Below are 220,200 nucleotides of genomic sequence, written 5' to 3' on the forward strand. Positions count from 1 at the left end.
CGATACTCAGACATGGGTCCCTCGTTTCCGCTCTTTTCGCCGAATCCCGAGGCGCCCCATACGGCCTTGGCACACCTCCACGGCTCGCTGCGCATCGCCGTGGGTGATTCCCGCCCCTTCGGGCGGGAATCACGGCTACCACAGTTGGTTGATCTTGCGCTGGTTGGCTCCCCTCTCCCACTTGTGGGAGAGGGGCCGGGGGAGAGGTCGCTCGTTAAGTACGAGATGTCAGACCTGACCCACTGTCTCGCTCCTACTGCGCTGGCCGTTTGCGCCTTGCGTTGTCCAGATCCTTGCACACGACTTCCGCGCCTTGGGCGATGCGTGGTCCGGCCCGGTTGACCAGGTCGCCGTCGATGGCGTAGAGGTTGCCACGCGCCACGGCGGTTACCTGTTTCCAGCGTTCCCACATGGCGAAGTCCGGCAGCGGCCGGTCGGAGCGGGTCGCGCCCATGCTGGCGGTCATCATGACTTCCGGGTTGCCGGCTACCACGGATTCCACCGAGACCGTCGGCACCAGCAGCGCTTCGTTGGCGAACAGGTTGCGGCCGCCGCATAGCGCGAGCACGTCGCTGATCAGGTGCTGGCCGCTGAGCGTCATCAGCGGTTGTTGCCATACCTGGTAGAACACCGTCACCGGCGCACGCGCCGCATAGGTCTGGCGCAGTTTGTCGATCTGCTGGCGGAAACTGGTGGCGGCGCTGTTGGCGGTGGGCTCGGTGCCGAGCAGCACGCCCATTCTCTCGATATTGCTGGGGATGCCTTCGAGCTTGCGCGGCTCGCTGTAGAACAGCGGCAGGCCGAGCGCGCGCAGGCGGTCGGTTTGTTTCTGCGCATTGCCGTGGCGCCACACCACGATCAGGTCGGGCTTGAGCGCGGCGATGCGTTCGAGATCCAGTGCCTTGTTGTCGCCGACCCGGGGGATGTCGCGGGCCTGTGGCGGGTAGTCGCTGTAGCTTACGGTGCCGACGATGCGCGAGCCGCCGCCGGCGGCGTAGAGCATTTCGGTGACGTGCGGCGCGAGCGAGATCACGCGGCGCGCGGGCTGGTCCAGCGTGACGGTCTGGCCGGCGTCATCGACCACGGATACGGCGGCGCCGGCGTGGCTGCAAAGGCCGCCGCCCAGCAGTGTGGCGAGGACCAGCAGGGCACGGGTAGTGATCGAGGTAGGGGGCATCGGGCGTTAGCTGGATAGGGTGCTTGTGTCGGAGCGCGTTGTTGCAAGGGCTTGGGCCAGTGCCGCATCGAGCCGTTGCCATGCTGGCTCCTGCGCTGGTGGCAAACCCAGGCGCAGGCTTGGCAACGCGCCAGGGATGCCCGGCGGTGCGTCGAACAACCGCGTCCACACGCCTTGCCGCGCGAGCGCTTCGTGCAGGCGCGCGGCATCGGCATGCGGCACCCAGCTGAACAAGGGGCGGCCCACGGGCGTCAGGCCGTGCTTGCGCAGCAGTGTCGCGAGCCGGATGCCGGCCTGCTGCAAACGGTCGCGCGTGGCGGCCTGCCAGGCGCGGTCGGCCAGGGCCATGCGCGCCACCGCACGCGCCGGGCCGGCCACGGTCCAGTGGCCGAGCTGCTCGGCCAGCGCTGCCAGCAGCGTGGGCTCGGCCAGCACAAAGCCGCAGCGCACGCCGGCCAGGCCGTAGAACTTGCCCAGCGAGCGCAGCACCACCATGCCGGGGCGATCCGCCAGCGCGGCCAGCGAGCGCTCGGGTGTGCAATCCATGAAGGCTTCGTCGAGCAGCAGCGTGCCGCCACGCGCGGCGAGATCCGCGTGCCATGCCCGCAGCGTGGCTTGCGCGAGCGTGCGCCCGGTCGGGTTGTTCGGGTTCACCACCACGAGGTGATCGAGCTGCGCGGCCAGGTCCGCACGGGCGAAATCCGTCTCCACGAGCGGCACAACCTCATGCCCCGCGCGTGCGAAGGCGGGAGCGTATTCGCTGTATCCCTGCACCGCCACGCCGACGCGCCCGGGCTTGAGCAGTTGCGGCAGCGTGCGGATGGCGGCCTGCGAGCCGGCCACCGGCAGGGCGCGCGGCGCGCCGTAAGCTTGCGCGGCCAGTTCGGCCAGGCCGTCGTCATCTTGCGGCAGCCGCTGCCATGCGTCGGCGGGCAGGGCGGGCACGGGATAGCCGTCCGGGTTGATGCCGGTGGACAGATCGAGCCAGTCTTCGAGCGGACGGCCATGGCGGCGCACGGCGGCGAGCAGGTCGCCGCCGTGGCGGATCGGAGTACTCATGCGATGCCGTAGTGAAGGAGGGCGGCGCTGGCGCCGGCGGCGGCCAGCCATAGCCACAGCGTGCGTTGAACAAGGCGCAGGCAGGCGTGCACATCGGCCGCGCCGGGCGCGTGCCCCATGCCCAGCGGCGGGCGCTCTTCCCATTCCCCGTGATAGCGGGCAGGGCCGCCCAGCGCCACGCCGACGGCACCGGCGCCGGCCGCCATGACCGGGCCCGCATTGGGACTGGACCATGCCGGCGCCTGCGCGCGCCAGCAGCGCAGCGCCTGGGCAGTGCGCCCGAGCAGCGCGTACGAGAGCGCGGTCAGGCGGGCGGGCGCCAGGTTGAGCACATCGTCAAGCCGCGCAGCCGCCCAGCCGAAATACAGCAGGCGCGGCGTGCGGTAGCCCCACATCGCATCGAGCGTGTTGGCCAGGCGATAGGCGACCACGGCGGGCGCGCCGCCGACCAGGAACCAGAACAAGGCGCCGAAGATGGCGTCGTTGCCATTCTCCAGCGCCGATTCGCAGGCGGCGCGGGCCAGCGCTTCGGTATCCGCGTCGGTGGTGTCGCGCGAGACGATGCGTGCCGTGAGCTGGCGCGCATCGGCGAGATTGCCCTGCGTGAGAGCGGTGGCGATCGGCGCGATATGCTGGGCCAGGCTGCGCGCGCCCAGTGCCGCGTAGAGTGCCAGCGCTTGCAGCAGCCACGCCAGCGCCGCGCTGAACTGCGCGGCGACATGCACCAGCAGCGCGGCCAGCGCGGCCGGCACCAGTACCATCAGCGCCCAGGCCGCCAGGCCGGTGAGCCGCTGGCGCAGTGGCGCGCCAGCCTGGCCGCGGTTCAGGCGGCGCTCAAGCGCTGCCGCAAGGCGGCCGAAGCCAACCAGCGGATGCCAGCGGCGCGGCTCGCCCAGCCATTGGTCCAGCAAGACGCCGGCTACCGCCGCGGCCACGCAGGCTTGCCAGCTGAACAGGGGAAACGGCCACCATGAAGACAGCGATGGCAGCGATGGCAGCCACGACATCACGCCGGGTCGGCGCCTTTCACGCTGACAGGGATGCCGGCTACCAGCAGGCGCACGCGGTCCGCTGCGGCGGCCAGCTTCTGGTTCAGGCGGCCCAGCTCGTCGACATAGAAGCGGGTGATGGCGCCCATCGGCACCACGCCGAAGCCGATCTCGTTGGAGACCAGGATCACGTGCCCGGGCAGGGTGGGCAGCGCGGTCAGCAGCGCGTCGATTTCCTCGGTGAAGGCGGCCGGTGGCGTTACCAGGCCATGCTCGGGATAACTGCGCGCATCGAGGAACAGCAGGTTGTTGAGCCACAGCGTGACGCAGTCGACCAGGATGCAGCCATCGTGGGTGGCATGGGCATATAGCGCATCGGCCAGATGCAGCGGTGCTTCGACCAGGCCCCACTCGGCCGGGCGCCGCGCGCGGTGCAGCGCGATGCGCACCTCCATCTCTTCGTCGGCGCTGTCCTGGCCGTGGCGTGCGGTAGCGATATAGGTAACGGGGCCGCCGGTGGCAGCGGCATGGTCGGCGGCCATCTGCTCGGCGAAGTGGCTCTTGCCGGAGCGCGCGCCGCCCAGCACCAGCGTGAGCTGGCGCGCGCGGCCCGGGACGGCAGCGGCGTGCGGCGCGGCTGCAGCCTGGGGCGAGCGTTCGCTGGCCGGCGCATGGGTGGATGCGCGCACGGGCTCGGTGGCGGTGGCGGAAGCGTTGGCCGGGGTCATCCGGGTATTGTAGCGGGCGCATCCATGGATCGCACGCCCGCAGTGGCCCGCGCACCGGGCAGCGCCGCGGGCCGCCGATGCGATAATCCCACGATGCAAAAAAATTCCTCCGAAGCCGCTGGCGCGGCATTGCCGGGTGGCTTGCGCGGTACCTTGATGGTGCAGGGCACTACCTCCGACGCGGGCAAGAGCACGCTGGTGGCTGGCCTGTGCCGGGTGCTGGCGCGCGCCGGCGTGCGCGTGGTCCCGTTCAAGCCGCAGAACATGGCGCTCAACAGCGCGGTCACCGCGGACGGTGGCGAGATCGGGCGCGCCCAGGCCTTGCAGGCCGCCGCCGCCGGGCTGGCGCCGCACACCGATATGAACCCGGTGCTGCTCAAGCCGAGCAGCGATACGGGCGCTCAGATCATCATCCACGGCCAGGCGCGGATGGACCTGGACGCGCGGGCCTATCACGCTTACAAGCCGGTGGCGATGCAGGCGGTGCTGGCGTCGCACCAGCGCCTGTCCAGCGCCTACGAGGTGGTGATGGTGGAAGGCGCCGGCAGCCCGGCGGAGATCAACCTGCGCGAGCGCGACATCGCCAATATGGGGTTTGCCGAAGCGGTGGACTGCCCGGTGGTGCTGGTGGCCGACATCGACCGCGGCGGCGTGTTCGCTCATCTGGTGGGCACGCTGGACTGCTTGTCGGCGTCGGAGCGCGCGCGCATCAAGGGCTTCATCATCAACCGCTTCCGCGGCGATATCGCGCTGCTGCAGCCCGGGCTGGACTGGCTGGAGGCGCGCACCGGCAAGCCCGTGCTGGGCGTGCTGCCCTACCTGCACGGCTTGCACCTGGATGCCGAGGACGCCATCATCGGCGCGCAGGCGGCCAAGCGGGGCGAACTGCTGCGCGTGATCGTGCCGGTGCTGCCGCGCATTTCCAATCACACGGATTTCGATGCGCTGCGCGCGCATCCGCAGGTGGACCTGCGCTTTATCGGCCCCGGCATGCCGATCCCGCCGGCGGACCTGATCGTGCTGCCGGGCAGCAAGAGCGTGCGCGCCGACCTGGCCTTCCTGCGTGCCAATGGCTGGGAGCCAGCCTTGCTGCGGCACCTGCGCTATGGCGGCAAGGTCATCGGTATTTGCGGCGGCATGCAGATGCTGGGCCGGCGCGTGGATGACCCCGCAGGCAACGAGGGCAAGGCCGGCAGCAGCGAAGGTTTTGGCCTGCTCGACTACGACACTGTGCTGGCGCCGCACAAGCAGCTGCGCGTGGTGAGCGGCCGGCTGGCGCTGGATGGCGCCACCGAGGCCGCCGAGGCCGCCGTGCAAGGCTACGAGATCCATATGGGCGTGACCACAGGCCCCGCGCTGGCGCGCCCCGCGCTATGGCTGGAAGGCGAGCGCCCGGACGGCGCGCAATCGGAGGACGGGCAGGTGCTGGCCTCCTATGTGCACGGGCTGTTCGACCAGCCGCAGGCTTGCGGCGCACTGCTGCGCTGGGCCGGGCTGGCGCGGGCGGAAGGCGTCGACCTGGCCGCGCTGCGCGAGGCCTCGCTGGAGCGCCTGGCCGATACGCTCGTCGCGCACCTGGACATGGATGCCTTGCTGGCGCCGCTGCAGGCGTCATAGCGGGTGTCAAAGCGGCTGTCCAAGCAGGCTCGGCCGCCCGCCGCGGCAACTGCTAAACTCGCAGGCGGGCCCGCTCCGCCAGGGCCCGGCAGCGGCCAGCGGCAGGGCCATGGCGGAGCCCGGAGCGGCGCGCCCGCCGGCGGCGCTGCCATGGAAAGCCATTGCGGAGACAACCATGCCCGTAGTCGTGATCGCCAATCCCAAAGGTGGCGTAGGCAAGACCACGCTGGCCACCAACCTGGCGGGCTACTTCGCCAGCGCCGGCCAAGCCGTGATGCTGGGCGACACGGACCGGCAGCAATCCTCGCGAGCCTGGCTGGGTTTGCGCCCGGCCTCGGCTCCGGCCATCCGCACCTGGGACATCAGCGCCGACCAGATCGCGCGCCCCCCCAAAGGCACTACCCATGTGGTGCTGGATACTCCGGCCGGCCTGCATGGCTGGCGCTTCAACGATGTGATGAAACTGGCCCACCGCGTGGTGGTGCCGCTGCAACCGTCCCTGTTCGATATCCTTGCCACCCAGGATTTCCTCACCCGGCTCGCCGATGACAAGCGCGTGCGCCACGGCGAAGTGGAGGTGGGCGTGATCGGCATGCGGGTCGACCTGCGCACCCGCGCGGCCGAGCAGCTGCAGCGCTTTGTCGCGGGGCTGGGGCTGCCGGTGCTGGGCTTTCTGCGCGATACCCAGAACTACGTGCAGCTTGCCGCGCACGGCCTGACGCTGTGGGATGTGGCGCCGTCACGCGTGGCGCGGGACTGGGAGCAGTGGCAGCCGATCATCGGCTGGCTGGAGCAGCCGGCGCTGGCGAGGCGCCCAGCCGCCTGAGCAAGGCATCCACGGAGGGCCAGCTCACCCGGCGCACGGCCACGATCAGATCGGCGCCGGGAAACTGGTCGTCGAACGCCTCGCTCTCCACGCCGTCCAGGCGCCGGTAGAACTCGCGCGCCTGGGTGTTGCCGTCCAGCACATAGAGAAAGAGGGGCTGCCCGGGCCAGCCAACGGCGGCACGCTGCGCGCAATGCGCGAAGAGGCGCTTGCCAAGCCCTAGCCCGTGCCATCCCGGCATCACATGCAAATTGTCCAGATACACGCCATATTGCGGCTCGGCCTCGGGTTGCAGGCAGGCAAAGCCGGCGGGCGTGCCGTCCACGCGCACGAGCGTGACTTCCACCGGGCCATCGGCGCCATCGGCCAGGCGAGCCTGCCAGGCCTGCGCGCGCTGGGCCGGTGCTTCGTGCTCCAGGTATTCCGCCGGCAACAGGCCACTGTAGGCATGGCGCCAACTCTGCGTGTGCAGATCGGCAATCAGCGCGGCGTCGTGAGGGTCGGCAGGAAGCAATTCGATGGAATGGGTCATCTTCAAGGGAGTCGTCCGGGGCCTGCAATGGGCGCGATCCACATTCTGCCGCAATCCCGGCAAGCCTCGCCATGGTCCCGCGCCTGTCACGCACTGGCAGGCCCTGCCTGTTAGAATCGCGAATCTTTCGCATTCTCATTATGGCGGCGTGATGCGTTCATCTCACGCCGGCATGGGGTCCGAAAACACAATCCCCACAACCCCCAAATCTGCTCCCGCTTCCCATGGTCACCGGCCGCCTGCGCGTTGTTTTCGTCAAGATTCACCTGTATCTCGGCTTGTGGCTGGGCCTGCTCTTTGTCATGCTGGGCCTGACCGGCACCGTCATCGCCTGGCGCGATGAGCTGGAAGCCCTGCTGAACCCGGCGCTGCTGACGGCGTCGGCCGAAGTACCCATGCCGGTAGCGCCGGCCACGGTGCAGGCGGTCGCCGAGCGGCTGCAGGCCGACCCGCGCTATGGCCGCCCCACCTTGCTGATGCTGCCGTCCGCGCCGCATGAGGTGTTTATCGCCTGGTACCCGCTCAAGGGCACGCCCAACGCCGGGCGCTCGCGCCAGGTGATGGTCGATCCCGTCACATTGGCCGTGAAGGGCGAGCGGGTCTGGGGCGAGCCCGGCCTGTCGCGCCCGTTGCTGCTGCCCACCTTGTTCCAGGTGCACCACTACCTGCTCTCTGGCGAGACGGGCCGCACGATCCTGGGCATCACCGGGATGCTGTTGCTGATTCTGGTGATCGGTGGGGTTGTGCTGTGGTGGCCCAAGCTCAAGCCGCGCGCGGTGCTCAATGCGTTTCGCATCAGCCATGGCGGCTCGTGGTCGCGTTTTAATTACTCGCTGCATCGTACGGCTGGCATTTTTGCGGCGCCGGTGCTGGCGACGATGGCGTTTTCCGGCTGGTACCTGGATTTGCCCAAGTGGGTGACGCCGATCGTGGCTAGCGTGATGACGGTGTCGCCGCCCGGCAAGCCGGCATCGGCGGCAGCGCCCGAGGGCACGCCGCTGCTAGGCGTGGCGCAGGCCGTGAGCGGGGCTCAGGCGCTTTATCCTGCGGCGCTGGTGACGCGGGTCAGCTTTCCGCGCAAGGCGGGGGATCCGTTTGAGGTGCGGCTGCGCCAGCCGGGGGAAGTCCGCCAGGGCAGCGGGGCTACGCGGCTCTGGCTGGATGCCCATACGGGCAAGCGGCTCGGGGTTCGCGATCCGATGGATGCGCCGGCTGGGGATACTTTTCTTAACTGGATGTATCCGCTGCATACCGGGGAGGCGTTCGGATGGGTGGGGCGGGCGTTTATTTCGGTGTTCGGGGTGGTGCCGTTGATGTTTGCTGTTACCGGGGTGTTGATCTGGTGGAAGCGTAGGCGGGGGCATCGGCGGCATGTTGTGCGGACGATGGAGAGGGCTAGCGGTGCTAAGGGCGTTAAGGTGGTGCGGGAGGAGGCGGTGGAGGTTTGATTGCCGGTTGTCTGTGGCTGCAGAATCAGCTTTAAATTCAACGGCTTAACTGCAAATTCAACTGCAGTTTCACCACCCCTGCGGGGCGGCGACCTACTTTTTTGTCTTGCCAAAAAAGTAGGCAAAAAAGGCGCGCCGGATGGGGCGACACCCCCTCGCCCCATACGGCCTTGGCACATCTTGACGGCTCGCTTCGCATCGCGCTGGGGTGTTCCCCGCCTTCAGGGCGGGTCACACGGCTAAGACGAACGGTTGCCGTGCGTCATCGCACGGTTGTCATCCGAGTTCAATCACATGGGTGACAGTTTGAGGCCTGGGGGCTTCCGCTTCCAGGCCTCGATTTCGTCAGATTTCCAGGTTGTCGATCAACCGGGTCGCGCCTAGCTTGGCTGCGGTCAGGATGACCAGCGGTTCGCCGGCTACATATTCTTCGCGGGTGGGGGCTTGCAGGTCCACGCGCTTGCGGATGGCGACGTAGTCGGGTTGCCAGCCGCGGGCTTGCAGGGCGGCCTTGGCGCTGGCTTCGATGGCGGCGAGGTCCGCGCTGGCGCTGTTGGCGGCCAGGACGGTGTCGCGCACTTCGTGCAGTGTCTTGTAGAGCACCGGGGCTTCGGTGCGCTCGTCGGGCGTCAGGTAGCGGTTGCGCGAGGACAAGGCCAGGCCGTCTTCAGCGCGCACGGTTTCGGCGGGGATGATGTCGATCGGCAGCGCGAACTGATGGACCATGCGGCGCACGATCATCAGTTGCTGGTAGTCCTTCTTGCCGAACACGGCCACGCGCGGCTGCGCGCAGGACAGCAGCTTCATCACTACGGTGCATACGCCCTTGAAGAAGCCGGGGCGGAACTCGCCTTCCAGGATGTCGCCCAGGTCGTGCGGCGGCTCCACGCGGTATTCCTGCGGCTCCGGGTACATGTCGCGCTCGGTGGGCGCAAACAGCACATAGACACCTTCCTTTTGCAGCTTCTCGATGTCGTCCTGCAGCGTGCGCGGGTACTTGTCGAAATCCTCATTGGGGCCGAACTGCAACCGGTTGACGAAGATCGACGCGACCACCGGGTCACCATGCTGGCGCGCCAGGCGCATCAGCGACAGGTGGCCTTCGTGCAGGTTGCCCATGGTCGGCACGAACGCCGCCCGGTTCTGCCCGCGCAACTGGTCCCGCAACTCGTGAATGGAGGAGATGACTTTCATGAAGTTGGTGTGCTGGTCGTGGTAGGAATGCCCTGGCGCGGGTGTGCGCCGGGAGGCCGGTCCGGTGCTCTAGGTGGCGCCGATTGTCGGCGGATTGTAGAGCATGTGGCCCGAGGCGGGCGGCGCTATTGGTGCGGCTTAGCTGGGAATGTACGCCAATCGCACATAAATCGGTGCGAAGGGTTCGGCCTGGGTGATCTCGACCAGGGCTTCGCGCGATAGCTCAAGCATGGCGATGAAGTTGACCACCACCACCGGCACGCCCTTGCCGGAACGCACCGCGTCTTCGAAGAGCTCGCTGAACTCCATGAAGCGGGCATGCTGCAGGCGGCGCAGGATGTGGCTCATGTGCTCGCGAACGGACAATTCCTCGCGCGAGATCTTGTGGTGCTGGTTGAGCCTGGCGCGCTTGATCACGTCGGCCCAGGCGGCCTGCAGGTCCACCACTTCCACATCGGGGAAGCGCGGCGCAATGCTCTGCTCGATGTAGACCTGCGAGTGCAGGAAATCGCGCCCGAGCTGCGGCACCTGGTCGATACGCATGGCCGCCAGCTTCATCTGCTCGTATTCGAGCAGGCGGCGGACCAGCTCGGCGCGCGGATCCTCTTCTTCGTCGTCGCTGTCGGACTTTTTCACCGGCAGCAGCATCCGCGACTTGATTTCGATCAGCATGGCGGCCATCAGCAGGTACTCGGCGGCCAGCTCAAGATTGCTCTTACGGATCTGCTCGATATACGTGAGGTACTGACGCGTCACTTGCGCCATCGGGATATCGAGGACGTTGAAGTTCTGCTTGCGGATCAGGTAAAGCAACAGATCCAGCGGCCCCTCGAACGCTTCCAGGAAGATTTCCAGCGCATCCGGCGGGATGTACAGGTCCTGCGGCAGCTTGAACAGGGGCTCGCCGTACAGGCGTGCGAACGCCATGCCGTCGACGGCGGCCGGCGTGGAATCCTGCTCGGGCGTCACGCTCGGCAGCTCGATCGCCGGCTTCAGCTTGTCCTGCTCGCTCTGGTTCATCTAGGGGCGCTCGCTCGGGGGTGGGGCGATGCGGCGGGTAAGGGCTTTAGTCCAGCGAGTAGACGTACGGCTTTTGCGCCACGCGCGAGGCGTCGGCACGGGCACGTTCTTCGAGGTTGATCGGGCTCTTGTCCCACAGCAGGGCGCGGCCCTGGCGTTGCTCCGCTTCCAGGGAAGGGCGCTCGTCCTTGAGCGACTTCAGGAACTGGGTGATATCCGATTCGTAGGCAGCCATGGCGGGAAACAGGGTGAAATTAACAAACAGCGGGGATTTTACCGTATCGGCGGGCCTGGCAACGGGATTGCGCGCGATTCTGCCGTTTTCATCCCGTGCTCTCGCCTTCGGCGACGGCTGTAGTGACGTTTGTGGCGGTCTTTTTGGCGGCGCCGGACAGGCCGGCCGCGCGGGTGTGGTCAAATATCGACTTTGCGTGACGTGCATCAATCGATGAGGATGGACCCAGGGAACCCGTGCACCATGCCCGCCGGCCTTGCCGCCCCTGCCGGCGGACTGCCGGTGGCGCCGGCCGTGCTGCGCCGCCTGATGCACCCGCTGCTGGTGGCCCTGACGCTATCCGCGGGGCCCGCTGCCGCCGCCTATAAAGTCGAGGTGGACGCGCCCAAGCCGATCAAGGAAATCCTGCAGGACCACCTGGACCTGTCGCGCTACCGCACCCGCGAGGATATCTCGCCCGACCAGTTCAACTATATGGTCGAGACCGTGGGCGAGCAGGTCCGCCAGTTCACTTCCACCGAAGGCTATTTCGATCCGCAGACCACCACCAAGGTGGACGGCAGCGGCGACGAGCGCACCGTGCGCATCACGGTGGAGCTGGGCGCGCGCACGGTGATTCGCGCCGTCGACTTGAGCGTGAGCGGCCCGGCCGCCAGCCAGTCGCCGGAGCGGATCGCCGAAATCAGGGCCAAGTGGGGCCTGCCGGTAGCCGCGCCGTTTCGCCAGGCGGACTGGGACAAGGCCAAGGAAGATGCCCTGGTGGCGCTGCAGAGCAACACCTACTACGGCGCCCGCCTGACCGGCTCGCAAGCCCGCATCGAGCCGGATGAGCACGCGGCTGACCTGAGCGCGCGCTTTGCCAGCGGCCCGGCCTACAACATGGGGCCGCTGAAGATCAGTGGGCTGCGGCGCTATCCCGAGCAGATCATCCGCAACGTCAATCCGCTGTATGAGGGCGAGCCGTACCGCGTGGAGCGTTTGCTGGAATTCCAGCGCGCGATCCAGAACCAGCCGTATTTCTCCAATGTGCAGATCGACCTTGGCGAGCAGGAGACGACGGAGGACGGCAAGATTGTCGACACCAGTCCGGACCGGGCCGCCGAGCCCAAGGTTGACATGAGTGCCGACAAGGTCACCGTGCCGGTGTATGTCAGGGTGCGGGAGTATCCCGTCAATCGGCTGTCGTCCGGCGTGGGCTACACCACCGATACCGGCGCCCAGGTCGAAGGCCGATATTCGTACTACAACCTGTTCAACCGCGCCTGGGTGTTCGACTCGCAAGCGCGCATCGAGCAAAAGCGCCAGTACGCATTCGGCGAGATCGCGATGCCGCCGGACAGCAGGACGTACCGCAACAGTGCCTACGCCAGCTACGAACGCACCATCGACCTCGAAAGCACCGACCTGACCAGCCTGCGCACCGGCCTGAAACGGTCCCGCTCGCGCGAGAAGTACGACACCACCATTTCGCTCGACTATTACTACGACAACCTGCAGCCCTTCGGCGAGGCGAACCAGCTCAGCCGGGCGCTGGTGCCTGCCTTTGCCTGGACGCGGCGCGACGTGGACAACCCGGTGTTCCCGCGCCGCGGCAACGTCATCAGCACGCAGGTGGGCGTGGCCGCCAAGCACATGCTGAGCGACGAAACCTTCTTCCGCCTGTACGGGCGTATCCGCCAGTATGTGCCCGTGGGCAAGCGCGACCTGGTGGTGGCCAGGCTGGAGCTCGGCGCGGATATCACCAACGGCGACGTGACCAAGATCCCCGCCTCGCTGCGTTTTCGGGCGGGCGGCACGGATTCGATCCGGGGCTACGGCTACCAGTCGATCGGTACCCGCAACGGCGCCAGCGTGCTGCCGGCCAAGTACCTCGGCACGGCGAGCCTGGAGTACCAGTACTGGTTCCTGCATGACTGGGGCGCCGCGATCTTCTGGGACGTGGGCACGGCCACCGACAACCTGACGGGCGTCAAGCTCTACAACGGCGTGGGCATCGGCGCGCGCTGGCGCAGCCCGGTGGGGCCGGTGCAGCTCGACGTGGGCTACGGCATCCAGGCAAAGCAGTTCCGCCCGCATATCTCGCTGGGAGTCGCGTTCTGATGATTGTTCTGACGATGACGATGCGGCCCGGCCGCCAGCACGGCGGCCTCCATGAACGCAGTTGCAGGGGTTTTGCCACATGAGCATTCCCGACATGCCTCCCGTGCCCGCCTCCGGCGATGTTCCGCCCGGGCCGGCACGGCCGCGCCGCACGCGCCTCGGGCGCTGGCTGGCCTGGTGCGTCGTGGTGCTGCTGTTGTTGGTGCTGGCGGCGCTCGCGGCGGTGGTGCAAGCATTGCGTACGGAGGCCGGCACGCGCCAGCTGTGGTCGCTGGCCACGCGCCTGTCCTCAGGCGCGTTGTCTGGCAAGCTCGAAGGCGGCACGGTGGCGCATGGCCTGCGGTTGCGCGATGTGGTGTTTGCCAGCGGCGAGACACGGGTGACGATTGACCGTGTCGACGGCAGTTGGGCGCTTGGCTGGTCGCCGACCCGCTTGCATGTCAGCGCACTGCGCGTGGGCGCCGTCACGCTGTACCTGCCGCCGTCGCAGCCTGACAGCGCGCCCGCCACCTTGCCAAAATCGCTCGAACTGCCATTGGCAGTGGACGTGGATACGCTCACGCTGGACCGCCTGACCTTGCTGCAAGGGCCGCCGGCCACGCCCAGCGAGATGGTGTTTAGCGACCTGGCGGGCTCGCTGCATTCCGACGGGCAACGCCACCGCATCAGCGTGGAACGGCTGGTCACGCCATACGGCAAGCTGGCCGCCAATGCGCAGATCGCCGGCCAGGCGCCGTTTGCGCTGAACGGCGCCGCGCTGCTGGAGGGCAGCTGGCAGAAGGAATCCTTTAGCATCAGCGCCAATGTGCGTGGCTCGCTTGCCATGCTGCACGCGCAAGCCGAGGCCAGCGGTGATCGCCTGCGCGGCCGCGCCGAGGCGGACCTGACGCCGTTTGGCAAGGTGCCGTTCACCCATGTGCTGGTCAATGGCGAGCACATCAATCCGCGCTTGTTCAGCCCCTCGGCACCGCGTGCCAATCTTTCCGTGCAGGCCGAGTTGCGCCCGGTGGATGGCGCGGCTACGCCGGTGCCGGGCGCAGCGGCCAGCGCCCCGGCGGCACCGCCGGCATCGGCATCGGCAGTTGCAACGTCGGCCTCCACGCCCGCCGCCAAGCCTGGCAGCGCCCACGACAGCGCGCCCCTGCGCGTGGCGGGCGACGTGCGCATCGTCAACCACGAGGCCGGCAAGCTCGACGCCGAGCGCCTGCCGGTGGAATCGGTGCAAGCGCATATCGAGGTCAGCGAGGTGGCGCAGATGGTGCGCGACCTGCACGTGGCGCTGGCCGGCGGCGGCGAGATCCGCGGCGGCGGTGCGCTGCGCGATGGCCGCGGCGGCTTCGACCTCGACGTGCGCGACCTCGACCCGCAGGCCCTCTATGGCAGCCTGAAGCGCGTGCGCTTGTCCGGGCCGGTGAGCTTGCGGATGGAGCCCGGCCGCCAGAGCGTGGCGCTGGACCTGGCCGGCGGCGAGTACAAGCTCTTTGCCGATGCGCATCTGGATGCCGAGGCAGTGACGTTGACCTCGCTGCGTGCCGGCATCGGCGCGGGCACGCTTAACGCCGATGGCAAGCTGTCGCTGAAGGACACGCAGCCCTTCAGCTTCAAGGGCAAGCTGATCAATTTCGACCCGGCCCGCGTGGCCGAGGTGGCGCCCGGGCGCATCAATGCGGACTTCACCGCCAGCGGCACGCTAGCGCCGGAGCACCGCGTGGCGCTGGACTTCGCGGTGCGCGACAGCGTCTATGCAGGGCTGCCGATGCGTGGCGAGGGCAAGCTGCGGCTGGCAGGCGAGCGCTTGCTGCCGAGCCAGGCCACGCTGGAGATGGCCGGCAACCAGGCCCAGATCAACGGCAGCTTTGGCGCGCGCGGCGACCGCCTGAAAGTGCATGTGGACGCGCCGCAGCTCGATCGGCTCAAGTTCGGCGTGGCCGGCGTGCTAAAGCTCGACGCGGACATCACCGGCACGCTGGCGCGGCCCGAGATCGTGGCCAGCTATGCCGCGCAGTCGCTGGTGGTGGGCCCGCACCACGTGGCCAGCGCCAGCGGCAGCGCCGAGTTGCGCGGGGGGCTGAACGGCACGCTCGCGCTGAAACTGAACGCCCGCGACTATCGCGGCCCGGTCGCCACGCTGCGCACGCTCGATGCCTCGCTCAGCGGCACCCAGGCCAGCCATGCCTTCGACCTGAAGGCGGCCGGCGCGTTGCACGACAAGCCGATGCAACTCGCCTTGTCGGGGCAGGGCGCCTGGCAGGGGGCGGCCGGCTGGAAGGGCACCATCGGCTCCTTGGAGGAGCGCGGCACGGTCAACGTGCGGCTGATCGCGCCGACGCAACTGCAGGTGGCGGACCAGCGCGTGCATCTCGGCGCGGCCAGCCTGCAGTTCGAGCGCGCCCGCGTGACTGTGGACAGCTTCGATTTCGACCACGGCCGCGTCCGCACCCAGGGCAACCTCGATGGCCTGCAGGTGGCCAACGTGCTGCGCCTGGCCGAGGCCTTGACGGGCGAGGCGCCGCCGGTGCGCTCGGACCTGGTCTTGGACGGCCGCTGGAACATCACGCTGGCCGAGTCTGCCTCCGGCTTTGCCGAGCTGCGCCGGCGCAGCGGCGACGTCTCGGTGAGCGCCGGGCGGGGCTACACCGCGCTGGGCCTGGGAGAAACCGCGCTGCGCGCCGAGTTTGCCGGCAGCCGCGTCAACCTGAAAGGCGGCATCGAGGCCGCACGGGTCGGCAAGGTGGTGGTAGACGCCTCCGCCGGGCTGATCCAGGAGCAGGGCCTGATGACGGTGACGCCGGCTTCCACGCTGGCGGGCAAGGTCTCGCTGGATGTGCCGAAGATCAAGTCGCTGGAGGCGCTGAGCGGCCCGCAATACGCGTTCGATGGCAAGCTGGCGGCAGTCCTGCAACTGGCGGGCAGCGTCGGGCAGCCCCTCGTTACCGGCAACATCGACGGCACCGGCATCGCCATCACGCTCTACGACCTGGGTATCCAGCTGACCGATGGCATCGTGCACGTGGTGCTCGACCAGAACACCATCGAGCTCAAGCAGGTGGAGTTCCGCGGCGGCGACGGCAAGATCGTGGCCACCGGCAACGTGAAACTGGGCGACACCGATCCCAACCTGACGGGCAAGATCGTGGCCGACAAGCTCCAGCTCTTTGCCAGCCCCGAGCGCACGCTGATCATTTCCGGTGATGCCAGCATCGCCAACGAGAATCGCCAGATCGTGATCCGCGGCAAGTTCCGCGTGGATCGCGGCTTGTTCGACCTGCCCAAGGCCGGCGCCCCGGAGCTGGGCGACGACGTAGTGGTGGTGCGCCGCCGCGACCAGCGCGAGATCAAGACCGCCGCCACGCCGGTGCCGGAGGCCAAGCCGGCCAGCCGCTTCAGCCCGCTGATCGACCTCACGCTCGACCTTGGCGACAATTTCCGCTTCCGCGGGGCCGGCGCGGACCTGCGCCTGGGCGGGCAGCTTGGCGTGCGCAGCGCCCCACTGACGCCGCTGCGCGCCACCGGCACCATCCGCGTGACCGACGGCACCTATGAAGCGTTCGGGCGCAAGCTCAACATCGAGCGCGGCATCGTCAATTTCAACGGGCCGGTGGACAATCCCAACCTCAATATCCGCGCCATGCGCCGCAACCAGGAAGTGGAGGCGGGGGTGGAGGTGACCGGCACGGTACGCCTGCCGCGCGTCAAGCTGGTGTCCGAGCCGAATGTGCCGGAGGAGGATAAGCTGTCATGGCTCATGTTCGGCTACGGCGCGGAAGGCGCCGCGGCCGGACAGCAGCAGCAACTGAGTGCGGGGGCCCTGGGCGGTGCCGCGCTGGGCATGCTGGGCGGGCGCGCGGGCAAGGGGATCGTGCAGCATCTGGGCATCGACGAGTTTTCGATCGGGCCAAGCACGGCCGGCCTCAACGACCAGCAGGTGGTCAGCGTGGGCAAGGCCGTGACCGAAAAGATCTCGGCGGGCTATGAGCAGAGCCTGACCAGTGCCAGCAACGTGGTCAAGCTGACCTGGGCATTCTCGCGGCGCTGGTCGCTGATTGCCAAGGGCGGCTCGATCAACGGGCTTTCGGTGCTGTTTAACCGCCGCTTCGACAGTTGGGGTAATTTGTTCACGGGCGCGTCCAGCCGCGCCGGAACCGCGAGGAGCCAGACCGATGCCAGCCAGGATGCCGACAGCAATGCAACGGACGCAGCCGCGCCCGCGCAGCCCTGAGACACGCGCCATGATCTGCGTGCCGCCCACCTCCGCCACCTCCGTCACTGCCGCGTCTTACCGACGCCTTGCCGCCATGGGACTGATTTCCTCCGTGCTTGCCCTGTTCGGGTGCGACCAGCAAAAGGTCGACGAAGCGATGAAGAAGGCGGGCGATACCGCGCACGCCACCTGGAACTCGGTCAAGCCCGACAGCCAGTTGTTCAAGGGCATCGTGGTGGGCGAATCCAGCGAGGACGACGTGCGCAAACAGGCCGGGCGCCCGGAGATCACCTGGGAAGAAGAGGACGGCGGCCGCCGGCTGGAATACCCGCGCGGCCCGGAAGGCGCCACCACCTGGATGGTGACGATCGGCGCCGATGGCAAGGTGCGCGCGATCGAGCAGGTGCTGACCGCGGAGAACTTCGCGCGCGTGCGCGCCGGCATGAGCCGCGACGATATCCGCCGCCTGGTCGGCAAGCCTACCAAGGTGGAAGCTTTCGCGCTCAAGAAGGAAGAGGTGTGGGGCTACCGCTGGTGGGAAAGCGCGCAGGAGAAGGCGTTCTTCAACGTGCATTTCAACGCTGACGGCAAGGTAACGCACACCTCGCGCAGCGACGAGAGGCTGCAGGGCGGTTAGCCTGCCGCGGGCCGCTCGGCCCGCTCTGCGAGCAAGACGCCGGCCCTGGCACAGGCTGCGGCCAGCGTGTCGCAATAGTTTGCCGTGCCCATCTGTTCCAGGAAGCCCGCGCGCCGCATCAGCGACATCACCTGTGCTGCCGCGGCGCACAGCACCAGCGTGCCGCCACGCCGCGCCAGCGTCTTGCGCAAGGCGTCCAGCGTGTCCAGGCCGGTGGTGTCCAGTGCCACCAGCTTGCCCACGTCCAGGATCAGCACCGCCGGTACCGGCTGCGTGCGGTCGCGGGGGTCGATCAGCGCTTCCACTTTGTTGACGGCGCCGAAGAAGAGCGCGCCGGTCATGTGATAGGCCGCCACCTCGCCGGCCGGCAGCGGCCTGCCGTCGGCCGCCGGGGGCAGCGCGGCTGGCGCGATCGCCTCGATCTGCGTGAGCGCGGCCATGCGGTAGATGAAGAACAGGCAGGCGAGCACCAGTCCCACCTGCACCGCCACGGTCAGGTCGAACACCACGGTCAGCACGAAGGTGCCGAGCAGGATGATGCGGTAGTTGTTGCTGTAGCGCTTCAGGTGCGTCAGCCCGAACACATGCCACTCGCCCATGTTCCACGCCACGTAGAGCAGGATGGCGGCCAGCGTGGCGAGCGGGATGGCGCTGGCCAGTGGCGCCGCCACCAGCACGATCAGCAGCAGCGTGGCGGCGTGGATCATGCCAGCCACCGGCGTGCGCCCACCGCTGCGTACGTTGGTGACGGTACGGGCGATGGTGCCCGTGGCCGGCAGGCCGCCGAAGAACGGCGTGACGATATTGGCGATGCCCTGCGCCATCAGTTCCTGGTTGGGATCGTGGCGGTCGTCGATCAGGCTGTCGGCCACGCGTGCGCAGAGCAGCGATTCGATGGCGCCGAGCAGGGCGATGGTCAGGGTGGGCGCCACCAGTTGCTGGACCAGTTGCCAGCTCAGTTGCGGCAGCGCAAACGGCGGCAGGCCCTGCGGAATGCCGCCGAAGCGCGTGCCGATGGTCTCCACCGGCAAGTGCAGCAGGGCATTGGCCGCGGTGGCTAGCACCAGCGCTGTCACCGTGCCGGGAACCATGGCCAGCGCGCGGCCAAGGCGGCCGTGCGCATTGGACGGGCTTGCCGGGTTTGCCGCAATCGTCGATACGGGGCGCCAGCGCTTGCCTGCCAGCAGGGCCAGGCGCGACCAGCCCGCCACCACCACCAGCGAGCTGACCGCCAGTGCCACCGTGGGCCAGGACACCGTGGGCAGGGCGCGTCCCAGCACACGCATCTGCGAAAGGAAGTTGCCAGGCAGCTTGCCGGTTTGCAGGCCAAGGAAATCGGCGATCTGCGAGACCATGATCAGCACGGCGATGCCGTTGGTGAAGCCGATCACGATGGCCACGGGGATAAAGCGGATCAGGGTGCCTAGCCGGAACAGCCCCATGGCGAACAGCAGGCCGCCCGCCAGGATGGTAGCGATCAGCAGGTTGGCCACGCCGTAGCGCGCCACGATGCCGTAGACGATGACGATGAAGGCGCCGGCGGGACCGCCGATCTGCACCGGCGAGCCGCCCAGCGCGGCGATCAGGAAGCCCGCGATGATGGCGGTGAACAGGCCGGCCTGCGGTGGCATCCCGCTGGCGATGGCAAAGGCCATCGCCAGCGGCAGCGCCACCACACCCACGGTGAGGCCGGCGGCGAGGTCCTTGAAGAAGAGGGCGCGGTTGTAGTCGCGCAGGCTGTCGAGCAGGCGCGGGTGGAAGGCGGCGAGGGGGAAGGGCTGGCGTAGGCGCGGCCTGCCGCCAGCGGGCGGCGCTGGCGTGCCAGCGGGGGCGGGGGCGTGGCCGGGAACGCTGTCGGGCATGCCAGGAAATCCCATCAACACCCTGTCGGGCATGGGTGCAGTATGGGCTTCCCGGGGGCGTGGCGTCAATCGGCGCCGGCGCCATGGCGCGTTGGCGGCTCAGCGCTGGCGCGCCTCACCGCCCCCGCGGGTCAGCCGATGCGCATGCCCGGCACAGCGCCTTCGTGCGGCTCCAGGATCCAGAGGCCCGGCGTGGCTTTCTCATCCGCTGCCGATGCGGCCAGCACCATGCCCTCGGACAGCCCGAACTTCATCTTGCGCGGAGCCAGGTTGGCCACCATCACGGTGAGCTTGCCCACCAGCTGCTCGGGCGTGTAGGCCGACTGGATGCCGGAGAAGACGTTGCGCGTCTTGCCTTCGCCCAGGTCCAGCGTGAGCTGCAGCAGCTTGCTCGATCCTTCCACCTTCTGGCAGTCCACGATCTTGGCCACGCGCAGGTCGATCTTGGCGAAGTCGTCGATTGTGATGGTGTCGGCGATGGGCTCGATCGACGCAGCGGCGGCATCCGCTTCACCGGCGGGCGCGGTGGCCTGCAGCGAGTCGCGGTTGGCGGCCAGCAGCGCGTCGACCTGCTTGGCATCCACGCGCGTCATCAGGTGCGAGTACGGCTGCACCGGGCGCGAAGCCGAGAGTTGCTTGTCGATGCCGCGCCAGTCCAGCGGCTCGATATTGAGGAATCGCTCCACGCCCGCGGCCATTTGCGGCACCACCGGCTTGAGGTAGACGGTGAGCAGGCGGAAGGCTTCCAGCGAGACCGAGCACGCAGCGTGCAGGGCCGCGCGCTTGCTTTCGTCGCGTGCCAGCTCCCACGGCTTCTCCGTGTCGACGAAGGCGTTCACCGAATCCGTGAGCTCCATCACCAGGCGCAGCGCCTTGCTGTACTCGCGGGCTTCATAGAACTGTGCCACTTGCGGCGCGGCTTCACGCAATTGCTTGAGCAGCGGGTTGGCCAGCGCGGCCTCGTCCACCACGCCGTCGAAACGCTTGACCAGGAAGCCGGCGGCGCGGCTGGCAATGTTGACGTACTTGCCGATCAGGTCGCTGTTCACGCGCGCAATGAAGTCATCGAGGTTCAGGTCGAGGTCTTCCATGCTGGCGTTGAGCTTGGCGGCGAAGTAGTAGCGCAGCCATTCCGGGTTCATGCCGGTGTCGATATAGCTCTGCGCGGTAATGAAGGTGCCGCGCGACTTGCTCATCTTGGCGCCGTCCACCGTCAGGAAGCCGTGGGCAAACACGTTGGTGGGCGTGCGGTAGCCCGAGAAGCGCAGCATGGCCGGCCAGAACAGCGTGTGGAAGTACAGGATGTCCTTGCCGATGAAATGATATTGCTCGGCGGTGGAGTGCGGGCCTACCCAGGCGTCGAAATCGATGCCCTTCTTTTCGGCCAGGTTCTTGAAGCTGGCGTAGTAGCCGATCGGCGCATCCAGCCACACGTAGAAATACTTGCCGGGAGCGCCGGGAATCTCAAAGCCGAAGTAGGGCGCATCGCGCGAGATGTCCCAGTCCGAGAGCGTGGAAGCCTCGCCTTCGGCGCCCAGCCATTCCTGCATCTTGTTGGCCGCTTCCGGCTGGGCCAGGTCGGCCACCCACTCGCGCAGGAAGGTTTCGCAGCGCGGGTCGGACAGCTTGAAGAAGTAATGCGCGGAGGACTTGCGCACCGGGGTGGCGCCCGACACCACCGAGTACGGGTTTTTCAGGTCGGTGGGCACGTAGGTCGTGCCGCAGACTTCGCATGAGTCGCCGTACTGGTCCTTGGCGCCGCACTTCGGACATTCGCCCTTGATGAAGCGGTCCGGCAGGAACATGTTCTTGACCGGGTCGTAGAACTGCTCGACCTCGCGCTCGGCGATCAGGTCCTCGGCCTTCAGCGCCAGGTAGATCTTCTCGGAGAGCTGCTTGTTCTCATCCGAGTCGGTGCTGTAGTAGTTGTCGAACGACACCATGAAGCTGTCGAAGTCGCGCTTGTGCTCGGTCCACACGCGATCGATCAGCTGCTTGGGCGTAATGCCTTCCTTCTCGGCCCGCAGCATCACCGGAGTGCCGTGCGTGTCGTCCGCGCCGACGTAGTAGACCTCGTTCGCCATCATGCGCTGGAAGCGCACCCAGATGTCGGTCTGGATGTATTCCACCAGGTGGCCGATATGGATCTGGCCGTTGGCGTAGGGCAGGGCAGAAGTAACGAGGATGCGACGTGCGGTCATGGAAAAATTGCCGGTCAGGAGGGGGGTGGACGGTAAGGCGGGGGGCGTCGCCACCAAAGTCGGGCGGGCACCGTGAGAGGGCTATTCTAACAAGCGGGGCGGGCAGCGCGTGCACTGCGGCAGCGCGCAGGCGGAAGAGAGGGCTTCGAGTGGTATTTAGTGACGCAAGAGGCGCTCAATAAACTGAGGACAAAAAAAGCGCCGGTCAGAGCCGGCGCAGCTTTCCACAACGGAAAAGGAGGAGAAATCAGGTACCGCCCGGGAGGTCAGCCACCCATCGCGAGCCAGCAACGGTGACAAGCGGTACCTATTTCTATGACCGCATCATCTCTGAATTGGTTTCAAATAAATTTCGACCCGGCGATTTTGTGCGCGCCCGGCCTCGGTGGCGTTGTCCGCGACCGGCTGGGTCTGGCCCCGTCCTTCGGCTGCCAGGCGGGTCCGGGCAACGCCTCGGTCACCCAGGTAGGTTGCGACGCTCTGGGCGCGGCGCTGCGACAACTGCATGTTGTAGTTCGGGTTGCCGGTGCTGTCGGTATGGCCCACCACGGTGGCGGAGACGTCCTGTTGCTGGGCAAGGGTCTGCGAGACCTGGTCGAGCACCGAGCGGAACGACGGCTTGATGGTGGCGCTGTCCGTATCGAAGGTCACCTGGCTCGGGATGTTCACCTTGAGCGAGCCGTCCGGCTGCTCGGTGATCTGCGTGCCCGTGCCCGCCGTGTCCTTGTTCAGCTTGCCGCGGATTGCGTTCCAGTTGTAACCCGTGGCCCCGCCCAGGGCCCCGCCGACCGCCGCGCCGACGAGCGTGCCGGTGGTATTGCCGCCGATCAGGTTGCCCAGGCCGGCGCCGACCGCAGCGCCCACGCCGGTGCCGACCGCGGTCTGGGTGCCTTGCTCTGTGGCGCAGCCCGCGGCAAGGGTGGCGACAATGGCAAGGCTGACGAGCTTGAGTTTCATGCTTTCTCCTTCAGGACGAAGCGTTTTGGCTGATTTTGAAGTGGTGCGCGCAACACCGCTAGAAATAACGCGGAAGACACCTGAATACAAGGGCCCGGACCGTATTCACCGGGCTCGCGTTCCTGGCGCACTACAATAAGGAGATGGTGCCGGGTGCACAAGCCTGTTGCTGTGACAGTTGTAAGTGCGTGTAATTCCACGTGTAGATCCTCGGCTTGCCGCTCTCGCATTACCCTCACGTTACCCTTGCGCCGCACTTCGCTCATACTTTGATAAAGTACGCGCCTTCCCCCATATTCCCATATTCAGTAGCGGAGATTGTCTTGAGCCTCACCGTCGACCAGGTTACCGAAGTCCTGCGCACCGTGATCGACCCCAACACGGGCCGGGATCTGGTGTCCACCCGTTCGGCTCGCAATGTGCGGGTCGAAGGCGGCGATGTGTCGCTGGAAGTGGAGCTGGGTTATCCCGGCAAGAGCCAGCTGGAACCGATCCGCAAACAAGTGGTGGATGCGCTGCGCCAGTTGCCTGGCGTGGCCAATGCCAACGTGGCCGTCAGCATGAAAATCGTGGCCCACGCGGTGCAGCGCGGCGTCAAGCTGCTGCCGGGCGTCAAGAACGTGATCGCCGTGGCGTCGGGCAAGGGCGGCGTGGGCAAGTCCACCACCGCCGTCAACCTGGCGCTGGCGCTGTCCGCCGAGGGTGCCCGCGTGGGCATGCTCGACGCCGACATCTACGGCCCGAGCCTGCCCATGATGCTGGGCATCGATGGCCGCCCGGAGTCGTCCGATGGCCAGACCATGGAACCGCTCGAAGGCCACGGCCTGCAGGCCAACTCGATCGGCTTCCTGATCGAGCAGGACAACCCGATGGTGTGGCGTGGCCCGATGGTGACCTCGGCGCTGGAGCAGTTACTGCGCCAGACCAACTGGCACGATCTCGATTACCTGATCGTCGACATGCCGCCGGGCACCGGCGACATCCAGCTGACGCTGTCGCAGAAAGTGCCGGTGACGGGTGCCGTCATCGTCACCACCCCCCAGGATATCGCCCTGCTGGACGCCAAGAAGGGCCTGAAGATGTTCGAGAAGGTGGGCATCCCCATTCTCGGCATCGTCGAGAACATGGCTGTCTACTGCTGCCCGAACTGCGGCCACGTCGAGCATATCTTCGGCGAAGGCGGTGGCGAGAAGATGTGCGAGGACTACGGCGTGGACCTGCTGGGCAGCATGCCGCTTAACCGCTCGATCCGCGAGCAGACCGACACCGGCCGGCCCACCGTGGTGTCCGATCCTGATAGCCCGATCGCCGAGCTGTACCGCGCCATGGCGCGCAAGGTGGCTATCAAGGTGGCCGACCGCGCCCGCGATATGACCAGCAAGTTCCCCAGTATCGTGGTGCAGAACACCTGATCCCCATGGACACGCCAGCCGACTCCGCTGCAGGCAACCCGGCCCCCGACGCCGTGCCCGCTGGCCGGCCCGGCGTGACCATGGCCGTGGTGATGCGCCGCGTGCCGCTGGCCAGCCGCTGGCAGCCTTGGAAATGGGAACTCGGCGCCGTGCTGCCGGATCTTGGCGAGTTTGGCGCCGTGCCCCACTGCCTGGCGCAGGACGAACACGGCGCGCGCTGGCTGTACCCGGGCTACGCTGTCACGCTGTTCCGCGACGAGGCCGAGGGTTATTACCTCAACCTCACTTCCACCGCGCCCTGCTGGTTCGTGCTGTGGCGAATGGCAGAGGAGGGCGGGCAGGCTGCCGTGCCGACATCGCGAGACGGCGAGCCGCTGCCGGTGCCGGTGACGGTGACACTGTCCTACAACGAGGCTGGACGCTGGCTCGACGCCGGCGAAACCGTCGAGAACGTGCCGCTGGCCCCTGAGCAGCTGGAGTGGCTGCAAGCCTACGTGGCCCAGTACTACCACCCCGAGCCCAAGAAACGCCGCCGCCCGGAATCATTCAAGGCGCCGGAGGACAGGGCGCGCTACTGATGCTGGCAGACCGCGCATGAGCGATGCTTCCTTCCTGTCGCGCTGGTCCCGCCGCAAGGCCGCGGCGCGCGACGGCAAGCCGCTTGAGGCTGAGCCACCCCTGCCGGCGGAATCATCCGTGCCTCCCGGCAAGGATGCACCAGTAGCCCAGGCACTGCCAGACCCCGTTCCACCTACCCCACCCGCTGAACCGCTCCCCACGCTAGCCGATGCCGCCTTGCTGCAGCCGGGCGACAGCATCGCTCGCTTCGTCGCGCGCGGCGTGGACGAGAACGTGAAGCGCGCCGCGCTCAAGACGTTGTTCGCCGATCCGCATTTCAACGTGATGGACGGCCTCGATACCTATATCGACGACTACAGCCAGCCCGATCCGATTCCGCTTGATGTGCTGCGGCGTATGCGCCAGTCCGAGACGCTGGGGCTGTTCGCGCCCACCGATGAGGAACTGGCGGCGGCTCGCGCACAGCAAGAAGGGCCCGATGTGCAAGATGCCGCCCTGGTGACGCCCGAGCCGTTTGCTGCATTGCCGCAAACAGCCGGCGAGGCTGGGGAGGCCGGCATTGCCACCGCCACCGCAACTGCAACCGCCACCGATGCCGATGCCGATGCCGATGCCGATGCCGATACTGGCTTGCCTCCTGCCGCGTCCCCGGCCGGCACTTCCGCCCCAGGCAAACACGCGTAGTCGCTGCCCTTGGCGCGGCCTACAATAGGCTTCCCCCACATTCAGCTGGCGGCAAGACTCCCAACAAATGGAGCGGCCAGGCCGGCCAGCCTCACTCTCCATGCCGACGCTGATCTGCAATTGCAACGACACGATGCCGCTTGACGGGGCGGCATTGTCGGGCAATGTTCCCGCGCCCGCGGGTGGCGTGAAGACGCCACTCAAGGTCCATCATCTGCTGTGCCGCCGCGAGATTGGAGACTTCACCGCCGCGCTCGCCGGCACCGACGATGTCATCGTGGCTTGCACGCAGGAGCGCGCGCTGTTTACCGAGGTAGCCGCCCGGCGCCAGGCCGAGGGCACCATGACGGCGCCCGTGCGCTTCGTCAATATCCGCGAGACCGGTGGCTGGTCGCAGGGGGCGCGGCGCGACCCGAAAACCGCCAACGCCAAGATCGCTGCCTTGCTGGCCGCCGCCGCGCTGCCGGACCCGGATCCGGTGCCCGTGGTGGACTACCGCTCTGGCGGCGCTGTGCTGGTGCTAGGCCCCGCCGACCGTGCGATTCCCTGGGCCGGCAAGCTGGCCGAAGCCGGCATGGATGTTTCGGTGCTGCTCAGCGCCGCCGCCGCCGGGGCCATGGCCCCGGCCGGCCTGCCCGCCTCGCGGGCGTTCCCCGTGCACAGCGGCAAGCTGGTCAAGCTCGGCGGCTGGCTGGGCGCCTTCGAGGCCAGCTGGGAGACCGGCGCGGGACGCAGCAACCCGATCGACCTGGACCTGTGCACGCGCTGCAATGCCTGCATCGACGCTTGCCCGGAAGACGCCATCGATTTCAGCTACCAGGTGGACCTGGACCGCTGCCACTCGCATCGCGCTTGCGTGAAGGCCTGCGGCGCCGCTGCCGCGATCGATTTCGAGCGCCCGGCCGCCACTGCCACGGAACGCTTCGACCTGGTGTTCGACCTGGCCGACACGCCCGCCTTGCTCATGCACGCGCCGCCGCAGGGCTACCTGTACGCCGGCGCGGATGCGCTGCGCCAGCAGGCGCAGGCATTGGCACTGGTCCAGTTGGTGGGCGAGTTCGAGAAGCCGAAGTTCTTCCAGTACAAGGAGAAACTCTGCGCGCATGGCCGCAACCAGACCACGGGTTGCACGGCCTGTATCGACATCTGCTCCACCGAAGCGATCCGCTCGCAATGGCACGACGGGCGCGGCCGCATTGAGGTCACGCCAAACCTGTGCATGGGCTGCGGCGCCTGCACCACGGTGTGCCCAACCGGCGCCATCAGCTATGCCTATCCCAAGCCGGATCACCTCGGCGAGCGCTTGCGCACCCTGATCTCGGCCTACCGCGCTGCGGGCGGGCGCGACGCGGTGCTGTTGCTGCATGGCGAGGAGTACGGCAATGCGCCCATCCTGGCGTTGGGCCGCGCTGCGCGCGCCGGACAGGCCAACGGCATGCCGCCCAATGTGATTCCGGTGGGGTTGTTCCACCCGGCCGCGTGCGGGCTTGAGCTGTGGCTGGCGGCCATCTGCTGGGGCGCTGGACGTGTCGCCGTGATGCTCACCGGTGACGAGGCCCCGCAATACCGCACGGCGCTGGCCGGGCAGGTAGCAGTGGGGCAGGCTATTCTGGCGGGCCTCGGCTATGACGGCGAATGCCTGTCGCTGGTCGATGGCCCGGATGCCGTCACGCTGGACGTGCAACTATCGGCCTTGGCCGCGCCGGGGAGCAGCCGACCGGCCGCGCCACCCGCCGTGTTCCACGCTGCGGCCGCCAAGCGCGAGACGCTGGATTTTGCGCTGGATCATCTCGTGCGCAATGCGCCGCGCCCGGCCGCCAGCGTTGCGCTGCCTGCCGGAGCGCCGCTGGGCGCGGTGGCGGTGGACACCGGGCGCTGCACGTTGTGCATGGCCTGCGTTGGCGCCTGTCCCTCGCAAGCCCTGCGCGATAATCCCGAGCAGCCGGTGCTGGGCTTCCTGGAGCGCAACTGCGTGCAGTGCGGCTTGTGCGAGAAGACCTGCCCGGAAGACGCCATCACCCTGGTGCCCCGCTTGCTCACCGGTGAGCAAGCGCGCCGCACCGTGACGTTGGCCGAGACCCAGCCCTTCCATTGCATTCGCTGCGCCAAGCCGTTCGGCACCGCCCAGATGGTGCATGCCATGCTGGCCCGGCTGGCGAGCCACCCGGCGTTTGCCGGCGAGGCCGCCGAGCGCCTGAAGATGTGCGGCGATTGCCGCGTTGTCGACATGATGGAAAAGAACAGCGGCGAGGCCAGCGGCAACGCCTTGCAGTAGCCAAGCAGGCCATCCTTGAGAATCATCACGACATGACAGATTTCCAGCCTATCCAGCTGATCCCTCCGGTCGCCCACGCGGCGCCCGACGCAGAAGACACCGCCCGGGCGGACCTGTACGGCCTGCTGGCCACGCTGCTGTATCGCGCGCCGGATGCCGCGCTGCTGCACCATATCGCCGCCAACCGCGCGCACGGCGAGGACGCCGCCACGCCGCTGGGCGACGCCTGGAACGATTTGTGCGACGCAGCATCGGTCACCACGGCCGAGCAAGCCAGCGACGAATACCAGCAATTGTTCGTCGGCGTGGGCAAGCCGGAAGTCCTGCTGTACGGCTCCTACTACCAGACCGGCTTCCTCAATGAGCGCCCGCTGGTGGCGCTGCGCGACGACCTGGCGCGCTATGGCCTGGTGCGCCAGGACAATGTCAGCGAAACCGAGGATCACATCGCCACATTGTGCGAGGTGATGCGCTTCCTGGTGGCGGGCGAGGACGGTGGCGTGGCAAACCTTGCCGAGCAGCAGCACTTTTTCTCGCGCCATCTGCAGTCATGGGTGGAAACCCTGTGCGACAGCGCGGCGGCGCATCCGCAAGCGCAGCTCTATGCCCGCGTGGCCGCGCTGCTGAAGGCCTTCATGGCGGTCGAGGCGATCGCGCTGGACATGCATTGATCGCACGCAAGTTCTTGATTGCCATCATGGAAATCCCGGGGAGTCATGGTCTTTCGACACATATCATTCTAAAATAGGCAATAGCATTCATAACAGGATTGGTAATCGGTCTGGACAGGCCGAGGAGCCCCCCCAAAATGAAAGACAAGCAGCCGAAGGCCGCGCGCCGCGCCTTCCTTGCCGGCACCGGGGTTGTTGCCGCGGCCGGCGCCGCCGCCGCGCTGACTTCGCGCGGTCCGGCCATGCCCGCCGTGCCCAGCCTGGCGGCGGCCATTCCCGATGTCACGTCGACCGACGGCGACGGCTACCGGGTCACAGAGCATATTCGCAAGTACTACCGGACTACGCTGGTGTGAGTGGCCGCGCCTGGCGCACGCCTCGCTCTACCTCGTTTCCATCCTGGGGTGACACATGATCTTGACCCGCAAACGCGCGGCGCAGGGCAGCGCATCTTCGCAACTGGCTAGCGGCTCGGGCGAGCGCGCTGGCGGCCGGCTCTCCGAGCGTCTGGCTGCCGGGCTGGCGGGTGCCATGCCCACCATGGACCGGCGCAGCTTTCTCAAGCGCTCCGGCATCGGGGTGGGCGCGGGGCTGGCGGCTTCGCAGCTGACGCTGTTGCGCCGGGCCGATGCCGCGGATGCCTCAGGTGCGGCGGCCGGCGGCGAGGACAAGGGCAATATCGTGGTGCGCCGTACCGTGTGTGGCCACTGCTCGGTGGGGTGCGCGGTCGATGCCGTGGTGCACAACGGCGTGTGGGTGCGCCAGAACCCTGTCTTCGATTCGCCGATCAACATGGGCGCGCACTGCGCCAAGGGCGCCGCGCTGCGCGAGCACGGCCACGGCGAGTACCGGCTGAAGTACCCGATGAAGCTGGTGAACGGCAAATACCAGCGCGTCAGTTGGGATCAGGCGCTCGACGAGATCACCGCCAGGATGAAAGAGATCCGCCAGCAGACCGGGCCGGACTCGATGTTCTTCGTCGGTTCCTCCAAGCACAGCAACGAAGGGTCCTACCTGCTGCGCAAGTGGGTATCGTTCTTCGGCACCAACAACACCGACCACCAGGCACGCATCTGCCACTCCACCACGGTGGCCGGCGTGGCCAATACGTGGGGCTATGGTGCGATGACCAATTCGTACAACGATATGCAGAACGCCCGCGCGGCGCTGTATATCGGCTCCAACGCGGCCGAGGCGCACCCGGTGTCGATGCTGCACCTGCTGCACGCCAAGGAGAACGGCTGCAAGGTGATCGTGGTCGATCCGCGCTACACCCGTACGGCCGCGAAGTCCGATTACTACGTACGGGTCCGCTCGGGCACCGATATCGCTTTCCTGTTCGGCGTGCTGTACCACATCTTCCAGAACGGCTGGGAAGACCAGAAGTACATCAACGATCGCGTCTACGGCATGGACCGCGTCAAGGAGGAAGTCCTCGCCAAGTGGACGCCGGACAAGGTCGAGGAAGTCTGCGGCGTGCCCGAGGCGCAGGTCCATCAGGTTGCCGAGATCATGGCCAAGAACCGGCCCAGCACGCTGGTGTGGTGCATGGGCCAGACCCAGCACACCATCGGCAACGCCATCGTGCGCGCCTCCTGCATCGTGCAGCTGGCGCTGGGCAATATCGGCGTGTCGGGCGGCGGCGCCAACATCTTCCGCGGTCACGATAACGTGCAGGGCGCGACCGACGTGGGCCCCAACCCGGACTCGCTGCCGGGTTACTATGGCCTCGCCACTGGCGCCTGGAAGCACTATGCCGCGGTGTGGGGCGTCGACTACGAATGGATCAAGAAGCAGTACGCCTCGCAGGCGATGATGGAGAAGTCCGGCACCACGGTGTCGCGCTGGATCGATATCGTGACCGAGAAGCCTGAGCTGATCGACCAGGACAACAACGTCCGCGGGGTGTTTTTCTGGGGCCACGCGCCCAACTCGCAGACGCGCGGCCTGGAGATGAAAAAGGCGCTCGACAAGCTCGACTTGCTGGTGGTGATCGACCCGTATCCGTCAGCCACCGCCGCGATGGCCAACATGCCGCCGGCGGAAGGCGACAAGGTCAACCCGAACCGCGCGGTCTACCTGCTGCCGGCCTGCACGCAGTTCGAGACCACCGGGTCCTGCACGGCCTCCAACCGCTCGCTGCAGTGGCGCGAGAAGGTGATCGAGCCGCTGTTCGAGTCGATGCCGGACCACACCATCATGCAGGCCTTCGCCGAGCGGCTCGGCTTTGGCAAGGAGCTGTCGAAGAACTTCAAGCTCAACGAGGTCAAGCGCGCGGGCCGGACCTGGATGGAGCCCGAAGTCGAATCCATCCTGCGCGAGATCAATGCCAGCAACTGGACCATCGGCTACACCGGGCAATCTCCCGAGCGGCTCAAGTCGCATATGCGCAATATGGAGAAGTTCGACGTGCGCACGCTGCGCTGCCTGGGCGGCAAGGATCCGTTGACCGGCTACGACCTGACCGGCGATTACTTTGGCCTGCCGTGGCCGTGCTATGGCACGCCGGAGCTCAAGCACCCCGGCTCGCCCAACCTGTATGACACCAGCCGCAACGTCATGGACGGCGGCGGCAACTTCCGCGCCAACTTCGGCGTGGAGCGCGACGGCGTCAGCCTGCTGGCCGAGGACGGCTCGTACTCGAAAGGCGCGGACATTACCACCGGCTATCCGGAGTTCGACCACGTGCTGCTGAAGAAGCTGGGCTGGTGGGATGAGCTGACGGACGCCGAGAAGCAGAAGGCCGAGGGCAAGAACTGGAAGACGGATTTGTCCGGTGGCATCCAGCGCGTGGTGCTGAAGAACCATGGCTGCCACCCCTTTGGCAACGCCAAGGCGCGGGCCATCGTGTGGAACTTTCCCGACCCAATCCCGCAGCACCGCGAGCCGCTGTATTCCACCCGGCCCGACATGGTCGCCAAGTACCCCACGCACGACGACAAGATGGCGTTCTGGCGGCTGCCCACGCTGTACAAGTCGCTGCAGCAGCGCAACGTCGAGAACAAGCTCTACGAGAAGTTCCCGATCATTCTCACCTCCGGCCGCCTGGTCGAGTACGAGGGCGGGGGGGAGGAAACCCGGTCCAACCCGTGGCTGGCCGAGTTGCAGCAGGAGAACTTCGTCGAGATCAACCCGCGCGCGGCGTCCGATCGCGGCATCCGCAACGGCGACTTCTGCTGGGTCAGCACGCCCACCGGCGCGCACATCAAGGTGCGCGCGCTGGTGACCGAGCGCGTCGGCGTGGATACCGCCTTCATCCCGTTCCACTTCTCTGGCTGGTGGCAGGGCAAGGACCTGAAGGACTACTACCCGGAGGGCGCGATGCCGATCGTGCGCGGCGAGGCCATCAACACGGCCACCACCTACGGCTATGACTCGGTGACGATGATGCAGGAAACCAAGACCACGATCTGCCAGATCGCACGGTTCACGTGAATGCGGTTGTGATCGACATCGAGATAGCGACAGAGATAGCGACAGAGTTGGCGACAGAGTTGGCGACAGAGTTGGCGGCAGAGATGGCGATAGGGACAGAGACCAAGGGCAAGGAACGACCATGGCACGCATGAAATTCATCTGTGACGCCGAGCGTTGCATCGAGTGCAACAGCTGCGTCACCGCCTGCAAGAACGAGCACGAGGTGCCGTGGGGCGTCAACCGGCGCCGCGTGGTGACCATCAACGACGGCATCGTCGGCGCCGAGAAATCGATCTCGGTCGCCTGCATGCACTGCTCGGACGCGCCTTGCATGGCGGTGTGCCCGGTCGACTGCTTCTACCGTACCGAAGACGGCGTGGTGCTGCACGACAAGGACGTCTGCATCGGCTGCGGCTACTGCTCCTACGCCTGCCCGTTCGGCGCTCCCCAGTTCCCCAGCGCCGGGACCTTCGGCGTGCGCGGCAAAATGGACAAGTGCACGTTCTGCGCCGGCGGGCCGGAGAAAAACGGCAGCGACGAAGAATTCGAGAAGTACGGACGCAACCGGCTGGCCGAAGGCAAGCTGCCGCTGTGTGCGGAAATGTGCTCGACCAAAGCGCTGCTGGGCGGCGACGGCGACGTCATTGCCGACATACTGCGCAACCGCGTGATCAAGCGCGGCAAGGGCGGCGATGTGTTCGGCTGGGGCACGGCCTACGGCAACAAGGGCGCCACGCAGGGTACCGCGGGCGCGGGCGCGGCGCCGCCCGCCGCACCACCCGCTTCAGGAGCGCAGCCATCATGACCCGCCTGTTGCTGATCCTGCTGGCCGCCGGCTGCACCGCGCTGGCCGCCTGTGGCGAGCGCGCGCAGACCGCCACGGCGGCGCACAAGAAATCCGACGCGCCGGCGTACGAGGGCGCGCCGGGCGATCCCTTCGTGGCCAAGGGCTGGACGCCAGGCGACAAGACCAGTTGGCAAAACCAGATCCGCGAGCGCAACCAGTACCAGAACGAATACAACCGCACGCCATGACGGCGGCGATGCGAAGCCCGGGGCGCACCCTGGCCGACCCGATGGAGGGCATATGAAGCCGACGCTCAATCCTGGCTGGTTCCGCTACCTGGTGGGGGTGGCCTGCGCGCTGGCCTTGCTGGCGCCGCCCGGGGCCGCGCGGGCGCAAGCCCAAGCCCCGGCCCAGGGCGCTTCCGCGCCGCAGGCGGCCGGCGCGCCCGCCGAGGCCAACAACCCCGCCACGCATCCGGCCCAGCCCTTCGCGGGCATCGCTTCCGAGAACATCTTCAACGTGCCCCGCCGCGATCTCGCAGCCGAGGCGCAGGCCCAGCAGGCGCGTAGCAAGGATCAACCGGGCAACAACGCGCCGGTCTGGCGGGAGGCGAATTCCGACCAGGCGCACTACAGCAGCCTGCCAGCCAAGGAAGCCGGGGTGCTGATCCAGCGCACCGGGCAGAAGTGGCGCCTGTTCCGCAACGGGGTGATCACCGTCTGGGGTGGCTGGCTGATCGTGGTGGTGCCCGCCGCGATCCTGGCCTTTTTCTTCTGGCGCGGCGCGATCCCGCTCAAGACGCCGCGTACCGGCCGCATGATCCAGCGCTTTACGCCGCTGGAGCGCATGGTGCACTGGACCATGGCGATTTCATTCGTCACGCTGGCGGTCTCGGGCATCGTGATGCTGTTCGGCAAGCATTTCCTGCTGCCCCTGATGGGCCACACCTTGTTCGGCTGGCTCACCTACCTGCTGAAGAACGTCCATAACATCGTCGGCCCGGTCTTTACCTTGTCGGTGATCGTCGGCTTCGTGATCTTCGTGCGCGACAACTTCCCCGCCCGGGAGGACTGGCAGTGGCTCATCAAGCTCGGCGGGCTCGTGTCCGGCAAGCACGTGCCAAGCGGGCGCTTCAACGCTGGCGAGAAGGCCTGGTTCTGGGGCGGGCTGGTGGTCTTCGGCCTGATCCTGTCGGCCTCCGGCTGGGTGCTCGACATGATCGTGCCCGGCATGGATTTCTACCGCGCCACCATGCAGGTTGCCAACGTCATCCATGGCATCGCGGCGGTGTTGATGATCGCCATGGCCTGCGGCCATATCTACATGGGTACCATCGGCATGGAAGGGGCCTACCGCGCCATGCGTGACGGCTGGGTCGATGAGGCCTGGGCCAAGGAGCACCACGAGCTCTGGTACGACGATATCAAGGCAGGCAAGATCCCCGCGCAGCGCGCGGCCGAGCCGGAGCCGGGCGAGCGCGCCGGCGGCCGGGCCAGCCCGGGCGAAGTCTGAGCGCGCACGGCCGATCCCCAACCAGGAGCCTGATCCATGAACCGCATTCTGCTGGTGCTCGCCCTGGCCCTTGGCGGCACAGGTGCCCTGGCCAAGCTACCGCCGCCGACGGAGGCGCAAAAGCTCAAGGCCGACGAGGCCAAGGCGCGCGCCGGCTGGGCCGACAAGGTGGCCGCTTATCAGCTGTGCCGAGCGCAAGACAAGGCGGCGGCGCACTACTACAGCGACATGCAGGCCAAAGGCAAGGCGGTGCCGGCGGCTGCCACGTCCGCACCGTGCGCCGATCCGGGCCCGTTCGTGGCGCAAGCGCCGGCTGCGCAAGCCGCAGCAAGCACTGCTGGAGGGCCTTCCCCCGCACCTGTCGCCACGCCTTCGGATCACAAACCGGCCGCAGCGCCGGGCACGGGAGCGGTACAATCGCCCCGGACATCACCGTGAGAGGAGGTTCGGCATGAAGCGTGTACGTGTACTTTTCGGTCTGGCTGTAGCGGGCACCCTGGCAGGCACTCTGGCCGGCTGCGGGGGCATGGGGATGGGCAGGTCCGATACCGCGGTCGCCGCGCTGGCGTCCAAGAGCGGTACCGCGACGCAGGGCAGCATCACCTTCACCCAGCGCGGTGACACGGTGCTGGTCAAGGCCGACGTAACCGGCCTGCCGCCCAATACCGAGCACGGCTTCCACGTGCACGAGAAGGGCGACTGCTCGGCCCCCGACGCCATGAGCGCGGGCGGCCACTTCAACCCGACGGCCAAGCCGCACGGCTCGATGTCGATGCCCGACCATCATGCCGGCGACATCAACAACCTCAAGGCCGACGCTACCGGCCGCGCCCAGGCCAGCTTCGAGCTGACCGGCGTGACCTTGGGCGCCGGCCCCACCAGCCTGGTGGGCCGCGCGGTGGTCGTCCACAAGGACCCGGACGACTACAAGACCCAGCCCACCGGCAACTCCGGCGGCCGCATCGCTTGCGGCGTGATCGCCAAGTCCTGACGGATGGGGGCAGCGCGGGCCGGCAGTTCCCGGCACGCGCCGCCCATCCCGCATCCCCAACGCCCATGCCCCTGCGCCCTGAAATGACCCACGCGTGCGTCCCCTTGATCGAAGAGGTCGAGGTGGTCGACGAGCAGGGGCGCGTGCGCCAGGCCTTCCTGCCCGGCGAGCGCCCGCTGACGGTCTACCTGGACAAACGCGAGCTGGTGACGTTGATGACGCTGGGCGGGGCGCCCGAGGCCCTGGTGCTGGGTTACCTGCGCAACCAGCGCCTGGTCGAATCGGTCGAGGATATTGCTGCCATCCAGGTCGACTGGGAGACCGAATCCGCCGCCGTCACGACCCGCACGGGCGTGGATCGCATCGAGGAGCGCACGGCGCGCCGGGTGGTGACCACCGGCTGTGGCCAGGGCACCGTGTTTGGCTCGTTGCTGGACGAAGTGGACAATATCCGGCTGCCGGACGACGCCACCCTGGACCAGGAAACGCTCTACGGCATCGTCGACACCATCCGGCTGCAGCAGTCGGTCTACAAACAGGCCGGCTCCGTGCATGGCTGCGCACTGTTCCGCGGGCGCGAGCTGCTGATGTTCATCGAGGATGTGGGCCGGCACAACGCCGTGGATGCCATCGCGGGGCTGATGTGGCTCGAAGGCATGAGCGGCGCTGACAAGGTGTTCTACACCACCGGGCGGCTGACCTCGGAGATGGTGATCAAGGGCGCGCAGATGGGCATTCCATTCCTGCTGTCGCGCTCGGGCGTCACGCAGATGGGCTACCAGATGGCCCGGCGCGTCAACCTGGCTCTCTTTGCCCGGTGCACGGGGCGCCACTTCCTGCTCTATACCGGCCGCGAACGCTTCCGGCACCAGTTGCCGGAGCAAGCCACGGCCTGACGCCCGGGGGTGGGCGGCCCGTTCCGGGGCCGGGGGCGGCATTTAAGGCGGTGATGCCGGATTTTGGTTGTACAATGCGGCCCATCGCAAGGCCCCGGCAGGTCCGGCGCGCCTGTGAGCAAATGCGAGCAGTGTTCCCGGTCAGCATGGGCCGCGCCCGAGCCTGCCCTCATTTGTTCATCCCGATACCCCTATGAGCATCAAATCCGATAAGTGGATCCGCCGCATGGCGGAACAGCACGGCATGATCGAGCCCTTCGAGCCCGGCCAGGTACGGGAAGAAGACGGCCGCAAGATCGTTTCGTACGGCACCTCGAGCTACGGCTACGACATCCGCTGCGCCGACGAATTCAAGATCTTCACCAATATCAACAGCACCATCGTCGATCCGAAGAACTTCGACGAAAAGTCCTTTGTCGACTTCAAGGGCGATGTCTGCATCATCCCGCCGAACTCCTTCGCGCTGGCCCGCACGATGGAGTATTTCCGCATTCCGCGCAGCGTGCTGACCATCTGCCTGGGCAAGAGCACCTACGCGCGCTGCGGCATCATCGTCAACGTGACCCCGTTCGAGCCGGAATGGGAAGGCTATGTGACGCTGGAGTTCTCGAACACCACGCCGCTGCCTGCCAAGATCTACGCCGGTGAAGGCTGTGCCCAGGTGCTGTTCTTCGAGAGCGACGAGATCTGCGAGACTTCCTACCGCGATCGCGGTGGCAAGTACCAGGGTCAGCAAGGTGTCACACTGCCGAAGACCTGATCGCATACAATGCGCGCGTTGCGGTGTTACGGGAAACCCCGGGGCCGCGCGCCAAGCCTGAACGTCGAGCCACATGCCGACCCAGGGGGACGAATCCCCGGGCCATGTGGCTCAAGTCCTTCTTGCCGTCCAAGGATGCCAAATGAAATTCCGCTTCCCCGTCATCATCATCGATGAAGACTTCCGCTCCGAGAACATTTCCGGCTCGGGCATCCGCGCGCTGGCGCAGGCCATCGAGCAAGAAGGCATGGAGGTGATGGGCCTGACCAGCTATGGCGACCTGACCTCCTTCGCCCAGCAGTCCAGCCGTGCTTCTTCGTTCATCGTGTCGATCGACGACGACGAGTTCGTCAGCGAGGACGACCGGCCCGAAGCCGCGGCCATCGAGAAACTGCGCGCCTTCGTCAACGAAGTGCGCCGCCGCAACACCGACCTGCCCATCTTCCTGTACGGCGAGACCCGCACCTCGCGGCATATCCCCAACGATATCCTGCGCGAGCTGCACGGCTTCATCCACATGTTCGAGGACACGCCGGAATTCGTCGCGCGCCACATCATCCGCGAAGCCCGGGTCTACCTGGATTCGCTGGCGCCGCCGTTCTTCAAGGCGCTGATCGCCTACGCGCAGGACAGCTCCTACTCGTGGCACTGCCCGGGGCACTCCGGCGGCGTGGCGTTCCTCAAGAGCCCGGTCGGCCAGGTGTTCCACCAGTTCTTCGGCGAGAACATGCTGCGCGCCGACGTCTGCAATGCCGTCGATGAGCTCGGCCAGCTGCTCGACCACACCGGCCCGGTGGCGGCCTCGGAGCGCAATGCCGCGCGCATCTTCAACTCCGACCACATGTATTTCGTCACCAACGGCACATCCACCTCGAACAAGATGGTGTGGCATGCCAACGTGGCGCCGGGCGACATCGTGGTGGTGGACCGCAACTGCCACAAGTCGATCCTGCACGCGATCATGATGACAGGCGCGATTCCCGTGTTCCTGATGCCCACGCGCAATCACTACGGCATCATCGGCCCGATCCCGAAGAGCGAGTTCGATCCCGAGACCATTCGCCGCAAGATTGCCGCACACCCGTTCGCCAGCCAGGCCAAGAATCAGAAGCCGCGCATCCTGACCATCACCCAGGGCACCTACGACGGCGTGCTGTACAACGCCGAACAGATCAAGGAAATGCTGGCCACCGAGATCGACACGCTGCATTTCGACGAAGCCTGGCTGCCGCACGCGGCATTCCACGACTTCTATCGCAACATGCACGCGATCGGCAAAGACCGCCCGCGCAGCAAGGACGCGCTGGTGTTCGCCACGCAGTCCACGCACAAGCTGCTGGCCGGCCTGTCGCAGGCCTCGCAGATCCTCGTGCAGGATTCGGATACGCGCAAGCTGGACCGCTACCGGTTCAACGAGGCGTACCTGATGCACACGTCCACCAGCCCGCAGTACTCGATCATTGCCTCGTGCGACGTGGCGGCGGCGATGATGGAAGCCCCGGGCGGCACCGCGCTGGTCGAAGAAAGCATCCAGGAAGCGATGGACTTCCGCCGCGCCATGCGCAAGGTCGAAGGCGACTACGATGCCGGCAACAACGGCGACTGGTGGTTCAAGGTGTGGGGCCCCGAGGCGCTGGTCGAGGACGACATCGGCGACCGTGAAGAGTGGATGCTCAAGGCCAACGAACGCTGGCACGGCTTCGGCGACCTGGCCGACGGCTTCAACCTGCTCGACCCGATCAAGGCCACCATCATCACCCCGGGCCTGGACGTGGACGGCGAGTTCAGCGACCGCGGCATCCCTGCGGCCATCGTCACCAAGTACCTGGCCGAGCACGGCATCATCATCGAGAAGACCGGGCTGTACTCGTTCTTCATCATGTTCACCATCGGCATCACCAAGGGCCGCTGGAACTCGCTGGTGACCGAGTTGCAGCAGTTCAAGGATGACTACGACCAGAACCAGCCGCTGTGGCGCGTGCTGCCGGAATTCGTCGGCAAGCATCCGCAGTACGAGAAGCTCGGCCTGCGCGACCTGTGCGACGCGATCCACAGCGTCTACAAGGCCAATGACGTGGCCCGCGTGACCACCGAGATGTACCTGTCGGACATGGAACCGGCAATGAAGCCGTCGGACGCGTGGGCCATGATGGCCCACCGCGAGATCGAGCGCGTGGCCGTCGACGAACTGGAAGGCCGCGTCACCGCCATCCTGCTCACGCCGTACCCACCGGGCATCCCGCTGCTGATCCCGGGCGAGCGCTTCAACCGCATCATCGTGCAGTACCTGAAGTTCGCGCGCGAGTTCAACAAGCTGTTCCCCGGCTTCGAGACCGACATCCACGGCCTGGTCGAGGAAGAGGTCGAGGGTGGTGGCAAGGCGTATTTCGTCGACTGCGTGAAGTAACGCAGGCTGGCGGCAAGCAAGAAGGCCTCGCGCGTGCGAGGCCTTTTTTTTGCGCTTGCCCATGCCTTGCGCACGGCCGACGCGTTGCGCGAGATTGCGATAGAGTGGCGCTCACAAATCTATGCAACCTCGACGGAGTGGAAATGACATCAGCACGCGTGGTGGAATTGACGGAGTTCGGCGGCCCCGAAGTGATGCGCCTGGTGAATGCCGAGTTGCCCGCGCCGGCGGCCGGCCAGGTGCGGTTGCGCCAGACCGCCATCGGCTTCAACTATATCGACGTCTACCAGCGCTCGGGCAAGTACCCGCTGCCGTCGCCGACCGGGCTGGGCCATGAAGCCGCCGGCGTGGTCGAAGCGGTGGGCGAGGGCGTGACCGCCCTGCGCGAAGGCGACCGCGTGGTCTACATGCACGCTGGCATCGGTGCCTATGCCAGCCGGCGCAACGTGCCCGCCGACAAGCTGGTCAAGCTGCCCGGCAGCATCGACGACCTCACCGCCGCGGCGATCTTCTTCAAGGCCATGACCGCGCAATACCTCGTGCGCAAGACACATCCCGTGCAAGCCGGCGACGTCGTGCTGGTGCATGCCGCCGCGGGCGGCGTAGGGCAGATCCTCAGCAGCTGGGCCAAGGCGCTCGGCGCCACCGTGATCGGCACCGCCGGCTCGGCCGAGAAGTGCGAAGTGGCCCGCGCGGCAGGGTGCGATGTCGCCATCAACTATTCGCAGGCGGACTGGGTGGAGCAGGTGATTGCCGCCACCGACGGGCGCAAGGCGCGCGTGGTCTATGACTCGGTGGGCAAGCATACCTTCATGGGCTCGCTGGACTGCGCGGCACCATTCGGGCTGGTGGCGCTCTATGGCGCCGCCTCGGGGCCCGTGCCGGCGTTCGAGCCGGAGCTGCTCAGCAAGAAGGGCTGCCTGTTCCTGACGCGACCATCGGTGTTCCCGCACAACGCCGATGCCCAGACGTTCCGTGCCAACGCGGCGGATGTGTTCCAGGCAATCGGGCAGGGTGCGATCCGGGCCGCCATTGGCGCGCGCTTCCCGCTTGAGCAGGTGGCCGAGGCGCATCGGGTGGCCGAGGCGCGCGCGACCACGGGCGCTATCCTGCTGCTGCCGTGACCTGAACCAAGCAGACAAGATGCGGGGGCAACCCCGGAAAACAAAAAAGGCCTCGGGTTTGAACGGAACCCGAGGCCTTTTTCCATGCTGGCGACCGAATCCGCCGGCGCATTCTCTCGCTACTTCTTCTTGTCGAACTCGAACTGCGGCGTAGCGGGCTCGCTGTCGGCAGGCGCCGCCGGCAACTCCAGCGTGCCAGGCTCGCTACGGCCGCCTGGCACAGGCGCCGGCACCGAGGCCGCACCGCCCGGGCTCTCGCCCCCCAGCGGAATCGTGACCTCCGCCGCATTGCTATGGTGCAACGACCCCTTGTCCAGGAACATCGTCACCAGGCCCGGCCAGAACATCACCAGCACAACCATGATCAGCTGCAGGCCGACCCAGGGCAGCGCGCCCCAGTAGATGTCGGAACTCTTCACTTCCTTGGGCGCAATGCCGCGCAGGTAGAACAGCGCGAAGCCGAAGGGCGGGTGCATGAAGGAGGTCTGCATGTTCACGCACAGCATCACGCCGAACCACACCAGCGCCGCGGTGGCTGCCGCTTCCGGGTTGCCGCCCATCGAATCGGCGACGACCGGCGCCAGCACCTTGACCGCAACCGGCGCCAGCATCGGCACCACGATGAACGCGATCTCGAAGAAGTCCAGGAAGAAGGCGAGGAAGAAGATGAACAGGTTGACCACCAGCAGGAAGCCGATCCAGCCGCCCGGCAGCGAGGTGAACATGTGCTCCACCCAGGCGCCGCCATCCACGCCCTGGAACACCACCGAGAAGCAGGTGGAGCCGATCAGGATGAATACCACCATGGCGGTGATGCGCGCCGTGGACTGGTAAGCCTCGATGATCAGCCCGCGCAGCGCGGTCAGTTGGCCGGCGCGCAGCAGCAGCCATGCGATCACGAGGTAGACCACCGCCAGCGGAATGCGGAAGGCATGCGAGCCGAACGCGACGGTGCCGGCGATAATGGCCACGCCCGTGGCGGCAAGGCCGATACGATAGACATTGCGGTCGAGCTTGCCGAAGCCGGGGTCGCGCAGCACCGCCAGCACCAGCGCGCCGACTGCGCCCATGGCGCCGGATTCGGTCGGCGTGGCGATGCCCAGCATGATCGTGCCCAGCACCAGGAAGATCAGCACCGCGCACGGAATGATGCCGCGCAGGCATTTGCGCCACAGCGCCCAGCCGCGCAGCGTGCGTTCTTCCACCGGCACCGGCGGCAGCCAGTCGGGCTTGATGCGGGCCAGCACGAAGGTATAAAGCGCGAACAGCGCGATCTGGATCACCGACGGGCCCCAGGCGCCCAGGTACATGCTGCCCACGTCGGCGCTGCCCATCGGCGTCTTGAGCTGGTCGGCCAGCACTACCAGCACCAGCGACGGCGGTACCAGCTGCGTGATGGTGCCCGACGCCGCCAGCACGCCGGTGGCGTACTTCATGTTGTAGCGGTAGCGCATCATGACCGGCAGCGAGATCATCGCCATGGCGATCACCTGCGCCGCCACGGTGCCCGTGATGGCGCCGAGGATGAAGCCCACGATGATGACCGAGTAGCCCAGGCCGCCGCGCACCGGGCCGAACAATTGGCCCATGGAGTCCAGCATGTCCTCGGCCAGCCCGCACTTCTCCAGTATCGCCCCCATGAAGGTGAAGAACGGGATGGCGAGCAGCAACTCGTTGGCCAGCACGCTGCCGAACACGCGGCTGGGCACCGCCTGCAGGAAACTGACCGGGAAGTAGCCAAACTGAATGGCCAGGATGCCGAAGGCAAGGCCCACCGCCGACAGCGAAAATGCGACCGGGAAGCCGATCAGCATGAATACCACCAGGCCGCCGAACATCAGCGGCGGCATATATTCCAATGGAATCATTGCACTGGCCTCTCGTATTTCGATTCGATGCGCACGAGGCCCTTGAGGGCGGCGATGCGCTTGATCAGCTCGGACACGCCCTGCAAGGCAAGCAGGGCGAAGCCGAGGGGCACCACCAGCTTGATCGGGTAACGCGGCAGGCCGCCGGAGTTACCGGATTGCTCGAGGATGTGCCACGAGGGCAGGAACAGCGATTCCCACGACAGCCAGGCAAACAGCACGCAGGATGGCAGCAGGAAAAAGACAATGCCGAAGATGTCGATCCAGTGTTGCGCGCGCTCCGATACGTTGCCGTAGATCAGGTCCACGCGCACGTGTTCGTTGCGCTGGAAGGTGTAGGAGGCGCCGAACATCACCGCGATGGCGAACATATACCATTGCAGCTCGAGCGGCCAGTTGTCGCTGAGGTTGAAGCCGTAACGCAGCAGGGCGTTGCCTGCGCTGATCAGGCACGACAGCAGGATCATGATGTTTGCAAGCCTGCCCGTGTGCTGATTCAACCTGTCGATCTGTCGTGACAGACCAAGCAAGTAATACATGGGTTGTCTCCCCTGTTTTTGCGGCGATTAGTTTATCTGTAACAAAATGCTTCGGCGCTTGGGGCTAATACCTACCGCTTCGCGCAAAAATCAAAAGAGCCGGGAAACAATAAAAAAAGCCGCCAGGGGTCTGCCCTGGCGGCTTTCTTTCAAAACAAAACTTACGTGAAACTTACATCGGCACGCTGCGCTGCATTGAATCCGCAGCCTGCGTTTAAAGCGTGGCGCGCGCCGCGGCAATGGCCGCGCGTACCTGTGCCGGCGCGGTGCCGCCGATGTGGTTACGCGCCGCGACCGAGCCTTCCAGCGTCAGCACCGCGTGCACGTCATCGCCGATCAGCGCGGCCTTGTCGCCCAGGCCGGTGACTTCGCGCAGCTCGGCCACGGTCAGGTCGGCCAGGTCGCAGCGGCGGTCGTCGCAGGCGCGCACCGCGTGGGCCACGGCTTCGTGGGCATCGCGGAAGGGCAGGCCGTGCTTGACCAGGTAGTCGGCCAGGTCGGTGGCTGTGGCATAGCCTTGCAGCGCGGCGGCGCGCATGGCGTCCGGCTTGACCGAGATGCCCGGCACCATGTCGGCGAAGATGCGCAGCGTATCGGCCACGGTGTCCACCGTGTCGAACAGCGGCTCTTTGTCTTCCTGGTTGTCCTTGTTGTACGCCAGGGGCTGGCCCTTCATCAGGGTCAAGAGGCCGATCAGGTGGCCGTTGACGCGGCCGGTCTTGCCACGCGCCAGTTCGGGCACGTCCGGGTTCTTCTTCTGCGGCATGATCGAGCTACCGGTGCAGAAGCGGTCGGCGATATCGATAAAGCCCACGCGCGGGCTCATCCAGATCACCAGTTCTTCGGAGAAGCGCGAGATGTGGGTCATCACCAGCGCGGCGGCGGCGCAGAATTCGATGGCGAAGTCGCGGTCGGAGACGGCGTCCAGCGAGTTGCGGCACACGCCGTCGAAGCCCAGCTGCTGCGCCACGAACTCACGGTCGATCGGGTAGCTGGTGCCGGCCAGCGCGGCGGCGCCCAGCGGCAGGCGGTTCACGCGGCGGCGGCAGTCGGCCATGCGCTCGGCGTCGCGCGTGAACATTTCCACGTAGGCCAGCAGGTGGTGGCCGAAGGTGACCGGCTGGGCCACCTGCAGGTGGGTGAAGCCCGGCAGGATGGTGTCGGCGTTCTTCTCGGCCAGGTCCAGCAGCGCGCCACGCAGCGCGCCCAGCAGGCCGATGATGGTGTCAATCTCGCTGCGCAGCCACAGGCGGATATCGGTAGCGACCTGGTCGTTACGCGAGCGGCCGGTGTGCAGGCGCTTGCCGGCGTCGCCGACCAGCGCGGTCAGGCGCGCTTCGATATTCAGGTGGACGTCTTCCAGGTCGAGCTTCCACTCGAAGCCGCCGGCCTCGATCTCGCCACGGATCTGCGTCATGCCGCGCTCGATCTCGGCGCGGTCGGCCTCGGCGATGATTCCCTGCTTGGCCAGCATGGCGGCGTGCGCCAGCGAACCCTGGATGTCGAACAGAGCCAGGCGCTTGTCGAAGAACACCGAAGCGGTGTAGCGCTTCACCAGGTCGGACATCGGTTCGGAGAAGCGGGCGGACCAGGCTTCGCCTTTCTTGGCAAGTTGGGAGGTCATGGGCGGTAAGGCTGGGTTAGCTCGCAAGCCGGCGGCGGGCCGCGGGGCGAACGAGAGAATTCGGGGAAACTACGATTATATCGCTGCCGGGCCCCACGCAGACGGTAGCGGGTCCGGGAGGGCCTCCCGGACCGCCCTATAAGGTGTTGTCGATGACCTGGCCCTTGAACACCACCGGCCCGGTGGGGCCGTTGGGGTCGGGCGAGCCGCCGCGCGGCTCCACGCTGATCGCCAGCGCCGGCACCTTGCCCAGCGCCTGGGCGACCGCCAAGCGCAACTGGCGCTGGTGCCCGATCACGCCGAGCGACTGCGGCTTGCCGCTGGCGGGGAGGGCCCAAAGCTGCAGGGCCTGCGCATCGTTCAGTGGCAGGTGATCCAGGCGGCGCAAGGTAAGCGCTTGCGAACGTGCATCCCAGGTCACAAGTACGGCGGCCTGGGCGCGATCGTCGTTGAGCACGGCCACGGCATTGACCAGCGGGGCAGTGTCCAGCTGACGGACCATCCGCACGTTGAGGCCGATTGCCACGGCTGCCAGCGCGGCGGTCGCCATGGTGGCACCGCGCCAGAAGCCGGGGGCGGCCCACAGCCGTTGCCACCAGGCTGCGGGTGCCGCACCGGCCGGGGTGGCCGCGTCGGACGCCTTCATGGCTTGCCAGCCCAGCCGTTGTTCGATCCCGCACCACACCTTCTCCACCGGCGCCGAGGCAGGCTGGAGTTCGGCAAGGCCTGACAGCCTGGACTGCCAGTGGCTGATGGCAGCGCGGATCGCGGGTTCCTCGCGGGCGAGCGTCTCCAGCCGGCGGCGCGCGCCCCCGCGCAACACGCCCAGCGCGTACTGCGCGGCAAGGCGGTCGATCAGGTCGGGATGGCGGCTGAGGTTCATGACAGGCTTTCCAGGCACGTGCGCAGGCGCTCCAGGCCGCGCCGTATCCATGACTTGATGGTGCCAAGCGGCACCTGCAATTGTTCGGACAGCTCGCTATGGCTCATGTCCTTCAGGTAGGCCAGCGAGATAGCCTGCCGCTGTGGCTGTTCCAGCCGCTGCAGGCACTGGTTCAACGCCCGCGCTTGCTGGCTGGCGAGCGCAAGTTCCGCCGGGCCGGCCGCTTCGTCGGCCAGCCACTCGCCAAGGCTGTCGTCCAGCTCCACGGTCTGGCTGGTGCGGGCAGCTGCCTGGCGGCGCAGGCAATCCAGCGCCCGGTTGCGCACGATGGCTGTCATCCAGGTCATCGGGGCAGCCAGGTGCGGCCGGTAGTCGCCGGCGTGATGCCAGATGCTGACGAAACTCTCTTGCACCACATCCTCCGCCCAGTCGTGCCTGTTGGTTATACGCAGCGCGAGGCCAAACAGTTTCGTTGCGGTCTCGTCGTAGAGCTGCCGCAAGGCGTGCCGGTCTCCCATGGCCGCGCCTTGCAGCAACGCGGCAAGCAGGTCGGCGTCGGCCGGCCTGGGGGCAAAAGAGGAGTCGGCGGGGGAGGAGGGCACCGGGGGCGGATATCAGCAAGTGACGTTCCCGGATTATAGGCACGGCTCGCGCGCGGCATGCGAAGGATCGCTGCATCCGATGGCCAATTGCGCGCGTAGAAGAGACAGGCGCCGCCGTTGCAGCCGCGATGCAAGCCGCATCCGAGCGCATGCGACCCCATGAAGGCGCCGTCCACCCCTATACAGGAGAACACCATGGAACGCATGCAGTCGAGCACCGCGCAGCACGAACGCCAGGCCGGCGAGGACACGGACAGCCGCATCCTTGTTGCGCCGGATGCGCGCCGGCGCGGCTTGCTGAAAGTCCCCGGCCTATTCGCGCTGGGATCGCTGGCGGTGATGAGCCTGGGCGAGTCGATGCCAGCATGGGCGCAGGTTCAGTCCGGCAGCACCAAGGACGATATCGCGATTCTCAATGTTGCCCTCGGGCTGGAATACCAGGCCATCGCGGCCTATCAGGTTGGCGCGGAGAGCGGTTTGCTGCAAAAACCCGTGCTGGAAACAGCGGTCAAGTTCCAGACGCACCACAAGGCACACGCACAGGTGCTGGCGGGCACGGTGTCCAAGATGGGCGGCAGCCCCGTGATCACCAAAAAGCCGGGCGAATACGGCTTCCCGACCGATCAGCTGAAAACCCAGGCCGACGTACTGCGCTTTGCCGCCGGCCTGGAGAAGGGGGCCACCGCGGCCTACCTGGGCGTATTGCCGAACTTCCACAATCGCGAGCTGACCAAGGCCGCCGGCAGCATCCTGGGTGACGAAGCGATGCATTGGGCCATCCTGCTCTCGGTGCTCGGCGAAGACCCGGTGCCGGGCGCGTTCGTCGGCTAAAAGCCTGGCCGCCAATATCGGATGGAGAGCCGCGCGCCCGGTCTGCCGTTTCTGCCCGGACAGCCAATAGCCACGGTAGACGAGCCACACTCTGCGCCGTCCGGCCAACTGGCCGGACGGGTTCCCCGCCATGGTGCCAGCCACCATGGCGGCTTTTTTTGCGCAGTGTGCGCAGCCTCGCCTTAGCCGCTGTTGCGCAGGCCCGCCGCCACCCCGTTGATGGTCAGGTGAATGCCGCGCCGCACGCGGATGTCGTCACCGTCCTTGCCCGAGCGGTAGCGCTTGAGCAATTCCACCTGCAAGTGGTTGAGCGGGTCCAGGTAGGCGAAGCGGTTCTTGATGGAACGCGCCAGCAGCGGGTTGTCGGCCAGGCGCTCATGACGGCCGGTGATCAGGGCCAGCATGTCGCAGGTCAGGTGCCACTCGGCGCTGATGCGCGCGAACACCGTCTTGCGCAGCGCGGCGTCTTCGCACAGCTGCGCATAGCGCGAGGCCACGGCCAGGTCGGTCTTGGCCAGCACCATGTCCATATTGGACAGCAGCGTGGTGAAGAACGGCCAGGTCTTGACCATGCGGCGCAGCGTGGCTACGGCCGCCTTGTGCGCACGCTCGTCAGGCGCCTCGTCCAGCAGTGCCTTGACCGCGCTGCCAAAGCCGTACCAGCCCGGCAGCAGCAGCCGGCACTGGCCCCAGGAAAAGCCCCAGGGAATCGCGCGCAGGTCTTCGATGCGGCGCTGCTTCTTGTCCATCAGCTTGCGCGAGGCCGGGCGCGAACCGAGGTTGAGGTCGGCGATCTCGGTGATCGGCGTGGTGGCGAAGAAGTAGTCCTTGAAGCCGGGCGTGTCGTACACCAGGTGACGATACGACGTGAACGCGCGATCCGAGAGCTGCTGCATCACGGCCTCGAACGTCGCCAGGTCCTTCGGCGCGTTCTGCGTCGGCAGCAGCGAGGCTTCCAGCGTGGCGGCGATCACCGTTTCCAGGTTGCGCCGGCCGATCTCGGCGTTGGCGAACTTGCTGTTGATGATTTCGCCCTGCTCGGTCAGGCGGATCTGGCCGTTGACCGTGCCCGGCGGCTGCGACAGGATGGCCTGATAGGTCGGGCCGCCGCCGCGGCCAACGGTGCCGCCGCGGCCGTGGAACAGCCGCAGCTTCACGCGGCGCGCCTCGAATACCTGCACCAGTGCCAGCTCGGCCTTGTATAGCTCCCAGTTGGAGGTGAGGAAGCCGCCGTCCTTGTTGGAGTCGGAGTAGCCCAGCATCACTTCCTGCTCGCCGCCATGGTGGGCGATCACCGAGGCAAAGCCCGGCAGCTCCAGCAGCGATTGCATGATGCCGGCGGCGTTGCGCAAGTCCTCGATGGTCTCGAACAACGGGATCACCATCAGCTCCGGGCGCGCCGGGTTGGTCTTGTTGCCCAGCGTGCCGTGCAGCATGCCGGTTTCCTTCTGCAGCAGCAGCACTTCGACCAGGTCGGACAGCGTCTCGGTGTGCGAGATGATGTAGTTGCGGGCCACGCGCGCGCCGTAGCGGGCGCGCAACTCGCGCGCCATGTTCAGGATGGCCAGCTCGCTGCGGGTCTGCTCGGAATAGGCATGCCAGGGCAGCGTCAGCAGGCGCGGCTGGCGCAGCTCGGCCAGCAGCAGTTCCAGCTTGCGGGCTTCCGTCAGGCCGGCATAGTCGGCCTCAACCCCGGCTGCGGCGAACAGTTCCGCGATCACCGCCTCGTGCACGTCGGACACCTGGCGCATGTCGATCGAGGCCAGGTGGAACCCGAATACGGCGATGGCCTTGGCCAGCGCGTCGATGCGGGTGCGCGCCAGCGCCTCGCCGTGATGGGCGCGCAGCGAGTCGATCACGACCTGCACGTCGGCGGCAAAGGATTGCGCGTCGGCATAGGGCGCGGAGTCGGCCACCGGATGGCGCGGCGCGGCCTGCCCGGTGACGGCCTGGCAGGTTGCCGCCAGGCGCGCATAGATACCGATCAGTGCGCGGCGGTACGGCTCGTCGGCGCGATGCTCGGAGTGGTCGGGCGAGGCATCCGCCAGCGCCAGCAGTTCCGGGCTGGCCTCCACCATCAGGCTCGACATCGAAAGTTCGGCGCCCAGCGCGTGGACTTCGTCCAGGTACCACTCCAGGATCAGCGACGATTGCTGGCTTGCGGCGTGTTGCAGCGTGTCGGCGGTGACGTTGGGGTTGCCGTCGCGGTCGCCGCCGATCCAGGAGCCCATCTGGAAGAAGGGCGCGAGCTGGGTTGAGGCTGCCGGCGCAGCCTTGCTCTTGCGCGCGGCGGGAAACACCGCGGCGATGTCTTCTTCCAGCTCGCTCATCAGTTGCGGGATGCCGCGCAGGAAGCAGGTGCGGTAGTAGGACAGCGCATTCTCGATTTCGTCCACCACCATCAGCCGCGTATTGCGCAGCATGCGGGTCTGCCACAGCGTGGTGACGCGCGCGCGCAACAGTGCGGTGTTGTGCTCGCGCTCACGCGCGGTCATGGGCAGGTCGCGCTCGGCCAGCAGGCGGGCGATCTCGCGCTCGGCGTCGAGAATGCTCTTGCGCTGGACTTCGGTCGGGTGCGCGGTCAGTACCGGCACGATCAGCGCTTCGTCGAAGAACTTGCGCAGTGTCTTGCCGGTTACGCCGGCCGCGTCGATGGCCTGCAGCGCATGCGCCAGGCTGCCCGGCTGCGGCGGCGATCCGGCCAGCGCGTGCACGCGCCGGCGGCGGTTGTGGTGCTGGTCCTCGGCGATATTGGCCAGGTGCGAGAAATAGCTGAAGGCGCGCACCACCGAGTTGGTCTGGTCGCGCGACAGGCGCTTGAGCAGACGATCCAGCTCCGCGCCGGCGGCGCGGTCGTTCTCGCGGCGAAAGCGCACGGCGGTCTGGCGGATGGTCTCGACCAGCTCGAAGGCCGATTCGCCTTCCTGCTCGCGCACGCAATCTCCCAGCAAGCGGCCCAGGAAGCGGATGTCCTCGCGCAGAGGCACATCCTTGTCGCTGGCGCGGCGGGCCGGGGTCGCGGCGGGCGCGGCTTCAGGCTTCGCGGCGCTGGTGCGCCTGGCGCGGGTGGCCTTGGCGGATGGGGCAGATGGGGCGGTCGCGGGAATCGAGGCGGAAGCCAATGCGGTGTCGGGGGCGTCTGCCCGGCTGGCGGTTGGCTTGCGCCGGCCTGCGGGGCGCGCAGCTTGCTGCGTCATGCAATCTCCTGTCGTTTCTTATCTATTGTGTGTTGTCTGTTGGCCCGGAGCGGCTTGGGGTGCGTGCTAACATTCGCGGATGCAAGCATCCGTCTCCCCGTCTTCGTCCAGCGCTGCGCCGCGCAAGCTAGTCATCGCCTCCCGTGAAAGCCGTCTGGCTATGTGGCAGGCCGAGCATGTGCGTGCTGCGTTGCAACAATACTATCCCGCGTGCGATGTGTCCATTCTCGGAATGACGACGCGCGGAGATCAGATTCTAGACCGTACTTTGTCCAAGGTTGGCGGCAAGGGCCTGTTCGTCAAGGAACTCGAGATCGCGATGGCCGAAGGCCGCGCCGACCTCGCCGTGCACTCCCTCAAGGATGTGCCGATGGAGTTGCCTGAAGGGTTTGCCCTGACCGCCATCATGGAGCGCGAGGACCCGCGCGATGCGCTGGTCTCAAGCCGCTTCGCCTCGCTGGACGACATGCCCGCGGGCACCGTGGTAGGCACCTCCAGCCTGCGCCGCGAGGCCGCGTTGCGCACCCGCTACCCCCACCTGGTGATCCAGCCGCTGCGCGGCAACCTGGATACCCGCCTGGCCAAGCTCGACCGCGGCGACTACGGCGCCATCATCCTGGCCGCCGCCGGCCTCAAGCGACTTGGCCTGGCCGACCGTATCCGTGCCGTGCTGGATCCCGTCAGCTCGCTGCCGGCAGCCGGGCAGGGCGCGCTGGGTATCGAGATCCCGTCCGGCCGCCCCGAGCTGGCCGCGTGGCTGGCGCCGCTGAACCATGCGCCCAGCGCGCTGGCCGTGACCGCCGAGCGTGCCGTGTCGCGCATGCTGGGCGGTTCGTGCCAGGTGCCGCTTGCCGCGCATGCGCGCTGGGAGGGCACGAAACTGCACATCGACGCCTTCGTGGCGCTGCCCGACGGCAGCCGCAGCGTGCGGGCCCAGTCCGCGGCCGTGGTGGAAGGCGCCGATGCGTCCAGCCAGGCCGAAGCGCTTGGCAAGGCCGTTGCCCAGGACCTGTTGGGGCAGGGCGCGGCTGATATTCTCGCGGCGCTGGTGGATCCGGCGTCCCCTCAAGCCCCTGCCTGAGACCGGCCCATGCCCCGCCCGACCGTCGTTGTAACACGACCCGCCGGGCAGTCCCGGCAACTTACCGAGGCCTTGTCGGCCGCCGGCCTGGACGTGCTTGGCTTTCCCCTGCTGGCGATCGGCCCCGTGGCCGACGATGCCCGCTTGCGCGCGGCGCTGGCGCAACTGGCGGACTTCACGCTGGTGGTCTTCGTCAGTCCCAATGCCGTGGCCTTCGCACTCGATGCGCTGGCCCAGGTGCAGGACAAGCCCGCGCCGCAGTGGCCGGCATCCGTAGCGGTAGCCGTGGTTGGCCCCGCCAGCGTGGCTGCGCTGGCCGAGCGCGGGATTGCCGCGCCCAACTACCGCGTGATCGCCCCGGCGGGTTGCACGACCGGCCATGAGGCAGACAACGGCGACGCCGCCAACGGTGGCGACGGCGCCGCGGCGCGCTTCGATTCCGAGGCCCTGTGGCAACAGCTTGAAGCCCAGCTTGGTGCCGGGGCGCTTGCCGGACGTAAGGTCTTGATCATCCGTGGCAATGGCGGACGCGACTGGCTGGCCGAGCGCCTGCGCGCCGCCGGCGCCGAGGTGCAGGCGGTCGAGGCCTACCAGCGCTCGGTCCCCACGCCCGGCAGCATGCAATGGCAAGCCGTGCGCGACGCGCTCAAGCCGGGCGCGGCACCGCAGGCCTGGCTGCTGACCAGTTCCGAAGCCGTGCGCAATCTCGATGAGATGGCGCGCCAGGCCCTGAGCCCGCAAGAGCTCGCCTGCCTGCGCCAGGTGCAGTGCATCGCGCCCCATGCGAGAATCGCCGAACAGGCCTTGGCCCTCGGGTTCTCGCACTTGCTGCGCGCCGCACCCGGAGACGAAGGCCTGCTGGCGGCTTGCCGCCAGTGGGCGCAGGCGCATGCCGGCCCGCCGGCGCCGATGCCTGTCGCGGCGCCGCCGGCTGCCGCCGCGCCCGTCCCGCTCGCCACGGTGCCGCCACTCCCGGCACCACCACCAGTCAACCCACCGCCCGCAACGTCAACGAAGGTCGATCGCGTGACGCAAGACAATACCGCTCCTCCCGCTTCCAGCCCGCCTCCCGCGGCTGGCGCCTCGCTGCCCGCGCGCGGCGCACCCCGCGTCAATCCATGGTGGTTGCTGCTGTTCCTGCTGATCCTGGCCATCGGCGGCGGTTTCTGGTGGCTGCAGCAGCGCGTGGACCACCTGACCCAGGAACTGGCGCGGCGCCAGCAGAGCAACGATGCGCTAGTGCAGGAAACCCGGGTGCTCTCGCGCAACGCGCAGGACACCGTCAAGGAACTGCAGGCCAAGGTTGGCGCGCTGGACGGCCAGGTGGGCGAGGCCCGCGACAAGCAATCCGCGCTGGAGCAGGTCTACCAGGACCTGATGCGCAACCGCGACGACTGGGAGATTGCCGAGATCCAGCAACTGCTCACCAACGCCGGCCAGCAACTCCAGCTGACGGGCAATGTGCAGGTAGCACTGGCCGCGCTGCAAAGCGCCGACACGCGCCTTGCACGGACCGACAAGCCGCAGTACAACCTGCTGCGCCGTGCCATCGCCCGCGACGTGGCGCGCATGAAGGCCGTGCCGGATACGGACCTGACCGGTGCCGCCATCAAGCTCGATGAAGCCATCAACCAGATCGATACGCTGCCGTTGCTGTCGAGCGAGCGCATGCTCGAGCGCAGTGAAGCGGATGCGCGCAAGACGGACGGGAAGGCGGAGGCTGTCGACAAGCCCGCCAAGCCCGCCGGCGCCAAGGCTGGCAAGAATGCCGCCAAGGACGAGGCCGCGCCGGCCGGCAACGCGATCGGCAACTGGTTTGGCCGCCTGTGGGGCAGTGTGCGCGACGAGCTGATGCAGGTTATCCGCATCCGCCGCGTGGATGATGCCCAGGCACTGCTGCTGACCGGCGACCAGGGCTGGTTCCTGCGCGAGAACGTCAAGCTGCGGCTGCTCAATGCGCGCCTGGCGCTGCTGTCGCGCAACGAGCCGGTGTTCCGCAATGACCTGGCGGCCGCGCAAGCCATGATCGGACGCTATTGCGACACCAAGTCGCGCCGCGTGCAGGCCGTTCTGACCCTGCTCAAGCAGGCCCAGGCCGGCGCCGTGACGGTGCAGTTGCCCACCATGGCGGAAAGCCTCGGCGCGCTGCAAGCGCTCAAGAAGGAGTAGCGCATGCGGCTTCTTTTCTGGGTAGCTATCCTGTTTGGCGGCGCGGTCGGGCTCGCGCTGTTCACGCAATTCAACCAGAGCAACCTGGTTCTGTTCTACCCGCCTTACCGGGTTGAGCTGTCGCTGAACCTGGCGCTGGCCCTGCTGTTGCTGGCGTTCTTCGTGGTCTGGACCATCCTCAGCACTGCGCGCCATCTGTCCGAGATGCCGGCGCGTGCCGCGGCCTACCGCGAGCGCAGCCGCATGAACCGCGCGCAGGCGGCCTTGCGCGAGTCCATCGAGAACCTGTTCGCCGGCCGCTTTGCCCGTGCCGAGCGTACCGCGCGCGAGGCCCAGGCCTGGCCTGAGCAGGCCCAGACGGCAGCGCTGATCGGCGCCCGCGCGGCGCACCGCATGCAGGAAACCGAGCGGCGCGACGCCTGGATGGCGCAGGTGACCGATCCTGAGCGCGAGCAGGCCCGGCTGGTGTCGATGGCCGAGTTGCTGGTCGACGCGCGCGATGCCGAAGGCGCGCTGGAAACCATCGCGCAGCTGCAGGCCCAGGGCGCGCGTCAGATCCACGTGCAGCGCATCGCGCTGCGTGCCCACCAGCACCTGAAGAACTGGACCGAAGTCCTGCGCCTGGCGCGCTCGCTGGAAAAGCGCAATGCCCTGCATCCTGTGCTGGCGCTGCGCCTCAAGCAACTGGCCTGCGAGGCCCTGCTGGAGGAGCGCCGCCACGACGTGCAGGGCCTGCAGGATTTCTGGCGTTCGTTGTCCACCGACGAACGCCGCGCGGCCCGCATCGCCGAGCCCGCAGCGCGCTATTTCGCGGCGCTGGGCCGTCAGGATGAAGCGCGCAAGATCGTGGAGGACGCGCTCAAGGTCAACTGGGATAGCCGGCTGGTCTTGCGCTATGCCGAATGCGCGGAGCCGGGACGTGCGCTGCCGCAGATTCAGCAGGCGGAGAAATGGCTGACGCAGCATCCTGTGGACGCGGATCTCTACTTCACGCTAGGCGTGCTGTGCCTGGGCGAGAAGCTATGGGGCAAGGCGCAGTCCAGCTTTGAGCGGGCGTTGAAATATGCGGATGCTGACCTGCAGCGCAGGCTGCGGGTTCGGGCGCATCTGGCGTTGGCTAAGATGTTTGAGGAGACCGAGCGGCCTGAGGAGGCGCAGCGGCATTATCGGGAGAGTGCGATTTTGGCGGCTTGAGGGGGTGGGTTGGGGTTGATGTCAACTGCAACTGCAAAATCAGCTTCAAGGGCTTAACTGCAACGTCAACTGCAGTTTCACCACCCCTGCGGGGCGGCGACCTACTTTTTTGTCTTGCCAAAAAAGTAGGCAAAAAAGGCGCGCCGGATGAGGCGACACCCCCTCGGGATTCGACGAAAAGAGCGGCCGGGACCCAAACTCGCATCGCCTTAAGGCGATACTCAAACATGGGTCCCTCTTTTCCGCTCTTTTCGCCGAATCCCGAGGCGCCCCATACGGCCTTGGCACACCTTCACGGCTCGCTTCGCATCGCGCGTGGGTTTTTCCCGCCCTCCGGGCGGGAAAAACACGGCTGCAATGAATCGTTGCTTACGGCTCTTTGGTTCTCAGTCACCGTCGGGCTGTGCAGAGTCGATTCCTGCCTTCTCCTTCACTACTGAATACCGCGCCAGCGTCTCCTTGCGGGCCACGTCGTGTTGCACGATCGGCCGCGGGTAGTTTTCGCCTAGCTTGACCCCGGCTGCTAGCAACACGTCCTCGGAGGCTGTCCAGGGAGCATGTATGTACTTGTCCGGCAGGCGCGCGAGTTGCGGCAAGTACTTCCTGATAAATCGTCCCTGCGGGTCGAATTTCTCGGACTGCGTGGTCGGGTTGAAGATGCGGAAGTAGGGCTGGGCATCGCAGCCGGTGGAGGCGGCCCACTGCCAGCCGCCGTTGTTGGCGGAGAAGTCGAAGTCGTTGAGCTGGTCGGCGAAGTACTGTTCGCCGCGCCGCCAGTCCACGCCGAGGTCCTTCACCAGGAAGCTCGCTACCACCATGCGCAGCCGGTTGTGCATGTAGCCGCTTTGCCGGATCTGCAGCATGGCGGCGTCCACCAGCGGGTAGCCGGTCCTGGCGTCGCACCAGGCCTGGAAGTAGCGCTCGCCGGTGTCGCCATTGAGCCAGCGGATGGCATCGTAGGCGGGGTGGAAGGCATGCCCCGCGGCGACCCGGGGGTGGTGGTGCAGGATCATGAAGTAGAAATCGCGCCAGATCAGCTCCGACAGCCAGGTGGCGGCGCCGGCGCTTTCGGCGCCGCCGCGCAGCGTGGCGGCGTGGGCAGTGCGGGCGAGCGTGCGGATCGACAGGGTGCCAAAGCGCAGGTGCACCGACAGGTAGCTCGGGCCGCGCAGGGCGGGGAAGTCGCGCCGGCGCGCATAGTCGCCCATGCGCTCGCAAAACTCGTCGAACAGCGCGTGGGCGCCGGCGCTGGCGGTGGGCATGGCGATCTCGGCCAAGTTGGAGGGGGCGAAGCCCAGTGCATCCAGCGTGGGCAGCGGCTGCACGTAAGCCTTCGGCGGAGCGGCCAGTGACTTCAGATAAGGCTCGACCGGGTAGGGCTTGAGGTCGAACGGAAGCAAGGCCTTGAGCCAGGCGTTCTTGTAGGGCGTGAAGACCGAGAAGGGCTTGCCCTGGCCGGTCAGGATCTCATCCCGCTCAAAGATCACCTGGTCCTTGAAGCTGAAGCAGGCGCAGGACTGGCCCGCCAGCGCTTGCCTGACTTCGGCATCGCGGGCCAGCGAGGCGGGCTCATAGTCGTGGTTGGCGAACACGGCGGTGACGCCGAGCTCGGCGGCCAGCTCGGGAATGGCTGCGCGCGCGTGGCCGTGCAGCACGATCAGGCCGCCGCCGGCCGCGCGCAGTGCTTCGTCCAGCGGGGCCAGCGAGGCCAGGATGAACGCCACCCGGCGGTCGGCCGCCAGGCCGCGCGCCAGCAGCGGATCCAGGATCTCGCGGTCGAAGACGAAGACGCACCATACCTGGCGGCAGTGCTTGAGGGCATAATGCAGCGCCGCGTGATCGTCGGCGCGCAGGTCGCGCCGGAACCAGACCAGGCCGCGCTCGAACAGCCGGTCGATCCGATAGGGTTGGCGGGCGTCGGCGGGGGATGGGGGCAAGATCGGGCGCTCCGGAAGTTGGGCTGGCGAAGCCTGTTACCCTACCATAGCGTCAGGCATGCGCCGCGCGCTCGGGCTGGCCCGGCATGCCGGCCAGCGTTGTCCGCAGCGCCGAACAGCCGGCCCGTATTTCAGTAATCCAGTAATCCAGTAATCCAGATATCAAGAAGCAAGCCATGGCCATGACACTCGACCGCATCCTCCAATCCCAAGGCTTCGGCACCCGCCGCTATTGTGGCGACCTGATCGGGGCCGGCCTGGTGGAGGTCGACGGTACCCTGTGCGAGGATCCGGGCGCCAAGTTCGAAGTCGATGGCCTGCGCCTGACCGTGGACGGCGAGGAATGGATCGGCCACACCAAGGCCTACATCCTGCTGAATAAGCCGGTGGGCTACGAATGCTCGCAGCGCCCGCGCCACCATCCCAGCGTGTACAACCTGCTGCCGGTGCCGCTGCGCCAGCGCGAGGTACAGGCGGTCGGGCGGCTGGACCAGGACACCACCGGCCTGCTGCTGCTCTCGGACGATGGCCAGTTCATCCACGCCCAGACCTCGCCCAAGAAGAAGGTGCCCAAGGTCTATGAAGTGACGACCGCCGAGCCGGTCACCCAAGAGCAGGTCGATGCGCTGGTGGCGGGCGTGCAGCTGGAGGACGAGCCGGCCCCGATCGCGGCGGCCGCCTGCGAAGCTACCGGCGAGCGCAGCCTGCGCCTTAGCCTGACCGAGGGCAAGTACCACCAGGTCAAGCGCATGGTGGCCGCGGCTGGCAACCATGTGGAAGCCCTGCACCGCAGCGCCATCGGGGGGCTGGTGTTGGAGCCGACCCTGGCACTGGGAGACTGGCGCTGGCTGACGCCGGAAGATCTGGCCGCCCTGACGCGCAAGGAATAAGCAGGCGGCGGCAAGCGAGCATCGACGCTGGCACAGAGGCCAGCAAGCAAGCGCACCGGGCAAGCGTCGGAATGTTGCGTTGCGGCATTCCGCGAATCTTTTCCGGACGGATGGCAACGATTTGATAAAATGCAGGAATGGCGACGCTGGAAGCCCCAATCAATCTCACCAATCAGTTCCTGATTGCCATGCCCGGCATGGCAGACCCGACTTTTTCGGGTTCCGTCGTCTACTTGTGCGAGCACAACGACCGCGGCGCGCTGGGCCTGGTGATCAATCGGCCTATCGATATCGATATGGCCACCCTGTTCGACAAGATCGACCTCAAGCTGGAGATCCAGCCGGTGGCGCAGCAGCCTGTCTATTTCGGTGGGCCGGTGCAGACCGAGCGCGGCTTCGTGCTGCATGATCCGGTTGGCATCTATGTCTCGTCGCTGGCCGTACCCGGCGGACTTGAGATGACCACCTCCAAGGACGTGCTGGAGGCCGTGGCCAACGGCAGCGGCCCGCAACGCTTCCTGCTCACGCTGGGCTATGCCGGTTGGGGCGCGGGGCAGCTGGAGGAAGAACTCAGCCGCAATGGCTGGCTGACTGTCCAGGCCGATCCCGAAATCATCTTCAGCGTGCCCCCCGAGGAACGCTTCGCCGCCGCCATACGCCTGTTGGGCATCGATTTCACCATGCTCTCGGGCGAGGCTGGGCATGCCTGAGGACGGAGCGACGCCAGCGCCGCGCCAGTTGCCCTCCGACGGCACCGTCCTGGCCTTCGATTATGGCGAAAAGAAGATCGGCGTTGCGCTTGGCAACTTTGTCACGCGCGAGGCCCGTGCGCTCGTCATCATCCCCAATATCACAGTGGAAGGCCGCTTCGAGGCGGTAACCGCGCTGATCGACGAGTGGGCGCCAGTGCAACTGGTGGTGGGCATGCCCACCAATCCGGACGGCAGCCAGCAGCCTTCGATGCGGCTCGCACGCCGCTTCGGCAACCAGTTGAACGGCCGCTTCGGCCTGCCGGTGGCCTGGGTGGACGAAAGCTACACGTCGATTGCCGCCGAGATGGCCGGCGCCCGCAAGGGCGCGCTCGATGCCGAGGCCGCCAGCATCATCCTGCAACAGTACTTCGACCAGCATCCGCTATGACCCAGACTTCCTCTCTCGACGCCGAGGCGCTCTACCGTAAGCTGCGTGACCAGGTGCAGGCCGCGCTGCCCGAGGCCGAACGCGCGCAATGGTCGGTCGCCGGCATCTATTCCGGCGGTGCCTGGATTGCCGAGCGGCTCGCCGCCGACCTGCAGCTGGCGGCCCACGGGGTCATCAACGTTGCCTTCCACCGCGACGACTATGCCAAGAAGGGCCTGCATAGCCAGGCCCAGCCGACCACGCTGCCCTTTGACGTGCAAGACCGCAAGATCCTGCTGATCGACGACGTGCTGGCTACCGGGCGCACCATCCGCGCCGCCGTCAACGAGCTGTTCGACTATGGCCGCCCGGCCCGCGTGGCGCTGGCCGTGCTGGTCGATCGCGGCGGCCGCGAACTGCCGGCGGCTGCCGACTTTGCCGCCACGCACGTGGCGTTGCCGCCCGGGACCACGCTGGTGCTGTCGCATGAGGGCACCGGCTCCGACATGCGCTTTGCCTTCGCCAACGAGGCCACCGGCAACTAAGCCTGCCCAGCCCACCGGCCGGCGCGCCCGCAACGGCACGCCGGCAAGCCAGACCCAGACCTGCCCAGACCAGTCAACGCCACCGCCCGGCCCTTTCTACCTGCCATGATCAAGACGTTCCGCAACCCGCAACTGACCAAGAACGGCGAGCTCAAGCACCTGCTTTCGATCGAGGGCTTGTCGCGCGAGATGGTCGCGCACATCCTCGACACCGCCAGCCAGTTCGTCTCGCTGTCCGACTCGGACCGCGAAGTGAAGAAGGTGCCGCTGCTGCGCGGCAAAAGCGTGTTCAACCTGTTCTTCGAGAACTCCACGCGCACCCGCACCACCTTCGAGATTGCCGCCAAGCGGCTCTCCGCGGACGTGCTCAACCTGAACATCAACGCCTCGTCCACCAGCAAGGGCGAGTCGCTGCTCGACACCATCAACAACCTGTCGGCGATGTCGGCCGACATGTTCGTGGTGCGCCACGCCAGTTCCGGCGCGCCCTACCTGATCGCCGAGCATGTTGCGCCCCATGTGCATGTCATCAACGCCGGTGACGGCCGCCATGCGCACCCCACGCAGGGGCTGCTCGACATGTACACGATCCGCCACTACAAGAAGGATTTCACCAATCTCACGGTCGCCATCGTGGGTGACATCCTGCACTCCCGCGTGGCGCGCTCCGACATCCACGCGCTGACCACACTGGGCGTGCCCGAAGTGCGCGCCATCGGCCCGCGCACGTTGCTGCCTTCGGGGCTGGAGCAGATGGGCGTGCGTGTCTTCCACAATATGGAAGAGGGGATGAAGGGCGTGGACGTGGTGATCATGCTGCGCCTGCAGAACGAACGCATGAGCGGCGCGCTGCTGCCCTCGGCGCAGGAGTACTTCAAGGCCTATGGCCTCACGCCCGATCGCCTGGCGCTGGCCAAGCCCGATGCCATCGTGATGCACCCGGGCCCCATGAACCGTGGCGTGGAGATCGATTCCGCCGTGGCCGACGGGCCGCAGTCCGTGATCCTCAACCAGGTGACTTTCGGCATTGCGGTACGCATGGCCGTGATGGGCATCGTGGCCGGAAACCACGACTGATCTCATGATGGATAGCGCCCGACCGACAAGGTCCAGGCAAGCCAGAACAACCGAATACAAGCCAAGCGACACGATATGAAGATCCACATCAAGGGCGGCCGCCTGATCGACCCGGCCGCGAACGTCGATGCGCAGCAAGACCTCTACATTGCCGCCGGCAAGATCGTCGGCGTGGGCAGCGCGCCGGCGGACTTCCACGCCAACAAGACGATCGACGCCAGCGGGCTGATCGTCTGCCCCGGCCTGGTCGACCTGTCCGCGCGGCTGCGCGAGCCGGGCTATGAATACAAGGCCACGCTCGAATCCGAAGTGGCGGCAGCCACCGCCGGCGGCGTGACCAGCCTGGTTTGCCCGCCCGACACCGACCCCGTGCTAGACGAGCCCGGCCTGGTCGAGATGCTCAAGTACCGCGCCCGCACGCTCAACCAGACCCATGTGTATCCGCTAGGTGCGCTCACGCTGGGCCTCAAGGGCGAGACGCTGACCGAGATGTCGCAGCTCACCGAGGCCGGCTGCATCGGCTTCTCGCAGGCCGAAGCGCCGATCCGCAACACCCAGGTGCTGCTGCGCGCCCTGCAGTACGCGCAGACCTTTGGCTTCACGGTCTGGCTGCGCCCGGAAGACCCGTACCTCGGTGGCGGCGTGGCCGCCAGCGGCGCCGTGGCGTCGCGCCTGGGCCTGTCCGGTATGTCGGTGATTGCCGAGACCGTGCGCCTGCACACCATCTTCGAGCTGATGCGCGCCAGCGGCGCACGCGTGCACCTGTGCCGCCTGTCGTCGGCCGCGGGCATCGAGCTGGTGCGCCAGGCCAAGCGCGAAGGCCTCAAGGTGACCTGCGACGTCAATATCCACCACGTGTCGCTGACCGACATGGACATCGGCTACTTCAACTCGCAGATGCGCTTCTCGCCGCCGCTGCGCAGCGCGCGCGACCGCGACGCCATCGTGGCCGGGCTGGCCGACGGCACCATCGACGCACTGTGCTCGGACCACACCCCCGTGGACGACGACGAAAAGCTGCTGCCCTTCGCCGAAGCCTCGCCAGGCGCCACCGGGCTGGAACTGCTGCTGCCGCTGACGCTGCGCTGGGCCGAGGAGCACAAGGTGCCGCTGGGCAAGGCGCTAGCCCGCATCACGGCCGAGCCGGCCCGCGTGCTCGGCCTGGCTGCCGGCACGCTGGCCGCAGGCAGCGCCGCCGATATCTGCATCTTCCATCCCGAGCAGGAATGGAAGGTCGAGCGGCGCGCGCTCAAGAGCCAGGGCAAGAATTCGCCGTGGCTCGGCTACGAGATGCGTGGGCGCGTGCGCACCACGCTGGTCGGCGGCCACGTCGTCTACGAACTGCACTGAGCACCATGCCGGCCCGAGGGAAGTCGGACAAGATGGTACAAGCGAGTTCGCCAGTGGGGCCGGCATGATCTGGCTGCGCAAGTTCGCCCTGATCCTTCACCTGCTGCGCGGCCTCCTGACCTGCGCGGTGCTGTTCCCCTGGCTCGGCGTAGAGTCGCGGCAGTCGCATATCCGGCGTTGGTCGCGCCGGCTGCTGCGGATCTGTGGGGTGACGCTCGAGGTGCAGGGACTGCAGCCGGGGCAGGCCATGCCGCATGGCGCGATGGTGGTGTCCAACCATATTTCATGGCTGGATATTTACGTCATCAATAGCTGGCAGCCCGTGCGCTTCGTCGCCAAATCCGAAATCCGCGACTGGCCGGTAATCGGCTGGCTGTGCGGGCAGACCGGCACCATCTTCATCGAACGCGCGCGCAAGCGCGACGCGCATCGCGTGCTGCATGCCATTACCGACGTGATGCTGCAGGGCGACCTGGTCTGCGTGTTCCCGGAAGGCACAACCACGGATGGCAGCAGCGTGCTGCCGTTCCACGCCAACCTGATGCAAGCGCCGATATCGGGCGGGCTGCCGGTGCAGCCGGTCGGGCTGGCTTACCTGGATGCCGCGACGGGCCAGCCGACGCTGGCGCCAGCCTATATTGGCGACCTGAGCCTGCTGGAAACGCTCGATGCGATCCTGCGGGCGCCGCCGATCACCGCCAGGCTATGCTTTGCGCCAGCCCTCACCGCCACCAGCGCCAGCCGGCGCGACCTGGCCGAGGCGGCTCGCGCGGTAGTGAGCCATCTGAGCCAGGGCGCGCAACAGCACGCAGTGGAACTCGCGGTGCGCGTGAACGAAGGGCGCGAGAGCGAGCAATCCTTCAACGAAGGCGATGTGAGCGCGGATTCTCCCGCGCCGGCTGCCTGATCGGCTCAAGCCAGCGGATCGCAGTACTGCGGGCACTCCACCTGGATCAGCGTGCGTTCAGCCGGATCCGCCGCCAGGCGCGCGGCGGTGAGCTTGCCACCCCAGACACATCCAGTATCCAGCGCCATCAGGTTGGGGCGCATCACCAGTCCGAGCGTGGACCAATGCCCGCACACCACCGTGGTGTCTTCGGTGCGCCGTCCGGGCACATCAAACCATGGCATGAAGCCAGCCGGCGTGCTTCCGGGGCCTTCCTTGGTCTTGAGGTCCATCACGCCGTCGGCGTTGCAAAAGCGCAGGCGGGTCAGGGCGTTGATCACGACACGGTGACGCTCGATGCCCCGCAAGGCCGGGTCCCACCGGTCCGCCGCATTGCCGAAGATGTCGGCCAGGAACGCCTTCCAGCCCGGGCCGCGCAGTTCGCGCTCGACTTCTGCTGCCAGCGCCATTGTCTGCTCTGTGGTCCATTGCGGAAGCACGCCCGCGTGCACGAGCAGGAAGCCGTCTTCGTGGATGGCCAGGGGGCGATGCCTTAGCCAAGTGAGTAATTCATCGCAATCTGGTGCTTCGAGGATATCAGCCAAAGTGTCGCTACGGCCGCTTTTACGCACGCCGGCGGCCACAGCCAGCAGGTGGATGTCGTGGTTGCCGAGCACGGCTTCGGCGCGCTTGCCGAGCTGGCGGACGGTTCGCAGCGTGCGTGCGGAGGCAGGGCCGCGGTTGACTAGGTCGCCTACGAAGCGGAGTTCGGCTTTCGACCGTAGCCGCTCGGTCAGAGCAAGGAGCGACTCGTTGCAGCCCTGGAGGTCTCCGATCGCGTAATTTTCTCGTGTCGCCTTTCTATCTGCCATTGTTGAGAAGGAAGCTGTTTGTCGTTGAGCTCATGTTCAATCGAGTTTAGTTGGGATGATGGGTGAGCACCGAGCTGCAGTGCCGGGATCAGCCAGGAACGTAGATCGCTTCGGATAGAATACTGCCCCTTGGGGTAGGTAAACGATTCTGCCGTTTCACTGGCGGCTAGGTGGGGCGCCTCCAGAATATGAATCAGATATTAAACGAGGCACGGAGTTGCCGTGTATTCAGGCTATGGAAGAGTGGCATTTCGGGCCGCAATCGTGGTTCGAGTTAGCTTATGTGGATAGAAACGTGGGTTTAGCGTCACTTTCTCGCTTTGATGGCCGAATGGCCGCCTATCAACTGTCGGAGAAACTAACGCCAAACGACTAACGCCGACATCTGACGACGGGCGAAAGTATGCTTGACAGGCTCCAGATGGCATCGCGCACGGGTGTTAGCAGGGAGGGTTTCGACAACATGCGGCGTAAGCATAGTTCCACTCGCAGCATTCTGTCATGGGCAGCAATTGTCTTTTTGATCCCCACGGATTCCTCTTCGAGAGCTTTAATGCGCTTGAATTCGAGCAGGCAAGCAGGCTGAAGCGCGAATTCTTGCAGGATAATCTGGCCGCTACTCGCGCGCGTGTCACCATTGCTGCGAGCCGTAAGGCGCTTCAGTTCTGTTTTCGCCGTCGTTAATAACATTGCCTCCTGTGGCAAATATATGGAGTATTGAATGTCCAAGATTGTGCTGGCTACGGACGCAGCAGCGATAGGCGAAGAGGGTATTTCGATAGTGGTGCCGGTGTATCGGTCCGCAGCTACTCTGACCCCGCTGTGTGGCAGGCTGGTAAGCACCCTTGCAGCACTCGTGGCGGACTACGAGATTATCCTTGTCGAAGATGGCGCGAATGACGGTTCGTGGGAGGTGATCGAGTCTCTTGTGAACAGTAATCCTCGCATCAAAGGGATTCGTCTGCGGCGTAATTATGGCCAGCACAATGCGTTGCTGTGCGGCATCCGCGCGGCCATCCAGCCTATTATCGTGACTCTGGACGATGATCTTCAACATCCGCCGGAGGAGATCGCGAAGCTGTTGGCCGAATTGCGCAGGGGAAATGACGTTGTCTACGGCACGCCGGAACGCGAGCAACATAATTTCTGGCGCGACCAGGCATCACGGATCACCAAGGTCGCCTTGCAAAGTACCATGGGAGCCGAAACGGCACGTTTTGTGAGCGCATATCGCATATTCAGGACAGCGTTGCGCGACGCCTTCCAGGACTACCGTAGTCCCTTCGTATCAATTGACGTCCTTCTTACTTGGAGTACGACCCGTTTCTCCCATATCGTCGTGCGTCACGAACCGCGCACGGTTGGTGTATCCAACTACACGTTCAAAAAATTAATAAGCCACGCGATGAACATGATGACCGGCTTCAGCACGTTGCCGTTGCAGATTGCCAGCTTTGTCGGGTTCGGCTTCACCGTGATCGGCGTACTGATCTTGCTCTATGTCATTGGCCGCTATTTTTTCAGCGGTGATGCAGTCCCGGGTTTTCCATTCCTCGCATCCATCATTGCGATTTTCTCGGGGGCGCAGTTGTTTGCGATCGGAATAATTGGCGAATATCTTGCTCGCATGCATTTTCGCACGATGGAGCGTCCGGCCTATACGATTGCCGATGTCGTAGTCAGGACTCGCGACGGCAATGCTGAATATGCTAGGGAAGGCGAGCCGCAATGAAGCAACTGACGCTGTTCGCGATGACAAAGAAGGGTTATGCATTGCTGCTCGACCTGGTCGATACCTTTGGTCACCTCTTTGAGGAAGTCGTAGTCGGTAGCGATGCGGCGCTCGACCACGACTACAGCGAAGAAATTGTCGCGTTGTGCGCACAGCGGGGAATCTCATGGTGCAGGCACGGTCCAGGCTACCAAATCAGGACAGAGTACGTCATGGCCGTATCGTGGCGCTGGCTGATACCCCATCCAGAATCGCGTCTGATAGTGTTTCACGATTCGCTGTTGCCGAAATACAGAGGCTTCAATCCGCTGGTGTCCAGCCTTATCAATGGAGATCGGAGCGTCGGCGTGACGGCACTCTTTGGAGCCAGCCAGTATGACGCGGGGGCAATCCTTGCACAGTCGGTAACGGAGATTGACTATCCGATCACCATTGCCGAGGCAATCGACGCTTTGCGGGCCGATTATTGCGCCGTGGCAACCGAGGTACTTGATTTGCTTGCGCGCGGAGAGGCCTTGCGTGGCGTACCCCAAGACGAAGCACTGGCAAGCTATAGCTTATGGCGGGACGAGGAAGACTATCGGGTACCATGGGCGCAGTCGTCGGAACGGATAGCGCGCTTTGTCGATGCGTTAGGCTCACCGTACAAGGGCGCCGCAACGCTGGTGGACGGCGTGCTCGGTCGCATTTACGCTGCAAGGCCGTTGCCTGATGTTGAGATCGAAAATCGTACGCCCGGCAAGGTGATCCGGATGGAGGGCGATTCGCCGGTGGTCGTCTGCGGAGAGGGCTTACTACAAGTGATCTCGCTGGTCGAGGATCATTCTGGTGCGTCGATGCTTCCCCTGGCCCACTTCAGGACGCGGTTCACGTGATTTCGGAGTGCATTTGAATACTCTTGCCCAGTTGCTGCGCTTCGCCTCAGTCGGTGTGGCCTCTAATGCAGTGCTGTATCTTTTGTATATTTTTACGACATCGATCGGCGTCGGGCACAAGATAGCGATGAGTGGCCTGTATTTGCTGGGTGTGCTGCAAACCTTCGTGCTTAACAAGGCCTGGTCATTTCGCCATTCCGGGCATGCTGCTTCGACACTGGTGCGCTACTTCATTGCCTATGTGCTGGCCTACGTGTTGAATCTCGGCGTCATGATCGTCATGGTGGACTGGCTTGGATATTCGGACCGTTTGGTGCAGGGGACAATGATTATTCTTGTTGCAATGTTACTTTTTTCGGCGCAGAAGTATTGGGTCTTCCGGCCCGATCGCAAGCCGTCAGGGATGGAGAGCGCATGAAGCAGTGCCTTGCATGTGGAGGAGTGGAGGTGGATGCCTCGTGGCGTTGTGCAAGCTGTCATTGCTCTCCACCCCGTATTGATGGTTTCATCGCTTTCAGCCCGGAACTGGCTACGCTTAGTAGTGGCTTTAAGCCGGAGTTTTTTCAACAGCTTTCCGAAGTCGAATCGGGGAATTTCTGGTTCGTTGCGCGGAACCGGTTGATAACCTGGGCCGCTGGCAGTTATTTTCCGAACGCCCGCAACTTCTGCGAGATCGGTTGCGGCACAGGCTACGTGTTGCACGGCATGGCATCGGCGTTCCCGAAGTGGGATTTTTCTGCAACCGAGATTTACAGTGATGGTTTGCCATTCGCCGCCGCACGAGTTCCGGGTGCATCCTTTTATCAACTCGATGCGCGGCGCATTCCATTCACCGAGGAGTTCGACGTCATAGGTGCCTTCGACGTTCTTGAGCATATCGAGGAAGATGAGCAGGTCTTGCAAGAAATGCATCGAGCGATTGCACCCGGCGGAGGCCTGCTGATTACCGTTCCACAACATCAGTTCATGTGGAGCCAGCAGGATGAACACGCTTGCCACGTCCGGCGCTACACAGCGACGGAACTCCGTCGGAAAATCGAAGGCGCAGGGTTCAGGATCGAGATCATTACTTCCTTCGTGTCTCTACTGTTTCCCCTTATGTATATGACGCGCCGGCGCGCTCGGCTGCCCGAGTCAGAATATGACCTGACGGCGGATCTGCGTCTCAATCCGTTGATCAATGGCGTGTTTGGCGCAACGATGAGTATCGAGCGTTGCTTAATCAAGGCAGGCGCACGATTCCCGTTTGGCGGGTCGCTGCTGGTCGCGGCCAGGAAAATAGCAGCCGAATAAATGAACACTACTAATTCCGTGCATATTCCTTTCAACCGCCCCTATATGACGGGGAAAGAGCTGGCTTACATAGCGCAAGCCCATGCTGGCGGCAATCTGTCAGGCGATGGCCCGTTCACTGACCGCTGCCATGCCTGGCTTGCATCGGGTGCAAATACGCTGCAGGCGCTCCTGACACACTCCTGTACCGCGGCGCTGGAGTTGGCAGCCCTGTTGATCGACTTGAAACCGGGTGATGAGGTGATAATGCCGTCGTACACCTTTGTTTCGACCGCGAACGCCTTTGTGCTGAGGGGCGCGGTGCCCGTATTTGTCGATGTAAGGCCTGATACGCTGAACCTTGATGAAACGCAGGTGGAGGCTGCCGTTACTTCCAGGACGCGCGCCATCGTCCCGGTACACTATGCCGGTGTAGCGTGCGAGATGGACACTTTGATGGCTATCGCAGAGCGTCACGGTCTAGTCGTGATCGAGGACGCCGCGCAGGGCGTCATGGCTACCTATCGTGGGCGCGCACTGGGTTCCATCGGGCATCTGGGAGCGTACAGCTTCCACGAGACAAAGAATGTGATTAGCGGAGAGGGTGGGGCTCTGCTTGTGAATCGCGAGGAGTACCGGCTCCAGGCTGAGATCTTCCGCGAAAAGGGGACTGATCGCAGTCGCTTCTTCCGCGGTGAAGTTGACAAATATACTTGGCAAGCCATCGGCTCTTCCTTCCTGCCAAGCGAGCTGACGGCTGCGTTCCTTTGGGCGCAACTCGAGGAAGCCGAGTCCCTGACCGCCCGCCGGCTGGCGCTCTGGGACTTCTACCACGAACAACTCGCGGCGCTGGAGAGCACCGGTCAGCTGCGCAGACCGATTATTCCTCCGGAGTGTGGTCATAACGCGCACATGTATTACGTGTTGCTCGCTCCAGGTGTGGATCGCCAGAGGGTTTTGCAGCGGCTGAAGGGGCAGGGAATTAACGCGGTGTTTCACTACGTGCCACTGCATTCGGCTCCGGCAGGCCTCCGGTATGCGCGCCAGCATGGCTCATTGACCGTCACGGACAGCATTGCCAATCGCTTGATCCGCTTGCCCATGTGGATCGGGCTGACTCGAGAGCAGCAAAGTCTTGTCATATCGGTGCTATCTGAGGCGCTCGGGTAGGTTGTGTATTCACCTCTCAGGGTGATTTCAGGCAGGAGTTGACGGCGAGCACGCGTGTTGGGATCCGCGGGAGGCGCTCGCCCGCGCATTTTTTTGTGCGATCCAGCGTGTACGTTGTACTTCATTCGGATAGCGCCCCAACGGCTCTCTTCGAGTCAATTGGATTCCCGGCAATGCGGAACCACATTCAATAGCTGCGTAGAAGTTGCTTTTGGAGCACAATATCGAGCGCTAAAGGGGGGGCAACGACGGGATTGGAGATCCGTCGTATTTGTCCAGACCTCGCGGTGGGACGTTACAACAGGCTACAAAAAGATGGTCGCTCAGGTTAAGCGGGTGCTTCCGGTCGGATAGAATACCGCCACTTCTGCAGGCACTTAACATCGCCGTCCATTTTGGACCAGGCGGAGGCTTGGCACTGGCCAGGTTCTCAAAGATCTATTAGATAGGCAGGGAGCACTGGTCTTGTCCCACATACTTGTCACTGGTGGCGCCGGTTTCATTGGCGCCAATTTCGTTCTTGACTGGCTGCGCGAGGACGGATCGGACGCGGTCGTCAACGTCGACAAGCTGACTTACGCCGGCAACCTGGAATCTCTCGCCTCGTTAAAGGGGAGTAAGCGTCATATATTTTCGCGTACCGACGTATGCGATCGTGTGGCGCTGGATCGTCTTTTTTCGGAATACAGGCCGCGCGCGGTGATCCACTTTGCGGCTGAAAGCCATGTCGACCGCTCGATTGAGGGGCCGGGCGGGTTTATTCAGACCAATGTCGTTGGCACCTTCACATTGCTCGAGGCCGCTCGCACCTACTGGAGCGGTCTGGAAGCCTCAGGGCGCGAAGCCTTCCGCTTCCTGCATATCTCCACAGATGAGGTATTCGGTTCCCTGCAGCCCAGTGACCCGGCATTCACGGAATGCACCGCCTATGCGCCCAACAGCCCGTATTCGGCAACCAAGGCAGCGGCAGACCATCTGGTCCGCGCTTACCATCATACCTACGGGCTTCCGGTCCTCACCACCAACTGCTCGAACAATTACGGCCCCTATCATTTTCCCGAGAAGTTGATCCCGCTCGTTTTGACAAAGGCGCTGGCCGGCGAGCCGCTGCCCGTGTATGGCGACGGTCTGAATGTGCGGGATTGGCTCTATGTTGGCGATCACTGTGCGGCCGTTCGGGCTGTGCTCGCCAAGGGCCGGGTGGGGGAAACCTATAACGTCGGCGGCAGTAACACCAGGACGAACCTTGACGTCGTGCACACGCTATGCGATCTGCTCGACGAGCTTCGCCCGAAGGCGACGGGCTCGTATCGGGAGCAGATTACCTTCGTCGCCGATCGTCCCGGCCATGACCGGCGCTATGCGGTCGATTCGCGAAAGCTCCAGACGGAACTGGGCTGGACATGCAAGGAAACCTTCGCGACAGGACTGCGCAAGACAGTCCAGTGGTATCTCGATAACCAGGCGTGGGTTGCAAATGTGATGTCTGGTGAGTACCGAAAGGGGCGGCATGAGTGAAATGCCGGATCAGGCGCATCGCATTCCCATCCTTCTTGTAACAGGAAGCAACGGCCAGGTCGGTTTCGAGCTGCGGCGCTCTCTGAGCCCTCTTGGGCACGTCATTGCGACGGACCGGGCTGCATGCGATCTGTCGTGCCCCGATGAAATTCGTCGCGTCATGCGGGAATACTGCCCCGATGTGATCGTTAATGCTGCCGCATATACCGGAATGGACAAGGCGGAAAGCGACATTGAAAGCGCTTACGCCGTAAATGCCGCTGCGGTGGGTGTCCTTGCCGAAGAGGCGCGGGCTTTCGGTAGCCTGCTGGTGCATTATTCGACTGACTGTGTTTTTGATGGTCGTCAGGCGACACCGTATGTGGAAACCGATGCGGTCAATCCCATATCCGTCTACGGTAAGAGCAAGCTGGCTGGCGAGCAAGCCATAGCCCATATGAGCCCCGCGGCACTGATACTTCGGACGTCCTGGGTGGCGGGGGGGCATGGCAACAATTTTGCCAAAACGATGCTGCGGCTTGGCGGCACGCAAGCGATGCTGCGCGTGGTTGCAGATCGCTTTGGCGCGCCCACCGGCGCTGCGCTAATCGCCGACGTGACGGCGCAGATTGTCGCGCGAGCGTGGCTCCATGGCGACCGCGGTGTTTTTTCACCGGGCATCTATCACCTCGCAGCTGCGGGTGAGACCAGTTGGCATGGCTACGCCAGTGAAGTTCTGCGTTACGCCGCAGCGCATGGCGTGGCGCTCAAGACGGACCCGGACCGGATCCAGGCGATCGCCGCAAGTGAATTCCCGTCGGTCGCGCCGCGCCCGGCCAGTGTGCGACTGGATACGACCAAGCTACGCCAGACGTTTGGTATCCACCTGCCGGACTGGCGGCAGGGGGTGCATCACTTGCTGGATCAGATACTTGCCTAAGCAGGCCATCATGCGCAATGAATTCTCTTCTGACCCCGATTCAAGCGTGCTGCCTGGCGTCGCGAGGAACCTTGGCGAGCAACGGCGGCGCATGCCGCTAGCGGCAAAGGAGGGTGACCAGTTATGCGTTTGAAGGCGACGCCGACCGCATTGCCGGAGGTCCTGGTCCTCGAGCCGGCAGTCTTCGAGGACGAGCGTGGATTTCTTTTTGAGAGCTTTAGTGCTCGGAATTTCGAACTCGCCACAGGCTTTAGCGGCACATTTGTTCAAGAAAACCACAGTCGGTCCGTTAAGGGGGTGCTTCGCGGGCTGCATTACCAGTTGAAAAGCCCACAGGGAAAACTGATTCGGGTTGTGTCGGGCGAAGTTTTTGATGTGGCGGTGGATTTGCGCCGACAATCGCCTCGTTTCGGCCAGTGGGCAGGTATCCGGCTGTCAGGCGAGAGCCATCGCCAACTCTGGATACCGCCGGGATTTGCCCACGGGTTTCTTGTGCTGTCGGAACAGGCGGAAGTGCTTTATAGGTTATCTGAGTATTGGAGCCAGCAGGACGAGCGTACCATTGCCTGGAACGACCCGCAGCTTGGTATTGCGTGGCCGCTCCAGGGCCAGTTGATCCAGTCGGACAAAGATCGGAACGGCGCTTCTCTTGTCGAGGCGGAAACCTTCCCTTAGTTCACGAACGGTCCGTGCGCTTCGTGCACTGGCTGGTTTCCTGCCAACCAAGTGACAGTCCAACGTGACAACTAAACAATAACTCAATGATGCTGCTTAAGAAAATTTCCGAGATGTCGCGCCAGAAGAAGATTCTTCTGATGTTGGTGCTCGACTTCTTCCTGCTGCCGCTTTCCCTCTGGTCGGCGGTCGGCTTGCGGACGGATCATTGGGCTGTCAGTTCACAGTACCCGATCAGCCTGTATTTCGTCACCTCTTTGGTGGCCATCCCGGTTTTTATCAAATTGGGCTTGTACCGCTCGGTAGTGCGTTACATGGAGGACCGGGCCATCCTGACCATTGTTATCGCGGTCACCATTTCGATCGGGATGTTCGGTTCGCTGATCTTCTTCCTGGGCCTGTCCAACGTCCCGCGCGGTGCGCTCCTGATCTACTGGCTGCTGGCCATCGTCTATATCGTGTGCAGCAGGTTCTTTGTGCGGGCAGCATTCAGGATGTTGCCGTCCTTTGGCCGCCACGGCCAGAAGGTCATCATCTATGGCGCGGGCGATGCCGGGCGGCAGCTCGCTGTCGCCCTGGGCGTGGGCTCGGACTACGAGCCAATGGCATTCGTGGATGACGACATAAAGAAGCGCGGGCTCAGCATCGCGGGCATCAAGGTCCACGGCGCCGATGAGCTGCCCGAACTGGTAAGGCGCCTTGCGATCCACCAGGTGCTGATCGCAATTCCGTCCGCTTCGCGCAGCCGTCGCATCGAAATCGTGAATGCGCTAGAGCCGCTCGCGGTCGAGGTGCGGGCCGTGCCCGGCATGGCGGAAATGGTTTCCGGCGAGGTGCGCCTGGATGACGTGCGCGAGGTGGAAATCGACGAGTTGCTCGGGCGCGACGTGGTTGCCCCGAACATGAAGCTGTTGATGGAGAACATTGCTGGCAAGAGCGTCATGGTCACTGGTGCCGGTGGTTCCATCGGCTCCGAGCTGTGCCGGCAAATCATCAAGAACAAGCCCGCGCGTCTTGTCTTGTATGAGCAGTCCGAGTTTGCCTTGTACGCCCTTGAGTACGAACTGCAGCAGACTGTCGCAGAGAAAGAGCTCCCGATAGAACTGGTGCCGGTACTTGGCTCGGTGCAGAACGGCGAGCGGGTCTTCGGCATCATGTCGCGCTACGGGGTGCAGACCATCTACCATGCGGCTGCCTACAAGCACGTGCCCATTGTCGAGTTCAATATGACTGAGGGCATATTGAACAACACTGTCGGTACCCGGATCACTGCGGAGGCAGCGATTCGTGCCAACGTCGAAGCGTTCGTGTTGATCTCCACCGACAAGGCTGTGCGGCCGACCAATGTCATGGGGGCGAGCAAGCGGATGGCGGAATTGTGCCTGCAGGCGTTCGCGCAGGATCCGAGCGTGCGCACCCGTTTCAGCATTGTCCGCTTTGGCAATGTGCTCGGTTCGAGCGGCTCGGTGGTGCCACTGTTCAGGACCCAGATTGCCGCGGGGGGGCCCGTCACGGTGACGCACCCGGATATCATCCGGTACTTCATGACCATTCCCGAGGCCGCCCAGCTTGTCATCCAGGCGGGGGCGATGGGCGGCGAAGGCGAAGTCTTCGTGCTCGATATGGGCCAGCCTGTCAAGATTGTCGATCTGGCCCGGCGCATGATCCACCTGAGCGGCTTCCAGGTAAAGGACGAGGCGAATCCTGACGGCGACATCGAGATCCAGTTCACCGGGCTGCGCCCCGGGGAGAAGCTGTACGAGGAGTTGTTGATCGGGGATGCCGTGAGCGGCACTGGCCACCCGCGCATCATGAAGGCAGACGAGTCCTTCCTGAGCCGTGAGCAGCTCGATGAAAAGATGAAGTGCCTCATCCAGGCCTCTGACTCCAACGACTGCGAAACCATCCGGACGATTCTTCTCGAATGCGTTTCAGGGTTTCGCCCGGACCGCGATATCAAGGACCACTTGCATGAAGAACCGGCTCCGCGTATTCGTCTCCTGCGCTGAGTACGCCCTCATGTCTGCATCGAAAACATCTCGGAGTGGTTTGCGGCGGAGCCGGAGTGAACCAAGAGTGCAGTGTACGGTGAGGGTGGGCTACGTCCTCGCGCGGGGGCGACGACAATCCGATCACTGGACGAGCTTTCTCCGCCCGCCTGCCAGTCGGGCTCCGGCGGCGGCTCAAGCCCGGGAAAATATGGCAAAATGTTGTCGTTTTGTATCCTGGGTCAACAAGTTAAAAAGTGATGGAGGCGTAACTCAGCTTTGCGCTCCGGCGCGGCTGCTCTTCCGGAGTGCCGATCTTGTTGGTGTGGCCCCCAGGCAGCAATGGATTCGCTCTGATCGATTGATCCCGGTCGGGCGGTACCGGCGAGGGGATTCAGGCTGTACCAGGGTTGCCCGCCAACTCCTGCGGGCTGGGCGGACGCACTGTAGTCTCCTTCCTTCCCATCCTCCCTATCCGGCGTGTAGCTCGCGTGCACGTCCGGGTGTATACATTCCGATCGATTCATGAGGTGTCGATACCCGATTGAGCATCGGAAGGTGTCTGTATTTTGCGATGAGTAGTTTTGTGCCGCTACCGACAATTTCTGGGACGTAGGGTTATGGCGCCGGAGGCCGGTGTGCTCTCCAACAATCGCTTGAATATGCAAATATTGGCTTGAGAAATGAGAATTACTATTATCGGTACCGGCTATGTCGGCCTTGTGACGGGCACCTGCCTTGCTGAGCTGGGCAACAACGTCTTCTGCGTAGATGTCGATGCTAAGAAAATCGATTTGCTGAACAACGGCGGCGTGCCTATCTATGAGCCCGGCCTCAAGGCGCTGATTGACCGGAATCGTGCCGCGGGCCGGCTGAAGTTTTCGACGGATATTGCCGCCAGCGTTGCGCACGGCGATATCCAGTTTATCGCCGTCGGCACGCCGCCGGACGAAGACGGCTCCGCCGACCTGAAGTACGTGATCGAGGCCGCCCGGAACATCGGTCGTTACATGGATTCGTTCAAGGTTATCGTCGACAAATCCACCGTTCCGGTCGGAACGGCGGATAAGGTGAAGGCGGCGGTGGCGGAGGAGCTTAGCCAGCGTGGCTCCGCCCATCTTGACTGCGCGGTGGTCTCCAATCCCGAGTTCCTCAAGGAGGGCGCGGCGGTTGAGGATTTCATGCGTCCAGACCGGATAGTAGTCGGTGTCGCATCGGACGAAGCCGGGGAAAAGGCCAGGGCGATGATGCGGACACTGTATGCGCCGTTCAACCGCAACCATGAGCGCATGTACTTCATGGATGTGCGCTCGGCAGAGTTCACGAAATATGCCGCCAATGCCATGCTTGCCACGCGTATCAGCTTCATGAACGAGTTGGCGAACCTGGCCGACCGGGTGGGCGCCGATATCGAGCTGGTGCGCCAGGGAATTGGCTCCGATCCCCGAATTGGCTATAGCTTTCTCTATGCGGGGATTGGCTATGGTGGCTCCTGCTTCCCGAAGGACGTGCAGGCACTGGCGAAGACCGCGGCACAATTCGGCCAGTCGACGTATGTGCTGGATGCAGTCGAGAAGGTCAACCAGGCGCAAAAACGCGTGCTGGTCGACAAGGTGCTCGCTCGCTTCGGCAATGACATTGCCGGTAAGCGCTTTGCGGTCTGGGGGCTGGCATTCAAGCCGGAAACCGACGACATGCGTGAAGCGCCGAGCCGCATCATCATTCAGGAACTCCTGGGCCGCGGGGCGATCGTGCAGGCGCATGATCCCGTTGCAATGGAAGAGGCCCGCCGCGTGCTGACCCAGGATCTCGCCGATCGTGACGGCGCTTTGGAGCATTTGCATTTCGTCGATCAGCCGGAGAGTGCGCTGGTGGGCGTGGATGCTTTGATTATCGTGACGGAGTGGAAGGCTTTCCGGAGTCCGGACTTCGACGCGATGCGTCGCGACATGAAGAATCCGCTCATTTTTGACGGCCGGAATCTCTTTGACCCCTCGTCGATGAAGAAACAAGGCTTCGAGTATTTCGGTATCGGCCGCTCATAAAACTTTGAACATGCGAAATTACAATTCCCGCCAGCGAATCCTGGTGACCGGCGGCGCCGGCTTTCTCGGTTCGCATTTGTGCGATCGCCTCATCGAGCAGGGCAATGAAGTGCTGTGCGTCGACAATCTCTTCACGGGCGCCAAGCAGAATATCGAACATCTGCTCAGCCATCCTCGTTTCGAGTTCATCCGCCACGACGTGACCTTCCCGCTGTTCGTGGAAGTCGACCAGATCTATAACCTGGCCTGCCCGGCGTCACCTGTCCACTATCAGCACGATCCGGTGCAAACCACGAAGACGTCGGTGCATGGCGCCATCAACATGCTTGGCCTCGCCAAGCGGGTCGGCGCCAAGATCTTCCAGGCCTCGACCAGCGAAGTCTACGGCGACCCGGTCGTGCACCCGCAGCCCGAAGCCTATTGGGGAAACGTGAATCCCATTGGCATCCGCTCGTGCTACGACGAAGGCAAGCGATGCGCGGAAACCCTGTTTTTCGACTACCACCGCCAGCATGGGCTGGAGATCAAGGTTGCCCGGATCTTCAATACCTATGGTCCGCGGATGCACCAGAACGACGGCCGCGTGGTATCGAACTTCATCATGCAGGCGCTGCGCGGTGAGCCGATCACCGTGTTCGGGGAAGGCAAGCAGACACGCTCGTTCTGCTTTGTCGATGACCTGATCGACGGCATTGTCGCCCTGATGAGCACGCCCAAGGACTTTACCGGCCCGATGAACCTGGGCAACCCGCACGAGATGACGATGCTCGAGCTGGCCAGCCACATCATCGAGCTGACAGGTTCACGTTCCACGATCGAGTTCAAGCCCTTGCCGTCCGACGATCCCACGCAGCGCCGTCCTGATACCCGTCTGGCCGAGGAAATGATCGGCTGGAACCCGTCGGTGCATTTCCGCGACGGCCTGAGCAAGACGGTCGATTACTTCAAGCGCTTTGTATAAGCAGCCCAGCTCATTTTTCAGAAGAGATTCGCAATGTTCAATAACAAGTCTATTTTGATCACGGGCGGTACGGGCTCGTTTGGCAGGAAGTACGCACGAACGATTCTGGCCCGCTACAAGCCGAAGCGTCTCGTGATCTACTCGCGCGACGAACTCAAGCAGTTCGAAATGCAGCAGGACATCGATGCGCCGCCGATGCGCTATTTCATCGGTGACGTTCGCGATGGCGACCGCTTGTCCCAGGCCATGCGTGGCATTGACTATGTCATCCACGCTGCCGCGCTCAAGCAAGTTCCCGCAGCGGAGTACAACCCGCTGGAGTGCATCAAGACCAACATTCATGGCGCCGAGAACGTCATCAATGCGGCGATCGCCAACAATGTCCACAAGGTGATCGCGCTGTCGACCGACAAGGCTGCCAATCCGATCAACCTCTATGGCGCGACCAAGCTGGCGTCCGACAAGTTGTTTGTCGCGGCCAACAACATGGTAGGCGCCAACCAGACTTCGTTCGCTGTGGTTCGCTACGGAAATGTGGTTGGCTCCCGCGGCTCGGTTGTGCCTTTCTTCGAGCAGCTGCTGGCAAGGGGCGAGAAGGAACTGCCGATTACGCACGCCGAGATGACTCGCTTTTGGATCAGCCTGCAAGATGGGGTGGATTTCGTGCTGAAGAACTTCGAGCGGATGCATGGCGGCGAAATCTTTGTGCCCAAGATCCCGTCGATCCGCATCACGGACCTGGCCGAGGCAGTCGCGCCTGGCGTCGCGACCCGAGTGATCGGCATTCGTCCGGGCGAGAAGCTCCACGAGATCATGTGTCCGTCCGACGATTCCCATCTCACGTTGGAATTCTCGGATCACTACGTTCTGCGCCCGACGATCAAGTTCCACCACTCGGACATCGACTATACGGTCAATGCGCTGGGTGAGCAGGGCGATCAGGTTAGCCAGGGTTTCGAATATAACTCCGGCAACAATCCGCATTTCCTGAGCCCTCAGGAAATCCGTGAGTTCAACGCCAAGGCAATGGCATGATTCCATACGGCCGGCAAGATATTTCGGCGGAAGATATCCAGGCGGTAGTGGCGGTCCTGGAGTCCGACTTCCTGACGCAGGGGCCGGCCGTGCCGGCATTCGAATCGGCGATAGCGACTTATGTCGGAGCCGAGCACGCAGTTGCCGTCAATAGTGCAACTTCAGCGCTTCACATCGCGTGCATGGCGCTTGGCGTGGGACCCGGGGACACCGTCTGGACCACCCCGAACACCTTTGTCGCGTCGGCCAATTGCGCGCGCTATTGCGGTGCCGACGTTGGTTTCGTCGATATCGACCAGCGCACGTACAACATGTGCGCCGTCGCCCTGGCAAGCAAGCTCAAGCTCGCAGCCCAGCGCAATGCGCTGCCCAAGGTCGTCATTCCGGTAGCGTTTGCCGGGCAGTCATGCGATATGCAAGCGATTCGCGCACTGGGCGATGAGTACGGCTTTGCCATCATCGAGGATGCGTCGCATGCGATTGGGGGCCGCTACCTGGGCAAGCCAATCGGTTGTGGCGACTTTGCCGATATCACCGTCTTCAGCTTCCATCCGGTCAAGGTAATCACGACCGCCGAGGGTGGCATGTGTGTCACGCGTCGGAGCGATCTGGCGGAGGCAATGCGCAAGGCGCGTTCGCACGGAATTACGCGCGACCAAGCCGAGATGACGGGCCCTTCGGACGGCGCCTGGTACTACCAGCAAGTTGCGCTTGGGTACAACTACCGCATGACTGACATGCAGGCGGCCCTCGGGGTCAGCCAGATGACGCGTCTGGATGGATTTGTTGCGCGGCGCCACCAGCTGGCGCGCCGCTATGATGAGTTGCTGGCGGGAGCCGCGCTGACCGTGCCCTTCCAGCATCCCGACGGGCTGTCCGGTCTGCACCTGTATCCGGTGGTGCTGCACGACAGCGCGCGCCGCAAAGCGGTATTCGACGGTATGCGTGCCGCCGGCGTGCACGTCAATGTGCATTACATCCCGGTGCACACCCAGCCGTACTACCAAGACCTCGGTTTCCGGGCGGGCGAATACCCGAATGCAGAAGACTACTATGCGAGGGCGATCAGCCTGCCGATGTATCCTGGCCTGTCCGAGCAGCAACAGGACTTCGTGACATCCACGTTGCGCGGGTTGCTTGCATGAAGCTGGCGCTGGGAACGGTGCAGTTTGGTCTGCCCTATGGCATCACCAATACCGCGGGCCAGGTTACCGCGGATGAGGTGACACGTATCCTGCGCCGGGCCCGCGAGCTTGGCCTTGAGGTGCTGGATACCGCGGCAGCGTATGGCGAGAGCGAGCGCGTACTGGGCCGTTGCGGCCCGGACGCGCACGCCTTTCGGATCTATACCAAAACCTTGCCAGCCGGTGGCGCGGGCATGGATGCCGACGCCATCCGGCGCGTGGTGCAGGGCGTCCGCGATTCCTTGTGCAGCCTGGGCGTCGAGCGTCTGGACGGCCTGCTGGTGCATCATGCCGGCGATCTGCTTGGCGCAGGCGGGCGGGACTTGCATGCCGCGCTGCTGGAGCTGAAAGCCGAAGGCGTGATTGAGCGGCTCGGCGTGTCAGTCTACAGTGTCGACGAGGCGCGCGAAGCAACGAAGCGCTACCACGTCGACGCCATGCAGTTGCCGCTCAACGTTCTCGATCAGTCCTTTGTCAGCAGCGGGGAACTCGCCAGGCTGAAGCAAGCGGGTGTGGAAATCCACACCCGCTCGGCCTTTCTCCAAGGCGTGCTGCTGGCCGAGCAGTTGCCCCCCTTTCTGCACACGCTTGCGCCGGGCTTTGCCCGCTTCAAGGCGGTTTGCGCGCAGGCAGGCATGAGCCAGCTCGAAGGCAGTCTGGCCTTCCTGCGCCAGCAAGGCGTGATCGACCATGTCGTGGTCGGGGTAGTCGATGCAGAGCAACTAGAACAGATCGCAACTGCTTGGCACCGCAGCGCCGCGCACCTCGCTTTCGATTTCGCCGCCTGCAATATGGAGTCGTTGCCGGCAATCACGCCATCCAAGTGGCCCGCATTGCAGAAGGAGTTTCAATGACCGTGATGGCACTGCTGCAAGCACGTTCAAGCTCGACCCGACTGCCAGGCAAGGTATTGAAGCCCTTGCTCGGCGAGCCGATGATCCTGCGCCAGATAGAGCGCCTGCGGCGAGCCCGCAATATCGATCGGCTGATGGTGGTGACCAGTGACAACTCCTCCGACGATGAACTCGCGGCGTGCTGTGTGGCGGCGGGCGTGGAAGTGTTCCGCGGTAGTCTCGACGACGTGCTGGATCGCTTCTATTCGGCGGTGAAGGATATCCGGCCGCAGCACGTGGTCCGGTTGACAGCCGACTGCCCCCTGGCCGACCCCGAAGTGATCGACGCCGTGATCGATTTCTATCGCGACGGCGACTTCGACTACGCCAGCAATGTGCTGGAGCCTACCTATCCGGATGGCCTGGATGCCGAAGTGTTCCGGTTCAGCGTATTGGAGACGATCTGGCAGGAAGCCAGCCTTGCGTCCCAGCGCGAGCATGTGACCTCTTTCATCTACCAGCATCCGGAGCGCTTCCGGTTGGGGTGCCTCAAGCGCGAGAGCGATCTTTCGGCGCTGCGGTGGACCGTCGATGAACCGTCCGACCTCGAGTTTGTCACGGCCGTGTATGGGGCCCTGTATCGCGATAACCCTGCTTTCCTGATGGCTGACGTGCTGCGGCTGCTGGCGCAGCGGCCCGAGTTGATCGAGATCAACGCCGGGCAACTCCGGAATGCAGGCTATGTGAAATCTCTTGTACAAGACGAACTACTACCTCGAAGGGTGTGAACATCATGTCGCAACGATATCAACAGTCTGAAGCCCTGCTTGAACGCGCCCTGCGCACCATCCCGCTTGGTTCGCAAACATTCAGCAAGAGCCGTACGCAGTACCCGTTCGGCGTGTCGCCGTACTTCATCGAGCGCGGGCGCGGCAGTCACGTGTGGGACGTCGATGGCAACGAGTACCTCGACATGATTGGCGCTCTTGCCGCGCTGACGCTAGGGTATTGCGACCCCGACGTGGATGCTGCGGTCAAGGCCCAGTTGGAGGACGGCATCATCTTCTCGCTGCCGCACCGGCTCGAAATGGAGGTGGCAGAGCAGTTGGTGTCGATGGTGCCTTGCGCCGAGAAAGTCCGCTTTGGCAAGAACGGTTCCGACGCAACCGCCGGTGCCGTGCGCGTTGCCCGCGCTTTCACCGGCCGCGATCATGTCGCGGTCTGCGGCTATCACGGCTGGCAGGACTGGTACATTGGCACCACCGCGCGTAACCGCGGCGTGCCGCAGGCAACTCGCGATCTGTCCCATGCATGGGCATACAACGATATCGAAAGCCTCGACGCCATTTTCAGGGCGCACCCCGGTCAGGTGGCCGCGGTGATCCTCGAGCCAATGAACGTGGTCGAGCCGGCACCGGGCTTCCTGCAGGCCGTCAAGGAGCTGGCGCACAAGCATGGCGCGCTGCTGGTGTTTGACGAGACCATCACGGGATTCCGCTACGCGAATGGTGGCGCCCAGCAACTCTTCGGCGTGACGCCAGACCTGGCTACCTTCGGCAAGGGCCTCGCTAACGGCTATCCGGTGTCTGCCGTTGCGGGCCGGGCCGATGTCATGCAACTGATGGAGGAGATTTTCTTCTCCTTCACCTTTGGCGGAGAAACGCTATCGCTCGCGGCGGCGCTCGCCACCATGAAGAAGCTGGAACGGGAGCCCGTCACCGCAACCCTGGCTCGCCAGGGCCAAGTGGTGATTGACGGCCTGCGCGCACGTATTTCGGCGCTGGGCGCGGAAGACTTTCTCTCTGTGTCTGGCCATCCGAGCTGGAGCTTCCTGCTGATCAAGGACACGGCGCGCTACCCCATGTGGCACCTCAAGACGCTGTTCATGCAGGAGATGCTGGCGCAGGGCGTCCTGACGTTCGGTACTCACAACATGGGGTACAGCCATTCGGACGCCGATATCAGCCGGCTGTTCGCGGCCTACGACCACACGCTGCCAATGATGGTCGAAGCCGTGCGCGATGGCGGTCTCGAGCAGAAGTTGAAGTGCGCTCCGCTTGAGCCTTTGTTCAAGGTGCGCTGAGCATCATGAAGGTCGCGATTCGCGCCGATGCGTCCGTGCAGATCGGGTCGGGCCACGTCATGCGTTGCCTGACGCTGGCGGATGTCTTGCGCGAGCGCGGGGCTGAGGTTCGCTTCATCACCCGCGTGCATCCAGGTGGCGCGCAAGCGCTGATTGCTAAGCGCGGGTACGCGTGCCACCTGCTGCCTGCGCCACAGCTTGCCGGTTCTGTGATGGGGGACCTTGCCCACAGTGCCTGGCTGGGCGTGCCGTGGGAGGACGACCTGGCGCGAAGCGCAGCGGTGCTGGCGGACTGGTCGCCTCAATGGCTGGTTGTGGATCACTATGGCCTCGACTGGCGATGGGAGCAGCCCCTGCGTGGGCAGGTACCTCGCATCCTGGCTATCGACGACCTGGCTGATCGCCGGCACGACTGTGATCTGCTGCTCGACCAGAACTACTATAGCGATCTCGATCAGCGCTACACCGCCTTGGTTCCTCCGCATTGCACGTGCTTGCTGGGCCCTGGCTATGCCCTGCTGCGCCCCGAGTTCACGGTGGCTGGGCAGGCCTTGCTCCGGGGCACTGGGCCGGTTCGGCGCGTCTTGCTGTTCATGGGTGGCATGGACCAGGACAACGCAACCAGCATTGCGCTTCGTGGATTGCAGGACTTCGCGAAAGCTGGCGTCGCGATCGACGTCGTCCTCGGTGCCGGCGCACCTCACCGCGACCAGGTAAGGACCTTGTGCGAGAGCACACCAAATACGCGTCTGCACGTGCAGGTAGACAATATGGCCGAGTTGATGGCGAGCGCTGATCTGGCCATCGGCGCTTGTGGGTCCGCGACCTGGGAGCGCTGCTTCCTCGGGTTGCCGACTATTGCCATCGTGCTGGCGGACAACCAGCGCAGATCGGCCCACGACTTGGCCGCCGCGGGATATATCGTCAACCTGGGCGAAGTCGCTCAGGTGACGCCGGAGAAGGTGGCGCAAGCAGTGGTTGCCTTGACGGCGGACGATGCGGAGCGCGTGGCAATGTCGCGCCGCGCCCTGGGGCTGGCTCGGCGTGAGCCAAGGACTGTGGCCGACCTGATCTACGAAGGGACGCGGTGATGCATAGATTCGACGACTGCGAGTTGCGTCTGATCCGCCCCGGCGACAAGGACATTCTGCTGGCCTGGCGCAACAGCGACCACGTGCGCAGCAATATGTACACGGACCACTTGATTACACCTGAGGAGCATGAACGCTGGTTCGCTTCGGCGTTGCAGCATCCAAGCGCGCAGTTTGCGGTGTTCGCACTGCGCGGGGTGCCAGTTGGTTTCAGCTCGCTCACCGGCATCAGCCGAGAGCACCAGCGTTGCACCTGGGGTTTCTATCTCGGCGAGCAAGGTCTGCCCAAGGGCACTGGCTCGGCGCTGGGCTATCTGGCGCTGGCCCATGCCTTTGACACGCTCGGAATGTATAAGCTGAGTTCGGAGGCTTTTGCTTTCAATCGCGCCTCGCTGGCCTTGCATCGCAAGCTTGGCTTCCGCGAAGAGGGCCGGTTGGTCGAGCATTACCTGAAACAAGGCCAGCGCCAGGACATTGTCTGCCTGGCCAAATTCAGCAATCAATGGGGGAGTGACCGGCAGGCGCTGCGCGACCTGTGTTTCTCGCCCGAAGGAGTATAGAAATGACGATCAATATTGGCGGTCGCCTGGTCGGCCGCGAACACGAGCCATTCCTGATCGCGGAGATGTCCGGAAATCACAACCAGTCGCTCGATCGCGCACTGGAAATCGTCGATGCTGCGGCAGCGTCGGGCGCGCACGCACTGAAGATCCAGACCTATACCGCGGACACCATGACGCTCGATATTCGCGAGCGGGAGTTCTTCATTTCCGATCCGAAGAGCTTGTGGAAGGGCAAGTCGCTGTACGAGTTGTACGATGAAGCGCATACCCCCTGGGATTGGCATGCAGCCATCTTCGAGCGTGCGCGCGGGCACGGCATGATCCCCTTTAGCACCCCCTTCGACGACAGCGCTGTCGATTTCCTGGAAGGGCTCGACGTAGCTGTCTACAAGATCGCATCGTTTGAGAACACAGATATTCCTCTGATCCGGAGGGTCGCGCGTACCGGCAAGCCGATGATCATCTCGATCGGCATGGCCAGCATCGCGGAGCTCGATCAGAGCGTGCGTGCCGCGCGCGAGGCCGGGTGCAAAGACCTGATCCTTCTGAAGTGCACCAGTACCTACCCAGCCTCTCCCGAAAACACCAATGTCCGCACGATTCCCCACATGCGTGACCTGTTCGGCTGCGAAGTGGGTTTGTCCGACCATACGATGGGTCTTGGCGTATCGGTAGCGAGCGTCGCTATGGGCGCAACCGTGATCGAAAAGCACTTCACGCTGGACCGCGCCGACGGTGGCGTGGATTCGTCCTTCTCGCTCGAGCCCGCCGAATTCCAGGCGCTTGTCGTGGAAACCCGCCGCGCCTGGCAGGGGTTGGGCGGCGTGAGCTATGGCCCGACTGACGCCGAGAAGAAGTCCCTGGTGTTCCGCCGGTCGCTCTACATCACGCGCGACCTCAAGGCTGGCGAGGTGCTGGACGCCTCCAGCGTACGGGCGATTCGCCCGGGCTTTGGCCTGGCGCCCAAGCACCTCGACCAGGTGCTCGGCCGGGCAGTGAAGCAGGACGTGAGCCGCGGTACGCCACTTGAGTGGGATCTGCTCGCCTGAGTCCCTTTGCCCCGTTTGCCCCCATAACTATTACTATATGCGTCTCGGTTTCGCCAGCATCTACGCCTATCGCCCACACGTGGAACACGTCTACTTCCTCTCGACGATGATGAAGTCCCGTGGGCACGAGGTGTTCTTTCTAAGCTGCGACAGCGCGCTGTCGGAGTGCTACACCCGCGAATTGCGTGATAACTCGAGTTCGGCCAAGGAGTGCATGAAATGCACGATGGGCGGCATGCGGTCGTTCGCCTCCGGCTCGGTTGACTCCATGCGTCGCTATCGCGATCCCGCTGGCGCTGCGCAAGCGGGTGATGCCGCGCAGCAGTGGGGCTTCTCCGGTGCCTGCACCATATTGCGCACGGAGAGCCAGGTCGACAAGCAGACCGAGGAGTTCCGCGGGCTACATCAGAGGCTTGCCACGGGTGCTGCTGAGGCGTTCGCCGCTGCCTGCCGCTGGATCGAGGATCGCCAGCTGGACGGCATTGTCTGCTTCAACGGTCGCATGGAGGGTCCGCGCGCGTTGCTGGAGGCAGCCAAGACCAAGGGCATTCCTTTTATTTCGGTGGAACGTACCTGGTTTGGCGATGGCCTGTTGCTGATCCCTGATCAGAATTGCCTGGCGCTTGGCGAAGTAGGGCGCGTGGTCGGAGAGTACAGGGACAAGCCGCTCACCGAGGCCCAGGCACGGTCCGTTGCCTCGCTGCTGGCTGCACGGTTCTTGCGCACGAACACGCTCGAGTGGCGAGCCTACAATCGCAATGCGGAGGACCTGGAATGGCCGGCGCAGAGCAATGGCCTGAAGTTGCTGATCACCCCCAGCAGCCTCAACGAGTTCGATGGCCATCCCGACTGGCGGACCAACTGGCCCAACCAGATCGCCGCCCTGGACTTCCTCTTCGATCATCTCGATGTCGACCCGGCGAGCTGCATCCTGCGCTGTCACCCGAACTGGGGTGAGACGATCGGTCTCAGGGATGGCAGTCTCGCCGAGCGCATGTACACGGAGTGGGCGCGCCGTCGCGGCGTGCATATCATCGGGAGCGGGGAGCGTGCCAATACCCTGGGGCTGATCGCGCAGGCAGACGCCGTGGTGGTCAACGGCGGCAGTGCCGCCTTCGAGGCTGGCGCCCTGGGCAAGCAGGTGATTGCACTAGGCACGTCGATCTACCAGACTGCCGGCTTCCAGATCCGGCTGTATGGCCCCGAGGATGTTGACAACCTGTCCATGGTCGGCAAGCAGAACCCGGACGAGATCGCACGGCAGGTCTTGCGCTTTGCCTACACGTTCAATTTCCGCTTCAACCAGTATGTGAGCGACATTCGCGCGAGGACGACCACGCAGTATGTTTACAATCCCACGCCTGATGCCTCCCGGCTCGAGCGGTTGCTCCTTACCCGCAGTGTGGAAGCGGACGATGCCGAGGTGGCATCCGACGCCGCTGGCGAAGATCGGGTACTGACACTGCTGCGCGAGAGGCGCTGGGAAGAGTTGCGGGAGGCGCAGAAGCCGATCCCGGAAGAGTACCGCCCGTTGCAACGGCGCGGCGTGTTCCGCTACCTGGACGCGATCCGAGAGCGTATGCCGATTGGCGACAGATAATGCAAGGCCAGAAGAGTCCGAGAGGTGGAGGCACCATGAGTCGAATTCGAATCTTGACCAAGAGCTTGATGAGCCAGCCTGGCTACACGTTGATGCGTGTGCCGGCCCGGTTCGGTTTCGCTCGCGATACCGTCAGCCGTACCCGCGGACTGTTGCAAGGCCCGGGCCTGCGGCGCTTTCTTGCCGAGCGTGAGGCGCGCCTGGAGCAGAGCGTCTTCAAGGGCATCGATAAAGAGCAGTTTGTGCGGACCCTGGATGCCGATGGCCTTGCATTCGGGTTGAAGATTCCAGGCGAGATGGTGGCGCAGATTCGGCAGTTTGCCGACAGTTCTGCTTGTTTTGCCGATCGGGATCCGGCTCGCGGTTTTCGTGCTGAGCAGCGCGCGGCAGCGGAATCTGTCTTGGGCAAACCGATCCTGGTTGCGCAGTACTTCAATACGCAGCAACGGTGCGCCGCGATCGATGCGCTGCGCCACGATCCTCTGTTGGAATGGATTGCCGCGCGTTATATCGGTTCGGTGCCGGCATTTGTCGGCTCCAACCTGTGGTGGACGTTCCCCGTGAAGGCGCGCGAGGAGGATCGATTCAAGCATGCCCATCTCTATCACCGGGACGTCGATTGCTTCCGTTTCTTTAAGTTCTTCTTCTACCTGACGGACGTAGAGCCGGGCGACGGCGCGCACGTCGCCGTGGCGGGCTCGCATCGCCGGCCACCGGTGACGCAGCGCTTCGATGAGTTCAAGGTACGCCGCTACACGGATGCGGAAATCGACCAGACCTACGACCGTACCGTGATCAAGGAAATTTGCGGGGAGGCGGGGACTGGCTTTGCCGAGAATACCCTGTGCATCCACAAGGGGCGCACCCCGGTTCACCAAGCGAGATTGCTCCTGCAACTGCAGTTTGCCATGTTCGATTACGGCGTGATGCACGACCAGCGCCGTGAGCAGGACCTGAGCTTGATGGTTTAACCAATCTGCATTTCAGGCGACATCTCCCATCCGATCTGAGCAAGGCCATGGTCACTCGCGGAGGGAAGCACAACCGCGATCATCCATGAGCTACAAGAGAAACCTCGGGACAACTTGCTTGAACGGCTTTGCGGCCATCTTGATGATGGGCCGCATGCTTGCCTACGCCAAGCTGCTGACAGTCCCCGAATTCGGGACGTTGAGCATCGGGCTGCTGATCTCGGCTTCGCTTGCCATGGTCAATGCCTTCGGGCTGTATCTGCTGATGCAGCGCGATCTCCCATACCTGTTCGCAGCTGGGCGAGTGACGCGTGGGATGATCATGATGTGCGAGGTGACGCTGGTCACCGTGCTTTGTGCGGTGCCGCTGCTCGGGCTCAGCGCGACCGGCATGTCGCTTGCCGGTGGAGCGGGCGTATTGCTTGCGCTGGCCGCGGTGCACGGGCTGACCAATCAGCTGTTTGGCATTGTCTCGACAGAAAGCAAGAGCCGGTTGCTGCAGAGCGAGTTCTCGGTGACGCTGTTCTCGCGCAGTTGTGTGGTCTCGGTGACGGGGCTTCTGACCGCAGTCAAGATTGGCAGTGCCGAGGCGATCCTCGTCGCGGAAATCCTGGCTACGGCCGTCATGATCGGTATCGTGACAATGCGCGCTGGCGTTCGTTACGGGAGGGCATCTCTCCGTTTGCCGGTGTTGGCACTGCGCCATTTTCGCCACTCTGAATGGCGGGCGGCGGGAGCGCTGTTCGTCAGCGTCATCCTGGCGTTCCTGATGCAGAATTCCGATCGCTGGCTTGCCGCGGGCGCGTTGGATAAGCCCGCGTTTGCTGAATTTGCTTTCGCCTGGACGCTGCTATCGATGGCCTCTACCTTTCAGGTCACGGTCAATGCGAATCTGTTCCCGAGCCTGGCGGCGCAAATCTACCATCAGGGGGCGCAGGCAGTGCGGGAGCGCACCGGCAAGACCTCGCTGGGCTTCTTGCTCGTGCTGGGCGTACTTGCCGTGCCGGGATACTTGATGATCCGTTGGGGCATCGGGGCCTATTTCCCTCAGTATCTGGGTGTGTTGGCCTACATTCCGCTATTCCTGGCGGCGGCGGCATTCCGCGCTTCTGATTTCTGGGCCAACTACTTTGTGATTTCGGGGAAGACGAGGATTCTGTTCGCCTGTCAGATCGCAGTCCTGCTGGGTTCCTTGCTGGTGTGGGCCGTGACGTTCTGCTATCCGGCGATGCCGCCGCTGATGCGCTTGTCGATTCTCACCTTGACACTTGCTGTCCTCTCATTCTGCTTCGGTTTTGTCGCGGCGCGGGTAGGAGGAAAAATGAAATGATGATCAGATTATTGAGAAGATCCTTCCTGTGGCGCTGGTGGGCAGCAATCCACTTTCTGCGCGATGGCGTGCGGGTCGATCCGCGCGCGACGTTCTTGTCGTCGCTGTCCCAGGTCAAGCTCGGGCGTGGCACAAGGATCTCCAGGGATGTCATCGTCAATCTTGGGGGCGGGGGGCGACTCGATATGGCGCAGGGCACCTGGCTATCGCACGGCGTTGAAATCGAGTCGGAGGGCCGTGTCCTCATCGGTGAGGGCACTACCATTCAGCGGCGCTGCTCGCTGAATGGAACGATAACGATCGGCCGCGGGTGCATTTTCGCCCCGAATGTTTTTGTTTCCTCGGGGGCACATATCTTTGCCGCATGGCCCGAGCTGCCGATTCGCGAGCAGGAAGCGAGGTATGCGGCACTGCCGCCACATGAGCGTCCCGCCGGTTTTGAAGATAAACCGGTTGAAATCGGTGATGACTGCTGGATCGGGGTGAATGTTGCGATCATGCCCGGAGTGAGGATTGGACGTGGATGCGTGATTGGGGCCAACTCCGTGGTGACCAGGTCGTTACCGGAATATTCAATCGCAGTCGGGGCACCGGCAGTCGTGAAGTCCAAGAGGCTGGCATGAACACGTCACGCGAACCCCGATTCCAGCAGTGGGTCCAGGCCGCCGCGATCGTAGGCATCTTCTCGATCTACTACCTGTATTACTTTACCAACTTCAAGGATGGCGACGTAGATGACGTCCCCGCGTTTATTGCCATCGCCAAACTGTGCGCGTTTAGCCTGTTCACGCTGTGCCTATTGCCGTTCCGCGTCTCCGACCGCTATCAGGATGACCTTCTGCTTGTGCCGGTGCTGGCCCTGTGCGGCATCAGCTATGGCTTGGCGGTGGCTGCTGGCTATGACCAGCCAACCGCGCTGTTCCTCAATGCGCTGATTTTCCTGCCAGTGCTGTTCTCGGCAAGGGTGAGCGAGCAGGGGATTCTGTCGGCGCTTAAGCTGATCAAGAATATTATCCTGGTGCAATGCCTTGTCGGTTTCGTGCTGCGCTATCTCGGCATCGACCTGTGGACGGGAGGGGCTGTTTCCGGCGGTGTCGGCAATCCGAGCTCATTTGGTTTGCTTTGCTGCATTTCCTATCTTTACGTCGATACTTTTGCACGCCGGTGGCCGGCCGAGATCGCCGAGAAACTGGTGCTGGCACTTGGCGCAGTAGCCACCAATTCCGTCTTTTCGCTGATGACGATGGCCTGCATTGTTCTGCTGGTGGAGATAAAGAACAAGAGACTCGGCTTCCTGCTCATGTGCTTCGTGCCGGCACTGGCCGCAGCGGGCTTCTTCGTGCTGCAAGCGGAAGCCGAGGGAAAGCCTTCCTTCCTGATTCACAAGATTCTCGCCGTGCTCAACTTCGTAGGCCTGGTGGACTATGACGTGACAGCTGGGATCACGGGCGGGCGGATCGCCGATCATCTGAATCTCCTGGCCGGATACGTCGAGGAACCCGCTTCCATGTTGTGGGGGCATATGGGTTCAACGGTATACCGGGCTGCCGACAGCCAGTACGTTAGTTACCTGGCTTCCTTCGGCATACCGCTTACCCTGCTTTTCGTGCTCGTCAACCTGAAGATCTATGCTTCCTCGAAAAGCCAGCGGACGCCGGAAGCTGTGTTCTTGCGGGGATGCCTGCTGATTTTCCTGTTCAATTTTTTTGTCAATAGAATATTGGATTATTTTCCGATGACCTTTATCTATCTGATAGTGGTAATCGGTCTCTCCCGCGGTGCGGCGTCGGTGTCGACGTCGACTAAACACGTTCAATCATGAAAGTATGGATCGTTAATCCCTATGGCAGCCTGCCGGGCGAAGCGTGGCGGGAATACCGCAGCTCGATGCTCGCCGAGGCTTTCTCCCGCGCCGGTCACGAGGTGACCTGGTGGCTCTCGAATTTCGAGCACCGCTCCAAGAAGTTCCGCAGCGAGGGATATAGCGAGCAGCGCCTGGATACGGGTGTCAACGTACGGATCGTGCCTACCACGCCGTACAGCAGCCACGTCTCGGTGGCGCGAATCCGCAGCGAACGCACCTTTGCAAGGAATCTCGCGCAACGCGTGCGAGCCAATCCCCAGGACAAGGCCGATATGATCGTTTTGGCCGAGCCCTCGATCTTCTATGGGAAGTACATCGTAGAGACGGCGCGCAGCATTGGGGCCAAGTTGGTCGCCGACATTATCGACATCTGGCCAGAGGTCTTTGCCATGATCCTGCCGAAGCCGCTCAGAGCGTTCGACCGAGTGCTGCTGGCGCCGTTGTACCTCAGGCGGGCGGCCATTCTTCGCGCATGCGACGGAATCGTAGGCGTGTCAGAGGATTACCGCGACATCGGTGTGCGCTCGGCGCCCGCAGTGCCGTCCGCCGTGTCGTACTGGGGCGTGGATGTTGCCGCCATGCGGGCGGCAATGGTGAACGAGAACGGCGGCGTGCTCCGCAAGCTAGGGCTGGACGACAAGAAGCCTGGCGAAGTCTGGGTGATCTATGCAGGCACCCTCGGCGCCGGCTATGACATGGAGTCGATTCTCAAGGCTGCGCGCTCGGAGCGGCTGCGCGGCAAGCCGGTGAAGTTCCTGTTCGCCGGCGACGGGCCGCAACGCCCCTTGCTCGAATCCGCCTGCGCCGAGCCAGGTGGTAATGTGGTCTACCTGGGGCGACTGGACCCGGACGATCTCAACCTGATGTACAAGTACTGCGATATTGGGCTGAGCACGTACCTCGCGCATTCGACGGTGTCGATGCCTATCAAGTTCTATGATTATCTGGCGGCCGGCGTTGCCACCGTTAATTCGCTGGAGCGTGAGATCCAGCGTCTGATCGCCAGCCATCAGCTCGGCCGGCAGTACGTGCCGGGCGACGCGGATTCGCTCGCCGCTGCGATCGAAGCGCTTGCCGGTGATCGCACGCTGCTCGAAACCTGCAAGGCGAATTCCGCCTCGCTCGCGCCGCGCTTCGACCAGTACGTGCAGCATGACGCATTCGTGCGCTTTGCCGAAACGCTGCGCTGAGGACAGGCTATGTTCCGTAGACTCTACCTTTCTCCCGCCGGCTACGTGATCTCGGCCGTGCTGAACCTGCTGGGCATGCTGTTGCGCCCGTTCATGGTCTATGGCTACTTTTCACGTCGCGAAGGGCGGTTCCTGCGTTTCACGCGTGTGAGTTCCAGCGCCAAGATCCTGAGCGAGCGAGATCTGGTCATTGGGGACCATTGCTGGATCGGCCCGCATTGCCTGATCGATGCCAGCGGAGGCGTGGAGATTGGCGAGGGAGTACAGATCAGCTCGCTGAACGCCGTGCTGTCCCATAGCAGCCACGTCTCGATACGCCTGCTAGGAAGGCATTTCATCTCCACTCCGACGCCTCAGCGTACTGGATTCATCCAGGCGCCGGTCGTGATCGGAGACTTTACTTTTGTAGGGAGCGGCGCGATCATTCTGCCGGGCACGCGAATAGGCAAGGGCTGTGTGATCGGCGCCGGCAGCGTTGTCCGTGGCGAGATCCCGGATCATTCCGTCGTCGTGGGCAATCCGGGACGGATCGTTGGCACGACCGAGAAATACGATCTCGAATTTGTTCAGAGCAGCGGCCTCGATAACACCTTTTTTGACCCCGACCGGCTCGCGGAATTGCGCCGGGTAGCGCAGTCTGGCGCCACACAATAGATCGTCGGCACTGGACGGGCGCTGGCACCTGAGATGCCAGACGCATCTTGCCATGCGGACTTGCTTGCCGCCCCCTAATTGATGCATCTAAGCCAAAGGATGGCTTCACTATGAATAGTAGTTTTCTTCCCTTTGCACAGCCGGAAATCGGCGAAGAAGAGATCGCCGAAGTCGTGGCGACGCTGCGTTCCGGCTGGGTTACCACCGGCCCGAAGACCAAGCAGTTCGAAGCGGACTTCGCGGCGTTCCTGGGCGGTGGCGTAGAAGCCATCGCCGTGAATTCTGCCACCGCAGGCCTGCACCTCGCGCTGGAAGCGGTGGGGGTCGGCCCCGGTGATGAGGTGATTACCACCACCCACACATTCACGGCAACGGCGGAGGTGATCCGCTACCTGGGCGCGGATCCCGTATTTGTCGACGTCAGCGCGGAAACGCTCTGCATTGATGTGGATGCCATCGAAAAGGCCATCACGCCGCGCACGCGCGCGATCATGCCCGTGCATTTCGGCGGCCGCGCCGCGGATATGGGGCGCATCATCGCCATTGCCAAGAAGCACGGCCTGCGTGTTGTCGAGGACGCCGCGCACGCTCTGCCCGCCACTAGCGACGGCCAGTTGGTAGGAACTCTGGACACCGATGCCACTGTGTTCAGCTTTTATGCTAACAAGACGATCACGACCGGCGAAGGCGGGATGGTGGTGACGCGCGACCCGGAGATTGCAAAGCGCGCCAAGATCATGCGGCTGCACGGTATCAGCCGGGATGCTTTCGACCGTTTCGTGTCGACTGCGCCAAGCTGGTACTACGAAATCGTCGCGCCAGGGTTCAAGTACAACATGACGGACGTCGCCTCCGCCATCGGTATCCATCAGTTGAAGAAGGCAAACGCTTTCCATCAGCGCCGCGCCGCCATCGCCGCCCGCTATGACGAGGCGCTGACCGATCTGCCGCTGATTCTGCCGCCGCACGCGCAAACTGGTGATATTCATTCCTGGCATTTGTACGTGATTCAGTTGGCCGAAGGTGCGCCGTGTAGCCGGGATGCTCTGATTGACCATCTCTTCAAGCAGGGCATTGGCTGTAGCGTCCACTACATTCCGCTTCATCTTCAGCCGTACTGGCGGGACCAGTATCACCTGACGCCGGAAATGTTCCCCGTCAGCCAGCGCGTCTATGAGCGCACGCTCACTTTGCCGCTATACACGCGTATGCGTGACGAAGACGTGGAGCGGGTGATCAAGTCGGTTCGGGACGCGTTTAACTGATGCTTATCAAAAGGCTCTTTGACCTCGTCGCCAGCGCGGCGGGGTTGCTTCTGCTGGCACCGGTATTCGCCGTGATCGCCATCGTCATCAAGCGCGAATCGGCTGGCCCGGTTTTTTTCCGCCAGGAACGAGTGGGCTTGAACGGCCGCACGTTCCGCATTCACAAGTTCCGGACCATGGTGATCTCGGGAGAGGGCAGGGGACCCTTGATTACCGTGGGTGCGGACCGGCGTATCACGAGAAGTGGTGCCTTCCTGCGCAAGTACAAGCTGGACGAACTGGCGCAACTGATCGACGTGTTTATCGGCAGCATGAGTCTGGTGGGGCCGCGGCCCGAAGTGCCCAAGTATGTGGCGCTCTATCCTGCGGGTATTCGCGAGACGGTCTTGAGCGTGAGGCCGGGGATTACCGATCTTGCTTCGATTGAGTACAGGGACGAGAACACGCTGCTGGGCAAGAGCGCGGACCCGGAGCGGACCTACGTCGAAGAGGTAATGCCCGCCAAACTGCGGTACTGCGTTGAGTATGTCCAGAAGCGATCGCTCTGGCTGGATTTGCGCATCATCTACAGGACCGTGGTCGCCATCCTCTCGTGATCAGTGCGAAGTGCTATGGCACTGCCAGGCATTGCTTATGGCAAGGGCTTGCTTCATCGCAGGCGCAACTGGACTATCGTCGAACACGGTGTGCCCGACGATAGTCGGAGTCAGGGACTTCAATCATGAAAGCTATCATTCTTGCCGGCGGCACCGGTTCTCGCCTCTACCCGCTTACGCAGATCTCCAGCAAGCAATTGCAGGCGGTTTTCGACAAGCCCATGATCTATTATTCGCTGACTGTCCTGATGGCGGCGGGGATACGCGAGTTCTGCCTGATTTCCACGCCGAAGGACCTGCCGCGGTTCCAGGATTTGCTCAAGGACGGGCGGCAATGGGGCGTTAGCATCGAGTATCGGGCACAGACGAAGCCAGAGGGGATCGCACAGGCCTTCCTGATCGCGGAGGACTTCGTTGCGGGTGGCGATGTGGTGCTGATGCTGGGTGACAATATTTTCTCCGGCGGAGACGACTTTCCCCGGGCAATGGCCGCGTTCCAGGGCGGCGCGACCATCTTTGCCTATCATGTCAAGGATCCGCAGCGCTATGGCGTAGTCGAGTTCGATGCCAACGGCAATGCGCTTTCCATCGAAGAGAAGCCGGCCCAGCCTCGCAGCGCCTATGCGGTCCCAGGAATCTATATCTATGACCGTCAAGTGGTCGAGATCGCGCGCTCGATTCGTCCCTCGCCACGGGGCGAGCTGGAGATCACCGACGTCAATCTTGAGTACCTGAGGCGTGGAATGCTGCGAGTGCATCGCTTGAGCCGAGGCTTTGCCTGGCTGGATGCGGGCACCAGCACGGCCCTGCAGGAAGCTTCCGCCTATATCGAAGCGATTGAACGGCGTCAGGGCGTCAAGATTGGGTGCCCCGAGGAGGCAGCGCTGGTACGGGGTTTCCTCAACCTCGCTGAGTTCGAGGCGCTGCTGACGCAAATGCCCACCTGCGAGTACCGCGATTATCTCTCCGGGATGGCTGCGGAAATGATCAGGCTGGGCTATATCAAATAAGTTCCTGCTTACCGACAATTATTGCTCATCGCGGGCACCACATGGTGCATTGGAGGTTGCGTTGAGCTGAGGGCATTTCATGCAAAAGAGTTTGACCCAGAAGGGCGACGATCAGAAGGTCTGGGGAATTGTCCAGTTGTATCTTCTGGGCTCAATACTGTTCGTGGCGGTGGCAGCTGGACTTGCCTTTAATGCGGTTACCTGGCAAATTGTCGCGCGCATTGTCCTGATCTGCGCGGTGCTGGTCGGGCTGTATTCACTGCTCATTCTTGCTGCGCGGCAGGCAGGCGTGGCGGCGTTGGCAATGATCGTACTGCTCATTGCGCTGCCGTTCATGCCGCTACTGCGCTATCCACTCTATGTGCTGGGAGCGGCAGGGTGCGCGATCCTGTTCCGCAGGGGATGGCTGATTGGCTCGCGCGACTTGCTCGCGCTGCCCGTGTTGCTGGTGACGGTGCTCGGCTCCGGGGTCTATATCGACTATCAGTACAAGAGCGCATTGTTGTCAGGCGGGCTGACGCTGGATTCCTATTTTCATGCAGCAATTGCGGCGATGTACGGCCACTATGGCACGGCGTCGCTTGGCCTCGATGGCTTGGTTCCGATCGGGTATCACACGCTTTCTCATAAGATTTTCGCGGGACTTGCCACACTCAGCGGATTCGAGGCACTGGCCAGCTACGCCTATTTCTTTATCGCAATGGGACCCCTCTTGCTGGCTTTCGCGTTGGCGGGGCTAGCTTGCCAGTTGAACCGGGACTTGCCATTCAGCCGTGCCCTGCTGAGCATTGCGCTTCTGTTCCTTGCCAGCATCACCGTACCGGTCTTCAGTCTGTCGGCTATGTGGGACAGCTATCTGGCCTCCGAGTCCTATCTGATATCCATGGTGTTGCTGACGGCGTCGGTATCTACCTTCCTGCACGGCTTCGTGGAAGGCCCTGGCCAGCGGTTCAAGTTCGTGCTGGCGCTGTTGTTGCTTGTGTTGGCGGGGCTCGCGAAAGGTAGCGTGGGCATCGTAGGGCTGTGCCTGTTCGGAATGCTAGGGCTGACCAGGTTCCGTTCGGCATTCTACTGGGCGGCATTGGCGCTTGCTTCTGTGCTGATGTACTTCCTTGTCGTGGGCGCGGCCACCAGTGCGGGAAAGGTCGTGTTTTTCAAACCGTTCGACTTTGTCGAGACCTACGTCAGGGGACCATCGCTAGAAAATCCTTCCGTCAAGCTGTGGTTCTTCATGACCATGCATTTCCTGCCGGTCTGGCTGTGCTTCGGCGTCGGTGTGCGCAAACTGGGCGTGGCCTACCTCAAGAGCGTGGAATTCCAGATGTTGTTCGCATTGCTTGTGCCCGCGCTGGCTTTATCGCTTGCGCTTTTTGTGCCAGGCGGCTCCGCTTATTATTTTTCAAATATTCCAGTCGTTGTCGCACTGCCTTTTCTCGCGGCCAAGCTTGCATCGCAGTCGGGCTCGCAATTGAACTGCGTTCGGGTGGCGATGGCGGCCATAGTCGGTTTGCTGCTCTCAGGCCTCTGTCTGCGCATCGGATGGATCGGGCCAGATGCCATTGGCGCCGCGCTGGGATTGATTATTCCCCTGCTGTTAGTGGGCTTGCTGCCGGGTACATCTGCTCTCGCCGGGTACTCCTACGTTGCTCTGGTGGTGTCGATATCGGTGTTTGCGTTGCAAGGGCCGATCACTAAGAGAAGTTTTCTCGCTCAGGGCGAGCGCCGACCGGTGGGCTTGTCAGCCACGCTGGAGACGCTTGAAGGCATCCGCGACAGCGTGCCCCTAGACGTCTTGATCAAGGTTGAGAATCCGGAGGTCCTTGTTGGAAAAATCGGGTGCAAGGCGTATTGGTTCCTTCCCGCCGTCATGGAAAGGCCGCTCATCGATGGTCTCCCGAATGTTGGTCTGTGCCCGGATTTCAAGGGTATCTACGGTTTGGGTGACTACGACGGAAAGCGACTGATTCCCACAGGCACCAAGGTGATGACTGTGCGGCTTGACCAATGACAGGGGCGGAGTGATCGAGCGTCAATTCATCGAGATTGGCACCGTCTCCCATTTGGCGGGTCTATGCGCGTTGTCGCGACACAGGTTTTAGTCGTTGGGCCGTTGTTCCGATGGCCATGCGGAGGGATAGCATCAGTAGGCTAGTGATAGACTGGCAAATCTAGGGTCCACATAGCTTCCTGAGGCGTTTGGGGCACCTGCAAGCCGTGGTGGCTCAGCGATTGGAGGCTGCCCTAGCCAACGGCGGTCCAGGGAACTCCATCCGTGTAGAATGATCGCTGTCAATGTCATTAAACAGTCGCAATATGTATTGTATTTGATACATTGCGAGAGGATGTCAGCGAGCTACCTCCCTCTTGTCCTTCGCACGACCAAGTTGGAAACTTCCCTATGGCCGCAAGACAAAGAGACATCTTTTCAAAGGGCGGGGAAGGTGACCGCTACTTCCAACGCAACCGCGCGTTCTATGCGGACAAACGCTCAGCCAACGAACTTAGTTCCGCTGCCGCGCTGTACAGCAAGTACATCCGGCCGGGCGACACCGTGCTGGAGGTCGGCAGTTCATCCGGCGTCAATCTCGCATCCATTTGTCGTGCTACGAAATGCCGTGGTCTGGGCATTGACCCATCAGGCGAGGCGGTCTCGAAGGGCCAGCAGCTATTTCCCGAACTGGAGCTCCGGGTGGGAACGGCTGACAAACTCGAGTTTCCGGATCATTCCCTCGATTTCATCCTGTTCGGGTTCTGCCTCTACCTGGTGGATCGGGAGCACATTTCACGCGTAGTGGCCGAGGCCGACCGCTGCCTTCGCGATGGCGGCTGGATCGGGATCACGGATTTCATGCCAGATGTGCCCACAGCGCGGCCCTATGCCCATTGCGCTGCCGTGACGTCATACAAGCTTGACTACAGTCGGCTGTTCACCGCATTCCCGCACTTTCAGCTGGTCGAATCGGCATGCTTCAACCACACTGACGATCGCTTCTCCACGGATCCGCAAGAGCGGCTGTGCGCGCAGATGATACACAAACAGTTGAGTGAGGGTTATCAGCGGATCTAGATACGGCGGCCAGCCGATCCGCCAGACGTTCGCGCATTCCGGGTGAATGCAAACTGGCCGAGGAGCCTCGGCCAGTGTCTGTCAACGACGGCGCAGGTTCAAGAACAGCGCGATCAAAATACCGGCAATCAAGCCGATGAATGCGCCGCCGGCGGAGTACAGCAGCTTGCCCGGTGTGCTCGGGCGATCGGCGACATAGATGTCGCCAAGTACTCGAGTCGGATAAGTCCGCAGCGACGCCAATGCTTCTTCCAGTTGCGCCTTACGGAGGTTCAGGGCTCGCGATTCAACACTGATCGTTGCTACCACGTTAGCCAGGAAGACGTCGTGCGGGGCCGCTTGACCTTTTGCTTGATCGCTGGTCCGCTTGAGCGAGCCATAGACGGAATCGTATTCCTTTTCCATCGCGACGAGCTTGTCGGAGGTGTCCTTCAGCTCTGCCTTCATGCGATCAATTGTCGGATTGAACGCTTTATCATGTTCCCTGCGCAGCTCGTTGAAGGCCACGCGCAGTGTCTGCGTTGCCATCTCGGGGGAGTACCCAGACGCCTGCACATTGATGAGATCCAGGCTTTTCGACGGGGCTGCACGCAGCGAGTCGAAAATCAGATCGGAGTCCGGATTCTGCCTGTTAGGCAGGGGCAGTCCCATTACCTTAAGTACGTCGAACTTAAAGCTTGACAGGCCAAACCGTTCAACCGTGGTCATCTGGGATTCGATCAAATTGGTCGGCGCGGCACCTACACCAGGCACCACCGAGCCGGCGCTAGCAACCTGGCCGATCTGCAGCGTCATCTTCGCCGTCCAGCGCGGATGCTGGATGAACGAAAAACCGACAGCAACCAATGCGCCGACTATGGCGCTGATCAGCAGAAGCTTGAAATATTTCGCAACAAAACTCGTTAGCGAGAGGTACTGTGTGTCTGACGTTGTGGGGGAAGTGACCGGCATCTGCGCAGCGAGAATGATAGGGGTGACGCACACTATTATGTATACACATTGTACCATGAACGGTTTCTTTCCCCGTCCCGGTAGGCTGTATGCCACCGCCAAACCATGTCGTTCACCGAGCGGTGAGTCAACGAACACCGCGGCCGCGCTGGGCAATGCCCGACCTTTCCCCGGTAGATTCCGATTTGGACTACTGAAGCAGGCGTTGCCAGCGCTCGGTGACTGGTGCGATGGCCATGCCGCTGGCCGAGTTTCTGGCTTCGTTGGCTAGTTCCGCACACAGGGGGTGGTCAGCGACCAGGCGGAGCAGTGCAGTGGCCAGGGCTGCCGGATCCTCCTTGGGTACGAGCAACCCGTTACTGCCGTTTCGCACGAGCTCTCGAGGACCGGTTTCGCAATCCGAGGACACGATCGGCAGGCCGAAAGCCATTGCCTCGATAAGCGTAAGCGCGAACCCCTCATAGCGCGAGCTTAAGCAAAAGAGCGCGGCTTGCCGGTAGGCTTCTTCGATGTTCCGGTGCAAGCCCGGCATGTCTACGGAATTGGAGATGCCCAGATCGCGGATCAGCGCCTCAAGCGCACTGCGCTCTTCCCCCTCTCCCACAATGACGAGGCACCAGTCCGGCTGGGATGCGGTCACCTTTTCCCAGGCACGCAGCAGTATGTCAAAGCCCTTGGCATGCGTAAGCCGGCCGACCGCCAGAACCGTCTTGCTCACGCGCTCTGACGCCTTCGGCGGGTATGCGAAGGGCAATGGGTTCGGAATCATGATGACGGGTTGCCGCGGCGCCAGCGCCTCCATCCACCGCTGCCGGTCGCGCTCCGTCAGCACCACCACGGCTTCATTGAATCTTGCCGCCAGCCGCCGGGCGAAGCGTCGTGCCGGCTTGCCCAGGTCTTCGTCGAAGTGGCAATGCTCCCACGCGATGCGCCGAACCTTGAGGCCCAGGGTGGCGGGCAGGGTGAACAGGGTGAGCATGGTGTCGACTTCAATCAGCACATCGACATGGCGTTGCTTCACAAAGCGCCTGATTCCATTGACTGTGGCGAGATAGGCTCGCTTGAACGACGGCCGTTGCACAAACAGCGCCTCATGCACGACGTCGGGATGGAGCGTAAAGCAACTGCGCTCATCCCACAGGCTGAGGATCAGCACCGGATAGCCGCGCTCCGCGAGTGCATTGGCGATGACAGCCGTCATCCGCTCGGCGCCAGCGAAGGCGTTCAGTGTGCCTGTCAGGAAGCAGATCGTGGGTAGCGGCTTCATGCGGTCGCCCGGGAGAGTGCTGTCTTGTTGCGCCACCACAGGCAGACGCCAAACGCTACGGCAACGGCATTGCCTAATGTATAGCCTCCGACAGCCCCCCATGCACCGTATTTGGGCACCACCGCTAGGTCGAACGCGAGCGTGACCGCCAGGACAGCTCCCCACTTGATGGCGATCCAGTCGGGGCGGCGCAGGTAGACTGGAAGCAAGGTCAGGCCGACGTCGGCAAAGATCAATGTCGAAGACAGTGCCGCGGTTTGCAGCAGGGCCGCGGTCGATGCAAAGGCGTGGCCATACAGCAACTGCACGATCCATGGCGCGCCAACGGCGATCAAGGCTGCCCCGCATAGGCCGATTGCGGTCATGCCGATTGCAATTCGCGCGATGTTTGTGTGCGCTGTCGCAAAAATGGGCTTGCCATAGACATAGATAGGCGCAATCCCTGCGGCCAGGATGGTAGCCACAACCGTGTAGTTGTCGAGTATCTGCATGCAAGCGGCATAAGCGCCAAACTCGGCAAGCGGCACCGAGGGCTGCAGTACCAACTGGTCGACCCGGCGCGCGCCCATCATCAGCATGAAGCTCACCCAGAACAGCGCGCCGTTCGTCATCAGTTCACGCGTGAACCGGATATCGTATTGCACGTGGCAGCGCTCTACCCTGCCGAAGTAGTAAGCGGCCAGCAGGCCGGCAAGGATGATCGCCTCGACGGCAAATGCGCTGGCGAAGAATGGAACACTATGCACGCCTGCTGCAAAGAGGATGGCCACGAGGCCGCCCTTGGCGCAGAGCGATATCAGGCTGAAAAGCGTATTGGGGCGATTGTTGGTGTGCGCCTGCAGCCAGGCAACCACAACGCCAAAGGGTTCCCTGAGCAGGATCGCGATGCCAAGCAACAAGGCTGCTGCCCAGGTGTCCGGCGCGGGCTGGCGCATCAGCAGGAAGCCGCACATCAGCAAATAGCCGAGGATGGCACCGCCGACACGCAAAGAAAACACATGCGCGAGCAGCCTGTGTTGCTCAAGCGGCGATGGCGTCGCCACCAGCCGCGGCACAACCACCTCGCCACCACAGATCAACGCTACCGACGCGGCAATCAGGACCACGGCCTGGGCGTACTGGAAGTGGGCAAATCCTTCGGGCCCCAGTGCGCGCGCCAGCATGGCGACGATGCCAATCCCAGCCGCTACCTGTATGCCGCGCTCGGCTAGCATCCACAGGAGATTTCCGGCAACTCGACGCCGCATCAGGCGAGCTCCACGGGCGCGGCGGTGGCTCGCCTGGCCAGCCGCGCATAGCAGGCTAGCCATTGCCCGGCCACGGCCTCAATGCTGAATCGCGAGGCGATGCGATCCCGGCGCGCGGTCTGCTCCGAAGGGGAGCCGGGCCCGGCGCGCAGCGCCGCGCGCATCGCGGCGGCCAGCGCGGCCGCATTGTGTCTTGGCACGATCTGTCCCGCGTCGCCCAGCAAGCTGGCGACGCCAGGGGCATCGGTGGAGACCACCGGGCATCCGCAAGCCAGGGCTTCCGCGATAACCAGCGGCATCCCTTCAATTTCTGAAGAGAGGACAAACAAATCGGCGGCATTGAGCAAGGCGGCAACATCGCGCCGCATGCCCAGCAGCGTGGCGCTCCCGGCCAGCCCGAGCCGGTCGATCGTGGCGGTGAGCGCGTCGCGCTCGGAGCCTTCGCCGGCAATCAGTAACCGGGCTTCGAGCCCTTCTTCGGATTGCAGGCGGCTGAATGCGTCAAGCAGCAGGTTCTGCGCTTTTTCGGGCACAAGCCTGCCGACATTGAGGATGAGGATGGATGCCTCGGTGGCACCGAGGCTTTGCCTGGTAGCCAGCCGGAGCTCGGGTGAGGGGCGGAAGCGATCGATCTCGATGCCGTTTGGCATCACGACGATGCGATCAGGCGGCGCTGCACCGGCATCGATCATGCTTTGGCGGCCGTCCGCGCTGACATGGGTGGTGAGACTTGCCCAGCGGTCGGTCAGCCGGTACGCGAGCATGCGCAGCCTGCCACCTTCCCGGTAGCTGTGGGCGGTGCAAATCAACGGTGGCGTGCGCGTTATCCGGGTCAGTGCGCGGGCGAAGAGATTAGCGTGGACCATGTGTGCATGGAGGACGTCGGGCCGCCAGGCGCGCAGGAAATCGCGCACTTGCCATAGGGTGCTCGCCATCGACCACGGCGTCTTGCGCATGTTCAGGCGCAGCACGGTTGCCTTGGCAGGCAGTTCGACTTCGCAATCCGGCGTCAGGCTGACGACGGCTACGGCATGCCCGAGCGCGATGAAATGCCGGGCCAGTGCGGCTACCTGTTGCTCGGCGCCGCCAACGCGCAGGCCGGTGCTGAGCAGCATGATCCGCATCGGCTGCGGCAGCATTTCCTCCAGCGTTCGGCTCATCACCGCGCCCCATACCCCGTCAGCAACGTCCGCAATGTCTTCACCCCGATCAGCAGGTCCAGCGCAAACGAACAATGCTTGACGTAGTACAGGTCATAGCTGAGCTTGGTCACGGTTTCTTCATGCGTGCCCACGTAGCCCTGCTGGACCTGGGCCCATCCGGACAGGCCGGGCCGAACCAGGTGCCGGTACGGGTAGTACGGAATCGTATGGGCGAATTCGTCGACCATCGGAACCTGCTCGGGACGCGGGCCGATCAGGCTCATGTCGCCCACCAGCACGTTCCACAACTGGGGGATTTCATCGAGCCGGTATTTGCGGATGACGCGGCCCACGCGGGTGACGCGTGGATCGCGGCGGGCGGCGAATTGCGCCGGTGCGCCGGCGTCGAACGCCATGCTGCGGAACTTGAACATGGTGAAGGGTTTGCCGAACAGTCCTACCCGCCCCTGGCGGAACAAAGCGGGGCCGGTGGATTCGAGGCGGATTGCGACTGCTACAACGACGCCCAGCGGCAGCGCGAGCGGCGCCATGCAGAGTACGGCGGCGAGGTCTATCAGGCGTTTGGCGAAGCTGTAGAAGTAGTGCGCGGCGTAGTCGTCGAGGAAGTTTTCGTCGATGTGCGCCAGCCCCACGCGCCCGGTCAGCATCTCGCCGATCCGCTCGACAGAATACATGCGTACGTGGCTGAGCTTGAACTGGGCGAGCACCCGGGTGCGCTCGGGGTCGGCGGTGGCATTGCGGTCCAGCATCAGGCCGTCGCAATGCACGGCTTCGTCGAGCGAGCTGATGGCCTGGAAGCGGGTGGGGCTGGCCGGCGCCGCGCCGGGCATGGCGAGGATCTGTTCCAGTTGCGCCAGCGTGGCGGCGTCGGTATAGCCGAACACGGGCACGTAGTTGCGCACGAAGCGCCGGTAGCCGAACCAGATCCAGCCTAGCGTGGTGACGTAACTGAGCAGCAGCGCGCCGCGCGAATACTCAAGGTGGAAGGCGGCAAAGACGAAGAGCAGCGCGGCAAAGGGCAAGGTGGTGGCCAACCCGACCAGGCTGTTGCCTTCCATGGCGGGCAGGTGCAGGGAGCGGTGCAGTAGCACGAAGGCGAACAGGTAGGGCAGCACCGACCACAGCAGGGTGCGGGTGAAAACGTAAGTCACCAGGGCGGCGTGATGGGCGAACTCGGCGAGCGCGATATTGAGGCCGAACAGCAGCAGGCCGAGCAGCGCCCAGGCCAGCATGCGGCTGGCGCGGCGGACGGTTTCCGAGCCCTGCGGGCGGGTCAGCTGGGCAGGGCGGCCGACACTGTGGGTCTTGTTCATTGTCCGCCTGCTCCGGTGCTGGCCGCCGCGCGGGCGGCGCTTGGCTTGCCCGCCAGCGCTTGCTGGTAGATTGTCCAGGTGGCGTCGGCCATCGGTGCCAGGCCAAATTCCCTTGCCCAGCGCGTCCGGGCATTGCGTCCCAGTGTCTCACGCAGCGTGGGGTCGTCGGCCAGCCGTGCCAGCGCGGCCGCCCAGGCGTGTTCGTCATCGCCGGCGACCAGCAGGCCGCTGGTGCCGCTGTCCAGTTGCTCGCGGATGCCCGGGAGGTCGCTGGCGACGACGGGCAGGCCGGCGCGCATGGCCTCCAGTACCGAAAGCGGGAAGCCTTCATGGTCGGATGCCAGCGCGAAGGCCTGGGCCGAAGCCAGCAAGGCGGGGACGTCGGTGACCGGGCCAGCAAACCTTACCCGGCCCGGTGCCACGCTATCGGCCAAGGACTGCAGGGTGGCCATCTGGGGGCCAACGCCTGCCAGTACCAGCTCGCAATCGGGCAGTGCGGCGCGGGCGAAGGCGCGAATCAGCTGGTCGGCGCGCTTCGGCGCGGCCAGGCGCGCCACCATGACAATGCGCCGCAGCGGCGCGCCGGGCGTCGCCCGCGCGCTGCTGTCGGCGATGCCGTTGCGGATCACGCTGACCCGCGCGGCGGGGATCGGCAGCGACGCGGCCAGCGCGCGTTCGCCCTGCGCCACGCAGATCAGGCGGGCAGCCAGCGGTGCCAGCAGCCATTCCATGCAGCGCGAGATGAGGCGCTGGCGAGCCGGGGCGGCGGCCTTGAAGGCAAAGCCATGCACCGTATAGACCACAGGGATGCCGAGCAGCCAGCCGGCCACCCGCCCTAGCGCGCCGGCCTTTGCGCTATGCGCATGGATCAGGTCAGGCGCGGTCTCCCGGAGGGCCTTGAGCAGCTCCCTGAGCGCGGCCAGCGCGCGCAGCGGCGAGAGGGCATTGTCGAGCAGGGCCAGGCGTATGGTGCGGGCGCCGGCGGCCCGGGCGGCGTCCAGCAGGGGCCCGTCGCCCCCGGCCAGCAGTACGGGCTCGATCCTGTCGCGCAGGGCGTGCAGCAGATCGGCGACGTGCGTCTGCGCCCCGCCGATCTCGGAGTTCGTGATCAGGAAGGCGATACGCGGGCGGTGGGAGGGCAGGGGCGAAGGCACTGGGCAAAAAGCGCGACGGCGGGGCAACAGGAACAGGCTACCAGGGCATTTCAGTATGGCCGATGAGCCAGGGGCCGGGACGGCGGCAAGGCTGTCCGGCAGGCCTGTCCCCCGATACTGGGCGGGCAGCTGTGGCACCCCGCTCAGGTGGGGATCGATCCACTTCCAGGCTGGCTTGCGGCGCCATTTTCCAGCAAAGCCGCTCGATTATAACTGGCGCGCCACTCGCAATCCGGCAAAATACGGTCTTTGACGCATTTGCCCGCCGACACGGCCCTGGCCGGAATACGTGGCTGGCAACGTCGACTGGTTCTACCGCCTACACACAGGATGACCCATGCAAGCAGATCCTTCCATTTTCAAGGCCTACGATATCCGTGGCATCGTCGACAAGACCCTGACGCGTGACGTGGCGCGTGCGATTGGCCTGTCCTTCGGTACGGCCGCCGCAGAGCAAGGCGAGCGCGCCGTGGTGGTCGGGCGAGACGGGCGCCTGTCGGGCCCGGACCTGCTCGGCGGACTGGTCGAGGGCCTGCGCGCCGCGGGCATGGACGTGATCGACCTCGGCATGGTGGCCACGCCCATGGTGTACTTCGGCACCAATGTCGAGCTGGCGGGGCGCCGCGCCACTTCCGGCATCATGGTGACCGGCAGCCACAATCCGCCCGACTACAACGGCTTCAAGATGGTGCTGGCCGGCAAGGCGATCTACGGCGAGCAGATCCAGTCGCTGCGCCAGCGCATCGACGCCGGCAAGTTCGCCAGCGGCGCGGGTGGCTACCAGCAGGTCGACATCCGCCAGCAGTACCTGGACCGCATCGTTGGCGACATCAAGCTGGCGCGCCCGATGAAGATCGCGCTGGATGCTGGCAATGGCGTGGCGGGTGCCTTCGTGGGCGACCTGTTCCGCGCGCTGGGCTGCGAGGTGACGGAGCTGTTTTGCGAGGTGGATGGCAATTTCCCCAACCACCATCCCGATCCGGCTCATGTGGAGAACCTGCAGGACCTGATGCAGTGCCTGCGCGACACGGATTGCGAGCTCGGCCTGGCCTTTGACGGCGACGGCGATCGCCTGGGCGTGGTGACCAAGGACGGCCAGGTGATCTTCCCCGATCGCCAGCTGATGCTGTTCGCCGAGGAGATCCTGTCGCGCAATCCCGGCCAGCAGATCATCTATGACGTGAAGTGCACCGGCAAGCTGGCCCCCTGGATCCGCGAGCACGGCGGCGAGCCGCTGATGTGGAAGACGGGCCATTCGCTGGTCAAGGCCAAGCTCAAGGAGACTGGCGCGCCCCTGGCCGGCGAGATGAGCGGCCACGTGTTCTTCAAGGATCGCTGGTACGGCTTCGACGACGGCCTGTACACCGGCGCGCGCCTGCTGGAGATCCTGTCCAAGCATGCCGACCCGAGCGCGGTGCTCAATGCCTTGCCTAACTCCAACTGCACGCCCGAACTGCAGCTCAAATGCGCGGAAGGCGAAGCCTTCACGCTGCTCGACAAGATCCGCGCCAATGCGAAGTTCGACGGCGCGCGTGAAGTCATCACCATCGATGGCGTGCGCGTGGAGTACCCCGACGGCTTTGGCCTGGCGCGTCCGTCCAACACCACGCCCGTGGTGGTGATGCGTTTCGAGGCCGACAACGATGCCGCGCTGGCGCGTATCCAGGCCGAATTCAAACGTGTGATCCTGGCGGAAAAGCCGGACGCGCAACTCCCGTTCTGAGCGGATGCCGTTGACTGAGCCCCTGACGGGAACAACGGGCAAATCCTTGACCCCGCATGCGCTGCCCGCGCGGCCGCGCATCCTGGTGGTCAAGGTCTCGTCGCTAGGCGACGTGGTGCATAACATGCCGCTGGTGCACGACCTGCGCGCGCGCTGGCCGGATTGCGAGATCGACTGGGTGGTCGAGGAGGGCTACGTCGATCTCGTGCGCTTGCTGCCCGAAGTGCGGCGGGTGATTCCGTTCGCGCTGCGGCGCTGGCGCAAGCGTTTCTACCAGGCTGCAACCTGGCAGGAGATCGGTGCGTTCAAGCGCGCCTTGCGAGAGGACGCCTACGACGCCGTGATCGAGACGCAGGGCCTGCTCAAGACTGCCGTCGTGGCACGCGTGGCCAACAGGCGCGAGGGCGCGCCCGTGATAGGGCTGGCCAATGCCACGCAAGGCTCCGGTTACGAGCCGGCCGCACGGCTGTTCTATACCGAACCAGTGACCGTACCCCGCCAGACGCATTCGGTGCGGCGTTCGCGCCTGCTGGGCGCGGCGCTGACTGGTGGCACACCGCCGGAACCGCCTCAATTCTTCGGCCCCGCCGCGCGCACGCTGCATGTCGACGATGCGCTATGGGCCGGCCTGCCAACGCGCTACGCAGTGTGCTTTCACGCTACTGCGGGCGCGAAGAAGAAATGGCCACTGGCGAGCTGGCACGACCTCGGCCGCCGGCTGGTGGACGAGGGCCTGGCCATGTTGCTGCCCTGGGGCAACGACGCGGAACGGCGCGCGGCGCAAGAGATCGCTGCCGGCGTGCCGCAGGCGCAGGTGCTGCCGCGCTTTACGGTCATGCAGGGGTTTGGCCTGATCAATCGCGCCGAGGTGGTGATTGGCGTCGATACGGGGTTGGTCCATATCGCCGCGGCGCTGTGCCGGCCCACGGTCGAGATCTACACCGCGACGTGGCGCTGGAAGACGGAAGGCTACTGGTCGGACCGCATCGCCAATGTGGGCGACGATGGCATCGTGCCGTCCGTCGATGAAGTCTACGCAGCCGCCCGGCGCGTGCGTGGGCAGGGGAACTGATGCTGCGCGTTCTGTATAACCTGCTATGGCTGCTGGCGCTGCCGGTCGCGCTGCTGCGCCTGGTGTGGCGTGCCCGTAAGGAACCCGGCTACGTGCAGCACGTGGGTGAGCGCCTTGGCGCTTATGGCGGCCTGCCGTCGGCGGGCCCCTGGTTGTGGGTCCATGCGGTGTCGGTGGGCGAAACCCGGGCCGCCCAGCCGCTGATCGACGCGCTGCTGGCGCAATATCCGACCCATCGCCTCCTGCTCACACATATGACGCCCACCGGGCGGCAAACCGGCGCCCAGCTGTACGGCGCCGAGCCGCGCGTGCTGCAGTGCTATCTGCCGTACGACCTGTCGTGGCTGGTGCGACGCTTCCTGCGCCACTTCCGTCCGGATGCCGGCATGCTGATGGAAACCGAGGTATGGCCCAGCCTTGTGCGCGGTGCCCGCGTGGCCGGCGTGCCGTTGCTGCTGGTCAATGCCCGGCTGTCGCCACGCAGCTTCCGCCGCACCGCGCGCTTTGGCAGCGCCGCCACCGCGATGTATCGCGACTTCACCGCGGTGCTGGCGCAGACCCAGGGCGACGCTGAGCGCTTCCGCGCGCTCGGGCTGCCGTCGGTGCAGGTGACCGGCAACCTCAAATTCGATATGCAACTGCCCGAGGCAGGCCTGCGGCGCGGCCGCTTGCTGCGCCAGGGGTTTGGCTCGCGCGCCGTGTTCGCCGCCACCAGCACGCGTGACGGCGAGGAAGCGTTGCTGCTGGAAGCGTTCGCGCGTTGGCAGGCGCTTGGCGCCGATGTGCCGCGCCCGGCTTTGCTGCTGGTGCCGCGCCATCCGCAGCGCTTCGATGAAGTCGCGGCGCTGGTCACGCGTGCCGGCTTCACGCTGCAGCGCCGCGGCACGCTTGGCGACTCCGCTGCGTGGGAGCAGGCGGGGCTGCCAGAGCCGGTCACCGCGGACGTGCTGCTGGGGGACTCCATGGGCGAGATGGCGATGTACTTCGCTGCCTCGGATATCGCCTTTATCGGCGGCAGCCTGCTGCCGCTGGGCGGGCAGAACCTGATCGAGTCCTGCGCCGCTGGCACGCCCGTCCTGATCGGGCCGCATACCTTCAACTTCGCGCAGGCCACGGAAGATGCCATCGCTGCCGGCGCCTGCCAGCGCGTGGCGGATGCCGATGCGCTGATGCGCGCGGCGGCAACGATATTGGGCGATGCGCCGGGGCTCGAAGCCATGCGCGGTAATGCGCGCGAGTTCGCGGTGCTTCACCGGGGTGCCACGGCGCGCACGATGGCTGCGCTGGGGCAGGTGCTCGGCCACGCGAACTAGGCGGTTCTGTATGGCAGTGCCGCCACTTTCCGCATGCCGCATGCGGAAATTGTAGGCCGCCGCCCGATGTCCCTCGTCTCCTGACGGTTGTTAAACTATTCCGCACGAGGGCCAGACTCGCGGCCCCACCCGGGCCTGCGAGCTGCCGCCGAGCGGTGCGGGCCGATCAAGCCGCGCGCCCCCACCAGGAGCTTCCAGATGCAGAGAATATTCCGTCTTTCACCCGCCGCGTTCACCGCGCGTGCCGCCGCTGTTGTGCTGCTGGCTGCTGCCCTGGGTGCCTGTGCCACGTCGCCCGCACCGGATTCGCCGGGTGCCGGCACCAGCCTGAACCAGGCGCAGACCGGCGGCCCTAGCCGCTGGGAGCTGGTACGCTGGCAGCTGGCCGATGGCACGCTGAAGTTCATTCCGCATGGCGACAACGGCGAGCCGATCATCTTTGAATTCAATGGCGGAATCGATTCCGCGCAGGGCACGGTGAGCGGGTATAGCGGCTGCAATCGCTTCACCGGGGGCTATGGCAAGACGGCAACGGGCATGCGCTTCGATCGGCTGGCGGGAACCCGCATGGCTTGCGTGCCGCCGCGCGGCGAGCTGGAGGGCGCGCTGCTCAAGGCAATGCAGTCACCGTTCACCACCGTGGGCACGCAGCCGTCGGCCGGGTCAACGGGGCGCCAGATCATCTGGAAGACCGTTGACGGGGACCTGCTGCAGTTCGTCGAGCGCGAGGGCGTGGGCCGGCGCGGCGCAAAGATGGATGCACAGGCGGCCACCGGCGGCGTGGAGAAGACGGTGTACGTGGATTCGCAGCGGGTGGAGTGCTCAGGCGTGGGCCGGCAGACCTGCTACCGCGTGCGCGAGAACCCGGGCGCGCCCTGGACGCTTTGGTATGGGCCGATCGAGGGGCTGGATTTCGAGCCGGGCGTGGCGTACACCTTGCGGGTGCGCGAGACGCGGGTTGAGAACCCGCCGATGGATGCGTCCGCGATTCGCTGGCAGTTGTTGAACGTGGAGTCTCGCACCCGGGCGAACTGAGCAACGCTGCGCCAGCAAGCAAAACGCCGCGGTGCACAGCCGCGGCGTTTTTGTTTTGAGCGGATGCCGATTGCTGCCAGGCTTGCGGCATTCACACTCAGCTGCGTGGCGCGGGCGCTCCGGCAATCGCCTCCTTGCGCGTGGCAGGGCGCTTTGCCGGTGGCGTGCCTGCCGGCAATGCCGTGCCAAGCTTGACCTTCTCCGGCAGCTTGTACATCGAGCCCGGGGTTGAGGTCAGCAGGGTGTTGATCTGCACCACGTCGTCCTCGGTCAGCGCTCCGGTGGCGGCCTTCAGGCGCAGCCCGTTCATGATGGTGTCGTAGCGCGCCTTGGCCAGGTCGCGGCGGGTGGAGAACAACTGCGCTTCGGCGTTCAGCACGTCGATGTTGATGCGCACGCCGACTTCGTAGCCGAGCTGGTTGGATTCCACGGCGCTCTGCGCGGAATGCTCGGCGGCTTCCAGGGCCTTGACCTGGGCGAGTCCGTTGGACACGCCCGAGTAGGTTTGGCGCGCGCTCTGGGCGGCGGTGCGGCGGGCAAACTCGAGGTCACTGGCGGCCTTGTCGGCCAGCGCGGCGGTTTCACGCACGCGCGACTGGATCTGGCCACCGGTGTAGATCGGCACACTCAGCTGCACGCCGATCTGGGCGCTGTTGTAGCGGCTGGAGATATTGACCTGTTGCGCGGCGTTGCCGGTGGAGTTGACAAAGCCGTACGACGCGACCAGGTCGACCGAGGGCAAGTGGCCGGAACGTGCCTTGTTGTACTCGCGCTGGGCTGAGTCGAGGTTGTAGCGTGCCAGGCCCACCTGGGGGTTGGTGTTCTCGGCCTGGCTGGCCCAGGTGTTTACATCGGGCGGCTGCGGACCGGGCAGCGTCGCGGCGGTGCGCAATCCGAGCAGTTCGTCGACCGGCTTGCTGGTGATCTGCTGCAGGTTGGCGCGTCGGATTTCGAGGTCGCTCTGCGCTGCGATCTCGGTCGAGGTGGCGAGGTCGTAGCGGGCCTGCGCGTCATTGGCGTCGGTGATGGTGGCGGTGCCGACCTCGAAGTTGCGCTTGGCCTGCGCCAGTTGCTCGCCGATGGCTTTCTTCTGCGCGCCGGCCAGGTAGAGGTTGTCCTGCGCGGCCAGCACGTCGAAGTAGGCCTGCGAGGTGCGGGTGATCAGGTCGAGCTGCGCCTGGCTGAAGGTCACCTCGCCAGCCAGCGCGGCCAGTTCGCCCTGCTTGTAGGTTTCCCAGCGATCCCAGCGAAACAGCGGCTGGATCAGTTGCAGCGACCAGTTATTGTTGTTGATAAAGCGGTCCGACACCAAGGGCACGGTCTGATCCACATTGGTGCGCGTGGCGTTTAGCGTGCCGCTGACCTGCGGCAGCAAGCCGGAGCGTCCCTGGGGCAGCTTTTCCTGGCTGGCCATCAGCTGCGCGCGCGCGCTGGCGAACTGCGCGTCGTTGGCCTGTGCGTCGCGGTAGACCTGGAGCAAGTCGGCGCCATGCGCGGCCGGCAGATGCAGCAGCGCAAGCAGGGAACCCGTCAGTGCCAGGCGCGTCTTGGGCACGCCCCGCGCAGGGAAAAGCGCAAACCTCATGACATCTCCAGTCTGCCGGGCATCGGGCGCGCGGCTAACGTTTCTAACGATCAGCGTTCAAGGGAGTTGGCGCCGCAGGAGGCCGGCGCCCTGGGGGTGATGCTTGCCGTGCTCTTGCTGTGCTCAGTACTTCGGCATGGCCGGGTCGACCTGCTCGGCCCAGGCGTGCACGCCGCCGGTCAGGTTGTAGACCTTGGCAAAGCCTTGCCGCTCGAGGAAGCTTGCCACCTGCATGCTGCGCGCGCCGTGATGGCAGATGCAGACGATATCTGCGTCTTCGTCAAGCTCGCCGGCACGTGCCGGGATCTGGCCCATCGGGATATGCGTGATGCCGGGCATGGCGCAGGTCTGCACCTCCCAGCCTTCGCGTACGTCGAGCAGCACCGGCTGCGGCCGGCTGGCATCCGCCAGCCATTGCACCAGTTCGGGCGCGTTGATTACCTGCATGTCTTGTTTCCCGCTCAGAAATGGAAGCGCGACGGCTGCTCTGCGCCCAACAGCGGCGTGATGGCGGTCTCGAACAGGTTGACAGTCTTGTACTCGTTCTCGCTGACGCGCGTAATGATCTGCGCTTCCATGGCCGGCAGCGCGCCGACGAAGGCGGCAATGCGCCCGCCGACCTTGACTTGCGACAGGATGGACGCGGGCACCGAGGGCAACGCGCCGGAAATGCAGATCACGTCGTAGGGGGCGCTCGCGGCCCAGCCGGTGGCGGCATTGCCTTGGGCCACGTCGACATTGGTCACGCCGGCATCGGCCAGGTTCTTGCGGGCCAGCTCGGCCAGTTCCGGCAAGATGTCCACGGTCAGCACGTGGCGCGCACGGTGGGCGAGCAGGGCAGCCATGTAGCCAGAGCCGGCGCCGATTTCCAGCACTTGTTCATGCTTGCGCACGGCCAGGTCCTGCAGGATGCGGGCTTCCACGCGCGGGGCCAGCATGTTCTGGCCGCCCGGCAGCGGGATTTCCATGTCGACGAAGGCCAGCGCGGCATAAGCCTGCGGCACGAACTGTTCCCGCTTGACTACCGCCAGCAGGTCCAGGATTTCCTGATCCAGCACATCCCAGGGGCGGATTTGCTGTTCGATCATATTGAATCGGGCTTTCTCGAGGTCCATCTTGCCATTCCTTCCAATGCCAACCGCTAATCAGTTCAGAGTTCCGGCCGCGCGGTGCGAGGGGCCGGGGAAATCCGTCAAACCTGACATTTTAACCCCGCGCCAAGACACTTGCCCAAGCGCGTCGCCCAAGTTGTGGCCTCCATGCCGCAGTCCGGCCTTGGCTGAGGCATTCCGGGCTGGCTTGCCTCATTCCGCGCTTGCTGGCTTGTGCGCCGCCGTGTCGTCGGCTGCCGGCGCGGTGGCGGAAGCCGCCTGAGCTTGCTTGCCGCGCCACTTGCGGCCCAGCCACGCGCTGAAGTCGTCGAGGTACGTATAGATCACCGGGACCACCACCAGGGTCAGGATCGACGAGGTGATGATGCCGCCGATCACCGTCTGGCCCATTGGTGCGCGTTGCTCGGCGCCTTCACCCAGGCTGAAGGCCAGCGGCACCATGCCGAAGATCATGGCCAGCGTGGTCATCAGGATTGGCCGTAGCCGCACCCGGGCAGCGGCAACCAGCGCGGCCTCGCGCGACATCGGTGGCTGGCCGTCGGCGCCGCGCCGGGCCTGGTTGGCAAAATCCACCAGCAGGATGGCGTTCTTGGTCACCAGCCCCATCAGCATGATGAAGCCGATGATGGAGAACATGTTGAGCGTGGAGCGGAACAGCAGCAGTGCCGCGAACACGCCCACCAGCGTGAGCGGCAGCGAAGTCATGATGGCGATCGGCTGGAAGAAGCTGGCGAACTGCGAGGCCAGGATCATGTAGATGAAGATCACCGCCAGCGCCAGCGCCGACACCGCGAAGCCGAACGACTCGTTCATCGACTTGGTGGAGCCGCCGAAGCGGTACTTGTAGCCCGCCGGCCAGTTCATGCCATCCAGCGCCGCCTTGACCTCGCGTGCCACCTCGCCTTGCGAGCGCCCGGCGGTATTCGCGGTCAGCTCCACTTCGCGTGAGAGGTCGCGCCGGCTGATCTGGTTGGCGCCGGTGGTCGGCACCAGTTCGGCGATCTGGCGCAGGGGCACCATGCGCGGCGAGCCGTCGGTGTTGGTCTGGTTGCCGGCGATCATCAGCGCGCTGAGATCCGCCATGCCGGTGCGGGCGTCCTTGGGCAGGCGCACGCGCACGTCGTAGTTCTGGTCGTCGGGGGCGCGCCATGAGCTGATGGCGTCGCCGGCCAGCAGCGGGCGCAGCGCGTTGCCGATCTGCACGATGCCCACGCCCAGGTCGGACGCAAGCTCGCGGCGGATGCGCACTTCCACGGTGGGGCGGTCGTCCTTCATGCTGGAGTCGAGGTCGGTCAGGCCGCGCACGGCGGCCATGCGCCGGCTGGCTTCCAGCGACAGGCGCCGCAGCGTTTCCAGGTCATCGCCCTGGATCGACACCTGCAGCGCCTTTTGCCCGCCGGCGCCATCCGGCATGCCGACCATGGTCAGCGTGATGCCGGCGATGCTGGCCATGCGCTCGCGGATCATCGGGTTAAGCTCTTTGGTGGTGAGTTTGCGCGCGCGGCGCTCGGTCAGGCGCACCGACACCAGCGCGTTGTTGCGCCCGGAGGTATTGCCCGAGTTGATGGTGGCGTAGGTGTAGGCCACCTCGGGGAAGGCCTTAAGCGCGGCTTCCACCTGCCTGACCTTGGCTTCGGTAACGGCCAGGGAGGTGCCCACTGGCGTGGTGAAGCCTACCTGGGTTTCGCCCAGGTCGGCGGCCGGTACGAATTCCGTGCCGATCAGCGGCACCAGCGCGAAGCTGCCCAAGAATGTCACCGCCGCGATGATGGCGGTGGCCAGCCGGTGCTTGAGCGCCCAGCCCAGCATCGAGCCATAGCCGTGGCCGAGCGCATCCATGCGCGCCGAGAACCAGTCCAGCATGCGGCCCACGGTGCGGCCGTACAGGCTCTTCTTGTTGCCGGTGCCGTGCAGGTCGGGGTCGTGCCAGACCGAGGAAAGCATCGGGTCCAGCGTGAACGAGACGAACATGGAGATCAGCACCGCCGCCACGACAGTCACGCCGAACTGGTGGAAGAAGCGGCCGATGATGCCGCCCATGAAGCCCACCGGCAGGAACACCGCCACGATGGAGAAGGTGGTGGCCAGCACCGCCAGCCCGATCTCGTTGGTGCCGTCGAGCGCTGCTGTGCGATGGTTCTTGCCCATCAGGTTGTGCCGCACGATGTTCTCGCGCACCACGATGGCATCGTCGATCAACAGGCCCACGCACAGCGACAGCGCCATCAGCGTGATCACGTTGAGCGTGAAGCCAAACATGTACATCACGCCGAACGTGCCGATCAGCGCGATCGGCAGGGTCAGCCCGGTGATGACCGTGCTGCGCCACGAGCCGAGGAAGAGGAAGACGATGGCCACGGTCAGGAAGGCGCCTTCGAGCAGCGTGGAGCGGACTTCCTTGACGCTGCTGCGGATGCCGCGTGCGGCGTCGTTGACCACGGTGAGCTGCACGCCCGCGGGCAGCAGCTTGCGCACTTCATCGGTCATCTTGATCAGGCCATCGACGGTGTCGACCGTGTTCTGGCCCTGTGCCTTCACCACCGCCAGGAACAGTGCGCGCTTGCCGTCCAGCATGGCCAGGCTCTCCTGCTCCTCCTCGCCGTCGCGCACGTCGGCCACCTGCTCCAGCGTGACCGGCTGGCCGGCCCGGCGCGCCACGATGATGTGGCGGAAGGCATCCGGCGTGATGACGCGGCCCTTGATCTGCACCACCGTCTCGGTGGAGGTGGAGCGCAGCTCGCCCGCGGGGAGTTCCTGGTTCTCGTTGCGGATGGCGTCCATCACCTGGTTCACGCCGATGCCGAGCGCCTCCAGCTGGGCGGGGCGGATACGGATCTCCACTTCGCGCTTGGTGCCGCCAACGAGGCTGATGGCGCCCACGCCGCGCACGGTCTCCAGCCGCTTGCGCACGATCTGGTCGGCGATGGTGGTCAGCTCGCGCTGCGTGCGCTCGGCCCCAGGCGCGTTCGACACGGACAGGTAGAACACCGGTGCGTCCGACGGGTCGTAGCGCAGCACGCGCGGGTCTTTCACCTCGTCGCGGAACTGCGGGCGGATCAGCGCGATCTTGTCGCGCACGTCCTGCGCGGCCTGGCCGACATCGACGGACAGGTCGAACTTGATCACCACCACCGAGGTGCCTTGGTAGGAGTGCGAGAAAATCTCGTCGATACCCGAGATGGTGTTGACGATTTCCTCGATCTTGCGGGTGACGTCGGATTCCACCGATTCCGGCGCGGCGCCTGGGTACTCGGTCTGCACCACGACGATGGGGAAGGTGATGTCCGGGAACTGGTCAACCGGCAGGCGCTGGTACGAGAACAGGCCGATCACGATGAAGGCCATCATCATCATGGTGGCCAGCACCGGGTTGTGGATGGACAGGCGGGTGAACCACATGGGCGGGGGCTCCTACGCCTTGACCAGCTTGACGCGGCTGCCCGCGCGCAGGGTGCCGAGGTTGTTGCGCACCACCTTGGCGCCGGTGGCCAGGCCGCCGGTGATTTCCACCAGCCCGCTGGCATCGTCGCGGATGCCAAGCTTGACCTGTCGCTCAGCCAGCACGTCATTCTCCACGCTGTAGACGAACGCGCGCTCGCCATCGTTGCGCACCGCTGTGGCTGGCACCGCCACTACGCCGGCGTGGTGGCCAAGCACCAGCGAGCCCTGGGCGAACATGCCCGCGCGCAGGCGCGCCTCGGGGTTGTCCACCCGCACATAGACCATGATGCTGCGTGTGCCCTGGCTTACCGCTGGGTTAATGCGCACCAGCTTGCCCTCGAAGCGGCCACTGCCTTCCACGTCGAGCTGCACGGCCTGGCCGACGGCAACGCGAGCCACATCCGCCATGGGGATCGGCGCCTCGAGTTCTAGCGCGCGCAGGTCGACCACGTCGATCAGGCGCGTGTCGGGCGAGACCTTCTCGCCCGGCTGCACCGCGCGCGCGGCCACCAGGCCATCCAGCGGCGATTTGACGATGGTGTCGGCGAGCGCTTTCTGCGCGACTTCAAGGCCGCCCTGGGCGGCGTCGAGATTGGCGTGCGCCACGTCCAGGTTGCTCTGGAAGCTGTCGAAGGCAGTCTTTGAGATAAAGCCCTTGGCCACCAGCTCGCGGTTGCGCTCGAAGGTCTGCTTCGAATTCTCATACTGGCCGCGCGCCGCCAGCATCTGCCCGCGCGCCTGCGCCACCTTGGCCTGGTATTCGGTCGCATCGATGCGCACGATGACCTGGCCGGCGCGCACGGCTTCGCCCTCGCGCACCAGCACTTGCTGTACCTCGCCCGCGACCTTGGCCTTGACCGAGGCCTGATTGAGCGCCCGCAGCCCGCCCGACAGCGGCAGCGACACGCGCAAGTCTTGCGTGGTGGCCTCGACCAGGTCGGATGGCAGGAACTCCACCAGGTCTTGCACCGCGGCAGCCGGGGCCGCCGGGCCCGCGCCGGGCTTGCCATTGCTTGCCTTGCGCACGGCGGCGGCGGCGCTGAGCACGGCAACCACCGCGATGGTGGCGATCGCAGCGATCAGGATCTTCTTGCGTCGGGTCATGCGGTCTCCGGCGGCGGCGCAGGGATCTCCCGCGCGGCCTGCTGCCCCTGCGCTTGTGCCAGGGCTTCTTGTTGTATCTGTTCCCAGACGTAGGGGCCGACCTTGGGCGGCAGCGGCGTATCGCGCGCCGCGCCGGTGGTCAGGCCGAACAGCAACATCTGGAGCAGGTTGTCGAGGAACGCCTCGGGGTCGATCTCGATGCGCGACGACGCGCTGAACGCACGCTGCCACAGCATCAGGAACATCAGCGGCGCGCAGATCAGCGTTGTGGTCGGGTTGGCCGGCATGTCGCGCAACTCGCCACGCGCCACGCCGCGCTTGAGCACGCGCGCGAACAACTCATCGCCCGGCAGCACCACTTCCTCGTGGTAGAACTGGGCAATGTCAGGAAAATGGCTGGATTCGGCCATGATCAGCTTGGTCAGGCCGGCCACCGGCGTCGCCCCGACCAGGCCCCACCAGCCGCGCAGCAATTCCCTGAGCAACTCCGGCGTCGAGCCCTGGTAGTTCTCCACCAGGTCGATGCCCCTGGTCAGGGTCGGCACCAGGTTTTCGCGCACCACTGTCTTGAACAGCTCTTCCTTATTAGCAAAGTACAGATAGACGGTGCCCTTGGACACGCCCGCCGCGGCGGCGACATCTTCCAGCCGGGTGGCCGCATAGCCGCGTTCGACGAAGAGATCGAGCGCGGCGGCCACCAGTTCCTGTGGGCGCGCGGCCTTGCGGCGAGCCCAGCGTTTGGTGTTGGCGGATTCCTGATTCTGGCTCTGGCCTGGCGGGTTTTTCACTGGGGCGCTGTGCACCTCTGCGGGCGGGCGCTCCGCGAGATTTGCTAATAAATAACTCTTGGGTCAGTAATGTAGTGGAGGGCAATCCGGCGGTCAAGCGCGGGGAGGGCCGTACGGCTTGGGGCACAATATGGTCTGCCGGGCGTTGTCCGCGCCTGAACCATTGCCATGTCCCCTCAGTCTGAACTCACTTGCCGGCCCGATTGTGGCGCTTGTTGCACCGCGCCCTCCATCACCTCGCCGATTCCCGGCATGCCCGATGGCAAGCCGGCCGGCATACCCTGTGTGCAGTTGCTGCCCGATCGGCGCTGCGCGATTTTTGGCGAGCCCACGCGGCCGGCATTTTGCGCCGGGCTCAAGCCCTCTGCCGACATGTGCGGCGAAACCCGCGGGCATGCGCTGGCCTGGCTGACGCAGCTCGAGGTTGCCACCGCGCCTGGCCGCACAGCCTGAACCCGCAAGGAACAAACAGATGGTCATGATCAATCGCCGGCGCTGGCTGGCAGCAAGCGCCGGCGCCGCGCTGGCCGCGGCACTCGTCGGCTGCGGCATGATGGGCAACGACTACACCTTCTCGCAGAGCCAGCTGCAATCGGCCCTGGAGCGCAAGTTTCCGTTCAACAAGCGCTATATGGAGCTGTTCGACATCCAGCTCGCCAACCCGCAGCTCACGCTCGACCCCAGCCGCAACCGGGTGAACGTGCAGTTCGACGCGACAGTGAACAACCGCCTGTTCTCCGGCGAGCCGATGACCGGCCGCTTCGCGCTGGACAGCGGGTTGCGCTACGACCCGGCCAGCCGCGCGGTGGTGCTGCAGGACCCGCAGGTCCAGCAGTTCGACGTCAAAGGCCTGCCGCCTCAACTCACGCGCCAGTTCAACGCGCTCGGCGGCATCCTTGCGGAGCAGTTGCTGCAAGGCTATCCGCTCTATACCTTCCGCCCCGACGAGCTGCGCCTCGCCGGCACCAGTGTCGAACCCGGTACAATCACCGTTTTGCCCAACGGGATCAACGTCAAGATCAATCGGCCTTGATGACGCGCCGCGCCCAGGCATGCACGTTGCGCAGCCACTGCGGTGTCATGGTCGGGGCGGATAGTTGTGATTCCTGGCGCCTGGCGCGTGGCTGATGACATAGGGCTGACGGTTGCCCGTTTCCCTTTTGCTCGCCTGTCCTTGGCTTTTCCTTCGCTCTTCCATTCAGCATTCCACACATTCCAATCAGCATGGATATTGCCCTCGCCCTGAAAGCTGTGATCCTCGGCATCGTCGAAGGACTGACCGAGTTTCTGCCCATCTCCAGCACAGGTCACCTGATCCTCGCCGGCCAGCTGCTCGACTTCAATGATGAAAAGGGCAAGATCTTCGAGATCGTGATCCAGTTCGGTGCCATCCTGGCGGTTTGCTGGGAGTTCCGCCACCGCATCGTCACCGTGGTGGGCGGACTGGCCACCGATGAAAAGGCCCGGCGTTTTGCCATCAACGTGATCGTGGCCACCGTGCCGGCGATCGTGCTGGCGCTGGTATTCGGCAAGTGGATCAAGGCTCACCTGTTTAACCCGATCACCGTGGCCACCGCATTCATCATCGGCGGTGTGGTGATCCTGTGGGCCGAATGGCGGGAAAGCCATCGCGGCCAGGTATCGCACCCGCAGGGCAATGCGCTGCTGGAGGCCGCCAAGGCCGGCGCACCGCGGATCGAGTCGGTAGACGACCTGAACTGGCGCGATGCGGTCAAGGTCGGGCTGGCGCAGTGTTTCGCGCTGATCCCGGGCACCTCGCGCTCCGGCGCCACCATCATCGGCGGCATGCTGTTCGGGCTGTCGCGCCAGGTAGCCACCGAGTTCTCCTTCTTCCTGGCGATCCCGGTGATCTTCGGCGCCACCGTCTACGAGCTGTATAAGTCGCGCGCGCTGCTGTCCGCCGACGACCTGGGCATCTTCGGCATCGGCTTCGTCTTCGCCTTCCTGTCCGCCTTCTTGTGTGTGCGCTGGCTGCTGCGTTTTGTCGCCACCCATGACTTCAAGCCGTTTGCCTGGTACCGGATCATTTTCGGCATCGTTGTGCTGGCGACGGCATACTCTGGGCTGATCGCCTGGCATGCCTGAAGGCGGTAGCGGTAGATAGTACCGGCGACAACTGTCGCACCATGAAAAAAGCGTGGCTCAAGGCCACGCTTTTTTCATGGTGCGCCGGCGTGCGGCGCGGCCTTCGCCTTCAGGCCCGTTTGCGGAACACCACGTCCCACACGCCATGGCCCAGCCGCACGCCGCGGCGCTCGAACTTGGTCACCGGGCGGTAGTCCGGCCGCGGCGCAAAGCCGCCGGTGGCGTCCGAGGTGTTGGTCAGGGTGGGTTCGCCCGACAGCACTTCCACCATCTGATGGGCATACTCTTCCCAGTCGGTCGCGCAGTGCAGGTAGCCGCCCGGCTTCAGGCGGTTGGCCAGCAGCTTGACCAGCGGCGGCTGCACCAGGCGCCGCTTGTTGTGGCGCTTCTTGTGCCACGGGTCGGGGAAGAAGATATGCACGCCATCCAGGCAGGATGCCGTCAGCATGTGCGCGATGACCTCTACGGCGTCATGCGGCATGATCCGCACATTGCCGATCTCGCGTTCGCCCAGCAGCTTGAGCAGGGCGCCCACGCCGGGTTCATGCACCTCACAGCCCAGGAAATTGTCCTGAGGGCGCAGTTGCGCGATATGCGCGGTGGTCTCGCCCATGCCGAACCCGATCTCGAGGATCGCTGGCGCGGCGCGGCCGAACGTGGCCTCCCAGTCGAGCGGCTGCGGTGCATAGGGCAGGATGAAGCGAGGCCCCAGGTCATCGATGGCACGCTGCTGGCCGGTGGAGGTTCGCCCCGCGCGGCGCACGAAGGAACGGATGCGGCGCGGGTGTGCCACGTCGCTGCCGTCGGCAGCCTTGGCGGGCGCGTTGTCAGCGTCGTCGGCTGGCGTCGGGTCGGAACTGGGGTCTTGGGGGAGCATGGCAACAAAAAAGCCGCCGGGCGATCCTGATCGGGCATGCGACCAGTGGCGAAGGCGGCTCGTCTCAATCTGATGTGGAGCGGGCGATGGGAATCGAACCCACGTCTTTAGCTTGGGAAGCTAAGGTAATGGCCATTATACGACGCCCGCAAGAAGCGCGATTCTACGCGGGATGCCCCGGCGAGCGCAAGGTGCGCGGGTGCCGGATCCTATGAAAAGTGCATTATCTCGCGCTCTGGCGTACCGACGGAGCCGGTGCGCCGGGGCCTGCGTGGCCCCTTAGACGCCAAACGCTGTCATCTGGGCGACGGCGAGGTTGACCTGGTCGATGCCGCTGCTCTGCTCGGCCGCGAGCCGCTGCTACCGCCGCGTTCAGTGCCAGGATGTTGGGGGGAACTTGAAGGCGCGATGGCGCCCTATGGAGTCACCCGCAGCCGGCAGACCGCCGCTTCCTCCTGGCCCGGCGCGAGCCAGCGCAGCCCCGTGCCGTGGTGGATGGCGTTGGGCAGGCCGAGCCAGGGTTCCACGCAGTAGAAGTCGGAGTCGGCGCGCTCCGACCAGGTGGTGACCGCGAACCACGGCGTGCTGCCAGGCGCGTCCAGCTCGATCACCAGCTTGCGGCCATGCGCAGCGGTGGCATCGGGCGGCGTGGCCAGCGTGCAGTGGCGCGGCGCCGCAGGCTGCGCCTGCAGGACGTGAAAGGTGTCTTGCAGGCGCGGGTCGTCGAGCTGATAGGTCTCGGCGCCTTTGCCGTTCGCCTCCAGCGAGCCGTCGGGGCGCTGGCGCATCAGCTCCGCGGCCGGCATGGCCAGCGTGGACGCGGCGCGCGCCTGGTGGGCAAGCGGGAAGTAGAAGTGGTGGCCAGCGTAGTAAGGCAGGGGCTGCTCGCCGGTATTGCGCGTGCGCAATGTGGCTTCGAGGTTGTCGTCGAGCAGCCGGTAGGTGACCTCGAACAGGAACTCGAAGGGGTAGGCCGCGCGCGTTGCGTCCGACGCTTGCAGCGTCATGGTCAGGCTGCGTCCCGCCTCAAACCGCGTGACCGCGAAGGGCAGGTCGCGCGCGAAGCCGTGGATCGGTAGCGTCCGCACGGTGCCACTGGCGTCTTTCCATGCGCCGGGCACGCTGTCGACGAAGTGCCTGGCAATGAAGGGGAACAGTATCGGGTTGCCGCCACGCACGCGGGCCAATTGGGACCAGTCGGCGTTCTCCGGCCAGTAAAGGATGTCCTCGCCGCGATGCACCCAGCGCACCAGGCGGGCGCCGAACTGCGGGGCGAGCAGCATGAAACTGGAATCGTCTCCGACCCGGATCAGTTCCTGGCCTTGGAAATGCATAGAATTGAGAGGCGGCATGCAAGTTGCGGCGGGAGTGGGCATCGCTGCATGATAGCCGTCAACGCGCCGTGCCGCGGCACCTCTCCGGTGCTCGGCTCCGCCCCCGGCGGGTGCAGGGGCGTCGGGCGTCCATCAGGCATGCGCCTTTCGCAGCGATCGGTGCGCCACATTCGGACCGGTTCTCGCCGCTTTCGGCGCTGCGTGGGCACGTGGCCGCTGGCGTGAATGTTGCGTCGCAGCGCAGAGCGTTTCCCTCAGCGAAAGGAGCTTGTCATGGCCGAGTCCCTCAGCAAGTCCACCGCGTCCGCTGGCGATGCCGCCACGGATGCCTCTCCCACGAAGTTCTCCCACGTGCGCCCGCAAGACACTGCCTTCGTCGACCAGGGTTTGCGCGATTTCTTCCTGTATCGCGACCTGGGCATTGCCGAGGCTACCGGCGGCAAGCTGCTGGTGCAACTGGTCAAGGCCAACCAGCCGCCCGTGCAAGGCACCGGCTGGCACCGGCACGAGGCGCAGTTCCATGTGGTACTGATGCTCAAGGGCTGGGCGCGCTTCATGTACGAGGACAAGGAGACACTGGTGGCGACTGGCGATTGCGTGCACCAGCGCCCCGGCATCACACATTTTCTGTTCGACTACTCGCCGGACATGGAGTACCTGGAGATCGTGGGGCCGGCGGATTTTGGCACCGTCGAGGTCGAGGGTCCGTGCGCGGTGCCGGCGGTGACGCCGTGGCCGGCGGACCAGACCGCTGCCTAGACACCTGGCTACCTGGCCGCGCCGCGCGGCCTTATGCGTCCAACCTCACGCGTTCATATAGACGGCGTTGCGCACTAGCGGATAGACCTGCGAATCCCAGCGCTTGCCGTTGAACACGCCGTAATGCCCCACACCGGTTTGCACGTGGTGCATGCGCATATAGGGCCGCAGGCTGCCGCACAGTTCCTGCGCGGCCATGGTCTGCCCGATGGCGCAGATATCGTCGCGCTCGCCCTCCACCGTGAGCAGCGCCGTGCGGTGGATCGCGTGCGGGTTCACGCGGCGACCGCCTACGTCCAGCAGGCCCTGCGCCAGCAGGAATTCCTGGAACACCATGCTCACGGTTTCGAGATAGAACTCCGCGCTCAGGTCCATGGTGGCGAAGTATTCCTCGTAGAACACCTGGATCGCATCCGCGCGATCATGCTGGCCGCTGGCACGCAGATCGTAGAGGTCGCGGAAAGCCTGCTGGTGGCGCTCGCTGTTCATGCTCATGAAGGCGATCAGCTGCATGAAGCCGGGGTAGACGCGGCGCATCGCGCCGGCAAAGCGAAGCGGCACGTAGCTGGTGAGCGAGCGCTCGAACCATTCGATGGGCTGGCTGGTGGCGAGCTCATTGACCTTGGTCGGGTTGATGCGCGCGTCGATGGGGCCGGCCATCAGGATCAGGCTCGGCGGCTGCGCCGGATCGTTATCCTCCGCCATCAACGCCACGGCGGCGAGCGCCGCCACGGTCGGCTGGCACACCGCCATCAGGTGCGTGCCGCCGCCCAGCACGCGCAGGAAATCGATCAGATGGTAGACGTACTCGTCAAAGCCAAAGCGGCCGTGCGCCAGCGAGATGTCGCGCGGGTTGTGCCAGTCGGTGATGTAGACATCATGATCGCGCAGCATGGTCTGCACGGTGCCGCGCAGCAACGTGGCAAAGTGGCCCGACATCGGCGCCACCAGCAGCACGCGCGGGTGGCCGGAGACACCGTGCTTGCGAAAGTGCAACAGCGAGCAGAACGGCGTGCTCGCGGTCACTTCCTCCGTAACCTGTACCGGTGTGCCGTTCACCATGACGCTGTCGATGGCGAACGGCGGGCGATGGTGCGTCAGGCGGCTTAGTGCGAGCACCTCGCAGGCCGCACGCGTGGCAAGCATCGGCTCGCATCCTGCCAGGCGCGGATTTTCTGCAAGCGTGTTCGACACCATGTCGGCCAGGCTGCAGGCGGGCTGCATGAGATCCGCATAAGTCTGGTACACCTGATACAGCATGGCTCGCCCCCTTTTATGCGTTGACCTCATCAGCCGCAATATGCGTGCCACGGCGAATCGCGTTGGCATGAGGCTTGCGGGCCTGCCCGTATGGCGGAACGGGGTGACCTGTTCTGGTTCGTATGCGGCGCAAACGCCGCGCGCGAACTGCGCACGCGGATCTTCGCCAGTACATCTGCCTCATGCTGGTGCTGCGCGGCGCACCGTGCCGGTGCCGCCGTGGCCGCAGGATTTTTAGCCGCGAAACGGCGCGCCTGATGCAGGCTTTTTTCGGCTGCGGCGCAGGCCTCTGCGCCACATCAAGGCAAGAGCAAGGTAAGCGCAATCAGAAACTATGTCCCCGCCATGATGTAGTACAAATTCATAGTAGAAGCAGCGAACACAAAGCACACAACGCATAGCGCGACACTGCAGCGAGAGACACGGGCGCACCGTCTGCTGGCACACAGACGACGGGGTTCGCCCGCCGTGCAACGGCTTTTCCAGGTGGCAAGGAGGCGGGATGGCAAGGACGACACTCACCATCAGCAGTAAAACGTATTCATCGTGGTCTCTGCGCGGCTGGCTGCTGGTGCGCTTCGCGGGACTGGAATTCGAGGAGGTGCTGGTGCCCCCCGATGACGCCGCGGCGCGCGCGGAAATCCTGCTGCTGTCGCCCTCGATTCTCGTTCCCCGCCTGCTGCACCAGGGCGTGACCGTGTGGGACACGCTGGCTATCGCCGAGTATCTCAACGAGGTCCGCCCGAAGGCCGGCCTGTTGCCCGATGACCGTGCCGCACGCGCGCATTGCCGCGCCATCTGCGGCGAGATGCATTCGGGCTTTGCTGCCATGCGCGCGGCGTTGCCCATGAACTTGAAGGGGCACTTTCCTGGCTTCAAGGTGTGGTCGCGCGCGCAGGCCGATATCGATCGCATCGCGCAGATCTGGACCGAGTGCCTGACGCAATACGGCGGCCCCTATCTGTTTGGCGAAACGCGCACCATGGCCGATGCGATGTACGCGCCGGTGGTGACGCGCTTCGTGACCTACGGCGTGATGCTGGATCCGGCGCCGGTGGAGTACTGCAAGCAGATCCTGGCCATGCCGGAGTTGCAGGAATGGATCGCCGCGGCGAAGAAGGAACCCGACGAAATCAGCGAACTCGAAGTGGAGTTCTGACCTTCTTGCCAGGAGAAAGAAGAGGGCGCGCCGCGGCGTTCAAGGTTGCGGTGCGCACTTTCTCCTTTCACACCGCCGCGGACTCGCTGGCGCGCGCCGCGATAAATCGCTCGGCGTAGGCGAAATACCAGTCCAGCGCTTCCGGGTTGGCCATGGCGTCGCGGTTGGCGATCTTGTCGGGCGCGTGGCCCAGCAGCAGCTTCTTGATGGGCACTTCCATCTTCTTGCCCGACAGCGTGCGCGGCACGCCGGGCACCTGCAGGATCTCGTTGGGCACATGGCGTGAAGACAGCGCGCTGCGGATGCGTGCGCGCATGGTGTCGCGCAATGCATCGTCCAGCACCATGCCCTCGCGCAGCACCACGAACAGCGGCATATACGAGTCGCGTCCCAGGTATTCGAGGTCCACCACCATGCTGTCGAGCACTTCCGGCAGGTCCTCCACCACGCGGTACAGCTCGCTGGTGCCCATGCGGATGCCGTGCCGGTTGATGGTCGCGTCCGAGCGGCCGTAGATGATGGCGCCGCCGTGCGCGGTGATCTTGATCCAGTCGCCGTGGCGCCACACGCCGGAATAGGTATCGAAGTAGCTGTCGCGGTAACGCTGCCCGTTCGTGTCGCCCCATAGGAACAGCGGCATCGACGGCATCGGCGCCGTGCAGACCAGCTCGCCCACCTCACCCACCAGCGCATTGCCCGCTTCGTCGAAGGCTTCGACTTTCGCACCCAGGCAGCGGCACTGCATCTCGCCCGAGTAGACCGGCAGGATCGGGCAGCCTGCCACGAACGAGCCGGCGAAGTCGGTGCCGCCGCTCATCGGCGCAAGCCAGATGTCCGCGCCCACGTGGCGGTAGATCCAGTCATAGGCCTCGGCTGGCAGCGGCGAGCCGGTCGAGCCGAGCGCGCGCAGCCGGGAAAGGTCGGCCACGCGCGCGGGCTCGATCCCGGCCTTCATGCCGGCCGTGAAGAACGCCGCGCCAGCGCCAAAGGCGGTGACGCGCGCGGCATCCACGAAGCGCCACAGCACGCCGGCGTCTGGCCAGGCTGGATTGCCGTCGTAGAGCGCGATGGTGCTGCCCAGCAGCAGCCCCGCGATCTGCGCGTTCCACATGATCCAGCCGCTGCTGCTGTACCAGTGGAAGACGTCGTCCGGCCCGAGGTTGTTGTGAAACGCCATCAGCTTGAGCTGCTCGATGACGATGCCGCCGTGGCCGTGCACGATGGGCTTAGGCATGCCGGTGGTGCCGGAGGAGTAGACGATCCACAGCGGGTGGTCGAATGGCACGGATTCAATCGCCAGCGGTACGCGATGCGCCAGCACCGCCTGCCAGGCATGGCGGCGTACGTTGGCGGGAAGCGGGATGGCGTTGGGGGCGGCATGTGCATCAGTGTGCTCGCCCGGCACCAGTAGCAGGTCGGTGAGCGAGGGCAGGGCGGCGGCCAGGTCCGCCAGCACTGGCGCCCGATCGTAGGCCTTGCCGCCATAGCGGTAGCCATCGACGGCGATCAGCACCTTGGGTTCGATCTGGCGGAAACGGTCGCTCACCGCCACCTGGCCCATGTCGGGCGCGCAGCCCGACCAGATTGCGCCAAGGCTGGCGGTGGCCAGGAAGGCGACGACCGTGGCGGGGATGTTCGGCAGGTAGCCTGCCACGCGATCGCCGCGCGCCACGCCCATGCCGCGTAAGGCATGGGCCAGCGAGGCAACCTGCTGCTCCAGCACATCCCAGCTCAGGTCGGTGACCGCGATGGATTCGCCGGCGTAGCGGATGGCCGTGCGCTGGCGCGCGGCGCCGCTGCCGGCATGGCGGAACACTTGCTGCACGTAGTTCAGGCTGGCGCCTTCGAACCAGCGCGCGCCGGGCATCTGCGCGCTGCCGAGCACGCGCTCGGCAGGGCTATCGAAGCGCAGGTCGAAATAGGCGCGGATGGCGTCCCAGAAGGCTTCCAGGTCGGTCACCGACCATTGCCACAGCGCGGCGTAGTCGGCAAAGGCGAGGCCACGCTCGCTCTCCAGCCAGCGCATGAAGTGCGCAATGCGGCTGCCGTCGCGGAACGCCTGTGACGGCGTCCATCTCAGTTGCCCTTCTTCAAGGGTAGTCATGTCTCCTCCTCGGGTCCGTCTCGCGCGGACGTGCGGACGGGTTGCGATGCGGTCTTGGTGTGATCTTACATGCTGGCCGCCATCACGCTTTGGCGCGGGCTTCGAACAAGGCGTCCCACATGCCGTCGACCCGGGCTTTGACCGCGGCATCCATCTGGATCGGACGACCCCATTCGCGGGTGGTCTCGCCGGGCCATTTGTCGGTGGCATCGATGCCCATCTTCGAGCCCAGCCCCGACACCGGCGAGGCAAAGTCGAGGTAGTCGATCGGCGTGTTTTCCACCAGCACGGTGTCGCGCGCGGGATCGACGCGGGTGGTGATGGCCCAGATCACTTCCTTCCAGTCGCGCACGTCGACATCGTCGTCCACCACCACGATGAACTTCGTATACATGAACTGGCGCAGGAAGCTCCAGACGCCGAACATCACGCGCTTGGCGTGGCCGGCGTACTGCTTCTTCATGCGCACCACGGCCATGCGGTAGCTGCAGCCCTCCGGCGGCAGATAGAAGTCGGTGATCTCCGGGAACTGCTTTTGCAGCAGCGGCACGAACACTTCATTGAGCGCCACGCCAAGCACCGCAGGTTCATCGGGCGGCTTGCCGGTATAGGTGGAGTGGTAGATCGGATCGCGCCGCATGGTGATGCGGTCGATGGTGAAGACGGGGAACCAGTCCTGCTCGTTGTAATAGCCGGTGTGGTCGCCGTACGGGCCTTCCAGCGCATGCTGGTAGCCGGACGGGTGATCCGGGTCGGGCTGGATGTGGCCTTCCAGCACGATCTCGGCCGAGGCCGGCACGCTCAGCTCGGACAGCGTCGGCGTGATGCAGCCGGCTAGCGCGGTGCGGCTGCCGCGCAGCAGGCCCGCGAACTGGTACTCCGACAAGGTGTCGGGCACCGGGGTGACGGCGCCGAGGATGGTGGCGGGGTCCGCGCCCAGCGCCACCGCGATCGGGAACGGCTTGCCGGGGTTGGCCAGCGCGTGCTCGCGGAAATCCAGCGCGCCGCCGCGATGCGCCAGCCAGCGCATGATGACCTGGTTGCGGCTGATCACCTGCTGGCGGTAGATGCCAAGGTTCTGGCGCTTCTTGTGCGGACCCTTGGTGATCACCAGGCCCCAGGTGATCAGCGGCGCCGCGTCTTCCGGCCAGCACGTCTGGATCGGCAGGCGCGCCAGGTCCACGTCGTTGCCTTCCCACAGCACCTCTTGGCAGGCTGGGCTGTTGACGCGCTTGGGCGCCATGTCCCACACCGATTTAACGAGGGTGAACAGCTTGCCGGCTTCGCGCAAGCCACGGGGCGGCTCAGGCTCTTTGAGCGCCGACAGAACGCGGCCGATGTCGCGCAGGTCGGTCAGGCTTTCCGCACCCATGCCGAGGGCTACTCTGCGTGTCGTGCCGAACAGATTGGCCAGTACGGGCACGCTATAAGTCTGACCAGGCCGATGGGGATCGCTCGGGTTTTCGAACACGACTGCCGGCCCGCCCGCTCTCAACAGCCTGTCGCAAATCTCGGTCATTTCGAGGTTGGGCGACACAGGCGCACCGATCCGTTTCAGTTCGCCAAGGCCTTCCAGTTGGCCCAGGAAATCGCGCAAGTCGTTGTATTTCATGATTTATTCGATTGAGGCGCAGGCACGTTAGCGCACCTGTCCATGCAAGGTGTGTGATGCAATACTCACATTAATATGATGGGGCACAAAAAAATCGTCCCAATTTGTATGTCCAAATTGTAAATTTTTTGACTCCGCCTCGGTCGGCAAGGAAGGCCTCCATGCTTTGCCAGTACTGAGTTTCACCCAATGGAGGGGGCACGGAAGTGCGTCAAAGACCCTTGTTACATATAACCAAAAGCTTTGTTTATTCGAAACGTTATTCTTGACGATGTATAAAAGGGTTCCTACAATCCGGTTCTGCTCGTTGGAGTGTTGCGGTGCAGCACATTTTCTTCTGCCCTGTCAAGGGGATTAGTGGGGAATTATCCATATCTGATCATATGAGCGGATGCGTCTGAGCAGGACGGATTCGATCGATCGCCCCGGCCGTGGCCGGGTGCTTTGAGTAGTTCGCGGCAGGGCAGGCTCCCCCAAGAGCCTACCCTGTTTCTCGTTGGGCGCATGGGGAGCGCCCACCAACAGGTGCTGGACGTCTTTGCTGGGCGGCGCGGCATCCTTACTTGAATACGCGGTCAACGGGCGTGCGGCGCAGCAGCGTGGCACGAAGCGGACAGCGGATGGAGGTAAGTATGAGTGGTTGGAAAACCCTTCATCTTCCCGGAGTCGGGCGGGCATTGCAGGTCCGTTTCAGACACCCGGTACCCGGAGTGAGTCGGGCATTGCAGGTCCGCCTTGCACATCCGGTCGCTGGCCGCGCTTTACGCAGTGGCCGCGCAACGTTGAAATATGCCCTGAACAGTCTCGGGGTTGTGTCTGTAGTCGCCGCGGTATCGCTATCTGTCAGCCAGGAATGGCGTACGGCCCTGGCCGGTGCGCTGGCTGGCGAGGAAGCGCCTGCGGTATTGATGGAAGCGGCGGTGCCAGCCTCCACGGCCGATGTGGCCGCGGCCAAGCTGGGCCTGACGATGGCGCAGTCCAAGCCGGCAGGATTGCCGACCGTGTCCGGTACGGACGACTGGGGCCAGCAGCCCGCCGGCAAGGTGCCCTCCGTGGCTCACCTGGCCGCGCAGATCCCGGCACAGCGCGTGGCGCTGGATGCACGTAACCCGGCCACGCTGGGCAGCGCGCGTGAGCAGGCCGTGGTGGCTGAGTACATCGCGCGCAAGTATCGCGTGGCGGCGCAGGCCACCGCGCAACTGGTGAAGGCCGCATACCTGACGGGGCGCGAGGTCGGCATCGATCCGCTGCTGATCCTGGGCGTGATCGCGATCGAGTCCAGCTTCAATCCGTACGCGGAGAGCGGCGTGGGCGCGCAGGGCCTGATGCAGGTGATGACCAAGGTCCATCAGGACAAGTACGAGGCCGTGGGCGGCGTGGCAGCCGCGCTGAACCCGTACGCCAACATCAAGATCGGTGCGCTGGTGCTCAAGGACTGCATCGCCCGCGCCGGTTCGCTGGAAGGCGGCCTGAAGTATTACGTGGGTGCGGCGACCACCAACACCGATGGCGGATATGGCGCGAAGGTGTTGGCAGAGCGTGCCCGCCTGCGCCAACTGCCTGGCGTGCGCAGCGTCGCGGCTGAGCCGGTGTCGGCCAAGCCGGAAGTGGCGGCGGATGCCAAGGCACAGGCCGAGCATCGTCACGGCACGGCCGGCGACAAGCTGGAAGCGGCAGGCAACGTCCCGAAAAGCGCCTGATCGCGGGATCCTCGTATCTCGGGCAGCGCAGAAAAAAAGCACCCTCCGGGGTGCTTTTTTTCGTTGCCTGACGGCTCTGGCTGGCGTTCAGGCGAAGAACTTGCCCAGGCGCGCCATGGCTTCCTCGATGTTTTCCATCGAGGTTGCGTAGGAGATCCGGATGTAGTCGCTCGCCGTGTATGGACCGAAGTCCTGGCCCGGCACCAGCACCACGCCGGCATCGTGCAGCATGGCCTGGGTCAAGGCATCGGCATCGCCGGCGGACGGGTGGTTGACGCCACGGCAGTCCGCATACACATAGAAGGCGCCATCCGGCTTGACCGGCACCCGCAGGCCCAGCGACTCCAGCGCCGGCACGATGGCATCGCGGCGACGGTGGAATTCCGCCTTGCGCGCGTCGTAGATCGCCAGCGCCTCGGGGGAGAAGCAGGCCAGCGCGGCGTGCTGGGCGACGGCTGACGCGCAGATGAACAGGTTCTGCGCCACTTTCTCGAAGGCGCCTACCAGTTCGTCCGGGACCACGAGCCAGCCCAGGCGCCAGCCGGTCATATTGAAGTACTTGGAGAAGCTGTTGACGGTGATCACGTCGTCGTCGAGGCTCAGCGCCGATACCGGCGGTGCATCGTACGACAGCCCCTGGTAGATCTCGTCGACGATGGCAAAGCCCTGGCGGGCCCGCACGGCCTTCAGGATGCGCGCCAGTTCGTCCGGCAGGATTGAGGTGCCGGTAGGGTTGGAGGGCGACGCCAGCAGCACGCCGCGGGTCTGCTCGCCCCAATGTGTCTCCACCTGCTCCGCCGTGAGCTGGAAGCGCTGGGCCGGGCCGCTCGGGATCATCTTCGCGCGGCCGTCGAAGGCGGCAACAAAATGCCGGTTGCAGGGGTAGCTGGGGTCAGGCATCAGCACCTCCGCGCCAATCTCCACCAGCACGGCGCAGGCCAGCAGCAACGCGGCCGAGGCGCCGGCGGTCACCACCACGCGGCGCGCAGGGATGTTGATCCCGTACATGGTCTTGTAATAGCCGGCGATGGCCTCGCGCAGCGGCGCGATGCCCAGCGCGCTGGTGTACTGGGTGACGCCGCGGCGCATGGCGGCCTCGGCGGCCCGCACCACGGGTTCGGCGGCGGTGAAATCGGGCTCGCCGATCCCCATGTGGATGATGTGGCGCCCGGCACGCTCGAGTTCGGCGGCCTGCTTGGCCAGCTCCATCACGTGGAAGGCATCGATATTGGCAAGACGGGAGGCAGTGGCGAGGCGCTGCAGATCCATGGCGGGATAGGCTTGGTGGGCCTGATAGGCGGGTTGATGGGGGTTAGGCTGCAGTTAAGCTGCCGTTAGTCGGGTGTTGGCCGCGGTAGAAGTAAAAACACCCGCCGGAGCGGGTGTCGGTACGGCAAGCATGGCACCGTGAACGGCGCCGGTTGCCGTCGTTCAGCGTCGGGCGGCCAGTTCCGGCGCGCGCACCTTGGCGGCCAGCTTGTCCAGCACGCCATTGACGTACTTGTAGCCTTCGACGCCGCCAAAGGTCTTGGTCAGTTCCACGGCTTCGTTGATGACAACCTTGTACGGGATGTCCACGCAGTGGATCAGCTCGTAGCTGCCGATCAGCAGGGCCGCGCGCTCGACCGGCGACAACTCGCTCACCGGGCGGTCCAGGAACGGTTCGAAGGCGCCCGTCAGCCGGGTTTCTTCGCGGATCGCGCCATTGAGCAGTGCATCGAAGTGCTCGCGGTCAGCCTTGTTGAAGCCTTGGGCGTCGTGCAGGTGGGCCTGGATCGCATCGGTATCGTTGCGGTTCAGCAGCCACTGGTACAGGCCCTGCAGCGCGAGTTCGCGCGAGCGGCGGCGCGCGCTCTTGGGCGCTGCCTTGGGCTCGGCCTTGGCGACGGGCTTGGCGCTGGCGTCGTCCGCCGGCTTGCCGGCGGGGTTGCTGCTCTCGGGCGCGTCACTCATCGTCGTCCTCGTCTTCATCCGCTTCCTGGCTGCGCAGCGAATCCAGCGCGGAGACCAGGTTGGCCATTTCCACCGCGGCGCGAGCGCAGTCGCGGCCCTTCTCGCGGGTACGGGCATGGGCCTGGGCGTCGGTGTCGACGGTCAGGATGCCGTTGGCGATGGGCACATTGAAGTCCAGGCCGACGCGGCTGATGCCGGCGCCCGATTCATTCGACACCAGCTCGAAGTGATAGGTCTCGCCACGCACGACCGCGCCTAGCGCGACCAGCGCATCGAACTGGCCGCTTTCAGCCATCTTTTGCAATGCCAGCGGGATTTCGAGTGCGCCCGGCACGGTCACCACCAGGGTGTCCTCGCCTTCGATGCCCAGCTTTTCCAGTTCGGCGACGCAGGCTTCGAGCAGTTCGGCGCAAACCGGTTCATTGAAGCGCGCTTGCACGATGCCGATGCGCAGGCCTTCACCTTCGAGGTTGCTGGGGTAGAAACCGTGATCCATCTTATCTTCTCCTGGGTTCGGGGTGGCGGCCCGCGATAGGCTCGCGGCCGCCGTGTATCCGGTAGTTCAGTTAGCCTGGCCGCCGCTCATGGGCTGGTAGCCAGTCACTTCAAGGTCATAGCCGGTCATGCTCGGCATTTTCAGCGGAGATGCCAGCACGCGCATCTTGCCCACGCCGAGATCCTTGAGGATCTGGGCGCCGGTGCCGTAGGTGCGCAGGTCCGGCTTCACGCGCGGGCGGTTTTGCGGCGCGTCGAGCGCCGAGAACTGCGTGAACAATTGTTCGGCCGTGTCGCCGCAGTTCAGCAGCACCATCACGCCATGTTCGGACTGCGCAATAGCCTCGAGCGCGGCGGGCACGCTCCACGAGTGCGTGGTACGCGACACTTCCAGCAGGTCCAGCGTGGAAAGCGGCTCGTGCACGCGCACCAGCGTTTCGTGATCAGCCTGCGGGTTGCCCTTGACCAGCGCCAGGTGGGCGCGGCCGCTCGGCTTGTCACGATAGATGATGCTGTGGAACGTGCCATATGGCGTTTGCATGGTGCGCTCGCCGGCGCGCTCGATGATGCTCTCGGTGCGGCTGCGGTAGTGGATCAGGTCGGCAATGGTGCCGATCTTGATGTGATGCTCTTGTGCGAACTCGATCAGGTCCGGCAGGCGCGCCATGGTGCCGTCGTCCTTCATGATCTCGCAGATCACCGCAGCCGGCGTCAGGCCGGCCAGGGCGCCCAGGTCGCACCCGGCTTCGGTATGGCCGGCGCGGATCAGCACGCCACCGGGCTGCGCAGTCAACGGGAAGATATGGCCGGGCTGGACCAGGTCGGCGGCACGGGCATCCTTGGCCACCGCGGCTTGCACGGTACGGGCCCGGTCGGCCGCCGAGATGCCGGTCGTGACGCCTTCGGCTGCCTCGATCGACACCGTGAAGTTGGTGCCGTGCACCGTGCCGTTGCGGCTCACCATGGGTTGCAGCTCGAGCTGGCGGCAGCGTTCGGCGGTCAACGTCAGGCAGATGAGGCCCCGGCCGTACTTGGCCATGAAGTTGATCGCCTCCGGTGTGACGAAATCGGCAGCCAGGACCAGGTCACCCTCGTTCTCGCGGTCTTCCTCGTCAACCAGGATGACCATGCGGCCGGCACGGATTTCGGCAATGATTTCTTCTGTACGGGCGATTGTCATAGCTTGCAGGCTGGGAAGCTGGCTGAAGTTTGGGCTGGAATTCTGGCTGAATTTCGGGCGGGATGGCTTGCTGGCCGGCTGCCGCTTCAGGGTATACCGGCTGGCCGCGGCAGCGGTCTGGCCCAATATTGTACGTCAACCAGGCGCCGCAGGGCGCGCGGCGCCCGTAGGGCCAATGCAGATGGCCCTGCGGGCGGCGGCGGCCGGTGGAAAGTCAGATGGCCTTGGCAGGCCGCGTGGGTGCCGAAAAGGCGTGGGTCAGGCGGGTTTTGGCGCGCTCAGCATCCGCTCCACATAGCGAGCGATCAGGTCGATCTCCAGGTTCACGCGCGCGCCGGGCTTCAGGTCCTGCAGCGTGGTGACCTCGATCGTGTGGGGGATCAGGTTGATCGAGAACGTGCAGCCGTCTTCGTCGTCGATGACCTTGTTGACCGTCAGCGACACGCCGTTGACCACCACCGACCCCTTGTAGGCCAGGTAGCGTCCCAGCTCGCGCGGGGCGCGCACGCGCAGTTCATGCGACTCGCCGACCGGCGCGAAGTGGGTGACTTCGCCAAGCCCGTCGACATGGCCCGAGACCAGGTGGCCGCCGAGGCGGTCGGCCAGGGTCAGCGCCTTCTCCAGGTTGACCCGGCCGGGCTTGTCCAGGCCAGCGGTCTTGTCGAGCGATTCGCGGGAGACATCGACGTCGAAGGCGTCGCCGTCCAGCGCGATGACCGTCATGCAGGCCCCCTGGATGGCGATGCTGTCGCCAAGGATGACATCGGACAGGTCCAGCCCGTTGGCACGGATGCGCAGGCGCACACCGGCATCGGCTGCGGCTTCGCTGCTGCCCAGCGGGGATACGGTTTCGATGCGGCCGACGGCCGCGACAATGCCAGTGAACATGATCGATGCTTGATGCAATGGGAAAACACGCATGCTAGCAGGTGCGCAGCGGATTCGTTTTGCTCGCGGCTTGCCGGCAGGCGATCAGACGTGATCGGCGCGGCGCGCGATCAAGCGCAGGTCTTCGCCGATCATGCGCACGTCGTGCCAGCGGAAGGCTGCGGCGTCCTGCAGCCGCGCCAGGGGCGGCAACTGGAACATGCCTTGCGCGTCGCCCAGCAGCTTGGGCGCGAGGTAGATCAGCAACTCGTCTGCGCAATGCTCGCGGATCAGCGATCCGTTGAGCTTGAAACCGGCTTCCACGTGCAGCTCGTTGATGCCGCGCCGGCCGAGTTCTTCCAGCATGTGGCGCAATTCCACCTTGCCGTGGGGATTGGGCAGCACCACCACTTCCGCGCCGCGGGCTTCCAGGGCGCGACGGCGCGCGCCATCGTCAAAGGCGCAGAACACCAGCACGGGCTTGGCAAAGTCGCCGGTGTCCGGCGTCAGCAGGCGCGCGTCCAGGGGAATTTCCAGTCGGGAATCCACCACCACGCGCTGAGGCTGGCGCGGCGTGTCCACGGCACGCACATTGAGCTGCGGGTTGTCGTCGCGCACGGTGCCGATCCCAGTCAGGATAGCGCTGGCGCGCGCACGCCAGGCGTGGCCGTCGTCGCGTGCCGCCTGGCCGGTAATCCACTGGCTGCTGCCATCGTGCAGCGCGGTGCCGCCGTCGAGCGAGGCGGCCACCTTGACACGCACCCAGGGCAGGCCACGCGTCATCCGGTTGACAAAGCCGATGTTGAGTTCGCGTGCTTCTTTTTCGAGCAGGCCGCAGCGTACGTCCACGCCGGCTTCGCGCAGCCGCTGCAAGCCACGGCCCGAAACAGTCGGGTTCGGGTCCTCCATGGCCGCCACCACGCGCGCGATGCCGGCGCGCACGAGCGCGTCCGCGCAGGGCGGCGTCCGGCCAAAATGGCTGCAGGGCTCGAGCGTGACAAAGGCCGTGGCGCCCTTGGGATCGTTCCCGCGCGCCGCGGCATCCTTGAGCGCCTGGATCTCGGCGTGATCCTGCCCGGCGGGTTGGGTGAATCCCTGGCCGATGATCTTGCCGTCCTTGGACAATACGCAGCCAACGCGCGGGTTGGGCGTGGTGGTGTACATGCCACGCTCGGCGAGCGCGAGAGCCTGTGCCATGGCTGCGTGGTCGGTATCGGAGAACATGAGGCCTGGTGCTTCCTGCCGCGCGGGCGGTGAGTTGGATATGGTTACAGTCATCAGGTGTCAGGGCGGCTCGGACTGTGCGAGGCCGTCGCAATCGGCATCCTGCCCCGGCGTGCACAAGCGGACGCGGCCGTGGGCGCCGAGCCTTAGCTGCCGCTGTTCGCCCCGGCAGGTCACGGTGAAGGTGGCGGCGAGAAACCCGCCTTGCTCTGAGCGAGAGTATCCCACAGCTGTCATGCGCAGCGTATGGCTGCCTTGCGCGGTCGAGCGCAGGGCGATGCGCAGGCAGGCCTCGCGCAGCTCGACGACAGCAAGCAAGCCGGCGTTGTCCTGGCCCGGCTCGTCTCCCGGCTCCAGTGCCAGCTGCCAGCCTTGGTCCAGCGACGAAGCACCCGGCAAGGGCCTCAGTACCACGTCGGATCGCCGGGCTACGGCGGCCGAGCGCGCCACCGCCAGCGAGCCGGCCAGGCGGTCTGCCGCCAGCATCACCTGCTGGCGCGCCTGCAAGCGCTGCCAGGACGGCAAAGCCAGCGCCGCCAGGATGGCCAGCACAGCCACGCAGGTGAGGAGTTCGGCAAGCGTTGCGCCGCGACGCGAATGCCGGTGCCAATTCCGGTGCCAGATCCGACGCACGGCCGCCTCAGCACGCCTGGGGCAGCGGCACCGGCTCCGTGGCAAAGGCCGGCTGGGCAAGCCACTCGCCGGTGCTGCGCAGAATCAGCGTGCCGCATGACGCATCCGGCGTCTGCGGCACGGCGCGCAGCTCCACGCAATGCGCGAGCCCGCTGCCCGGGCAGGCACTGGCATTGATCCAATGACGCGGGCGCGCTGCCTGGGCGGGCACCGACTGCGGCCACTTGCCGGCAGCCGTCGCGCCGCCCGGCTGGGCGGCGAAGGTCATGGTGGCGAGCGCGTGGCGCTCCAGGTCCAGCATCAAGCCGATCAGTGCGCTGCGCGCCTCGGCGCGCCTGCCGCGTTCCATATGCTGGTGCCAGGCAGGCATCACCATTGCCATAAGGATTGCGGAGACAGTCAGCGTGATCAGCAACTCGAGCAGGGTGAAGCCGATTGGGCGGTGGCAAGGTGTCATGCAGGGAGCTCCGGGAAGCGGTGGCGCGGTTGGCGGTGGATTGGTCTGGAAGACGTATCTAGGCCTCACGGCGACCCGGAGCGGATCAGCTCGCGCCAGCTGAGGCGGCCGGTGCGGCGGCTGGCGACGCTGCGGTTGAGTGGCACGGCGCGTCCTTCCTCCAGGGACCAGAGCGTCAGGGTCACGTCCTCACGCGAAGTAATGCCCGGTAGCGGTGCAAGTTTGGGCGGTAGTGCCGCGCGTTCGAGAATGACGGTCGCCTCGGCGCTGGCCCCGAACCCGGTTGCTACGTGAGTGGGAAGCCCGCCAGCCTGCGCGCTGGCAGTGGATTCGCCGCTCAGCGCGTGGATCAGGTACGCGCGCTGGCGCGCGTCGGGCGTCCGAGTGACAAAGCCGAGGTAGCCCGGGTCGGCGGGGAGAAGCCGTTCCAGGCGCTCGCCGGGATTGGGAAGAGGCAAGTGCCAGCCAGCGGTGGATACTTGTCGGCCTTGAATATCCGGCGTGTGAGCCTGCCGGCGCAGCACCACGCCGCCTCCTTGAGGCTGGGCCACAATGCGTGCGCCGCTGCGACTTGGGCTACCTGCGTCTGCGAGGGCCGTGCCGTCGAATACCGCGCTGACATGGGTGCCGGTTCCGTAAACCACCAGGTGGCCGCCAGCGGCGCTGATCAGGGCAGGGGGCACGATTGCGCGCGGCGAAGGTGCTGGGTTGTCCATCCGGTAAATGCAGTCGACGCGCCGGCCGCTATCGCGCCATGGCATTGCACCGCGCAAGTCGAAGCGCCAGAGCCCGCCGAGGGCATCCACCGCGTACGCCGCCAGGGCCACGCCGGAAGTATCTGGCAGGATGCTCGCGGCAAGCAGCGCGGGGTTGGGTCCGGCGCTCCCGCAACCGCCGGCCGGCAGGAGCAGCCGGCGTATCGCGTGGCGTCCTTGCCACGGCGCGTGCGTGGGTTTGTCCAGGGGCAGGATGGCGATGCCGGCCTGTTGCCCCGGCGGATCGCGATGCGGCACGCCTCGGTGGGCTTGGCGACCGTGCGAGGCGCCCAGCGTCACCATGGCGTACCAGCGCGGGCCTTCAGGCGTGGACAGTGCCAATGCGCGGACGGGGCCCGACGGGGCCAGCGGCAGCGTGTCGGAAGCCCTGGCCTCCCAGAGCGGTCCCGCTGGTCGCTGCGTCGCCACATTCGTGATGTCGAGGGCGAAAACACCTGCCTGTGGATCGGCTGCGTTCGCCGGAAGGCCACACAGCAGCACGGTGCGCCAGCGGCCGGGTTCGAGCGAGACGTCGGCAGCCTCGGGGTGGGGGCAGGGTGTGGGGCCCTGTTTTGGCATTGGGCGCGGCTGGTAAGCGAGTACTTCGTCGCCGGACGTCGCATTGAACGCGCGCAGCCTGCCATCACGCATGCCTAGCCAGACCAGCTCGGCGCGCGCACCGTGCAGAGCAACGAACTCGGCGTGGCCCGGCCAGCCAGGCATCCACGTGGGAGGCGGCACCAGGACGGGCTGCATGCTGCCCGCGCCCTGTGCAGCGCCAGCGAGCAGCAGTCCGGCGGCGAGTGCGGTCAGCGAGTCGTGGAACCGGGCGGAACGCGTCATGGCTGGAACTCGCTTTGCAGCAAGCTGCGTACCGCCGCGTCGCGCGCAATGCCTAGCGCAGTAATGCGGAAACGCAGGCGCGGCCCCGTGCCTGAAGCGTAATCGGATCCCAGCCATTCGCCAGGAGGGCGCTCGTGCATCAACTCGACAACGTACCGCGGCATGGCGCTCGCCCCAACCGCTCCGGATGGCAAGGCCGGCAGGGTAACGCCGCTGAATGAGCCCATCGCGATGCCGGTGGTCTCATCCGACCGGCGCGAATCGAGCCAATTCAACCATGGTGGCGGCATGCCCGGGGCGGGCCGGCAGAGTCCCCGCTGCGCGCCGGCGCCGCATTGGCCCGGCGGTGGCCACGCAGCAAGGCGGCTATGCACTCCGGACGCGCCGTTGCTGAGCGCCGCCATCAACTCCGCTTCCGCGTCGAGCAACGCCGTCTCCGCCGCGCGAAAGGCGACCTCCTGTTCGAGCTGGTAAGTGGCCACTTGCCTGCTGGCGAGCAGGAATTGAAGGCCAGCCAGGGTTGTGGCGGCCACAAGCAGAAGCATCGTGGCCGTCAGCAGGAGCGTGGTGCTCCCTCCGGCCCGGTTACCGCGCAGCAGGCAAGGCGCAACCGTCGCGCTCAGCATAGTGTCTGCCTGCAGGGCCAGGTATTGCGCGGGCGCACGGATGCCGAGAACACTCGTCGTATCAAGGCAGGCCGGTCGTGCGGCGAGAAGGCGAGGTCGTCGACATGGAGGCCGGTGCCGGCATGCGCGCCCGGTGGGAACAAGGTGAGTACGGCCGGCGCTGCCGGCAGCGCCAGTGGGCGCTCACCACGCAGTACTAGTGCCACCTGCACCACCAGTACCTCGCGCCAGGCCGCATCGCCCCTGGCGCGCAGTTCCTCGGCGCGCAGGAACGCGTCGGCCTTGCCATCGCCATCGGTATCGATGCCGTATCGCAACTGCATGGCCTCCACGCCGCGCACCAGGGCGCCCGAAGTCCAGCTTCCCTCCAGCACCCGCCCGTCGCGCCGGCTGGCATAGCGGCATAACAGTTGCGGCTCGCCATCCGCGCCGGTGGCGATATAGATCAGGCTCTCCCCCGCATAAGCGCGGGCTGCGCCACCAGCCGATCCGCCAACGCTCACCGCCGGCAATGCATACCCGCTGCAATCGATCATGGTCTGGTCCGGTAGCGTCGGATCCTGCACGCGCCCGCTGCCGCTGAATCGCACCAGCAGCGCATCGCTGCCATTGATGCCACGGCGAGTGCAGGTAGGCAGCGCGGCAATGCCCGGCTGGCCGCAATCGTCGCGCCCTGACAGCGCCGGTGGTGCATTGGCCGGCAAGGCCGCGCCGACCGGCTGCCAACCGCTATGCCGGACCAGGTGGGAGAGGATCGCGAGCGCCCGCTGGCCGCGTTCTTCCAGTAGCACGAGATCGACGGCGGTGCGGTAAGTGACCTGGACGGCATGGAACGCAGACACAGCCAGCGCGCTGACCAGCAGGCTGAGAGCCAGGCCGACCATCAGTTCGATCAACGAGAATCCTTGTGCGCGACGAGCCCTCATGGCCGGATCCAGAGAGCGATGATGCGCAGCGCGGACGCGTCCCGCACGCCGCCGGCAGGTCTCGACGAAGCCAAGGACAACGGCCCGACGACCGCCAGCCTTGATCCCGGCGAGCACCCGCCGCCCTCCGCCGAAGCAAGCGACTGGCACAGTTGGAGGTCATTAGGGCCAATGCCGCGCGCCTGAAGGGGAGACAGCGCGAGGCCCGGATCCCCCAATTCTGCCAATTCCGCGGCGGCCCGTGTAGCGTGGCCAAGAGCCTCATAGCCGCGCAGCGTGCCTAGTGCGAACGGCGCCAGCGCAGCAAGCGGCAGCAGGCCGACGCCGAGGACAGCGAGGGCGGTGAGGGATTCGACGAGGATGAAGCCGCCGCCGCGGCGATACAACGGGGGAAAGGCAGCTTGACGGATACGCGGTCTTGCTCGCACTTGCATGAAGGGCTCCCTTGGAAGGCGTTGTGCCCAAGAGTAGCCAGCATGCGCTCCGGAAAATGTTCCAGACTGTAGAGGTTGTGAGGCGGCTTGTTAATTCTGCGTGCCCGCAGCGCCAATGCGCGGAGCGGCGGCAATCCGATCCATCCGGTTGCCGCGCCAGATGGATCAGGGCGGTGCCAGCGCGCTCGCGGTGCAAGTGGTATCCCGCAACGGGTCACAGACTCGTGATCTGCCGAGCGCATTGATCTCCACCACGCGCTGCAGGGTACCCAGCGTGAAAGTTGCGGTCGCCGTGAGTTGGGATCGTGTAGCCGCCGTGATCGAATAGCCGACCGGTGAAAAGGCGACATATCCCGTTGCATTGGGGTTGGTATTGAAGGTGATGGTGATATCGCTGGGGATCGGATCGTATTGCGAAATCAATGTGTCACTCGTCGTGAAAGCACCGTCAGGCGTGCTGTGTTCAGAGAATACCTGCCAGCCATTGTTCCACGCCGCACCGATGGGAGCGACGGTGACATAGCTGTTGGTTGCGGCTGCCCCGGAGCGCGCCTGCGCGATGGCGGAGGCGAAGCCGTCGGCAGCCGAAACGAGGCGCTGCCGTCGCAGGAAGTCGCTCATGTTGGGCGTTGCCATGGCAAGCAGAATAGCGGCAATCGTCATCGTGATCACCAACTCTATGAGCGTGAATCCGCTCGCACGGGGGGGCTGGATCCGGAGCTTTTGCATACTTGCTTACCAGCAGCCTGCGGTCGTAGCATACACGCCGCTGGTAAGCATGTTGTACTTCTCGCCAGTACTGCGATAGACCAGTGTGCCGCACGTTGAGTCCGGTTTGATCGGGCTGGCTTGCAGTTCCACACACTGTCCATTTGATGCACCACATTGGGCCGCCAGGATCTGGTAGCTGCCGGTGGTGGGAGAATCTCCAGACCAGGTCTTGTAGCCAGTCCAGAGGGTGGTTGTACCCGCGCCGTAGTAGCTGTTTACCTGCGAAAAATGCCGCTCAAAGAGTTGCATGTCTTCGAGCAAGGCGGCCTTAGCTTCAGCACGCTTGCCCTTCGTAACATAGCTCGAGTAATTCGGGTAGGCAATCGCGGAAAGAATGGCAATGATACTCACCGTGATCACGGCTTCAATCAGTGTGAAGCCGCGCTGGGATGTCCTATTGGCGCGTTGCATAGCGAATCCCTTTCGATCCTAGTTCAGCGTGAAATTTCGAATCTCGCGCCATCCGGCACGGGCCTTGCGCATATTTGAATTGGTCGAATTTCCGCTCTGGCCATTGGCTCCGACAGATGCTGTGCCGGATGCGCCAAATGAGATGACCTGGGTGGTCTTCGTTTCGACGATGCCGCCGACCGCGCTGCGATTCGCGTTCGCGACGTTAATGACGATCACCGACGGCGCACCGAGCAGGCCGATGCTGGACAGATAGCCCGAAACCCCGTTTCCCGGCATGCCGGTCAGTGCGCCCAGCGCGTAGCTCCTGCTGCCACCGCTGGTGCCGCATGAATCCGTGCCGGTGTAGAGGGAGTTGAAGTACACGATCCCGTCCTGCGCAACCACGGAAGTGACTTGCCTCTCCGTCGAGTCAAGGAAGTCCAGAACCCAGCCAGGCTTGCGAGGCGCGGCATAGCCCGGAGCGTAAGACGAGGAATTGAAGGTGTACGACTTTCCGTCGGCAGCCGCCTGAATCGTTACTGCATTGAGCTTGCTGCGGTCGGGGACGTAGTTGGTGCCGCCGCCGTCGTAAATGCCATAGAACGAGTTGGTCTGGCTAACTGAGGAGGACGTGTCCGACAGTTCGTAATACTTGCCTGTGCCGAATAGCACCATGTACCCGCCGGGCGCGTAGACCACTTGCGGCTGAACCGTGATCGGCTGACGCCGCCCCTGTGAGTCGGTGGCGACAAACATCGGCTTACCGGGTGTTCCGCCGAAAGCCGGCAGGGCACCGGCGGTTGCATTGCCATTCCACGTGCTTGGGGTGCCAGCCACATTGAACTTCCACAAATTGCCCTGCAGATCTCCAGCGTAGAAGCTTGTGACACGGCCATTGGGGGCGCCAACGGAAGCCGGTGTGCTCAAGCCGTTCGCTGTAACGTAAGGCGGTACTGCCACGGGCGCGGGCGTGACTATCTTGAAGTAATTGCTGTTCAGGGTCCACGCGGTACCCGCTGTCTTGTCCAGTGAAAGCAAGAACAAGGCAGCTGGGGCATTGGCGTTCGAATAGCCGTCATTCTGGTTGGGATTCAGGCCATTGCCGACCACGACAAACCATTTGTAGACGGGGTTGCCGCTGGTATCCGTACCGGTTTGCAGCTTGGCGACGATCGGCGGGCCCATGACATTGCCCATGTCGGCGTCATCCTTGTCGGTGAACTCCCAGAGGACGTTGGCACCGCTAAAGGCTGTACCGCTCTTGCCGCCATCCGGATCGGTCACGTCCAGTGCGTAGATGCCTTGCGCGCCGCCACCGAACCCGCCAGCGAGTACGGATTTCCAGGCGCCGTTGACTTGTGCTTCTGTGACCAGGGGCGTGGCATCCACGTATGGGCGGTGCGAATAGCTCGGTGATGTGAGCTGCGGCAGCGCGCTGAATATGGCATTGGGCACGTAAGCAAGGACTTCGTCGCCAGTATTCGCATTGAAGCCGTGCAGCATGCCGTCGTTGGTTCCGACGTAAACCATCGGGGTGCGGCCGGTGTAGGTGGTCAGGAAGCTGCCGTAGCCACTATCGGTACGGGTTGCGGCAGGGTCACCCACAAAGACCGGGCCTGATCCGATGATGTCGCCGAATACCATCGTGCGGGCTCTGAACGGACCGCCACCGCCTTGCCCATTGCTTTCCTGTGTCCGGTCGCCACGAAGATAGTTGAGGCGATTTTGGCCGTTGCCATCATTCAAGCCAGAGTCAGGGTTGAGATTGAGTAGCGCCTGTTGCGCAGACGAGATGGCGTTCCCGGTGAACTGAAAGGGAACTCCCGCGCCGCTGGTCGAGTTGAGGGTGAAAATGGAGCGCGTACTCGGGCTCTTGCTGGCGAGCCGGTTCCCTGCCTCCCACGTTCTGGTCTGCGCGATCGTTACGGCCGTGCCGTCAGCGCTTTTGGAGATAGCATAGGCGCTCAACTGGCCGTTCCATTTCTGGTCGAATCCGGGCGTGTAGACAAAACCATTCTGCACGATGCGGTTGCTAGTGAGCGCGATGCCGGAGAGCGTGCCCGCGGAACTCGTGATCTGGACGAAGATCTTCTTGATGGCATCGATCATGGCCTGCGGCTGGCTTGCGAGGAACCAGTTCGATGGGACGTTCGATCCCGTGGGCGCAGCTTCCCACTCCGTGTTATTGGTAACGGTCGTTCCGCCCTGGCCGGCTGCCTTGAAGGGATTTCCGTCCCCGTTGCCACCGTCGATCTTATCATCCTTGAATCCGCCGTACTTTGCGGCGAGAAAGATCTGGCTCTGACGCTGGGTTGCGCCGACCGTTCCGTTTCCGGCTTCATTGACATCGATGCCAAACGTTGTGACGCGCGCAGAGGGCATGTCGGGGCGAAACGACGAGGTGTGCGCCCAGTAGGCGACCCCCGCAATGTAATAGGTTGACCAGTTAGAGGTCGGATGCAGGATGTCGCCCAGATTCGTGAACGAGGAGGGCAGGGGGGTGGCATTGCCCGCCGCTGGCGTGTTGGTTTCCAGTGCTCCGACCTTGTTGGTCCACGCTCGCACATCGAATCCGCTATAGCTGTCCACTGCCCGGGCAGGGTCGCCGTGCGAGGTGTCGACGTTGCCTGGAATGTAGTGATCCTCGTGGGTATTGATGTCGCCAATCGTCACGACGTAGTTGCGCTGGCAACTGTTGAGCATCGGGTCGGCATCCCAGGTCGTGTAGACGGGGAAGTTGTCTGCATAGGTCGTATTCGGAAGGCCGCTGATAGCTTGTGGGGTGGGGCCGTCCTTGTGGAACTGGAGGTAGCGGATGCTCTCGTAGAACAGTTCGCTGATCGGATCATACGTCTTGTAGTTGCCGAGCGGGTTATCTGTTGGGCCGCCAAGGTCGCCCATTGTCTTGCCACTGAGTTGCGTGCTCGTGCGGCCAAACTGATTGAGGTAGTTGATAACCCCGCTGATTCCTTCTGTGCGGTTGAGCGGGTTCCGATAGAACACGCCCGTTGCCGGATCCCATTCCTTTGCGGTATTTGCGATCGTTCTCAGGTTGGAGTCAACCGCAGTAGTGCCGACATACTTCATCGGGGCCCGCAGCACCCCACCATAGCGCTCGTTCGGTGTCTTGCTGGTGTCATTGGTGCCGTCGTTCAGATAGCCGAAAGCCGCAAAACGCACGCGATCGGCATTTCTTTGCATCTGGCCGACGGGCTTGTAGTTGCTGCCATAGTTGTAGCAGAGGTCGGTGCGCGTAGTTGCCTCGCCGCTATCGCAAACCTGAATCTGGACACGGAAGCTACGTCGTTCCGTCAGCTTGCTGTTCTTGTAAACGTCGGCATATTTTCCCGGGCTCCCGCAGTTGCCGCTGCTATCGTCCGCATCGGAGAAGAAGATGTGGTTGCCACACGAAGCAATATAAATCGTGCTGTACGAGAACGGCGTTACCGCACTCGGCGCGCTGCTGATGTTGCTGACGGCCGTGACGCTCTTGACCGGGAAGTAACTATTGCTGCGGAAAAAGTCCGATCGGAGCACGGCACGCTGCAAGACCGTCTGGGTCGTGGTGTCCACCACGCGGTCGCCGCCGGTCATCGCCATCCGCAGTTCGTCGATCGAGGACGACGCGGCCCAGTTCATGAAGTTTCCGCTAAATGCGCTGGAACATTCATGGCCTCCATTGCCGGAGGCGTTGCCGCTGCTTGCAAAATAGCCATTGGTGCTGTCGTATGTATAGCACTTGGCTGCATTGAAGTAACCGAGGTAAGTCGTATTGTAGTTATATGACGTGTCGACGTTCTTCGAATTCAAGGGGCCGCGGTAGGCAGTACCCGTAGTCGGGAACTCTACCGAGAGCGTCATCATCAGGTTGGGGTGAATGTTTTGCGATTGCCCGAATAGAGGGGTCTGCGCAATTGTCACGGTTGGCACGCTAGGCGTGCTTGCAGCCCAAAGTGCAGTAGCCCATAGCATCGCGCACAGAGGCAACAGGCGTCGGAGTGTATTCATGAATTCGTTCCCGATTCGATGCTGGCTGTTCTAGTTGTCCGTCTTGCGGTACAGCGACTGAACCATTGCCTGGGTGGCGTTGTTGGGGCCAAAGCCAACCGCTGTCACCCGATACATATAGCGCGTGTTGTCAACGGCGCCGCCAATGGATTGATCAGGAAGCAACTCGATGATGTAGCGAGGCTTCTGGCTTGGAGTCAGGCCCGTCCCGGTCGGGAATGTCCGGCCCGTAAAGGTACCGTAGGCCACCGTCTGCGGGTTGGTGGCAGAAGCGCTCCAGCTAACGGTGTTCCATATCTGTGCATTGATATTTGCCAATGTATTGCACAGGCCCTGGTAGGGAGCGGCTACCGTTGTCCCGATATTGCATCCACCGTCGACCGTGAAGCCCGTCGCCGCTGTCGGCTGGAAAATTACCGAGCGGCTCTTGGGGCCGGTTGTGTTCTGGATGTCCATTTCGGCATCGCGCAAGGCGGCCTCAGCTGCCTGGAACGCAATCTCGAAATCGCGTTGATTGCGGGTTGTGCGTTTTGAGTCCAGCGCCAATCTCGCGCCACCCAGTGCCAGCACGGATATGACGAGCAGCATGATCAGCGCGGTGACCAGGGCAAAGCCGCGGGCTGGATATTTCACTGCTGGAGGGTTCAGAGGCACGAAGGATCTCCCTGCATGCAACTCAGGTAGTTGCGCACTTGCACCGTTGCCGTGAACAGGCGGCGCGCGGACTGTGGGTTTTGAGTCGGCGTGAACGTGCCATCGGCGCCGTTGTATATAGGACCGAAGAGCTGGATCGTGGGCTGCCCGGAACTGTCTGCGCTTGCATTGTCGCCTCGCACGACCAAAGCCACCTTCAGCGCATAGACGCGTGCCCATTCGGCTGCGCCGACCTGGCTGGCGGGAACGAACTTGTCCGCCACTTCATCGTCATCTGTGGATATGCCGTAGAGCACCTGCAAGTTCTCTACGCCCGGGATAAGTTGCTGCGCGACAAAGGTAGACGTCTCCTTGCCGGATGCGCGCCGCCGGTATTTGCACATCAGATAGGGCAGGCCATCGGCGCCGTTCTGCACATAGAGAATCGAGAGTCCGCGTTGACTTGCCGCACTATCGATGCTGGACGGCGCGGCGACGGCTTGTCCGGAGCAATCCACCATGGATCCATCGCTCACGGTCGGGTCAGCCGCCGTCCCGACGCCGAAGAATCGAGTCAGCAACACGTCGCTGGCATTGACGGCGGCGCCAGCATCGCAACCCAGCGTCTCGTTGTCCGAGGGAGTTGAGCAGTTGTCCAGTCCCATCAGCATCTGCGAGCTGATCTGCATTGAGCCACCATCGCTGGCCGGAGGCGTGTAGGCAATCTGACGCAACATTCGTGAAACGACGCCGATCGCGAACTGACCGCGCTCCTCGAGGTTGGCGCTGTCATTGATGCTGCTATAGGTGCTGCGGGTCAGTAGGTAAAAGGAAGTTGATGCAACCAGCACCAGCATGCCAAGCGTCAGTGCAACCATCAGTTCGACCATGGAGAAGCCTGAGCTTCGCCGGCGACGACGGGGTGGTTGTCCGGAGCCGGCCATGAGCGTTCTCAATTGCTGACTCCCGGGTTGGCCACAATAACGATTTGTGGCGTTGCCGAGCCGTCGGCGGCTTGCGTGTCTGGCATGGTTGTACCGGTCGCGACATCTACCCCCGGCTTGTCGGCGAATCGAGATACCCAGCCCATCTTGATGACGATCGGGCTATCGCTGGCTTGGCCCGTGCCGCCGGCCGTGGCGTTGCACGCCCAGGTGTAGCCTGCGGAGGTGGAATAGTTGCTGGAGTCCCGGCAGATTACTGCACGCCCACCCGGCAGGGCCGTCTGGACGCGTCGCGTCCATTCGGCCAAATCGAACGTGACCATGTTGGCTGCGCAAACCGGGCTGCCGGACGTGCATGGAGTGGTAAAGAAATTGGCGCCCGTCGGCACCGCCGGGGCGCCGGTGCTCGTGTCGAAGAAGTAGCTGCTGTTACTGGCGAGCATTTGGGCGCTGTTAGCCCGCATGCGGTCTGCCATATCGCTGGCGAGCTGCAGCGCCAGCGTGTCATAGGACGCTTGTTGGGAGAATCGGAATGATTTGATAAGAAGATTTGCCACGCCGAGCACGCCGATGGCGAGCACGACGATTGCCACCAATGCTTCGAGCATGGTGAAGCCGGCCGTCCCCCGACAGCTTGACTGACCCATCTTGACCCTCGTCCGAAAAGACTACGTTCTTTTGGCTTTGTTCTATTTTTTGTAACTGCAACCCAGGTGGAAATATAGATATAGGAATTGCCACCTAGGACCCAGTTTGGGAGGAATTAAACAACGTCCACGTTACTTTTTCTACTGCTTCCGTGGGGTAGACGCCGAAAACTCATCCAGCATGTCGCGGAATTCCGACACATCCTCAAAACTCCGATACACCGAAGCAAACCGGATATAAGCAATTTTGTCCAACCGGCGCAGCTCGCGCATGACCAGTTCCCCGACCTGGCTGCTGGGGATTTCCTTCTCGCCGAGGGCGAGCAGTTTTTCTTCGATGCGGGTGATGGAGGCGTCGATGGCTTCGGCCGAGACCGGGCGCTTGCGCAGGGCGAGGCGCATCGAGTCTTTCAGCTTGTCGCGGGTATAGTCCGCGCGAGAGCCGTTTTTCTTGACGATGGCGGGGAAGAACAGCTCGATCCGCTCATAGGTGGTGAAGCGGCGGTCGCAGGATTCACAGCGGCGGCGGCGGCGCACCGTATCGCCTTCTTCCGACATGCGCGTGTCCAGGACCTGGGTGTTGGAGTGAGCGCAAAAAGGGCATTTCATGCCTGACCACCTCGAAGTATGAGCCGGGGCGCGTGCCGCGCAGGCAGCGTTTTGTCATTCTGTGTCGCGCCGGGCCGGGTTGGCAAGGCCCGCCGCAGGCGCGGCGTGCGCCGCGGCGGGGCTGCCGGCCACCCGCGGGGGGGCGGGTGGCGCTGGGCTTTAGCCGTAGACCGGGAAACGCTTGGTCAGGGCTGCCACTTGCTCGCGTACGCGAGCGATGTTGGCCAGGTCGTGCGGGTTTTCCAGCACGTCGGCGACGAGGTTGGCCACCAGGCGGGCTTCTTCTTCCTTGAAGCCGCGGGTGGTCATGGCCGGCGAGCCCAGGCGGATGCCCGAGGTGACGAACGGCTTTTCCGGGTCGTTGGGGATGGCGTTCTTGTTGACGGTGATGTGTGCTTCGCCCAGGACCTTTTCAGCTTCCTTGCCGGTGATCTGCATCGCGCGCAGGTCGACCAGCATGACGTGGCTTTCGGTGCGGCCGGAGACGATGCGCAGGCCGCGCTCGATCAGGGTTTCGGCCAGCACGCGGGCGTTCTTGACCACTTGCTGCTGGTAGGTCTTGAACTCGGGCGACAGGGCTTCCTTGAACGCGACTGCCTTGCCGGCGATCACGTGCATCAGGGGGCCGCCCTGGATGCCGGGGAAGATGGCCGAGTTGATGGCCTTCTCATGCTCGGCCTTCATCAGGATCACGCCACCGCGCGGGCCGCGCAGGCTCTTGTGGGTGGTGGTGGTGACGAAGTCGGCGTGCGGCACCGGGTTGGGGTACTCGCCGGCGGCGATCAGGCCGGCGTAGTGGGCCATGTCGACCATGAACAGGGCGCCGATGGACTTGGCTACCTTGGAGATGCGTTCGAAGTCGATGCGCAGGGCGAAGGCCGAGGCGCCGGCGATGATCAGCTTGGGCTTCTTTTCCTGCGCCAGCTTTTCCAGTGCGTCGTAGTCGATGTCTTCGTTGGCGTCCAGGCCGTAGCTGACCACGTTGAACCATTTGCCGCTCATGTTGAGCGCCATGCCGTGGGTCAGGTGGCCGCCTTCGGCCAGGCTCATGCCCATGATGGTGTCACCCGGCTTCAGGGCGGCGAAGAACACGCCCTGGTTGGCCTGCGAGCCGGAATTGGGCTGCACGTTGGCGGCTTCGGCGCCGAACAGTTGCTTGACGCGGTCGATGGCCAGCTGCTCCACGACGTCGACGTACTCGCAGCCACCGTAGTAGCGCTTGCCGGGATAGCCTTCGGCGTACTTGTTGGTCAGTTGCGAGCCTTGCGCGGCCATCACGGCCGGCGAGGTGTAGTTTTCCGAGGCGATCAGCTCGATGTGCTCTTCCTGGCGCTGGTCTTCCTTCTGGATGGCGGCAAAAAGCTCGGGGTCGATCTGGTCGATCGTATAGCGGCTGCGTTCGAACATGGCGAAAACTCGTCTGAAAAAAGGGGACTTCCGAATGGCTTCGGGGTAGGGCGCGCGGGGAAGGCACAGGCGACCGGCGCTGGACGCGTTAGCTATCCGGCGCAGGGCGCACCCTGCTTCCCATTCGCTGCCCAGGCGAGCGGCAGGCGCTTGAAACATCGCGCCAGAGAACTTTGCGCTTCCTCGTGGTAGTGCCCACTGACTTCGCCAGTCGCGCAAGATGGAATGGTTGGCGGCAGTTTAACGCGAGGCGCTGGCCCGCTGCAAGACGGTGCTGCGGGGCCAAAGACCGAAAGTCAATGCCTTGTCCGTCAGGTAATGTAATTGTTGTAATGTCGGACAAGGGTTTACACCGGGTCGGGCTGGCTGCCGTTACAATCGCGGCCATGAGCAACAATGTGTGGGCCTTGCGGGTGTACTGGGAAGACACCGACGCGGGCGGCGTAGTGTTCTACGCCAATTACCTCAAGTTCTTCGAGCGCGCCCGTACCGAGTGGCTGCGCTCGCTTGGCATCGAACAGCAAGCGCTGGCCGATGAGTCGGGCGTCGTCTTCATCGTCAGAAGCACGGCGGTGGACTACAATGCCCCCGCCCGTCTGGACGACTTGCTTGAGATCCGGACACAGATTGAACGGGTTGGCCCGGCGTCGGTCCAATTCGCCCAAGAAGCCTGGCGTGGTGAGCAATTGCTGGCTACTGGCGCCATCCGGGTTGGGTGTGTTGATCGTAGCACATTTCGCCCGACTCCCATTCCCGCTCCCGTCCTTGCAACCATCAAGACCGCTCGATGAATCCCGTGACCGTCACGCAAGACCTGTCGATCATTTCGCTGGTGCTGCACGCCAGTGTGCTGGCACAGGCCGTCATGGCCCTGCTGCTGGTGATGTCCCTGTTCTCGTGGACATATATCTTCCGCAAGCATTTCTCCCTGCGCGCCGCGCGGACCCAGACCGAGGGGTTCGAGCGCGACTTCTGGGCCGGCGGCGACCTGCAGGCCCTGTACCAGAGCGCAGCCAACAATCGTCACAACACAGGCGCGCTGGAACGGATCTTTGAGTCCGGCATGGGCGAGTACCTGAAGGCGCGCGAGCGCAACAATGACGCCGGCGCGCTGCTCGATGCCGCACGGCGTGCGATGCGCGCGGCCTATCAGCGTGAGATGGATGTGATGGAGTCGCATCTTCCGTTTCTGGCGTCGGTAGGTTCGGTCAGCCCGTACATCGGCTTGTTCGGCACCGTATGGGGGATCATGAACGCCTTCCGCGGCTTGTCAAATGTGCAGCAGGCAACGCTTGCGGCCGTGGCGCCCGGCATTGCGGAGGCGCTGGTCGCCACCGCTATCGGCCTGTTCGCGGCGATTCCGGCGGTCATTGCCTACAACCGCTACGCCACCGAAGTGGATCGCCTGGCCATCCGCTTCGAGAGCTTCATGGAAGAGTTCCTGAACATCCTGCAACGGCAGACCCGCTAAAGCGCCGAAGCCACCAACGTCTTCGGTCAAGGAGAACCAGCAATGGCAGCGATACAGCGCCGTGGCGGCTCGCGCCGCCGGGCCAGTGCCGACATCAACGTCGTGCCTTACATTGACGTGATGCTGGTGCTGCTCGTCATTTTCATGGTGGCGGCACCGATCGTGAATCCCGCCGTGGTTGACCTGCCCAGCGTGGCCAACGCCACCCAGCAGCAAAAGGCCCCCCCCATTGTCGTGACCGTGCATGAGGACGGCGCACTGACCGCGCGCGGCAAGGATAACGCCGGCAACAGCTTTGAGCGCAAGCTCGACAAGCAGGGCCTGATCGACTTCGTGCATCAGCGCCAGAACGAGAATCCCGATCAGCCGGTGGTGATCGCCGCCGACCGCTCGGTCAAGTACGAGGCCGTGCTGGACGTCATGTCAGTGCTCAAGGCCGACGGCGTGAAGCGCGTCGGCCTGATGGTCAAGCCCAAGTAAGCACCGCCCCACGCGATGAAAACCGCCGCCTATCCTTATCAGCCGGCCCCGGAGCGGGGAACCCTGCGTTCCTTCCTGCTCGCGGTTTTCATGCACCTGTTGCTGGGCATCGTGCTGTATTTCGGCGTGCACTGGCAGAGCAGCACCCCGGTGGGCGCCGAAGCCGAGCTCTGGGATGAGATCCCGGCCACTACCGCACCGCCGCCCCCGCCGCCTCCCGCACCGCTGCCCGTCGTGCAAGCCCGTCCCGCGCCTCCTGCGCCAGCGGTGAGGTCTCGTGCCGAAGAAGACGCCGAGATCGCCCTCCAGCAGCAAAAGCGCCGCCAGGCCGAGGCCGCCGCCCGCGAAGAGGCGCGCCAGCAGGCCGACCTGCGCGCGCGCCAGGAAGCCGAGCGGCAGGAAGCGGCCCGCAAGGAGGCGGCCCGCAAGGATGCGCAGCACAAGGAAGACCTGCGCCGCGAAGAGCAACGCCGCGAAGAACAGAAGAAGGACGAGCTGAAGAAAGAGGCCCAGCGCAAGGAAGACGCACGCAGGCAGGCCGCGCTGCAGGAGCAGCGCAAGGAGCAGGTTGAGCGCGAGCGCAAGGAAGCTGACGCCAAGGCCCGCGCCGAGGCTAAGAGCCGTGCCGAGGCTGACGCCAAGGCAAAGGCAGCCGCCGACGCCAAAGCCAAGGCTAACGCCGAGGCCAAGGCCGCCGCCAACGCGAAGGCCAAGGCCGATGCGGATGCCAAGGCCAAGCGCGACGCCGCTGCCAATGCCCAGCGCCACAGTGAACTGGCGCGGCTGCAGGCCATGGCCGGCGGCGGGGCGGCAGTCGGCGGCGCCGGCGGTGTCGGCAGCAGCGCCGGCAGCGGTGCCGGTTCGGGCGGCAAGGCCTCGCCTGGCTACCCGGATCGCGTGCGTCGCCGCGTCAAGCCGAATATCGTATTTACCGAAGACGTGCCTGGCAATCCGGCCGCGGTGGTGTCGGTTCAATTGGCGCCGGACGGCTCCTTGATGTCCGCGCGGCTATCCAAGTCCAGCGGCAATTCGGGCTGGGACAACGCCGTGCTGCGCGCCGTGGAGCGCTCTGATCCGCTGCCCCGCGACGAAAACGGCAAGGCGCCAGCCAGCTTCACGATCACCTTCAAGCCTAAGGATTAAGAGGGACGGCGATGGTGACGACATGGGAACATTCGAATTGCAACATATTGCAACCTACGTCGATGCACCGCAGTCCCAACGCTACGATGACAGGTTGCCTGACGCAGCCGGCAAATGTGCCCGGGGCACGCGATACGGGCATGCGACAAGCCTTCAGCATGCTTGCCCGTTCCACGGCTCCCGTTTGCCGGCCGCGCTCGATGAATATTGATCTCGATTGAGGAGCAGCATGCGAAAGCTTTGGGCCCCCCTTTGGCTGGCCGCGCAGCGGCACGGCACCCGCGCGCACGCCCTGTTTGCCGGGCTGGCCGTGGTGCTGGCTTGTTCGGCCGGCAGCGCACAGGCGCAATTGAACGTTGAAATCACCGGCGTCGGCGCCAGCCAGCTCCCCATCGCCACGGCCAACTTCCAGGGCGAAGCTCAGGCCCCGCAAAATCTCACCGCTATCATCCGCAGCGACCTGCAGCGCAGCGGCCGCTTCCGCAATGTCGACCCGGGCGGCGCCACGGTGGCGGAGTCTGCCAATGCCGATCTTGGCAGCTGGAAGGCGCGCGGCGCCGATGCCTTCGTGGCCGGCAGCGTCACACCCACCGGCAACGGCCAGTACGACGTGCGCTTTCGCCTCTACGACACCGTCAAGGGCACCAGCCTGGGTGGCCTGGCCTTCACTGTCAGCGCAAACCAGCTGCGCGTGACCGGCCACAAGATCGCCGACTACATCTACGAGAAGCTGCTGGGCGAGCGCGGCGTGTTTGCCACGCGGCTGTCCTATGTCTCGCGGGTGGGTGGGCGTTTCCAGCTGCTGATCTCGGACTCCGACGGCCAGAACTCTCAGGTGGCGCTGACCAGCAACGAGCCGATCATCTCGCCTTCGTGGTCGCCGGATGGCAGCAAGGTCGCTTACGTGTCCTTTGAAGCCAAGAAGCCCGTGGTCTACGTGCACGACCTGGCGACCGGCAAGCGCACACTGGTGTCGAACCAAAAGGGCAACAACAGCGCGCCTTCGTGGTCGCCTGACGGCCAACGCCTGGCGGTGGCGCTGTCGCGCGATGGCAATACCCAGATCTACCAGGTTGGCGCCGATGGCTCCGGGCTCAAGCGCCTCACCCGCAGCAGCGCCATCGATACCGAGCCGCAATACGCGCCGGATGGCCGCAGCATCTACTTCACCAGCGATCGCGGCGGTGCGCCGCAGATCTACCGCATGCCGGCCGGCGGCGAAGAAGGCGGCGCAGCCCAGCGCGTGACCTTCAAGGGCAGCTACAACGTGAGCCCGCGCATTTCCCCGGATGGCAAGCAGCTGGCCTACATCACCCGCAGCGGCGGCTTCAAGCTGCAGCTGATGGATCTCGGCAACGGCGATGTGACCTCGCTGACCGACACCGCCAACGACGAGGCTCCGAGCTTCGCCGCCAACGGCAAGTACATTCTTTATGCCACCCGGGTGGGAGGTCGCTCGGTGCTGGCGGCAGTGTCCACTGACGGGCGTACCCGGCAGGTTTTGTCGCTCCAGTCCGGCGAGGTTCGCGAGCCGTCCTGGGGACCATTCATGCAATAAACGAGGAGTTCCTAGCCATGACCAATATGATGACCAAAACCCTTGCCGTCGCCGCTCTGCTGGCCCTCGGCGCTTGCAGCTCCGGTGTCAAGCTGGACGACACCGCCAACGCCGGTGCCGGCAACAAGGGTACGCCTTCGACCGACGCCCGCGCCGTGGCGCCGGTGGACGTGTCGCGTGATCCGCTGAACGATCCGAACAGCCCGCTGGCCAAGCGCAGCGTGTACTTCGACTTCGACAGCTACAGCGTCAAGTCCGACTACCAGGGCATGCTGTCGGAGCACGCCAAGTACCTGGCCGCCAACAAGGGCCGCCGCATCCTGATTCAGGGCAACACCGACGATCGCGGCACTAGCGAATACAACCTGGCACTGGGCCAGAAGCGCGCCGAAGCCGTGCGCCGCTCGCTGTCCTCGCTGGGCGTGCCGGAAACCCAGATGGAAGCCGTCAGCCTGGGCAAGGAAAAGCCCAAGGCAACCGGCCACGACGAAGCCGCCTGGGCGGAAAACCGCCGCGCGGACATCACGTACTAATCTGCGGACAGCCATCTCATGAAAGCACGCGTCTCCAAGTTGGTATTGCTTACTGCGATGTCCTGCGCCAGCCTGCTGCCGTTGGCACAGGCGCGGGCCGGCGTGTTCGACGATGACGAGGCGCGCAAAGCCATCGTCAACATGCGGGACCAGTTCAACGGTTTCCAGGCGACGGCATCGCAGCGCATCGACCAGAACAGCCGCGCCCAGCTCGACATGCAGAACCAGCTCGAAGGTCTGCGCCAGGAAGTGGCGCGACTGCGCGGCCAGAACGAGATGCTGCAGAACGAGGTGACGACGCTGCAAAAGCAGCAGAAGGACTACTACGCGGACCTGGATGCGCGCCTGAAGAAATTCGAGCCGCAACAGGTCACCGTGGATGGCCGCGAAGGGCTGTCGCAACCTGGCGAGAAGACCGAATACGATGCCGCGCTCAAGCAGTTCCAGACCGGGGACTTCAAGGGCGCCGGCAACGTGTTCGCGGGCTTCATCAAGAAGTACCCGCAGAGCCCGTACGTGCCGCTGGCGCAGTTCTGGCTCGGCAACTCGCTGTACGCGCAGCGCGACTACCGCGGCTCGACCTCGGTGCTGCAGAACATGGTGCAGGCCTATCCGGATCACCCCAAGGTGCCGGATGCGCTGATCGCCATCGCCAACAACCAGATCGAATCGGGCCAGAAGCCCGCAGCCCGCAAGACCCTGGAGCAGGTGGTAGCCAAATACCCCGGCACCGAGGGCGCGCAGGCGGCGAGCAATCGCCTCAAGACGCTGAAGTAAGCGCCTGAGAGGGCGGGGCGCTGTTAAGCGGCCCAGGTAGCAGTCAGTACACTAAAGGCCCGCATCCGCGGGCCTTTAGTCTTGGGCGCGCTAAAATACCCGATTCGCCTCGAATTTTGCGTGGCGCCTCCAGGCGCCGCGCCGTGCCATCATGAAAAAACGCGCTATCGTCCTGCTTTCCGGCGGCCTGGACTCCGCCACCGTCCTTGCCATGGCCAATGCGCAGGGCTTCGAGACTTATGCATTGTCGATGCGCTACGGTCAGCGCCACTCCTCGGAACTGGAGGCTGCAAAGCGCGTGGCCGCAGCCCTGGGCGCGGTGCGCCATGAGATCATCGACCTGGACCTGCGACGCTTCGGCGGCTCCGCGTTGACCGACGATAGCCTTGAGGTGCCTACGGATGGCGCCGTCGGCGGCATTCCGGTGACCTACGTGCCGGCCCGCAATACCATCATGCTGTCGCTGGCCCTGGGCTGGGCCGAGGCCGTTGGCGGCCGTGACCTGTTCTTCGGTGCCAACGCGGTCGACTACTCTGGCTATCCGGATTGCCGGCCCGAGTACGTGTCTGCCTACGAGGCGCTTGCCAACCTGGCCACCAAGGCCGGCGTCGAAGGCGAGCGCATCCGCGTGCATGCGCCCATCATCGACATGACCAAGGGCGAGATCATCCGCGCCGGCGTCAAGCTCGGGGTGGACTACGGCATGACGGTGTCGTGCTATAAGGCCGACGACGACGGCCGGGCCTGCGGCGTGTGCGACTCTTGCCGCATCCGCCGCGCGGGCTTCGAGGCCGCTGGGGTGCCTGATCCCACCCGCTACCAGGGCGCAGCCTGACGGTTGTCGTTGCCACCAGCGCGCTTGCGCGCACCCACCCGTTCCGCTTCCCCCGCCGGACACCCATGCCCGAAATCGATATTGCCGCGCTCAGCCGTACCATACTGGCGAGCACCTTCATCCTGACCTTCCTGTTTGGGGCGGTGCTCCAGCGCACGCACTTCTGCACCATGGGTGCGGTCTCCGACATCGTCAATATGGGTGACTGGACCCGCATGCGCATGTGGGGGCTGGCCATCGGCGTGGCCATGATCGGCACCGCCGCACTGGCTGCGGGCGGCTACATCGATCCCACCAAGACCATCTATGCCGCCAGCAAGCTCAGCTGGCTCTCCGCCCTGGTGGGCGGGCTGATGTTCGGCTTCGGCATGGTGCTGGCCTCGGGCTGCGGCAGCAAGACGCTGGTGCGTATCGGCGCGGGGAACCTGAAGTCGGTGGTGGTGTTCGTCTTCCTGGGGCTGTCGGCCTATATGACGCTGCGCGGCTTGTTTGGCGTGATTCGCGTGAACACCGTCGATGCCGTGGCGCTCACTCTGCCCACCACGCAGGACCTGCCCTCCGTGCTGGCGCACGCCAGCGGCATGGCGCGCGCCACCCTGCAAGTCGGCATCGCGCTGGTGGTGGGCGGGGCGCTGGTGATCTGGGCGCTGGCGGGACGCGGCTTCCGCACCTTCGATAACCTGCTTGGTGGCCTGGCCGTGGGCCTGATCATCGTGGCCATGTGGTACGTGTCCGGGCACCTCGGCTATGTCGCTGAGGATCCCAATACGCTCGAGGAACTGTTCGTTGCCAGCAACAGCGGCCGCATGGAGAGCCTGAGCTTTGTCGCTCCCTACGCCTACACGCTCGACTGGCTGATGATGTTCAGCGACAAGAGCAAGGTGCTGACCATCGGCATCGTCAGCGTGTTCGGCGTGGTGGCCGGCGCCGCTGCGTACGCACTGGTGACCCGCACTTTTCGCTGGGAAGGCTTTGGCAACGCCGAGGACGTCGGCAACCATCTGGTGGGTGGCGTCCTGATGGGCGCGGGTGGCGTGACCGCGCTGGGCTGCACCATCGGCCAGGGGCTGTCAGGCGTATCCACGCTGGCGATTGGCTCGTTTATCGCGCTGGCCGGCATCCTGCTTGGCTCGGTGCTCGGCTTCCGCTACCAGATATGGCGCCTTGAGCGCATGATCTAGCACGAGTAGTTCGTGTTCAAAGGTTGACTTTAGGGCCAAGATATTCCTATAATCGCGGCTTCAGTTTTTCCGGGTCGTTAGCTCAGTCGGTAGAGCAGCGGACTTTTAATCCGTTGGTCGCGTGTTCGAGTCACGCACGACCCACCAGCATTGCGAAAAGGCGTAGCGGGCAACCGTTACGCCTTTTTTGTTTCATGTGCCCGCGCCCTATGTGCGGGCGCGGAGCGGTTGCAAATCAGTCTTCGCTGGCCAGGTGCCTGGCGAGAAACGCTTCCATGGCTTCGTAGAAGTCGAAGGTGTTTTCCTCGTTGTGGAAGCCGTGGCCCTCGTTTTCCTTTAGCAGGTATTCCACATCCACGCCGCGCGAGCGCAGCGCCTGGACGATCTGGTCGCTCTCCGCCTGCTTGACGCGCGGATCGTTGGCGCCTTGCGCCACCAGCAGCGGCGTGCGGATCTTGTCCGCGAAGAACACCGGCGAGGCATCGTGCAGGGCTTGGCGCTCGGCTTCCACGTTGGGGTTGCCGACCATCTCGTACAGCATGTCTAGCATCGGTTTCCAGTACGCGGGAATGGTCTCCAGCAGCGTGAACAGGTTCGATACGCCGACATAGTCGATGGCCGCGGCGTAGCGCTCCGGTGTGAAGGCGACGCCCGCCAGCGTTGCATAGCCGCCATAGCTGGCGCCGTAGATCGCGATGCGCTTAGGGTCCACGATGCCTTGTGCGACGAGCCAGTCGACGCCGTCGTCGATATCGTGCTGCATCGTCTTGCCCCACTGCTTGAAGCTCGCCTCCCAGAATGCACGACCGTAGCCGGTGGAGCCGCGGAAGTTGATCTGCAGCACGGCATAGCCGCGATTGGCCAGCAGTTGCACCTCGGGGTTGAAGCCCCATACGTCGCGCGTCCACGGGCCGCCGTGCGGGTTGACCACCAGTGGCAGGCCCCGCGGCGCAGGCTCGCCCGCGCTGGCCACCGGCAACGTCAGGTAGCCGTGGATCTGCAGGCCGTCGCGCGAGGTGAAGCGGATTGGCTGCATGCCGGCCATGTCGGCTTCATCCAGCCAGGGCTGCACCTTGCCTAGCGTGACCAGCTTTTGCGTGCCGCTGTCGTACAGGAAGCGCGTGCCGGTGGTCTTGTCGCTCGAGGCGGAGACGATCATGCGGGTCTCAATGCGCGTGATGCTGGTGACGTGGTGCTCGTAGCCCGGCAGTTGCCGCTCCAGGTCGGCATGGATCTGCTCGGCGTGGGCGTCGAAGAAATGGCGGTGTGTCTTCCAGTCGGTGTACCAGGCGGCGGTCAGCACGCGGCGATGCCGCGAGTAGGACAGGCCGCCGACATCTACCTCATCGTGCTCGAAGACCAGGCGGCCTTCCTTGGCGGTCTGCGGATCGAATTCGAATATCGCCGTCTTGTCGCGGCCGCGATTCGACTGCACATACAGCTGCTTGTCGTCGAAGGTGAAGAACAGCGGCGAGACCGTCTCGCGGAAGTCGGTGGTCAGGATCGGGCGGAAAGGCTCGTCCTCGGCATCGCGGTAGAGCAGGGTGGTGTTCACGCCGTCGCTGGCGGTCGCTACCCGCAGGCGGCCTGCGTGGTCGGTGCCCCAGCTCATCACGTTGCCCGGGTTTTCCGCGATCTGCACGGACTCGCCCGTGACGACATCGACGCGCAGCACGTCGAATACTTCCGGGTCGCGCTTGTTGTGCGACAGCAGGATATGGTGGTCATCGTCCTCGAGATCGTCGATGATCTCCGCGCGCACGCCCGGGTACGGGGTCAGGTCGACAGGTTCGCCGCCGTCGATCGGCACCGACAGCACGTGGAAGTTCTCGTCGCCGCCAAAGTCCTTCGCGTACAGGATGTGCGCGTTGCCTTTCCACGTGTGGAAGGGCAGGTCGCGCTCGCTCTCGTGGGTCAGTGGCCGGGCTTCGCCCAACATGTTGCCTTTGGTGTCGATGGCCTGCACGAAGACGTTCTGGCGGCCCTGGTGCCGGGCGAGGAAGGACAGGTGGCGGCCATCCGGCGAGATCGAGAACTGGGAACGGTCCGGTTTGCGGAACAGTTCACGCACGCCGTAGTGCTTCACCTTTGCCGGCGCCTGTGCACCGGTTGATGGGTTGTCTTGACGCAATGCTCACTCCTTGGTGTGTCTGGGGTCGGCAAGCGGCGCCAGGGCTCAGTCCGTGCGCGCCGCCTCGGGGCCCGGTGCCTGGGCGCTGGCTTGCCCGGTTGCGCCTGTGGACGGTGCGGGCGGCGTCGGGTCCTTGTCGTGCGCGGCGTCCCGGCGCTCGATTTCTTCCCGCGTGGACGTGGACAGGTCCCAACTGGCGATAAACAGCGCGGCGATCAGCGGGCCGATGACGAAGCCGCTCAGCCCGAACAGCGCCATGCCGCCCAGCGTGGAGATCAGCACTACCCAGTCGGGCATGCGGGTGTCCTTGCCAACCAGGATAGGGCGCAGCACGTTGTCCACCGCGCCGATCACCACCGCGCAGAAGCCGATCAGGATGGAGCCCTTGCCCACGTCGCCGGTCAGCAGGAAGTAGATCCCCACCGGTCCCCAGATCAGTGCGGCGCCCACCGCAGGCAGCAGCGACAGGAAGCCCATCAGCACACCCCACAGCAGCGAGCCCTGGATGCCGAGGAACCAGAAGGCCAGGCCGCCCAGCGCGCCTTGCACCGCGGCCACGGCGATGTTGCCCTTGACGGTGGCGCGGGCCACGGTGGTGAACTTGCGCAGCAGGTGCTGCTTGTGCGGCTCGCTCAGCGGGATCGCCCGCATGATGATCTTGGAAAGCTGCGGGCCATCGCGCAGCAGGAAGAACAGCAGGTACAGCATCACGCCAAAGCTGACCACGAACTGGAATGTGTTCTGCCCGATGCTGAGCGCCTGCGCGGCGATGATCTGGCTGGCCTGGGCGGCCCCCGCGGTGAGCTTTTGCTGCAGGTCGCCGATATCGGTCAAGCCGAAGCGGTCCAGCACCCTTGTCACCGACGGCGGCAGGGCGTGCAAGGCTTGCTGGAAGTAGGCGCCGAAATTGAGCTGGCCGGACTTGATCTGCTGGTAGACGGTGCTGCCTTCCTGGATCAGGGCGCCGGTGACAAAGATCAGCGGCAGCACGACGATCAGCAGGCATAGCGTCAGCGTGGTCAGCGATGCCAGGTTGCGTCGGCCGCCCATGCGCCGGGTCAGCCAGTTGTTGGGTGGCGTGAAGATGATGGCCAGAATGGCGCCCCAGAACACGGCGCCGAAGAAAGGCCGCAGGACGAAGCAGAAGGCTATCGACACGACTGCCAGCAGCAGGTAGAACGCCTTTTGCTGCATTTCCGCTCGTTGGGTCATTGTGCTGTCACCTTGCGTCGAAAAAGCGTTGGAGCGCGCGCCGCTATGGTGGCTTACGGCGGCTCGCCGCGGCGCGTGGCGCTGATTGCCTTCATTGCCGTATGACAGGCCCTCGGTAGGCAAGGCCGACGCAGGTGGCGGCCTTGCATGGCGCATCGCGGTGCTAACGCACCAGCGGGTCGCGGAACCCTGTGTCGACGGTGTCGGACGGGGTCTTGCGGGCATCCTGGACGGAGCTTTTCTGAAAAGTCTCGTAGGCCCAGTAGCCGGCCGCGGCCAGCGCGCCGAGCTTGGACAGCTTCCAGCCCCAGCGCAGCACCGGGGTCTTGCGCAGCAGCGGCAGCGCCAGGGACACGGCTGAGCTGAGCAACGGGTAGTCCTTGGCGAGTCCAAGCAGCTTGAGCCAGGAGGCGGGCCGGGTCATGCGCGGCAGCCAGGTGCTGAAACGGCCGAGACGGGTCGCGCTGCCACGGACGTGATGGAGCGCCTGGGCGCAGTCGTAGCGCTCAAGCGCGGCGCGCGTGATCAGCAGCTCCTTGCGAATGGCAAGGGGCAGGCGCACCTCCCGCGCGAAACGTACGGGGCGTTGGTGCGAGCGAGGCGCTTTGGAGGTGGGTGCGGTGCCGGCCGCGTTGTCGGCCGGCTCGCCTGGGGTGTGTGGTGTGCTCATCGGCGCAGTATCTCCCGGTCTTTATCGATCTCGGCCAGCGTCGCTTCGAACAGGGGCGGGGCATTGCGCACCAGATGGCGGGCAACCGCGAGGCAGATTGCGCAGGCGGCCAGGTATAACGCAGCCAGCACGCCCAGGGCCTGCCAGCGGTAGGTGTCCCAGAACACGATGGCGATCAATACGGTCAGCGTCACCATGGCCAGGCCAAAGAACACCAGGCCGAAACAGGCCAGCAAGGCCATCTTCATCAGCCGGGAGCGTTCTTCCGCGAGTTCGACACTGGCAAGTTCAAGGCGAGTCTGCACCATTGCCACCAGTGATCCTGCCAGGCTGCGCAGGGCATCCATAAACTTGGGGGAAGAGGTGGGGTCGCTCATTCAATTCCGGCGAAGGCGTGCAGCGGCGAAGCGCTGCACCTGCTGCAGACGGGGAGCCCCGCCAGCGGTGCGGGACTGCTGGCGGGGCGTTGCCCGGCACTGCGCCGCGACATGCTGCGGCCCAGGTGCAAGGCGTTCGGGTTCATGCGCGAGGCCTGCGGCCTGGCGAATTACTTGCGGTTCAGCAATAGGCCGATCAGCAGGCCGACGCCGGCGGCAACGCCGACAGCGCGCCACGGATGGTCATGGACGTAGTCGTCGGTGGCGCGTGCAGCCGCCTTGCTCTTGGTGACCACGGCGTCCTGGAGGTCTTGGGCCTTTTCTTTGGCTTGTTTCAGCAGGCCCATGCCGCGCTCACGCAGTTCGGCAGCTTTTTCGCCTGTGGTCGAGGCCGCTTGCTTAAGCAGTTCTTCGGCATCGGACAAAACGGTCTTGACATCGCTCATCAGTTTCTCCTGTTGCGGGCGGTGGTTTCGGATTGTGACATTTTGCCTTCCCCGCACGTTGTCGGGCAGCTTCTCGCCCTCTTTACTAGCATATGCGGGGAACCGCCGTGGTTTCAACACCACGAGTCCGACACAGCGTGTAGGACTGTGACGCAGGACAAAGGTCTTAACAAAGGTCTTAATACAAAAAGGTGATTTTGTAGTGACTTTATATTCGTTTGGGTTGGATCGCAATCGGACTAGAGTGGTTCCACCCTATTTTGCCTCTTGAGGAGACCCGCATGGCTCTACGTCTCGGTGACATCGCGCCGGATTTCGAACAGGATTCCAGTGAAGGCCCGATTCGCTTTCATGAATGGCTGGGCGACAGCTGGGGCGTGCTTTTCTCGCACCCGGCCGATTTCACACCGGTCTGCACGACCGAACTCGGCCTGACGGCGAAGCTGAAGGGTGATTTTGCCAAGCGCAATGTCAAAGTCATCGCACTGTCGGTCGATCCTGTCGAGTCCCATCGCGAGTGGATCAAGGATATCAACGAGACCCAGGGTACCACGGTCAATTTCCCCATCATCGCCGATGGCGACCGCAAGGTTTCCGAGCTGTACGACATGATTCACCCCAATGCGAACGCGACCTTGACGGTGCGCTCGCTGTTTGTGATCGACGCGGAAAAGAAGGTGCGGCTGACCATCACCTACCCGGCCAGCACCGGGCGCAACTTCAATGAGATCCTGCGGGTGATCGATTCGCTGCAGCTCACCGACAACCATAGCGTTGCCACGCCGGGCAACTGGCAGGACGGCGAGGATGTGGTGATTGTGCCCTCGCTGAAGGACGAGGACGTGATAAAGCAGAAATTTCCGAAGGGATACAAGGCCGTGCGGCCTTACCTGCGGCTGACGCCGCAACCCAACAAGTAAGCAAGCAGCCGGGCCGGGGCGCGTAGCGCCGGGTCGGCGGACCGGTGTTGTACAACGATGGGCTCGCCCGTCGTCTCTCCTTGGTAGTGTGCTTGGCCCGGCTTCGCAGCCGGGCCTTTTTATTTCTTGCGAGAGAGTGGGCGGGCCCGGGCGGCGTGCTTTAGAAGAACGCCTGGATGCCGGTCTGGGCGCGGCCCAGGATCAGCGCGTGGATGTCATGGGTGCCTTCGTAAGTGTTGACCACTTCGAGGTTGACCACGTGACGGATCACGCCGAACTCGTCCGAGATGCCGTTGCCGCCGAGCATGTCGCGCGCCACGCGGGCGATGTCCAGCGACTTGCCGCAGGAATTGCGCTTCATGATCGAGGTGATTTCCACCGCGGCGGTGCCTTCGTCCTTCATGCGGCCCAGGCGCAGGCAGCCTTGCAGGCCCAGCGTGATCTCGGTCTGCATGTCGGCCAGCTTCTTCTGCACCAGCTGGTTGGCGGCCAGCGGGCGGCCGAACTGCTTGCGGTCCAGCGTGTACTGGCGCGCGGTGTGCCAGCAGAACTCGGCGGCGCCCAGGGCGCCCCAGGCGATGCCGTAGCGGGCTGAGTTCAGGCAGGTGAAGGGACCCTTCAGGCCGGACACGCCCGGCATCAGGTTCTCTTCCGGCACGAACACCTGGTCCATGACGATTTCGCCGGTGATCGAGGTGCGCAGGCCAACCTTGCCGTGGATGGCAGGTGCCGACAGGCCCTTCCAGCCCTTTTCGAGGATAAAGCCGCGGATCGCTTCCTTGCCGTCGTCGCCGACCAGCTTGCCCCACACCACGAATACGTCGGCGATGGGCGAGTTGGTGATCCACATCTTGGCGCCGGACAGCTCATAGCCGCCTGCCACCTTCTTGGCGCGTGTGATCATGGAGCCCGGGTCGGAGCCGTGGTTCGGCTCGGTCAGGCCGAAGCAGCCGATCCACTCGCCGGTTGCCAGCTTAGGCAGGTATTTCTGCTTCTGCGCTTCGCTGCCGAATTCGTGGATGGGCACCATCACCAGCGACGACTGCACGCTCATCATCGAGCGATAGCCTGAATCCACCCGCTCCACTTCGCGCGCGATCAGGCCGTAGGCCACGTAGTTCAGGCCGGGGCCGCCGTATTCCTCGGGAATGGTGGGGCCGAGCAGGCCCAGCTCGCCCATCTCGCGGAAGATCTCGATGTCGGTCTTCTCATTGCGGAACGATTGCAGTACGCGCGGGGCGAGCTTGTCCTGGCAATAGGCCAGGGCGGCGTCGCGCACCATGCGCTCGTCGGCGCTCAGTTGGTCGTCCAGCAACAGCGGGTCAGCCCAGTGGAATTCGGCGTTGGCAGCCATGTAGGTCTCCTTCGGTAGTGCAGGTCTAGTGCAGATCGGGATGGGCGGCCTCGCGAGCCAACCCTGAATTCAGGAAGTATCGGCGCATTCCGCGGTCCGCCGTGGTGCTTTTGCGGTTCCGCATTGCGGAACTTTGTTCCGATGATGTAGTATATCGCAATGCGCGATCCATGCAATAGGGCGCGCTGCCTCCATCCAACCCGCGGAGATCACTTTTGGCCACTGAATCGCAAGCCACGCCTGCGGCGGATGCCGCCAGCGCCACACCGCGCGAGAGCGATCCCAATTTTGTTGCCGCGCTGGCGCGCGGCCTTGAGCTGCTGCGTTGCTTTCGCACTGGCGAGTCGATGCTGGGCAACCAGGATTTCGTGCGCCGCACGGGCTTTCCCAAAGCCACAGTGAGCCGGCTGGCCGGCACACTGGTGCAACTGGGCTACCTGCGCTACGACGATAGCCTGGGCAAGTACGCACTCGATGCCGGCGTGCTGGCACTAGGCTATTCCTACCTGTCCGCGTCCAATGTGGTGACGCTGGCACGCCCGCACATGCTGGCGTTCGCGCAGGCTTACGGGGTGTCGGTCTCGCTGGGCAAGCGTGAGCGCATGGAGGTGATCTATCTTGAATCGATTCGCAATGATGCGGGCGTGATGCTGGGGCTGGGCGTGGGGTCGCGGCTCTCGCTGGTATCGAGCTCCATGGGCCGCGCTTACCTGGCGGCCTTGCCGGCAGCCAAGCGCGAACGGGTGCTGGCAGAGTTTGCCCTGGCCTATCCCGAACAGTGGAAAACCCAGGAGGCGGCGATGCGTGCCACGGTGGAGCAGGCGTCGACCCTGGGCTATGCGGCGTCGTTCCGTGACTGGCACCCAGCCATCCACGCATGCGCGGTGGCATTCCGTCCGGTGGGGGAGAAGGAGCTCCACATGCTGAGTTGCAGTGCGTCCTATGGCTCGGTCGAGGAAGCGGTGTTTCACGACAAGCTGGCGCCGGCCTTGCGCGCGCTGGCGGCGCGGCTGTCGGACCCGGCGCTCTGAAGCGCGGCGACGCCGGCCTTGGCCGGTGTCGCGTTCCCAATACGTACGGCCCGCTTACAGATCCGTTCGCAGCTTCCACAACTCCGGGAACAGCACCACGTCAAGCATCTTGCGCAGGTAGCTGACGCCTTCGGTGCCGCCGGTGCCGCGCTTGAAGCCGATCACGCGTTCCACGGTGGTGACATGGCGGAAGCGCCACTGCCGGAAAGCATCTTCCAGGTCGACGAACTTCTCGCCTAGTTCATACAGTTCCCAGTGCGCCTCGGGCTTGCGATAGACCTCTAGCCATGCCGCTTCCACCGAGGCGTTCTCGCCGGCCGGCTTGGTCCAGTCCCGCTCGATGCAGGCCGCATCGATGGCAAAGCCGCGCCGCGCCATCAGGCGGATCGCTTCGTCATACAGCGACGGCGTGCGCAGGGCTTCTTCTACCAGCGCCAGGTGTTGCGGCTGGTGCGCATGCGGGCGCAGCATGGCCGCGTTCTTGTTGCCGAGGATGAACTCGATCTCGCGGTACTGGAACGATTGGAAACCAGACGACATCCCGAGGTAAGGGCGCATCGCCGAGTACTCCGGCGGCGTCATCGTCGCCAGCACGCTCCACGCCTGCACCAGTTGCTCCATGATGCGCGAGACTCGCGTGAGCATCTTGAAGGCTGGCGGCAACTGGTCCTGGCGCACGCATTCGCGCGCGGCGCGCAGCTCGTGCAGCGCCAGCTTCATCCACAGCTCGCTGGTCTGGTGCTGCACGATGAACAGCATCTCGTTGTGCTCGGGCGAGAGCGGATGCTGGGCGTTGAGAATCTGGTCCAGCGCCAGGTAATCGCCGTAGCTCATGTCCTTGGCGAAATCCATCTGGGCGTCGTGCCAGCTGGCATCGCTGGTCTCGGTGGCGCCTGCGCCCGACATCGGGCATCCCTTGTGGTTGCTCATGGCGTGCTCCTGCTCAGGTCACCAGGCCGCGCGTCTGGTGACGCTCGGCCTTGTAGGTGCCGCTGTCGAGCACGTCGCGCAGGATTTCCACCGCATCCCAGACTTCGGTGAAGCTGGTGTACAGCGGCGTGAAGCCAAAGCGCGCGATGCGTGGCTCGCGGTAGTCGCCGATCACGCCGCGCTCGATCAGGGCCTGCACCACAGCAAAGCCGTCCGGATGGGCAAAGCTCACATGGCTGCCGCGGCGCGCATGGGCGCGCGGGGTCACCAGTTCGAGCGGGTGCGCGGCGCAGCGTGTTTCCACCAGTGCGATAAAGAGGTCGGTCAGCATCAGCGACTTGGCGCGTAGCGCTGCCATGTCGGTCTGGGCGTAGATATCGAGCCCGCATTCGACCATGGCCAGCGAGGCAATGGGCTGGGTGCCGCACAGGAAACGCGCTACGCCTTCGCGCGGGCGGTAGCCGGGTTCCATCGCGAACGGCGCGGCGTGGCCCCACCAGCCGGACAGCGGTTGCCAGAAGGCATCGCGCAGCGACGGCGCGACCCACAGGAAGGCGGGCGAGCCGGGGCCGCCGTTGAGGTACTTGTACGTGCAGCCGACCGCGTAGTCCGCACCCGATGCCTTGAGCGCCACGGGCACGGCGCCGGCCGAGTGGGCCAGGTCCCACACCGTGAGCGCGCCGCGGGCATGCGCCATCTCGGTCACGCTGGCCATGTCGAGCATTTCGCCGGTCTTGTAGTTGACATGGGTCAGCATCAGCACGGCGGTGTCGGCGTCCACCGCCGCATCGATCTCCTCGGGCGCATGCACCAGGCGCAGCGAATAGCCTTGCTGCAGCAGGTCAGCCAGCCCCTGTGCGATGTAGAGGTCGGTGGGGAAGTTGCTGGCTTCCGATACGATCACCTTGCGCTTCGGGTCGCGGGTCTGCTGCACGCGCAGCGCGGCCGCCAGCACCTTGAACAGGTTGGCGGAGGTGGTGTCGGTCACCACGACTTCGTCCTCGCCGGCGCCGACCAGCGGTGCCAGCATATTACCCAGGCGCTGGGGCAGTTCGAACCACCCGGCCGTGTTCCAGCTGCGGATCAGGCCCGTGCCCCATTCCTCGCTCACCACTTCGGCGGCGCGTGCCGCGGCGCTGCGCGGGCGCGCGCCCAGCGAGTTGCCATCGAGGTAGATCACGCCTTGCGGGAGCGCGAACTGGTCGCGCAGGTGGCGCAGCGGATCTTCTTGGTCGAGGGCGTGGCATTGCTCGCGGGTCAGTGCGGTCATGTGTGAGAGGTTTCCTGGGGGGAGGTTGGGGTCGGGTCGTTCAGTGCGATCGTTCAGGCCAGGCTGCGCAGCACGGCACGCACCGGGCTTGCATCGAGTCCGGCAAAGCGCAGGGGCAGGGCAATCAGTTCGTAGTCGGCCTCGGCCACGGCGTCGAGCACCAGGCCTTCGAGGATGGCCAGGCGATGCCGGCGCACCATGTTATGCGCGGCCATGGTCTTGGATTCCTGTGGGTCCAGCGAGGGCGTGTCGATGCCGACCAGCGTCACGCCGTGCTCTGCGAGCAACGCGATGGTTTCCGGCGCGACCGCGCAGAAGTCCGGGTCCCACTTCGCCAGCGGTGCTTGCTGGTAAGTGCGCAGCAGCACACGCGGCGGTACGCCTGCCAGCGCGTGTTCGATGTGGCGGGGCTCGACCAGCGGGGCCGCACCGATGCAATGGATCACCCGGCACGGGCCGAGGTAGGGCGCCAGGTCCACCGCGCCGATGGGCGCGCCGTCGGCGGCGTAGTGCAGCGGCGCATCGGCATGGGCGCCGGTGTGGGGCGACAAGGTAATGCGCCCGACATTGACGGGGCAGTGGGCGTCGATCTGCCAGTTGCGCTCGAGCTGGAACGGCGTGTCGCCCGGCCACACCGGCGTGTCGGGCGAGAGCGCGGGACTGATATCCCAGAGCTGGCGCGGCCTATCGTTGGTATCGGGGGTGGGGCGGTTCGTCATCGGGGGCTGACGCCTGGGAGCGGCGTTCCAAGGCTCTTCATGGAGCGGATGACGGCATGATAGTCAATATTACGGACAAGAGGCTTGCGAAATGGCCCGTGGATTCCAATGGTTTTCGCATAGAATTTCATTTGTGAAGAGATTTATGGAAGAATCTGCGAAATGAACCTGGATCCCATCGATTTGCGCATCCTGACCTGCCTCCAGGAGAACGGGCGCATCAGCAACCAGGACCTGGCCGACCGCGTGGCGCTGTCGCCTTCGGCCTGCCTGCGGCGGGTGCGTTTGCTGGAGGAGGACGGTGTGATCGGCGGCTACCGGGCGTGGTTCGACGCCGAGCGGCTCGGCCTGGAACTGGAGGCGATCGTGCAGGTGTCGATGCGCCCCGAAACCGAGGGCTGGCACGATACCTTCAACGCGGCGGTGCAATCCTGGCCTGAAGTGGTGTCGGCCTACATCATCACCGGCGACAGCAATTACATCCTGACCGTGCAGGCGCGCAACCTCAAGCACTACTCGGATTTCATCGTGAACCGGCTCTACCGCACGCCGGGCGTGATGGATATCCGCTCGAACATCGTGCTGCAAAGGATCAAGACGGATGGCTCGCCGCTGGCGGTCGTCAAGGGCGAGCCGCGGCCCTGAGGGCTGTCGCCACTCAGCGCGGCGCGTGCAGCGCGATCAGGCGGCGCAAGGTGTCCTTGAGCTGATTGCCCTGCGCGACGCCAAAGTCATCCAGCACTTGTTGCTCGTGGGCGGCGGCTTGGTCTAGCAAGGCGCGGGCGCGGCTGCGCCCGCGCGCGGTGATCGATACCAGCGCATGGCGGCGGTCCAGGGCGCCGTTGCGCCGCGTGACGAGGCCGTCGGCGGCCATGCGGTCGATCAGCTTGGTCAGGGTGGGCTGCTTGGTGAGCGTGATATCGGCCAGCGCGCCGATGGTGCAGTCCGGCCGGCCGGTCAGCGTGGCCAGCACGCGCCATTCGGGCACGGAGAACCCGGCTGCCTCGACCTGCCGGTGGAACTCGCCCGACACAAGGTGGCTGGCCCGCGCCAGCAGATAGGGCAGGTAGCCATCTACAAAAGCGTCTGGGGCCGCCGGGGCCGGCTTGGGCGAATCCTTCATGGCTGCTGCGCCCGGACTTCAGTCCGTCAGCGGATCGGTGGTGGCAAAGCGGCCGTCGTGGAACACCAGCGGGTTGCCCGCGTTGTCGTGCACGCCGCAGCGCTCCACCTCGCCCACGAAGATGACGTGGTCGCCCTCGTCGTAGCGGCTGCGGTTGTGGCATTCGAACCAGGCCAGCGCGTTGGCCAGGATCGGCAGGCCGTTCTCGGACAGGCGGTAGTCGACACCCGCGAAGCGGTCGCCCTTGAGCGTGGCGAAGCGCTGGCACAGGTCCAGTTGCGAGGCCGACAGCACATTGATGATGTAGTGCGAGCCGTCGCGGAACATCGGCAGGCTGTTGGCGCGCGTGGCCATGCTCCACAGCACCAGCGGCGGATCGAGCGAGACCGAGTTGAACGAGCTGGCGGTAATGCCCACGAACGGCGCGCCCGGCGGCGAACCAGGGCCCGCGCGGGTGGTGATCACCGTCACGCCGGTGGCGAACTGGGACAGCGTGCGCCGGAAGTGCAGCGTATCGAAATCGGGAGAAGCGGCCTTGCCGATGATGCTTGGCGTGGCCTCAGGCATGCCCATAGCGCGGGCTCCACTGGGATCCATGAAATTTCATATATTATTTGCGCCAGCGACAAGAATCACAAGCACAAAGCTAATGCGTCCGGCGGGAGGCATCGGTGGGCTGGCGCACCAAGGCCATTCCCCCGGGACCCTGCCAGGATCGCAGCAGATCGCACCAGGAGGAGACCTATGCTCATCGAGCAAATCGAGCACCGCTGGCTGGCGGCTTTTCGGCGCACCCTTGAACTGTGCGCCCTGTCCGCCCAGGAAGTGGTTGGGATTGTAACGGAGTCCCAATCCCGACGCGTCAATGTGGAGTTGGCGGAACTGGCGGTGCAATCGCTGGGCGCCACGCCCGTGCGCATCCGGGTGCCGTCCCCGGCGCTTGCCGCCCCCGCGCCCGTGCGTTCCACCGGCGCCAGCGATGCCTTGCAGCAACTCGCCCCGGTGGTGGCCGCCTTGCAGCGCTGCCACCTGGTGATCGATTGCACCGTGGAGGGCCTGCTGCATGCGCCCGAACTCCCGCTGATCCTCAAAGGCGCCGACGGCGTCGTGCCGCGCCTGCTGATGGTCAGCAACGAACATCCCGAGATCCTGGAGCGCTGCCTGCCCGATCCCGCGCTGGAGAGCAGCGTGCGCGCGGCCATGAAACGATTGCGCGGCGCAGGCGAGATGCGCGTGCATTCGGCCGCCGGCACCGAGCTGCGCGTCGGGCTCGCAAGCGCGCGCGTCGGCGGCGTCTGGGGCTACTGCAACAAGCCCGGCCAGGTCGCGCACTGGCCCGGCGGCCTGTGCCTGGCCTTCCCCGCCGGCGGGCAGGTCAACGGCACGCTGGTGCTCGCGCCGGGCGACGTCAACCTGACCTTCAAGACCTACCTGCGCGACACCATCGTCTGCCATATCGAGGATGACTACATGGTCGGCATCGAAGGGCAGGGCATGGACGCCGACATGATGCGCGGCTACTACGCGGCGTGGGCCGACCGCGAAGGCACGCGCGACGCCTACGCGGTTTCGCACGTGGGCTGGGGCTTGAACCCGCAGGCCCGCTGGGATGCGATGACGTTCTACGACAAACGCGACTGCAACGGCACGGAGCTGCGCGCCTTCGCCGGCAACTTTCTCTACTCCACCGGCGCCAACGAGGTCGCCGGCCGCCACACGCTGGGCCACTTCGACCTGCCGCTGCGCAACTGCACGATCACGCTCGACGGCGTGGGCGAGGTGGACGAAGGCCGGCTCGCCGGCCCGGCCACGCCCGAAGCGGCCCAAACAAACAACAAGGCAAGCGCATGAACGAGAACGTGAATCCTGGCCCCCAGCCCCAGCCCCAGCCCCAGCCCCATGCCAATGGCATCTCCATCATCGCGCAGGGCACCGGCCCCGTGGCCGTCGTGATGCTGCATGGCATCGGCGGCGGCAAGGCCGCGTGGCCGGCGCAGATCGCTGCGCTGGTGCAAGCGGGCTATCGCGCGGTGGCCTGGGACATGCCTGGCTACGGCGACAGCGCCATGATCGATCCCTGTGATTTCGCCGGGCTGGCGCATGCCTTGCAGCCGGTGCTGCAGGCTGAGCGCGACGCGGGCCGGCGCGTGGTGCTGCTAGGCCACAGCATGGGCGGCATGGTCGCGCAGGAAGCTTACGCAGCCATGCCAGGACTGATCGACGCAATGGTGCTGTCCGGTACGTCGCCCGCATTCGGCAAGGCCGATGGCCAGTGGCAACGCGACTTCGTGGCCGCGCGCACGGCGCCGCTCGATGCCGGCAAGACCATGGCGGAGATGGCCAACGGGCTGGTGCGCGCCATGGTCGCGCCGCAGGCCGAGCCTCGCGCGGTGGCGTTCGCCGCCAGCGTGATGGCGGCCGTGCCGCCCGACACCTATCGCGCCGCTTTGCAGGCGCTGGTGCGCTTTGACCGGCGCGAAGTGCTGGCGCGCATCACCGTGCCGGTGCTGGTGCTGGCCGGCGAACACGACGCCAATGCCGCGCCCGCCGTGATGGAGCGCATGGCGCAGAAGATCGCTGGCGCCGAGTACCTGTGCTTGCCCGCGGTGGGCCACCTGGCTTGCATGGAGCGCCCGGCGGATTTCAATGCCGCCGTGCTCGGCTTCCTGGGGCGGCATTTCCCGCTGCACTGAATCCACAAGAACATCGAGGCATCGCCACGCGTGTGGCCGATGCCCGGGAGACACGATCATGCCATTGGACTTCATCCCCGCCGTCGGCAGCGCCGATTTCACCGAGGCGCAGGAGCGCCTGCTGACGCTCGCCAACCGGCTTGGCCGCGAGCGCTTTGCCCCGCGCGCGGCGCAGTGGGACCGCGAGGCCAGCTTCCCCTTTGCCAACTATGATGATCTGCGCGAGGCCGGCCTGCTGGCCTTGTGCGTGCCGCGCGAGTTTGGCGGAGAGGGCGCGGACTTCGCCACGTATTGCATGGTGGGCGCGGAGATCGGCCGCTTTTGTGGCGCCACCGCGCTGACCTACAACATGCACATCTGCTCCACCATGTGGACCGGCATGCTGGCCGACGGCATCGCCATGACGCCCGAGCAGCGCGCCGAGCACGAGGCCCGGCGCGAGCTGCACTTTGCGCGCGTGGTGAAGGACGGCGCGATCTACGCTCAGCCCTTCTCGGAGGGCTCGGCCGCCGCAGCCGGGCGCGCGCCCTTCGGCACCAGCGCACGCAAGGTCGAAGGCGGCTGGGTGCTCAATGGCCGCAAGATCTTTGCGTCGCTGTCGGGCGCGGCGGACTACTACGGCATCCTCTGCACGGAGGAGTGCGCGGACCACTCGCCCGATATGCGCGAAACGCTCTACATCGCGGTGCCGGGCGAGGCCGAAGGCCTCACCGTGACCGGAGAGTGGGACCCGATGGGCATGCGCGGCACGGTGTCGCGCACGCTGCTGCTCAAGGATGTGTTCGTCGCCGACCAGGAGCAACTGATGCCGCGCGGCGTCTATTACAAAGCGGCGCAGACCTGGCCAGCCATGTTCTTCACGCTCTCGCCGACCTATCTCGGCGTGGCGCAGGCCGCATACGACTTCACCGTGCAGTACCTGCGCGGCGAAGTGCCGGGCCAGCCGCCGGTGAAGCGCCGCATGTATCCCACCAAGCAGATCGCCGTGGCGCAGATGCGCATCCAGCTGGAGAACATGCGCTCGATCTTCTGGCGCGTGATTCATGAAGCCTGCGCCAGCCCGGGGAAGGATGCGCGCATGCGGCTGTACGCTGCGCACTACAGCGTGATGGAAGGCGCTAACGACATCGCCCGGCTGGCGATCCGCACCTGCGGCGGCCAGTCCATGCTCAAGGACCTGCCGCTGGAGCGGCTCTATCGCGATTCGCGCTGCGGCGCGCTGATGCTGCCCTGGACCGCCGAGCTGATCCTGGACCGCATGGGGCGCGAGACCCTGTACGAGTCGGGCGAGCGCGACGAATGAGCGAGCGCGCCAACCGGCTGTTCGCTGGCACGCCGGAGCCGGGCGCGCTGCTGCGCACGCTGCATGCGCATGTCAGTGCCGCGCCCCTGCGCCCGGCGCTGCATAGCCTCGGCTACACCATCGACTATGGCAAGCTGTGGCGCCGCGTGGAACGCGTCTGCGCACACCTGGCCGGCACCTGGGGCGTGCAGCCGGGCGATCGCGTGGGCACGCTGTGCCTGAACCACGATCTGCAGCTCGCCATCCTGTTCGCGTGCGCAAGGCTCGGGGCCATCTTCGTGCCGCTGAACTTCCGGCTGGCCGTGCCGGAGCTGAGCGCCATCGCCGCGCATGCGGGCATTCGCCTGCTGTTCCACGATGCGCCGCACGCGCAGGCTGCGGCGGCGGTGGCAGCCGCCCTGCCGGAGCCTGCCGCGCGGGCGCCGATCGATAGCCTGATCGACCGGCCGGCGCCGCTGGACACGCCCCTGCCGAGGCCATCGCAGCCGCCCGGCGAGGCGCCCCTGCTACTGGTCTACACCTCCGGCTCCACAGGCCATCCCAAGGGCGCGCTGCACACGCAGGCCGGCTTGCTGGCCAACGCGCGCGCGAGCTGGTGGGCGCACGGCATGACGCGGGACGACCATGTGCTGTCCGTGCTGCCGCTGTTCCATGTGGGCGGCTTGTGCATCCAGACGCTGCCGGCATTGCTGGCCGGGGCGCAGGTGACGTTGCACCAGCGTTTCGCGCCGGATGCCTGGCTCGATGCGTGCGCGCAGACGCAGCCCACGCTGTCGCTGATGGTGCCAGCCACGCTGCGCGCCGTGCTGGAACATCCCGGCTGGCCAAGCGCGGACCTCTCTTCGCTGCGCGGCGTGATGGCTGGCTCCTCGCCGATTCCCCGCGCGTACATCGATGCCTTCCATGCGCGCGGCGTCCCGCTCGGGCAGGTCTACGGCGCTACAGAGACCGGTCCCGTATCGGTCGTGCTGCGCCTGGACCAGGCCAAGGCCCGGCCCGGCTATGCCGGCTGGCCCCAGCCGGAGGTACAGGTACGGCTAGCCGATGCGCAAGGCATTGCGGTCGCCGATGGCGAAGTGGGCGAGCTCTGGCTCGCGGGCGCCAACCTGATGCAGGGTTACTGGCGGCAGCCGGAGCATCCGGATTTCCGCGATGGCTGGTTCCGCTCGGGAGACCTAGCGCATCGCTATACCGATGGTTGCATCGAGGTGGTCGGCCGCAGCAAGGACATGATCATCTCGGGCGGGGAGAACATCTATCCGGCCGAGATCGAGAACGCGCTGCTGGGCCTGCCCGGCGTGCTGGATTGCGCGGTGGTGGGGCTGCCGGACGCGCGCTGGGGCGAGGTGCCGGTTGCCGTCGTGGTGGCTGCCGCCGGCGCGGATCGCGCCGCGCTGGCGCCAGAGGCGCTGCGTGAAACGCTGGCGCTATCGATTGCGCGGTTCAAGCTGCCGCAGCGGGTGGTGCTGGTGGACAGCCTGCCCAGGAGCGCGCTTGGCAAGGTGCTCAAGCCCCAGTTGCGGGCGATGGTGGCGGCGTCGTTGCGCTAGCGTCCGGCTGGCCTTGCAGAGCCTCGGCCAGGAACGCCACGAACGCGCCCACCTTCCGTTGCAGGTGCCGGTGGCTGGCATAGAGCGCATAGATGCTCCGGCCGGCCAGCGCATGCTCCGGCAGCACCCTGACCAGCTCGCCGCGCGCCAGCAGGGGCAGCGCGATGAATGAGGGCAGCGCGCCGATGCCTAGCCCGGCCAGCAGCATATCGCTGAGCAGCAGGCTGTTGTTGGCCGAGAAGCGCGCGGGCACTTCGATGCTGGTGGTGCCTTGCGGCCCTTCCAGGTGCCAGCTGCCGGGATAGTCGGCCAGCTGGTAGGCCAGGCAGTCGTGGTTGCGCAGATCCTCGACGGTGCGCGGCGTGCCGCGCGCTGCCAGGTAGGCGGGGGCGGCGCAGATGGTTTGCTCTACCTTGCCCAGCCGCCGCGCGATGAGGGACGAGTCCGTCAATGCAGAGCGGATGCGCAGCGAGACGTCGAAGCCCTCCGACACCACGTCCAGCAAGCGGTCGTCCAGGGTCAGCTCGACCTGTACCTGCGGATAGCGCGCCATGAACGTCACCAGCAGAGGCGAGAGCACCTTGAGCCCGAACGATAGCGGCGCGTTCACGCGCAGGCGGCCGCTGATCTCATCCGTGCCGGCGGCTGTGGCCCGCTCCAGCGCATCGAGCTCGTCGAGCAGGCGGCAGCACTCGGCAAAGTAGGCGCGGCCGGTTTCCGACAGGCGCATGCGGCGCGTGGTGCGCTGGATCAGCAGCGCGCCCAGGCGCGCCTCCAACTGGCGCACCTGCTTGCTGACCGCGGCGGTCGACTGCCCGAGATCGGCGGCAGCCTGGCTGAAGCTATCGCGTTCCACCACGCGCCGGAAGGTGCGCATCGCCGCGAGCAGATCCATATATTTTCCTGCTGGTTGAATATGTTTGTCTGAATTTGCAGATTATCTACCATCACGTGCCTAATAGGATGGCGGCATGCCTTCCACGTTGCTGTGGAAACCGCCAATCCAGTCAGGAGTCCACTATGTCCTTTCGTCTTACCCCTGCCGCCAGCGCCACGCGCCGCCTGGCCGCTTTTTCCCTGCCGCTGCTGTTCGCGCTACTGAGCGGCGCCGCTGGCGCGGCGCCCCAGGTGGGCGTCAGCCCCTGGGGCCCTAAGGATGAGATCGGCCGCCTCAACCTGATTACCCCGGCCTCGCGCGCCGCCATCATGGCGCGGGTTTCCGGCACGCAGGCCTACGACCTGGCGGTGGACTACTTCATCGGCATGCCGAGCTGGCAGGCCGCCGGCGATCCGCCCTACCAGATGTGGATGACCCATACCCCGCACGGCAACCTGGTGGCTGATTCCATGCAGGTGGGCGAGGCGATGAACCGGCATGTCAGCTACAGCGGCTCGGCGGTTTCCATGTATGCCCACATGGGCACGCATATCGATGCGCTGAACCACTTCGGCCTGAACGGCAAGATCTGGAATGGCTATTTCGCTGCCGAGCACCTGGGCGATCGCGGCTGGAAAGTGACAGGCGCGGAGAAGTTGCCGCCGATCGTCGCCCGTGGCGTGCTGATCGACGTGGCCGCGGCCAAGGGGCTGGACATGCTGCCCGACAACTACCGCGTGACGCGCAAGGACCTGCGCGAAGCGCTGGACAAGCAAGGCGTGGCGCTGGAGCAGGGCGATGTGGTGCTGATCCGCACCGGGCGCATGCAGCACTATGAAAACGCCCAGGCCTATATGGCCAACCCGCCGGGACTGGGACTGGATGCAGCCAGGTTCCTGGTCGAGGAAGGGGGCGCGATGGTTGTGGGGGCCGATAACCTGAGCTTCGAGACGTTCCCGGCGGAGGTGCCCGACAACTACATCCCGGTCCATACTTATTTGCTGGCGCAGCAGGGCGCACCGATCATCGAGCTGGTGAACCTGGAGGCCTTGTCGCGCGAGCGCGTCTACCAGTTCGCTTTTATCGGCGCCTCATTGAAGTTCCGCGGGGCCGACGCCGCGCCGATCCGGCCGGTCGCTTTGCCGATCCGTTAGGCGCGGCGTCCATTGCAGTCTCGGGCGGCGTGAAGGGTGGCGAACGAGTATGCTACCTATAGTCATGAGCCGGAGAGATCAAGATGGACAACGAGCATGAGATTGCCACGCTGGGCGGTGGTTGCTTCTGGTGCCTGGAAGCGGTGTACCAGCAAGTCAAGGGCGTACGGGCCGTGGAGTCGGGCTATACCGGCGGCCACGTAAACCATCCGACTTACGAGCAGGTGTGCAGCGGCGACACCGGGCACGCCGAAGTGGTGCGCGTGACCTTCGATCCCACGGTGATCAAGTTCCGCGAGATCCTGGAGATCTTCTTTGCCATCCACGATCCCACCACCCTCAACCGGCAGGGCAACGATGTCGGCACGCAGTACCGCTCGGTGATCTTCACCAACACGGAGCCGCAGCGTGCCATGGCCGAGTATGTGATGCGGGAGGTGGCGGAGCACAAGCTCTACGATGCGCCGCTGGTGACGCAGATCGAGCCCACGCAACCGTACTGGCGCGCGGAGGAAGGCCACCAGAATTACTTCCAGAACCACCCGAACCAGGGCTATTGCTCGTTTGTGATTTCACCCAAGCTGGCCAAGTTCCGGCAGAAGTTCGCGCATCACCTGAATCGCTGATGCGCCGGGCCTGCGCTCAGCTTGCTTCCAGGCGCTCGGCAATGGCCTCGGCCAGCCGCACGCAAGTCAACGGCGCCGAGCCTTCCGCCTTGTTGCTGACGATCACATAGGCGGGCTGGCCCGCGCGCAGCGTGCGCACCACCTGCTCGGCGATCACCGCGCGGGTATGCGGGTCTTCGTCGATCAGCCGGTCAAACGGCGCGTAGCGGGATTCGGCTTGCTCGTAGGCAAAGCCCGCATGCAACATCCACCGCAGCACCAGCGGTCCTGGTGCGCCCTCGTCCATGAGTGCTTGTGCTGGCAGTTGCCGTTCGGCCGGCGGCATGCGCTCGCGCGCGGACAGGCAGAAACGCACGCCGCGTGCGCGCAGCAGCTTGATGAAGCGCGGCGTGAGCAAGGCGGCATCGCGCAACTCCACAGCGTAGCAGGCGTGCGGTGTCGTGGCGGCGTCGAGCGTGGGCAGGGCGCCGAGGAAGGCGTCGAGCCGCGACAGGAAGCCGGCGCTGTCGGTGGCCATCGCACCTAGCGGGGAAAGCTGGAACAGCAGCGGCCCGCACTTGGCGCCGAGGCCCGCGGTGGCCGGCGCGATGAAATCGCGCGCGGCGATCTCGGCATCGAGGAAGCTGGCGTTGGCCAGCCGGCCGGCGCCTTCGGACGTGCGCAGCCACGGATCGCAAACGCTGGCAGGTGCCTTGATCAGGAAGCGGAAGTGCGCGGGCACCTGGGCCGCGTAGGCAACGTAGTCGGCAAGCGGGATCGGCGCGTAGAACCCGCGATCGATGCCGGCGGCACGCAGCAAAGGATGCTGCGAGTAGGCGGCCAGTCCTTTGCGCGAGAGCAGGCTGTCGGTGTACTCCCCCTGGTAGACCAGGCCGTTCCAGCCGCCATAGGACCATGATGATGTGCCGAGATGCAGCCCGGCCGGCAGGCGTTCGGCCAGCGCGAGCAGGGCAGGGTCCGGGGCCGGCGCCAGTACACTTTTGCCGCGCGATGGTTTGGCGGCAGCGGTCGGGGAAGCTCCGGCAAGTGGTGCGGCGCCGGCAGCGGCCACCCCTGGCGGCTCCAGCAGGCCGCCGAACAGGTCTTCAGTCAAGCCGATTTTCAGTCAAGCGATTTGTCGTAGATGTAGCGGCGCGACCAGGGCAAGCTCTGCGACGAGAGGCCGGCCTTGTGGCAAACCACCTGGTAGATCGACATCTGGTCGGTATCGAAGGCATGGCCGCAGCCTGCCAGGTAGACGCGCCAGATGCGGTATTTCTTCTCGCCCACCATGGCCCGGATGGTATCACCCTGCGCTTCGAAGTTGTCCGCCCAATGTTGCAGCGTGCGCCGGTAGTGGCCGCGCATCAACTCTACATCGGTGGCTTCCAGGCCGCCGCGCTGCAGGGTGTTGAGCACCATGCCGATGTGCGGCAGCTCGCCCTGCGGGAACACGTAGCGGTCCATGAACTCGGAGCCGTCCATGGGCGTGGCGCCGCTGTCGGGGTCGGGCGACGTGATGCCGTGGTTCATGGCGAAGCCATCATCGGCGAGCAACTCGCGCATGCGGCCGAAATAGGCGGGCAGGTTGTCCTTGCCGACGTGCTCGAACATGCCGACGCTGGTGATGCGGTCGAAGGTGCCGGCCGTGTCGCGGTAATCCTGCAAACGGATCTCGATGCGGTCGGACAGGCCCGCCTGCCTGACGCGTTCGGTCGCCAGGTCGAACTGGTTCTGCGACAGCGTGATGCCCACGCAGCGCGCGCCGAACTTTTCCGCCGCGCGGATGACCAGCGCGCCCCAGCCGCAGCCAATGTCGAGCAAGGTCTGTCCGGGCTGCAGCCGGATCTTGGTCAGGATGTGGTCGATCTTCTTGCGCTGGGCGGTGGCAAGGTCTTCATTGCCATGCTCGAAGTAGGCGCAGGAGTACACCATGCCCGGGTCCAGCCAGAGCCGGTAGAACGCGTTGGATACGTCGTAGTGATACTGGATCGAGGCCTTGTCCGCCGCCTTGGTGTGGGCGAAATGCTGGGCCACCCGTGCCAGTGCGCCACCGGCCTGCGCGCTGGCGGCAGCCGAGAAGCGGTAAGCCACGGCGATGATGTCGCTGAGCGTGCCGTCCAGGTCGATCTTTTCCTGGACATAGGCTTCGCCGAGATTGTCGAGGCTGGGCGTGAGCAGCAGGGGCAGGGCACCCGCCTCGCGTATGGTCAGGGTCACCGCGGGATGATCGAAGCGGCCGAGCGGATACTCGTTGCCGTTCCATAGCCGCAGCCTCACAGGGAGATTGGCCCGGTCGCGCAGATCGGCGATCCAGTGGTCCAGTTGCTTGTCCAGTGCTTGCTTGAAAAACATGCGGCCTCCCTCCTGATGGTTGCGGCACACTCCTCGAACTACAGCACAGGGCAGGCGGGGCCTGCTCCTGGTGGCCGCTTCCTCACAAAACCGGAAAGCGACCCTGACTTACTTTACGACAATTCCTAATTTTGTGCAGTGCGCGGCCTCGGCAACCGGTGGCACCGCGGCACCGCGGCACCGCGGCTCATGGCGCTCAGGGCGACAGACGCACGATTTGCCAGCTGCCGTCCGGCGCCAGGCGGTAGGCGATCCGGTCGTGCAAGCGCGACGGGCGTCCCTGCCAGTACTCGATGCGGGTCGGCACCAGCCGGTACCCGCCCCAGTGCGCCGGCCGCGGCGGGTTATCGCCGAACTTGGCGCGGAAATCCGCTTCGCGCTGCTCCAGCACCGTGCGGTCCGCCACCTCGCGGCTCTGCTCCGAGGCCCATGCCCCGAGGCGCGAGCCGAGCGGACGCGTCGCGTAGTAAGCATCGCTTTCGCTATCGGTAACTTTTTCAACGCGTCCTTCCACGCGCACTTGGCGCTCCAGCTGCACCCAGTGGAACAGCAGCGCCGCGCGCGGGTTGGCGGCAAGGTCCAGGCCCTTGCGGCTTTCGTAGTTGGTGAAGAACGTAAAGCCCTGGGTGTCCATGGCCTTGAGCAGCACAATGCGTGCCGAGGGCTGGCCGTCGGCGTCGACGGTGGCCAGCGTCATGGCATTGGGTTCCGGGAGCTTGGCGTGGATGGCTTCATCGAACCAGCGCTGGAACTGGCTGATGGGATCGGACGCCACGTCGGATTCGGACAGCGATCCGAGTACGTAGGTGCGGCGGAGGTCGGCGAGTTGGGTCATGTCGGATCAGGTATCGAGTCAGCAGGCCGCGCGCGGGGCAAGCATGCACGGCGCCGGCGGCCTGTCTGATTTGAGTATAGCGAAAGCGCAGCGGACCGCATTTGCGCCTAAGCAACTCATGCGCGATGCCGTGGGCGCCTCAGGCCGGCGGCTGGGGAAGCTTGCGGGCCTGGCCACGCGAGTAATAGCCGGCCACGCCCATTGCCCCTGCCATCGACAGGAAAATCGGCAGCATGCCAAGCGCCGTGCCGACCACGCCAAAGGTCAGCGGCCACACCACCTGGCTGGTATTGAGCACGGCCGAGCGCAATCCCAGGGCCTCGCCGGCGCGCCCGGTGGGCGAGGCCGTGTGCAGGATGTTCATGACGTTGGGCTGTGCGCTGCCGAGCGCCAGGCCCAGCAGGAAGGCCAGGCAGCACATCAGCCAGAACTCGGCCGCGAAGGGGTAGAGCAGGTAGGCCACCGCCCCGACCAGCAGCGCGACCCGAATCACCTTCCACTCCGAGAGCCGGCGCGACACCAGCGGCATTGCCACACGGATGGCGAAGGTGGCAATGGCGAAGGCACCCAGCACCCAGCCGACCGACGACGGCGAAAGGCCAACCCGGGTGCCCTGGATGGGAATGAGGAAGGCGTGCAGGTCCCAGGCCGCCGACAGGACCGCGCTGGCGATAAAGACCGCGCGCAACTCCGGGTGGGCAAGCAAGCCCAATGTGGAGTTGCGGGTGCCGTCCACGATGGCGCCGCGCGCGGCGCGCCCGCCGTGTGCCGGCAGCCGCCCGCGCATGAAGTACAGGCCGACCAGCCCTGCGGCCGCTACCGCCACCAGCACAAAGAAAGCCGGGCGGTAGCCAGCGTGCTCGATCACATAGCCCATCATCACCGGGCCCAGCGTGCCGGAGAACGAGAATCCCAGCGCTTGGAGCGTGTAGTTGCGCAGCCGCGTGCCATCGGTGGAAATCTGCCCAATCAGCAACTGCATGGCGACCTGCACCAGCATGAAGCCGACGCCGATCAGCGCGCAGGAAAGGTAGAGTGCCGCGATGCCCGGCCACACCGCCGGCAGCAGCGTGCCCGCGACCACCATCAATGAGCCCGCGGTCATCGGCTTGCGTGGCCCGATCTCGTCGATGCGCTTGCCGGCATGGATCGCCAGCAGCATCGGCAGCAACGCATAAAGCGACATCAGGATGCCGAGCGTGACGGTCGAGGCTTTGAGCGAGAGGGCAAACAGTGAAACCACGACGCGGCTGGCATTGAAGGCTACGTGGTTGCACACCGTTAGGGCGATCAGGCAGCCGATCGGCGGGACGGTGGCATGTAGCGGCGTCATGCAGGGGCGGGGGCTGGAGGGGAAATCGGGAAAAACAAGTGCGGCCGAAACCGCACCCTGAGAAGGACGCCAGCCTCGAAATGCATCGGAGCCAGACATCCGCTTCATGCCACGTATTGGAAACTTCGTTGTAAATGGCCGTTTAATTATGCGGCCGAATGTGGGCGATGCACAACGATGCCTTGCATTGCAATGCACCAAAGTGTTGCGTAATTGCGTCGACGGCGGGATGGGTGTCGCAAGGTGTCGCAAGGTGTCGCAAGCAGGCAACGCCCGGCTTGCAACCGAGCGGCGCACCGCCGGTCAGCCGCCCTGATAGAGCGTATTGCCTGGTGCTGGCCGATCGGGTGCGCCGGGGCGCGACGGTGCAGTGGGCTTGACCGGTGCCGAGGCGGCGGGCGTGGCTTGCGCGTCCGGCGAAGGGGCAGGGCCGGCCGCCTGGCTGGTCTTGCCGGTCTTCGGGTCGCGGTAGGCCTGCCCCGGCGGCGGCGCGGTCGGGCGCGTGCGAATCTCCGCCAGCAGCTTGCCGCACTGGCTGTCGGGCGCAGCCGATAGATCGATCAGGGGCAGGACTGCCGTGGCCACCGGCGCGACCAGCGCCAGTGCCACCACGCCGCCGGCGCGCAAGGCCAGCACGCCGATGTCCGGGCTGACCGAGGGCTTCTTCAGCGTGCCGCCCACATAGAGCGGCGAGCGCAGCGAGAAGATGCGCAGCCCCTTGGAATCCGGCCGCACGGTGAGCGCTAGCCGCTCGCTGCCAAGGTCGATGGCGCCGCTGGTGTCGATCACGGCGTCCTGGGTGTCGATGACGAAGACGCGCGAGCGCGCCACGCCGTTGGTGAAACTGAAATCGCTGACGCCGCAATGGATCTGCACCGGCTTGTCGCCGAACAGCTTGGAGATCACCACGCTGCCCACGTTCAGGCCCATCGCCTCGAGCAGGAACTTGCTGACCGTGCCGTTTTCCACCAGCAGCTTGGCCTCGCCATTGGACGAGCCCAGCAAGGCCGCCACCGAGTTGCCGGTGGCGCTCAGCTTGGCGCTGCCATTGACCTCACCCACGCTGGCGCGCATCGACTCGAACTTCGGGAACAATTGCTTGAGCTGGAGGTGGCGCGCTTTCATGTCGATGGTGGCGGCGAGCGGCTCGCGCTTGCCGTTGAGCTGCAGCGAGGACATCAGGTTGCCGCCGGCCACGCCGAAGTTCAGCGGGTCCAGTGTCAGCACGCCATCGTCGAGCTTGAGGTGGGTGACGAGGTCGGTGATCGGCAGGTCGGCGGTGCGGATGATGCGCTTGCCGGTGAACTTCACGTCGGCGTCGATGCTGTCCCAGCGCTCGGTACGGAACGGCGCCACCGGCAGCGCCTTGTCGGCGGGCTGGCGCACTGTGCTGTCGGATGCTGCCTGCCCGGGCTTGGCGTCCGCACCGATCAGCGGAGCCAGGTCCTCAAAGCGCAGTTGCTTCGATTCCAGTTCGCCCGACAACAGGGCGCGTGGCTGGCGCTGCGTGTAGGTGAGCGAGCCGTTCAGGTCGCTGCCGCCGACGCGCCCGGAAAACTTGTCGTACCGGTACACGGAAGCCCCTTTGCGCAAGGTGGCAACCAGCCGGCCGCGGGTCTCGTAGGGCGGAGTGCTCGGCAGCACGATGCCGGTCAGCGCGTACAGCTTGGCCATGTTGTCGCCGGACAGCTGCAGGTGCATGTCGAGCGCGCCCAGGTGGGCGGGGTTGGTCAGCGTGCCCTCCACGACCGCGCGGGTGTTGCCCACCCGCACATCGGCCTGCAGCGGGAAGGGGTCCTGTGTATCGCGCAGGCTCAGCACGGTGCCGGCCTTGCCGGTGGCGTTGATGGTGGCCTGGTTGTAGCGTCCCGTGGCCTTCCAGCGCAGGCCATAGCGCTGGCCGGCGCTGCCGGGCTGGCCGACGGCGCCGGCCGTGCCGGATGCCGGGGGCGCGATCAGGGCGCCGTCGCGGGTCTTGTCGTAGAGGGCGGCGTCGCCGATGGTGTCCAGGCGCGCCTGCAGCTCAATCTTCATTGCCTTGTCGTCCAGCGCCAGGTCGCCGCGCGCCAGCGAGATCTCGCCGATGTCGAGCCGCCATGGCGATGGCGCCTTGCCGGCGGGCGTGACGAAGGTCCAGTTGTTGCGCTGGTCGGCCAGACGCTCCAGCCAGACCGCGGGGCTGTCGACGGTAATGCTGGGGATCGAGATCTGGTGGGAGAGCAGGGGCAGCGGGCGTAGCACGAAGATCAGCTCGCGCACGGTGGCAAAGTTGGCCTCCTGTGCCCATTCCGGGTTGCCGACGGTGATATCCCGGGCAGACAGGCGTGGCCAGGGGACCCAGGTGTGCCAGCCGGTCTCGCCCTCGGCGCTGCGCCAGGTCAGGGTGAGGTCGCCATTGACGGCAAAGGGCCGGCCGATGGCCTCGGTAACCTTCTGGTTCAGCCACGGCTTGAGGCGGTTCCAGTCGAAGGTCAGAATGATCACGACAAGCGCCGCGATCAGCACCAGCGGTGTCAGTACACTCCAGAGAACGGCCTTGCGGCGCAGGGGCATGGGATCGGTTTCCTGGTTGGCGCCGGCAGCCGCGCGCACTCTGCGAGACAATGCGGCGGTCGAACCACTGCTGTGGGTATTGTATAGTTGCGCGCCCCGCTCCCCTGTCGGCGCTTGGCTGACAAGGTGCGGCAACGCGCGCTTTTCCCCCGCAGTGTCCTCCAATTCAGCCAGCTTCGAGCGTAGAAATGAGCAACCCCGTCCCCGCAATCTCCACCCAGCCGGAACCGGAGCTGGCGCAACTGCCGCCGGCCCTTACCCACGAGAGCCCGGAGGATGACGACTACCACCGCCGCTTCGGCGGCGTGGCGCGCCTGTACGGCGCGGCGGGCCTGGCGCGGCTGGAGGCGGCCAGCGTTTGCGTGGTCGGCATCGGCGGGGTGGGCAGCTGGGCGGCCGAGGCGCTGGCGCGCAACGCGGTCGGCCGCGTCACGCTGATCGATCTGGACCATATCGCGGTATCCAACACCAACCGCCAGATCCACGCGCTGGGCGACGCCTATGGCCGCGCCAAGGTGCAGGCCATGGCGGAGCGCATGGTGCAGATCAACCCGCGCTGCCGGGTAACCGAGGTGGACGATTTCGTGACCCCGGAGAATCTGGTCGAACTGCTCGACGGGCACGACTACATCATTGATGCGATCGACTCGGTCAAGGTCAAGATCGCCATGCTGGGCTGGGCCCGCCGCGTGGGCCGGCGCATCATCACCTGCGGCGGCGCCGGCGGCCAGCTCGACCCGACCCGCATCCGCGTGGTGGACTTTTCCCGCACCGTGCAGGACCCGCTGCTGGCCAAGGTGCGCTCCACCCTGCGCAAGGACTGGGGCTGGCCGCGCAACCCCAAGCGCAAGTTCGGCATCGACGCGGTCTTCTCCGACGAGCCGCTGCGCTATCCGGAGCCCGAGCAGCAGTTGTGCGAGATCGACGAGGCCCCGCAAGCCGCGCCAGGCACCTCGGCTGAGCCGCCGGCCGGCCCGCAGGGCCTGGCCTGCGCCGGCTTCGGCTCCTCGGTGGCGGTCACCGCGGTGTTCGGGATGGTGGCGGCGTCCAGCGTGCTGGCCGCCCTCACGGCGCCGGACGTTTCGACGGCGCCGGATTGAGCATCGCGGCGGCTGGCTACGCCGCGAGCGTGGCCAGCAGGGCGTTCAGCGCGGCGTCGTCCGGCGCCGTATTGTCGAAGTAGGCCAACTCGGGGTACTGCGCCGGCTCGGGCATGAAGCGCCGGGTGCGGTAGTCGTCCCAGTGCGCCAGCTTGTAGGCATCGTTTGGATTGGCACGCTTGACGATGCGCGCATGCGCCTCGTTCTCCGGCAGGTGCACCCACAGGGTGCGCACGATGGTGCCGGCGGGCACGTGCAGCCATTCGGGATCGTGCAGCAGGTGGTCGCGCACCTCGCGCGATAGCGGGCCCACCACGATCACGCTGATGCCCAGGGCGAGGTTCTCCCGCGCGGTATCCAGCAGGCCATGATATTCCGCATTGCGCAGGTACTTGAGGTAGGTCGGGCTGTCGCGGTCGTTCGGGTCCCCAGTCAGCGCGCCCATTGCGGCGGCGCTATAGCCGCCGTAGAGCGTGTCCTTGTCGAGCAGGCAGAACGGCTCGCCGGTGGCCTGCATCAGTGGGCCGATCAGGCGGTGGGCCAGGGTGGTCTTGCCGGTGCCGGCATGGCCGCAGAAGAAGAGCAGTCGGGGCATGGGAAGCCAGGAATCAGCCTGGTGCGGTGATGGAGCCAGCCCTGAGCATACCCTGCGCGTGCCGCCGGCCTTGGCGGCGCTGCGGTTTGTCCTGGATCAGTCCGGGCCGCCGCGGATTCGGTATCCTTGCGGTTTTCGCGATGTTGTCCCTTCCGATATGACCGATTCCTCTTCGCCTGGCACCGCCACGCTGGCCCCCGACCTGTTGTTGGGCGAGCCGGTCACCGATGCCACCCACGCCGAATTCGTCCAACTGCTGGATGCCGCCACGCGCGCCGACGATGCGGGCTTCCTGGCAGCCCTGGACGAGTGGATCGACCACACCCGCCATCATTTCGGCCAGGAAGAAGCGTGGATGGAGGCGATGGCCTTCGGCCCGCAGCATTGCCACCGCGGCGAGCACGAGCAGGTGCTGGCGGTGGCCGGTGCGGTGCGCGACAAGGTGGCCGAGGGCGACCTGGCGCTGGGCCGGCGGCTCTTGTCGGAGCTGCCCGGCTGGTTCGACCAACACGTGAAGGCGATGGACGCGATGATGGTCAACCACATGCGCGAGAACGGCTTTAGCCTGATCGAGGCGCCCTCGGAGCAGGCGGGCTAAATGGCCTGGATGGCCTGGATGGCCTAGATTGCCTAGCTGGCGTCGGCGGCAGCCCGGTCCAGCACGACAAAGTGCTTGCGCACCGGTTCGAGCACCTCGAACAGGCCGGTGAAGCCGGCCGGGATCACGCAGGCGTCGCCGGGCCCGAATTCACGGGCGTTGCCCGCGTCGTCGCTGATGCGCAGGCGGCCGCTGATGACATGGAAGAACTCCTCCTTGCCAGCCGGAAACGCAATGCGCCACGCGCCCGGCTCGCAAGCCCAGATGCCGCACTCGAAATCGCCCTGGCTGGCGCTGTAGTGCGTCCAGGTGGTGCGGTCCGGGTTGCCGGCAACCAGCCGGTCCGGGCGTGGGCGATCGTGGCTGGGAAGCGGTTCGGGGTCGGTCTGGAAGTCGATCAGGCGGGGCGGGGAGGCAGTCACGGCGTAACAGGGCGGTTGCAGGGAAATAAAACGGCGGGCCCGGCCCGCCGCGTTCACCCGCCAGTTTAATTGAGCGCCGAGGCCAGCAGCCGGCGATAGCGCGACACCACGTCAGGCTGGTCGCTCATCAGCTTGAATACCGACAGCATGGCCGTGCGGCCGATATCGTCCTCGAAGGTGCGATCCGTGCGCGCGATGGCCAGCAGTTGCTCCAGCGCCGGCTCATATTGCCGATGCGCGATCAGCGCGCGCGCCAGGTCCAGCCGCGCCTGCAGGTCACCGGGGGCGTCGGCGACACGGGCCGCCAGGGTGGCCGCGTCGGGCAGGTCCGAGGCACCGCGCATGGCCTCGATCCGGGTGCAGAGCGCAGCGTAGCCGTCCTCCTGGGCCGCGTTGGGGGACAACATGCCGAACTCCGACTGGGCCTGGTCCAGCGCATCCTCGTCCAGCAGGAAACCGATGTATTCAAGGCGAGCGGCATCAAAGCCAGGATCGAATGCCAGCGCCGCCTGGAACGCCGACCTGGCCGCCTCGCGGTCGCCCGCGCCGGCAGCGTCGCGGGCAGCACGCAGGGCCACCCTGCCCGGGTCGGGCATCACCCGGGCAACAAACTCGCGCAGCCCGGATTCCGGCAGCACGCCGGTGAACTGGTCCACCGCCTGGCCGTCGGCGAACGCCACCACGTGGGGAATGCTGCGCACGCCGAAATGCGATGCCAGCTCCTGGTTCTCATCCACGTTCACCTTGGCCAGCCGCCATTTGCCGGCCGCCTCGCCCTCAAGCTTTTCCAGCATCGGCCCCAAGGTGCGGCAAGGGCCGCACCACGGGGCCCAGAAATCCACCAGCACGGGGATGTGGCGCGACGTCTCGATCACGTCGGCGTCAAAATTCTGCAGGGTTACGTCGCTCATGGCTTGGCCTCGGAGTGTGGAACGCCGGCGCGAATGGCTCCACTCGCGCAAAGACGTCTTGTGTCTCATATTGGGACCGCCCCGCCGAATGCAACCTTTGCACGCCGCGCGGCATGGATGCCGGTGCAGGCAAGGGTAAGCGATGGATTGAAAAAAGAACGGTCGTTCGGTTATATTGCTTGACTGATTGCTGGTTTCGACAAATTCATCTCTCGCCTCGCATCCAAGACCAGGTCGGATAGACCGCACAGGAGACCTTTATGCAGACCCCCCAGCCCGCGCGCCCGCATTTCCAGTTCTGGCCCAAGCGCGTGCCCACCAAGATCGTGCTGCCGGAGACCTCGCTCTGGTACAACCTGGTGGTCTCCGCCCATCGCTACGCCGACAAGGCGGCCATCCGGTATTTCGGCAACGCCATCACCTTCCGGGCGCTGGAAGCCCAGGCCAGCGCCATGGCGGGCTGGCTGCAGCAAAAGGCTGGCGTGAAGAAGGGTGACCGGGTGCTGCTGTATATGCAGAACTGCCCGCAGTTCATCATTGCCTATTACGCGATCCTGCGCGCGGATGCCGTGGTCGTGCCGGTCAATCCGATGAACCGGTCTGAGGAGTTCAAGCACTACATCACCGACGCGCAGGCCAGCGTGGCGATCTGCAGCGCGGATCTGGCCATGGGCGCCGAGCAGGCCAATAACGAGTTGCCGCCCGAGCAGCGCCTGCAGCACCTGCTGGTCACGCAATACAGCGATGCGCTGCCGGCCAGCTACGAGAACCCCGAAGACGCTCCAGGCGCCTGGCTGACCACGCAGCATCCGCTGCCGGCCGGCGCCACCCCCTGGGCCGAGGCGCTTGCCGCGCAACTGGTGCCTGGCCCGCATACCGCGGGCCCGGACGATATGGCGGTGATGCCCTACACCTCGGGCACCACCGGCTTTCCCAAGGGTTGCATCCACACCCACCGCTCCGTCATGCATAACGTGATCGGCGGCGGCATCTGGAGCGGTAGCGGCGCGGAATCGACGATCCTGGCGGTGCTGCCACTGTTTCACGTGACCGGCATGCAGTACGGCATGAACGGCCCGATCTACAGCGGAGCTACCGTGGTGATGCTGCCGCGCTGGGACCGCGAAGTCGCGGGCCGGCTGATCTCGCGCTTCCAGATCACGCACTGGACCAACATCCCGACCATGGTGATCGACTTCCTGGGCAGCCCGAACCTGGACCAGTTCGACCTGTCGAGCCTGCGCTATATCGGCGGCGGCGGCGCGGCCATGCCGCAGGCGGTAGCAGAGCGCCTGAAGCAGCAGTTCGACCTTAATTACATTGAAGGCTATGGCCTGTCCGAGACCATGGCGCCGACCCACAGCAATCCGGGCGAGCGGCCCAAGCTGCAGTGCCTGGGTGTGCCCACCTTCAATACCGACGCGCGCGTGATCGACCCGGTCACGCTCAAGGAAGTGGCGGTCAACGAGACTGGCGAGATCATCGTGTGCGGCCCGCAGGTGTTCAAGGGCTACTGGGGCAAGCCGGATGCCACGCGCGATGCCTTCATCGAGTTCGAGGGCAAGACCTTCTTCCGTACCGGCGACCTGGGCCGCATGGACGAAGAGGGCTACTACTTCATCACCGACCGGCTCAAGCGCATGATCAACGCGTCGGGCTTCAAAGTGTGGCCGGCAGAGGTGGAGAACTTGCTGTACAAGCACCCCGACGTGCAAGAGGCCTGCATCATCGGCACGCGCGATGCGTATCGTGGCGAAACCGTGAAGGCGGTGGTGGTGCTCAAGACGCATGCCAAGGGCAAGACCACGCCCGAGGAAATCATCGAATGGGCCAAGGAAAACATGGCGGCCTACAAGTACCCGCGTGTGGTGGAGTTTGTCGACGCGCTGCCCAAGTCGGGCACGGGCAAGGTGATGTGGCGCGCGCTGCAGGAAAGCGAGAACGCGCGCAGCGCGGAGTCGAAGCCAGCGGCCTGAGTGGCCCGAGCGGGTAGCGTCGCATCGGCGGGATGCGCGGGCACGTCCGTGCCCGCGTCAGTGCCCGCGCACGCGCACCAGCATCTTCACCATGGTCTTGTAGCTGCGCTCGCGGGCGTGCCGGGTTGGGGTGGTGCCATCCCGGTCGGCAAGGTTGGCGTCCGCGCCCGCATCCAGCAGCAACTGCACGGTGTCTTCATACCGCGCGCTGCCGTCGCCCATGACGATGGTCTCCAGCAAGGCGGTCCAGCCCTGGCGGTTGATATGGTCGACCGCCACACCGGCTTTCAACAATACCTTCACCACTTCGGTATTGCCATGCTCGCACGCGGCGATCAGGGCGGTGTTGTCGTAGCTGTCCGTGCTGTTGAGGTCGGCCCCATGCGCCAGCGCCAGTTGCACCAGCTCGAGCTGCCCGGTGGCCGCGGCCAGCAGGAAGGGGCTGTTGGATTCCATGTCCTTGCGGTTGACATCGGCGCCCGCCGCCACCAGCGCCTTGGCTACCTCGGTATGGCGGCTATAGACCGCCACCAGCAAGGCACTGCGGCCGCGTTCGTCGGCGGCCTGGGCGGAAGCGCCCGAAGCCAGCAAGCGCTTGACCAGTTCGAGATCTCCCAGCGTTGCCGCGGCAAGGAGATTGCGGTCGAGCCCGCCAACGCCATCGTGCGCGGCAGCGGCGGAGCCCGCAGAGCCTTGCCCATGCGAGCGCGGCGATGACTGGGCCGGGCCATTGCTGGCAGGGCGCGCTGCCAGCGTCGATCCGCCGGGTCCGGCCAGCAGCGCGCCGCCCATCAGCAATCCGGTCAGCCCCAGCACTTCGGCAAGCACCAGTCGGCGGGGGCGGGCAGCAGGGCGTGGCATCCTGGTCGATCCTGGGTCAGGCGGGTTCGCTGACAGCCTGTGCGGCCGTGGCATCCGTATCCTGCAGCCGGCGCCAGAGCCGGCCCAGGTAGGGGTCGTCGACCCCGTTGGTGGCAAGGCCAAGCAGCGTCTGTTGCAGGTACTCGCGGGCCGGGCCATACAGGCCACAGGCGTGGCGCAGGCAGGCCACCACGCGGTCGTCCGGCAAGCGTCCGGCATAGGCTTCGTGCTCGCGGTTCATCACGAAGGCCAGGGCGCGCTGCCGCGGGCTGCCGTTCATCTTCACATTGAGCCAGCGGGGATGGTAGGCGCCGGTCAGCATCTCGCGGCGCCACAGCAGACGGAATTCCTGCTCGATCATGTGATGGGGGATGCGGAAGACGACGCCCTGGCACGAGCCGCCGCGGTCCAGCGCGAGCACCAGGCCCGGGTCGTCCCAGGTGCCGCGATTGATGCGCGAGTACAGGTAGAAGCCGCGGTGGTAGCCATGCACGGTAGCCAGCTGGCGGTCCGTGTGAATCACCATCGGGTTCCAGATCAGCGAGCCATAGCCGAACAGCAGGACATCGCCGGCCAGCCCGGGCGTATCCGGCCGCTGGTCCAGCGTAGCGCGCAGAGAACGCTCGAAAGCTTCTTCGGGAAGTAGCGAGGAAGCCACCGGCGTGCTGCAAAGAGAAGCACGCAGCCGATCTGTTTCGAGATCTTGTCGGGTGATGGCCATGATGCAAGCATAATCCAAAGCTGCGCGGCAGGCGGCATGGAAACCACATGGCACGCAGAAATGTCTGTAAGGTCCGGCAGGCTGTATGCGACTGACAACGGTCAGGCAGCCTTCGGAGGTCCAGCATGCACAAGCATCTCGAACAATGGGCGCAGGCCAATGCCATCGCGCACCGGGCAGCCGGGCCGCGCACCCCATCGCGGAAATCCTGCAAGCCCAGGTCTTGGCCTGTGCGCTGGGCACCGGTGCTGATGCTCGCCGCGCTGGCCGGCCCGGTGCGCGCGACGGCAGGCTCCGTGCCGGCAGCATGCCTGCACGACAGCCCGCCCCAGCGGCTAGCGCTGATCGAGCTCTACACCTCGGAGGGCTGTAGCAGCTGTCCGCCGGCCGATCACTGGCTCGGCACGCAGGCCGCTCGGCTGCCGGCCTCGCAGGCACTAGCGCTGGCGCTGCACGTCGACTACTGGGACAGCCTGGGCTGGCGCGACCGCTTTGCCAGCCCGGTGTTCACCGCTCGCCAGCGCACGCTGGCGGGCGCCGTCGGCAGTCATACGGTATATACGCCCGAGGTGTTTGTCGGCGCGCGCGAGCAGCGCCGCTGGCACGATGCAGGCGAGGTCGCGGCGCGCGTCGCCGAGATCAACGCGCAAGCGCCCGGCGCCTCGCTTCGGCTGGGCTGGCAGGCGCTCTCCGCCGGGCAAGTGCAGGTCGAGCTGAACGTGACGCCCGCGGCCCGCTCCGGGCCACTGCAGGCCTATGCCGCGCTGGTCGAGGACGGGCTGGTGTCGTCGGTGAAGGCCGGCGAGAACCAAGGCGCCACGCTGCATCATGAGCGTGTCGTGCGGCTCTGGCTGGGCCCCTTCGCGGTGCCGGCCGAGGGGCTGGCCTGGTCGGGCAGCGTGCCGCTGCCAACCGGGGCCGACCCGCACAAGCTGGCCTGGGTTGCCTTCGCGCAGCAGCCCGGCGCCGAGGTGGCGCAGGCGGTGCTGGCGCCGCGCTGCGAATTGTCTGGCTGACGCAGGGATTCCTGTCGCGGACTGGCACTATCTGCCGGGCAAGGTGGCGGTATCGCCTGCTATGTCTTTACAATGGGGCATCAACCAGGAGAACAGGCTATGGCGCGCACGCTCACGGTAGTTTTCGGTACCGGCAAGGAATTTGGCTTCACCATTGGCGACGCAGAGTTGGCGGCGGTCACCGAGGATGCTGGCTGGCGCTGGTTCGACCGCGAGTACGCCGAGCTCGATTGCCAGGCCTCCAGTCCGGTCGGCAAAGTGCTGGTGATCGACAAGATCCTCAGCGTGGCCAAGTTCTCCGGCGAGCAGCGCTTCAGCGGCGATGCCGCGTGGGCCCAGAACTACGCCCGCCACGCTGCCCGCCTGCTGGACCGCGACAAGGTCCGGGTCGACGTGGGCAACGCCGCGATCAGTTTCTGATCGCGGCCTGTCCGCGGCGCAATGCAAAGAGGGGCGCCGGTGGGCGCCCCTCTTTCTTGTGCGATCCGCGCAAGGTGCGGATGGATGCGATCGGCCGCTGCCGCAGCGGCGGCCAGGCGATCAGACCGCCAGCAGTTCCACTTCGAACAGCAGCGTGGCGTTGGGCGGGATCACGCCGCCCGCGCCGCGCGCGCCGTAGCCCAGCTCGGCCGGGATCACCAGGCGGCGGGTGCCGCCAACCTTCATGCCTTGCACGCCTTCATCCCAGCCGCGGATGACGTGGCCGGCGCCCAGCGGGAACACGAACGGGTCGTTGCGGTCCTTGCTCGAGTCGAACTTGCGGCCGGCTTGCTCGTTTTCGTAGAGCCAGCCGGTGTAGTGCACCGTGACATGCTTGCCTGCCGTGGCTTCGGCGCCTTCGCCGGTGACGGTGTCTTCAAATTGCAGGCCGGAGGGAGTGGTATTCATGGATGGCTTCCTTGTGCTGTATCAGCGAGGGTCACGGGTTCGGTGAGGCCGGCGGCAAACCGGCCGCACCGGGCGGATTGGTTGAACGGGTTTGGCTCAGCCCGCGGGCTGTTGCAGGACTTCGAGCGTGATGCGGACGTTGTGGTCGTCGTCGCTGACCCAGATCTCGCTATCCTGGATTGTCACCGACAGCCGCATGGCGCGCTGGGCCAGGGCAGCAAGTGCTTCTACCGCCTCGGCCGGCACATTGTAAATGGTCACGTTGCGCAGCTTGCCCGCCTTGCCGGCCATGCCCTTCCACCATTCACGCGCGCTCGCACCATTGTAGGTGAACACGGTGACGCGATCGGCACGGGCCGCGGCGCGCTTCAGGCGCGATTCGTCGGGCTGGCCCAGCTCGATCCAGTGTGCGATGTCGCCGGTGAGGGTCTTTTCCCACAGGTCCGGCTCGTCGGGCTCGTCCAGGCCGCGGGTGAAGGTCAAGGTATCGCTGGCTTCGCAGGCAAAGGCCAGCAGCCGCACCATCATGCGCGCGTCGTTTTCCGACGGGTGCTTGGCAATGGTCAGGGCGTGGCTGCCGTAGTAGGGCCGATCCATGTCGGAGACGGACAGTTCGGCCTTGTAGATGGTGGATTTAAGAGCCATGAAGGAAGCGGGGGCGGCAAAGGCTGCGAGAAGCGAAAGGCCGCATCATACGTGAATCGGGCGGGGCGATCTCGCGCCGGACTTTCAAGTGCGCGCTCAGGCGCCCACGGCGCGTAGCGCGATCGTGCTCAGCCGGTTGGCAAAGCCGGGATGGTTCTGCCAGGCCTCGCCCAGCAAGTGGCCGGTATCTGGCAGGTCGATCACCTCCACGCGCTCGGCCAGGCCGGCGCGTTCGGCGAGCGTATCGGCGATGCCGGGCGGAATGACCGCATCCTCGGCGCCGCGCACCAGCGTCAGGCGGCCGCCGAACCCGGCAATGAGGTCGAAGGCGAGCGAGGCGCGCCAGCTGCCGGGGGTGCGCAGCACTGCCGTAAAGGCCGGGCCGAACGGGAGTTCGAACGCGGCCGGGTCATAGGCGGCGCCCACCAGCGTCAGCAGCCGCCCGATATGGTTGCGCCGGTCGGCGGCCAGCCGCACGGCGATTTCCCCGCTCATGCTGATACCGATCACGGCCCGGGGGGCGGTGCCGTCAAGGTGCGCCAGCGCCGCCTGGGCCTCGCGCAGGCGCTTGGCCAGCGAGTTGGGCGTGCGCGCCGAGCTTTCGCCGTGGCCGGAAAAATCGATGGCAACGCTGCCCACGCCCCGCGCGGCAAGCGCCTGGCGCAAGGCCAGCCAGCGCGCGCGGTGGCTGGTGCCCGCGCCGTGCAGCAGCAGGCAGCTCGCGCCGTTGCCGGCGTCGATGCGGTCGGCGGCCAGCGTTTCGGCGCCGGCCTCGATGTCAAAGCGCAGGGGCGTGCTCACGGTGGGCCTGGCGGCGCTTCAGCGGGATTTCTTGTAATCGCTCAGGTAGTAGCGCAGCAGCGCCGACGCCAGCGTCAGGCAGAGAAAAGCGAGGGCAATCACCATGGCGTGCCCGGCGGGGCTGTCGATCTGTCCCGACAGGGCCAGGCTGGCCAGCCAGCTGCCTACCGGCAGGATCATCAGGGGCACCAGCAGCGCGCGGCGCCCATAGGTGCGCAGCGCCCACGCGGGGAAATTGCGCAGGAAGGCCATCGGGATGCTGCAGATCAGGCAGGCGCCCGCGGCGGCTAGCGAGGCCGCCACCACATCCCCAACTTGAATCGTGATCATTGTTCTCGGGTTCCCCGTTCAGGAGGGGGCCGGGAAAGGGCCGGCCGGAAAAATGCAAACCGCTGATTCTACAGAAGAATTCCGGTTTTCAGGTGCCGCTGGGCCGACATGTCGCAGCGGCAGGAAGGCGAACGTGACGTGGCTGTCACTCCAGCGCCGGCAGTGCCGGCGTGGCTTCCACCGACAGGGTCAGAACCACTGTATCACCCACGTCCGGCAGGAAGCGCGTCATGCCAAACGCGCTGCGCGACAGCACGGCGCGGAAGTCTCCGCCGCACACGTGGCGCTTGATGCCGAACAGGGAGATCTCGCCGCAGCTGAAGCGCTCGGCTTCCAGCCGCAGCGGCTGCGTGACGCCGTGCAGGGTCAGCTCGCCTTCCACGGCCACCAGCCGGTCCCCGTCCCGCACGAAGCGATTCGCGCGTAGCCGGACCACGGGAAAATTCTGGGCATCGAGAAACTGGGCTGAGCGCAGGATGCCGTCCAGCGTGCGGTTGCCGGAATCGACCGAGTCGGCATCGACCGTGAAATCGATCGCGCCGCTGCCGCTGGCTTCGTCAAAGCTGATGCGGCCATCGATCTTGCCGAAGCGCCCGCGCACCGAGGTCCGCTCAAAGTGGCTGGCGGCGAAGTACACCGTGGTGTGCGTCGGGTCCACCGCGAAGTTGACAGGCTCAGCCTGCACCGCGCCAGGCAGGCACGGCGCCAGCAGGCAGAGCGCGCAAGCGACAGTTGTCGAAAGCCGCATGATGCGTGTCCTTAGTGGACGAACACCGGCAACAGGAAGATACCGATCACCGACAGGAAGCCGATGGTCCAGCACAGCGTGCGCAAGGTGGCGCGATCTGCAAGGTAGCACACGGTGTACAGGATGCGCGCGGCGAGGAAGACCAGCGCCAGTTCATCGATGCGCGCCGCCGGTGCTTGCAGGTGCGTGGCGCACAGCACGGCCGCGGCGAAGAAGGGGAAGGCCTCGAAGTGATTGCGGTGCGCCATGTCGGCGCGCCGCGCGCGCCCGCCCTGCTTTTCCAGCCAGCCGCGCGGGTCGTGGTTGTCGTAGGCGTGTCCGCTCGCCTTGGCCACGCCTACCGTCACGACGGGCAGGATCCCCGCCAGCAGCACACACCAGAATGCGATCGGCATTGTCATTTCCTTTGCTTGGAGGAAAACGCCCGGCGACCGGACTGGGCGGCCGCCGGGCGTGCTCGCGAACGCGACGGCCTCAGGCCGCCACCACGCGGATTTTCACACCAGCCACGCTGACCACCTGGCCGGCGCGGATCTTGGCGGTCTTGCGCGATTCCACCGCGCCGTCGACCGAGACTTCACCGGCCGCCACCAGCGCCTTGCCGGCGCCGCCGCTATCGCACACGCCGGCGACCTTGAGGAGGTCGTTCAGGGCGATATGCTCGCCCTCCAGCGGGAAGGTTACGGTTTGCATGGGCCTATTTCCCCCAGCTGTCGCGCAGCCCGACGATGCGGTTGAAGACCGGCTTGCCCGGCTTCGAATCCACGCGGTCGGCGACGAAGTAACCCTGGCGCTCGAACTGGAAGCGATCCTCCGGAGCGGCTTGCGCCAGGCCGGGTTCCAGGTAGGCCGTGACGATCTTCTTCGAGTCCGGGTTCAGCGCGTCGAGGAAGTTCTTGCCGCCGGCGTCCGGGTTCGGGTCGTTGAAGAGGCGGTCATACAGCCGCACTTCGGCTTCATAGGCATGCGCCACACTGACCCAATGGATGTTGCCCTTGACCTTGACGCTGTCCGCGCCCGGCGTGCCGCTGCGGGTCTCGGGCAGGTAGTTGGCGTGCACGGCGATGACCTTGCCGTCGGCGTCGCGGTCCACGCCCGTGCATTCGATCACGTAGCCGTGGCGCAGGCGCACCTTGCTGCCCGGGGTGCCGTCCTCCTTGGGCGCGAACAGGCGGAAGTAGCCCTTGGGCGGCGCTTCGCTGAAGTCGTCGCGCTCGATCCACAGCTCGCGCGTGAGCGGGAAGACGCGCATGCCGAGCTCCGGCTTCTTCGGATGCACCGGCGCCGTGCAGTCGTCGCTCTGGCCTTCGGGGTAGTTGTCCAGGATCAGCTTGAGCGGGTCCAGCACGGCGGCGCCACGCGCGGCGCGCGCGTCGAGGTCGTCGCGCACGGCGCCTTCCAGCGTGCTCATGTCGATCCAGCTATCGGACTTGGCCACGCCGATGCGCTCGCAGAACAACTGGATCGATTCGGGCGTAAAGCCGCGGCGGCGCACGCCCACGATGGTAGGCATGCGCGGATCGTCCCAGCCGTCCACGCGGTTTTCAGTGACCAGTTGCAGCAACTTGCGCTTGCTGGTGATGGCGTAGGTCAGGTTCAGGCGGGCGAACTCATACTGGTGCGGCAGCGGCTCGCTGAACACGCCGCATTCGCGCAGCTGCGCCAGCACCCAGTCGTACAGCGGGCGGTTGTTCTCGAACTCCAGCGTGCACAGCGAATGTGTGATGTTTTCCAGCGCGTCCGAGATGCAGTGGGTGAAGTCGTACATCGGGTAGATGCACCACTTGTCGCCCGTGCGGTGGTGATGCGCGTGGCGGATCCGGTAGATCACCGGATCGCGCATCACGATGTTGGGCGCGTTCATGTCGATCTTGGCGCGCAGCACGTGCTCGCCGTCGGCGTACTTGTCGTCGCGCATGTCGCGGAACAACTGCAGGTTTTCCTCGACGCTGCGGTCACGGTACGGCGAAGGCGTGCCCGGGCGGGAGAAGTCGCCGCGGTTGGTGGCGATCTGCTCGGCGCTTTGGCTATCCACGTAGGCGACGCCGCGCTCGATCAGCTTTTCGGCGAAGGCGTAGAGCTGGTCGAAGTAGTCGCTGGCGTAATACAGGTGCGGCTGCTTGCTGCCGTCCTTGGCCGTGGTGTCCCAGCTGAAGCCGAGCCAGTGCACCGCGTCGATGATGGAATCGACGTATTCGGTGTCTTCCTTGACCGGGTTGGTGTCGTCGAAGCGCAGGTGGCAGCGGCCGCCGAAATCGCGCGCCATGCCGAAGTTCACGCAGATGCTCTTGGCGTGGCCGATATGCAGGTAGCCATTGGGCTCCGGCGGGAAGCGGGTGATGACGGGGGGCAACGGCTCGCCCTGGGCATCCTGGCGGCCGGCGTAGGTGCCGGCGGTGAGGTCCTGGTCGATGATGCTGCGCAGGAAATTGGATGCGGCGGTCGTGCTGTCGTTGGCTTTGGGGTCGTTGCTCATGGTGGCGCCGGTGGGCGGTTAAGTCAGGAGGCGGGGCGGCGGCCGGAGTCTGGCGCGCAGCCTGCCGCGCTGCTCGATTGCATGGCGGAATGCCGGATCGGGTGATTTTACCGTGCCGGGGACCAGAGTCGTGCAAACTCCGCGCACGGGCGCAAAAACACCCGGCACGGCCTAGGATGGAGAGAGCGCACCCGCCCTGTGGAGCCTTGCCGCCATGCCGACGCCAACGATTTCCCAAGCCACCCGCCCAACCCCGCTGGAGGCCGTCGCCGGGCTCTGGCTGGCCGCCGGGCTGCCAGCCGCAGCCCTGGACCGGCTGCAGCTCAGCGGTGCCGATCCGGTGCTGCCGTCGTCGTTCGCCGTGGGCACGGCCGCCCAGGCCAGCCTGGGCGCGTCGGCGCTGGCCGCCGCCATGCTGTGGCAGCAGCGCAGCGGGCGCTGGCAGGACGTGGCCGTCGACATGCGCCACGCCGTGGCCGAGTTCCGCAGCGAGCGCTACCTGCGCGTGGGCGGCGAGCCCGCGCCGGAGTTCCGCGACAAGGTGTCTGGCCTGTACCGCTGCGGCGACGGCCGCTGGGTACGCGTGCATGCCAATTTTCCCCATCATCGGGACGGCGTGCTGCGCATCCTGGGCTGCCCGCACGATCCCGCCGCGGTGCGCTCATCCTTGCAGAAATGGGACGCCGAGGCCTTCGAGGCCACGGCCTCCGAGGCCGGCCTGGTCGTGGCCGCCCTGCGCAGCTTCGACGAGTGGGACCGCCATCCGCAGGGGCAGGCGTTGCACGGCATGCCGCCACTGACCATCGAGCGCATCGGCGAAGCGCCGCCGCAGCCGCTTGCCGCGCTGCCCGCGGCCGGCGCGCGCCCGCTGTGCGGCGTGCGCGTGCTGGATTTCACCCGCGTCATCGCCGGGCCGGTAGCCGGACGCACGCTGGCCGCGCACGGAGCCGATGTGCTGCAGGTGAGCGCGGCCCACCTGCCCAGCATCGCCCCGCTGGTGATCGACACCGGGCGCGGCAAGCGCGCCTGCCAGCTGGACCTGCGCGACCCCGACGACAAGCGCGCGCTGCACAAGCTGCTGCACGGCGCCGACGTGCTGATCCAGGGCTATCGCCCGCAGGGGCTGGCGGAGTTGGGGGTGGGGCCGGAGGCGGTGGCCCGCGCCCGCCCGGGCATTGTCTATGTGACGCTAAGTGCCTATGGACATGTGGGCCCCTGGGCTGGCAAGCGCGGCTTCGATTCGCTGGTGCAGACTGCCAGCGGTTTCAATCAGGCCGAGGCGTTCGCGGCGCGCAGCGAGGAGCCACTGCCGCTGCCGGCGCAAGTGCTGGATCATGCGGCTGGCTACCTGCTGGCGCTGGGCGCCATGGCCGGGCTGCATCGCCGTGTGGCCGAGGGCGGCAGCTGGCATGTGCGGGTGTCGCTGGCGCAGGTAGGCCAGTGGTTGCGCGGCCTGGGCCGGGTCGAGGGCGGGTTGCAGGCGCCGGACCAGTGCTTTGAGGACGTGGAAGACCTGCTGGTGACGTTGCCGTCGGGCTTTGGCGAACTGCGCGCGGTGTCGCACGCGGGACGCTTGTCCGAGACGCCCGCGTACTGGGCGCTGCCGTCGGTGCCCCTGGGCACGCATGCGCCTGAGTGGCTGCCGCGCGCCTGAGCAGCGCATGGGCTGGGTTCGAAGCTGGCCGTGAGGGGGGCTTCGGGCGTTCTTCAGGCGCCAGTCATGCGCGCCATCCAGTCCGCCATGTCGCGCTCGATGGGGTTGCCTTCCCGCTGGGCCGCGAGAATGCGGACGCGGTCGCCCTCCGGGCGGTTCTGGCTGAGCTTGAACTTGGCTTCGATGCGCGTGGGCACGATGCGCAGGCCCACGATGGCGCCCAGCATTTTCTGCTGGAAATCCTCCGGCAGCGCACGCCACTGTGCAGCGTAGCCGGGCTCGTTCTGCGCGATCAACCGCTTGAGCAGCGCATCCTTGGCGCCGGCGTCATGGATGGTGGCGATCTCTGCGTACACATGCACGGCCACGTAGTTCCAGGTCGGCACCGACAGCTTTTGTTCGTACAACGATGGCGACACATAGCCATGCGGCCCCTGGAACACCAGCAGGGCGCTTGGCGTCTGCTCCAGCCAGCGCCAGTGCGGGTTGGCACGCGCCATATGGCCTTCGATCTGCCAGGCGTCGCCGCTGCGCTGGGCCACCACCGGCAGGTGGGTGGCGAACGGCAGCCCGTCGGCGTCGTTGCCGACCAGCGTGGCAAAGGGGTAGCGGCGCATGACCTCGTCGATGGCGTCGCTTTCGATGCTGGCGAAGTGGGATGGCGTGTACATGGGATCAATACAGGGTTTGCTTCATCCGCGCGGGCTGCGACTCGTCGTAGGCGGCGCCGTCGAAGGGCGCCTGGCTCACGGCGGCGAGGATGGTGCCGTTGCTCGGCAGGCTGCTGCGCGCCACCTGTGTTTCCGGGGCCCACAGCTTGGAGCGCACCAGCGCGCGGGCGCACTGGAAGAACACCGACTGGATCGAAATCACCAGCACGGTGGCCGGCGCCTTGCCATCCACCATGCAGCGCGCGATCAGCGCCGGGTCCACCGAGACATGGGCAGTGCCCGCCACGCGGATGGTCTCGTTGACGCCCGGTATCAGGAACAGCAGGCCCACGCGCGGGTCGGCGATGATGTTGCGCAGGCTGTCCAGGCGGTTGTTGCCGCGCCGGTCCGGCAGCAGCAGCGTGCGCTCATCCAGCACCTGCACAAAGCCCGGCGCATCGCCGCGCGGGGAGACTTCCGCGTACTCGCCGCCCACAGTGGACAGCAGGCAGAGCGGGGCGGCCTCGACGAAGGCACGGTAGTGCGGGTGCAGATAGTCGACTTCCTTGGCGAGCGAGGCTTCGCCGGCTTCGGCGTAGTGGGCCTCCAGCTCGGCCAGCGTGGTCAGGGCGTGCGGCGTGGTCATGTCGGTTGGCGCATGTGGGTGGCGCATGTGGGGGCGCTCGTCAGGGCGTTGGGAAGACCTAGCAGACGCTCACTGTAACGCAGTAGCGCGCCCTTTGTCGCGTTGACGCCGCAGTCCTGCGTGTTACAGGTTGATGGTGCCGCGTCCCAGCTCGATCACGCGCCCGCCCACGCGGATGGCCTGCTCGCCGGTGACCTCCAGGCGCAGCGTGCACGGCCGGTCGACCGCCTCGCCCTGCGAGACCTGGTAGGCGGCCGGCAGCGCGTGGTCGTTGGCGATCAGCCAGCCGCCCAGGTTGGCGCAGGCCGAACCGGTGCCCGGGTCCTCGGCCACGCCACCACCTTGCTTGGTGAAGAAATAGCGCGACACCACCTGGCCCGGCCGGGTCGGGTCGAACGCGAAGACGTAAGCCGTCTTGCGGCCCAGGCTGCTCTGCGGCCAGGATGCCAGGCGTGCGCTGTCAGGCTGCGCGCGGCGCACGGCATCCACGCTCTTCACGGCCACCATCAATTGGTCGGCGCCGGTGTCGACCCAGATCGGCGCCGCCAGCAGGTCGGTCTCGGCGAGCCCGAGCAGCGATGCCATCTGCGCGTCCGGCAGGCCCGCCGGCGCGGTCCTGGGCGCACCCGCATGCGGCGCGGTGAAGGTCCACACGTCGCCCTGCGCGGTCACCGGCACCACGCCCGCCTTGAACTCCAGCGTGAGCGCGTCGCCGGTAGTGGCCAGGTCGCGCACCACATGGGCGGTGCCCAGCGTGGGATGGCCGGCAAAGGGCATCTCGTAGCCCGTGGTGAAAATCCGGACGTGCGCGCTGGCCTGCTCGGAGGGGAGGATGAAGGTGGTTTCGGACAGGTTGAACTGCAGTGCCAGGGCCTGCATGGTGGCCGTATCGAGCCCGCGCGCATCCTCGAACACGCACAGGGGATTGCCGCCGAAGGTGGATTCGGCGAAGACGTTGAGCAGGCGGAAAGCGTAGGTGGTCATGGCGGCCGGGGCGAAGGCAAAGGTGAAGGCCTCAGTGTAGTGCCCTACGCGGCGCACACCATGCACAGTCGTCGCCATGGCAAGCAGGCCAGTTGCAGACAGTCGGATGAGGCGCCCGGCTTAGCGCCGGCCCGGCGTGCAGATGCCGTCCGCGCAGCCGTAGCCCAGCAGCCGGCTGGCGCGATAGCGGTTGCGCGCAAACCAGCGGTAGAGGTGCTGCCACGCCGGGCGGGTAGCCTGCAGCCTGAGCGGCCACACCAGCCAGCCCAGGCCGATCAGCGCATAGCTCTCGGCGATGCAGTCGATGCCAACCAGCAATTGGCCGTCGGCGCGCACGCCATGCAGTGCCGTATCCATGGCGGCGAAGGTGGTGCCATAGGCCGCGGGATCGAAGCCCTCGCCGCGCATGTCGAGGTATCCCAGCCGGCCGTGGCGGTCGAGCCTGGCCATGCGCCGCATTTCGGCGGCGCAGAGCGGGCAACTGCCGTCGAAGAACAGCGTCAGTGCGGGCGTGCTCATGTCATGCTCTCCTCGCGCGGTGCGATCTGCTTTGCGTTTTGTCAGTAATTTCTGTTAATGCAGAAATTAAAGGCGATATCGCTTGCCGCGTCAAGTCAACCTGAGCTGACAGTGCACAGGCAAAAAAACGCCCACCATGCGGTGGGCGCTCCCAGTACTACGTATGGGTACTCAAAACCCTACGGCCTGCCCGTCGCGCCGGCTGTCGCTGGCGGCCACATAGCCATGCTCGGCATCATCCGACAGGCGCCAGATAAACTGCCCCGAGCCGAAATCCATGTACGGGTCGTCGACCGACTTGAGCTGGTGGCCGCGAGCCTTCAGGCCAGCAACGACCGCCGGATCCATGGTGGATTCGACGTCCAGCGTGAAGTCGCGGTTGACCTTCCAGCGCGGTGCGCAGCAGGCGGCCTGCGGCTGCTGGTTGTAGTCCACCATGCGCACCACGGTCTGCAGATGGCCCTGCGGCTGCATGTCGCCGCCCATCACGCCGAAGCTCATCACCGGCTGGCCGTCCTTGGTCAGGAAGGCCGGGATGATGGTGTGGAAGGGGCGCTTGCCGCCGGCCACCACGTTGGGGGATTTCGGGTCCATCGAGAAGCCCACGCCGCGGTTCTGCAGGCTGATGCCGGTGCCCGGCACGACCACGCCGGAGCCGAAGCCCATGTAGTTCGACTGGATGAACGAGATCATCATGCCGTTCTCGTCGGCGGCGGTCAGGTAGATGGTGCCGCCGACCTTGGGCATGCCGAAATCGAAGTGCGTGGCGCGCTCCATGTCGATCAGCTTGGCGCGCGACTTCAGGTATGCGTCGTCCAGCATCTGCTCGGGCGTGACTTCCATGCTGCCAGGGTCGGCCACGTAGCGGTAGAGATCGGCAAAAGCCAGCTTCATTGCCTCGATCTGCAGATGCTGCGACTCGACCGAATCCACCGGCAGCGCGGCCATGTCGAACTGGTCCAGGATGCCCAGCGCCACCAGCGCGGCGATGCCCTGGCCATTCGGCGGGATCTCGTGCAGCTCGTAGCCGCGATAGGCCTTGCTGATCGGCTTGACCCAGTCCGGCTTGTAGTTGCGCAGGTCGTCGGCCGTCATGGCGCCGCCGCATTCCTTGCTGAAGGCGACGATCTTCTCGGCGATCTCGCCTTCGTAGTAGGCGCGGCCATTGCTGGCGCCGATCTTGCGCAGCGTGTCGGCGGCAGCCTTGAGCGTGAACTTCTCGCCCACGTTGGGTGCGCGCCCATTGGGCATGAAGGCCTCGGCGTAGCCAGGCTGGTCCTTGAGTTCCGGCACGGCGGCGGCCCATTTGTGCGCCACCACCGGCGGCACGGCATAGCCGCGCTCGGCGATCTCGATGGCGGGCTCCATCAGCTCGGCAAAGGGCAGCTTGCCAAAGCGCTCGTGCAGCGCGGCCCAGCCGGCGATCACGCCCGGCACGGTGACGGCGTCCCAGCCGCGCACGGGGCGCTTGGCGATGCCGTTGGCGTCCGTGCCGTACTTGCTCTTGAAATACTCAGGGTTCCATGCCGCCGGCGCCACGCCCGAAGCGTTCAGGCCATGCATTTCCTTGCCGTCCCACAGGATTGCGAAAGCGTCGCTGCCCAGGCCGCACGAGACCGGCTCGACAATGGTGATGGCCGCCGCCGCGGCGATGGCTGCATCGACGGCGTTGCCGCCCTTGAGCAGCATGCGCAGGCCGGCCTGCGCCGCCAGCGGGTGCGAGGTGGACACCACGTTGCGCGCGAACAGCGGGATGCGCACGGAAGGGTAGGGATTGGTCCAGTTGAAGTTCTGCATGCTTGTCTCGGTTCGATGCGCTGGCAGCGCTTAGCCGCAATGCCGCGGCGGGCTTGCCAGCGTTCGTACGTTATTCCACGGTGATCTTGCGATCCTTGATCAGCTTACCCCAGCGCGCGCTGTCCTTCTTGACCATAGCGGCGAACTGGGCCGGCGTGCCGCCAACGGGTTCCGCGCCCAGCTTGCCCAGGCGCTCCTTCACGTCGGGCGCCTGGATCGCCTTGTTGAACTCGGCGTTGAGGCGGTTCACCAGCTCGGCCGGCATCTGCTTGGGGCCATAGATGCCGAACCAGGTATCGGACTCGAAGCCGGGCAGGCCGGACTCGCTGGCGGTCGGGATCTCGGGCGCCAGCGGCGAGCGCTTCAGGCTGGTCACGGCCAGCGCCTTGAGCTTGCCGTCTTTCACGTGCGGCAGGCCCGAGACGATGCTGTCGAACAGGATCTGCACCTTGTTGGAGATCAGGTCGGGCACGGCCAGCGCGGTGCCGCGATACGGGATGTGCGTGATGAATACGCCAGCCTGCGCCTTGAAGGCTTCGGCGGTCAGGTGCACCACGGTGCCATTGCCGCTGGACGCGTAGTTCAGCTCGCCCGGATGCTTCTTGGCGTAGTCGATCAGCTCCTTGACGTTCTTCACCGGCAGGCTGTTCGGCACCACCAGCACGTTGGTGGCGATGGCCACCTGGCCGATCGGCGTGAAGTCGGTCTCGGTGTTGTACGGCAGGCGCGTGTTGATGTACGGCCCGATCGAATGCGTGCTGGTAGTGGCGATCAGCAGCGTGTAGCCGTCGGCCGGGGCCTTGGCGGCCATGTCGGAGCCGATGGCGCCGCCAGCGCCGGGCCGGTTGTCGACCACGATCTGCTGGCCCATGTTGGTGCCCACTTTCTGCGCGATGGCGCGAGCCAGCAAATCGGTCGCGCCGCTGGCCGGGAACGGTACGATCAGGCGGATCGGCTTGTTCGGGTAGGTGTCGGCGAGTGCCGGGACGGCGCTCAGCGCAAGTCCCGTGGCGAGGCTCGTGCCAAAGAGGCGCAGCCAGTGTTTCATGGTGATCTCCGGATCGGGGAAGCAAGGCAAACGCAGGCCGGGGCCGGCCCTCGGGCAACACACCCCGCCGCGGATGCTGCCAGGCGGTGCTGCGGATCAATTATTCCGTGCAGGTCATCATAATGAAAGCTAATATTTCTTTCTTATGTCTAAAGGTTCTCTTAAGTATTAGTGCGCCGAATAAGACATACGCCAAGCCACGCACCAAGCGACACACCAAGCCACACATCATGACGTTCTCCCCATGAGCACCATCCGTTTCCTGCGCACCTTCGTTGCCGTGGCCGACCACGGCTCCTTTGCCGCCGCCTCCGAGCGAGTCGCCCTGACCCAGGCCGCGGTCAGCCTGCAGATGCGCGCGCTGGAGATGGAACTGCGCCGCGAACTGTTCGACCGGGGCGGCCGGGTGGTGGCGCTCAATGCCGGTGGGCGCGAGCTGTTGCCGCAGGCGCGCCGCATGCTCGCGCTCTACGACGAGATGCGCTTGCCCCCGGAAGCGCCGGACGCGATGGCCGGCGCGGTAGCGGTGGGCGCGGTGGTGTCGGTCATGGGCGGCCTGTCGCATGTGGTGGCGCGCATGAAGCGCGAATACCCGGCGCTGGACGTGCGCCTGGTCAGCGCCAAGTCGATCGAACTGGCGGCGCAGGTGGAGTCCGGTGAGCTGGACGCGGCGATGCTGGTGGAAGGGGCGGGCCGCCTGCCCGGCACATTGGTGTGGACGCCGCTTTACCAGGAGCCGCTGGTGGCGATTGCCGGGCGCGACAGCCTGGGCGCGAACGCGCGCGAAGCGCTGGCGGCCAACCCCTTCCTGCGTTTCGACCGCGGCCAGCGCACCGGCATGCTGGTTGCGCGGGCGCTGCGCCGCGCGCATCTGCGCGTCAATGAGTTCCTCGAGCTGAACTCGATCGAGGCGCTCGTCGAACTGGTGCGTCAGCAGGTCGGCGTGACCGTGGTGCCGTTGCTGCAGCGTGCGCGCTGGCTGGAGGACGAAGCGCTGCGCATCCTGCCGCTGGAAATCGGCGGCGCGCCGGTGCTGCGCACCATCGGCATGCTGGAGCGGCGCGACCAGGCGCGCCGCCACGTCACGGCAGCCGTGCGGGACGCCTGCGCAGGCCTGTTCGATGCCCCTGGCACTGGCGAAAGGCACCTCGGGGGGGCTTGACTCTGCCCCTAAGGGCAAGCCTTACCCTTTGAGGCGCTTGCGGCAAGGTTCGCGCCCAAGGTTCGCGCCATAAGCCAAGCCAGGGCAAGCCGCCGGATGCCACTGGCGTTTCGTGCTTTCGTACCAATACCAATGCAAGGAGGAACGGGGATGTTCATCGGAGAAATTGCCAGGCGCACGGGCGCGTCGCCGAAGGCGATCCGCCACTACGAATCGCTTGGCTTGCTAGGGCAGGTCACGCGCGCCGGCTCATACCGCGTCTACGCGGACGACGCAGTCAGGCAGGTCGGGTTGATCCGGCAGGCGCAGGCCCTGGGCTTTCGCCTGGCCGAGCTGCTCCCGGTGATGGATGCGGGCGCGGGGGAGCCGGACTGGCACCGGCTCGTGCAGCAGGTCGACAGCAAGCGCGCGAGCCTGCGCGAAGAAATCCACAGGTTGCGCAAGCTGGACGCAGAGCTTGGCGAGATCGGCGCGGAAATCCGTGCGTGCCTTGGCCGTGGCGAAGCGCGCGAAGCGGCTAGCGATCCGCCGCACGACGCAATGGCGTGCCCGCAGCCTTGACTCTGCCTCAAGGGGCAAGCCTTACCCTCGCGGCGTCAACCTTTTTTGGAGAGCGTCGCGATGCGGCAGCGAGTACTGGTGATCATGGGTCACCCTTCTAACCATGGCTTGTGCGGCGCCATCGCCAGGACCTATGCGGCCTGCGCCGAAGCCGCGGGGCACGAGGTCCGGCTGCTCAGGCTGGATGTGCTGAAGTTCGATCCCATCCTGCATGCGGGCTACAACGCCATCCAGGGCCTCGAGCCCGATCTGGTCGAGGCACAGGAAGCCATGGCCTGGGCGGGACACCTTGCCTTCGTCTTCCCGATCTGGTGGGGCGGCCCGCCCGCCTTGCTCAAGGGTTTCCTGGACCGCGTGTTGCTGCCCGGCTTCGCCTTCAAGTACCGCGCCGGCAAAGCGTTTCCCGAGCAGCTCCTGAAGGGCCGCTCGGCGCATCTGCTGGTGACCATGGATACGCCGCCCTGGTATTTCAAATGGATCTACCGCATGCCGGGCATCCGCCAGATGCGCAATACCACGCTGGAGTTCTGCGGGATCAAGCCGGTCAGCACCATGGCGTTCGGCCCGGTACTGGGCTCGCAGCCCGGGCAGAGGGATGCCTGGCTGGCGCGAGCCGGCGCGCTCGCCGCCAGCATCCGGGCGCCGCAGCGGGCAAGGCATGAAAAAAGGTGCCTTGCGGCACCTTGAGGGTCTTCTCTGGCATCGTCGCTCGCGGCCGGCACGGATACCGGCCGCGGGACTTGCTCTCTTATTCTTCCTGGAAAGCTTCTTCGCGCTTGTTCTTGATCGACGGCAGTGCCACGATCAGGACCAGCACGGCGGCTGCGATCAGCAGGCCGAGCGACAGCGGGCGGGTCAGGAACACGCTGAACTCGCCGCGCGACAGCAGCAGGGAGCGGCGGAAATTCTCTTCCATCATCGGCCCCAGCACGAAGCCCAGCAGCAACGGCGCCGGCTCGCACTTGAGCTTGATGAACAGGTAGCCGATCACGCCGAAGGCCGCGGTCTGGAACACGTCGAACGTGGTGTTCTGGACCGAGTACACGCCGATGCAGCAGAACACCAGGATGGCCGGGTACAGGTAGCGGTAAGGCACCTTGAGCAGCTTGACCCAGATCCCGATCAGCGGCAGGTTCAGGATGATCAGCATGAAGTTGCCGATCCACATCGAGGCGATCAGGCCCCAGAACAGCGCGGGGTTGCTGGTCATGACCTGCGGGCCCGGCTGGATGTTGTGGATGGTCATTGCGCCCACCATCAGCGCCATCACGGCGTTGGGCGGAATGCCCAGCGTGAGCAGCGGGATGAAGGAGGTCTGCGCCGCGGCGTTGTTGGCCGATTCCGGACCCGCCACGCCTTCGATGGCGCCCTTGCCGAACTCATGCGAGAACTTCGAGGTCTTCTTTTCCAGCGAGTAGGCTGCAAACGAAGCCAGCGCCGCACCGCCGCCCGGCAGGATGCCCAGCGCGGAGCCCAGGAACGTGCCGCGAAGCACTGCCGGGATCATGCGCTTGAAGTCTTCCTTGGTCGGGAACAGGTTGGTGATGTGGTCCGTGAAGGTTTCGCGGGCATCTTTTTGTTCCAGGTTCGCGATGATTTCCGCGAAGCCGAACACACCCATGGCGACCGAGACGAAGTTCAGTCCGTCGGTCAGCTCAGGCACGTCGAACGAGAAGCGCGCTGCACCCGAGTTCACGTCGGTGCCGACCAGGCCCAGCAGCAGGCCCAGCACGATCATGGCGATGGCCTTGACCAGCGAGCCCGAAGCCAGCACCACGGCGCCGATCAGGCCCAGCACCATCAGCGAGAAGTACTCGGCAGGGCCGAACTTGAACGCCAGTTCCGACAGCGGCGCTGCGAACGCGGCCAGGATCAGGGTTGCCACGCAGCCGGCGAAGAACGAGCCTAGGCCGGCGGTGGCTAACGCCACCCCCGCTCGCCCTCGCCTGGCCATCTGGTAGCCATCGATGGTAGTCACCACCGACGACGATTCACCCGGCAGGTTGACCAGAATGGCGGTGGTGGAGCCACCGTACTGGGCGCCGTAGTAAATACCGGCCAGCATGATGAGCGCGGCCACCGGCGGCAGCGTGTAGGTCACCGGCAGCAGCATGGCGATGGTGGCCAGAGGCCCCAGGCCCGGCAGCACGCCGATCAGGGTGCCCAGCACGCAGCCCAGGAAGGCGTATGCGAGGTTTTGCAGGGTCAGGGCGGTCGAGAAGCCCAGGCCCAGGTTGGCTAGTAGTTCCATATGGCCGTCTCCTTATCCTGCCAAGAATGCCGGCCACACCGGCATCTGAAGATTGATGCCGTAGACGAAGGCGCCCAGGCTGATGATCACCAGGACGATGGCGTTGACAACGGCACCCTTCCAGCTGAATTCATGGCTGGCCATCGACGACACCAGCACCAGCACCAGCACCGACAGCACCATGCCCAGCGGCTTGAGCATCAGGCCGAACAGCACCACCGAACCCAGGATCCACAGCAAGGTCTTGATGTCCCAGCGTGCGAGCTGGTCTTCTTCCTTCTTGGCGGACAGGGAACTCCACAGCACCAGCGCGCCCAGCAAGGCGAGCACGATGCCGAGCCAGAACGGGAAATACCCGGGGCCCATCTTCGCGGCAGTACCCATGGAATACCCGCGTGCGACCCAGGAAAAGCTGAATCCGACCAGGATGAACATCAGGCCGGAGGCAAAGTCCTTTTGGCTACGAATGCGCAAAATGATTCTCCTCGAAAAAACTGCTTGAAATCCGTGCGGCTAAGGATGTTGCGGTGCGTCAAAAGCGCGCGCGCAACCGTCCCGCCGCTGGCAGGGAGGAAATTAAGGGGAAGACCTTTCAGCTACCTTTCAGATGTCTGCAAAAATGGTCAATCTGCGGGTATCTCCCTAGGAGACATCCAGGGGCCGCTTGCTTCGTTGCCGGGTGCCGCTTTCACGTCTGCGCGGCAGAGTGGTCATAGGGCTGCGCTATCATCGACGGCTGCACTGCCGTTGCCGATGCGTGCGCAGCCCGTGGCCGATGCGGCACGGCATGAAAAGGGAAAAGGGAAAAGGGAAAGCCGTTTTGGAAAGCATTGACCATGTCATCCTGATCGGCGCCGTCGTGATGTCGCTGGGCATTGTGGTGGGCGCCTTCTCGGCGCGCGCGGGCGTGCCTTTCCTGCTTGTCTTTTTATCGGTCGGCATGCTGGCCGGCGTGGATGGCCCCGGCGGCATCCGCTTCTCCAATACCTGGCTGAGCTTCCTGGTCGGCAATCTCGCGCTGGCGGTGATCCTGCTCGATGGTGGCTTGCGCACCCGGCTGGCCACCTTCCGGGTGGCGCTGAAACCCTCGCTGTCGCTGGCGACCGTCGGCGTGCTGGTCACGACCGGCCTGGTGGGCCTGTTTGCCGCCTGGGTGCTGGAGATCGACTGGAAGCTGGGCCTGCTGCTGGGCGCCATCGTCGGCTCGACCGATGCCGCGGCGGTGTTCTCGCTGCTCAATACCAGCGGCATCCGGCTCAAGGAGCGGGTGGCGAGCGTGCTGGAAATCGAATCCGGCATCAACGACCCGATGGCCATCTTCCTGACCCTCACCCTGATCGACTGGATCGCCGCGCCCGCGGGCCTGAGCCCCGGCGCGCTGTTGTGGCGCCTGGTGGTGCAGTTCGGGGTCGGCGGATTGCTCGGATTAGGCCTGGGCTACTGCATGGCCAACGTAATGGAGCGCATCCGCGTAGCCGAAGGCCTGCAGGCCATCCTGCTGTGCTCGGGCGGCGCCATGGTGTTCGCCATCGTGCAGACGGCGGGCGGCAGCGGCTTCCTGGCCGTCTACCTGACCGGCATCCTGGTGGGCAACCGCGACCGCGCGGTAGGCCCCGACACCATGCGGGCGATGGATGGCATGGCCTGGCTGTCGCAGTCCGCGATGTTCCTGCTGCTTGGCCTGCTGGTGGCGCCGCACCGGATCTGGGAAGTGGCGCTGCCGGCGGTGGCGGTGGCGGCATTCCTGATGCTGGTGGCGCGCCCGGCGGCGGTCTGGCTGGCGCTGCTGCCGTTTCGTTTCAGCGCCCGGGAGAAGGGCTTCGTGGCCTGGATGGGCTTGCGTGGGGCGGTGCCTATCGTGCTGGCACTGTTTCCCATGCTGCAGGGCATGCCTGATTCCGGCTTGCTGTTTCGCATCGCCTTTGCGGTGGTGCTGACCAGCCTGCTGCTGCAGGGCACCACCGTGCCGCTGGCGGCGCGGCTGGCGCGCGTGCTGCGTCCCGCCTATCCGGAGCCCGTGGCCCGCTCGCGGCTGCAGGGCACCCATGCGCCGGCGCTGGAGGTGATGCAGTTCAGGGTCGAGGCTGATTCGCCGATTGAAAACCTGCGCGCCGACCAGCTCGAGTTGCCGCCCCGTTGCCGGCTGCTGACCGTGCTGCGGGCTGGGGACATGGTGTCGATTCTGGCGCCGGGGACCAGCGTGCCGATGCTGGCGCTGTTGTTCCATCGGCCTGGGCCGGCACCTGCCTGGGGCAAGGCTAGCCATGATTTCCTGCTGTCCGGGGAGGCCATGCTGCGGGATGTGGCGGGGCTTTACGGGACGCGGGAGTTGAGCCCTGCCGAGGCGGCACGGACACTGGAGGTCGCTTTGCAGGAGGCCTTTACATCACCACCAGTGGAGGGTGATGCCGTGGAGATCGCCGGGCTGAAGCTGACGGTGACGCGGATGGATGGGCCGCGGATTATTCAGGTGGGGTTGTTGTTGCCGCGCGCGGAGCCGGGAGCGATCTGACAAAGCAGGATTTGCGCCGGTGGTCTCCCCTCTCCCACTTGTGGGAGAGGGGCTGGGGGAGAGGGCGGGCGCTCGGTGCGCCTGCGTGCTGGAAAAAACCACGGGCTTAGCTTGAAGTGGCTCCTAGCTAAGCCACCCCTCTCCCCGGCCCTCTCCCCCTGAGGGGCGAGGGAGAGACAGCCGTCGTCATGGCGCGCGGCTTTGGCCCGGCTGGCGGCTTCGGCAAATGTCTCGAGGCGGATCAATCCACCTTGGCGCCCGACACCTTCACGATCTGCGCGTACTTCTTCAGTTCGCGCTGCACCAGTGCGCCGAACTGCTCCGGCGTGGTTGGTGCCGGCTGGGCGCCGATGCGGGCCAGCTTTGCCTTCATGTCGTCGGTCTTGAGAATGGCGACGATCTCGTGGTTGAGGCGGTCGACGATCTCTTTCGGGGTGTTGGCCGGGGCGAACACCCCGAACCACGTGGAAATGTCGAAGCCTTCCAGGCCGAGCCCCTTGCCGGCTTCCGCGATAGTGGGCAGCTCGGGCAGGGCGGCGGCGCGGGTGGCGGTGGTGACGGCGAACGCCTTGAGCTTGCCGGCCTTGATGTTGGCCGCCGCGGAGGCGAGGTTATCGAAGATCATGTCGGTCTGGCCGGACAGCACCGACAGCTGCGCAGGCGAGGCGCCGTTGTAGGGGATGTGGACCATGCTGACCTTGGCCATGCTCTTGAACAGCTCGCCCGACAAATGTCCCGCGCTGCCGTTGCCGCCCGAGGCGTAGTCCAGCTTGCCGGGGTTCTTGCGCGCGTATTCCACCAGCTCACGCACATTGTTGATATGCAGTTCGGCAGCCTTGCCGGGATGCATGACGAGTACGTTGGGCACGTCGGCCACCAGCGTGATCGGGCTGAAGTCCTTCACCGGGTCGTACGGCATCTTGGCGAAGAGGCTGGGGTTGATGGCGTGGGTGGCCACGGCGCCCATCACGATGGTGTAACCGTCGGCCGGCTGCTTGGCCACGTAGTCGGCGCCGATATTGCCGCCGGCGCCCGGGCGGTTTTCCACCACCACGGGCTGGCCCAGGCTGTCCTTGAGCTTGTCGCCGATAGCGCGCGCCACCGTGTCCAGCGGGCCGCCGGCCGGGTAGGGCACGACGAACTTGAGCGGCTTGGTCGGGTAGGCGGCTGCCGCTGCGGAAGCCGGCGCGGCGCTAAAGGCGCTAAATGCGATAAGGGTGCCGATAGCGGGCAGGGCGGCGGCGAGCAGCGCCGCGGCGAGTTTTTTCTTTAGCATGGAGATACGTCGGGTTGGATCGGGAATCTGGGTGCGCCAGGCGCCCTGGGGCATCTGGCGGCGAGAGCGCTGCGGCCTATTTCATGCCGATGCCGCGCGCCATCATTACCGCGCACAGCGGCAGCAGGATCAGCAGGTGGGCCTGGATCATGACCCAGCGCCGCGCGGACTTCAGTTCGGCGGGCATGGGCACGAAGTCCGGCAAGCTGCGCGCCTGGCGGCGCCACCGCTGGATGGCGAAGGTGGGCGGCAGCGAGCACAGGGCGATCACCACGAACACGGTGATCTTGGCGTGGAACCACGGGTTGTGCAGGTAGAACTGTGCGCCCTTGGCGCCGTAGAACAGCCGCAGCAGGCCGGTTGCCAGCACCGCCATGGCAGTGAGGAAGTAGAGCAGGTCGTAGATCGACAGGCGCTTGAGCACGGGCGGCGTCATGCCGGGGCGCAGCACGACCGCCTCGGCGGTCATCAGGGCGATCAGCAGGAAGATGAAGGTGTAGTGCAGGAAGGCCAGCAGGGCGTCGGTCAGCATCCAAACTCCTTTTGTGGTCAGGCATGCGCCGTACGCCGGCGCGCGCGGTGTCAGGGTTCTTGCTTTTTCTCGCTACGGCAACGGTTATGGGAACAACGACGACAAACTCCGGCTCGCCGCCCGCGCGCCGCCACTGCAGGCACACAGGCGGCCAGCACCTTACAGCACGCCCTTGGCGCGCAGCGCGGCTATCTGCTCCGGCGTGTAGCCCAGCATGTCGCCAAGCACCGCGTCGGTGTGCTCGCCCAGCAGCGGCGGGTGGCGCACGGCCTCGGGCGGCGTCGCGCTCATCTTGATCGGGCTGCCCACCAGCTTGACCTCGCCGGCGCTCGGGTGCGGCAGGTCCACGCGCAGGCCGCGCGCCTTGACCTGGGCATCCTCGAACACGTCGTCCAGCGTGTTGATCGGGCCGCAGGGCACGCCGGCGGCTTCCAGGTCGAGGATCCACTGGGCGCGGGTGCGCGGCTTGACCATGTCGGCGAGGATCGGCACCAGCACATCGCGATGCGCAACCCGCTGCGGGTTGGTGGCGAAGCGCGGGTCGTCGGCCAGTTCGGGGCGCCCGCCGGCAACGACGAACTTGCGGAACTGGCCGTCGTTGCCCACCGCCACGATGATCCAGCCGTCGGCCGCCTGGAAGGTCTGGTAGGGGACGATATTGGGGTGCGCGTTGCCCCAGCGCCTGGGCGCTTCGCCGCTGGCCAGGTAGTTGGTGTTCATGTTGGCCAGCATGGCCACCTGCACGTCGAGCAGGGCCATGTCGATGTACTGGCCTTCGCCGGTGCGCTCGCGGTGGGCCAGCGCGGCCAGCACGGCGATGGTGGCGTACTGCCCGGTCATCAGGTCGGAGATGGCCACGCCGGCCTTCTGCGGGCCGCCGCCGGGCAGGTCGTCGCGCTCGCCGGTCAGGCTCATGAAGCCGCCCATGCCCTGGATGATGAAGTCGTAGCCCGGGCGCGCCGCGTAGGGGCCGGTCTGGCCGAAGCCGGTCACCGAGCAATAGATCAGGCCCGGCTTGATCGCCTTGAGGGAGTCGTAGTCCAGCCCGTACTTCTTCAGCTGGCCGACCTTGTAGTTCTCCAGCACCACATCGCTCTGGGCGGCCAGCGCGCGCACCAGTTCCTGGCCCTCGGGCGTGCTGATATCGCAGGTCACCGAGCGCTTGTTGCGGTTGGCGGCCAGGTAATAGGCAGCTTCCGCGGTATCGCGGCCTTCGCCGTCCTGCAGCCAGGGCGGGCCCCAGGTGCGGGTATCGTCGCCGGCGCCGGGGCGCTCGATCTTGATCACGTCGGCGCCGAAGTCGGCAAGGTTCTGGGCGCACCATGGCCCGGCGAGAACGCGGGTCAGGTCGAGGACGCGGAGGTGGCTTAAAGCTCCCATGGGGTGTATTGCGGATCCGGCAAGGGGTGGGCGAGGGAAGGCCGGGCGGCCCCGCCGTCTGGTCTGGGTGGCGGCTTGCAGGGCAATCGGAGGCTGGCGCGAAACCAGGCTCGGGGGCGTCCGGCTGGGACAGCCAGCACTTTACCACCGGCAGGCCGCCGGGCGCACATCGCGGCCGGCCCGGATCGCGGCGGCGCGCGGTATTGCGGGCGGCGCAAGGCGAATCCCCGGCGGAATGCCGCGCGCTCAGGCTTCCCCGTATAATCAACGGTTTGCAAAACCATCTTGACCGACAGCGCCCTGCCACGACGTGGGACGCCCTTGCCCAGAACATGAAAGTCTCCGACATCCGCAGCAAGTTCCTGCAGTACTTCGAATCGAAGGGCCATACCGTGGTCCGCTCGTCCAGCCTGGTGCCGGGGAACGATCCGACGTTGCTGTTTACCAACTCCGGCATGGTGCAGTTCAAGGACGTGTTCCTGGGCACCGACAAGCGCCCGTACACCCGCGCGACCTCGTCGCAGCGCTCGGTGCGCGCCGGCGGCAAGCACAACGACCTGGAGAACGTGGGTTACACCGCGCGTCACCACACCTTCTTTGAAATGCTCGGCAACTTCTCGTTTGGCGACTATTTCAAGCGCGAGGCGATCCAGTACGCGTGGGAGCTGCTGACCAAGGTCTACCAGCTGCCGGCCGAAAAGCTGTGGGTCACGGTGTACGCGGAAGACGACGAAGCCTATGACATCTGGGCCAAGGAAGTCGGCGTGCCGCCCGAGCGCATCGTGCGCATCGGCGACAACAAGGGCGCGCGCTACGCCTCCGACAACTTCTGGCAGATGGCCGACACCGGCCCCTGCGGACCGTGCTCGGAAATCTTCTACGACCACGGCCCCGACGTGTGGGGCGGCCCCCCGGGATCTCCCGAGGAAGACGGCGACCGCTACATCGAGATCTGGAACCTGGTATTCATGCAGTTCAACCGGGACGAGCAAGGCAATATGCCGCGCCTGCCCAAGCCCTGCGTCGACACCGGCATGGGCCTGGAGCGCATCGCCGCGGTGCTGCAGCACGTGCACAGCAACTATGAGATCGACCTGTTCCAGGCACTGATCAAGGGCGCTGCGCGCGAGACCGGCACCACCGATCTCAACAACAACTCGCTGAAGGTCATCGCCGACCACATCCGCGCGTGCTCCTTCCTGATCGTCGACGGTGTGATCCCCGGCAATGAAGGCCGCGGCTACGTGCTGCGCCGTATCATCCGCCGCGCCATCCGCCACGGCTACAAGCTGGGCCGCAAGACCCCGTTCTTCCACAAGCTGGTGGGCGATCTGGTGGGTCAGATGGGCGAAGCCTATCCGGAACTGTCCGACGCCGAATCGCGCGTCGTGGAGGTGCTCAAGGCAGAAGAGGAACGCTTCTTCGAAACCATCGAGAACGGCATGTCCATCCTTGACTCGGCACTGGCCGACGTCAAGGCCAAGGGCGGTACCGTGCTCGACGGCGAACTTGCCTTCAAGCTGCACGACACCTTTGGCTTCCCGCTGGACCTGACGCAGGACGTGTGCCGCGAGCAGGAAATGACGGTGGACGAAGCCGCCTTCGACGCGGCCATGAACCGCCAGCGCGAGCAGGCCCGCGCCGCCGGCAAGTTCAAGATGGCGGCCGGCCTGGAGTACAAGGGCGACAAGACCACCTTCCACGGCTACGAAAAGCTGGGCGTGGACGGTGCGAAGATCACCGCGCTGTATGTGGACGGCGCATCCGTCGACACGATGCAGCCCGGCCAGACCGGCGTGATCGTGCTGGATAACACGCCGTTCTACGCCGAGTCTGGCGGCCAGGCCGGCGACCAGGGCGAACTGAAGAGCGGCAGCGCCGTGTTCAGCGTGGTCGATACCACCAAGGTGCAGGCCGATGTGTTCGGCCACCAGGGCACGCTGGCGGGCGGCGCGCTCAAGGTGGGCGACAGCGTCACCGCGCAGGTGGATGCGCAGCGCCGCGCGCGCACCGTGCGCAACCACTCGGCCACCCACCTGATGCACAAGGCATTGCGTGAAGTGCTGGGCAGCCACGTGCAGCAGAAGGGCTCGCTGGTCGACGCGGACAAGACCCGCTTTGACTTCTCGCACAACGCGCCGATGACCGACGAGCAGATCCGTCGCGTCGAGGAGATCGTCAACGCCGAGATCCTGCAGAACGCAGCTACCGGTGCTGAAGTCATGCCCTTCGACGACGCGGTCAAGAGCGGCGCGATGGCGCTGTTCGGCGAGAAGTACGCCGACGACGTGCGCGTGCTGTCGATCGGCAGCTCCAAGGAACTGTGCGGCGGCACCCACGTGACCCGCACCGGCGATATCGGTGTGTTCAAGATCGTGGTGGAAAGCGGCGTGGCAGCGGGCATCCGCCGCGTCGAAGCCATCACCGGCGACAACGCGCTGCATTACCTGCAAGCACTGGACGCCAAGCTGAACGAAGCCGCCGCCGCGCTCAAGGCGCAGCCGTCCGAACTGGTGCCGCGTATCGGGCAGGTGCAGGAACAAGTGCGCGCGCTGGAGAAGGAACTGGAGCGCCTCAAGAGCAAGCTGGCTGCTTCGCAAGGCGACGAGCTGGCGGCGCAGGCCATCGACGTCAAGGGCATCAAGGTGCTGGCCGCACAGCTCGACGGCGCCGACGTCAAGACGCTGCGCGAAACCATGGACAAGCTCAAGGACAAGCTGGGCACCGCGGCCATCGTGCTAGGCGCGGTGGCCGACGGCAAGGTCAGCCTGATCGCTGGGGTGACCGCCGATGCCACCGCCAAGGTCAAGGCCGGCGAGCTGGTCAACTTTGTCGCGCAGCAGGTCGGCGGCAAGGGCGGCGGCCGTCCGGATATGGCGCAAGCTGGCGGCACGGAGCCGGCCAACCTGCCCAAGGCGCTGGCAGGTGTCGGCGAGTGGGTCGCGGGCAAGGTTTGAGGCAGGTCTGAGGCAGATCTGAGGCATTCGCCGAAGCCGAGGAATGGGCCAAAGCCGCGTGCCATGACGACGGCTGTCTCTCCCTCTCCCCTCAGGGGGAGAGGGCCGGGGTGAGGGGTGGCTTAGCTAGGGGCCACTTGAAGCGAAGCCCATGGTTGTTTCCAGCATGACGGCGTGACGAGCACCCGCCCTCTCCCCCAGCCCCTTGTATGTCGGAAAATATGTCCTGGAAGCCTCAGATCGATGGCCCCAAGCCCTGGGCGAAAGCCCAAGTTCGA

201 protein-coding genes, 2 tRNA genes and 1 riboswitch are annotated in these 220,200 nt (G+C 65.3%); of the genes, 105 read left to right on the forward strand and 98 right to left on the reverse strand.

The genetic code is table 11. The features are described 5' to 3' along the window. Nucleotides 1–253: 253 nt before the first annotated feature. From AC1RQK_RS20290 to cobU, 4 genes are read right to left on the reverse strand one after another with little or no spacing between them, the layout of a single operon-like run. On the reverse strand, nt 254–1,177 hold the full coding sequence (locus tag AC1RQK_RS20290; protein ID WP_492375201.1) for a cobalamin-binding protein: 924 nt from the start codon (nt 1,175–1,177) through the stop codon (nt 254–256). A gap of 6 nt (nt 1,178–1,183) precedes the next feature. Next, complete coding sequence (cobD, locus tag AC1RQK_RS20295; protein WP_492810775.1) at nt 1,184–2,236, reverse strand: threonine-phosphate decarboxylase CobD; 1,053 nt, start codon at nt 2,234–2,236, stop codon at nt 1,184–1,186. Further along, complete coding sequence (gene cbiB, locus AC1RQK_RS20300) at nt 2,233–3,243, reverse strand: adenosylcobinamide-phosphate synthase CbiB (protein WP_492810984.1); 1,011 nt, start codon at nt 3,241–3,243, stop codon at nt 2,233–2,235. Before cbiB ends, cobD begins: the two co-directional genes overlap by 4 nt. Beyond that, complete coding sequence (gene cobU / locus AC1RQK_RS20305; protein WP_492810777.1) at nt 3,243–3,953, reverse strand: bifunctional adenosylcobinamide kinase/adenosylcobinamide-phosphate guanylyltransferase; 711 nt, start codon at nt 3,951–3,953, stop codon at nt 3,243–3,245. The genes cbiB and cobU overlap by 1 nt, the downstream gene beginning before the upstream one ends. A gap of 93 nt (nt 3,954–4,046) precedes the next feature. On the opposite strand from cobU, the gene AC1RQK_RS20310 reads away from it, so the two are divergent. Then, entirely contained in the window at nt 4,047–5,570 is a 1,524-nt protein-coding gene (locus AC1RQK_RS20310) for a cobyric acid synthase (RefSeq protein WP_492810779.1), read from the forward strand. A gap of 175 nt (nt 5,571–5,745) precedes the next feature. Continuing rightward, nucleotides 5,746–6,396 carry a nucleotide-binding protein gene (locus AC1RQK_RS20315; RefSeq protein ID WP_492810781.1) on the forward strand — a complete coding sequence of 217 codons (651 nt, stop codon included), beginning with the start codon at nt 5,746–5,748 and terminating at the stop codon, nt 6,394–6,396. On the opposite strand, the gene AC1RQK_RS20320 is transcribed toward AC1RQK_RS20315, so the two are convergent. Continuing rightward, nucleotides 6,347–6,928, reverse strand: a complete 582-nt coding sequence (locus AC1RQK_RS20320) for a GNAT family N-acetyltransferase (RefSeq protein ID WP_492810783.1) — start codon at nt 6,926–6,928, stop codon at nt 6,347–6,349. The genes AC1RQK_RS20315 and AC1RQK_RS20320 overlap by 50 nt on opposite strands. Before the next feature lie 224 nt (nt 6,929–7,152). Between AC1RQK_RS20320 and AC1RQK_RS20325 the strand changes: the two genes are divergently transcribed. Next, nucleotides 7,153–8,376 carry a PepSY-associated TM helix domain-containing protein gene (locus AC1RQK_RS20325; RefSeq protein WP_492810785.1) on the forward strand — a complete coding sequence of 408 codons (1,224 nt, stop codon included), beginning with the start codon at nt 7,153–7,155 and terminating at the stop codon, nt 8,374–8,376. A 345-nt stretch (nt 8,377–8,721) separates the two neighbouring features. On the opposite strand, the gene panC is transcribed toward AC1RQK_RS20325, so the two are convergent. The 3 genes from panC to AC1RQK_RS20340 all read right to left on the reverse strand — a co-directional run bounded on the left by panC (nt 8,722) and on the right by AC1RQK_RS20340 (nt 10,825). Beyond that, nucleotides 8,722–9,570, reverse strand: a complete 849-nt coding sequence (gene panC / locus AC1RQK_RS20330) for a pantoate--beta-alanine ligase (protein WP_492374967.1) — start codon at nt 9,568–9,570, stop codon at nt 8,722–8,724. A gap of 138 nt (nt 9,571–9,708) precedes the next feature. After that, entirely contained in the window at nt 9,709–10,590 is an 882-nt protein-coding gene (locus tag AC1RQK_RS20335) for a segregation and condensation protein A (RefSeq protein WP_174422669.1), read from the reverse strand. Between the two features lie 46 nt (nt 10,591–10,636). Continuing rightward, nucleotides 10,637–10,825 (reverse strand): DUF3460 family protein, encoded by a 189-nt coding sequence (locus tag AC1RQK_RS20340; protein ID WP_006160566.1) that lies wholly within the window; start codon nt 10,823–10,825, stop codon nt 10,637–10,639. A 243-nt stretch (nt 10,826–11,068) separates the two neighbouring features. On the opposite strand from AC1RQK_RS20340, the gene AC1RQK_RS20345 reads away from it, so the two are divergent. The 3 genes from AC1RQK_RS20345 (at nt 11,069) to bamE (ending at nt 17,763) form a co-directional block, all read left to right on the forward strand. Further along, nucleotides 11,069–12,925 carry an autotransporter assembly complex protein TamA gene (locus AC1RQK_RS20345; protein WP_492810788.1) on the forward strand — a complete coding sequence of 619 codons (1,857 nt, stop codon included), beginning with the start codon at nt 11,069–11,071 and terminating at the stop codon, nt 12,923–12,925. Between the two features lie 79 nt (nt 12,926–13,004). After that, on the forward strand, nt 13,005–17,144 hold the full coding sequence (locus AC1RQK_RS20350; RefSeq protein WP_492810790.1) for a translocation/assembly module TamB domain-containing protein: 4,140 nt from the start codon (nt 13,005–13,007) through the stop codon (nt 17,142–17,144). Nucleotides 17,145–17,220: 76 nt separating this feature from the next. Beyond that, on the forward strand, nt 17,221–17,763 hold the full coding sequence (gene bamE / locus AC1RQK_RS20355; protein WP_043352217.1) for an outer membrane protein assembly factor BamE domain-containing protein: 543 nt from the start codon (nt 17,221–17,223) through the stop codon (nt 17,761–17,763). Here the strand turns inward: bamE and AC1RQK_RS20360 are convergent. The 3 genes from AC1RQK_RS20360 to AC1RQK_RS20370 all read right to left on the reverse strand — a co-directional run bounded on the left by AC1RQK_RS20360 (nt 17,760) and on the right by AC1RQK_RS20370 (nt 22,783). Then, complete coding sequence (locus AC1RQK_RS20360) at nt 17,760–19,625, reverse strand: SulP family inorganic anion transporter (RefSeq protein WP_492810792.1); 1,866 nt, start codon at nt 19,623–19,625, stop codon at nt 17,760–17,762. The genes bamE and AC1RQK_RS20360 overlap by 4 nt on opposite strands. Nucleotides 19,626–19,756: 131 nt before the next feature. Continuing rightward, a complete protein-coding gene (metG, locus tag AC1RQK_RS20365; protein ID WP_492374971.1) occupies nt 19,757–21,826 on the reverse strand; it encodes a methionine--tRNA ligase in 2,070 nt (689 codons plus the stop codon). 324 nt (nt 21,827–22,150) lie between these two features. Continuing rightward, nucleotides 22,151–22,783 carry a YiaD family glycine zipper/OmpA-like lipoprotein gene (locus AC1RQK_RS20370; protein WP_150984015.1) on the reverse strand — a complete coding sequence of 211 codons (633 nt, stop codon included), beginning with the start codon at nt 22,781–22,783 and terminating at the stop codon, nt 22,151–22,153. Between the two features lie 323 nt (nt 22,784–23,106). Between AC1RQK_RS20370 and apbC the strand changes: the two genes are divergently transcribed. The 16 genes from apbC (at nt 23,107) to AC1RQK_RS20450 (ending at nt 40,298) form a co-directional block, all read left to right on the forward strand. Beyond that, complete coding sequence (apbC, locus tag AC1RQK_RS20375; RefSeq protein ID WP_492374972.1) at nt 23,107–24,195, forward strand: iron-sulfur cluster carrier protein ApbC; 1,089 nt, start codon at nt 23,107–23,109, stop codon at nt 24,193–24,195. A 5-nt stretch (nt 24,196–24,200) separates the two neighbouring features. Continuing rightward, entirely contained in the window at nt 24,201–24,773 is a 573-nt protein-coding gene (locus AC1RQK_RS20380; RefSeq protein WP_492810796.1) for a DUF3305 domain-containing protein, read from the forward strand. 16 nt (nt 24,774–24,789) lie between these two features. Next, entirely contained in the window at nt 24,790–25,458 is a 669-nt protein-coding gene (locus AC1RQK_RS20385; protein WP_492810798.1) for a DUF3306 domain-containing protein, read from the forward strand. 100 nt (nt 25,459–25,558) lie between these two features. Then, nucleotides 25,559–27,733 (forward strand): 4Fe-4S binding protein, encoded by a 2,175-nt coding sequence (locus AC1RQK_RS20390; RefSeq protein WP_492810800.1) that lies wholly within the window; start codon nt 25,559–25,561, stop codon nt 27,731–27,733. A gap of 32 nt (nt 27,734–27,765) precedes the next feature. Continuing rightward, entirely contained in the window at nt 27,766–28,404 is a 639-nt protein-coding gene (locus AC1RQK_RS20395) for a TorD/DmsD family molecular chaperone (RefSeq protein WP_492374976.1), read from the forward strand. 137 nt (nt 28,405–28,541) lie between these two features. Continuing rightward, entirely contained in the window at nt 28,542–28,760 is a 219-nt protein-coding gene (locus AC1RQK_RS20400) for a formate dehydrogenase (protein ID WP_043348783.1), read from the forward strand. Between the two features lie 55 nt (nt 28,761–28,815). Further along, nucleotides 28,816–31,839, forward strand: a complete 3,024-nt coding sequence (locus AC1RQK_RS20405) for a molybdopterin-dependent oxidoreductase (RefSeq protein ID WP_492810803.1) — start codon at nt 28,816–28,818, stop codon at nt 31,837–31,839. A gap of 121 nt (nt 31,840–31,960) precedes the next feature. Then, a complete protein-coding gene (fdh3B, locus tag AC1RQK_RS20410; protein WP_492374978.1) occupies nt 31,961–32,626 on the forward strand; it encodes a formate dehydrogenase FDH3 subunit beta in 666 nt (221 codons plus the stop codon). Continuing rightward, nucleotides 32,623–32,856 carry a hypothetical protein gene (locus AC1RQK_RS20415; RefSeq protein WP_150984024.1) on the forward strand — a complete coding sequence of 78 codons (234 nt, stop codon included), beginning with the start codon at nt 32,623–32,625 and terminating at the stop codon, nt 32,854–32,856. The genes fdh3B and AC1RQK_RS20415 overlap by 4 nt, the downstream gene beginning before the upstream one ends. Before the next feature lie 52 nt (nt 32,857–32,908). Next, nucleotides 32,909–34,120: a formate dehydrogenase subunit gamma gene (locus AC1RQK_RS20420; RefSeq protein WP_492810805.1), complete on the forward strand. Its 1,212-nt coding sequence runs from the start codon at nt 32,909–32,911 to the stop codon at nt 34,118–34,120. A 36-nt stretch (nt 34,121–34,156) separates the two neighbouring features. Further along, nucleotides 34,157–34,558 (forward strand): hypothetical protein, encoded by a 402-nt coding sequence (locus AC1RQK_RS20425; protein ID WP_492810807.1) that lies wholly within the window; start codon nt 34,157–34,159, stop codon nt 34,556–34,558. A 13-nt stretch (nt 34,559–34,571) separates the two neighbouring features. Then, nucleotides 34,572–35,111, forward strand: a complete 540-nt coding sequence (locus tag AC1RQK_RS20430; RefSeq protein ID WP_416049448.1) for a superoxide dismutase family protein — start codon at nt 34,572–34,574, stop codon at nt 35,109–35,111. A gap of 65 nt (nt 35,112–35,176) precedes the next feature. After that, the gene (locus AC1RQK_RS20435; protein WP_174422654.1) at nt 35,177–36,007 is read left to right on the forward strand and encodes a formate dehydrogenase accessory sulfurtransferase FdhD; all 831 of its coding nucleotides are present in this window, start codon (nt 35,177–35,179) and stop codon (nt 36,005–36,007) included. A gap of 193 nt (nt 36,008–36,200) precedes the next feature. Beyond that, nucleotides 36,201–36,767, forward strand: a complete 567-nt coding sequence (dcd, locus tag AC1RQK_RS20440) for a dCTP deaminase (protein ID WP_017230746.1) — start codon at nt 36,201–36,203, stop codon at nt 36,765–36,767. A gap of 142 nt (nt 36,768–36,909) precedes the next feature. Continuing rightward, nucleotides 36,910–39,174: an arginine/lysine/ornithine decarboxylase gene (locus tag AC1RQK_RS20445; RefSeq protein ID WP_183036612.1), complete on the forward strand. Its 2,265-nt coding sequence runs from the start codon at nt 36,910–36,912 to the stop codon at nt 39,172–39,174. Nucleotides 39,175–39,317: 143 nt separating this feature from the next. Then, the gene (locus AC1RQK_RS20450) at nt 39,318–40,298 is read left to right on the forward strand and encodes a quinone oxidoreductase family protein (RefSeq protein ID WP_492810810.1); all 981 of its coding nucleotides are present in this window, start codon (nt 39,318–39,320) and stop codon (nt 40,296–40,298) included. Nucleotides 40,299–40,417: 119 nt separating this feature from the next. Here AC1RQK_RS20450 and AC1RQK_RS20455 read toward each other — a convergent pair whose 3' ends face one another. The 5 genes from AC1RQK_RS20455 to AC1RQK_RS20475 form a co-directional block, all read right to left on the reverse strand. Next, nucleotides 40,418–42,166 (reverse strand): TRAP transporter large permease, encoded by a 1,749-nt coding sequence (locus tag AC1RQK_RS20455; RefSeq protein ID WP_492810812.1) that lies wholly within the window; start codon nt 42,164–42,166, stop codon nt 40,418–40,420. Further along, a complete protein-coding gene (locus AC1RQK_RS20460; protein ID WP_492374991.1) occupies nt 42,163–42,705 on the reverse strand; it encodes a TRAP transporter small permease subunit in 543 nt (180 codons plus the stop codon). Before AC1RQK_RS20460 ends, AC1RQK_RS20455 begins: the two co-directional genes overlap by 4 nt. Nucleotides 42,706–42,919: 214 nt before the next feature. Next, nucleotides 42,920–44,329, reverse strand: a complete 1,410-nt coding sequence (gene argH / locus AC1RQK_RS20465; RefSeq protein ID WP_006160535.1) for an argininosuccinate lyase — start codon at nt 44,327–44,329, stop codon at nt 42,920–42,922. 136 nt (nt 44,330–44,465) lie between these two features. After that, a complete protein-coding gene (locus AC1RQK_RS20470; RefSeq protein ID WP_492374993.1) occupies nt 44,466–45,212 on the reverse strand; it encodes an anti-sigma factor in 747 nt (248 codons plus the stop codon). Beyond that, complete coding sequence (locus AC1RQK_RS20475) at nt 45,209–45,814, reverse strand: sigma-70 family RNA polymerase sigma factor (protein ID WP_492810815.1); 606 nt, start codon at nt 45,812–45,814, stop codon at nt 45,209–45,211. Before AC1RQK_RS20475 ends, AC1RQK_RS20470 begins: the two co-directional genes overlap by 4 nt. A 195-nt stretch (nt 45,815–46,009) precedes the next feature. On the opposite strand from AC1RQK_RS20475, the gene AC1RQK_RS20480 reads away from it, so the two are divergent. Continuing rightward, nucleotides 46,010–46,645, forward strand: a complete 636-nt coding sequence (locus AC1RQK_RS20480) for a ferritin-like domain-containing protein (protein ID WP_492376711.1) — start codon at nt 46,010–46,012, stop codon at nt 46,643–46,645. 182 nt (nt 46,646–46,827) lie between these two features. Here AC1RQK_RS20480 and ppc read toward each other — a convergent pair whose 3' ends face one another. Continuing rightward, nucleotides 46,828–49,842, reverse strand: a complete 3,015-nt coding sequence (ppc, locus tag AC1RQK_RS20485) for a phosphoenolpyruvate carboxylase (RefSeq protein WP_492810817.1) — start codon at nt 49,840–49,842, stop codon at nt 46,828–46,830. A 79-nt stretch (nt 49,843–49,921) separates the two neighbouring features. Here ppc and hemC point away from each other — a divergent pair, with 79 nt between their 5' ends. From hemC to AC1RQK_RS20500, 3 genes are read left to right on the forward strand one after another with little or no spacing between them, the layout of a single operon-like run. Then, nucleotides 49,922–50,923, forward strand: a complete 1,002-nt coding sequence (gene hemC, locus AC1RQK_RS20490; RefSeq protein ID WP_492810819.1) for a hydroxymethylbilane synthase — start codon at nt 49,922–49,924, stop codon at nt 50,921–50,923. Nucleotides 50,924–50,932: 9 nt separating this feature from the next. Continuing rightward, a complete protein-coding gene (hemDX, locus tag AC1RQK_RS20495; protein WP_492810821.1) occupies nt 50,933–53,092 on the forward strand; it encodes a fused uroporphyrinogen-III synthase HemD/membrane protein HemX in 2,160 nt (719 codons plus the stop codon). A gap of 3 nt (nt 53,093–53,095) precedes the next feature. Beyond that, nucleotides 53,096–54,286 carry a heme biosynthesis protein HemY gene (locus AC1RQK_RS20500; RefSeq protein WP_174422644.1) on the forward strand — a complete coding sequence of 397 codons (1,191 nt, stop codon included), beginning with the start codon at nt 53,096–53,098 and terminating at the stop codon, nt 54,284–54,286. A gap of 386 nt (nt 54,287–54,672) precedes the next feature. Here the strand turns inward: AC1RQK_RS20500 and AC1RQK_RS20505 are convergent, their stop codons facing one another. Further along, a complete protein-coding gene (locus AC1RQK_RS20505) occupies nt 54,673–56,223 on the reverse strand; it encodes a cryptochrome/photolyase family protein (RefSeq protein ID WP_492810823.1) in 1,551 nt (516 codons plus the stop codon). A 182-nt stretch (nt 56,224–56,405) separates the two neighbouring features. Between AC1RQK_RS20505 and AC1RQK_RS20510 the strand changes: the two genes are divergently transcribed. From AC1RQK_RS20510 to AC1RQK_RS20540, 7 genes are all read left to right on the forward strand, one after another. After that, entirely contained in the window at nt 56,406–57,113 is a 708-nt protein-coding gene (locus AC1RQK_RS20510) for a pseudouridine synthase (protein WP_174422693.1), read from the forward strand. A gap of 137 nt (nt 57,114–57,250) precedes the next feature. After that, nucleotides 57,251–57,823 carry a YqgE/AlgH family protein gene (locus tag AC1RQK_RS20515; RefSeq protein ID WP_043348720.1) on the forward strand — a complete coding sequence of 191 codons (573 nt, stop codon included), beginning with the start codon at nt 57,251–57,253 and terminating at the stop codon, nt 57,821–57,823. After that, nucleotides 57,816–58,253 carry a Holliday junction resolvase RuvX gene (gene ruvX, locus AC1RQK_RS20520; protein WP_416049437.1) on the forward strand — a complete coding sequence of 146 codons (438 nt, stop codon included), beginning with the start codon at nt 57,816–57,818 and terminating at the stop codon, nt 58,251–58,253. Before AC1RQK_RS20515 ends, ruvX begins: the two co-directional genes overlap by 8 nt. Further along, nucleotides 58,250–58,777 carry a bifunctional pyr operon transcriptional regulator/uracil phosphoribosyltransferase PyrR gene (pyrR, locus tag AC1RQK_RS20525; protein ID WP_492373262.1) on the forward strand — a complete coding sequence of 176 codons (528 nt, stop codon included), beginning with the start codon at nt 58,250–58,252 and terminating at the stop codon, nt 58,775–58,777. The genes ruvX and pyrR overlap by 4 nt, the downstream gene beginning before the upstream one ends. Before the next feature lie 105 nt (nt 58,778–58,882). Then, a complete protein-coding gene (locus AC1RQK_RS20530; RefSeq protein WP_006160521.1) occupies nt 58,883–59,854 on the forward strand; it encodes an aspartate carbamoyltransferase catalytic subunit in 972 nt (323 codons plus the stop codon). Nucleotides 59,855–59,929: 75 nt separating this feature from the next. Further along, nucleotides 59,930–61,204, forward strand: coding sequence for a dihydroorotase (locus AC1RQK_RS20535; protein WP_174422640.1), 1,275 nt, complete (start codon nt 59,930–59,932; stop codon nt 61,202–61,204). 64 nt (nt 61,205–61,268) lie between these two features. Beyond that, nucleotides 61,269–62,111 (forward strand): lysophospholipid acyltransferase family protein, encoded by an 843-nt coding sequence (locus AC1RQK_RS20540; protein ID WP_492810826.1) that lies wholly within the window; start codon nt 61,269–61,271, stop codon nt 62,109–62,111. A 5-nt stretch (nt 62,112–62,116) separates the two neighbouring features. Here the strand turns inward: AC1RQK_RS20540 and AC1RQK_RS20545 are convergent, their stop codons facing one another. Further along, nucleotides 62,117–62,962, reverse strand: a complete 846-nt coding sequence (locus tag AC1RQK_RS20545; RefSeq protein ID WP_492810828.1) for a symmetrical bis(5'-nucleosyl)-tetraphosphatase — start codon at nt 62,960–62,962, stop codon at nt 62,117–62,119. Nucleotides 62,963–63,463: 501 nt separating this feature from the next. Here AC1RQK_RS20545 and AC1RQK_RS20550 point away from each other — a divergent pair. The 32 genes from AC1RQK_RS20550 (at nt 63,464) to AC1RQK_RS20705 (ending at nt 97,502) form a co-directional block, all read left to right on the forward strand. Then, entirely contained in the window at nt 63,464–63,646 is a 183-nt protein-coding gene (locus AC1RQK_RS20550; protein WP_492810830.1) for a hypothetical protein, read from the forward strand. A 37-nt stretch (nt 63,647–63,683) separates the two neighbouring features. After that, complete coding sequence (locus tag AC1RQK_RS20555; protein ID WP_492810832.1) at nt 63,684–64,694, forward strand: glycosyltransferase family 2 protein; 1,011 nt, start codon at nt 63,684–63,686, stop codon at nt 64,692–64,694. Then, nucleotides 64,691–65,569: a methionyl-tRNA formyltransferase gene (locus AC1RQK_RS20560; protein ID WP_492810833.1), complete on the forward strand. Its 879-nt coding sequence runs from the start codon at nt 64,691–64,693 to the stop codon at nt 65,567–65,569. The genes AC1RQK_RS20555 and AC1RQK_RS20560 overlap by 4 nt, the downstream gene beginning before the upstream one ends. Nucleotides 65,570–65,582: 13 nt before the next feature. Further along, on the forward strand, nt 65,583–65,987 hold the full coding sequence (locus AC1RQK_RS20565; protein WP_492810835.1) for a GtrA family protein: 405 nt from the start codon (nt 65,583–65,585) through the stop codon (nt 65,985–65,987). Beyond that, nucleotides 65,984–66,862, forward strand: a complete 879-nt coding sequence (locus AC1RQK_RS20570; protein ID WP_492810837.1) for a class I SAM-dependent methyltransferase — start codon at nt 65,984–65,986, stop codon at nt 66,860–66,862. The genes AC1RQK_RS20565 and AC1RQK_RS20570 overlap by 4 nt, the downstream gene beginning before the upstream one ends. Then, complete coding sequence (rffA, locus tag AC1RQK_RS20575) at nt 66,863–68,011, forward strand: dTDP-4-amino-4,6-dideoxygalactose transaminase (protein ID WP_492810839.1); 1,149 nt, start codon at nt 66,863–66,865, stop codon at nt 68,009–68,011. A gap of 465 nt (nt 68,012–68,476) precedes the next feature. After that, complete coding sequence (rfbB, locus tag AC1RQK_RS20580) at nt 68,477–69,529, forward strand: dTDP-glucose 4,6-dehydratase (RefSeq protein ID WP_492810841.1); 1,053 nt, start codon at nt 68,477–68,479, stop codon at nt 69,527–69,529. A gap of 1 nt (nt 69,530) precedes the next feature. Continuing rightward, entirely contained in the window at nt 69,531–70,448 is a 918-nt protein-coding gene (gene rfbD / locus AC1RQK_RS20585) for a dTDP-4-dehydrorhamnose reductase (protein ID WP_492810987.1), read from the forward strand. Nucleotides 70,449–70,571: 123 nt separating this feature from the next. Further along, nucleotides 70,572–71,123, forward strand: a complete 552-nt coding sequence (gene rfbC / locus AC1RQK_RS20590; RefSeq protein ID WP_416049422.1) for a dTDP-4-dehydrorhamnose 3,5-epimerase — start codon at nt 70,572–70,574, stop codon at nt 71,121–71,123. Nucleotides 71,124–71,209: 86 nt separating this feature from the next. Further along, a complete protein-coding gene (locus AC1RQK_RS20595) occupies nt 71,210–73,132 on the forward strand; it encodes a polysaccharide biosynthesis protein (RefSeq protein WP_416049421.1) in 1,923 nt (640 codons plus the stop codon). A 662-nt stretch (nt 73,133–73,794) separates the two neighbouring features. Beyond that, nucleotides 73,795–75,156: a UDP-glucose dehydrogenase family protein gene (locus AC1RQK_RS20600; RefSeq protein WP_492810843.1), complete on the forward strand. Its 1,362-nt coding sequence runs from the start codon at nt 73,795–73,797 to the stop codon at nt 75,154–75,156. Between the two features lie 10 nt (nt 75,157–75,166). Next, the gene (locus tag AC1RQK_RS20605) at nt 75,167–76,117 is read left to right on the forward strand and encodes a UDP-glucuronic acid decarboxylase family protein (RefSeq protein ID WP_416049419.1); all 951 of its coding nucleotides are present in this window, start codon (nt 75,167–75,169) and stop codon (nt 76,115–76,117) included. A 33-nt stretch (nt 76,118–76,150) separates the two neighbouring features. After that, the gene (gene pseB, locus AC1RQK_RS20610; RefSeq protein WP_416049418.1) at nt 76,151–77,152 is read left to right on the forward strand and encodes a UDP-N-acetylglucosamine 4,6-dehydratase (inverting); all 1,002 of its coding nucleotides are present in this window, start codon (nt 76,151–76,153) and stop codon (nt 77,150–77,152) included. After that, nucleotides 77,149–78,297: a UDP-4-amino-4,6-dideoxy-N-acetyl-beta-L-altrosamine transaminase gene (pseC, locus tag AC1RQK_RS20615; RefSeq protein WP_492810846.1), complete on the forward strand. Its 1,149-nt coding sequence runs from the start codon at nt 77,149–77,151 to the stop codon at nt 78,295–78,297. Before pseB ends, pseC begins: the two co-directional genes overlap by 4 nt. Further along, entirely contained in the window at nt 78,294–79,190 is an 897-nt protein-coding gene (locus tag AC1RQK_RS20620; protein WP_492810848.1) for an aldo/keto reductase, read from the forward strand. Before pseC ends, AC1RQK_RS20620 begins: the two co-directional genes overlap by 4 nt. Further along, on the forward strand, nt 79,187–79,957 hold the full coding sequence (locus AC1RQK_RS20625) for a cytidylyltransferase domain-containing protein (protein WP_441601475.1): 771 nt from the start codon (nt 79,187–79,189) through the stop codon (nt 79,955–79,957). Before AC1RQK_RS20620 ends, AC1RQK_RS20625 begins: the two co-directional genes overlap by 4 nt. 5 nt (nt 79,958–79,962) lie before the next feature. Further along, a complete protein-coding gene (locus AC1RQK_RS20630) occupies nt 79,963–81,252 on the forward strand; it encodes an aminotransferase class III-fold pyridoxal phosphate-dependent enzyme (protein WP_492810851.1) in 1,290 nt (429 codons plus the stop codon). Between the two features lie 5 nt (nt 81,253–81,257). Beyond that, complete coding sequence (gene pseG, locus AC1RQK_RS20635; protein ID WP_492810853.1) at nt 81,258–82,343, forward strand: UDP-2,4-diacetamido-2,4,6-trideoxy-beta-L-altropyranose hydrolase; 1,086 nt, start codon at nt 81,258–81,260, stop codon at nt 82,341–82,343. After that, nucleotides 82,343–82,903: a UDP-4-amino-4,6-dideoxy-N-acetyl-beta-L-altrosamine N-acetyltransferase gene (gene pseH, locus AC1RQK_RS20640; protein WP_492810855.1), complete on the forward strand. Its 561-nt coding sequence runs from the start codon at nt 82,343–82,345 to the stop codon at nt 82,901–82,903. Before pseG ends, pseH begins: the two co-directional genes overlap by 1 nt. A gap of 2 nt (nt 82,904–82,905) precedes the next feature. Beyond that, nucleotides 82,906–83,955: a pseudaminic acid synthase gene (pseI, locus tag AC1RQK_RS20645; protein ID WP_492810857.1), complete on the forward strand. Its 1,050-nt coding sequence runs from the start codon at nt 82,906–82,908 to the stop codon at nt 83,953–83,955. Nucleotides 83,956–83,992: 37 nt separating this feature from the next. Further along, on the forward strand, nt 83,993–85,555 hold the full coding sequence (locus tag AC1RQK_RS20650; RefSeq protein WP_492810859.1) for a hypothetical protein: 1,563 nt from the start codon (nt 83,993–83,995) through the stop codon (nt 85,553–85,555). A 53-nt stretch (nt 85,556–85,608) separates the two neighbouring features. Then, nucleotides 85,609–86,526 carry a phytanoyl-CoA dioxygenase family protein gene (locus AC1RQK_RS20655; RefSeq protein ID WP_416049411.1) on the forward strand — a complete coding sequence of 306 codons (918 nt, stop codon included), beginning with the start codon at nt 85,609–85,611 and terminating at the stop codon, nt 86,524–86,526. Between the two features lie 85 nt (nt 86,527–86,611). Beyond that, nucleotides 86,612–87,856 carry a polysaccharide biosynthesis protein gene (locus AC1RQK_RS20660; protein ID WP_416049410.1) on the forward strand — a complete coding sequence of 415 codons (1,245 nt, stop codon included), beginning with the start codon at nt 86,612–86,614 and terminating at the stop codon, nt 87,854–87,856. Continuing rightward, nucleotides 87,853–88,479, forward strand: a complete 627-nt coding sequence (locus tag AC1RQK_RS20665) for an acyltransferase (protein WP_492810862.1) — start codon at nt 87,853–87,855, stop codon at nt 88,477–88,479. The genes AC1RQK_RS20660 and AC1RQK_RS20665 overlap by 4 nt, the downstream gene beginning before the upstream one ends. Continuing rightward, on the forward strand, nt 88,476–89,678 hold the full coding sequence (locus AC1RQK_RS20670; protein WP_416049408.1) for a hypothetical protein: 1,203 nt from the start codon (nt 88,476–88,478) through the stop codon (nt 89,676–89,678). The genes AC1RQK_RS20665 and AC1RQK_RS20670 overlap by 4 nt, the downstream gene beginning before the upstream one ends. After that, a complete protein-coding gene (locus tag AC1RQK_RS20675) occupies nt 89,675–90,910 on the forward strand; it encodes a glycosyltransferase family 4 protein (RefSeq protein ID WP_492810864.1) in 1,236 nt (411 codons plus the stop codon). Before AC1RQK_RS20670 ends, AC1RQK_RS20675 begins: the two co-directional genes overlap by 4 nt. Before the next feature lie 9 nt (nt 90,911–90,919). Continuing rightward, nucleotides 90,920–91,564 carry an acyltransferase gene (locus tag AC1RQK_RS20680; RefSeq protein ID WP_492810866.1) on the forward strand — a complete coding sequence of 215 codons (645 nt, stop codon included), beginning with the start codon at nt 90,920–90,922 and terminating at the stop codon, nt 91,562–91,564. A 110-nt stretch (nt 91,565–91,674) separates the two neighbouring features. Further along, the gene (locus tag AC1RQK_RS20685; protein WP_492810868.1) at nt 91,675–92,829 is read left to right on the forward strand and encodes a DegT/DnrJ/EryC1/StrS family aminotransferase; all 1,155 of its coding nucleotides are present in this window, start codon (nt 91,675–91,677) and stop codon (nt 92,827–92,829) included. Then, entirely contained in the window at nt 92,829–93,425 is a 597-nt protein-coding gene (locus AC1RQK_RS20690; protein WP_492810870.1) for a sugar transferase, read from the forward strand. Before AC1RQK_RS20685 ends, AC1RQK_RS20690 begins: the two co-directional genes overlap by 1 nt. A 125-nt stretch (nt 93,426–93,550) precedes the next feature. Continuing rightward, nucleotides 93,551–94,435 carry a glucose-1-phosphate thymidylyltransferase RfbA gene (rfbA, locus tag AC1RQK_RS20695; protein WP_492810872.1) on the forward strand — a complete coding sequence of 295 codons (885 nt, stop codon included), beginning with the start codon at nt 93,551–93,553 and terminating at the stop codon, nt 94,433–94,435. 79 nt (nt 94,436–94,514) lie between these two features. After that, complete coding sequence (locus AC1RQK_RS20700; RefSeq protein ID WP_492810874.1) at nt 94,515–96,443, forward strand: hypothetical protein; 1,929 nt, start codon at nt 94,515–94,517, stop codon at nt 96,441–96,443. Between the two features lie 390 nt (nt 96,444–96,833). After that, entirely contained in the window at nt 96,834–97,502 is a 669-nt protein-coding gene (locus tag AC1RQK_RS20705; RefSeq protein WP_492810876.1) for a class I SAM-dependent methyltransferase, read from the forward strand. An 81-nt stretch (nt 97,503–97,583) separates the two neighbouring features. Here AC1RQK_RS20705 and AC1RQK_RS20710 read toward each other — a convergent pair whose 3' ends face one another. The 6 genes from AC1RQK_RS20710 to AC1RQK_RS20735 form a co-directional block, all read right to left on the reverse strand. Continuing rightward, nucleotides 97,584–98,453 carry a hypothetical protein gene (locus AC1RQK_RS20710; protein WP_492810878.1) on the reverse strand — a complete coding sequence of 290 codons (870 nt, stop codon included), beginning with the start codon at nt 98,451–98,453 and terminating at the stop codon, nt 97,584–97,586. A gap of 190 nt (nt 98,454–98,643) precedes the next feature. After that, entirely contained in the window at nt 98,644–99,720 is a 1,077-nt protein-coding gene (locus AC1RQK_RS20715; RefSeq protein ID WP_492810880.1) for a glycosyltransferase family 4 protein, read from the reverse strand. Beyond that, a complete protein-coding gene (locus AC1RQK_RS20720) occupies nt 99,717–100,967 on the reverse strand; it encodes a lipopolysaccharide biosynthesis protein (RefSeq protein ID WP_492810881.1) in 1,251 nt (416 codons plus the stop codon). The genes AC1RQK_RS20715 and AC1RQK_RS20720 overlap by 4 nt, the downstream gene beginning before the upstream one ends. After that, complete coding sequence (locus AC1RQK_RS20725) at nt 100,967–102,127, reverse strand: glycosyltransferase (RefSeq protein ID WP_492810883.1); 1,161 nt, start codon at nt 102,125–102,127, stop codon at nt 100,967–100,969. The genes AC1RQK_RS20720 and AC1RQK_RS20725 overlap by 1 nt, the downstream gene beginning before the upstream one ends. Further along, entirely contained in the window at nt 102,127–103,443 is a 1,317-nt protein-coding gene (locus AC1RQK_RS20730; protein ID WP_492810885.1) for a sugar transferase, read from the reverse strand. The genes AC1RQK_RS20725 and AC1RQK_RS20730 overlap by 1 nt, the downstream gene beginning before the upstream one ends. After that, complete coding sequence (locus AC1RQK_RS20735) at nt 103,440–104,597, reverse strand: glycosyltransferase family 4 protein (protein WP_492810887.1); 1,158 nt, start codon at nt 104,595–104,597, stop codon at nt 103,440–103,442. The genes AC1RQK_RS20730 and AC1RQK_RS20735 overlap by 4 nt, the downstream gene beginning before the upstream one ends. Before the next feature lie 337 nt (nt 104,598–104,934). On the opposite strand from AC1RQK_RS20735, the gene AC1RQK_RS20740 reads away from it, so the two are divergent. The 4 genes from AC1RQK_RS20740 to AC1RQK_RS20755 all read left to right on the forward strand — a co-directional run bounded on the left by AC1RQK_RS20740 (nt 104,935) and on the right by AC1RQK_RS20755 (nt 109,740). Beyond that, entirely contained in the window at nt 104,935–106,320 is a 1,386-nt protein-coding gene (locus tag AC1RQK_RS20740; RefSeq protein ID WP_492373284.1) for a phosphomannomutase/phosphoglucomutase, read from the forward strand. A 4-nt stretch (nt 106,321–106,324) separates the two neighbouring features. Further along, complete coding sequence (waaC, locus tag AC1RQK_RS20745; protein WP_477135373.1) at nt 106,325–107,392, forward strand: lipopolysaccharide heptosyltransferase I; 1,068 nt, start codon at nt 106,325–106,327, stop codon at nt 107,390–107,392. After that, entirely contained in the window at nt 107,392–108,705 is a 1,314-nt protein-coding gene (gene waaA / locus AC1RQK_RS20750) for a lipid IV(A) 3-deoxy-D-manno-octulosonic acid transferase (protein ID WP_492810890.1), read from the forward strand. The genes waaC and waaA overlap by 1 nt, the downstream gene beginning before the upstream one ends. 198 nt (nt 108,706–108,903) lie before the next feature. Then, nucleotides 108,904–109,740 carry an META and DUF4377 domain-containing protein gene (locus tag AC1RQK_RS20755; protein WP_492373287.1) on the forward strand — a complete coding sequence of 279 codons (837 nt, stop codon included), beginning with the start codon at nt 108,904–108,906 and terminating at the stop codon, nt 109,738–109,740. Between the two features lie 97 nt (nt 109,741–109,837). Here AC1RQK_RS20755 and AC1RQK_RS20760 read toward each other — a convergent pair whose 3' ends face one another. The 6 genes from AC1RQK_RS20760 to AC1RQK_RS20785 form a co-directional block, all read right to left on the reverse strand. Then, on the reverse strand, nt 109,838–111,325 hold the full coding sequence (locus AC1RQK_RS20760) for a TolC family outer membrane protein (protein WP_492373288.1): 1,488 nt from the start codon (nt 111,323–111,325) through the stop codon (nt 109,838–109,840). Nucleotides 111,326–111,448: 123 nt separating this feature from the next. Beyond that, the gene (locus tag AC1RQK_RS20765; protein ID WP_043348625.1) at nt 111,449–111,772 is read right to left on the reverse strand and encodes a rhodanese-like domain-containing protein; all 324 of its coding nucleotides are present in this window, start codon (nt 111,770–111,772) and stop codon (nt 111,449–111,451) included. 14 nt (nt 111,773–111,786) lie between these two features. Beyond that, nucleotides 111,787–112,440, reverse strand: a complete 654-nt coding sequence (locus AC1RQK_RS20770; RefSeq protein WP_492373289.1) for a protein-L-isoaspartate O-methyltransferase family protein — start codon at nt 112,438–112,440, stop codon at nt 111,787–111,789. Nucleotides 112,441–112,629: 189 nt separating this feature from the next. Then, nucleotides 112,630–115,836 (reverse strand): efflux RND transporter permease subunit, encoded by a 3,207-nt coding sequence (locus tag AC1RQK_RS20775; protein WP_492373290.1) that lies wholly within the window; start codon nt 115,834–115,836, stop codon nt 112,630–112,632. A gap of 12 nt (nt 115,837–115,848) precedes the next feature. Further along, nucleotides 115,849–116,982 carry an efflux RND transporter periplasmic adaptor subunit gene (locus AC1RQK_RS20780; protein ID WP_492810894.1) on the reverse strand — a complete coding sequence of 378 codons (1,134 nt, stop codon included), beginning with the start codon at nt 116,980–116,982 and terminating at the stop codon, nt 115,849–115,851. Continuing rightward, nucleotides 116,979–117,770, reverse strand: a complete 792-nt coding sequence (locus tag AC1RQK_RS20785) for a TetR/AcrR family transcriptional regulator (RefSeq protein WP_492373292.1) — start codon at nt 117,768–117,770, stop codon at nt 116,979–116,981. Before AC1RQK_RS20785 ends, AC1RQK_RS20780 begins: the two co-directional genes overlap by 4 nt. A 168-nt stretch (nt 117,771–117,938) precedes the next feature. Here AC1RQK_RS20785 and AC1RQK_RS20790 point away from each other — a divergent pair, with 168 nt between their 5' ends. The 3 genes from AC1RQK_RS20790 to AC1RQK_RS20800 all read left to right on the forward strand — a co-directional run bounded on the left by AC1RQK_RS20790 (nt 117,939) and on the right by AC1RQK_RS20800 (nt 119,876). After that, nucleotides 117,939–118,223 (forward strand): YkgJ family cysteine cluster protein, encoded by a 285-nt coding sequence (locus AC1RQK_RS20790; protein WP_492373293.1) that lies wholly within the window; start codon nt 117,939–117,941, stop codon nt 118,221–118,223. 19 nt (nt 118,224–118,242) lie between these two features. Next, entirely contained in the window at nt 118,243–118,803 is a 561-nt protein-coding gene (locus AC1RQK_RS20795; protein WP_492373294.1) for a DUF1439 domain-containing protein, read from the forward strand. A gap of 191 nt (nt 118,804–118,994) precedes the next feature. Further along, nucleotides 118,995–119,876: an undecaprenyl-diphosphate phosphatase gene (locus AC1RQK_RS20800; protein WP_492810897.1), complete on the forward strand. Its 882-nt coding sequence runs from the start codon at nt 118,995–118,997 to the stop codon at nt 119,874–119,876. Nucleotides 119,877–119,985: 109 nt separating this feature from the next. Here AC1RQK_RS20800 and trmB read toward each other — a convergent pair whose 3' ends face one another. From trmB to AC1RQK_RS20815, 3 genes are all read right to left on the reverse strand, one after another. Next, the gene (gene trmB / locus AC1RQK_RS20805; RefSeq protein ID WP_492810899.1) at nt 119,986–120,753 is read right to left on the reverse strand and encodes a tRNA (guanosine(46)-N7)-methyltransferase TrmB; all 768 of its coding nucleotides are present in this window, start codon (nt 120,751–120,753) and stop codon (nt 119,986–119,988) included. A gap of 75 nt (nt 120,754–120,828) precedes the next feature. Further along, nucleotides 120,829–120,903: transfer RNA gene (locus AC1RQK_RS20810), tRNA-Gly, on the reverse strand. A 266-nt stretch (nt 120,904–121,169) separates the two neighbouring features. Beyond that, nucleotides 121,170–122,105: an aldose epimerase family protein gene (locus AC1RQK_RS20815; protein WP_492810901.1), complete on the reverse strand. Its 936-nt coding sequence runs from the start codon at nt 122,103–122,105 to the stop codon at nt 121,170–121,172. Between the two features lie 255 nt (nt 122,106–122,360). On the opposite strand from AC1RQK_RS20815, the gene AC1RQK_RS20820 reads away from it, so the two are divergent. Continuing rightward, complete coding sequence (locus AC1RQK_RS20820) at nt 122,361–122,846, forward strand: cupin domain-containing protein (protein WP_492810903.1); 486 nt, start codon at nt 122,361–122,363, stop codon at nt 122,844–122,846. A 45-nt stretch (nt 122,847–122,891) separates the two neighbouring features. Here the strand turns inward: AC1RQK_RS20820 and AC1RQK_RS20825 are convergent, their stop codons facing one another. Continuing rightward, nucleotides 122,892–124,106, reverse strand: a complete 1,215-nt coding sequence (locus AC1RQK_RS20825) for a polyhydroxyalkanoate depolymerase (RefSeq protein WP_492810905.1) — start codon at nt 124,104–124,106, stop codon at nt 122,892–122,894. 502 nt (nt 124,107–124,608) lie between these two features. Here AC1RQK_RS20825 and AC1RQK_RS20830 point away from each other — a divergent pair. After that, complete coding sequence (locus tag AC1RQK_RS20830; RefSeq protein WP_416049381.1) at nt 124,609–125,265, forward strand: glutathione S-transferase family protein; 657 nt, start codon at nt 124,609–124,611, stop codon at nt 125,263–125,265. A 67-nt stretch (nt 125,266–125,332) separates the two neighbouring features. Here AC1RQK_RS20830 and AC1RQK_RS20835 read toward each other — a convergent pair whose 3' ends face one another. Further along, nucleotides 125,333–127,369: an acetoacetate--CoA ligase gene (locus tag AC1RQK_RS20835; RefSeq protein WP_492810907.1), complete on the reverse strand. Its 2,037-nt coding sequence runs from the start codon at nt 127,367–127,369 to the stop codon at nt 125,333–125,335. Between the two features lie 82 nt (nt 127,370–127,451). After that, nucleotides 127,452–128,981 (reverse strand): 4-hydroxy-3-polyprenylbenzoate decarboxylase, encoded by a 1,530-nt coding sequence (gene ubiD / locus AC1RQK_RS20840; RefSeq protein WP_492373300.1) that lies wholly within the window; start codon nt 128,979–128,981, stop codon nt 127,452–127,454. 632 nt (nt 128,982–129,613) lie between these two features. Here ubiD and AC1RQK_RS20845 point away from each other — a divergent pair. Continuing rightward, nucleotides 129,614–130,681: a lytic transglycosylase domain-containing protein gene (locus tag AC1RQK_RS20845; protein WP_492810909.1), complete on the forward strand. Its 1,068-nt coding sequence runs from the start codon at nt 129,614–129,616 to the stop codon at nt 130,679–130,681. 87 nt (nt 130,682–130,768) lie between these two features. Here AC1RQK_RS20845 and AC1RQK_RS20850 read toward each other — a convergent pair whose 3' ends face one another. The 20 genes from AC1RQK_RS20850 to glyA all read right to left on the reverse strand — a co-directional run bounded on the left by AC1RQK_RS20850 (nt 130,769) and on the right by glyA (nt 150,486). Then, nucleotides 130,769–131,950 (reverse strand): pyridoxal phosphate-dependent aminotransferase, encoded by a 1,182-nt coding sequence (locus tag AC1RQK_RS20850; RefSeq protein ID WP_492810911.1) that lies wholly within the window; start codon nt 131,948–131,950, stop codon nt 130,769–130,771. A gap of 162 nt (nt 131,951–132,112) precedes the next feature. Then, nucleotides 132,113–132,634: a transcription antitermination factor NusB gene (gene nusB, locus AC1RQK_RS20855; protein WP_492373302.1), complete on the reverse strand. Its 522-nt coding sequence runs from the start codon at nt 132,632–132,634 to the stop codon at nt 132,113–132,115. Beyond that, nucleotides 132,627–133,130: a 6,7-dimethyl-8-ribityllumazine synthase gene (gene ribH, locus AC1RQK_RS20860; RefSeq protein WP_150984096.1), complete on the reverse strand. Its 504-nt coding sequence runs from the start codon at nt 133,128–133,130 to the stop codon at nt 132,627–132,629. The genes nusB and ribH overlap by 8 nt, the downstream gene beginning before the upstream one ends. Nucleotides 133,131–133,196: 66 nt before the next feature. Next, nucleotides 133,197–134,309 (reverse strand): bifunctional 3,4-dihydroxy-2-butanone-4-phosphate synthase/GTP cyclohydrolase II, encoded by a 1,113-nt coding sequence (gene ribBA, locus AC1RQK_RS20865; protein WP_492373303.1) that lies wholly within the window; start codon nt 134,307–134,309, stop codon nt 133,197–133,199. Between the two features lie 258 nt (nt 134,310–134,567). Further along, nucleotides 134,568–135,197 (reverse strand): riboflavin synthase, encoded by a 630-nt coding sequence (locus tag AC1RQK_RS20870; protein WP_492373304.1) that lies wholly within the window; start codon nt 135,195–135,197, stop codon nt 134,568–134,570. 84 nt (nt 135,198–135,281) lie between these two features. Continuing rightward, nucleotides 135,282–136,400, reverse strand: a complete 1,119-nt coding sequence (gene ribD, locus AC1RQK_RS20875; protein WP_492810914.1) for a bifunctional diaminohydroxyphosphoribosylaminopyrimidine deaminase/5-amino-6-(5-phosphoribosylamino)uracil reductase RibD — start codon at nt 136,398–136,400, stop codon at nt 135,282–135,284. A 60-nt stretch (nt 136,401–136,460) separates the two neighbouring features. After that, complete coding sequence (locus tag AC1RQK_RS20880; protein WP_492810916.1) at nt 136,461–136,958, reverse strand: GspH/FimT family pseudopilin; 498 nt, start codon at nt 136,956–136,958, stop codon at nt 136,461–136,463. 82 nt (nt 136,959–137,040) lie between these two features. Continuing rightward, on the reverse strand, nt 137,041–137,490 hold the full coding sequence (locus AC1RQK_RS20885; RefSeq protein WP_492373307.1) for a type IV pilin protein: 450 nt from the start codon (nt 137,488–137,490) through the stop codon (nt 137,041–137,043). Between the two features lie 65 nt (nt 137,491–137,555). Beyond that, nucleotides 137,556–139,088: a pilus assembly protein gene (locus tag AC1RQK_RS20890; RefSeq protein WP_492810918.1), complete on the reverse strand. Its 1,533-nt coding sequence runs from the start codon at nt 139,086–139,088 to the stop codon at nt 137,556–137,558. Continuing rightward, nucleotides 139,085–139,633 carry a pilus assembly protein gene (locus AC1RQK_RS20895; protein WP_492373309.1) on the reverse strand — a complete coding sequence of 183 codons (549 nt, stop codon included), beginning with the start codon at nt 139,631–139,633 and terminating at the stop codon, nt 139,085–139,087. The genes AC1RQK_RS20890 and AC1RQK_RS20895 overlap by 4 nt, the downstream gene beginning before the upstream one ends. A 74-nt stretch (nt 139,634–139,707) precedes the next feature. After that, entirely contained in the window at nt 139,708–140,640 is a 933-nt protein-coding gene (locus AC1RQK_RS20900; protein WP_492810920.1) for a PilW family protein, read from the reverse strand. Continuing rightward, nucleotides 140,637–141,074 (reverse strand): type IV pilus modification PilV family protein, encoded by a 438-nt coding sequence (locus tag AC1RQK_RS20905; RefSeq protein WP_492810922.1) that lies wholly within the window; start codon nt 141,072–141,074, stop codon nt 140,637–140,639. The genes AC1RQK_RS20900 and AC1RQK_RS20905 overlap by 4 nt, the downstream gene beginning before the upstream one ends. Nucleotides 141,075–141,239: 165 nt before the next feature. Beyond that, the gene (locus tag AC1RQK_RS20910) at nt 141,240–141,803 is read right to left on the reverse strand and encodes a GspH/FimT family pseudopilin (RefSeq protein ID WP_492373312.1); all 564 of its coding nucleotides are present in this window, start codon (nt 141,801–141,803) and stop codon (nt 141,240–141,242) included. A gap of 6 nt (nt 141,804–141,809) precedes the next feature. Further along, nucleotides 141,810–142,256, reverse strand: coding sequence for a type IV pilin protein (locus tag AC1RQK_RS20915; protein WP_492373313.1), 447 nt, complete (start codon nt 142,254–142,256; stop codon nt 141,810–141,812). Nucleotides 142,257–142,274: 18 nt separating this feature from the next. Continuing rightward, nucleotides 142,275–146,246, reverse strand: coding sequence for a pilus assembly protein (locus AC1RQK_RS20920; protein WP_492373314.1), 3,972 nt, complete (start codon nt 146,244–146,246; stop codon nt 142,275–142,277). Nucleotides 146,247–146,276: 30 nt separating this feature from the next. Beyond that, nucleotides 146,277–146,900 carry a pilus assembly PilX family protein gene (locus tag AC1RQK_RS20925; RefSeq protein WP_492810925.1) on the reverse strand — a complete coding sequence of 208 codons (624 nt, stop codon included), beginning with the start codon at nt 146,898–146,900 and terminating at the stop codon, nt 146,277–146,279. Next, nucleotides 146,891–147,823 carry a PilW family protein gene (locus tag AC1RQK_RS20930; RefSeq protein ID WP_492810927.1) on the reverse strand — a complete coding sequence of 311 codons (933 nt, stop codon included), beginning with the start codon at nt 147,821–147,823 and terminating at the stop codon, nt 146,891–146,893. Before AC1RQK_RS20930 ends, AC1RQK_RS20925 begins: the two co-directional genes overlap by 10 nt. 8 nt (nt 147,824–147,831) lie before the next feature. Continuing rightward, nucleotides 147,832–148,470: a type IV pilus modification protein PilV gene (gene pilV, locus AC1RQK_RS20935; RefSeq protein ID WP_492373317.1), complete on the reverse strand. Its 639-nt coding sequence runs from the start codon at nt 148,468–148,470 to the stop codon at nt 147,832–147,834. 141 nt (nt 148,471–148,611) lie between these two features. Further along, nucleotides 148,612–149,079, reverse strand: coding sequence for a transcriptional regulator NrdR (gene nrdR, locus AC1RQK_RS20940; RefSeq protein WP_006162931.1), 468 nt, complete (start codon nt 149,077–149,079; stop codon nt 148,612–148,614). Between the two features lie 159 nt (nt 149,080–149,238). Next, entirely contained in the window at nt 149,239–150,486 is a 1,248-nt protein-coding gene (gene glyA / locus AC1RQK_RS20945) for a serine hydroxymethyltransferase (RefSeq protein WP_150984111.1), read from the reverse strand. 122 nt (nt 150,487–150,608) lie between these two features. Continuing rightward, nucleotides 150,609–150,711, reverse strand: a riboswitch (ZMP/ZTP riboswitch). A gap of 161 nt (nt 150,712–150,872) precedes the next feature. On the opposite strand from glyA, the gene ybgC reads away from it, so the two are divergent. The 10 genes from ybgC to AC1RQK_RS20995 all read left to right on the forward strand — a co-directional run bounded on the left by ybgC (nt 150,873) and on the right by AC1RQK_RS20995 (nt 158,611). Continuing rightward, on the forward strand, nt 150,873–151,277 hold the full coding sequence (gene ybgC / locus AC1RQK_RS20950; protein WP_043352192.1) for a tol-pal system-associated acyl-CoA thioesterase: 405 nt from the start codon (nt 150,873–150,875) through the stop codon (nt 151,275–151,277). Beyond that, nucleotides 151,274–151,957 carry a protein TolQ gene (gene tolQ / locus AC1RQK_RS20955; protein WP_043348531.1) on the forward strand — a complete coding sequence of 228 codons (684 nt, stop codon included), beginning with the start codon at nt 151,274–151,276 and terminating at the stop codon, nt 151,955–151,957. The genes ybgC and tolQ overlap by 4 nt, the downstream gene beginning before the upstream one ends. Before the next feature lie 42 nt (nt 151,958–151,999). Further along, nucleotides 152,000–152,437: a protein TolR gene (gene tolR / locus AC1RQK_RS20960; protein WP_043348529.1), complete on the forward strand. Its 438-nt coding sequence runs from the start codon at nt 152,000–152,002 to the stop codon at nt 152,435–152,437. Nucleotides 152,438–152,452: 15 nt separating this feature from the next. Beyond that, nucleotides 152,453–153,580, forward strand: a complete 1,128-nt coding sequence (gene tolA, locus AC1RQK_RS20965; RefSeq protein WP_492387205.1) for a cell envelope integrity protein TolA — start codon at nt 152,453–152,455, stop codon at nt 153,578–153,580. 229 nt (nt 153,581–153,809) lie between these two features. Then, nucleotides 153,810–155,138 carry a Tol-Pal system beta propeller repeat protein TolB gene (gene tolB / locus AC1RQK_RS20970; protein ID WP_492376359.1) on the forward strand — a complete coding sequence of 443 codons (1,329 nt, stop codon included), beginning with the start codon at nt 153,810–153,812 and terminating at the stop codon, nt 155,136–155,138. A 17-nt stretch (nt 155,139–155,155) separates the two neighbouring features. Beyond that, entirely contained in the window at nt 155,156–155,671 is a 516-nt protein-coding gene (gene pal, locus AC1RQK_RS20975) for a peptidoglycan-associated lipoprotein Pal (protein ID WP_173430687.1), read from the forward strand. Nucleotides 155,672–155,689: 18 nt separating this feature from the next. Beyond that, entirely contained in the window at nt 155,690–156,448 is a 759-nt protein-coding gene (gene ybgF / locus AC1RQK_RS20980) for a tol-pal system protein YbgF (protein ID WP_183036209.1), read from the forward strand. 151 nt (nt 156,449–156,599) lie between these two features. Further along, nucleotides 156,600–157,283, forward strand: coding sequence for a 7-cyano-7-deazaguanine synthase QueC (gene queC, locus AC1RQK_RS20985; RefSeq protein ID WP_043348516.1), 684 nt, complete (start codon nt 156,600–156,602; stop codon nt 157,281–157,283). Between the two features lie 65 nt (nt 157,284–157,348). Next, the gene (locus AC1RQK_RS20990; protein WP_492376358.1) at nt 157,349–158,464 is read left to right on the forward strand and encodes a YeeE/YedE family protein; all 1,116 of its coding nucleotides are present in this window, start codon (nt 157,349–157,351) and stop codon (nt 158,462–158,464) included. A gap of 71 nt (nt 158,465–158,535) precedes the next feature. Then, nucleotides 158,536–158,611: transfer RNA gene (locus tag AC1RQK_RS20995), tRNA-Lys, on the forward strand. An 88-nt stretch (nt 158,612–158,699) separates the two neighbouring features. Here AC1RQK_RS20995 and AC1RQK_RS21000 read toward each other — a convergent pair. The 5 genes from AC1RQK_RS21000 to AC1RQK_RS21020 all read right to left on the reverse strand — a co-directional run bounded on the left by AC1RQK_RS21000 (nt 158,700) and on the right by AC1RQK_RS21020 (nt 163,300). Next, nucleotides 158,700–160,595 carry a S9 family peptidase gene (locus AC1RQK_RS21000; protein WP_492810932.1) on the reverse strand — a complete coding sequence of 632 codons (1,896 nt, stop codon included), beginning with the start codon at nt 160,593–160,595 and terminating at the stop codon, nt 158,700–158,702. Nucleotides 160,596–160,640: 45 nt separating this feature from the next. Next, complete coding sequence (locus AC1RQK_RS21005; protein WP_492376356.1) at nt 160,641–161,807, reverse strand: AI-2E family transporter; 1,167 nt, start codon at nt 161,805–161,807, stop codon at nt 160,641–160,643. A gap of 163 nt (nt 161,808–161,970) precedes the next feature. Further along, nucleotides 161,971–162,477 carry a DUF3318 domain-containing protein gene (locus AC1RQK_RS21010; RefSeq protein ID WP_492387204.1) on the reverse strand — a complete coding sequence of 169 codons (507 nt, stop codon included), beginning with the start codon at nt 162,475–162,477 and terminating at the stop codon, nt 161,971–161,973. After that, nucleotides 162,474–162,854: a phage holin family protein gene (locus AC1RQK_RS21015; RefSeq protein WP_492376354.1), complete on the reverse strand. Its 381-nt coding sequence runs from the start codon at nt 162,852–162,854 to the stop codon at nt 162,474–162,476. The genes AC1RQK_RS21010 and AC1RQK_RS21015 overlap by 4 nt, the downstream gene beginning before the upstream one ends. 170 nt (nt 162,855–163,024) lie before the next feature. Then, nucleotides 163,025–163,300 (reverse strand): ElaB/YgaM/YqjD family protein, encoded by a 276-nt coding sequence (locus tag AC1RQK_RS21020; RefSeq protein WP_006162945.1) that lies wholly within the window; start codon nt 163,298–163,300, stop codon nt 163,025–163,027. Between the two features lie 281 nt (nt 163,301–163,581). Between AC1RQK_RS21020 and AC1RQK_RS21025 the strand changes: the two genes are divergently transcribed. Beyond that, nucleotides 163,582–164,220: a peroxiredoxin gene (locus AC1RQK_RS21025; RefSeq protein WP_492376353.1), complete on the forward strand. Its 639-nt coding sequence runs from the start codon at nt 163,582–163,584 to the stop codon at nt 164,218–164,220. A 160-nt stretch (nt 164,221–164,380) separates the two neighbouring features. Here the strand turns inward: AC1RQK_RS21025 and AC1RQK_RS21030 are convergent, their stop codons facing one another. After that, nucleotides 164,381–165,574 (reverse strand): acyl-CoA dehydrogenase, encoded by a 1,194-nt coding sequence (locus AC1RQK_RS21030; RefSeq protein ID WP_006162948.1) that lies wholly within the window; start codon nt 165,572–165,574, stop codon nt 164,381–164,383. Between the two features lie 215 nt (nt 165,575–165,789). Here AC1RQK_RS21030 and AC1RQK_RS21035 point away from each other — a divergent pair, with 215 nt between their 5' ends. Continuing rightward, a complete protein-coding gene (locus AC1RQK_RS21035; protein ID WP_043348497.1) occupies nt 165,790–166,605 on the forward strand; it encodes an IclR family transcriptional regulator in 816 nt (271 codons plus the stop codon). A gap of 54 nt (nt 166,606–166,659) precedes the next feature. Here AC1RQK_RS21035 and kynA read toward each other — a convergent pair whose 3' ends face one another. Genes kynA through kynB form a run of 3 tightly spaced genes read right to left on the reverse strand, consistent with a single transcriptional unit; the run spans nt 166,660 to nt 169,524 of the window. Continuing rightward, complete coding sequence (gene kynA, locus AC1RQK_RS21040) at nt 166,660–167,535, reverse strand: tryptophan 2,3-dioxygenase (RefSeq protein WP_150984125.1); 876 nt, start codon at nt 167,533–167,535, stop codon at nt 166,660–166,662. A gap of 13 nt (nt 167,536–167,548) precedes the next feature. Continuing rightward, nucleotides 167,549–168,805 carry a kynureninase gene (kynU, locus tag AC1RQK_RS21045; RefSeq protein ID WP_492810937.1) on the reverse strand — a complete coding sequence of 419 codons (1,257 nt, stop codon included), beginning with the start codon at nt 168,803–168,805 and terminating at the stop codon, nt 167,549–167,551. A gap of 53 nt (nt 168,806–168,858) precedes the next feature. Further along, nucleotides 168,859–169,524, reverse strand: coding sequence for an arylformamidase (kynB, locus tag AC1RQK_RS21050; protein ID WP_492376351.1), 666 nt, complete (start codon nt 169,522–169,524; stop codon nt 168,859–168,861). A 162-nt stretch (nt 169,525–169,686) separates the two neighbouring features. Here kynB and AC1RQK_RS21055 point away from each other — a divergent pair, with 162 nt between their 5' ends. Next, complete coding sequence (locus tag AC1RQK_RS21055; RefSeq protein ID WP_043348484.1) at nt 169,687–170,169, forward strand: Lrp/AsnC family transcriptional regulator; 483 nt, start codon at nt 169,687–169,689, stop codon at nt 170,167–170,169. Between the two features lie 13 nt (nt 170,170–170,182). On the opposite strand, the gene AC1RQK_RS21060 is transcribed toward AC1RQK_RS21055, so the two are convergent. Next, a complete protein-coding gene (locus tag AC1RQK_RS21060; protein ID WP_492376350.1) occupies nt 170,183–170,647 on the reverse strand; it encodes a MarR family winged helix-turn-helix transcriptional regulator in 465 nt (154 codons plus the stop codon). An 18-nt stretch (nt 170,648–170,665) separates the two neighbouring features. Beyond that, on the reverse strand, nt 170,666–171,220 hold the full coding sequence (locus AC1RQK_RS21065) for a flavin reductase family protein (protein WP_006162962.1): 555 nt from the start codon (nt 171,218–171,220) through the stop codon (nt 170,666–170,668). Nucleotides 171,221–171,391: 171 nt separating this feature from the next. On the opposite strand from AC1RQK_RS21065, the gene AC1RQK_RS21070 reads away from it, so the two are divergent. Genes AC1RQK_RS21070 through AC1RQK_RS21085 form a run of 4 tightly spaced genes read left to right on the forward strand, consistent with a single transcriptional unit; the run spans nt 171,392 to nt 176,193 of the window. Continuing rightward, complete coding sequence (locus AC1RQK_RS21070; protein ID WP_492376349.1) at nt 171,392–172,498, forward strand: 2,5-dihydroxypyridine 5,6-dioxygenase NicX family protein; 1,107 nt, start codon at nt 171,392–171,394, stop codon at nt 172,496–172,498. Next, on the forward strand, nt 172,495–173,340 hold the full coding sequence (locus AC1RQK_RS21075; protein WP_492810941.1) for an alpha/beta fold hydrolase: 846 nt from the start codon (nt 172,495–172,497) through the stop codon (nt 173,338–173,340). Before AC1RQK_RS21070 ends, AC1RQK_RS21075 begins: the two co-directional genes overlap by 4 nt. Nucleotides 173,341–173,398: 58 nt before the next feature. After that, a complete protein-coding gene (locus tag AC1RQK_RS21080) occupies nt 173,399–174,643 on the forward strand; it encodes an acyl-CoA dehydrogenase family protein (protein WP_492810943.1) in 1,245 nt (414 codons plus the stop codon). Continuing rightward, the gene (locus AC1RQK_RS21085) at nt 174,640–176,193 is read left to right on the forward strand and encodes a class I adenylate-forming enzyme family protein (RefSeq protein WP_492810944.1); all 1,554 of its coding nucleotides are present in this window, start codon (nt 174,640–174,642) and stop codon (nt 176,191–176,193) included. Before AC1RQK_RS21080 ends, AC1RQK_RS21085 begins: the two co-directional genes overlap by 4 nt. Here AC1RQK_RS21085 and AC1RQK_RS21090 read toward each other — a convergent pair. Further along, a complete protein-coding gene (locus AC1RQK_RS21090) occupies nt 176,150–177,088 on the reverse strand; it encodes a LysR family transcriptional regulator (protein WP_492375088.1) in 939 nt (312 codons plus the stop codon). The two genes, AC1RQK_RS21085 and AC1RQK_RS21090, sit on opposite strands and share 44 nt — an antisense overlap. A 125-nt stretch (nt 177,089–177,213) precedes the next feature. Between AC1RQK_RS21090 and AC1RQK_RS21095 the strand changes: the two genes are divergently transcribed. Both AC1RQK_RS21095 and msrA read left to right on the forward strand, forming a co-directional pair. Then, a complete protein-coding gene (locus AC1RQK_RS21095) occupies nt 177,214–178,224 on the forward strand; it encodes a cyclase family protein (RefSeq protein WP_492810946.1) in 1,011 nt (336 codons plus the stop codon). A gap of 83 nt (nt 178,225–178,307) precedes the next feature. Continuing rightward, on the forward strand, nt 178,308–178,850 hold the full coding sequence (msrA, locus tag AC1RQK_RS21100; protein WP_492375090.1) for a peptide-methionine (S)-S-oxide reductase MsrA: 543 nt from the start codon (nt 178,308–178,310) through the stop codon (nt 178,848–178,850). 16 nt (nt 178,851–178,866) lie between these two features. On the opposite strand, the gene AC1RQK_RS21105 is transcribed toward msrA, so the two are convergent. From AC1RQK_RS21105 to AC1RQK_RS21125, 5 genes are all read right to left on the reverse strand, one after another. Then, a complete protein-coding gene (locus AC1RQK_RS21105) occupies nt 178,867–179,943 on the reverse strand; it encodes a DUF72 domain-containing protein (RefSeq protein ID WP_492810948.1) in 1,077 nt (358 codons plus the stop codon). A gap of 8 nt (nt 179,944–179,951) precedes the next feature. Next, nucleotides 179,952–181,184, reverse strand: coding sequence for a class I SAM-dependent methyltransferase (locus AC1RQK_RS21110; RefSeq protein WP_416049344.1), 1,233 nt, complete (start codon nt 181,182–181,184; stop codon nt 179,952–179,954). 196 nt (nt 181,185–181,380) lie between these two features. Next, nucleotides 181,381–182,019, reverse strand: a complete 639-nt coding sequence (pdxH, locus tag AC1RQK_RS21115) for a pyridoxamine 5'-phosphate oxidase (protein ID WP_174422553.1) — start codon at nt 182,017–182,019, stop codon at nt 181,381–181,383. Nucleotides 182,020–182,158: 139 nt separating this feature from the next. Continuing rightward, a complete protein-coding gene (locus tag AC1RQK_RS21120; RefSeq protein WP_492387202.1) occupies nt 182,159–183,352 on the reverse strand; it encodes an MFS transporter in 1,194 nt (397 codons plus the stop codon). A gap of 303 nt (nt 183,353–183,655) precedes the next feature. Further along, entirely contained in the window at nt 183,656–185,905 is a 2,250-nt protein-coding gene (locus AC1RQK_RS21125; protein WP_492810951.1) for an AsmA family protein, read from the reverse strand. A gap of 188 nt (nt 185,906–186,093) precedes the next feature. On the opposite strand from AC1RQK_RS21125, the gene tcdA reads away from it, so the two are divergent. Then, nucleotides 186,094–187,005 (forward strand): tRNA cyclic N6-threonylcarbamoyladenosine(37) synthase TcdA, encoded by a 912-nt coding sequence (tcdA, locus tag AC1RQK_RS21130; protein WP_492810953.1) that lies wholly within the window; start codon nt 186,094–186,096, stop codon nt 187,003–187,005. A gap of 16 nt (nt 187,006–187,021) precedes the next feature. Here tcdA and AC1RQK_RS21135 read toward each other — a convergent pair whose 3' ends face one another. Further along, nucleotides 187,022–187,600, reverse strand: coding sequence for a P-loop nucleotide/nucleoside kinase family protein (locus AC1RQK_RS21135; RefSeq protein WP_416049340.1), 579 nt, complete (start codon nt 187,598–187,600; stop codon nt 187,022–187,024). Between the two features lie 157 nt (nt 187,601–187,757). Between AC1RQK_RS21135 and AC1RQK_RS21140 the strand changes: the two genes are divergently transcribed. Further along, nucleotides 187,758–188,198, forward strand: coding sequence for a bacteriohemerythrin (locus AC1RQK_RS21140; protein WP_174422549.1), 441 nt, complete (start codon nt 187,758–187,760; stop codon nt 188,196–188,198). 32 nt (nt 188,199–188,230) lie between these two features. Here AC1RQK_RS21140 and AC1RQK_RS21145 read toward each other — a convergent pair whose 3' ends face one another. Together AC1RQK_RS21145 and trxA are read right to left on the reverse strand one after the other, a co-directional pair. Continuing rightward, a complete protein-coding gene (locus AC1RQK_RS21145; protein ID WP_492810955.1) occupies nt 188,231–188,620 on the reverse strand; it encodes a cupin domain-containing protein in 390 nt (129 codons plus the stop codon). Between the two features lie 65 nt (nt 188,621–188,685). Further along, entirely contained in the window at nt 188,686–189,531 is an 846-nt protein-coding gene (gene trxA, locus AC1RQK_RS21150) for a thioredoxin (RefSeq protein WP_492375095.1), read from the reverse strand. Between the two features lie 260 nt (nt 189,532–189,791). On the opposite strand from trxA, the gene AC1RQK_RS21155 reads away from it, so the two are divergent. Further along, nucleotides 189,792–191,507 carry a long-chain fatty acid--CoA ligase gene (locus AC1RQK_RS21155; RefSeq protein WP_492375096.1) on the forward strand — a complete coding sequence of 572 codons (1,716 nt, stop codon included), beginning with the start codon at nt 189,792–189,794 and terminating at the stop codon, nt 191,505–191,507. Between the two features lie 57 nt (nt 191,508–191,564). Here AC1RQK_RS21155 and AC1RQK_RS21160 read toward each other — a convergent pair whose 3' ends face one another. Both AC1RQK_RS21160 and AC1RQK_RS21165 read right to left on the reverse strand, forming a co-directional pair. Then, nucleotides 191,565–192,368: an ankyrin repeat domain-containing protein gene (locus AC1RQK_RS21160; protein WP_492375097.1), complete on the reverse strand. Its 804-nt coding sequence runs from the start codon at nt 192,366–192,368 to the stop codon at nt 191,565–191,567. Nucleotides 192,369–192,384: 16 nt separating this feature from the next. Further along, complete coding sequence (locus tag AC1RQK_RS21165; protein ID WP_253928705.1) at nt 192,385–193,089, reverse strand: gamma-glutamylcyclotransferase; 705 nt, start codon at nt 193,087–193,089, stop codon at nt 192,385–192,387. A 125-nt stretch (nt 193,090–193,214) separates the two neighbouring features. Here AC1RQK_RS21165 and AC1RQK_RS21170 point away from each other — a divergent pair, with 125 nt between their 5' ends. Then, complete coding sequence (locus AC1RQK_RS21170) at nt 193,215–194,105, forward strand: DUF1223 domain-containing protein (protein ID WP_492810959.1); 891 nt, start codon at nt 193,215–193,217, stop codon at nt 194,103–194,105. A 99-nt stretch (nt 194,106–194,204) separates the two neighbouring features. Continuing rightward, nucleotides 194,205–194,525, forward strand: a complete 321-nt coding sequence (locus AC1RQK_RS21175; RefSeq protein ID WP_492810961.1) for a hypothetical protein — start codon at nt 194,205–194,207, stop codon at nt 194,523–194,525. A gap of 120 nt (nt 194,526–194,645) precedes the next feature. On the opposite strand, the gene AC1RQK_RS21180 is transcribed toward AC1RQK_RS21175, so the two are convergent. The 8 genes from AC1RQK_RS21180 to AC1RQK_RS21215 all read right to left on the reverse strand — a co-directional run bounded on the left by AC1RQK_RS21180 (nt 194,646) and on the right by AC1RQK_RS21215 (nt 199,993). Next, a complete protein-coding gene (locus AC1RQK_RS21180; RefSeq protein WP_006162999.1) occupies nt 194,646–194,993 on the reverse strand; it encodes an FKBP-type peptidyl-prolyl cis-trans isomerase in 348 nt (115 codons plus the stop codon). A 96-nt stretch (nt 194,994–195,089) separates the two neighbouring features. Next, nucleotides 195,090–195,638: a YaeQ family protein gene (locus AC1RQK_RS21185; RefSeq protein WP_043348422.1), complete on the reverse strand. Its 549-nt coding sequence runs from the start codon at nt 195,636–195,638 to the stop codon at nt 195,090–195,092. A gap of 96 nt (nt 195,639–195,734) precedes the next feature. Then, nucleotides 195,735–196,439 (reverse strand): alpha/beta hydrolase, encoded by a 705-nt coding sequence (locus AC1RQK_RS21190; protein WP_492810964.1) that lies wholly within the window; start codon nt 196,437–196,439, stop codon nt 195,735–195,737. A gap of 18 nt (nt 196,440–196,457) precedes the next feature. Further along, the gene (locus AC1RQK_RS21195; protein WP_441634391.1) at nt 196,458–196,769 is read right to left on the reverse strand and encodes a hypothetical protein; all 312 of its coding nucleotides are present in this window, start codon (nt 196,767–196,769) and stop codon (nt 196,458–196,460) included. Between the two features lie 145 nt (nt 196,770–196,914). Beyond that, nucleotides 196,915–197,517 carry a YceI family protein gene (locus AC1RQK_RS21200; RefSeq protein WP_492810966.1) on the reverse strand — a complete coding sequence of 201 codons (603 nt, stop codon included), beginning with the start codon at nt 197,515–197,517 and terminating at the stop codon, nt 196,915–196,917. An 11-nt stretch (nt 197,518–197,528) separates the two neighbouring features. Beyond that, complete coding sequence (locus tag AC1RQK_RS21205) at nt 197,529–197,912, reverse strand: MAPEG family protein (RefSeq protein ID WP_492810968.1); 384 nt, start codon at nt 197,910–197,912, stop codon at nt 197,529–197,531. 79 nt (nt 197,913–197,991) lie between these two features. Then, entirely contained in the window at nt 197,992–198,210 is a 219-nt protein-coding gene (locus AC1RQK_RS21210) for an RNA-binding S4 domain-containing protein (protein ID WP_043348411.1), read from the reverse strand. A gap of 4 nt (nt 198,211–198,214) precedes the next feature. After that, nucleotides 198,215–199,993 carry a glutamine--tRNA ligase/YqeY domain fusion protein gene (locus AC1RQK_RS21215; RefSeq protein ID WP_492375102.1) on the reverse strand — a complete coding sequence of 593 codons (1,779 nt, stop codon included), beginning with the start codon at nt 199,991–199,993 and terminating at the stop codon, nt 198,215–198,217. A 214-nt stretch (nt 199,994–200,207) separates the two neighbouring features. Between AC1RQK_RS21215 and AC1RQK_RS21220 the strand changes: the two genes are divergently transcribed. After that, a complete protein-coding gene (locus AC1RQK_RS21220) occupies nt 200,208–201,647 on the forward strand; it encodes a CoA transferase (RefSeq protein ID WP_492375103.1) in 1,440 nt (479 codons plus the stop codon). Nucleotides 201,648–201,700: 53 nt separating this feature from the next. Here AC1RQK_RS21220 and AC1RQK_RS21225 read toward each other — a convergent pair whose 3' ends face one another. The 6 genes from AC1RQK_RS21225 to AC1RQK_RS21250 all read right to left on the reverse strand — a co-directional run bounded on the left by AC1RQK_RS21225 (nt 201,701) and on the right by AC1RQK_RS21250 (nt 207,291). Further along, nucleotides 201,701–202,318 carry an FMN-binding negative transcriptional regulator gene (locus AC1RQK_RS21225; protein ID WP_492810971.1) on the reverse strand — a complete coding sequence of 206 codons (618 nt, stop codon included), beginning with the start codon at nt 202,316–202,318 and terminating at the stop codon, nt 201,701–201,703. 4 nt (nt 202,319–202,322) lie between these two features. Further along, nucleotides 202,323–202,970, reverse strand: coding sequence for a pyridoxamine 5'-phosphate oxidase family protein (locus AC1RQK_RS21230; protein WP_492810973.1), 648 nt, complete (start codon nt 202,968–202,970; stop codon nt 202,323–202,325). A 96-nt stretch (nt 202,971–203,066) separates the two neighbouring features. Further along, complete coding sequence (locus AC1RQK_RS21235; protein ID WP_492375112.1) at nt 203,067–203,927, reverse strand: PhzF family phenazine biosynthesis protein; 861 nt, start codon at nt 203,925–203,927, stop codon at nt 203,067–203,069. Nucleotides 203,928–204,047: 120 nt separating this feature from the next. Beyond that, entirely contained in the window at nt 204,048–204,446 is a 399-nt protein-coding gene (locus tag AC1RQK_RS21240; protein WP_492375106.1) for a thiol-disulfide oxidoreductase DCC family protein, read from the reverse strand. A gap of 171 nt (nt 204,447–204,617) precedes the next feature. Next, complete coding sequence (ggt, locus tag AC1RQK_RS21245) at nt 204,618–206,243, reverse strand: gamma-glutamyltransferase (RefSeq protein ID WP_492810975.1); 1,626 nt, start codon at nt 206,241–206,243, stop codon at nt 204,618–204,620. A 70-nt stretch (nt 206,244–206,313) separates the two neighbouring features. Next, nucleotides 206,314–207,291, reverse strand: a complete 978-nt coding sequence (locus AC1RQK_RS21250) for a Bug family tripartite tricarboxylate transporter substrate binding protein (RefSeq protein WP_150984157.1) — start codon at nt 207,289–207,291, stop codon at nt 206,314–206,316. A 244-nt stretch (nt 207,292–207,535) separates the two neighbouring features. Here AC1RQK_RS21250 and AC1RQK_RS21255 point away from each other — a divergent pair, with 244 nt between their 5' ends. The 3 genes from AC1RQK_RS21255 to AC1RQK_RS21265 all read left to right on the forward strand — a co-directional run bounded on the left by AC1RQK_RS21255 (nt 207,536) and on the right by AC1RQK_RS21265 (nt 209,701). Next, entirely contained in the window at nt 207,536–208,453 is a 918-nt protein-coding gene (locus AC1RQK_RS21255) for a LysR substrate-binding domain-containing protein (RefSeq protein WP_492375108.1), read from the forward strand. 150 nt (nt 208,454–208,603) lie between these two features. Further along, entirely contained in the window at nt 208,604–209,014 is a 411-nt protein-coding gene (locus AC1RQK_RS21260) for a MerR family transcriptional regulator (RefSeq protein ID WP_492375109.1), read from the forward strand. Between the two features lie 60 nt (nt 209,015–209,074). After that, nucleotides 209,075–209,701: an NAD(P)H-dependent oxidoreductase gene (locus AC1RQK_RS21265; protein ID WP_492375110.1), complete on the forward strand. Its 627-nt coding sequence runs from the start codon at nt 209,075–209,077 to the stop codon at nt 209,699–209,701. A gap of 61 nt (nt 209,702–209,762) precedes the next feature. On the opposite strand, the gene AC1RQK_RS21270 is transcribed toward AC1RQK_RS21265, so the two are convergent. Both AC1RQK_RS21270 and AC1RQK_RS21275 read right to left on the reverse strand, forming a co-directional pair. Next, nucleotides 209,763–211,265, reverse strand: a complete 1,503-nt coding sequence (locus tag AC1RQK_RS21270) for a tripartite tricarboxylate transporter permease (protein WP_174422528.1) — start codon at nt 211,263–211,265, stop codon at nt 209,763–209,765. A gap of 12 nt (nt 211,266–211,277) precedes the next feature. Continuing rightward, a complete protein-coding gene (locus tag AC1RQK_RS21275; RefSeq protein WP_043348382.1) occupies nt 211,278–211,739 on the reverse strand; it encodes a tripartite tricarboxylate transporter TctB family protein in 462 nt (153 codons plus the stop codon). Between the two features lie 346 nt (nt 211,740–212,085). Here AC1RQK_RS21275 and AC1RQK_RS21280 point away from each other — a divergent pair, with 346 nt between their 5' ends. Then, the gene (locus AC1RQK_RS21280) at nt 212,086–213,777 is read left to right on the forward strand and encodes a potassium/proton antiporter (RefSeq protein WP_492810979.1); all 1,692 of its coding nucleotides are present in this window, start codon (nt 212,086–212,088) and stop codon (nt 213,775–213,777) included. A 241-nt stretch (nt 213,778–214,018) separates the two neighbouring features. Here the strand turns inward: AC1RQK_RS21280 and AC1RQK_RS21285 are convergent, their stop codons facing one another. The 3 genes from AC1RQK_RS21285 to AC1RQK_RS21295 form a co-directional block, all read right to left on the reverse strand. After that, nucleotides 214,019–215,053 (reverse strand): tripartite tricarboxylate transporter substrate binding protein, encoded by a 1,035-nt coding sequence (locus AC1RQK_RS21285; protein ID WP_492375177.1) that lies wholly within the window; start codon nt 215,051–215,053, stop codon nt 214,019–214,021. A 76-nt stretch (nt 215,054–215,129) separates the two neighbouring features. Next, the gene (locus AC1RQK_RS21290) at nt 215,130–215,585 is read right to left on the reverse strand and encodes a DUF2214 family protein (RefSeq protein WP_150984164.1); all 456 of its coding nucleotides are present in this window, start codon (nt 215,583–215,585) and stop codon (nt 215,130–215,132) included. Between the two features lie 159 nt (nt 215,586–215,744). Continuing rightward, nucleotides 215,745–216,965 (reverse strand): CaiB/BaiF CoA transferase family protein, encoded by a 1,221-nt coding sequence (locus AC1RQK_RS21295; protein WP_253928722.1) that lies wholly within the window; start codon nt 216,963–216,965, stop codon nt 215,745–215,747. Between the two features lie 332 nt (nt 216,966–217,297). On the opposite strand from AC1RQK_RS21295, the gene alaS reads away from it, so the two are divergent. Beyond that, a complete protein-coding gene (alaS, locus tag AC1RQK_RS21300; protein WP_492810982.1) occupies nt 217,298–219,922 on the forward strand; it encodes an alanine--tRNA ligase in 2,625 nt (874 codons plus the stop codon). The last annotated feature ends 278 nt before the right edge of the window (nt 219,923–220,200 follow it).

It is taken from the genome of Cupriavidus sp. GW822-FHT02D05, from assembly GCF_058802485.1.

Excerpts from the sequence above, each read along its gene's own strand:
- AC1RQK_RS20790 (WP_492373293.1), top strand. The coding sequence starts at position 117,939 with ATGTCCCCTCAGTCTGAACTCACTTGCCGGCCCGATTGTGGCGCTTGT.
- pyrR (WP_492373262.1), top strand. The coding sequence starts at position 58,250 with ATGACCCAGACTTCCTCTCTCGACGCCGAGGCGCTCTACCGTAAGCTG.
- kynU (WP_492810937.1), bottom strand. The coding sequence starts at position 168,805 with ATGACCGCACTGACCCGCGAGCAATGCCACGCCCTCGACCAAGAAGAT.
- AC1RQK_RS20910 (WP_492373312.1), bottom strand. The coding sequence starts at position 141,803 with ATGCAAAAGCTCCGGATCCAGCCCCCCCGTGCGAGCGGATTCACGCTC.
- AC1RQK_RS21260 (WP_492375109.1), top strand. The coding sequence starts at position 208,604 with ATGTTCATCGGAGAAATTGCCAGGCGCACGGGCGCGTCGCCGAAGGCG.
- AC1RQK_RS20740 (WP_492373284.1), top strand. The coding sequence starts at position 104,935 with ATGCAAGCAGATCCTTCCATTTTCAAGGCCTACGATATCCGTGGCATC.
- AC1RQK_RS20715 (WP_492810880.1), bottom strand. The coding sequence starts at position 99,720 with ATGAAGCCGCTACCCACGATCTGCTTCCTGACAGGCACACTGAACGCC.
- AC1RQK_RS20820 (WP_492810903.1), top strand. The coding sequence starts at position 122,361 with ATGGCCGAGTCCCTCAGCAAGTCCACCGCGTCCGCTGGCGATGCCGCC.
- waaC (WP_477135373.1), top strand. The coding sequence starts at position 106,325 with ATGCCGTTGACTGAGCCCCTGACGGGAACAACGGGCAAATCCTTGACC.
- AC1RQK_RS20510 (WP_174422693.1), top strand. The coding sequence starts at position 56,406 with ATGACACTCGACCGCATCCTCCAATCCCAAGGCTTCGGCACCCGCCGC.
- waaA (WP_492810890.1), top strand. The coding sequence starts at position 107,392 with ATGCTGCGCGTTCTGTATAACCTGCTATGGCTGCTGGCGCTGCCGGTC.
- AC1RQK_RS20445 (WP_183036612.1), top strand. The coding sequence starts at position 36,910 with ATGAAATTCCGCTTCCCCGTCATCATCATCGATGAAGACTTCCGCTCC.
- ppc (WP_492810817.1), bottom strand. The coding sequence starts at position 49,842 with ATGACGCAGCAAGCTGCGCGCCCCGCAGGCCGGCGCAAGCCAACCGCC.
- AC1RQK_RS20850 (WP_492810911.1), bottom strand. The coding sequence starts at position 131,950 with ATGGATCTGCAGCGCCTCGCCACTGCCTCCCGTCTTGCCAATATCGAT.
- AC1RQK_RS20885 (WP_492373307.1), bottom strand. The coding sequence starts at position 137,490 with ATGACACCTTGCCACCGCCCAATCGGCTTCACCCTGCTCGAGTTGCTG.
- rfbC (WP_416049422.1), top strand. The coding sequence starts at position 70,572 with ATGCGTTTGAAGGCGACGCCGACCGCATTGCCGGAGGTCCTGGTCCTC.
- AC1RQK_RS21265 (WP_492375110.1), top strand. The coding sequence starts at position 209,075 with ATGCGGCAGCGAGTACTGGTGATCATGGGTCACCCTTCTAACCATGGC.
- AC1RQK_RS20555 (WP_492810832.1), top strand. The coding sequence starts at position 63,684 with ATGTCCAAGATTGTGCTGGCTACGGACGCAGCAGCGATAGGCGAAGAG.
- AC1RQK_RS20340 (WP_006160566.1), bottom strand. The coding sequence starts at position 10,825 with ATGGCTGCCTACGAATCGGATATCACCCAGTTCCTGAAGTCGCTCAAG.
- fdh3B (WP_492374978.1), top strand. The coding sequence starts at position 31,961 with ATGGCACGCATGAAATTCATCTGTGACGCCGAGCGTTGCATCGAGTGC.
- AC1RQK_RS20535 (WP_174422640.1), top strand. The coding sequence starts at position 59,930 with ATGAAGATCCACATCAAGGGCGGCCGCCTGATCGACCCGGCCGCGAAC.
- metG (WP_492374971.1), bottom strand. The coding sequence starts at position 21,826 with ATGACCGCACGTCGCATCCTCGTTACTTCTGCCCTGCCCTACGCCAAC.
- rffA (WP_492810839.1), top strand. The coding sequence starts at position 66,863 with ATGAACACTACTAATTCCGTGCATATTCCTTTCAACCGCCCCTATATG.
- AC1RQK_RS20890 (WP_492810918.1), bottom strand. The coding sequence starts at position 139,088 with ATGACGCGTTCCGCCCGGTTCCACGACTCGCTGACCGCACTCGCCGCC.
- ribD (WP_492810914.1), bottom strand. The coding sequence starts at position 136,400 with ATGTTCTCCGATACCGACCACGCAGCCATGGCACAGGCTCTCGCGCTC.
- AC1RQK_RS20400 (WP_043348783.1), top strand. The coding sequence starts at position 28,542 with ATGAAAGACAAGCAGCCGAAGGCCGCGCGCCGCGCCTTCCTTGCCGGC.
- AC1RQK_RS21270 (WP_174422528.1), bottom strand. The coding sequence starts at position 211,265 with ATGGAACTACTAGCCAACCTGGGCCTGGGCTTCTCGACCGCCCTGACC.
- AC1RQK_RS20700 (WP_492810874.1), top strand. The coding sequence starts at position 94,515 with ATGCAAAAGAGTTTGACCCAGAAGGGCGACGATCAGAAGGTCTGGGGA.
- AC1RQK_RS20915 (WP_492373313.1), bottom strand. The coding sequence starts at position 142,256 with ATGCAACGCGCCAATAGGACATCCCAGCGCGGCTTCACACTGATTGAA.
- tcdA (WP_492810953.1), top strand. The coding sequence starts at position 186,094 with ATGAGCAACCCCGTCCCCGCAATCTCCACCCAGCCGGAACCGGAGCTG.
- AC1RQK_RS21175 (WP_492810961.1), top strand. The coding sequence starts at position 194,205 with ATGGCGCGCACGCTCACGGTAGTTTTCGGTACCGGCAAGGAATTTGGC.
- AC1RQK_RS21235 (WP_492375112.1), bottom strand. The coding sequence starts at position 203,927 with ATGACCACCTACGCTTTCCGCCTGCTCAACGTCTTCGCCGAATCCACC.
- AC1RQK_RS21155 (WP_492375096.1), top strand. The coding sequence starts at position 189,792 with ATGCAGACCCCCCAGCCCGCGCGCCCGCATTTCCAGTTCTGGCCCAAG.
- ribH (WP_150984096.1), bottom strand. The coding sequence starts at position 133,130 with ATGGATCACGGTTTCTACCCCAGCAACCTCGAAGGTGAAGGCCTGCGC.
- AC1RQK_RS20405 (WP_492810803.1), top strand. The coding sequence starts at position 28,816 with ATGATCTTGACCCGCAAACGCGCGGCGCAGGGCAGCGCATCTTCGCAA.
- AC1RQK_RS21025 (WP_492376353.1), top strand. The coding sequence starts at position 163,582 with ATGGCTCTACGTCTCGGTGACATCGCGCCGGATTTCGAACAGGATTCC.
- AC1RQK_RS20670 (WP_416049408.1), top strand. The coding sequence starts at position 88,476 with ATGAACACGTCACGCGAACCCCGATTCCAGCAGTGGGTCCAGGCCGCC.
- AC1RQK_RS20605 (WP_416049419.1), top strand. The coding sequence starts at position 75,167 with ATGCGAAATTACAATTCCCGCCAGCGAATCCTGGTGACCGGCGGCGCC.
- AC1RQK_RS21080 (WP_492810943.1), top strand. The coding sequence starts at position 173,399 with ATGCCATTGGACTTCATCCCCGCCGTCGGCAGCGCCGATTTCACCGAG.
- argH (WP_006160535.1), bottom strand. The coding sequence starts at position 44,329 with ATGACCTCCCAACTTGCCAAGAAAGGCGAAGCCTGGTCCGCCCGCTTC.
- AC1RQK_RS20395 (WP_492374976.1), top strand. The coding sequence starts at position 27,766 with ATGACAGATTTCCAGCCTATCCAGCTGATCCCTCCGGTCGCCCACGCG.
- AC1RQK_RS20905 (WP_492810922.1), bottom strand. The coding sequence starts at position 141,074 with ATGCAAGTGCGAGCAAGACCGCGTATCCGTCAAGCTGCCTTTCCCCCG.
- AC1RQK_RS20625 (WP_441601475.1), top strand. The coding sequence starts at position 79,187 with ATGACCGTGATGGCACTGCTGCAAGCACGTTCAAGCTCGACCCGACTG.
- AC1RQK_RS20730 (WP_492810885.1), bottom strand. The coding sequence starts at position 103,443 with ATGAACAAGACCCACAGTGTCGGCCGCCCTGCCCAGCTGACCCGCCCG.
- AC1RQK_RS21205 (WP_492810968.1), bottom strand. The coding sequence starts at position 197,912 with ATGCCGATCGCATTCTGGTGTGTGCTGCTGGCGGGGATCCTGCCCGTC.
- pseC (WP_492810846.1), top strand. The coding sequence starts at position 77,149 with ATGATTCCATACGGCCGGCAAGATATTTCGGCGGAAGATATCCAGGCG.
- AC1RQK_RS20900 (WP_492810920.1), bottom strand. The coding sequence starts at position 140,640 with ATGAGGGCTCGTCGCGCACAAGGATTCTCGTTGATCGAACTGATGGTC.
- AC1RQK_RS20320 (WP_492810783.1), bottom strand. The coding sequence starts at position 6,928 with ATGACCCATTCCATCGAATTGCTTCCTGCCGACCCTCACGACGCCGCG.
- AC1RQK_RS21250 (WP_150984157.1), bottom strand. The coding sequence starts at position 207,291 with ATGAAACACTGGCTGCGCCTCTTTGGCACGAGCCTCGCCACGGGACTT.
- tolB (WP_492376359.1), top strand. The coding sequence starts at position 153,810 with ATGCGAAAGCTTTGGGCCCCCCTTTGGCTGGCCGCGCAGCGGCACGGC.
- nusB (WP_492373302.1), bottom strand. The coding sequence starts at position 132,634 with ATGAGTGACGCGCCCGAGAGCAGCAACCCCGCCGGCAAGCCGGCGGAC.
- AC1RQK_RS20800 (WP_492810897.1), top strand. The coding sequence starts at position 118,995 with ATGGATATTGCCCTCGCCCTGAAAGCTGTGATCCTCGGCATCGTCGAA.
- AC1RQK_RS21140 (WP_174422549.1), top strand. The coding sequence starts at position 187,758 with ATGACCGATTCCTCTTCGCCTGGCACCGCCACGCTGGCCCCCGACCTG.
- AC1RQK_RS20345 (WP_492810788.1), top strand. The coding sequence starts at position 11,069 with ATGCCCGCCGGCCTTGCCGCCCCTGCCGGCGGACTGCCGGTGGCGCCG.
- bamE (WP_043352217.1), top strand. The coding sequence starts at position 17,221 with ATGGGACTGATTTCCTCCGTGCTTGCCCTGTTCGGGTGCGACCAGCAA.
- ubiD (WP_492373300.1), bottom strand. The coding sequence starts at position 128,981 with ATGAAATACAACGACTTGCGCGATTTCCTGGGCCAACTGGAAGGCCTT.
- AC1RQK_RS21165 (WP_253928705.1), bottom strand. The coding sequence starts at position 193,089 with ATGGCCATCACCCGACAAGATCTCGAAACAGATCGGCTGCGTGCTTCT.
- AC1RQK_RS20595 (WP_416049421.1), top strand. The coding sequence starts at position 71,210 with ATGATGCTGCTTAAGAAAATTTCCGAGATGTCGCGCCAGAAGAAGATT.
- cobU (WP_492810777.1), bottom strand. The coding sequence starts at position 3,953 with ATGACCCCGGCCAACGCTTCCGCCACCGCCACCGAGCCCGTGCGCGCA.
- AC1RQK_RS21185 (WP_043348422.1), bottom strand. The coding sequence starts at position 195,638 with ATGGCTCTTAAATCCACCATCTACAAGGCCGAACTGTCCGTCTCCGAC.
- AC1RQK_RS20705 (WP_492810876.1), top strand. The coding sequence starts at position 96,834 with ATGGCCGCAAGACAAAGAGACATCTTTTCAAAGGGCGGGGAAGGTGAC.
- msrA (WP_492375090.1), top strand. The coding sequence starts at position 178,308 with ATGGACAACGAGCATGAGATTGCCACGCTGGGCGGTGGTTGCTTCTGG.
- AC1RQK_RS20325 (WP_492810785.1), top strand. The coding sequence starts at position 7,153 with ATGGTCACCGGCCGCCTGCGCGTTGTTTTCGTCAAGATTCACCTGTAT.
- AC1RQK_RS20540 (WP_492810826.1), top strand. The coding sequence starts at position 61,269 with ATGATCTGGCTGCGCAAGTTCGCCCTGATCCTTCACCTGCTGCGCGGC.
- AC1RQK_RS21225 (WP_492810971.1), bottom strand. The coding sequence starts at position 202,318 with ATGTACACGCCATCCCACTTCGCCAGCATCGAAAGCGACGCCATCGAC.
- AC1RQK_RS20385 (WP_492810798.1), top strand. The coding sequence starts at position 24,790 with ATGAGCGATGCTTCCTTCCTGTCGCGCTGGTCCCGCCGCAAGGCCGCG.
- AC1RQK_RS20780 (WP_492810894.1), bottom strand. The coding sequence starts at position 116,982 with ATGACCCGACGCAAGAAGATCCTGATCGCTGCGATCGCCACCATCGCG.
- AC1RQK_RS20290 (WP_492375201.1), bottom strand. The coding sequence starts at position 1,177 with ATGCCCCCTACCTCGATCACTACCCGTGCCCTGCTGGTCCTCGCCACA.
- AC1RQK_RS20600 (WP_492810843.1), top strand. The coding sequence starts at position 73,795 with ATGAGAATTACTATTATCGGTACCGGCTATGTCGGCCTTGTGACGGGC.
- AC1RQK_RS20870 (WP_492373304.1), bottom strand. The coding sequence starts at position 135,197 with ATGTTCACTGGCATTGTCGCGGCCGTCGGCCGCATCGAAACCGTATCC.
- cbiB (WP_492810984.1), bottom strand. The coding sequence starts at position 3,243 with ATGTCGTGGCTGCCATCGCTGCCATCGCTGTCTTCATGGTGGCCGTTT.
- AC1RQK_RS20720 (WP_492810881.1), bottom strand. The coding sequence starts at position 100,967 with ATGCGGCGTCGAGTTGCCGGAAATCTCCTGTGGATGCTAGCCGAGCGC.
- AC1RQK_RS20455 (WP_492810812.1), bottom strand. The coding sequence starts at position 42,166 with ATGATTCCATTGGAATATATGCCGCCGCTGATGTTCGGCGGCCTGGTG.
- AC1RQK_RS20350 (WP_492810790.1), top strand. The coding sequence starts at position 13,005 with ATGAGCATTCCCGACATGCCTCCCGTGCCCGCCTCCGGCGATGTTCCG.
- AC1RQK_RS20815 (WP_492810901.1), bottom strand. The coding sequence starts at position 122,105 with ATGCCGCCTCTCAATTCTATGCATTTCCAAGGCCAGGAACTGATCCGG.
- AC1RQK_RS20680 (WP_492810866.1), top strand. The coding sequence starts at position 90,920 with ATGTTCCGTAGACTCTACCTTTCTCCCGCCGGCTACGTGATCTCGGCC.
- tolR (WP_043348529.1), top strand. The coding sequence starts at position 152,000 with ATGGCAGCGATACAGCGCCGTGGCGGCTCGCGCCGCCGGGCCAGTGCC.
- AC1RQK_RS20990 (WP_492376358.1), top strand. The coding sequence starts at position 157,349 with ATGCCCGAAATCGATATTGCCGCGCTCAGCCGTACCATACTGGCGAGC.
- rfbD (WP_492810987.1), top strand. The coding sequence starts at position 69,531 with ATGCCGGATCAGGCGCATCGCATTCCCATCCTTCTTGTAACAGGAAGC.
- AC1RQK_RS20765 (WP_043348625.1), bottom strand. The coding sequence starts at position 111,772 with ATGCAGGTAATCAACGCGCCCGAACTGGTGCAATGGCTGGCGGATGCC.
- AC1RQK_RS21160 (WP_492375097.1), bottom strand. The coding sequence starts at position 192,368 with ATGCCACGCCCTGCTGCCCGCCCCCGCCGACTGGTGCTTGCCGAAGTG.
- AC1RQK_RS20770 (WP_492373289.1), bottom strand. The coding sequence starts at position 112,440 with ATGGACCTCGAGAAAGCCCGATTCAATATGATCGAACAGCAAATCCGC.
- AC1RQK_RS20435 (WP_174422654.1), top strand. The coding sequence starts at position 35,177 with ATGCCCCTGCGCCCTGAAATGACCCACGCGTGCGTCCCCTTGATCGAA.
- AC1RQK_RS20315 (WP_492810781.1), top strand. The coding sequence starts at position 5,746 with ATGCCCGTAGTCGTGATCGCCAATCCCAAAGGTGGCGTAGGCAAGACC.
- AC1RQK_RS20920 (WP_492373314.1), bottom strand. The coding sequence starts at position 146,246 with ATGAATACACTCCGACGCCTGTTGCCTCTGTGCGCGATGCTATGGGCT.
- AC1RQK_RS20570 (WP_492810837.1), top strand. The coding sequence starts at position 65,984 with ATGAAGCAGTGCCTTGCATGTGGAGGAGTGGAGGTGGATGCCTCGTGG.
- AC1RQK_RS20360 (WP_492810792.1), bottom strand. The coding sequence starts at position 19,625 with ATGCCCGACAGCGTTCCCGGCCACGCCCCCGCCCCCGCTGGCACGCCA.
- AC1RQK_RS20795 (WP_492373294.1), top strand. The coding sequence starts at position 118,243 with ATGGTCATGATCAATCGCCGGCGCTGGCTGGCAGCAAGCGCCGGCGCC.
- AC1RQK_RS20835 (WP_492810907.1), bottom strand. The coding sequence starts at position 127,369 with ATGACTACCCTTGAAGAAGGGCAACTGAGATGGACGCCGTCACAGGCG.
- AC1RQK_RS21195 (WP_441634391.1), bottom strand. The coding sequence starts at position 196,769 with ATGATCACGATTCAAGTTGGGGATGTGGTGGCGGCCTCGCTAGCCGCC.
- AC1RQK_RS21030 (WP_006162948.1), bottom strand. The coding sequence starts at position 165,574 with ATGGCTGCCAACGCCGAATTCCACTGGGCTGACCCGCTGTTGCTGGAC.
- AC1RQK_RS20845 (WP_492810909.1), top strand. The coding sequence starts at position 129,614 with ATGAGTGGTTGGAAAACCCTTCATCTTCCCGGAGTCGGGCGGGCATTG.
- AC1RQK_RS20760 (WP_492373288.1), bottom strand. The coding sequence starts at position 111,325 with ATGAGGTTTGCGCTTTTCCCTGCGCGGGGCGTGCCCAAGACGCGCCTG.
- AC1RQK_RS21210 (WP_043348411.1), bottom strand. The coding sequence starts at position 198,210 with ATGCAAACCGTAACCTTCCCGCTGGAGGGCGAGCATATCGCCCTGAAC.
- AC1RQK_RS20550 (WP_492810830.1), top strand. The coding sequence starts at position 63,464 with ATGGGCAGCAATTGTCTTTTTGATCCCCACGGATTCCTCTTCGAGAGC.
- ggt (WP_492810975.1), bottom strand. The coding sequence starts at position 206,243 with ATGCAGAACTTCAACTGGACCAATCCCTACCCTTCCGTGCGCATCCCG.
- AC1RQK_RS21255 (WP_492375108.1), top strand. The coding sequence starts at position 207,536 with ATGAGCACCATCCGTTTCCTGCGCACCTTCGTTGCCGTGGCCGACCAC.
- AC1RQK_RS20560 (WP_492810833.1), top strand. The coding sequence starts at position 64,691 with ATGAAGCAACTGACGCTGTTCGCGATGACAAAGAAGGGTTATGCATTG.
- AC1RQK_RS20530 (WP_006160521.1), top strand. The coding sequence starts at position 58,883 with ATGATCAAGACGTTCCGCAACCCGCAACTGACCAAGAACGGCGAGCTC.
- ribBA (WP_492373303.1), bottom strand. The coding sequence starts at position 134,309 with ATGACAATCGCCCGTACAGAAGAAATCATTGCCGAAATCCGTGCCGGC.
- ybgF (WP_183036209.1), top strand. The coding sequence starts at position 155,690 with ATGAAAGCACGCGTCTCCAAGTTGGTATTGCTTACTGCGATGTCCTGC.
- hemDX (WP_492810821.1), top strand. The coding sequence starts at position 50,933 with ATGCCCCGCCCGACCGTCGTTGTAACACGACCCGCCGGGCAGTCCCGG.
- AC1RQK_RS21125 (WP_492810951.1), bottom strand. The coding sequence starts at position 185,905 with ATGCCCCTGCGCCGCAAGGCCGTTCTCTGGAGTGTACTGACACCGCTG.
- tolQ (WP_043348531.1), top strand. The coding sequence starts at position 151,274 with ATGAATCCCGTGACCGTCACGCAAGACCTGTCGATCATTTCGCTGGTG.
- AC1RQK_RS20690 (WP_492810870.1), top strand. The coding sequence starts at position 92,829 with ATGCTTATCAAAAGGCTCTTTGACCTCGTCGCCAGCGCGGCGGGGTTG.
- alaS (WP_492810982.1), top strand. The coding sequence starts at position 217,298 with ATGAAAGTCTCCGACATCCGCAGCAAGTTCCTGCAGTACTTCGAATCG.
- AC1RQK_RS21295 (WP_253928722.1), bottom strand. The coding sequence starts at position 216,965 with ATGGGAGCTTTAAGCCACCTCCGCGTCCTCGACCTGACCCGCGTTCTC.
- AC1RQK_RS20710 (WP_492810878.1), bottom strand. The coding sequence starts at position 98,453 with ATGCCGGTCACTTCCCCCACAACGTCAGACACACAGTACCTCTCGCTA.
- tolA (WP_492387205.1), top strand. The coding sequence starts at position 152,453 with ATGAAAACCGCCGCCTATCCTTATCAGCCGGCCCCGGAGCGGGGAACC.
- AC1RQK_RS21285 (WP_492375177.1), bottom strand. The coding sequence starts at position 215,053 with ATGCTAAAGAAAAAACTCGCCGCGGCGCTGCTCGCCGCCGCCCTGCCC.
- AC1RQK_RS21010 (WP_492387204.1), bottom strand. The coding sequence starts at position 162,477 with ATGAGCACACCACACACCCCAGGCGAGCCGGCCGACAACGCGGCCGGC.
- panC (WP_492374967.1), bottom strand. The coding sequence starts at position 9,570 with ATGAAAGTCATCTCCTCCATTCACGAGTTGCGGGACCAGTTGCGCGGG.
- AC1RQK_RS20370 (WP_150984015.1), bottom strand. The coding sequence starts at position 22,783 with ATGAAACTCAAGCTCGTCAGCCTTGCCATTGTCGCCACCCTTGCCGCG.
- AC1RQK_RS20470 (WP_492374993.1), bottom strand. The coding sequence starts at position 45,212 with ATGAACCTCAGCCGCCATCCCGACCTGATCGACCGCCTTGCCGCGCAG.
- AC1RQK_RS21060 (WP_492376350.1), bottom strand. The coding sequence starts at position 170,647 with ATGAAGGATTCGCCCAAGCCGGCCCCGGCGGCCCCAGACGCTTTTGTA.
- AC1RQK_RS21215 (WP_492375102.1), bottom strand. The coding sequence starts at position 199,993 with ATGAGCAACGACCCCAAAGCCAACGACAGCACGACCGCCGCATCCAAT.
- AC1RQK_RS20755 (WP_492373287.1), top strand. The coding sequence starts at position 108,904 with ATGCAGAGAATATTCCGTCTTTCACCCGCCGCGTTCACCGCGCGTGCC.
- AC1RQK_RS21020 (WP_006162945.1), bottom strand. The coding sequence starts at position 163,300 with ATGAGCGATGTCAAGACCGTTTTGTCCGATGCCGAAGAACTGCTTAAG.
- rfbA (WP_492810872.1), top strand. The coding sequence starts at position 93,551 with ATGAAAGCTATCATTCTTGCCGGCGGCACCGGTTCTCGCCTCTACCCG.
- AC1RQK_RS20450 (WP_492810810.1), top strand. The coding sequence starts at position 39,318 with ATGACATCAGCACGCGTGGTGGAATTGACGGAGTTCGGCGGCCCCGAA.
- AC1RQK_RS21240 (WP_492375106.1), bottom strand. The coding sequence starts at position 204,446 with ATGAGCACGCCCGCACTGACGCTGTTCTTCGACGGCAGTTGCCCGCTC.
- ybgC (WP_043352192.1), top strand. The coding sequence starts at position 150,873 with ATGAGCAACAATGTGTGGGCCTTGCGGGTGTACTGGGAAGACACCGAC.
- AC1RQK_RS20630 (WP_492810851.1), top strand. The coding sequence starts at position 79,963 with ATGTCGCAACGATATCAACAGTCTGAAGCCCTGCTTGAACGCGCCCTG.
- AC1RQK_RS20420 (WP_492810805.1), top strand. The coding sequence starts at position 32,909 with ATGAAGCCGACGCTCAATCCTGGCTGGTTCCGCTACCTGGTGGGGGTG.
- pal (WP_173430687.1), top strand. The coding sequence starts at position 155,156 with ATGACCAATATGATGACCAAAACCCTTGCCGTCGCCGCTCTGCTGGCC.
- glyA (WP_150984111.1), bottom strand. The coding sequence starts at position 150,486 with ATGTTCGAACGCAGCCGCTATACGATCGACCAGATCGACCCCGAGCTT.
- AC1RQK_RS21120 (WP_492387202.1), bottom strand. The coding sequence starts at position 183,352 with ATGACGCCGCTACATGCCACCGTCCCGCCGATCGGCTGCCTGATCGCC.
- AC1RQK_RS20500 (WP_174422644.1), top strand. The coding sequence starts at position 53,096 with ATGCGGCTTCTTTTCTGGGTAGCTATCCTGTTTGGCGGCGCGGTCGGG.
- pseB (WP_416049418.1), top strand. The coding sequence starts at position 76,151 with ATGTTCAATAACAAGTCTATTTTGATCACGGGCGGTACGGGCTCGTTT.
- trxA (WP_492375095.1), bottom strand. The coding sequence starts at position 189,531 with ATGAGCGACGTAACCCTGCAGAATTTTGACGCCGACGTGATCGAGACG.
- nrdR (WP_006162931.1), bottom strand. The coding sequence starts at position 149,079 with ATGAAATGCCCTTTTTGCGCTCACTCCAACACCCAGGTCCTGGACACG.
- AC1RQK_RS20390 (WP_492810800.1), top strand. The coding sequence starts at position 25,559 with ATGCCGACGCTGATCTGCAATTGCAACGACACGATGCCGCTTGACGGG.
- AC1RQK_RS21065 (WP_006162962.1), bottom strand. The coding sequence starts at position 171,220 with ATGGGCATGCCTGAGGCCACGCCAAGCATCATCGGCAAGGCCGCTTCT.
- AC1RQK_RS20430 (WP_416049448.1), top strand. The coding sequence starts at position 34,572 with ATGAAGCGTGTACGTGTACTTTTCGGTCTGGCTGTAGCGGGCACCCTG.
- AC1RQK_RS20380 (WP_492810796.1), top strand. The coding sequence starts at position 24,201 with ATGGACACGCCAGCCGACTCCGCTGCAGGCAACCCGGCCCCCGACGCC.
- AC1RQK_RS20415 (WP_150984024.1), top strand. The coding sequence starts at position 32,623 with ATGACCCGCCTGTTGCTGATCCTGCTGGCCGCCGGCTGCACCGCGCTG.
- AC1RQK_RS20660 (WP_416049410.1), top strand. The coding sequence starts at position 86,612 with ATGAGCTACAAGAGAAACCTCGGGACAACTTGCTTGAACGGCTTTGCG.
- AC1RQK_RS21135 (WP_416049340.1), bottom strand. The coding sequence starts at position 187,600 with ATGCCCCGACTGCTCTTCTTCTGCGGCCATGCCGGCACCGGCAAGACC.
- AC1RQK_RS20930 (WP_492810927.1), bottom strand. The coding sequence starts at position 147,823 with ATGGCCGGCTCCGGACAACCACCCCGTCGTCGCCGGCGAAGCTCAGGC.
- AC1RQK_RS20335 (WP_174422669.1), bottom strand. The coding sequence starts at position 10,590 with ATGAACCAGAGCGAGCAGGACAAGCTGAAGCCGGCGATCGAGCTGCCG.
- AC1RQK_RS20665 (WP_492810862.1), top strand. The coding sequence starts at position 87,853 with ATGATGATCAGATTATTGAGAAGATCCTTCCTGTGGCGCTGGTGGGCA.
- AC1RQK_RS21180 (WP_006162999.1), bottom strand. The coding sequence starts at position 194,993 with ATGAATACCACTCCCTCCGGCCTGCAATTTGAAGACACCGTCACCGGC.
- AC1RQK_RS20515 (WP_043348720.1), top strand. The coding sequence starts at position 57,251 with ATGGCGACGCTGGAAGCCCCAATCAATCTCACCAATCAGTTCCTGATT.
- pdxH (WP_174422553.1), bottom strand. The coding sequence starts at position 182,019 with ATGACCCAACTCGCCGACCTCCGCCGCACCTACGTACTCGGATCGCTG.
- AC1RQK_RS20895 (WP_492373309.1), bottom strand. The coding sequence starts at position 139,633 with ATGCTTCTGCTTGTGGCCGCCACAACCCTGGCTGGCCTTCAATTCCTG.
- AC1RQK_RS20310 (WP_492810779.1), top strand. The coding sequence starts at position 4,047 with ATGCAAAAAAATTCCTCCGAAGCCGCTGGCGCGGCATTGCCGGGTGGC.
- AC1RQK_RS21070 (WP_492376349.1), top strand. The coding sequence starts at position 171,392 with ATGCTCATCGAGCAAATCGAGCACCGCTGGCTGGCGGCTTTTCGGCGC.
- AC1RQK_RS20545 (WP_492810828.1), bottom strand. The coding sequence starts at position 62,962 with ATGGCAGATAGAAAGGCGACACGAGAAAATTACGCGATCGGAGACCTC.
- pseH (WP_492810855.1), top strand. The coding sequence starts at position 82,343 with ATGCATAGATTCGACGACTGCGAGTTGCGTCTGATCCGCCCCGGCGAC.
- AC1RQK_RS21055 (WP_043348484.1), top strand. The coding sequence starts at position 169,687 with ATGAACCTGGATCCCATCGATTTGCGCATCCTGACCTGCCTCCAGGAG.
- AC1RQK_RS20460 (WP_492374991.1), bottom strand. The coding sequence starts at position 42,705 with ATGTATTACTTGCTTGGTCTGTCACGACAGATCGACAGGTTGAATCAG.
- AC1RQK_RS21095 (WP_492810946.1), top strand. The coding sequence starts at position 177,214 with ATGTCCTTTCGTCTTACCCCTGCCGCCAGCGCCACGCGCCGCCTGGCC.
- AC1RQK_RS20620 (WP_492810848.1), top strand. The coding sequence starts at position 78,294 with ATGAAGCTGGCGCTGGGAACGGTGCAGTTTGGTCTGCCCTATGGCATC.
- AC1RQK_RS21170 (WP_492810959.1), top strand. The coding sequence starts at position 193,215 with ATGCACAAGCATCTCGAACAATGGGCGCAGGCCAATGCCATCGCGCAC.
- AC1RQK_RS20725 (WP_492810883.1), bottom strand. The coding sequence starts at position 102,127 with ATGAGCCGAACGCTGGAGGAAATGCTGCCGCAGCCGATGCGGATCATG.
- trmB (WP_492810899.1), bottom strand. The coding sequence starts at position 120,753 with ATGCTCCCCCAAGACCCCAGTTCCGACCCGACGCCAGCCGACGACGCT.
- dcd (WP_017230746.1), top strand. The coding sequence starts at position 36,201 with ATGAGCATCAAATCCGATAAGTGGATCCGCCGCATGGCGGAACAGCAC.
- AC1RQK_RS21015 (WP_492376354.1), bottom strand. The coding sequence starts at position 162,854 with ATGAGCGACCCCACCTCTTCCCCCAAGTTTATGGATGCCCTGCGCAGC.
- queC (WP_043348516.1), top strand. The coding sequence starts at position 156,600 with ATGAAAAAACGCGCTATCGTCCTGCTTTCCGGCGGCCTGGACTCCGCC.
- AC1RQK_RS20775 (WP_492373290.1), bottom strand. The coding sequence starts at position 115,836 with ATGTGGTTCACCCGCCTGTCCATCCACAACCCGGTGCTGGCCACCATG.
- AC1RQK_RS20685 (WP_492810868.1), top strand. The coding sequence starts at position 91,675 with ATGAATAGTAGTTTTCTTCCCTTTGCACAGCCGGAAATCGGCGAAGAA.
- kynA (WP_150984125.1), bottom strand. The coding sequence starts at position 167,535 with ATGAGCAACCACAAGGGATGCCCGATGTCGGGCGCAGGCGCCACCGAG.
- AC1RQK_RS21110 (WP_416049344.1), bottom strand. The coding sequence starts at position 181,184 with ATGTTTTTCAAGCAAGCACTGGACAAGCAACTGGACCACTGGATCGCC.
- AC1RQK_RS20830 (WP_416049381.1), top strand. The coding sequence starts at position 124,609 with ATGGCAAGGACGACACTCACCATCAGCAGTAAAACGTATTCATCGTGG.
- AC1RQK_RS20675 (WP_492810864.1), top strand. The coding sequence starts at position 89,675 with ATGAAAGTATGGATCGTTAATCCCTATGGCAGCCTGCCGGGCGAAGCG.
- AC1RQK_RS21220 (WP_492375103.1), top strand. The coding sequence starts at position 200,208 with ATGCCGACGCCAACGATTTCCCAAGCCACCCGCCCAACCCCGCTGGAG.
- hemC (WP_492810819.1), top strand. The coding sequence starts at position 49,922 with ATGCAAGCATCCGTCTCCCCGTCTTCGTCCAGCGCTGCGCCGCGCAAG.
- AC1RQK_RS21075 (WP_492810941.1), top strand. The coding sequence starts at position 172,495 with ATGAACGAGAACGTGAATCCTGGCCCCCAGCCCCAGCCCCAGCCCCAG.
- ruvX (WP_416049437.1), top strand. The coding sequence starts at position 57,816 with ATGCCTGAGGACGGAGCGACGCCAGCGCCGCGCCAGTTGCCCTCCGAC.
- AC1RQK_RS20425 (WP_492810807.1), top strand. The coding sequence starts at position 34,157 with ATGAACCGCATTCTGCTGGTGCTCGCCCTGGCCCTTGGCGGCACAGGT.
- AC1RQK_RS20480 (WP_492376711.1), top strand. The coding sequence starts at position 46,010 with ATGGAACGCATGCAGTCGAGCACCGCGCAGCACGAACGCCAGGCCGGC.
- AC1RQK_RS21090 (WP_492375088.1), bottom strand. The coding sequence starts at position 177,088 with ATGGATCTGCTCGCGGCGATGCGCACCTTCCGGCGCGTGGTGGAACGC.
- AC1RQK_RS21005 (WP_492376356.1), bottom strand. The coding sequence starts at position 161,807 with ATGACCCAACGAGCGGAAATGCAGCAAAAGGCGTTCTACCTGCTGCTG.
- AC1RQK_RS20650 (WP_492810859.1), top strand. The coding sequence starts at position 83,993 with ATGCGTCTCGGTTTCGCCAGCATCTACGCCTATCGCCCACACGTGGAA.
- pseG (WP_492810853.1), top strand. The coding sequence starts at position 81,258 with ATGAAGGTCGCGATTCGCGCCGATGCGTCCGTGCAGATCGGGTCGGGC.
- cobD (WP_492810775.1), bottom strand. The coding sequence starts at position 2,236 with ATGAGTACTCCGATCCGCCACGGCGGCGACCTGCTCGCCGCCGTGCGC.
- pseI (WP_492810857.1), top strand. The coding sequence starts at position 82,906 with ATGACGATCAATATTGGCGGTCGCCTGGTCGGCCGCGAACACGAGCCA.
- AC1RQK_RS21200 (WP_492810966.1), bottom strand. The coding sequence starts at position 197,517 with ATGCGGCTTTCGACAACTGTCGCTTGCGCGCTCTGCCTGCTGGCGCCG.
- AC1RQK_RS21290 (WP_150984164.1), bottom strand. The coding sequence starts at position 215,585 with ATGCTGACCGACGCCCTGCTGGCCTTCCTGCACTACACCTTCATCTTC.
- AC1RQK_RS21230 (WP_492810973.1), bottom strand. The coding sequence starts at position 202,970 with ATGCGCCACCCACATGCGCCAACCGACATGACCACGCCGCACGCCCTG.
- pilV (WP_492373317.1), bottom strand. The coding sequence starts at position 148,470 with ATGGGTCAGTCAAGCTGTCGGGGGACGGCCGGCTTCACCATGCTCGAA.
- kynB (WP_492376351.1), bottom strand. The coding sequence starts at position 169,524 with ATGACGAACCGCCCCACCCCCGATACCAACGATAGGCCGCGCCAGCTC.
- AC1RQK_RS21085 (WP_492810944.1), top strand. The coding sequence starts at position 174,640 with ATGAGCGAGCGCGCCAACCGGCTGTTCGCTGGCACGCCGGAGCCGGGC.
- AC1RQK_RS20825 (WP_492810905.1), bottom strand. The coding sequence starts at position 124,106 with ATGCTGTATCAGGTGTACCAGACTTATGCGGATCTCATGCAGCCCGCC.